Genomic DNA, 181268 nt, shown 5'->3' on the forward strand with positions numbered 1-181268 from the left:
CATATAACGCGTCATGTACTGACGACCGTGACGAATTGCCACGTAATTCCCGGCAGCACCACCGTTTTTCGCCATCACCACTTCACCATCGCCCACGGCTAACACAGGCGTACCAATAGGCAGCGCGAAATCGACACCTTTATGCGGTGCAATACGGCCGGTTACCGGATTAAGGCGACGCGGATTGAAGTTGGAAGAGACACGATACTGCTTAACAGTAGGGAAACGCATAAAGCCACGCGCTAAACCAGACGCGTTGCGATCGTAGAACTTGCCGTCTTCCGCACGGAACGCGTAGTAGTCTTTACCGCCGGTGCGTAAACGCACGCCAAGCAATTGGCTTTGGGCACTTTTGCCATCGAGCATTTCACGAGACATCAGCACGCTAAAGTCATCACCGGCGCGTAGTTTGCGGAAATCCATCTGCCACTGCATCGCTTTGATGACGTTGCTGGTTTCTGCGCTGGTTAAGCCCGCACGCTGGGCACTGGCAGCAAAACTGCCGCGCACTTCACCTTTCAGTACGTTATTTTGCCACTCACCCTTTTGCAGCTCCTGCTGCATCTTAAAGCTGCCGTTGTCGGCGCGCTGATAAGTACGGGTTTCACGACGATCGATTTCCCAGCTGAAGGTTTGCAGTTGTCCATCAGCATCCAGCGTCCAGCTCAGTTGCTGACCAACGCGCATGTTGCGCAGATCTTTATCGCTACTGACTAATGCGTTGATATCTCCCATCTCAATACCGTACTGATTTAACGCGCTGCTCAGCGTATCACCTGAAGAGACGGTGTACTCATGTACGTTGGGATTGTCCGGAACGTCATTATCAATGTCGTCAGCAGGAATATCGTCGGACGGTTCTTCCGTTGTCTGGTCAATCGGCTCGCTGGCTTCGGGCAACAGCGTGCGCAGTTCGTCTTTATCCAACGTAATGGTTTTCACGATGGGGGCAACATCACGCGGATGGTAAACGTAAGGCCGCCATACTGCAACGGCCAATGTGACAACGGTTAATGAACCCAGCATAACGCGGTGGGGGCGCGGCAAATTGTTAAATGCGAGGGCGACAGAGCGGGCTATCTGCTGCACTTTTACCTATTCCTCATGCTCCATTCAGGCAGCTCGCATACTGGCTCGACAGCTGTGAAAGAAATTTCACGTAGCTGTCTTTGGATAAGCTGATGTCCATACCCAACGGATCTAACGTGCCTTTACGTACGGAAGTTCCACGGGACACGGCATCGATGACGGCCGGTCTGAATTGTGGTTCAGCGAAAACGCAAACGGCTTTCTGCTCAACCAACTGTGTTCGTATTTGATGTAAACGCTGGGCGCCCGGCTGGATTTCAGGATTGACGGTAAAATGACCTAAAGGTGACAAACCGTAATGTTTTTCAAAGTAGCTGTAAGCATCGTGAAAAACGAAATAACCCTTGTTCCGCACAGGCGCGAGTTGCGCGCCGATGTGTTTGTCTGCATCGGCTAATTCTGCCTTAAATTCCTGCAGATTAGCGTCAAGTTTGGCTTTGCTTTGCGGCATAAGTTCCAATAATTTTCCATGGATTGCAACCGCAGATTGTAAGGCCATGTCAGGGGACATCCACAGGTGCATATTAAACTGTCCATGGTGGTGGTGCGCATGAGACCCGTCCTGGTCTTCGGAATTTTCTGAGTCGTGATCGTGAGCGTGACCATGCTCATGTTCCTCATCTTCATCATCGCCGCTAATCAATAGCGGTTTTATGCCCGGCAATGCGGCAATTTCGAGGTTTTTACTGGCGGGTAATTCGGCCGCTGACTTAGTAAGAAAGGCTTCCATCTCTGGGCCTGTCCACACTACTAAGTCTGCGTTTTTAATACGTTTTACATCAGAGGGACGCAAGGCATAATCATGCTCTGAGGCGCCATCAGGCAGCAATACTTCAACCGGCGTAATACCCTCTGCGATAGCCGCTGCGATAAATCCGATAGGTTTGATTGAAGCGACAACTGCGGAGTGCGCGGGTAATGCGCTTGCCGCGCCAATTGCCGCAGCAGTAAGGGTGAAAATCAGGCGCTTTTTATTGTGTAACATAATACGTCATTCCATCGTGAACCGTTGATGGAATGTGATATTATAACATTCGAAATTCTATGCAACCCGTAAATAACATGTCGCCACTTGTTACCCTTGAAAAAATTTCTGTGAAGTTCTCCCAGCGTCCGGTGCTTGCAGGTATTAGCCTCGCACTTGAGCCGGGGAAAATTCTCACCCTGCTCGGCCCGAACGGCGCCGGTAAATCCACGCTGGTTCGCGCGGTGTTGGGGCTACTGAAACCCACCAGCGGCAGCGTCAAGCGCGCCGCTAATTTGCGTATCGGCTACGTGCCGCAAAAACTGCACATCGACCCAACGTTGCCGATCACCGTGGAACGCTTTATGCGCCTGTCGCGCGGCACCAAACGCGATGCCATTTTGCCGGCGCTCAAGCGCGTGCAGGCCGGGCATCTGCTGCATGCAACGCTGCAAAAACTTTCCGGCGGTGAGACACAACGTGTTTTGCTGGCGCGTGCATTACTCAATGAACCGCAGCTTTTGGTATTGGATGAGCCGACACAAGGCGTTGATGTCAACGGCCAGGTCGCGCTGTACGATTTGATCGATCAGCTGCGCCGCGAACTGAACTGCGGTGTGCTGATGGTTTCACACGACCTGCATCTGGTGATGGCGAAAACCGACGAAGTGCTGTGTCTCAACCATCACATCTGCTGTTCCGGCACGCCGGAAGCGGTGTCACAACATCCGGAGTTTATTGCGATGTTTGGCCCACGCGGCGCGCAGCAGCTGGCGATTTATCGTCATCATCATAATCACCGTCACGATTTACAGGGACGCATTGTTCTGCGCAAAGGAAATGGCCCGTCATGATTGAACTGTTATTACCTGGCTGGCTGGGCGGCGTGTTGCTGGCGCTGGCGGCCGGTCCACTTGGCTCGTTTGTGGTTTGGCGCCGCATGTCTTACTTCGGCGATACACTCGCGCATGCGTCCTTACTGGGCGTGGCGTTTGGTTTGCTGCTCAACGTGAATCCTTACTATGCGGTGATTTTGGTGACCGTGTGTCTGGCGTTGGGATTGGTGTGGCTGGAGCGACGCCCGCATCTGGCTATTGATACGCTGCTCGGCATTATGGCGCACAGTGCGCTGTCGCTGGGTTTAGTGGTCGTCAGTCTGATGCAAGGCGTGCGTGTCGATCTGATGGCTTACCTGTTTGGCGATCTGCTGGCGGTGACGCCCGATGATTTGTGGATGATGGGCGGCGGCGTGGCGATTGTACTGGCGGTGATGGCGTGGCAGTGGAATTCGCTGCTGTCGATGACCATCAGCCCGGAATTGGCACAGGTGGATGGCGTTAACATTCAGCGCACGCGTTTGATGTTGATGCTGGTCACCGCATTAACCATCGGCGTAGCGATGAAGTTTGTCGGTGCTTTGATTATTACGTCGTTACTGATTATTCCGGCGGCGACGGCACGTCGCTTCTCGCGCTCGCCAGAACAGATGGCCGGTTTTGCGGTAATTGCCGGTATTATCGCAGTGACCGGCGGACTGACCTTCTCCGCCAGCTACGATACGCCAGCCGGTCCTTCAGTGGTGTTATGCGCGGCAGTATTGTTCATCATTAGCATGGCAAAAAAACCGGCGGCATAACGCCGGTTTACTCTTCGCGACTGATACCAAAGTGTTTGTAAGCATGCTGCGTGGCCATCCGGCCACGCGGCGTGCGTTGAATGAATCCTTGCTGGATCAGGAAGGGTTCAATCACATCCTCAATAGTTTCCCGCTCTTCGCCAATCGCCGCTGCCAGGTTATCTAAGCCAACCGGACCACCCGAGAACTTATCGATAATCGCCAGCAGCAGTTTGCGGTCCATATAATCAAAACCCTGACTGTCGACGTTAAGCATATCTAGCGCGCTGGCTGATACTTCGCCGCTCAGATTGCCGTTGGCGCGCACTTCCGCAAAGTCACGCACGCGGCGCAGCAGGCGGTTAGCGATACGCGGCGTTCCGCGTGCACGACGCGCTATCTCCAGCGCGCCCTCTTCGCTCAGCGCCAGGCCAAGACAGGCCGCGCTTCGACCCACGATATGCTGCAGATCGGGTACATTATAGAACTCAAGGCGCTGCACGATGCCGAAACGGTCGCGCAGCGGCGAAGTTAAAGAACCGGCACGCGTCGTGGCACCAATCAGGGTAAACGGCGGCAGATCGAGCTTAATCGAACGCGCTGCCGGACCTTCACCAATCATGATATCCAGCTGATAATCTTCCATCGCCGGATACAGCACTTCTTCCACCACCGGCGACAGCCGATGGATCTCATCAATAAACAGCACGTCATGCGGTTCGAGGTTAGTGAGCATCGCCGCCAGATCGCCGGCTTTTTCCAGCACCGGGCCGGACGTGGTGCGCAGATTGACGCCCATTTCGTTAGCGACGATGTTAGCCAGCGTAGTTTTACCCAGTCCCGGCGGGCCGAAAATCAGCAGATGATCGAGTGCATCGCCACGCAGTTTCGCAGCCTGGATGAAAATCTCCATTTGCTCGCGCACCTGCGGCTGGCCAACATATTCCGTGAGCAGCTTGGGACGAATGGCACGGTCGAGCGTTTCTTCTTCATTAAAGGAACTGCCCGAGACCAGACGATCGGCTTCAATCATGCTTTACCTCAAATAGCTGCGCGCAGGGCTTCACGAATCAGGGTTTCGCAATCCGCATCCGGTTTACCGACTTTGCTGATCATACGGCTGGCTTCCTGCGGTTTATAGCCCAGAGCCACCAGCGCTGAAACCGCTTCGGCTTCAGCATCGTTATTGTCTTGTGCAGCAGATGGCGTGGTCAACGTAAAGGTTGAATCACCACCAAACAGATCGCCGTGCATGCCGATAAAGCGGTCTTTCATCTCCACAATCAAACGCTCGGCGGTTTTTTTACCCACGCCCGGCAGTTTGATCAGCGAGGCAATCTCTTGTCGCTCAACGGCGGTCACGAACTGCTGGGCCGACATGCCAGACAGAATTGCCAGCGCCAGTTTTGGCCCAACGCCATTCACCTTCACCAGCTCGCGGAACAGCGTGCGTTCCTGCTTGTTATTGAAACCGAACAGCAGTTGCGCATCTTCGCGTACCACAAACTGCGTAAAGATAATCGCTTCCTGATTGATCTCCGGCAGCTCGTAAAAGCAGGTCATTGGCATGTGCACTTCATAACCGACACCGTGCGCCTCAATCAACACCAGCGGCGGCTGTTTTTCCAGAATGTTGCCTCGTAAACGACCAATCACCTGAGCAATTCCTTAATCTGATAAGTAAGCCTGTTTATATACCATAAAAAAGGCTGGATGAATATCCAGCCTCATACCGCGTTTCGTTTCCGCTAACCGGATCGCATACGCCCGCGCGTCATCACCAGTTTCGTATCGCTGATACGCGCCGCGTTTTGGCTCATATGGCAATGCGTAATGGCGATGGCCAGCGCATCGGCGGCATCCGCCTGCGGATTGGCCGGCAGTTTTAGCAAGGTTCGTACCATATGCTGCACCTGACTTTTCTCAGCGCCGCCGGTGCCGGTAACGGTTTGCTTCACCTGGCGCGCCGCGTATTCAAACACCGGCAAATCATGATTTACCGCCGCGACAATCGCCGCACCGCGCGCCTGGCCCAGCTTCAGCGCTGAGTCCGCATTCTTGGCCATAAATACCTGCTCGATGGCGAAATAGTCGGGTGAGAACTGGGTGATAATTTCGCTGACGCCCGCGTAGATCAGTTTGAGGCGCGTCGGCAGATCGGTGACGCTGGTGCGGATACAGCCGCTGCCCAGATAGGTAAGCTGGCGGCCGGTTTGGCGAATAACACCGTAACCGGTGACGCGCGAGCCGGGATCGATCCCGAGAATTATCGCCACGGCGCGTCTCCGGTGAGTGGGGTTTTAAGCAACGCCATTACAGCGTTTCTGCGATCTCATCAGAGATTTCACCGTTATGGTAAACTTCCTGCACGTCGTCACAGTCTTCCAGCATGTCGATCAGGCGCAGCAGTTTCGGCGCGGTTTCGGCATCCATTTCGGCTTTAGTGGAAGGGATCATCGAGACTTCAGCCGAGTCGGCTTTCAGACCGCCCGCTTCCAGCGCATCACGCACCGCACCCATCTCTTCCCACGCGGTGAAGACATCAATCGCGCCGTCGTCATAGGCCACAACGTCTTCTGCACCTGCTTCCAGCGCCGCTTCCATCACCGCATCTTCGTCCTGACCTGGCGCGAAGGAGATTACGCCCTTCTTGCTGAACAGGTAAGAAACCGAACCATCGGTACCGAGGTTGCCGCCGGTTTTGGTGAAGGCATGACGCACTTCGCCCACGGTACGGTTGCGGTTGTCGCTCAGGCACTCAATCATCACTGCTGAGCCGCCCGGACCGTAACCTTCATAAATGATGGTTTCCATGTTGGAATCATCTTCACCGCCCACGCCGCGTGCGATGGCACGGTTCATGGTGTCGCGCGTCATGTTGTTAGACAGCGCTTTGTCCATCGCTGCGCGCAGACGTGGGTTGGAACCCGCATCGCCACCGCCCAGTTTCGCGGCGGTGACCAGCTCACGAATGATTTTGGTGAAGATTTTACCGCGCTTAGCGTCCTGAGCAGCTTTACGATGCTTAGTATTCGCCCATTTACTGTGTCCAGCCATCTTACATATTCTCCGATCTTTTACTGGGTGCAGGCTATCTTACTTGCGATCTTGTCCCCCGGCAGTGCTCGCAATCCTCACGTACATAAGTACGCTCCGGTTGCTGTGCGCTGGCGGTGAACAACCTCGCGGCGCCGATTACGCCTGACTGTTCGATATTGTTCGGTGCGTTCATTGAAAACTCACCAGATTAATTAAACTTAATGCATTCGCCACCGGAAAAACGCGCGGCGGCAAGCATTCAGATAAATTCTTCAATCGCCTGGCGGTTACTCCAGGACTTGGTGAGGGCTGCGGCAGCGGCGGGTTCGAGCCAGCGCGCGGCGAGATGCTCGGTGAGCAGCAGGTCGCGTTCTGCGGGTATAGCCAACCTGAACCAGTGTTCGCGATTGTGCGTGGTGCCCGGTGCGTAACGATGACGATAGTGCGGGAAGATCTCAAACTCGATTTGCTTGTGGCAATCGTCCAGCACTAGCTTTTCGTGCGCAATATCAATGGCAAGTTCTTCTAACACTTCGCGCTGAGCTGCCTGGTGCGGGGTTTCGCCCGCTTCCAGGCTGCCAGTGACCGATTGCCAGAAGCTGTCGTCATCACGTCGCTGCAGCATTAACACCCGGCCGGTATCGCGGGCAAAAATCACCACCAGCACCGAAACCGGATGTTTAAAGCCCATTATTTGTTCTCTGTTTTTTCTTTTTTCGGCGCCACCAGAATGCCGAGGTCCAGCAACGCAGCGGGATTCGCTTCGCTTGGGGCTTCGGTCATCATGCACGCGGCGGCAGTCGTTTTCGGGAACGCGATCACATCACGGATGTTATCGGTGCCGGTCAACAGCATGGTCAGACGATCCAGGCCGAACGCCAGGCCCGCGTGCGGCGGCGTACCGTATTTCAGTGCGTCGAGCAGGAAGCCAAACTTCTCACGCTGCTCTTCTTCGGTAATGCCGAGGATGCTGAATACCGTCTGCTGCATTTTACCATTATGAATACGTACGGAACCGCCACCCACTTCGTAGCCGTTAATCACCATATCGTAAGCATTGGCCACCGCTTGTACCGGATCGGTTGCCAGCTGTTCTGCGCTCAGGTCTTTCGGCGACGTGAACGGATGGTGCATCGCTGCCAGGCCGCCCTCATCATCTTCCTCAAACATTGGGAAGTCGATCACCCATAGCGGCGCCCAGGCTTTGTCATCAGTAATCTGCAGATCGCGGCCCACTTTCAGACGCAGCGCGCCCAGCGCATCCGCCACCACTTTGGCGCGGTCCGCACCGAAGAAGATCAGGTCGCCATCTTGGGCGCCAGTACGGTTGAGAATGTCTTCAACGATTTCTGCGCTAAGGAACTTGGCAACCGGGCTCTGTACGCCTTCGAAGCCTTTAGCGCGTTCGTTGATCTTCATCCACGCCAAACCTTTGGCGCCATAGATTTTGACAAATTCGCCATACTCATCAATTTGCTTACGCGTCAGCGCTGCACCGCCCGGTACGCGCAGAGCCGCCACGCGGCCTTTGGCATCATTGGCTGGGCCAGCAAACACCTGGAATTCTACGTTTTTCAGCAGATCGGCAACGTCGACCAGCTCCAATGGGTTACGCAGGTCTGGCTTATCTGAGCCGTAACGGTTCATCGCTTCCGCAAAAGTCATCTGCGGGAAGTCACCGAGATCCACGCCTTTGATATCGATCCACAATTCACGAATCAGACGTTCCATCTTTTCACGCACCTGCTCTGCGGTCATGAAAGAGGTCTCCACGTCGATCTGGGTAAATTCTGGCTGACGATCGGCACGCAGATCTTCGTCACGGAAACACTTAACGATCTGATAGTAGCGGTCAAAACCCGACATCATCAGCAGCTGTTTGAACAGCTGTGGCGACTGCGGCAGCGCGTAGAACTTGCCTTTATGCACGCGGCTTGGCACCAGATAGTCACGCGCGCCTTCAGGCGTGGCTTTGGTCAGCATCGGCGTTTCGATATCGAGGAAACCCTGGTCGTCCATAAAGCGACGCACGAAGCTGGTAATTTTAGCGCGGGTTTTCAAACGCTGCGCCATTTCCGGACGACGCAGGTCCAGGTAACGATAGGTCAGGCGCGCTTCTTCGCTGTTGACCTGGTTAGAGTCCAGCGGCAGCGGTTCAGCGCGGTTGATGATATTCAGCTCGTGGGCAAACACTTCCACTTCGCCGGTCGCCATATCGCTGTTTTTGTTCTTTTCGTCACGTGCACGCACGGTGCCGGTGATCTGGATACAGAATTCGTTACGCAGCTCAGATGCCAGCTGGAAAGCGTCCTGACGATCGGCATCAAAGAACACCTGCGCGATACCTTCACGGTCACGCATATCGATAAAAATCAGGCTACCCAGATCGCGACGGCGATTTACCCAGCCGCAGAGAGTGACTTGCTGACCCACGTGAGACAGATTGAGCTGTCCGCAATATTCTGTACGCATAACGTATCCTTTTAACTTCGCCGCTGCTGCCAGACAGCATCAGGCCGCGTAACCTTCTGAGATGCTGTCGCAAAAAAGGCGGCTATTATAATGGAAAAACCCAGGCAGGATAAGTGGAGCCCGATCAAAGCGGACAAAACATTATGCTTTATCGCGCTGTTTTTCCTGCCGACATCAAAACAGGTTACATTAAGCCGCCCTTTCCCGCCCTAAAGGATTCAGGAGTTCGCGTTGACACTTCGTATTGGATTACCGCAATGGCAGCACGCGCAATGGAAACAATTCGGTATTGAGACCTTAGCCGACTACGCGCAGCTGTTTGGTTGTGTGGAAGGTAATACCACGTTGTATGCGCTGCCAAAGCCGGAAGTGGTGCTGCGCTGGCGCGATATGACGCACGACGATTTCCGTTTCTGCTTTAAGTTTCCAGATAGCATCAGCCACAAAGCGGCGCTGCGCGACTGCGATGAGTTGCTGAATGAGTTTTTTCGTCTGCTCGATCCGCTGAGCACGCGTATTGGTCAATATTGGCTGCAGCTGCCGGCGGCGTTTTCACCGGCTCAGCTCGGCGATTTGTGGTCTTTTCTCGATAGTTTGCCGCGCAATTTCCGCTATGGCGTCGAGGTGCGGCATCAGGCATTTTTCGCCAAAGGTGATGCTGAACGCGCGCTGAATCGCGGTTTGCTGGAGCGTCAAATTAATCGGGTGATGCTGGATAGTCGTCCGGTGCATGCCTCCACCTCACAGTCGGCCGCAGCGGTGCACGCCCGATCGCAAAAGCCGCGTGTGCCGCTGCATGTGGTGCGTACCGGTGCGCAACCGATGGTGCGTTTCATTGGCAGTGATAGCGTGGCGGAGAGCGTGCCGCTGTTTCAGCCGTGGCACAGCAAGCTGCAAGCGTGGCAGCGGGATAGCGATCCGCTGCTGTTTATCCATACGCCGGATATGGGCGAGGTGTTTCCGCTGCTTCAGGCGTTGTGGCCACAGTTGCAGCAGCTGGAACCAACCTTACGCGATCTGCCCGACTGGCCGCAGCAATCGAGCCTGTTCTAGACGCAACGCAAAGGGTGCAGCCTGCCCGCGTTTCTGCCAAAATAGCGCCCTTTCCGTTTTCTCTCCGGACCTTTTCATTATGTCTGATCGCGATACGCTATTTTCCGCGCCCATCGATAAGCTGGGCGACTGGACCTTTGACGAGCGCGTAGCTGAAGTTTTTCCCGATATGATTCAGCGCTCGGTGCCGGGTTATTCCAACATCATTTCGATGATTGGCATGCTGGCAGAACGCTTCGTTCAGCCGAATAGCCAGGTTTACGATCTCGGCTGTTCACTGGGTGCCGCCACGCTGTCGGTACGCCGCAATATTCATGTGCCCGGTTGCCAGATTATTGCCGTGGATAATTCACCGGCGATGGTGGAGCGCTGCCGTCGCCATATCGACGCCTTCCGCGCGGATACGCCGGTGCAGGTGATCGAAGCAGATATTCAGGATATCCACATTGAGAACGCCTCGTTGGTGGTGCTGAACTTTACCCTGCAATTCCTTGAGCCACCGGCACGTCTCGAGCTGCTAAAGAAGATTGTTAACGGATTGAATCCGGGCGGCGCGCTGGTGTTGTCGGAGAAGTTCAGTTTTGAAGATGCCGATGTCGGCGAGTTGCTGTTTAACATGCATCACGATTTCAAACGCGCTAACGGTTACAGCGAGCTGGAGATCAGCCAGAAACGCAGCATGCTGGAGAATGTGATGCTGACCGATAGCGTTGAAGCGCACAAAGCGCGCCTGAAAACCGCCGGGTTCCAACATGCGGAGTTGTGGTTCCAGTGCTTTAACTTTGGTTCGTTGGTGGCGTTGAAATGATTGAGTTTGGCCGTTTTTATCAGCAGATTGCCACCGGCCCGCTCGCCAGTTGGCTGGAAGTGTTACCGGCGCAAGTCGCCGCATGGCAGCGTGAAAATTTGCACGGTAAATTCCGCGACTGGGAGAAGTCAGTTGATTATTTGCCACTGCTGACGCCGCAGAAGCTGGATTTATTGCACAGCGTGAGCGCGGATGTTGAGGATCTGACCGATCGTCAGCGTCTGGGCATTGAGAATCTGTTACGCAATTTGATGCCGTGGCGCAAAGGTCCTTATTCGCTGTACGGTACCGAGATCGATACCGAATGGCGTTCCGACTGGAAATGGGATCGCGTGTTGCCGCACATTTCGCCGTTGCAGCACCGTACGGTGTTGGATGTTGGCTGCGGTAGCGGCTATCACATGTGGCGCATGATTGGCGCGGGCGCCAAACTGGTGGTCGGCATCGATCCAATGCAGCTGTTTTTGTGTCAGTTCGAAGCGGTGCGTAAGCTGTTGGGTGACGATCGTCGTGCGCATTTGCTGCCGCTGGGCATTGAGCAACTGCCGGCGTTACAAGCGTTTGATACCGTGTTTTCCATGGGCGTGCTTTATCACCGCCGTTCGCCGCTCGACCACTTGATGCAGCTGAAAAATCAGTTAGTCAGTGACGGCGAGCTGGTGCTGGAGACGCTGGTGATTGAAGGTGATGAAAACGCGGTGTTGGTGCCGGGTGAGCGTTATGCGCAGATGCGTAACGTCTACTTTATCCCTTCTGCGGCGGCGCTGAAGAGCTGGCTGGAGAAGTGCGGATTTGTCGATGTGCGCATCGCGGATTACGCGGTGACGTCCGTGGAAGAGCAGCGTCGCACCAGCTGGATGACCAGCGAGTCGCTGGCCGAGTTTCTTGATCCGCATGACAGCAGCAAAACCGTGGAAGGTTATCCCGCCCCGCTGCGCGCCGTGCTAGTCGCGCGCAAGCCGTAATGTTTAACGCCGCGATAGCGCCAGCTTCGCGGCGAAGCCAATAAACACGCAGCCCGTCAGGCGATCCATCACTTTCAGCACCGCTGGGCGACGCAAATGCGCCGCAAAGTATTGGCTGCTGCCAATTAGCACCGCATTCCACAACAAACCAATCACCATGTGCGTGAGCGCCATCAGCGTACACCACAGTGGCACCGACGCGCCCGCCGGAATAAACTGCGCCAGAAAGGTCACGTAGAATACGCCGACTTTAGGATTTAACAGGTTACCAAAGAGTCCGCGCGTGAAGCAGGCAACATAGCTTTGCTCTTTACTCTGCGCTTGCTGCCCTCCTTCCGCTTGGGTGCGTGGGTTGATGAGTAATTTGACGCCGAGATACAGCAAATAGGCTGCACCGATCCATTTCAGTAGGTTATACGCCATTTCTGAAGCCAGCAGCAGCGCACCCAATCCCAAACCCACAGCAACGCCCCACACCAGGCAACCCAGCGTAACGCCAAATGCCGTAACCCAGGCACGTTTCCAGCCTTGCGCGGCGGCGGAACGCAGCACTAATGCAGTATCAAAACCGGGCGTGAGTGTGAGGATGGTGATGGCGAAAAGGAAAGATAAAATTAGTGTCATGCGATGTTCTCAATTGCTCCGGTGCGTTTCAGGCTGAAAACAAGGGCCGCTGCGTAAAGGCGTCGTGGACACATCCCTGTGGACTCTGCCGCCGCATCCATGCGGCGGAAGCTTTACTTCGCGGCCCTTGTTTCCAGCCTTTATGTGGGTTTTGTGGGTTTTGTTCGTTTTGCTTTAATCTTGTGCGGCGGTTTCGTTGGGTGCGTTCCAGTATTGGTATTTATAAGCGGAGCTGAGATGGCGTTCAATGGTGCCTTTGGCGAACACTTCGGTTTCATGCAGATAACTGAGCGTGCAGTTGCCCACTTCATCCCACAGCTGACACTCATCCACCGAGCGCAGCGTGCTGACTGGCGTGGTTGCGGTGCTGTTCAAACGCAGTTCTCGCCACTGGTTATCATAGCTATAAGTATCTTTGCTGCGCGCGCTGGTGGATGATGTTACCAATCCTTGTGGATTCCAGCGCCAGCTGCTTTCGCCGTTGGTCATATTATCGCTGCCGCGCGCCACGCTTTTTTCCACTCTGAACTGTTTGTCATAGCGATAAGTGGTATCGGTAAAGCCATCTTTGCCCATGCTGGTGAATTTATCGGATGAGCTGACAATGTTGCCATGCTGGCCGATTTGCCAGCTGATGGTGCCCTGGCGGTTGTCGACCACTTCCTCTTGCCCTGCTTTGATCACTTTAACCATGTAGGCATATTCCGCCACCCAGCCGCGTTGAACGCGGGCGATATGCTGTTCCATCGTCAATAGAATATTGCCTTCATTTTTGTCGTAGGAGATATCGGCCACCATCAAATCGCCGCACTGATCAAACTGGCCGAGTACGCGCTTTTGCGAGTTCACATCTTTGCCAAATTCGCCCGCCACCACCTGACGCACCGCGCCTTTGGCATCGCCGCCCAGCATGATCCAGTTGTTGCTGCTGGTGATGTTTTTGCTCATCGGCGGACACGCGGTGCTGACCGCCAGCGCGACGCCGCAGTACGGGAGTAGCAGCATTAAAACGGTATAAGGGATGGATTTCATGAAGGTTATCCGTACGAAGCCATAGAGTAATCAAAGCATCATTTACGCGATCACGCTATCTCCGCGGAAACTGCAGATAAAAAGAACCCCAGTTAGAAGAACTGGGGTTGGTACTTGCAAACATCACGTCATTTGAGCTGGCGTGCTGCGCGGCAAAATCGGGGGGAATTCAGGCTACCCTGACGGCGCTCAACTGCGTCATGCTTTTCATGGCTTCAACCACATCACCATCAACGCAATAGCGACTGAATTCATCGGTTTCCGCTTCGGAGCACATGGAAACACCGGCTTTACGGTAGCGCATCGGCGAAGCGACTAAACGGCTGGCGGAGCTGTGGACTTCCTGCAATCCACTGTCGATGAACTTCTGGATGTTGCTCAAACGTACGCCCGCACCGGCCATAATAATCGGACCTGTGCTGTGTTCATTTAGTTCCCTTAATAATGCAATTCCTGCTTCGGCACTCTGTTGCTGACCAGACGTCAGGATCCGCGCGATGCCTAAATCAGCCAGCACCTCAAGTGAGCGTTTCGGGCTGTGGCATAAATCAAAGGCGCGATGGAAGGTGACGTCCATGCCGTCACACAGCTTCATAATCTGCTGCATACGAGCAATATCGACATGCGCATCTTCATCCAGCATGCCAATCACTAAGCCGGGAAAACCGAGTTCACGCATTAGCGCAACGTCCGATTTCATCGACTCAAACTCAAAGTGGGTGTAGCAAAAATCGCCGCCGCGCGGACGGACGATAGGATGTACCGGGATCGAAATTTCACGTCGTGCCGCTTCCAGCACGCCGGCTGAAGGCGTCAACCCACCTTCGCGCGGTGCACTGCACAGCTCCACGCGATCGGCACCGGACAGCTGCGCAGTCATTGCGCAGTCGATGCCGTAGCAACAAATTTCCAGTTTCGTCATACCATGCTCCTTCTCATGACTTCTGGCTCGGGATGAATGCTTCAGTTAGTCTACTTAATTGGACAGTTTACGTGGAACTCGCACTATGGCATTCGATTTTAATCAATGGATAGACCGTCGTCACAGCGATAGTTTGAAATGGCACAAATATGGTGATCGCGATGTGCTGCCGCTCTGGGTCGCAGACAGCGATTTTCGTTCGCCGCCGAGTGTGATTGAGGCCATTAAACAGCGCGCTGAGCACGGTGTATTTGGCTATGGCGCAACGCCAACCGGATTGATTGATATCACCCTTTCGCGTTTAGCGCAGCGCTACAACTGGCAGATTGAGCCGGACTGGATTGTGTTATTACCCGGCGTGGTGTGCGGTTTGAATCTTTCGGTCCGCGCATTCACGGAGTCTGGCGAATCCACCGTTTCCCCGACGCCGATCTATCCGCCGTTTCGCGGTGCAGCAAAGCTGGCCGACCGCGCACAGGTAAATTTACCGCTGCGTTTACAAGACGATCGCTGGGTGATGAATCTGGATAATAGCGCGATGCAGGGCAATGAACGCCTGCTGATGCTGTGTAATCCGCAGAATCCGGGCGGTACGGTTTATCGTCGTGACGAGCTGGAAGCGCAGCTGGCGTTTGCGCAGCAGCATGATTTGATCGTCTGCTCCGATGAAATCCACTGCGATTTATTGCTGTCACCCGGCGCACAGCACATTCCCTTTGCTACGTTAAGTGAAGATGCCGCACAGCGCAGCATCACGCTGCTGTCGCCATCGAAAACCTTCAATATTGCCGGATTGGGCGCGTCGCTGGCGATCATTCCCAATCCGGAGTTGCGTGCGCGGTTCAAACGCGTGCGTGAAGGTATCGTGCCTGGCGTGGATATTCTGGCGCTGGTGGCAGCCGAAGCGGCGTGGCGCGATGGCGATGCATGGCTGGCAGCGCAGCTGGATTATCTGCGCGCCAATCGCGACTGGCTGGTGGCGCAGGTGAATGCACTGCCAGAATTGCAGATGGCCGCGCCGGAGGCGACCTATTTGGGATGGATCGACGCCAGCAAACTGGATGTCGCCAATCCGATGGCGTATTTCGAGCAGCACGGCCTCGGTTTTTCGCCGGGCCACGATTTTGGCGATGATAATTTCGTGCGCTTCAACTTTGGCTGTACGCGCGCCACGCTGGAACAGGCGGTCACGCGTTTGCAAAAAGCGGTCGCGGCGCGGCGTTAAGCCTGCTCACTGGCGACAATCTCTTCCAGTCGCCATGGATGAAACTTAATGGTGGTTTGCCCGTCCGTCACCGCCAGCGTCGGATTGGGCAACCGCTCGTTCTCGCCTTTGGGCGCGCTGGTTTTAAACGAGATGCCCGGCTGTGTCAGCGCATCATCAGAAAGCAGCGCCATCGCCCGCATGCCCAGCGTTTCCGGTTCTCCACGCAGTACAATCTCTACATGTTCCCACCCTTCGTGGCGATACAGCTTTTCGCCTGGCCACGGCAGTTCAATCACATCAATTTGCCAGCCCGCCAGGTTCAGTGGCTGATGCAGTTTGAACAGGCAAATCGGGCGACCATTGATCATTGCCTCGGAAAACTGTGTGCCCATCTGCAATAAGCCAGATTTCCAGCGTTCTGCTGTTGCAAACTGGTGGCAGCGCACCGCGACGTGATCGGCTTCATGTTCAGCCAGGTTAATGCCTAAACGCTCAGAAAAATTCATCAGCGATTGTTCAAAACGCGCCATGTCTTGTTTTAAATCATCCAATTCCACAGGAAAGTGGGTCTGCATCATGCCTTACCTCTAATTCAGTTCAGGTTTACTAATCAATATGAAATTTGCTAACCGTTGATTCCGCTTGACAAAATTGTCGGATTCATCCGATTTAGTCGCCAAAAAGGCTAAAAACCGCATAAATAGACCATTCATTTCAGATTTATCACCTAATCAGGTCCAGCAGTTACTTTATGAAAGTAGGTTAAGTATATGTTTTTAATCATAATAGTTAATACAATGAGATAAATCTTATTTAAATTGCAAACAATTGCAGCTTGAAACCCTTTCTTATAAATTTGGGTTTCACAACTACAAGGAACGGCCTTATGTCTATGCTCATTGTTGTCGCAGTCCTGATTGCATTAATGGGATTTGCAATTTCCCGCCATTGGAAGGTGCGTGAAGACAAAAGCGTTAAAAATCCTCGTCGTCACCCGCGGCGCCGTTAATCGGCGCTGGGGGCCCGATGTTGCCTGTCATCAGATACCGAATAGCTGACTCACTTTAACATTTCACGTATACTTCCCCTCTTATTTTTCCGTCCCGCCGCGCAGTTGCGGGATGACGACATCGGCTCGCCGCCTACAGGCGGGCCTTTTCAGCATATGAAGGTAACGCGGTGAATATTCAGGCTCTTCTTTCCGACAAAGTCAGTCAGGCAATGATTGCGGCGGGTGCGCCTGCCGATTGCGAACCCCAGGTTCGCCAGTCTGCGAAGGTACAGTTCGGTGATTACCAGGCAAACGGTATGATGGCCGTAGCGAAAAAGCTCGGTCAGGCACCGCGACAACTGGCTGAGCAGGTGATTCAGCATCTGGATCTTAACGGCATCGCCAGCAAAGTCGAAATCGCCGGTCCCGGTTTTATCAATATCTTCCTCGATCGTGCATGGCTGGCGGCGCAAACCGCGCAGGCGCTGCAGCTGCCGCGTCTTGGCGTGAGTGCGGTTGCGCCACAAACTGTCGTGGTGGATTACTCCGCGCCTAACGTAGCGAAGCAGATGCACGTCGGTCACGTCCGCTCCACCATCATTGGTGATGCCGCAGTGCGTACGCTGGAGTTCCTTGGCCATAACGTGATCCGCGCCAACCACGTCGGCGACTGGGGCACGCAGTTCGGTATGCTGATTGCCTATCTGGAAAAGCAGCAGAACGAACATCACGAAGAGATCGCACTGGCTGACCTGGAAGCTTTCTACCGCGAAGCCAAAGTGACCTACGATGCCGACGAAGCCTTCGCCGAGCGCGCGCGTAATTACGTGGTGAAGCTGCAGGGTGGCGACGAATATTGCCGCAGCATGTGGAAGAAGCTGGTTGATATCACTATGAGCCAGAATCAGCAGGTGTATGACCGCCTTAACGTGACGCTGACGCGCAAAGATGTGATGGGTGAAAGCCTGTACAACGACATGCTGCCGGGCATCGTCGCCGATCTGCGCGAAAAAGGCCTGGCGGTGACCAGCGAAGGCGCCACGGTGGTTTTCCTTGATGAGTTCAAAAACAAGGAAGGCGAACCGATGGGCGTGATCATTCAGAAGAAAGATGGCGGCTATCTCTACACCACCACCGACATCGCCTGCGCCAAATACCGTTTCGAAACCCTGCATGCCGATCGCGTGCTCTATTACATCGATTCCCGTCAGCACCAGCATCTGCAGCAGGCGTGGACCATCGTGCGTAAAGCCGGTTACGTGCCGGAATCGGTACCGCTTGAGCATCACGCCTTCGGCATGATGCTGGGTAAAGATGGTCGTCCATTTAAAACCCGCAGCGGCGGCACTATTCGCCTCGCCGATTTGCTGGATGAAGCGGTTGAACGCGCGCATGCGTTGGTCAGCGAAAAGAATCCAGAGATGTCAGCGCAAGAGTTGAAGGATCTGTCGGAAGTGGTCGGCATCGGCGCAGTGAAATACGCTGACCTATCAAAAAGCCGCACCACCGATTACATCTTCGACTGGGACAACATGCTGGCCTTCGAAGGCAACACGGCGCCTTACATGCAATACGCCTACACGCGCGTGCTGTCGGTGTTCCGTAAAGCCGGCATTGATGCCGATAGCCTGAGCGGTGACATCGTGCTGACTGAAGAGCGTGAAGCGCAGTTGGCTACGCGTCTGCTGCAGTTCGAAGAAGTGATAACGCAGGTCGCGCGCGACGGTACGCCACATGTGATGTGTGCTTATCTGTACGATCTGGCCGGTCAGTTCTCCGGCTTCTACGAACATTGCCCAATTCTCTCCGCCGAGGACGAGAACATCCGTCAAAGCCGCCTGCAGCTGGCCGCGTTAACCGCGAAAACGCTGAAGCAAGGTCTGGATACGCTGGGCATTAAAACCGTCGAACGCATGTAATACCTCTGGCGGAGAGCGCCACAAACGGCTCTCCGCTTGCTTTCCCCCTTTTTTCCCCTCTGACAAAATTCTGCTCTTCAGCCCGCTCTGAATAGCGCTGCTGCCGTGCCCAATACCCGCCATTCTTCAGCCTCAATACGCTTTCTCATTTTTCCGACACAGCTCACCAAATAAACAAAACTCATACCTTCATAACCATTTTATGGCAGACAAACTCGTACGCCATCCCTAATTTGGTTATGGAAGCAAGAACACAAAAACATGCAACAAGCTGTTTTAACAGCTAAAAACTATAAAACTTATCCCCTGCAATCGGGTTAAAGTGATGCCCCCGGCCAATGTCAGGGCAGAATAAAATCTCAACCCGATAACGTTATTAATAAAAAAATCAGAGCGTATCCTATGAGCAATCACGACATTATCGATGTAAAAGGCTGGATCGACGCCCGCCCGATCACCGGATACCAGTGGCTGACCCTCAGCCTGTGTTTCATCATCATCATGTTTGATGGCTACGATGCGGCAGCGATGGGTTTCATTGCGCCCGCGTTGATTGAAGACTGGGGCATCAGCCATGCAGAAATGGGGCCGATTCTCGGTGCCGCGATGTTTGGCGTGGCGATTGGCGCGCTAATTGCCGGTCCGTGGTCCGACAAATTTGGCCGCAAACGCGTGCTGCTGCTGTCAATTGCCGTCTTCGCCTGCTTCAGCCTGATGAGCGCCTTCGCGCGCACGCCGCTGGAAATGGGTGTGTTACGTTTTCTCACCGGTCTCGGTCTCGGTGCGGTGATGCCCAACTGCGTCACGCTGGTATCGGAATATATGCCGGAACGCCGTCGCAGCCTGATGATCACCGTGATGTACAGCGGATTTAATATCGGTTCCGGATTGGGCGGATTCATTGCCGCCGGCATGCTGCCACACTTTGGCTGGCAAGCGGTGCTGGGTTTAGGGGGCTTGCTGCCGCTGCTGATGTTGCCGCTGCTGCTGTGGCTGCTGCCGGAATCGGCGATGTATATGGTGGTGCGCAAAGTCAGTCGCGACAAGATTGCCGCCGTGCTCAAACGTCTGGGCGGCGAATTCTCTGCTGGCACCGCCTTTGTGCTCAATGCGCCAATCATCCCGAAAAAGGCGCAGGTGCTGCAGCTGTTCAGCCGCGGCTATGCAGGCGGCACGGTGGTGTTATGGCTCACCTACTTCATGGGGCTATTCGTCATCTACCTGCTTAACGGCTGGCTGCCAACCATCCTGCGTTCTGGCGGCGTAACGCTGGAGCGCGCGGCGATTGTGGCGGGCTTATTCCAGCTGGGCGGCACCTTTGGCGGCCTGATGGTTGGTGGGCTGATGGACCGTTTCAAAGCGAAATATGTTATCGCCCTGTTCTATCTGCTGGGCAGCTTCTGCCTGGTGTCGCAGGGCATCTGGAGCTTTGGCCCGAATGTGCTGGCGCTGCTGGTGTTCTTCGCTGGCGTCTGCATCAACGGTGCGCAAACCGGATTGCAGGCCTTCTCCCCGGCCTTTTATCCCACCGAAATGCGCGCCACCGGCGTGTGCTGGATGCACGGCATTGGTCGCAGCGGCGCCATTATCAGCTCGTCGCTGGGCGGCGTGCTGCTCGGCGTGTTCCCTGGGCAAACAGCCATTTTTATCGTTTTGTCGCTCCCGGCAGTTTTGGCGGCACTTTCCATCACCCGACATCACCCTGCACAGGTGGCCCGTCAGGTTAAAGGCATCGACCTTAACGACCTGCCGTCCCTGTCGCGTACCCTCAATAATCGATGAAGTAGAGGTCAAAAAATTATGGCTAAAATCATAGGCGGTTTAGCGGTTTCCCATACGCCCACCATTGGCTTTGCGGTTGATCACAACAAGCAGCAGGAAGGCGCGTGGGCCCCGATTTTCGATGGCTTTGCCCCGATGCAGCGCTGGCTGGAGGAGAAAAAACCGGATGTGCTGCTGTATGTGTTTAACGATCACGTCACCTCCTTCTTTTTTGATCACTACTCGGCGTTTGTGCTGGGCATTGATGACGAATATGCCGTTGCGGATGAAGGCGGCGGCCCGCGCGATCTGCCGCCGGTAAAAGGCCATGCGGCGCTGTCACAGCATATTGGTGCCAGCCTGATGGCGGATGAGTTTGATATGTCATTCTTCCAGGACAAAGCGCTGGATCACGGCCTGTTTTCGCCGCTGTCGGCGCTGGCACCCTGGCAAGGCGGCTGGCCGATGCAGGTGGTTCCGCTGGCGGTCGGCGTGTTGCAGTTCCCGATCCCGACGGCGCGTCGCTGCTATAAACTCGGCCAGGCGCTGAAGCGCGCGGTAGAAAGTTTCCCGGAGGATCTGAACGTTGCGGTGGTCGCGACCGGCGGCGTTTCACATCAGGTACACGGCGAGCGCTGCGGCTTCAACAATCCCGAATGGGATGAGCAGTTTATCGATCTATTGATTAACGATCCCGAACGTCTGACCGAAATAACGCTGGCTGAATACGCCACGCTCGGCGGCCTGGAAGGTGCGGAAGTGATTATGTGGCTGATCATGCGCGGTGCGCTGTCGGCCAACGTCGAGAAACTGCATCAGGATTACTATCTGCCTTCGATGACCGGGATCGCCACGCTGATCCTCGAAAATCAGTCACGTGAAGCGCCGGTCGATGTGCACCAGCGTCAGCGCGATAAGATCAACCTGCAGCTCAGCGGCGTGGAAAAACTGCCCGGCACCTATCCGTTCACCCAGGCGCGCAGCCTGAAAGCGCTGCGCATCAACCGCTTCCTGCACCGCATGATTCAGCCAGAGTGGCGCAAGCGATTCCGCGAAGCTCCGCAGGCGCTGTATCAGGAAGCCGGGCTGAGCGCTGAAGAGCAAACGCTGATTACCCAGCTCGACTGGCGCGGCATGATCCATTACGGCGTCAGCTTCTTCCTGCTGGAAAAACTGGGTGCGGTGGTAGGCGTCTCTAACCTGCATATCTACTCAGCGATGCGCGGTGAAACGCTGGAACAGTTCCAGCAGACGCGCAATCAGCAGGTGCTCTATTCGGTGGCGGGGAAAGCAGACTGATGTTTACGCAACCGGTCATCGACTGCCATCACCACGTTTTTGATCCAGTAAACTTTCCCTGGGCGCCCGAGAGCGCCTATAACCCGGACGGACACGAGCTGGCGACGCCGGATTACTATCGCGCCGTGATGCAGGCCTACAACATTCGCCACTCGCTGATTGTTGGCCCGACGTCGGGCTATAACACCGATAACCGCTGCCTGCTGGATACCATCAAGCGCGGTGAGGGCCGTTTCAAGGGCATTGCCGTCACGCCGCGTGACGTGGAGAGCGACACGCTCGCCAGCCTGAAAGATCAAGGCATCGTCGGCATTGCGCTTAACGTGGCGATGCTGGGCACCGAGCCGTTTCTCCAGCTTGATGCCCTGATGGGCAGGCTGGCGGAGTTGGATCTCTTTGCCCAGATTCAGGTGCAAAACGATCAGCTACTGGCGCTGATGCCGCTGCTGTCACGCACCCGCACGCGTTTGCTGATCGATCACTCCGGTCGGCCTGACGTCAGCGCGGGCGTAGCACAACCAGCCTTTCAGGCGCTGCTATCGCTGGCCGGCCAGCAGCGCACCAGCGTCAAGCTCTCCGGGCTGGCGAAATTCTCCCGGCAGCCCTATCCCTTCAGCGATGGACATCCCTATTTGCTGGCCTTGCTGGACGCTTTCGGCGCGGAAAACTGCATGTGGGGATCGGACTGGCCTTTCCTGCGCGCCACTGAACGCATGGATATGGGCACGCAGCTGCTGCTGATCGAACAGCTGATCCCTGATGAAAAGAGCCGCCGTCAGGTGCTTTGGCACACGCCACAGCGGCTGTTTGGTTTTACTGAATTACAGGAGTCACGATGAGAACCATCTATGTACTGAACGGCCCGAACCTCAATCTGCTGGGCACCCGCGAGCCAGAAACCTACGGCTCCGATACGCTGCAAAGCGTGGAAGCGCTGTGCCGCGCAACGGCGGAAGAGCTGGGCGTGGCGATTGAGTTTCGCCAGACCAACCACGAAGGGGAAATGATTGAGTGGATTCAGCAGGCGCGTCTCGAAGCGCAGGCGCTGGTGATCAACCCGGCGGCGTGGACGCACACCTCGGTGGCGATCCGCGATGCGGTCACCGGCGTGGCGTTGCCGCTGTGGGAAGTGCACATCACCAACGTGCACAAGCGTGAGCCGTTCCGTCATCACTCCTATTTTTCCGACGTCGCACAAGGCGTGATCTGCGGCTACGGCATTCGCGGTTACCGCTATGCGTTGATGGAAGCGGCGCGCGCAGGTTGATTATTGGTCCTGTCCGCACACTTCACGCAGGCAGCGGATCAACGCATCCGCTGCCGGTGAGTGCAGACAGCCCGCACGCACCGTCAGCCCGATAGCGCGATCGGTATCCGGCAAAGGCACCGGCAACGCCACCAGCGCGCCGGACGCCAGTTCCACTTCCAGCTGGTGCGCGGAGACCGCCGCCAGCATATCCGACTGCATCAGCAAGCCGCGCACCAACGCCAGATCGCCGGTCTCCACCACCGGATCGGGTGCCGGAATGCCCATCGCCTGAAAACTGTTATTCAGCAGATAACGTGCCGGCGTGGCCGAACGCGGCAGCACCCAACGCGCCGCGCGCAGATCATCGGTAGAGAGCTCACGTCCCACCAGCGGATGATCGTGACGCGCCAGCAGCACCATGCGTTCGGAGAACAGCGTCTCGCGCGTGACGTCCAGCGCATCTTCATCGCGGCGCAGCGCGCCAAAAATAAAATCGATATCGCCCGCGCGCATTTCCGAGGCCAGCACGCCAAAGGCGCTTTCACTGGTGACCACGCGCACGCCCGGATAGCGCGCCGTCAGCATCACGATCGCCTGCGGCAGGATACGCGTGCGTCCCAGCGGCAATGCGCCCACGCGCACCGTTCCCTCAAGTATTCCGCTGCGGGCAGCAATATCGGCCGGAATATGGCGCAATTCATTCAGCGCACGCCGCACGTTGGCTTCGATTTCACGCCCGGCCAGCGAAGGCATCATGCCGTGCGGCGTGCGCTCCAGCAGCGCGATGCCCGCGCCGTTTTCCAGCACGCGCAGCGCGGCGCTCACCGCCGGCTGGCTCAGTCCGAGACGTGCCGCTACCGTCTGCATATGCCGCGTCTGGCACAGCGTGATAAAAATTTGCAGTCGACGCACGTTAAACAGCCACAGCGGTTCCGCATCGCTACGCTGCGCACCGCGTCCCTGCAATTTAGCCAGCCGCTGCGGCACCTGATGCAGTTCCTCAATCGCCCGCAGCGCACGCGGCAGCACACATTTACCGAAGTCAGTCAGCATCATGCCGCCGGCGTGACGTTCAAATAGCGTGACGCCTAAGGTGAGTTCCAGGTCGCGAATAGCGCGGGTAATGGCCGACTGGGTGCGAAATAATTCATCCGCTGCCCGTGAGACACTGCCTTGTGCTACCACCTGACTAAATGCCCTGATTTGCATCAAATTTGTCAGCTCCTGCGTGCCCTTTTCCGCCATCTTTCCCTGCCTGTTTTCACCACCGTTAGATGTCGCAATATAAATAAAACGCATACCCGCTGCAATGAAATGAATTATCGCCGCCAGGTGGGCAGTGACAGCATGGAAAAAAACAGCGGAGGAGTATGCCATGACTAACAACACCCCAAAAAAAACCGCGCTGGTGGTCAGCGCTCACTCAGCAGATTTCGTCTGGCGCGCCGGCGGTGCCATCGCGCTGCACCATGCGCAGGGCTATGACGTTCACGTTGTCTGCCTCTCATTTGGTGAGCGCGGCGAATCGGCCAAGCTGTGGCGCAAGGGGGAGATGAGCGAGGCGAAAGTCAAAGCCGCCCGCCGCAGCGAGGCGCAGGCCGCCGCAGAGATCCTCGGTGCCAGCATCGAATTTTTTGATCTCGGTGATTATCCGCTGCGTGCCGATAAAGAAACCCTGTTCCGCCTCGCGGACGTTTATCGCCGGGTGCAGCCGCACTTTGTTCTGACCCATTCCTTGCAGGATCCCTACAACTACGATCACCCGCTGGCCACGCATCTGGCGCAGGAGGCGCGCATTATCGCCCAGGCCGAAGGCTACCGTCCGGGCGAAAAAATCGTCGGTGCGCCGCCGGTGTACTGCTTCGAACCGCACCAGCCTGAACAGTGCAACTGGAAACCGGATGTGCTGCTGGATATCACCTCAGTGTGGGACAAAAAATATCAGGCGATTCAGTGCATGGCCGGGCAGGAACATCTGTGGGAATACTACACGCGCGTAGCGCAGCAGCGCGGTGTGCAGGCCAAGCGTAACGTCGGCATTACCACCAGCCGCGACATCATTTATGGCGAAGGTTATCAGAGCATCTTCCCGCGCGTAACGGAGGATCTGGCATGAGAATCATCGCGAAAAAAGGCGTCGCGGTGCGCCACATCCCGCGTGCGGCAGCCACGGATATCGACGCGCTGGCGCACTTTGGCGTCGCCACCGTGCATGAAGCGCAGGGGCGTAAAGGCTTGCTCGATCCCGCCCTTCGCCCGATTCAGCAGGATTGTGCCATCGCGGGCAGCGCGGTCACCGTGCTGGTCGCACCCGGCGATAACTGGATGTTTCACGTCGCGGTGGAGCTCTGTCAGCCGGGCGATGTGCTGGTGGTTGCGCCAACCTCGCCGTGCAGCGACGGCTTCTTCGGCGATCTGCTGGCGACCTCGCTGCAGGCGCGCGGCGTGCGCGGGCTGGTGGCGGATGTCGGTGTGCGCGATAGCCGCACGTTGCGTGAGATGGGCTTTGCCGTCTGGTCGCGTGCGGTATATGCGCAGGGCACGGTGAAAGAGACGCTCGGCTCGGTGAATGTGCCGCTGGTGTGTGCCGGGCAGCTGATCTGGCCGGGTGACGTTATCGTCGCCGATGACGACGGCGTGGTGGTGGTGGCACGCGATGAAGCTGCCAGCGTGGCGGCCAAAGCGCGTCAGCGTGAAGAGCTGGAAGAGAGCAAACGCCTGCGTTTAGCGGCCGGTGAGCTGGGCCTGGATATCTATCAGATGCGCCCGCGCCTGGCGGAAAAAGGACTGCGCTATCTCGACACGCTCGATCAACTGGAGGAGTAAACCATGCGCCAGCGTCGCATTCCCTGCTTACTGATGCGCGGCGGCACCTCCAAAGCCGCCTGCTTTCTGGCACAGGATCTGCCAGCCGAACCGGCGGCCCGCGATCGGGTACTGCTGGCGGTGATGGGTTCGCCCGATATCCGTCAAATTGACGGCCTCGGCGGGGCCGATCCGCTCACCAGCAAAGTGGCGATCGTCAGCGCTTCACACCGTGACGATGCCGATGTCGATTACCTGTTTGCCCAGGTCAACGTCGATCAAGCCCGCGTCGATTACGGGCAAAACTGCGGCAATATCCTCGCCGCCGTCGGGCCTTTCGCCGTCGAACGCGGGCTGGTCAAGGCAGGCAGCGAACGCACCCGTGTGCGCATTTTCATGCAGAACACCGGGCAGATTGCCGAGGCGGCGTTCGCCACGCCCGACGGTGAAGTCGACTATGACGGCGACTTACGCATTGATGGCGTACCGGGCAGCGCAGGCGAAATCGCCCTCACCTTCAAAGACATTGCCGGTTCGAGCTGTGGCGCGCTACTGCCAACCGGTCAGCCGCGCGATCGTTTTGATGGCATCGATGTCACCTGCATCGACAACGGCATGCCGGTGATCCTGGTGCGTGCAGAGGATGTCAATCGCAGTGGCTATGAAAGCCGCGACGCGTTAGATAACGACAGCGAGCTCAAGCAGCGGCTGGAGTCGATCCGCCTGCAGGCCGGGCCGCGGATGAATTTAGGGGATGTCAGCCAGCGTACGGTGCCCAAAGTCACGCTGCTGGCCGAAGCACGTCACGGTGGCGCCATCAGCTCACGCACCTTTATTCCACAACGCTGCCACGCCTCGATTGGCGTGCTTGGCGCGGTCAGCGTTGCCAGCGCCTGCCTGATCCCCGGCAGCGTCGCAGACGGACTGGCACGCACCAGCCAGCAACCTCAACAGCGGCTGAGCGTGGAACATCCCAGCGGTGAATTTAGCGTGCTGCTGCAGCGCGAAGGCGATAACCCGCTGGCGGGCTGCGGTCTGTTGCGCACCGCGCGTGCCATTTTCGCCGGTGAAGTCATGATTCCGGCGGCGGTCTGGCCTTCAACAAGGAGTAATTGATGAACATCACCTTTATCGGTTTTGGCGAAGCGGGCGGCATTCTTGCCCATGATTTAAAAGCGCAGGGCAATGCGGTGACGGTGTGGGATCGCAAAGCCCTCGCGGCAGAAACCCTGCCCGCGCTGCAGCAAAAAGCGCAGCAGAGCGGCGTGCGGCTGGCCGCTTCGCTGGCGGATGCATTACAGGACGCCGCGCTGGTGTTCTCCACCGTTACCGCGTCGCAGGCCCTCAACGTGGCGCAGCAGGCGGCAGCGCTGTTACAGGCCGGGCAGCACTTTCTCGATCTCAACTCGGTGGCACCGCACACCAAACGCGCCGCGGCTGAAGTGATTCACGCTGCGGGTGCCAGCTATATCGACGTGGCGGTGATGGCGCCGGTGCCGCCAAAGCGGCTGGCCACGCCGCTGCTGATTGGCGGCGCTCAGGCTGCACAGGTGCAGCCGCTGCTGCAACAGCTGGGTTTCCACAGCCGCCTGCTGGGTGGCGACGTGGGTGAAGCTTCAGCGATTAAGATGTGCCGCAGCGTGATGATCAAAGGCCTCGAGGCGCTGACCACCGAATGCCTGAGCGCGGCGCGTCAGTATGGCGTAGAGCAAGCGGTGCTCGACTCGCTGCACGCCAGTTTCCCGTCGCTGGGCTGGGACGATCAGCTGCCGCACTACCTGATTAGCCGCGTGGCGGAGCACGGCCAGCGACGCGCCGAAGAGATGCAGGAAGTGGTGAAAACGCTGCAGGACGTCAAGGTACCGGCCGCCATGAGCGCAGCGATTGTTGCCACGCAGCAAGGGCTGATTGATGCGTTAAACGCCCGCTCTCTGCGCTATCAACAACTGACGCCGTTCGTCTGGCAACAGACGCTGGATAAGATCTATCCACCTCAATGAGTTATATGCATAGAGGTATGCGTTTTGTTTATCGGCAATTGTTTACATTTTTGCTACAGCGTAGCGTAAGCGAGACGAGAAGCAGGTTTTAAAACAATAACTATCGGAAGCAAAACATGAAGATTAGAGCATCTGTCGCCCTTTCCCTGCTGCTGGCAGCGGGTATTAACCAGGCCAGCGCCGCCGCACTGGACGCCAGCCACACCAACCAGGTGATGACCAGTGTCAAAAACAGCATCAGCGCGCAGCACAGCACCGGCTGTGTAGCGGTGGTTGATGCCAGCGGTACGCTGCTGGCCTTCCAGCGCCTTGACGGCGCATCGCCGGGCTGCGTCGATGCCGCCATTGGTAAAGCGCGCACCTCGGCGCTGTATCACGCCCCTTCCCTGAAATTTATGCAGCGTCTGCAGAGCGGCGAAACCACGGTTCTCGCCATCCCGCATGCGGTGGCGCTCGGCGGCGGTTTCCCGCTCACGCTGCAGAATGAAGTGGTCGGCGCGGTTGGCGTCAGCACCCCCAAACAGGATCTGGATAATCAGGCTTCAGAGGCTGCCGCTCAGGCATTGAAATAACTTTCGGGGATTTCCATGATGACTCTTTCACGCCGCCGGTTGCTGACCGGCACGGCGGGCCTGTTGGTGGCTGGCGTCCTGACGCAGGCGCTCCCCGGCAGCCTGGCTTTCGCCTCGCCACCGCTGGCCGCCGCAGTGGCTCCGTCCGCCAGTTTTACTGCGATTTCCGTCCGATTAACCGGACTGGACCAGCCGGATGCCTTGCTGGCGCAGCGCCTCTACAGCTGGCTGCACGCACATTTCCCGCAGCTGGACAGCCAGCTTGATACGCTCAGCGCGCTACTGCAGCAGCAACCTGCCGCCAACGGCAGCAGCCTGCTGGCGCTGCTGAGTACCCAACCCAAAGCCCTCGACGATCTTTATCAGGCGCTGGTTTCCGGCTGGTATCTCGGCGTTGTCGGCCCGCTGCCGCGCCCGCAATGTATCGCTTTTGAGAATATCGTCAGCTACCAACTGGTGCGTGATTCCCTGTTACCACCGAGCTACGCGCCGGGGCAACCTAACTTCTGGACGCAGCCGCCTGCAAGGAGAGCACATGTCTGATTCATTAAGCGCCGATGTGGTGGTGATTGGCGCCGGCATTGCCGGTTCACTGGCGGCGCTGAAGATGGCCAAAGCAGGCGCTTCGGTTCTGATGCTGGAGTCCGGCCCGGAGATTAAGCGCGATCAGGCGGTGGAGTATTTCCGCAACTCGCCGTTTAAGGGTGACTTCACCGAACCTTATCCGCCGCAGCCATGGGCACCGCAACCAAAATTCATTCCCAGCGATAACAATTACCTGATTCAGAAAGGCCCGGATCCCTACCGCGCCCAATATCTGCGCGGCACCGGCGGCACCACATGGCACTGGGCTGGACAGGCGTTCCGCCTGTTGCCGAACGATATGCGCATTCAGTCGCTGTACGGCATTGGCCGCGACTGGCCGATCAGCTATGACGAGCTGGAACCCTATTACTGCGACGCCGAATACCAGATGGGCGTGTCCGGTGACAGCGATCTGGCTTCGCCGCGTTCGCGCCCTTATCCGTTACCGGGCATTCCGCTACCGTATGGCTTCGATCGTCTGAAGCAGCGACTCGGTCCGCTGGGTTATGAGGTGGGCATTGGTCCGCAGGCGCGTAACAGTGTCGCCTATGACGGTCGCCCGGCCTGCTGCGGCAACAACAACTGCATGCCGGTTTGCCCGATCGATGCGCAATACCACGGCGGCATCGCCGCGCGTAAGGCGCTGGATGCCGGTGTCAAAATCGTCACTAATGCGGTGGTGTTCCGCATTGAGGCTGACGACAAAGGCACCATTCAGGCGGTGCACTATCTCGATCAGAACAAAGCGCGCCATCGCGTCACTGGCAAACAGTTTGTCCTGACCGCCAACGGCATCGAAAGCCCGAAAATCCTGCTGCTCTCCACCAGCGATCGCTACCCGAACGGCATCGCCAACAGTTCCGGCATGGTGGGCCGCAATCTGATGGATCATCCAGGATCGTCGGTAGAGTTCTACGCCGATGAGCCGGTGTGGTTTGGCCGTGGGCCGATGCGTCCTGGCAGCATCAACAATATGCGCGACGGCGATTTCCGTGGTGAGCGCTCGGCGCTGCGTATCGACCTCGCCAACACCTCGCCGGTGCGTTATCTCACCGAACGTCTGGTGCGTCAGGGCTATTACGGCAAGGCGCTTAACGACAAGCTGGCCTTCCAGGCCGAGCGTTTTGTTCAGCTCAAGTGTCTGCTGGAGATGCTGCCGGAGCCGCAGAACCGCGTCACGCTGAGCAAAACCGAGAAGGATGCCTGGGGCATTCCCCGCCTCGAGGTTTACTACCGCTTCCCGGAATATGTGCATCGCGGCTATGACCAGTCGATGATCGACTTCCAGCGCATGGTGAAAGAGATGGGCGGCACCGAGGCGGTCTACAGCAAACGCGGCGTCTACGACAACAACCAACATATCACCGGTACCATGATCATGGGCAGCAATCCGCAGGATTCGGTGGTGGATGGTCACTGTCGCACCCACGATCACCCGAACCTGTTTATCGCCGGTACCGGTATTATGCCGTCGGCCTCGACGGTCAACTCAACGCTGACCGGAACCGCGCTGGCGCTGCGTATGGCCGATAGCGTTCTGGCAAGCTTGTAAGGAGCACCCGATGAAACCTGTATTGATTCAGGCCGCTATCGCGGTGGTCCTGATGCAGTGCGCCGTGGCGCAGGCGGCAGACAATGCCGCTCAAATTAAGCGCGGCGAATATCTGGCGCGCGCCGGTGACTGTACCGCCTGTCATACCGCCACCAACGGCCCGCTGTTTGGCGGCGGCTTTGCGGTCAGTACGCCTTTCGGCCAGATCTGGGGCAGCAATATCTCCTCTGATAAGCAGTACGGTATCGGCAGCTGGAGTGACGATCAGTTCGTTGCTGCGGTGCGCGACGGCATTGGCAAAAATGGCGAGCAGCTCTATCCGGCGATGCCGTATGACTCCTTTACCAAAATGAAGCGCGACGATGTGCTGGCAATCAAAGCCTATCTCATGTCGATGCCGCCGGTGCATCAGGCTTCACCGCAAACCGACCTGCCGTTCCCATTCAACCAACGCTGGGGCATGCGCTTCTGGAAGTGGTTTAACTTCGATAAAGGCGAATTGCAGAACGATACGCAGCAGAGCGCGCAGTGGAATAACGGCCGCTATCTGGTTGAAGCGCTGGCGCACTGCGGCACCTGCCATACGCCGCGTAATCTGACCATGGGCATGGACAACGATAAAGCATTGGCCGGCGGCGATCTCGGCGGCTGGATGGCGTACAACATCACACCCGATAAGCAGGCAGGCATCGGTGACTGGAGCCAGCAGCAGCTGGTGACCTACCTGAAAACCGGCTTTGTCGCCAACAAAGCCAGCGCCTCCGGGCCGATGGCCGAAGCGATTGAGCACAGCCTGCAATATCTGCCCGAGAGTGATCTGCAGGACATCGCCACCTATCTGCGCAGCGTTAAGCCGCAGCCGGACGCGCAGCAAACCCGCGCGCGCGACAGCTGGGGACAACCTTCAACCGCGCTGATTGCACTGCGCGGCGCCGATGATGCGACCCGCAATGCTCAGCCCGGCGCGGTGGTGTTTGCCGGTAACTGTGCCAGCTGTCACGGCGCGGAAGGTGCGGGATCGGGCAGCGGTTTCCATGCCTATCCATCGCTGTTCCACCACACCAGCACCGGCGCGGCAGATGCGCTGAACGTGGTATCGGTGGTCCTCAACGGTGTGCATCGCCATATGCGCGAGGGAGAAGTTTTTATGCCGCCTTTTGCGCCTGAGCTGAGTGACCAGCAGGTGGCGGATGTCAGTAACTTTGTTACCCAGCAGTTTGGTAATCCGGCGGCGGCCAAAGTAAATGCGAAGCAGGTGAAAGGGTTAAGAGAGGATGCAAAACTGGCTTCACCCCCAATTTACGGTCAGGTAGATAAGCCTTAATCCATGCACTCGGCGGCGCAGGGCGCGTCGCCGAGGTAACACGCGTTACTGATAATTCACCGTCACTTCACTGCTCACCACGCGTAAGCCGGGCGGCAAGGCGCCCTTCCCTTTAAAGCCAAATGCAAGATGCAGCGTCTCTTCCGCCGCCACGTTGGCTAAGCCGCGCGTACTGCCGCTGGCGCCTTCAATCTCGACACAACGATCGCCCGCACATAAGCGCACCACCAAACCCGAGGGCGCAGGACGGCTGAGCTGATAACGCCAGTACACCAGCGAAATATTGCCCGGCGCGCTGGAAGGCGCACGCAGCGCAGGCGTCATCAGCCAGTTACCGCGCACGCCAAGGCTTGGGCCGCTGGCGTTGGCTGTCCAGGCACCGCTGGACGCATCAACAGCCAGCGGCAGCGCCATCAACGGCATCATCATTACTGCCCAGCACCAGCGACGCATTACTTGCCTCCAATGGTGGCGGTCATGCGGATTTGACGGTTATCGGTCAGCTCCATATTCGACAGCACAATCAGCTGCGGCAGATTGCGCCGCAGGAAGCGTGCCAGCAACGCACGCAGCGGATGATTGACCAGCAGCACCGGCGGCGCGCCTGCCATCTCTTGCTGCTGCAGTGCGCCTTGCGCCTGCACCAGTAAGCGATCTGCCAGACCTGGCTCGAGTCCACCGCCGCCTTGCAGCGCCTGCAGCAGCAGGCGTTCCAGCGTGGCATCGAGGCCGATCACCTGCACTTCGCCGTTGCCCGGGAACCACTGTTGGGTAATCGCCCGTCCCAGCGCCACACGCACAACGCTGGTGAGCTCTTGCGGATCGTTCTGCACCGGCGCATGTTCCGCCAGCGTTTCAATAATGGTGCGCATATCGCGAATCGAGACGCGCTCGGTCAGCAGGTTTTGCAGCACTTTGTGCAGCGTCGTCAGCGTGATGACACCCGGCACCAGATCTTCGGTCAGCTTCGGCATCTCTTGCGTGACGCGATCCAACAGCTGCTGCGCTTCCTGACGGCCAAACAGCTCGCTGGCGTATTGGCCAATCAGGTGATTGAGGTGCGTCGCCACCACGGTGCTGGCTTCCACCACGGTAAAGCCCTGAATCTGCGCCTGCTCTTTCAGGGCGCTGTCGATCCAGATCGCCGCCAGACCAAAGGCCGGATCGACGGTTGGCTCGCCCGGCAGCGAACCAGCAGCCGTGCCAGGGTTGATCGCCATCCAGCGGCCCGGATAAGCGTCGCCGCTGCCAATTTCTACGCCTTTCATCAGGATGCGGTAACGCGCGGGTGGCAGCTCCATGTTGTCACGGATATGCACCACCGGCGGCAGGAAGCCCACCTCTTGTGCCACCTTCTTACGAATACTGCGGATACGCCCCAAAAGTTCGCCGTTTTGCAGGTGATCGACCATCGGAATCAGGCGATAACCCACTTCCATACCGAGCGAATCTTCCAGCTGCACATCGGTCCACGACGCTTCCACCGTGGCCGGCGTTTCCTGGGTTTTCACCAGACTGGAAGCTTCCGCCGGTTTCTTCGGCTGCATTTCGCGACCACGTAACCACCAGGCAAGTCCTAATAGCGCAGCGGTAAACAGCAGGAACACCAGGTTTGGCATGCCCGGCACCAGGCCGAGCAAACCAATCACGCCGCCGCTCAGCATCAGCACGCGCGGGTTCTTGAATAGCTGCGTTACCATCTGCTCGCCGACGTCCTGATCGGTGCCCACGCGCGTTACGATGACACCTGCGGCGGTGGAGATCACCAGCGCTGGAATCTGTGCTACCAGGCCGTCACCGATGGTCAACAGCGTGTAGGTTTCACCGGCGTGACCGAGATCCATGCCGTGCTGCACCACGCCGACCAACAGGCCGCCGATGATGTTGATCACCATGATCAGGATGCCGGCGATGGCGTCACCACGAACGAACTTACTCGCACCGTCCATTGAGCCGTAGAAATCGGCTTCCTGCGTCACTTCCGTACGGCGTTGCTTGGCTTCCTGTTCGCCAATCAAGCCGGCGTTGAGGTCAGCATCAATCGCCATCTGCTTACCGGGCATCCCATCCAGCACAAAACGCGCGCCGACTTCGGCAATACGTCCCGCACCCTTGGTGATAACCATGAAGTTGATGATAACGAGGATGATGAACACCACGATACCGATGGCGAAGTTACCGCCAACGAGGAAGTGACCGAAGGCTTCCACCACGCGTCCGGCCGCATCGGCGCCAGTGTGGCCCTCCAGCAGAATGATACGGGTTGACGCAACGTTCAGCGCCAGACGCAGCAGCGTCGAGAACAGCAGAATGGTCGGGAAGGCGGCGAACTCCAGCGTGCGCTGGGTGAACATTGCCACCAGCAGCACCATGATCGACAGCGCAATGTTAAAGGTGAATAGCAGGTCAAGAATGAATGCGGGTAACGGCAGCACCATCATCGACAAGATCAACATGATCAGTACCGGGCCCGCCAGCACTTGCCATTGCGTGTCTTTAAAGTTGCCCGGTAAACGCAGCTTCTCGGCTAAATTAGCCATCGTTAGTGTTCTCTCCTGCAAAGTCCATGTCTGCCGGAACCGGCAGGTTTTTTGGTTTGTTTGGAATCAGGCCGCCTTCGCGCTTCCAGCGTCGCAGCTGCCAAACCCAGGCCAGCACTTCCGCTACCGCGCCATACAGCGCGCCGGGGATGAACTGACCAATTTCAGTGTGTCGATACAACGCACGCGCCAGCGGCGGTGCTTCGAGAATCGGGATGCGGTGCTCTTTGGCGAGCTCACGAATCTTCAGGGCGATATCGCCCGCGCCTTTGGCCACCACTTTGGGCGCGCTCATCTTGCCTTCCTGATACTTCAGCGCCACCGAGTAGTGCGTCGGGTTAGTGACGATAACGTCGGCTTTCGGTACATCAGCCATCATGCGACGGCGTGCCGCCGCGCGCATCGCCTGGCGAATACGCCCTTTAACGTGCGGGTCGCCTTCGTTCTGTTTATGTTCGTCGCGGATCTCCTGGCGCGTCATCTTCAGCTTTTTGAAGTAGCTGTAGAGCTGCCAGAACACATCAAAGCCCACCATCGGGAACAGGCCCAGCATGATCAGCCCACAGCAGGCGGCGATCATCGACAAACCATGATGTAGCGCGTTGATCGGCGATTCGCTCATCAAACGCAGCATCGCTTCCCAATGGCTCCAGATGTACCAGCCAGCCACCAGCCCAACCAGCACCGCTTTCATGATCGATTTCACCAGCTCTGCAGCGGTTTGGCCGGAGAACATGCGGCCAATACCGGTAAGCGGGTTGAGCTTTTTGAGATCGAACTTAATGGATTTTCCGCTGAAGTTAAGGCCGCCCAGCGCCATCGGCCCGGCAATCGCCACCACCACTAAGCCGCCCATCAGCGGTAGCAGCGCGATCACCGCCTGCTTAATCAGGCTGCCGATATGACCAATGATCACTTTGTCATCGTTTACCATGCCGTGATCAAAACGAAATCCGGTGGCGACCATGCTGGCCAGACGCTCCGCCATGCTGTTGCCGCCGACCCACAGAATCAGCAATCCAATCAACAGCATCATCACTGAAGTCAGCTCGCGCGAACGCGGAATCTGCCCCTCCTCACGCGCTTTTTCAAGTCGGTGGGGCGTGGGCGATTCTGTTTTGTCCTCGTTACTCTCTTCAGCCACGACTTACCTCAGCTGGCAGGAATTCTGAGCATAGAATGCCAAAACCCTGACAGGCTAAAGCGCGGATTAAAGGGGGGAAATGTGAGCTTATTTAGCCATAAGTGAAATTGCGGGCTGATTGGTCGCCATAAATGGCGCCGCTACATTGCTCGAATGTGCATTAATCCTGACCGGTTGGCGATAAAAGTGCACCACGTCACCCACCAACAATAACGCCGGCGATTGGGCTTGTTGCGCCTCAACAGTGTGTGCCAGCTCAGCCAGCGTAGTGATCATCACCCGCTGATCGGCACGCGTGCCATTCTCAATGATTGCCACCGGCGTCTGCGCGTTGCGGCCCTGCGCCTGCAGCTGTGCGCTGATGCTGGCGCTCCACTTCAGCCCCATATAAAACACCAGCGTCTGGTTATTGGCGGCGAGGCTGGCATCATCCAGCTGCGGTTCACCGCTTTTGCCGTGACCGGTAATTAACCGCAGCGACTGTGCGCAATCACGGTGCGTTAGCGGAATGCCGCTGGCTGCCGCGCATCCGGCGGCGGCGGTAATACCCGGCACGATCTGGCAGGCTATTCCCGCCTGTTGCAGATAGAGCATCTCTTCACCGCCGCGCCCGAAAATAAAGGGATCGCCGCCTTTGAGCCGCACCACTTGCCGCCCGCTGCGGGCTAAATCCACCAGCAGCTGATTAGTTTGCACCTGCTTTAACCCGTGGCTGCCGGGCTTCTTGCCGACATCAATCGCCAGCGTCTCCGGCGGCACTTCCGCCATGATCGCCTCGCTCACCAACCGGTCATACACCACAACGTCGGCGCTGTTGATCAGCCTCCATGCTTTTAAGGTGAGCAGTTCTACGTCTCCCGGCCCAGCCCCAACCAGCCAGACGCCACCTTGCGCGTGTTCGCCGTCACGCGGATTAAACAGCTTGTCGAGGGATTCACTGGCTTGCGTCATGATGTTTTCCGTTACTGCGCCACGCGCAGAGATGAGAGCAGTTGTTTGAGCTCCGGGATACAGGAGCCACAGTTGGTGCCGCATTTCAACACCGCGCCGAGCGCTGCCGGGGAATCACAGCCCTCAGCGATGGCCCGGCGAATCGCCACTTCACCGACGCCAAAGCAGCTGCAAAGGGTACGTCCGTGGCTGCCGCCCTGCGCCGGTCGCCCGCCCAACAGCGCATGTCGCTGCTGCGGCAAATCGGGCGGCTGGCTGAAGGCCCGCGCGATAAATGGGTGATCGATGTCTGGTAGCCAGGGCGCGGCATAAAAGGCGCATGCCAACTTGCCCTCGCGCCAGCCAAGCCAGTGCAATTGCTGTCCCGCCTGCGCCTGCTGCCATTGCAATGCGGACATGCCCGGCAGTTGCATCAGCCATTCGCCAGCATGAGCGCTGCCCGCCAGCACATAGCGCTGCACGCCGGGCTGTGGGGCTCGCGACCAGTAGAGTAGTGCAGGCGGCGTGATGATGTCCGGCAGCCACAGCCAGCCTTGCCACGCTGGACGCAGTAGTTGCAAGCGCACCGCCGTTTGTTTTAACGCTGGCTGAGCGGAATCGGGACAACAGCTGGCCGCGACTAATCCATCGACGTTGGCCTGCCCGCTGAACTGTCTTGTCCAGTGCATCGGCACAAAGATTTGCCCACGCTGCAGGCCGCTGTCGAGGGTGACGCGTCCGCTGCACCAGCCCAGCGCCGACTGCACGCGCGTCACATCGCCGTGGCTCAAGCCGTACGCCGCCGCATCCAGCGGATTTAGCGCGACAAAGGGTTCATCGTAATGCTGCATCAGTCGCGGCACGTTGCCGGTGCGCGTCATGGTGTGCCACTGATCGCGGATGCGGCCGGTATTCATCAGCAGCGGATAATCAGTGGTCATGAGGGTTTTAACCGGTATCGCGGGCGGCAGCAGACGCGCTTTTCCATCGGCATGGTAAAAGCGGCGATCGGCAAACAGCCGCGCGGTGCCGTTGGGTGACGCGGCAGTGATCGGCCACTGCACCGGGGCTAACTGGTCATATTGCTCACGCGTGATGGTTGCCAGCGCGCTGATATCAAAGGCGCGCGTGCCGCGATTCTCAAAACCAGACAGCGCGGCATGCTCGGCGAAAATCTCGCCTGGATGCTGCCAGGCAAAGGCCGCGCCAAAACCGAGTCGCTGCGCCACCTGCGCCAGCAGCCACCAATCCGCTTTGGCCTCACCGGCTGGCGCAATAAAACTGCGCTGGCGTGAGATACGCCGCTCCGAATTGGTCACGGTGCCGTTTTTCTCGCCCCATGCCTGCGCCGGCAGTAGCACATCAGCAAATTGTGCCGTGTCGCTGTGGGCGCTGACTTCCGACACCACCACCAGCTCGCATTTCGCCAGCGCGTGCGCCACGCGGTTACCTTCCGGCATCGAAACGGCAGGATTGGTACCCATGATCCACACTGCCTTGACGTCGCCGCGTTCGATGGCATTGAACAGATAAACTGCCGTCAGTCCCGGCTGCTGCGCAACACGATCGCTCCGCCAAAAGCGCGCAACACGATCAACCTCTGCTGCGCTAAAGCCCATGTGCGCCGCCAGCTGATTGGCTAAGCCGCCCACTTCACGGCCGCCCATGGCGTTGGGCTGTCCGGTCAGCGAAAACGGTCCGCAGCCCGCACGGCCGATTTTGCCGCTGAGCAGATGCGCATTGAGGATGGCGTTGTTGTTATCGCTGCCGGTTTGTGACTGATTGATGCCCATGCACCACAGCGTCAGCACGCGCGGCTGCGCTGCGAACAGCTGCCAAAATGCCACAATGTCATGCTCACTCAGCTGGCAGGCAGCGGCGACCGTCGCCACATCCCAGGCCTCACAGGCGGCTAAGGTCGCTTCCACATTGGCCAGATGCGGCAACATACTGGCATCGATACCCGCATGGTGCGCCAGCCAGTTCAGCAGCCCGGCAAACAGCGCGCTATCAGATCCCGGTTGCAGCGCCAGATGAACATCAGCAAGGTCACAGCTGGCAGTACGACGCGGATCGATCACCACCAGCTGCATCTCAGGGCGTTCGGCTTTGGCCTGCACCAGCCGCTGCCACGCCACTGGATGCGCCCATGCCGCGTTGGAGCCGACTAACACCACAACATCGGCTTGTTCAAGATCGTCATAGCAGCACGGCACCGCATCGGCACCGAAAGCGCGTTTGTAACCCACCACCGCCGAAGCCATACACAGCCGTGAATTGGTATCGATGTTGGCAGAGCCAATAAAGCCCTTCATCAGCTTATTGGCGGTGTAATAATCCTCCGTTAGCAGTTGACCGGAGCCGTAAAAGGCCACCGCCTGCGGGCCATGTTGATCGATGATGCGCCGGAAACCCGCCGCCACATGGTCCAGTGCGGCATCGATACTGACGCGCTGACCATCAATCTGCGGCCAGAGCAAACGACCGTCATGCATCAGGGTCTCGCCCAGCGCTGAACCTTTGACGCACAGCCGACCGAAATTAGCCGGATGCTGGCGGTCGCCGCTCACCGGCGCATCGAGGGCTTTCACCTCCACGCCACAGCCCACGCCGCAGTACGGACAGGTGGTTTTCATGAGGCCGCCGCCAGCGCAATAATCGGCTGATGCCCGAGCCACACTTTGCCGCCCTCCACGCGCACCGGCCAGCAGCGCAGCTGATGCTCGGCGTTATCGAGACTTTGTCCGTCGCGCAGCCGCACGCGCTGCTTGTAGAGCGGTGATATCACCACCGGCTCGCCCGCTACGTCGCCGAGAATGCCACGCGACAGCACGCTGGCTTGCGTGCCGGGCTCAATATCTTCCAGCGCATAAATCGCCTCGCCCAAGCGGAACAAGGCCACACGCTGACCGCCTAACCGCGCACCCATGCCCGCAGACGGCGGGATAGCGTCGACAAGGCAAATGGCACTCCAGGGTTCTGCCGGCAACGTGGTAACGGGAATGCTGTCCGCCGTCGCGGGCTGACGCTGACCGCGCACCTGCACATAGTTGAGCGTCTCGTCAGGCTGCTCGCTGTTGACGGTGGCGGTAAACAAGGCGCGACGCGAAGGATCCTGCAGCGTGCTGTGCCATTCGCACTGATAGCGCTCCACCACGCGCTGCATCTCCTGCTCCAGTTGCACGGCTATACCGAGTGAATCTTCGATCACCACCTGACGCAGGTAGTCGAGTCCGCCTTCCATGTTATCCATCCACACGCTGGTGCGCTGCAGACGATCGGCGGTGCGCACATAGAACATCAAGATGCGGTCAACGTAGCGCAGCAGCGTTTCATCATCGAGATCGCTGGCGAACAAATCGGCATGACGCGGTTTCATCCCGCCGTTGCCGCAGACATACAGGTTCCAGCCTTTTTCCGTGGCGATTACGCCAATGTCCTTGCTCTGCGCTTCAGCGCATTCACGCGTGCAGCCGGAAACCGCCATTTTAATTTTGTGCGGGGCGCGCAGCCCTTTGTAGCGATTCTCTAATGCGATGGCGAAGGCGGTAGAATCCTGCACGCCGTAACGGCACCAGGTTGACCCCACGCAGGATTTTACCGTGCGCAGCGATTTGCCATAAGCGTGACCGGTTTCAAAACCCGCCGCGATTAAGTGTTCCCAGATATCCGGTAACTGATCGAGCCGCGCACCGAACAGATCGATGCGCTGACCGCCGGTGATTTTGGTGTAGAGATCGTAACGAGCGGCTACTTCACCAATCGCAATTAGCCCTTGCGGCGTAATTTCACCGGCTGGCACACGCGGTACCACCGAATAGGTGCCATCTTTCTGGATGTTGGCGAAGTAGCGATCGTTGGTATCCTGCAGCGGCAGATGTTCGGGCTTCAGTAAGTAGTCATTCCAGCATGATGCCAGCAATGATCCCACCAGCGGCTTGCACACTTCACAGCCCTGTCCGCGCCCGTTGAGCTGTAATAGCTGCTCGAAGGTGCTGATGTTGCCGACGCTGATCAGGTGATAAAGCTCCTGACGCGAGTAGGCAAAGTGTTCGCAGATATCCTTCTTCACTTCCACGCCCTGACTGGCGAGCTGGAACTCCATCACCTGTTTGACTAATGCGCTACACCCACCGCAGCCGGTTGCCGCTTTGGTGCAGCTTTTGATCGCCGCCATGTCACCGCAGCCGCCCTGCACTGCCCCGCAAATGTCCGCCTTGCTGACGTTATGGCACGAGCAGATTTGCGCGCTGTCTGGCAACGCCGCGACACCCAGCGCTTTAGCCGGCGCACCCGCTAACTGGGGCAAAATCAGGCTTTCCGGCTCTTCTGGTAACGGTAACTGATTCAGCATCATCTGCAGCAGGCTGGCGTAATCTGCGCTGTCGCCCACCAGCACGCCGCCAAGCAGCGTTTTGCGATCTTTGCACACCACCAGTTTTTTGTAGATGCCCTTTGGATTATCGATCCACTGATAACTTTGGCTGTCAGCGGTGCGCCCGTGCGCATCGCCAAATGACGCCACTTCCACGCCGAGCAGTTTCAGTTTCGTGCTCATGTCGGCACCGCTGAACGCCAGTTCTTCCTGCGCCAGCTGCGCCGCCAGTACGCGCGCCATTTGATATCCCGGCGCAACCAAACCGAAAATTTGCCCTTGCCACAGCGCGCATTCACCAATCGCATAGACATCTGCGGCGCTGGTGGCGCAAGCGTCGTTGATCAGAATGCCGCCGCGTTCACCCAGTTGCAGACCGGCGGCGCGCGCCAGTGCATCACGCGGACGAATACCCGCTGAAAATACCAGCAGGTCCGTTGCCAGCAGGCTGCCATCGGCAAAACGCAGCTGCAGGCTGCCATCCGGCAGACTCTCAATCGCTTCAGTTTGCTTGCTGGTATGAACTTGAACGCCCAGCGCGCTGATTTTGCCGCGCAGCATCTGCGCGCCGCCGTCATCCAATTGCACCGCCATCAGACGCGGCGCGAACTCCACCACATGGGTTTCCAGACCGAGCTGTTTCAATGCGTTGGCGGCTTCCAGTCCGAGCAGCCCGCCTCCAATCACCACCCCGCGCGTCGCATTACGGGCACAGTCAGCAATCGCATCCAGATCGGCCAGTGTGCGGTATACAAAACAACGCGCGTGATCGTGGCCGGGAACCGGCGGTACAAACGGCACCGAGCCGGTCGCCAGCACCAGTTTATCCCAGGTCAATTCCGCGCCGCTGGCATCACGCAGGCTGCGTTTTGCACTGTCAATTGCCACCACTTCACAACCGCTGCGCAGTTCGATGCCGTGTTGCTGAAAGAAGTTATCGCAGACCAGTGACAAATCGTCCGCGCTTTTACCGTTGAAGTATTCGGTAAGATGCACGCGATCGTAGGCCATCTGCGGCTCATCGCCGTATACCACGATGTGATAGTGCTGATGCAGTTCACGACTCACCAGCTGTTCGAGAAAATGGTGGCTGACCATGCCATGTCCAACCACGGCGAGAAGAGGTTTGCTCATCATCTGGCTTCCTGCAGCGCTTGGCTGCGTTGTGTTGTCGTCAAGACCGAACAGTGCGTTAATGCCCACCTGCGCGGCCTGTTGAAGTTGTGGTAGCAGCGTGCCTGCCGCCTGGCTGTCGCCAAACAGCAGCACGCCGCGCAGTGCGCCATTGCGCAAAAACAGTCGGCGATAGTGCTGGTGCAGCGGGTCAAAGCTGCTGATGGCGTCGCCTTCGCTGATATCGCCCGCACTGAACATCTCAATGCCGCTGACTTTCAGCCGCGTACCGTTTTCCTGATAGTGAAAGTCGGCCACGGGTTCACCCGCCAGTTGTGCTGCCAGCACGGCGGCCTGCGTCAGACAAGGCGCAATCAAGCCAAAGGTTTCGCCGCTGATTTCGCAGCACTCACCCAGCGCATACACATGCGGAAGCGCGGTTTGCAGTTGACGGTTAACCAGAATGCCGCGCTGGCAAGGCACGCCCGCCGCCTGCGCCAGCGCGATCTCCGGCAGCACGCCGATGGCGATCACCACCTGTTCCGCTGCGATAACCGCCCCATCGCCGAGCGTGACGCTTTCGGCGTCAATGGCCTGCAAAGTGACGCCGAGCCGACAGCGAATACCGCGCTGTGCCAGATGCTGCTGCAACAGCGCACCCGCTTTGGCATCCAGCTGGCGATCAAGCAGCCACGGACGATGATGCAGCAGCGTGACGTCACGTCCACGCTGACGCAGCGCCGCTGCGGCTTCCACGCCAATCAATCCGCCGCCCAGCACCACCACCGGACCTTGCTGCGCGAGCATGGCCTCCACGTCTCGCACCGTGCGGAAACCCTGCACCTGTGGGCGATGGATGCCGGGCAGATCCGGCATGCGCGGCCTCGAACCGCAGGCGAACACCAGCTTGTCCCAGTGCAGGGTGCGCTGGTCGGTTAGTACTGTGCGCGTAGGGATATCCACCTGCAGCGCCTCTTCCCCCATCAGCAACTGCACCTGATGTGCCGCATACCATGCGGGTTCGTGGATCACCGTGTCAGCGAAGGCTTTTTCGCCCGCCAGCACCGGCGACAGCAGCACCCGGTTGTAATTGCCGTGCGGCTCACGGCCAATCACCGTGATGGCGTAGCGACCCGGCGCACGTTGCAGCAAGGTTTCCACCATGCGCATCGCCGCCATGCCGTTTCCGATCACTACCAGTCGCTGCACCATGGTTGTCCCCTTACGCCACAGCCGTTTGCTTTTCATACAGGAAATGCAGAATCCGCTGACGCAGCTGGTGATAGCGCGGCTCGTCGGCTAACGCTACCCGTGAACGTGGACGCGGCAGGTCGATGTTGAGAATGTCACCGACCTGCGCGGCGGGGCCGTTGGTCATCATCAACACGCGATCTGACAGCAACACCGCCTCATCGACATCGTGCGTAATCAGCACAATGGTGGTATTGAGCTCCTGCTGGATGCGCATCACGCTGTCTTGCAGATGAGCGCGCGTTAGCGCATCCAGCGCACCGAACGGTTCATCCAGCAGCAGCACACGCGGCTGCATGGCCAGCGCACGCGCAATCCCGACACGCTGCTTCATGCCGCCGGAGATCTCCGACGGACGCTTATGCAGCGCGTGACTCATCTGCACGCGATTGAGGTTGTGTTCGATCCACTCGCTCATCTCTCTTTTGCTCATTTTTCCTTTGAACACTTGCTGCACCGCCAGCTCCACGTTTTGGTAGGCGGTCAGCCACGGCAGCAACGAATGGTTCTGGAACACCACCGCACGCTCCGGACCGGGACCGCTGATTTCGCGGTTGTCACACAGCAACACGCCGCTACTCGGCTGCGTCAGCCCGGCTATCAAATTGAGAAGCGTGGACTTTCCGCAGCCGGAGTGACCAATCAGGCTGAGGGTTTCACCTTCGCGGATATCAAAACTGACGTTATCGAGGGCGAGGAACTCGCCGCCTGCGGTATTGAAGCGCTGGCTGACCTGCTGTACGCGAATAATTGGATTCATCATCGGCTCCTTATTTTTCCCAGCTAAAGCGGCGTGCCAGTAACATCAGCGCCTGTTCGAGCAGTAACCCGACCACGCCAATCACCACGATGGCAATCAGGATGTTTTCCACATTGAGGTTGTTCCACTCGTTCCAAATCCAGAAACCGATACCGAGCCCACCGGTTAGCATTTCCGCAGCGACAATCACCAGCCATGCGATGCCCATCGATAAACGCATACCGGTTAACACTGCAGGCAGCACCGCCGGGAACAGAATGCGGCGCATCACTGTCCACTCATTGAGCCGCAGCACGCGCGCCACATTGAGGTAATCCTGCGGAATTCGCTGTACGCCTTCGGCGGTGTTGATCACCATCGGCCAGATGGAGCAGATGAAAATGGTCCAGCTTGATGCCGGTTCAGCGCGCTGGAACAGCAGCAGGCCAATCGGCAACCAGGCAAGTGGACTGACCGGACGCAGCAACGCGATGATCGGGTTGAGCATGTGCGCGATAAAGGTAAAACGGCCAATCAGGAATCCGGCGGGAACGCCCACCAGCGCCGCCAGACCAAAGCCGATTGCCACCCGCTGCAGCGAGGCGACCACGTTCCAGCCGATGCCCTGATCGTTGGGCCCGTTGTTGTAAAACGGATCGGCAAACAGCGTGACGGCGGCTTGCCAGGTGGCATATGGCGTGGGGAAGCCTTTACTGGACATTGAAGCCAGTTGCCAGACAAACAGCAGCAGAATCAGGCCGCAACTGGCGGGGATTAGCCGCTGCAGCAGGGGACGGAGCCAGCGTTGACCCCGACGCGGTGCGGGCGTTACCTTGAGTGCAATCACCTGCGCCGGTGGCGCGGCGATCGGCGCGGTATTGAGCGAGCGTGCTTCAGATTTCATCATGACCTCACTTAACGGCGTTTAAGGGCAAAACTGTCGGCATAAGCGGCGGGATTGCTGCCGTCCCATACTTTGCCGTCGAACAGTGTGCTGCTGCGCATCTCGCCGGCTGGGACGCTAATGCCGCCCACCGCGCTGGCGGCCTGTTTGTAGATATCAATACGGTTGATCTGACGCGCCACTGCTGCATAATCAGGCGCGGTTTGCACCATGCCCCAGCGCTTCATCTGCGTCAGGAACCACATGCCGTCGGAAATCCACGGGAAGCTCACTTCACCGTCGCGGAAGAAGCGCATACCGTGCGCGTCCTGCCAGCGCTGACCGAGGCCATTTTCGTACTGACCGAGCATGCGCCCTTCCAGCGTTTCCACTTTGGTGTTGATCCACGCGCGTCCGGCCAGCACCTGCGCGGTCTCTTTGCGGTTAGCGTCGGAGGCATCGATCCAGCGCGCGGCTTCCAGCACTGCGGCGGTCAGCGCACGGGCGGTATTGGGGTTCTCTTGCACCCAGGCGGCGCGCGTGGCGAGAATTTTTTCCGGATGATCCGGCCAAATTTGCTGTGTGGTGGTGGCGGTAAAACCGATGTTGTCGCTGATAGCACGCTGGTTCCACGGCTCGCCAACGCAGAAGCCACTCATGTTGCCCATCTTCATGTTCATCACCATTTGCGGTGGCGGGACCACCACGGTGCGCACATCCTCAAACGGGTCGATACCGGCGTTGGCCAGCCAGTAATAGAGCCACATGGCGTGTGTACTGGTTGGGAAGGTATGCGCGAAGGTAAAGCTGCCTTTGGCTTGGCTGGCGATTAATTTTTGCAGGCTGGCCGCATCAGTAACTTTCTGATCTTTAAGCTGATTCGCCAGGGTGATGGCCTGCCCGTTGTTGTTGAGCGTCATCAGGTTAGCCATCTCATGCTGAGGCCCGGCAATGCCCAACTGCAGACCATAAATCATGCCGTACAACGCGTGCGCGGCATCCAATTCGCCAGCGGTGAGCTTGTCGCGCACCGCCGCCCAGCTGGCTTCTTTACTCGGTTGCAGCGTCAGACCGTATTTTTTATCGAAGCCTTTTACTGACGCCATCACCACCGGCGCGCAGTCGGTGAGCGGAATAAAGCCGACGCGAATGTTGCTCTTTTCGGGCGCATCGGAACCGGCAGCCCATACCGCATTGCGTAATCCCGGCAGTAGATAGCTGCCACCGACCGCCGCGCTACCCAGGAGAAATTGACGTCGTGACAATGTGAACCGCGTTTTGCTCATCATGCGCATCCTGAAAAAAAGAATAAAAAAAGGCGTCCTCCCGCATGTCGCAAAAACATGGGGCCGGACGCCTTTATCCAAAGCACTCGCTTCACCGCCGTTGGCGAAACAAATGCGCAATGTCTGTAAGGTATTGCAAAACCTGTGCCAAAAATATCAGGCCGTTTTATCAAGGCTGGCGCTATAAATGCGCTGATGATGCGTCGTTTTTGCACTGCGCTGACGCACTCTACGCACAGGGTTTGTGCAGCTACCTCCTTCGAGTTATGCCTTGAGCGTGGCGGCAACCGCCAGCACCGCCAGGGCTATTTCCAGCACCCGTTTGTTCTGGTTCATGGCGCTCTTACGCAGCGCCTGCCACGCATCCTGCTCGCTGAAACCGTGCTGCTGCATCAACCAGCTTTTCGCCTGATCGATAATTTTGCGTTCATCCAGTGACGCGCGCATCGAGGCGAGTTCATCGGCCTGCGTCTGCAGACGCTGCGACTGCTCACGGATCAACGCCAGCACCGAACGCCCGAGCTGGGGCGCGAGGCCATTGCTGTCCAGCGTGGTTTCAACGCCTGACAGCCAGCTGGCACCCGCGATATAAAGCGAGAAACTGGCCTCTTCTCCGATGGCTATCGGCGGAGATTCACTGTGCTGGGCAGCCGCAATCGCACACTGACAGCGATTCATCAGCGTGGCGCACAGCGTATCTTCAATCTGTTTCATCTGATCGAGACGCGAACTGAGCAGACTAAACCACTGCAACACGCCATTTTCACCGCACTGTGCGCCGGTGCAGGCGATGCGTCTTAGCCGCTCAATTTGGCTGCCGGCATCGGCTATCGCCTGCCAGCGTTGTAGATTTTCCGCATCAGAAAATTGGCTGAAAGTCGCAAAGCTTTGCTCCTGCGCAGCGATCAACACCTGAATGCGCTGCCGTTGCGTCTCGGTAAATTCACCGGCAGCGAATCCCGCCGAACCGGTGGCGCGCTCCTGTCCGGCCAGCTCTTTGCCTTGCATAAAGCTAAATAGCGCGATTAACGCACGCGAGATGTCCGGCTCACTGGCGGTATCCGCCGCTTCAAATACCAGATTGAGTAAGGTGCAGATGATGTGATTAAACGCATCCATCGCCTGCGCCTGCGTCACGGTGCGGCTGTGTACTTGCTGACGCAGCGCCGGCAGACTGTCCAGCGCCTGAAGCGCAGTCGCGATCAGCATGCAAAATCGGCTATAGCCGGGCTGCGCCTCTGCTTCCGGCAGCACCGCCATTGCACGCTGTTCGCGCAGTTCTACCTCCGCAGCGCGCTGTGCTAGCTCTTCACCAAACAGTCGACCAGCCGAGCACAGCCAGATATTGCTGGCTCCACGTTCACGCTGCAGCACATGGATCAATTCACTGATGGCGGTAATCTGTTCGCCGGTCCGCAGCAACCGTTGCAGGCTCGCAATCTCGCTGGCGCGGCTAGCACGTAGATAGTTCAAAGCCCGATTCATTGCTTTCTCCAGCGGTTTAGCGGTGTAAACAGAGGGTCAAGCAAAAGCCATGCCGTGCTGCGTTTAAACGTGGCAGAATTGGGCCCGGAAATTCCGAAATTGAGAAAATTGTTTCGCAAGGCAATCTTTTTTGCTTCATACAAATAGATTAATCTTATTTACCATTTTCGTTTGGTACTAACAGCGACCAAATGCCGTTGCGCTGCCTCGCATCGTTAACTGCAGCGAATAAATTAACTCAGCTTATCTATCACCGTGACTATGTGTTTTATATCATCGGCCTGCGCTGCTTTTTCGCCCGCTAGCACGGGATTTCTCATGGTGCAATGGTTTGAATTCTCAAAAGTCTTAGGTAGACTTAGTTCAGCACTATCTTTCTGTAATCTGTCTGTTTTTTTGATGGCTTTCTCGCTGCTTAATCTGCCTGCCTTAACGGCCCGTGCCGCAGATTACTCTGCAGCTAATCTGATGGAATTTGAGGATCATGGTGAATAAGAGTCTCGTGCTTGTGTTGCTGGCGGTATTAAGTCTGGCTGCTTGCAAAGCGCCACCGCCACCCGTTACAGATGACACGCTGGTAACCAGTGAAGTGAATGGCGTCCAACTGGTCCATCGTCATGCGGTGGCAGCACCTGGCGAATTCACGCCGGTCAATGAGAGTTATCGCGCGCTGTATGCTGCCTCGGTAATGACCACGCCTGATTATGGTGGCAAAGTAGTGCGCTATCTTGATAACGCCAAACCGTTTGAAGTGCTCGGCCGTGTTGAACACAGCTGGCTGGCAGTGGCTGATGAGCCTAACGGCCAGTTAATTGGCTATATTCCGCCGAAAGCGGGCGTGGAGAGCAGCCGTTACGACGCGACCATTCGAAGCGATCGTCCGCGCCCCCGCCGCAACAGCAAACAGGTTTGTGTGGCCGTTGGCGGCGCCAGCAAGGCTTGTCGCACTAACGATACCGCGACCTGGATTTTAGACTGATAATGCAATCCGGCGCACAATGCCCGCAGAAGCGTTTGCTCTGCGGGCTGTGATTTTCGCCCTTGCCTGGATAACCAAGATTTAATGACTCAGGATTCCCTTGCTCGCGATGGCATTGTCGCGGGCAATGATAACCTTTTGCTTAATGCCGCAGCACCCATCCTGAATGCCGTGGTACGTATACGGCAGGCCGCGACACATGACGATCCTGCCGGATTGCGCCAGTTACTGATCGAAGAGATCCGCCAATTCGAACAACGCTGTAAACAAGCGGGCTTACCTTTTGAGATGATTATCGGCGCGCGCTACTGCCTGTGCAGCGTACTGGATGAAGCCGCAGCGCAAACGCCGTGGGGCACGCGCGGCGTGTGGTCCGGCAACGGCATGCTGGTCACCTTTCACAATGAAAGCTGGGGCGGAGAGAAAGTTTTCCAGCTGTTGTCGCGCGTATCGCAAAGCCCGCAGCAGCATCTGTGGCTGCTGGAACTGATCCACTATTGCCTGCTGCTTGGTTATGAAGGCCGTTATCGCGGCAGTGACAGCGGCCGCGCGCAGTGTGAAGCCATCCGCAAACGCCTGGCACAACTCATTACGGAACATCGCCCGGCAAGCGCCAATCCGGCGGTGCCGCTGGTGGAAGTGCATCCGCTGGTCAGCACCCTGACGCGTCCGATGGTGCCGCTTTGGGCCTGCGTTACCCTGGCCACTCTGGTGGCGAGCCTGATTTACAGCGGGCTGAACTGGCGACTCGGCAACGCCGCCGAACCGCTGCTGCGCACCATCTATCAAACCCCGCTGCCACAAATCACGCCAGGACGTCGCCCTACTTCCCCTCAAGCGCTGCTCGATCTGCATCAACGTCTGAATGATGTGATTGCCGCCGGACAGCTGGAAGTGAGCGACGGCGCGTTCGGCAGCAAAGTGATCATCCCCGCTGACAAACTGTTCTCCAGCGACGGCACGGTGGTGAATCAGGTGGGACGCGCGCTGCTGGCGCATGTCGCCAGTGCAATGAAAACCGTTAAAGGCACGGTTTTGGTGTCGGTGTATACCGATAACAGCCCGGTCGATGGCCGTTTCGCCTCCAGCTACGAATTCTCCTCTGCGCGCGCACGCGCCATCATGCAGCTGCTTAATCCGCAGCTCGCGGAAGGTCACAGCGTGAAAGCGGAAGGTCGCGGCGACAGCAATCCGCTGCTGCCGAACGACAGTAATGAAAACCGCGCCCGCAATCGTCGGGTGGAAATCACCCTGTTTGTGACACCGGAAACCCTCGGCAATCATCAGGGAGGCCAATGATGCGCGCATCACTGCAACATCTGTTAACCCATCGCCTGCTGTGGAGCCTGATTGGCGTCACGGCATTGAGCTGCGTGCTGTGGATGCTCGGACCGCTGTGGAGCTGGGGCGATACGCGCCCGCTCGAGCCGGTATTGCCGCGCCAGTTAGCGGTGGGTCTGCTCTATCTGCTCTGGCTGCTGTTCCAGTTTATTCCTGCACTGTGGCGCGGCTGGTTTAATAGCAAGTTGCTCAACCGTCTGCAGCAGATGAGCCAGGAAGAGTTATCCGATCGTCAGGCCACCGAAACCCTGCTGGCGCAGCGCTTCAGTGAAGCAGCGCTGCGTTTAAAGCGCACCCAGTTTGGTCGTCGTCATCAGCAGAGCTGGCTGGCACGTTTTCAAAGTCACTACCTTTATCAGCTGCCGTGGTACGTGATGATTGGCGCGCCGGGCGCCGGTAAAACTACCGCACTACTCAACGCTGGCCTGCAATTCCCGCTCACTGACAGCCTCGGCAAAGCGGCAATTCGCGGCGTGGGCGGCACGCGCCACTGCGATTGGTGGTTCACCGACAGCGCGGTGCTGATCGATACCGCCGGACGTTACGCGTTGCAGGAGAGCCAACGCGCGCGCGATGGCGCGGAGTGGCACAGTTTTATCAATCTGCTAAAGCGCTATCGCACCCGTCAGCCGATCAACGGCGTGATCATGACCATCAGCGTCTCCGATCTGCTGACCGATTCAGCCGAAGCGCGCCATGCGCAGGCCAGCGCGCTACGTGAACGCATGGCGGAGCTGCATCAGCACACCGGCATTCACTTCCCGGTGTATGTGATGGTGACCAAAACCGACCTGCTGAAAGGGTTTATGAGTTTTTACGGCACGCTCAGCAAGCCGCAGCGCGATGCGATTTGGGGCTTCACTTTCCCGTGGGAACCGGGCAAACCGCATAAAGACGACTGGCACCGCAGCTTCAGCCAGCAATATCAGCACTTAGAGCAGCGTTTACAGCAGCAGTTGGCCGACGTCATGGCTGGCGAGCGCGATCTCACCCAGCGCGCCGACAGCTTCCTGTTCCCGCAAGAGTTCAGTTCGTTGCGTCCGCTGCTGAATGAGTATCTCGATGTGGTGTTTTCCAGCCATCAGGAGCCGATCGCCTGGTCGGCGCGCGGCCTGTTCTTCACCAGCGGCACGCAGGAAGGTTTACCGTTTGACCGCATCATGGGCGAGCTGAACCGCAAGCTGCAGCTGCCGCATACCGGCGAAAGCAGCCTCGCGGCGTGGAATAGCGTCGATCGCAGCAGTCCGATCCCCGGCAACAAAGGACAAAGTTTCTTTATCCGCGATTTGCTGAGCGATTTAGTGTTCCGCGAAAGCGGCCTGGCGGGCAGCAATCGCCATTGGGAATACCGCAACCGCCTGTTCCACTGGATCGGTTATGGCGTGCTGACCGGCGCGCTGCTGCTGCTCTCCTGTTTGTGGCTCACCAGCTATATTCAGAATCAGCGTTATCTGGACCAGGTTGCCGAACGCCTCGCGCCGATCACCACCCAGAGTCAGCAGGTGATCCATCAGCCCGCCGATAATATTTTTGATCTGCTACCCTTCTTAAATAACCTGGTGAAACTGCCGCTCTCCGAGCGTTTTTCCCTCGACAATCCACCGCTTACCATGCGCGTTGGGCTGTATCGCGGCAACCAGGTCAGCGATGCGGCGTGGGCGCTTTATCAAAATGCGCTTAAGTCTTTACTGCTGCCGCGCGTGGCGCAGCAGATCACCAATTTGCTGCGTGACGATCCGGGCACCGATAACGAGTACAGTCGCAATGCGCTGCGGGCCTATCAGATGCTCTATCAGCCGCGCAATTATGACGGCGAGTTTCTGCGTGGCTGGCTGATGCAAAACCTGCAGCGCACGCTGCCGGATGATGTCAGCGCGCGCGATTTGCAGCAGCTCGACTGGCATCTGAGCCAGCTGCTGGATCAGCAAATTCAGTCTTCGCCGTATGCGCGTGACAATGCGTTGATGATGCGCAAGCTTGCGGAGAATCTGAAAAATGCCGGTGACAGCAGCAACACGCTGGCGATTGCACCGCACGTTGTTTCGCAGCGATTGACCAGACACAGTGAGTAATGGTGAGGTAATCATGCCGACACACACTGCGCCGGGCTGGTACGGCAAGTTACCGGCCACCGGCGATTTTTTGCGCCAGCGTCTGAGCGAAAATACCGTGACGCCGTGGAGCCACTGGTTTCAGCAAGGATTACTGCACTGGCATCAGCAAGCCGATGCCAGCACCGCACAGTTTTTACGTGCGCCGGTGTGGAATTTTGTGTTACCGCTTTCGCCGCTGCGTCAGCAGGTGCAGATGGGCTGCCTGCTGCCGTCTTGCGATCGCGTGGGCCGCAGCTGGCCGCTACTGGCGCTGCGCAGCTTCCCGCTGAGCCACTGGCACAGCGCGCAGCTGGCGATGTCCGGTGACTGGTTCCAGGAACTGGGCGCGCTGCTGCTGCACGCGGTGCGCGATCGACTCAATCCCGATGCGCTGGAGCAGCAGATGCAGCGCCTGTCACCGCTGCTGGTGCCGGATACGCAGCGCAGCGACATCATGGATGTGATTGGTTTTGATGATTTACCCTGCACGCTGAGCTGGCGTGAAGTGGCTGACAGATTCGATCCGCAGCAGCACATGAGCTACTGGTGGAGTAATCGCAGTGACGGTTTTAGCCATGCCACCCATAAACACAGTGGCCCGCTGACTGCGCAACTTTTTTCATTATTGTTTAACCCGGCGTCTGGTGCACAGCCGGGCCGCAACGGCCTCTATCCACCGATGTTTGAATAGGCCGTGGCGTTTGCCTTGTTAACGGGATGACTCATGCAATTTACCATTGTGCAGTGCAATACGGATGTGCCCGCCAAGACGGTAGCCTTTAAACCGCCCGGCGGCACCATCGGCCGCAGTCAGGATAACGATCTGGTGCTGCCTGACGAATCGCGCGCCATATCGCGTCTGCAGGCGCTGGTGCATCTTTCGCCGGAGGGCGAGTGCCGCCTGACCAATCAGGGCAGCGTCACGTCGGTGGTATTGAACGGCGTCGCGTTGCAACGCGGCTCGCAAGTGGCGTTGCAGGATGGCGACACGCTGCAAATCGGTGAGTATGGGCTCGAAGTACGCGATCCTAACAACCTGAAAGCCCGTCAGGACGATCCGCTGGCGTTCTTTGCCGACAGCAGCGACGACCCGCTCGGTATGATGCAGGAGTCCGAGGTAATTCCCGAGCCGGTTGCGCGTCAGGAGCGCCGCAACGATCCGCGTCTGGCGATTGATCCGCAAAGCGATGCGCCGACGCTGACAGCCATGTTGCCGGGCGTCTCTCAGGACAAACTGATTGCCGCGCTGCTGGAAGGGATGGGGCTGAACAACGGCCATCAAACCACCATCACCGAAGAGCAGATGCGCGTAACCGGTCGCATGCTGAGCCTGTTTTCGCAAGGCACCGTCGCCCTGCTCTCCTCGCGCTCGATCCTCAAGCGCGGCGTGAAAGCCGACATGACGATGATTCTCAATGAGGCGAATAACCCGTTCAAAATTCTGCCGTCCGGTAAAACCGTATTGATGCAGATGTATCAAAGCCAGATGCCGGGCTTTATGCCGCCGGAACCGGCGGTGCGCGATGCGCTGGTGGATTTGCAGGCGCATCAGCTCGGCATGATTGCCGGTATCCGCGCCATTATTGCCGCCATGCTGCAATCGTTTAACCCGCAGCGCTTAGAAGAAGAAGCACGCAAAGATGGCGTGCTGCCCAAAATGGCGTTCAGTACCGGACGCAAAGCGGCGCTGTGGGATTACTTCTCACGCCACTATCAACGTACCGCTGGGGAAATTGAGGATGACTTCCATACGCTGTTCGGCGAAGCCTTCCTGCATGCCTATGATATGGAAGTGAATCAATACAAAGATTCTCAAACGCGGACCGAAGACGCATGAAGATGATGTTTGCCAGCCGCTGCCAGCAAGGCATGCGCGACGAAAATCAGGATCGTACCGGCGCCGAGCTGGACGATCATAAAGCCTGTTTTCTGGTGTGTGACGGCGTCGCCGGTTTGCCTGGCGGTGATATCGCCGCGCAGCTGGTGCGCGATACGCTGCTAACGCAGCTGCAGCAGAATGCGACGTTCACCCCTGAAAGCACGCGCGCCGCCATCGAACACTGCCAGCAGGTGCTGATTGAGGCACAGGGAAACAATCCGAATTTTTCACGTATGAGCACCACGCTCGCCGCGCTGTTTATCGACCGCGAAAAACAGCGCGCATGGTGGGCGCACGCTGGCGACAGCCGGGTTTATCACTTCCGTCATGGGGTGCTAAATCAGGTGACGCGTGACCACAGTCTGGCCCAGCAGTTACGCGAGGCGGGCTATGAAAATACCGGCATTAACAGTAATTTACTCTATAATGCGCTCGGTGTTGAGCCTGCCCGTCCGGCCACTTTTAGCGAGGTGATTACGCTGGCCGATGGCGATGCGTTTCTGGTTTGCAGCGATGGATTCTGGCTCAATCTCACCACCCACGAAATGGAACTGGCCCTGCGCATGGTGAATGCCTGCGAAGAGTGGCTGACTTTGATGGAACAAGCCGTTAACCGCAGTGTTAAAAGCGACAATCTCAGCGCTCTGGCCGTCTGGATTGGCGAACCGCAGGAAGCGACGCTGCTTTATTCCCAGGCTGATGCGGCACGTTTTCTGCCGTCACGTTATTGATCCAAGGATGCTTATGAAAGTGTGGTTGACGGGCTTCGCAACCCTGTTGCTGGCCGTAAATGCGCAGGCAGAAGATTATCGCGTGGTGTATTCCCCGAGCCTGTCATTAGAAGTCTACATTGATGACGTGGCGAGCAAAGCGCCCAACGACTGGTGCAAAGAGACGCTGCCGCTGCGCATCGTCTCGGGCAAAAGTACCGACTCCAGCATCCTGACCAGCTTCCTGCCGCGCGTCGGTACACTGCTGGCGAATCAGTGCGGCCTGCTGGATGAACTGCCATGGCAGATGACCAATAAAGAGGGCAGCGTGCTGGCTAACGGCAGCGCAGCCAAATTACAGAACTGGCGCCCGATCGTGCTGAACGATGCCACCGCCAGCGCCACCACCAGCAACGCCGCGCCGCTCGATTTGTCACGCCCGGCGGATAGCACGCCGCTGCAGCACTTTGCCTTGCCGGGCGGCTGCCATTTCCGTACCTGGTGGGATGACAAAGGCGAATCGCTGTTTATCCCGGATAACCCGAATCAGCACTGCTCCACCGAAGGCTGGCTGGAAGGCCCGAGCGAAATGACGCTGATGAGCGCTGGCAAAACCCATAATCTGGCGCTGAACTTCTATCAGGGCTACCCGATTGCAGATTTGAAAATGAGCGGTCCGCCGCTGGAAGTGGTCTCGGTGAATAACCAGCGCATGATTGTTACGCGTCCGGATGCCGATGATAGCTGGTTAGTGCTGCCGTTTGATGCACAACAGCATGTGTGGCGTTTTAGCGGCACACTACTGGTGAAGATGGACAAAACCGCCGATCAGGGCAGCGATGTGCTGAAAAAGCGGGTTGAGACGTTACGCGGCGTTTGGTCGCCGCAATTTATGCCACAGCAAAAAGTGACTGTGTTACTGATTGACACCCTGCATGCGGATCTCGCCGATCCGGCGATTGGTGCCTGGCGTAACATTAATTAATTAGCGGTCGTTGCCTGCCGTCATCGTGATGACGGGGCGCTACAGGACGTGTTCAGAGAGTTCACTATGTCGGCAAACGAAAACCATACACCTAACGCCCTCCCTGCGGGCTACCGGTTTAATGAATTTGAAATCAAGGAAGTGATTGGCGGCGGCGGCTTCGGCATTGTTTATCGTGCCTGGGATCATCAGCTGGAACGCACCATCGCGATCAAAGAGTACATGCCCGTCTCGTTGGCGGTGCGTGCGGCGGATATGTCGCTGGAACTGCGCGGAGAGCGTTTCCATAAGCTGTTTACCGCCGGTCGTAATAGCTTTATTCAGGAGGCGCGCCTGCTGGCACGCTTCAATCATCCCGGCTTGCTGCACGTGCTGCGCTTCTGGGAAGAGAACGGCACCGCCTACATGGGCACGCTCTATTACAGCGGCATGACGCTGAAAGAGTGGCAGATCACCAGCCCGGACAGCATTGACGAGAGCTGGATCCGTCGTCTGCTACCGCCGCTGTTTGGCGCCATTGATACTATCCACGCCGCCGGTTATCTGCATCGCGATATCTCGCTGGATAACATCCAGATTCAGGAAAACCAGCTGCCGGTGCTGCTTGATTTTGGCTCGGCGCGCAAAGAGATCGGCAATCTCTCGGATGAAACCGAGATCATGCTGAAGCCCGGCTTTGCGCCGATTGAGCAGTACAGCGAAGAAGGCGAAATAGAGCAAGGTCCGTGGACCGATATCTATGCGCTGGGCGCGGTGCTGCACAACCTGATCACCGGCCATGCACCGCCGGTGAGCGTGGTGCGCTGCATTGAGGATAACTATCAGCCGCTGGTGGAGCGCAAGCCGCAAGGCTATTCGCTGCCGCTGCTGCACGCTATTGACTGCGCGTTAGCCATGAAGCCAGCAGATCGTCCGCAAAGCATTGATGCCTTTGCCAGCTTGATCGATCTGCCGGTCAGCGATGTCGAAGCGCTCTCCACCACTATTCCGCTCGTGGCTGAGCCGGTTGTGCCGGTGGAGCCGAGTGTTGCAACGCCGGAACCGCAAGTGTTGGCCGTCAATCATGCCGCTGCCACCGTTGAACCTTTGACGCCGCGCAACGTGCGTCGTTTGTCGCCAGGTTTAGTGGTGGCCGCTGCGATTGCGGTGCTGGCGGTTGTGGTGGTGGTTTGGAAAGCGAATCATCACAGAGAAGCACCGCCGGTTGCCGCCAGCACCGCTCCCGCTGCGCCTGCTGCCGCAGCAGGCAACAGTGTAGCGAGCAGCGCACCGACGGTAGCGACGGTTTATCTGCGTTTGCAGGCGGGTGAGAATGTGATGCTGAATGGCGAAGCCCGCGATGTGAAGCCCTCCTCCAGCGGATTCGCTTCACTGAATCTGGCGGCGGGGAACTATCGCATTGAGGTGCGTAACGGCAACCAGGTGCATAGCCAATCGCTGACCATCGATAAGCCGGGAACCTGGCTGATTAATCCGGCGCAGTAATCCGTATCAGCGCGCTGCCGAATGACTCTGCAGCGCTCTGACATCTGCTGCCAGACGCGTCAACGCCGCTTCCTGCATGCCACGCTTGCCCAGCTCCTGCTCCAGCGCGTAGAGATACTGGGCGTTGGTGCCGAGCGGACCGCTGGCCTGGGCAATCAACGGCGCAATGGTGCTGCGGCAGGAATCGGTTTCATACAGCGGATGACGCGGATCCATGATAAACACCAGCGCGGTAACGTTGCGTCCATCCTCCAGCTCCAGTTCACACCAGGTTGGCAGATAGCAGCCAGTAATCATTTCACGCTTCCACAGCAGCTCCAGCTCGTCATGCAAACGCGATTCCGGTAAGCGGAACGCCAGTCCGCTGGTGGAACCGCCCTCTTTCAGCGCCAGCATGCGGCCAGGCGCGGTTACGGTGCCGCGACCGGCAATCAGACGCAGGCAAAACGCACGGTGCCAGCCCTCTAAACGACCCGGCGCCACTTCGGCCGCTTCAAAAATGGGATTCCACATCAGCGAGCCGTAGCCAAAAATCCACACCGGGCTTTGGTCAGGACGACAGGCCAGCGTCGCGGACAGCGATGCCGCACGCTTTTCACAGCTCCAGAACAGCGCTTCATCAATATCGCCAAACGATGTTTTACAATCTGCTTTTAACAAAAATTCCCGCGTTAACACTGTGGTCTCCTCTACTACGCTGACATCTTGCCGGTGTGGTTCCTCAAAACTGATGTCTACAGGCGACGCTCATTGCATCGTCTTAAGAGAAGACATTAATTCATTTTTAACAAAACATTCAAGATTGACCCCGATCACAAAAGGGAAATTCTGTGTAAATAGCATCGGCTGCCTGGTGAGGAACTTGAATGGCGAAGGGAAAAGTGCGAGGCGGGCCGCACCGGCCCGCAAGACAAACTAGTTTTTAGGGTGCCACTTGTCATCGTCACCTTTTGAGTACTCATGCTTGACTGCTGCCCAGGCGACTTTGTGTGCCACCTCTTCGCGCGACTCATCGCCACGCCGGTCGTCGGGATCTTTGTATTGGTCCCAGGCGCTGTTAAAGGCCTTTTGATAGATGGTTTGTGCGTGAGCCGGCAGGACATGACGCACGCTGTCTGGCAGCTCTTTGTTTGATGAATAAGGCATATTTCCTCCTGTTTCATACCCAGGGTTTAAGTCTGGATCATCTGGGTCAAAACGCAAACTGGTACTTTCACTGAAAGATGGCGTAAAACAGGTTTAAACCTCTATAAACTTCACCCTATACGACGATTAACCAGACCAATCTCATCTTTAATTGGGTGAGTGAATCATGCAACATAATGAATACAGGCGTTAATCCAGCGATAACACACTCTTTTGCCGTGTTATGCATAATAAACGCTTTTGGTAAAATCGCGTAAAGTCACAGCAGCACAGCTGATGAAAAGTTACACTGCGTTACGTCAGAAAACTCATTATATTTATCAGGCAATGATTGCCTGCTTTGTACTTTTTCCGGAGAGGATGGTAAATGCCTGGACATGAGAAAACCCGCCATACCGAGTACTCACTGATTTTCCCCGTTGCTGCGCTGGCGGTGCTGAGCTTCTTCGGCAACCAGACAGCGCTTCTGCCGGTTATCGGCATCAACCTGTTGGCATTAGTTGCCATTCTGTTTAGCGCCTTCAGCGTGGTGCGTCACGCCGACGTGCTGGCACACCGTTTAGGCGAACCTTATGGCTCGCTGATTCTCAGTCTTTCCGTCGTCATACTTGAAGTGAGTCTGATCTCCGCGCTGATGGCCACCGGCGATGCCGCGCCCGCGCTAATGCGCGACACGCTCTACTCGATCATCATGATTGTGACCGCCGGTTTAGTCGGCTTTGCCCTGCTGCTGGGCGGGCGCAAGTTTGCCACGCAGTACGTTAATCTGGCGGGCGTAAAACAGTACATGATCGCCATTTTCCCGCTGGCGATTCTGGTACTGGTGTTCCCCAATGCGTTACCTGGCGGTAACTTTACGACTACGCAGGCGCTGATCATCGCGGCGATTTCTGCGGCCATGTACGGCGTATTCCTGCTGATTCAAACCAAAACCCACCAAAGCCTGTTCGTTTATGAGCATGAAGATGATGGCGACGATCCGCACCACGGTAAGCCTTCTGCGCACAGCTCGTTGTGGCACACCGCATGGCTGATCGTGCATCTGATTGCGGTGATTACCGTGACCAAGATGAACGCCAATCCGCTGGAAAGTCTGCTGACAGAACTGAACGCCCCGGCGCAGTTCACCGGCTTCCTGGTGGCGCTGTTGATCCTGTCGCCGGAAGGTTTAGGTGCAATCAAAGCGGTACTGATGAATCAGGTGCAGCGTGCTATGAATCTGTTCTTCGGTTCGGTGCTGGCGACCATTTCGTTGACGGTGCCTGCAGTGACCATCATCGCTACCCTGACCGACCAGCAATTGGTGTTCGGCCTTGAGCCACCGCAGATGGTGATCATGAGCGCCGTGCTGATCCTGTGTCACATCTCGTTCTCAACGGGCCGCACCAACGTGTTGAACGGTGCCGCGCATCTGGCACTGTTTGCCGGGTATTTGTTGACGATTATGCTGTAAGACTAGCGGTCGGCATAAATGCCAACCATACGGAAATCGTGCATGTTGTAGGATCGCCATAAATGGCGACAAGCCAATAAAAAAGGCGCCATCGGCGCCTTTTTCACATTTCAAAACAATCAGTTGCTGGTATCCAGCTCTGGGAAGCTCTTCACCAGATCGTCGATTGCTTTCATCTGCACCAGGAAGGGTTCCAGCTTATCAAGCGGCAGCGCGGATGGACCGTCGCATTTGGCGCTGTTTGGCTCTGGGTGCGCTTCGATGAACAGGCCCGCAATGCCAACCGCCATGCCGGCACGCGCCAGCTCGGCGACCTGCGCACGACGACCGCCAGACGCAGCGCCGAACGGATCGCGCGTTTGCAGCGCGTGGGTAACGTCGAAGATCACTGGGCTATTTTGGGTGACGTTCTTCATCACGTTGAAGCCGAGCATATCGACAACCAGGTTGTCATAGCCGAAGTTGCTGCCGCGATCGCACAGGATAACCTGATCGTTGCCGCCTTCGACGAATTTGTCGTAGATGTTACCCATCTGGCCTGGGCTAACAAACTGGGGCTTCTTGACGTTGATTACCGCGCCGGTTTTCGCCATCGCTTCCACCAAATCGGTCTGACGCGCGAGGAAGGCCGGCAGCTGAATCACATCAACCACGTCAGCCACCGGCTGCGCCTGCGATGCTTCATGCACATCGGTGATGATTTTCACGCCGAAAGCCTGCTTCAGTTCCTGAAAAATCTTCATGCCCTCTTCCAGGCCAGGACCACGATAGGATTTGATTGAAGAGCGGTTCGCTTTATCAAAAGAGGCTTTGAATACGTAAGGGATCCCGAGTTTGTCGGTGACCTCAACGTAGTGTTCGCAGATGCGCATGGCGAGATCGCGCGATTCCAGCACGTTCATGCCGCCGAAGAGAACGAATGGCAGATCGTTTGCGACCTTGATATCGCCGATATTCACTACTTTCTGTGTCATGCCCTTTCCTTTCCTTTTATCGGGTAACGCTTAGTGCAGCGTTACCTGTTTCTGTTCAATTGCGTGAATCTGCACTTTAATCATCTCGCTGACCGGATCTTCAGGACACTGTTCAACGAAATAGGTCAAATCATTCAGCGCGATGTGTTCACACTCTAATTGCGCGTAAATCAAACCACGGTCGCGAATCTCGTAAGGATCGTCAGGATCGATCTGCAGCAGCACTTTGCTGACGTTCAGCGCCAGCTCCATCTGCTTCTCTTCCATCAGCGCGGATTTCAAGGTGTCGAGCATCTTGCGCATCACGTTGATGGTCTTGGCTTCGTCGAGATCGTCGTTATACAGCTTGGCGGTTGGGCTGATGTTGCCTTTCAGCCACACTTCCAGCGTATGCGTATCCAGCGTTTCGCCGTTGAACGGGTTGATCAGCCACATTTCGCCATCTAACCAGTCGGCACGCAGAATCAGCTGTGTCGGGAAAATCACCGGCATCAGCGGCAATTCCAGCTCATCGGCGATGTGCAGCAGGATCACGCCCAGCGACACCGCCGTGCCCTGACGGCTCTTCAAGACTTTGTCGATCCACAGCGCGTCGGAGAGATTGTAGACGCCGCTGGCGCCGCCAAATCCCCACTGACGATAGAACAGCTCCAGCAGCTTACCCAACTGCAAATCGGCGTCCTGTTCGCTGCTGACGTACTCACGGGCTTCATCTACCAGCGCCGCCAACTGTTGTTGCACAGAAGGCGCGGAAAAATCATTGCGTATGGCGCATGTGGCGCCAATCACCGCTTCACTCAGCGGTGTTTTACTGTAATCGAGTTGCTCTGGCGAGGTCATACAATCCCCAATAACGGCATTTTGGTCATCGCCAGCTTAATCACAAACAGCAACGCTACGATTGCAATCAGGAAGGCGATCCAACGTGTCCCCATTTTACGTGGGCGACGGCTCAATGCCACGGAACCTAAGGCGATGTAGATAATAACCGCTAACAGCTTCTCCGTCAGCCAGCTTCCTTGCGGTGTGAACGGATAAAAATGCGTAATCATCACCAGCAGCGCACCGCTTAACAGCAAAAAGGTGTCGTTAACGTGCGGCGCAATGCGCACCCAGCGGCGTTGCAGCATCGCTGAGCCGGTGGTTTGCCAGTAGAAGCGCAGCAAAAACAGACAAATCGTCAGCGCGACGGTCAGCAAGTGAAAGTGTTTAATCAGGGGATACCAGCTCGCCATCGTTATTCCTTATTAAAAAAATTGTCCTAGTGTGACGCGCGGATTACCGCCGTAATCGTCAACGGTGCTCACCGCCTGATAACCGTGCTGCGTCATGATGGCGCGCACGGCAGCACCTTGCTGCCAGCCATGTTCCAGCAGCAGCCAGCCGCCAGCGTGCAGCCAGTGCGGTGCGGTGTGAATGATAAAACGTAAATCGGCCAAACCCTGATCGTCCGCCACTAACGCGCTGCGCGGTTCAAAGCGCACGTCGCCCTGCTGCAGATGTTCATCGGCGGCATCAATATAGGGCGGATTGCTGACAATCAGATCAAAACGTTGGGCGGGAAGATCGTTAAACCAGTTGCTGAGGATGAAGCGGGCGTTATCAATGTGCAGACGCTGCGCATTGTCCTGCGCCAGTTCCACCGCCGCCGCGATGCGATCGCAGCCGATAACCTGGCAGCCTGGCCGTTCGCTGGCCAGCGCCAGCGCAATCGCGCCGGTGCCGGTGCCTAAATCCAGCAGTGAAGTCGCGGCGGCAGGCAGATGCGCCAGCGCTTGCTCCACCAGCACTTCGGTGTCCGGACGCGGGATCAGCGTGGCATCACTGACGCGTAACGGCAGCGACCAGAATTCACGCTCGCCGACCAGATGCGCAATCGGCTCGCCGTTGACGCGGCGCGCCAGCAGCGCATTCAGTTGTTCCAAATGCTGCGCGTCCAGTTCCGCATCGTCAAAGGCAATCAGCCAACTGCGCGCTTTGCCCGTCACAAAACCCAGCAATATTTCCGCATCGCGCTTCGGGCTGTCGCCGCCACAGAGCGCTACCACAGCCTGCTGTAGCCAGCGACGGATGATCATTAATCCTGTCCAGCCAGCGCGGCCAGCTGATCGGCTTGATACTCCTGCACAATCGGCTCTATCAGCGCATCCAGCTTGCCTTCCATCACCTCATCAAGACGGTAAACCGTGAGGTTGATGCGGTGATCGGTGACGCGGCCCTGCGGGAAGTTGTAGGTGCGGTTACGATCCGAACGGTCGCCGCTGCCGAGCAGGTTACGACGCGTCGAAGCTTCAGCGGCATTACGCTTTGCCGTTTCCGCCGCGTGAATACGCGCACCCAACACCGCCAACGCTTTGGCTTTGTTTTTGTGCTGTGAACGTTCGTCCTGACACTCCACCACAATGCCAGTTGGCAAGTGGGTGATACGAATCGCGGAATCGGTGGTGTTAACGTGCTGACCACCGGCACCGGAAGAACGGAAGGTGTCGATTTTCAAATCGCCGGCGTTGATTTCCGGCATTTCCGCTTCGGGCAGTTCCGGCATGACCGCAACGGTACAAGCCGAGGTGTGAATACGGCCCTGCGATTCGGTTTCTGGCACGCGCTGTACGCGATGGCCGCCCGATTCAAACTTAAAGCGGCCATACGCGCCATCGCCGATGATGCGGGCGATCACTTCTTTATAGCCGCCGTGCTCACCTTCGTTGGCGCTGATGATCTCAACCTGCCAGCGACGCGCTTCGGCGTAACGGCTGTACATACGGAACAGATCGCCGGCAAAAATCGCCGCTTCATCACCGCCGGTTCCGGCGCGCACTTCGACAAAGCACGAACGTTCATCGTCGGGATCTTTCGGCAGCAGCAGCACTTGCAGCTGTTGTTCCAGCGCTTCACGCTTCTCACGTGACAGCTTTAATTCTTCCTGCGCCATCTCGCGCATTTCCGGGTCTTCCAGCATCATTTCGGCAGTTTCAACGTCTTCCTGCACCTGCTGCCATTCGCGGAAACAACGGGTGACGTCGCTAAGCTGGGCATATTCACGTGATAACGCACGGAAACGATCCTGATCGGCAATCACGCCGGCATCGCCCAGCAACGCTTCCACTTCCTCGTGGCGTTCCTGGAGCGCTTCCAGCTTGGCAACAATAGAGCTCTTCATGTAATAGCGGGTATCCCAGTGATAGGTCGTGACTGACCAGATTACTCTAAACCGAGGCTGTCACGTAAGATCTGCAGGCGTTCGCTGTCGCCATCGCGCGCGGCCTGCTGCAGTGATTTGGTTGGTGCATGAATTAAACGGTTGGTCAGCTTGTGTGCCAGTTCCTGTAGCACTTTTTCGGCGTCAGCGCCCTGCTGCAGCGCGGCCAGCGCGCGTTCCTGTAACTCGGCGCGCACCTGATCGGCCTGCGAACGGTATTCACGGATGGTCTCAACCGCGCTTTGCGCGCGCAGCCAGGCCATAAATTCGCCGCTCTCCTGCACCACAATGCTTTCAGCCTGCACGGCGGCGGCTTTGCGCTGCGCCATGTTCTGCTCGATGATCGCTTGCAGATCATCAACGCTGTAGAGATAGGCGTTCGCCAGCTTGCCCACTTCCGGCTCGACATCGCGCGGTACGGCGATATCCACCAGCAGCATCGGCTGATTGCGACGCGCTTTCAGCGCGCGCTCCACCATCCCTTTACCGATAATCGGCAGCGGGCTGGCGGTGGAAGAGATAATGATGTCGGCATCGGCCAGACGGGTTTCGATATCGCCGAGGCCAATCACTTCTGCCCCCACTTCATCGGCCAGCAGCTGTGCGCGTTCGCGGGTGCGGTTGGCGATCATCAGCTTCTTGACGGAGTGTTCACGCAGATGACGCGCCACTAACTCGATGGTTTCACCAGCGCCGACCAGCAGCACGTTAACGGTGCTGAGAGATTCAAAAATTTGACGCGCCAGTGAACAGGCAGCGAAGGCGACCGATACGGCGCTGGCGCCAATCTCGGTTTCGGTGCGCACACGCTTGGCCACCGAGAAGGTTTTCTGGAACATGCGCTCCAGTTCACTGCTCAGCGCGTGGTCGCGTGACGAATCAACAAAAGCTTTTTTAACCTGACCTAAAATCTGTGGTTCACCCAACACCAGTGAATCCAGCCCGCTGGCCACGCGCATCAGATGGCTGACCGCCGCGTTATCCTGATGCCAGTAGAGGCTGTTGCGCACATCCTCTTCACGCAGATCGTGATAGTTACACAGCCAACGCACCAGCTTCTCCTGCAGGTCGGCTTGCTGCTCTACACTGAGGTAGAGTTCCGTACGGTTGCAGGTCGAAAGGACCACACCGCTCTGCACCATCGGCTGGGACAGCAGGCTATTCAGCGCCAGTTCCAGCGTGTCTGGTGTAAACGCAACGCGTTCGCGTAGCGCAACAGGTGCAGTTTTGTGGTTGATTCCGAGTGCAAGCAGCGTCATGTGATTCGGGTTGGGATATCCCAAGTGTTGTCAGGGTTTTGTGCAGCGCATTCTACAAGATGCCACAGGTCAAGAAAAGCCATACAAAGCCTATGACAGTAATAAGATTAAACTGATCGTGCGCAATTATTGCCATAACAGCATTGACGGCTTACATGCGGATGGTTAGCGTTACCTGTTACGAAGTAAAAACGTGTCTGAGGAGATGACCACGTGATGCATTTGCCCCCGCGCAAGTTACTGCGCCTTTTACCCCTTGCCAGCGTGTTACTGGCTGCATGTACCATTAACAAACCACAAGGTCCGGGCCCAAGCACCACGTCACCGCAATGGCAACAGCATCAGCAAGCCGTGGCGAAAATCAGCCAGTATCAGACGCGCGGTGCGTTCGCTTACCTGTCGGATAAGCAAAAAGTGTATGCACGCTTTAACTGGCAGCAAACCGCTGCGGATCGCTATCGCCTGCTGCTGACCAATCCGCTTGGCAGCACCGAATTGCAGTTGGATGCGCAAGGTTCCGTGGTGCAGATCGTGGATAACAAAGGCAAGCGCTACGTGAGTAACGATGCCGAGAAGATGATTTCACAGCTTACCGGCATGGATATCCCGCTCGCCAATCTGCGTCAGTGGATGATGGGCTTGCCGGGCGATGCCAGCGATTATCAGCTGAATAACAATTACCAGCTGCAAAGCCTGAACTACAGCCGCAACGGTCAGCAGTGGAAAGTGAACATCTCTGATTACGACAGCAAAGTGAATCCGCCGCTGCCGGCCAATCTGGAGCTGTCTGAAGGCGGTCAGCGCATTAAATTACGCATGGATAGCTGGACCACTCAATGATCACCACGTGGCCCGCGCCAGCAAAACTGAATCTGTTCCTGTATATCACTGGCCGTCGTGCTGACGGCTACCACAATCTGCAAACGCTGTTTCAGTTCCTCGATTACGGTGACACGCTGGAAATCACACCGGACAGCAGCGGCAAGATAACGCTGCTGACGCCGCTGACTGGCGTGCCGGATGACGAGAACCTGATTGTGCGTGCTGCGCAGGCGTTAAAAACCGTTGCCGCTGCGCGTGGCACCTTGCCCGCGCAGGCCGGTGCCAGCATCGCGCTGGAGAAGCTTTTGCCGATGGGCGGCGGGCTTGGCGGCGGCTCTTCAGATGCGGCAACGGTGTTAGTGGCGCTGAATCATCTGTGGCAAACCGGATTAAGTGTTGCTGAGCTGGCGACGATTGGCATCAAACTGGGCGCGGATGTGCCAGTGTTTATTGGAGGTCACGCGGCCTTTGCAGAAGGCGTGGGCGAACTATTGCAGCCGGCTGAACCGGCAGAAAAATGGTATCTGGTGGCGCATCCAAGCGTGAGCATCGCGACGCCTGATCTGTTCCGCGATCCCGAACTGACGCGCGATTCACCAATCCGCACATTAGATGAACTGTTACAGCGTCCTTTTCACAATGATTGTGAGGCTGTGGCAAGAAAACGTTTTCGTAAGGTTGATGAGCTGCTTTCCTGGCTGCTAGAATACGCGCCGTCGCGCCTGACTGGGACCGGAGCTTGTGTGTTTGCTGAATTTGACACCGAATCCGACGCACGTCAGGTGCTGGAGCTTGCCCCGAAATGGATTTGCGGATTTGTGGCGCGCGGGCTTAACCTCTCGCCGTTGCAGCGCACACTTTCTGGGCTAAAAGCGTCTACGTGACAGTGTCACCCGTTCCAGACACTGCATGTTGCGCATTAACACACCCGTATGAACATGCTCTTTGGTATTCGCCGGTTACTCTAGAGCCGTTCATTCTCTGGACGCCAAGCCTGAGGTTCTTCTCGTGCCTGATATGAAGCTATTTGCTGGTAACGCCACCCCGGAACTAGCACAACGTATTGCCAACCGCCTTTACACTAGCCTCGGAGACGCCGCTGTTGGCCGTTTCAGTGATGGTGAAGTAAGTGTACAGATTAACGAAAATGTACGCGGTGGTGATATTTTCATCATCCAGTCCACCTGTGCCCCCACCAACGATAATCTGATGGAGCTGGTTGTGATGGTCGACGCCTTGCGTCGGGCTTCTGCTGGTCGTATTACTGCTGTCATTCCTTACTTTGGCTATGCGCGTCAGGACCGCCGTGTGCGTTCTGCTCGTGTACCGATCACTGCCAAAGTGGTTGCCGATTTCCTTTCTAGCGTGGGCGTTGACCGTGTTCTCACCGTTGACCTGCATGCTGAACAGATTCAGGGCTTCTTTGATGTCCCGGTGGATAACGTCTTCGGCAGCCCAATCCTGCTGGAAGATATGCTGCAAATTGGCCTGGAAAATCCCATTGTAGTTTCCCCAGACATCGGTGGCGTAGTGCGTGCGCGCGCCATCGCCAAACTGCTCAACGATACCGATATGGCTATCATCGACAAACGCCGCCCGCGCGCGAACGTTTCGCAGGTGATGCATATTATTGGTGACGTTGCGGGTCGTGACTGTGTACTGGTCGACGATATGATCGACACCGGCGGTACGCTGTGCAAAGCGGCTGAAGCGTTGAAAGAGCGCGGCGCGAAACGTGTTTTCGCTTACGCTACTCACCCAATCTTCTCCGGCAATGCGGTGGAAAACCTGCGTAAGTCGGTGATTGACCAGGTGATTGTCTGCGATACCATTCCGCTGTCTGAAGAGATGAAATCTCTGCCAAACGTGCGTACTCTGACGCTGTCTGGCATGTTGGCCGAAGCGATTCGTCGTATCAGCAACGAAGAATCAATCTCCGCGATGTTTGAGCATTAATTCATCGCGTGAAACCGGGCCTCGTGCCCGGTTTTTCTTTGCACCCTGCCCTCAATCTGACTCACCGATTAAGCCACTTTCCCCATTGATATTTGCGCGATAAATTTCGTTAAATCTCGCTATTCTCGCTGCCATCCACTCTTTTCTGGTGACTCGCATTGCCGCCCTTTAGCGGTCCAATGTTTAATGCTATTTTCTTCCCACTTTTTCCCCGAGCTCCGACCACTATGACTCTCGACCTCTACACGCTGTTTGTTTGCGAGCTCTTTGTGCTGGGGTTTTTAAGTATCATTTTGATTTTTGCCTGGATCGGTGCGCAGTATGATCGCGTATTGGGCTGCACCACGCTGGCGCTGGTTTTAACCCTGGCGGCGGTGTTCCTTAGCAGCTTACGCAGTGCGGGATTCCATTTTTTACCGGTCGCGGTCGGCAACGTCATGCTGTTGCTGGCTTATGGCAATCTGCTCAATGCCTTCCGCATCTTCTGCGGAAAAGCGATTGGCCTCAGCTGGTTAGGCGGCGGTTTGTTGTGGGCGATTTTGTGCCTGTTCCCCGCGTTTTATCACAGCCAGCCGAAGCGCGTGCTGGTGGTTTGCCTGCTGTGCATCATCTATACCGGCGCGCTAATCCGCTTGCTGTGGCGCGTGCGCGCGTCGTTGACCGTCACCTTCTGGCCGGCGCAAATCCTGCTGTGGATCCATTTGCTGTTTCACGTGGCGCGTATCTTTCTGGACGATGCGGTGGCGACGCCGGTGCGCGGTGCGATTGGCGGTTCCAGCTTCTCGGTGTATGTGATTCTTGAATCGATCCTGTTTGTTATTGGCCTGAGTTTCACCATTCTGGCGATGGTCAACGAACGCACGCAAATCGCCCATAAACTGGCATCAATGCACGATCCGCTCACCAGCGTGTGGAACCGCCGCGCGCTATTCGAGCAGGCAGATAAAATGTTATTGCGCAGCGCGCGACAGTCACAACACTTTGTCTATAGCGCGGTGCTGTTCGATCTGGACCATTTTAAAAGCATCAATGACCGTTTCGGCCATCAGCAAGGCGATCAGGTTTTAATCGATTTTTGTCAGGTGGTGCAGGCGTTGATGCCGGAGAGTGGACATTTTGCCCGTTTGGGTGGCGAGGAGTTTGCTGCGATCATTCCCGGCGATGCCGAGCAGGCGCAGCGGGTATGTGAACGTATCCGTTTGGCGACACAGCTGTCGCAACCTAACGACGTGCGTTATACCGTCAGCATCGGCTTTGCCACCTCGCTGCAGCCTGGCGAACCCTTCCCGCCGTTGCTGGCGCTGGCCGATGAAGCGTTGTACCGCGCAAAAGCCAGCGGCCGTAACCGCATCGAACGTTATCTCGCGCAGTTACAGCCGCCGCAGCAAACCGTACTCACTTAATGTGATGAGTGATTGCGACGGCAACGCTTATCGCCGTAATGACGTAACCAGTAATAACGATCTTCCACGCGCTCACGTCCGCTGACACGCGCGCCCACCAGCCACAGTAAAGCGCCAACGAAGATGCTGAACATCGCACCGTGCGCGAGGAATTGCGGCAGGTTGAGTGAAGGAAGCTGGTTGATAATGGAATAGCCGACGCCTAATACCATCGTCAGTAAACCCAAACACATCAAACCGTTACCTACAAAGCGGCAATTTTGACGTTTCATGATCCACCTCCATCCTTTTAAAAGCAAAACAGCACGTATGGTTAACTAGCCATAAGCTTAGGCAATACCTGCCGCTTAAGTTGCGTACAGGATCACATATCCTTCACAACCTTTGACAAATCTTTACCGCCAGCGCCTTGATTTCGATAGAAAATGATTAGTCACGTAGAGACATTATCTGTGGCGCGTGGCCTTTGTCATCCGTGCCGCCAGGCAGTAAACTATCGCCCTTTCCGCAGCAAGACAGGATAAACATCGTGAGCAGCATTAAACTGATTGTGGGGCTGGCCAATCCAGGCGCTGAATACGCCGCAACCCGCCATAACGCTGGCGCCTGGTATGTCGATTTACTGGCGAGCCGCAACAATCAGTCGTTAAAAGACGAGCCAAAGTTTTATGGCTACACCGCGCGCCTGTCGCTGGCGGGAGAAGATGTGCGCCTGCTGGTGCCCACCACTTTTATGAATCTCAGCGGCAAAGCGGTGGCGGCGATGGCGACCTTTTATCGCATTGCGCCAGAAGAGATTTTGGTAGCGCACGATGAGCTGGATTTACCGCCGGGCGTGGCGAAATTCAAGCAAGGTGGCGGCCACGGCGGCCATAACGGCCTGAAAGACATCATCAGCAAGCTGGGCAACAACAATAATTTTCACCGTTTACGCGTGGGTATTGGTCATCCTGGCGACCGCAATAAAGTGACCGGTTTCGTGCTGGGTAAGCCGCCAGCCAGCGAACAAAAGCTGATTGATGATGCCGTAGACGAAGCGGTGCGCTGCACCGAACTGTGGCTGAAAGAAGACAAGATTAAGGCGATGAACCGCCTGCACGCGTTCAAGGCGGGCTAAGGCCAATTCCCGCGCCGCAGAAGGCAATTCTGTGTATAATGCGCGAAATTTTTTGAATCTGTCGGCGCTATTGAACAGCGCTGCGCACTCAGTGAGAAAGGTAATCAGACCATGGGATTTAAATGCGGTATTGTGGGCCTGCCGAACGTCGGTAAATCCACCCTGTTCAACGCGCTGACTAAAGCGGGTATCGAAGCAGCCAACTTTCCGTTCTGCACCATCGAGCCAAACACCGGTGTGGTACCAATGCCCGATCTGCGCCTCGATCAGCTGAGCGAGATTGTTAAGCCACAGCGCGTCGTGCCCACCACCATGGAATTCGTCGATATCGCCGGTCTGGTGAAAGGCGCGTCCAAAGGTGAAGGCCTGGGCAACCAGTTCCTGACCAACATCCGTGAAACCGAAGCCATCGGTCACGTGGTGCGCTGCTTTGAAAACGACAACATCATCCACGTTGCGGGTAAAGTTAACCCGGCGGAAGATATTGACGTGATCAACACCGAGCTGGCGCTGTCGGATCTCGATACCTGCGAACGTGCGATTCAGCGTTGCCAGAAGAAAGCCAAAGGCGGCGACAAAGATGCGAAAGCCGAGCTGGCTGCGCTGGAGAAGTGCCTGCCACATCTGTCAGAAGCGGGCATGCTGCGCGCACTGAATCTGGATGCTGACGAGAAAGCGGCCATCCGCTACCTCAGCTTCCTGACGCTGAAGCCAACCATGTACATCGCTAACGTCAACGAAGACGGTTTCGAAAACAATCCGTACCTCGATCAGGTGCGTGCGATTGCCGAAGCCGAAGGTTCGGTGGTGGTGCCAGTGTGTGCTGCCGTTGAATCTGATATCGCTGAGCTGGAAGATGACGAACGCGACGAGTTCATGGCTGAACTGGGTCTGGAAGAGCCGGGCCTGAACCGCGTGATCCGCGCCGGTTATGCGCTGCTCAACCTGCAAACCTACTTCACCGCAGGCGTGAAAGAAGTGCGTGCATGGACCATTCCTGTTGGAGCCACCGCGCCACAGGCGGCGGGTAAAATCCACACTGACTTCGAGAAAGGCTTTATCCGCGCTCAGACCATCGCGTTTGAAGATTTCGTTGCCTTCAAAGGCGAACAAGGTGCGAAAGAAGCCGGTAAAATGCGCTCAGAAGGTAAAGAGTACATTGTAAAAGATGGCGATGTGATGAACTTCTTGTTCAACGTCTAATCTCTTAATCGCAATAAAAAGCCCAGTTAATTAACTGGGCTTTTTTTATAACCAAAATCTCACGTCTTTCAGGCCGCTTTGTCCGTCATCGCCACTCGCGCATCCAGCTCTTCAGGCGTTTTCAGGAATGGCGTCAATACACCGCTCAGAACATAAAGCCCGGCATAAATTCCCAGCACCCCGCCCGCACCCAGCGATGAGTAGAACAGCGCGGTGATGGCAGGTGCGATAAATGCGCCCAAACCTGCGCCCAGATTCAGCACCGACATGGCCGCGCCTTTGCTGTCCGGGGCCAGCAGTGGGAACAGCGCCGAAAGCGGCACATAACCGGCCATGGTAATACCGCACAGGCACAGCACCAATGCCATCACATAGAAGTTGTGGCCCAGCAGCTGCGGCACGGCCCAGACCAAAATCAGCACCGCGGCATAACCAAAGCCACCAACCCACATGATGGTGGTTCGCCAGCCAAACTTATCGCCGAAAAAGCCAAAGAACAGGTTGGCGAAAATCGCCACCAGGAACACCGCCGACCACATATGCAGCCATTCGGTTTTGCTGTAGCCGAAACTGATCAGATAGAGCGGCAGGAAGGTCGCCAGGCCATATTGGGCGATGCCGTTTACCGATTTCACCACCAATCCCATCGCAATCACCGGACGCTGCAGAATGGTGATGCCTTTAATTAACTCCGCCGCGCTGAAAGGATGAATTTCAGATGCCGGTACCACGTCGCGGTTCACCCAAATGCCTAACACGGAGCCGACGACCACAAATACCATGCCGACCCACAGCACATGAATTTCGCCCATCACCGGCAATGCCAGCGAGGAGAAGAACGGACCGATGACGCTCAAACCCAGCGAGAAGGTAAACCAGAACCAACCCACTGCGGTAGAACGGCGCTCCACCGGCGTGCTGTAGTTAATCCAGATGAGAAATGAGTAGGCAAACAGTGGATAACCAATGCCGCGAATGGCATAAAACGGCAGCATCCAGGCCATGTGCATGGTCTTGAGGCCAACGCCGATAAACCCGATACTGCCGATAACAAAGGTGATCAACCCATACAGCATCACTTTGCGCGGGCCGAGGGTTTGCACCAGTACGCCGGTCACCCAGGCCGCCAGCGTCACGGTGACACCGTATGCGGTGATCAGATAAGAGGCTTGCGCGACAGACAGCCCTTTATCCACCAGCCAGATGGCAATCCACGCTTGTTCTACGCCATCGCCGATCATGAATATCGCGAGGCCGATATAGCCCCAAAGCAAGTTTTTAGGCAAACCTATTTTGTCGAACATAGTTTCCCCCGTGTCAGACACTGACTGGTGGTAGTTTATAGAGGTAAGTTTTGATTTTGTTTTTATTCAGCGATGATTTTCATCAGCATGCCCTGCACTTTCAGCGCATCCTGGCTTTTAATCAGCTGATCGATTTCATCAATGCTCAGGCGATCAATAAAGCTGGAGAGCGCTTTATACATGCGAATGTTTTGCGCGCATTCGGCAACCGGATCTTCACGGCTTGGAAAGGTATCGAAATAGATCAGGCCGCTGAAGTTAACGCGTTTTGCGTAATAGATGTATTCCAGCGTCTGCATCAGATGCACAGAACCCAGCATCAATCCATCATCAAAATGGCCATAACCATCATTCAGGTGGAAGCCCACCAGACGGTTTTTGCGTGCCGACTGGAACAGTGAGAAAGCGGGATTCTCTTTCTTCATGATCATGTGACAGAAATCGAGGGTAATACCAAGATTGTCGGAGCCTACATCATCAATCAGCATCAGCGTTGAAGAGACATCACCAATAAAGGAGAAGGTGCGCGGTTCATACGGCTTATATTCAAAACTGAATTGCATATCCGCGTGTGCCTGAGTCACGGTCTGCAGTGCGCTGACCAGCCACTCATAGGCGCGGAAGTAATCCTGCTGGAATGGATAATCGTAACCATCATAGCCAAACCACAGCGTGACGGTATTGCCGCCGAGGTATGTGCACATCTCTGCGGCTTCGAGGGTAATTTCGATGGCTTTTTTACGCAGTGCGGCATCAGGATTGGTGAATTCACCCTCGATGAACTCTTTGTTATAACGCAGTGCGATGCCGCCCACCTGCAAATTGTTATCGGCGATGGTCTGTTTAATCAGCGCTTTATCCTGACCAATAAAGTGCTCCGGATAATTCAGCTCGATATGCGTCAAGCCCGCAACGCTACCCATACGCGTAATAAGATCGCAAGTATCCATGTTGTTCTTCGCCGCAAACAGATCGGCTCTGGAGCGAAATGAATTTATACGTGATGAGAATTTCATTTTTTAAATTACCTTTAATGGGATTTCCATGTTCTTATAAATGAGAATATTCATCAGGTAAATGCGATCAGCTAAATACTACCGCTAATAAAATAAACGGTAGATTTATAATAGTAAAAATTTTACTGCGAGTAAAATCATTGTAATACAATAGCTTAAATGGCTATTTACTGTTAATGAAATAACAATCGCAATAAGGATAGTTTTGTTTTACTGACAGTAAAATGCATCAGTAAAACGTTTTACAACGTGTGATCCAGTTAACACTTTTCCCCTAACTGCCATGCTAGCTTAGCGACAACATTTTTAATGAGCGCGCAAAATGCATAATCGACTTAAAGGCAATGAGATATTCCTGCTGGCTCGCACCCTTGCGCCTGAGCTGGGAAAAAAGGAACGTTCAATTGCACGTTTTATTGACGACAATCCACAGTCATTATCTAAAATGTGCATCACTGATATTGCGAATTATCTGAATGTTAGCGTATCGAGCATTACTAAAGTATCGAAGAAACTCGGCTTTACCGGTTTTCACGATCTGAAAATCAATATTTCCCGGCAAGTCAGCACGCAGGAAGATATCATCGATATTCCGGTAATCCCCGATTCAGAAAAATATGTCGAGCAGGTGATTGAAAGCACCTTTTTAAATTCGGTGCTGGCACTGCAGGATTCCCTGAGCGTGATTAACAGTGCCGTGATAAAAGCAGTGGCGTATCTGTTTATTAATAAACCAGAAAGCGCACGCATAGTTATTGCCGGGTGCGGTGGCTCAGGTTCTATCTGTGATGACTTCAATCATAAGCTGCTGAAGATCGGCATCTTCTCGTCGGTGTTTAGTGACAGCCACAAGCAGCTGATGACCGCCTCATTGATGCAACCCGGCGATATCCTGCTGGCGATTTCTCACTCCGGTCAAACCACGGACATTATTCAGATGGTAAAAGCGGCGAATGAGAACGGCGCAGAAACCATCTGCCTGACCAATTATCCCAACAGCCCACTGAGTTTAATTGCCCGGCACTCGATTATCTCGTCGGTTAAAAACAATCCAATTACCGGAGAGAACGCCACCACGCGCATTGTGCATCTGAATATTCTGGATGCCATCTTTACCCTTATCGCCAGCAAGACCAGCGAAAAAAGTCAGACCAGTTTACACAACACCAGAAATGCGGTTGCGTCCAAGCGCACCGCCAATTAAGGGCCGAAATGATGAAACATAATATTGTTGTTATTGGCAGTCTTAACTACGACATTCTTGTCCAGCAGGATCGCCTGCCGGAAATTGGGGAGACGTTTACCGGCAACGAATTAATGTTGATGCCGGGCGGTAAAGGAGCAAACCAGGCGGTTCAGTGCGCCAAGCTGGGACTGAACGTCAATATGGTGGGCTGTGTGGGCAATGATATTTATGGCAGCGAACTCATAAAATCACTGAATGAAAACGGCGTATCGGTAGATAACATTAGCCAGCGCGGAAAAACCTCCGGCATTGGCATCGTGCAGATTCTGGAATCCGGTGATTACTGCAGCACCATTATTAAAGGCGCAAACTACCTGATTACCGAACCCGATATTCACGATGGATTATTTAGCGATCGGCCTCTGTTAATCCTGCAGTCGGAAATTCCCGATCGTGTGGTTGAACGTGCCATCAGCGTGGCTCGCCGTCACGATTGCCAGATTTTGCTGAACAACGCGCCAGCACGCGAAATCTCTCCGCAGGCGCTGAGTCAGGTCGATTTACTGGTGGTGAATGAGACCGAAGCCAGCTTTATGAGCAATACCGCTGTCACGTCGGTTAAGGAAGCGATGACCTGTGCGGCAGCGCTACAGCAGAAGGTGAATGGCCGGGTGATTATTACGCTGGGCGAGAAAGGCGCGGTGTTATCCGGTGATGCCGGTGCCAGACATTATCCCGCCGTGTTCTGTCCGGATGTGGTGGATACCACCGGCGCAGGGGATTCCTTTATTGGCGGCATCGCCTATTGCCTGGTGAACAACATCGATTTGGAAGAAGCGATTCCTTTCGCGGCTGAAATCAGTTCCTGCTCAATCCAGAAATATGGTGGTCAGAGTTCTTTCCCGATGCTGCCTGATGTGGCGCACGCGCTGACGCAAAATCGCCAGCGCCTGTTTGGTTGAAAAAATACGGACCTGAAGCTCTGAACGGCACCTTTACAACATCAGACCATCAACTTCGCAGCGTTCGTAAACGCCGATTAAGTACTGGCGCGCACCACAAAGTGCCAGTCCATCATAATGCGTTGAGCCGGCGAATCAGGTTGATCGATCTTATTCAGCAGCAAGGTAAAAGCCTTGCGTCCCATAGCGCGCGACGGCTGCGCCAGCGTGCTCAGCGGCGGCGTGACCATTTCGGCGAGGTCGGATCCATCAAACCCCGTCACCGCTATATCCTGCGGCACGCGCAGCCCGGCGGCATGAATGGCTGACAGCGCGCCCGCCGCTAAGGTATCCGACACGGCGAACACGGCATCTGGACGCTCGGGCGCTGCCAGCAAGGCTTCCATCGCCTGTTTGCCGGCATTAAAACTCAGCTCGGTGGCGTACGTGATGGCCTGCCAGCTGCGCGCTTCATGGATAAGTTGCTGCTGATAACCCGCTTGCCGCAGCTGCGCATATTTATAGCTGAGATCGTGGTTGATTAAGGCAATACGCTGTCGTCCCCTGCCCGCCAGAAACGCCACGACGTGCTTTGATGCCTGCACATCATCAATGCCCACGCAGGAGACATCACCGGCATCGGCGTATTCCGCGCATTGCACCCACGGCGTTTCGCCAATCAGCTGCGCCAGTTCTGGCAACTTACTGAACGCATCCATAGTGATAATGCCATCCACCATTTTCCCGGCCAGCAATTGCAAACTGGAGCGGGAGCGCTCGATGTCTGAGCCAGAATTGCACAACAGAATGCGATAACTGTTTTTCTCCGCCTGCTCCTCAATGCCTTTCACCAACTCGGCGCAAAAGGGATTGGAGATATCCGACACCATCACGAGAATCATTGAGCTACGCGCAGTACGCAACTGACGCGCTAATAAATTTGGCTGGTAATTACTTGCTTTAATAGCGTGCAGGACTTTCTCACGATTCAGCGCTTTTACCGTATCGCTGTTATTCAGTACCCGTGAAACTGTTGCCACAGAAACGCCCGCTAAGCGGGCGATTTTTTGGATGGACATGCTTGCAACTCTTGCTCAGTCAGATACTACGGAGGCTAGCATAATTTCGCGCCCGCCTTAATCATGCGAATCTGCCGCACTCAGCCCCAACTGCGCGCGGATGCTGGCCGCCTGCTGCGGTTGTGCGGCAAAGTCATCGAATGCCCGTTCGGCCACCGGAATGATGTGGCGACGAATGAAGTCGGCGCCCTCGCGCGCGCCGGTTTCCGCCTCTTTCAGGCAACACTCCCACTCCAGCACCGCCCAACCGGCATAATCGTATTGCGCCAGCTTGCTGAAAATGGCCGGGAAATCGATCTGTCCGTCACCGGGTGAGCGGAAGCGACCAGCACGATCTATCCAGCGCTGATAACCGCCATACACACCGCTGCGTCCATTCAGCAGATATTCGGCATCTTTAACGTGAAAGGCCTTAATGCGCTGATGGTAGATATCGATGAACTGCAGATAATCGATATGCTGCAAGTGCAAGTGGCTGGGATCGAACAAGATGTTGCAGCGCGGGTGATTGTTCACTAACGCCAGGAAGCGTTCAAACGTCACGCCATCGTGAAGATCTTCACCAGGATGGATCTCGTAGCAGACATCAATGCCGTAGCGGTCAAACTCGTCCAGCACCGGCAGCCAGCGCCGCGCCAGCTCTGAGAAAGCTTCACTCAATAGCTGAGGATTGTGTGGCGGCCACGGATAGAGATATGGCCAGGCCAGCGAACCGGAGAACGTCGCGTGGGCCTGCAATCCCAGGTTGGCTGACGCGGCCGCTGCCAGCTTCACCGTCTGAATCGCCCACGCGGTGCGCTTTTCTTTGTCGCCGTGCAAGGCGGCGGGTGCAAAGCCGTCGAAGGCGCGATCGTGCGCCGGATGGACGGCAATCAGCTGGCCCTCCAGGTGCGTCGATAATTCACTGATCTGCAAGCCGTAGTTCGCCAGCAAACCCGTCACTTCATCGCAATAGGTTTGACTGGTTGCGGCGCGCGGCAGATCAAAAATTAGCGGGTGATTACAAGGCATCTGTAGCGCCTTATAACCGAGCGCAGAGGCCCATTGCGCCAACCCTGCCAGCGAATTAAACGGTGGCTGCTGCCCAATAAACTGCGCGAGAAAAATTCCCGGTCCTTTTAACGTTTTCACTTACACCTCCCGTCAATCAAACCGCTTCATCCCGGTATTTAAAGGTGAAGAGGAAAAGAACGGCGATCACCGCTGCGGCAATTGCGGGGATCCACCAGAATGTTGCCCAGTTTTGTGCCGTGCCCTGTCCGGCAATCAGGCGGTTATACAGCGCGCCCGAGATCTGCGAACCCAGCAGCATGCCAATACCGTAGGTGAACATCACCACCATGCTCTGCGCCTGCCCTTTCACTTTCTCGCCGGCGATGCGGTCGGTGTAGATAAAGCCCACCACAAAGAAGAAGTCATAACAGACACCGTGCAGCAGAATGCCCATGTAGATCAGTGCGCGGCTTTCATCGTTCATGCCCATGGCAAACAGCGCGTAGCGCACAAACCACGCCACCATGCCGACCAGCAACATGTATTTGACGCCAAGGCGGCGGAACAGCAGCGGGATCACCAGCATGAAGACGATTTCCGACATCTGACCAAATGACATCGCGGTACTGACGTTACTCACGCCCGCATCCGCCAGCCAGGACGCCGTGTAGGCGTAATAGGTGCCGAGCGGGATGGAGATCAAGGTGGCGCAGAGAGCAAACACGAAGAAGTGACGGATTTTCAGCAGCGCAAAAGCATCCGCGCAGAACAGATCGCGTACTTTTAGCGGCATGCCTTTCGCCGGTGCAGGCGTATGCGGCAGCGTCAGACTGTAAATTGCCAACGCCACCGAGCAGATTGCGGCCAGGGTGAAAATCGCGGTACTGGAGGCGATGCCGGTAACACCAATAAAGATGCCCGCCACAATCCAGCCAATGGTGCCGAACACCCGCACCACCGGAAAACTTTTGTCACTGCTGGCCAGGCTGTGAAAGGCAATGTTGTTAGAGAGCGCCAGCGTCGGCATAAAACACAACGTATAGCCAAACAGCAAGCCAATCAGCAGCGCGCCGTTTTCGGCCACCAGCGCGCCCGGGACAAACCATAAAATCACCGCGCCCGCCAGGTTCATCACCGCCATGACTTTCTGTGAAGGGAAGAAGCGGTCAACCAACATGCCCAGCACAAAAGGCGACAGAATTGAGGCGATCGGCCCTGCTGAGAAAGCATCACCAATCAGCAATGACATGTTGTGCTGCGTCATCACCAGCCCGAGCGTAACGGACCAGCTTCCCCAAATGAAAAACTGCATGAACATCATCAATGACAAGCGGGGAATCAGCAGACGCTGCTGCCTCGCCGCGATCTCAGAACCTGTAGTTGTCGAAACCATGCTGACCTCACGCCAAAAAGAAATCGATTACATTCCACAGAGAGAAACAAAGTAATCGATTACTTTGAGCAGTTCCTGGTGACCGATCACAATTCTTTTACAAGTGACCCGAGCATCACCGAGCGGCTTAGGCTGACAGTGATTGCACGCGCAGCCTTGCTGATTTGCACTATCCTGTGCGGGAGAGATTTTAATGACGATTCAGAGGAATGGGATGAGCGCCGATAACGAACATGAAAACAGTGCAGAAACGCTACTGCAAAGCGGGCAAGCCTGGAATGGCCAGCATATTGAACACTATCCAGCCGGTAAGCCCGAGATCACGGTGATGAAGATGACCCTTCCTGCACATTCCGAGCTGCCGTGGCATACGCATCCGATGCCGAATACCGCGTATATTTTATCGGGATCGCTGACTATCGAAGACAAAGCCAGCGGCGAGACTAAAACGTTTAACGCTGGCGAAGCCTTTAATGAATCCATCGACATTGCCCATCGTGGTTTCACCACGAATCAGCGTGCCGAGCTGATTATTTTCTACGCCGGGGTTGAGGGCATGGAACTCTCTATTCCGCTGCCGGGTGAAGAAGCCGAATATTAATTATTCAGCAGCGCCTGTTTAAACGAATAGATATGCACCCGCGCCGCCTCTTCCGCTAGCTCGGCATTTCCCTGCTCCAGCGCCGCAATGATCGCTTCGTGTTCGGCGATGACTTCGTTCATGTGCGCAGCGCTGGAAAGCGTGGTGGCCCAGAAGCGCTGCGCCTGCGCGTGGATAATGCTGAGAATATCGGCCAGCCGACCGTTGGCGGCGATGTCCGCCAGTACCTGATGAAATTCGCGGTCCAGCAGCATCATCTGTTCGCGATCGCGTGAGGCGCTGGCATTGGCAATGCGCTGATTCATCTCCCGCAGATAGATGATCTGCGCCGCATTGACCCGCTGCGAAGCCAGCCGCAAGCAAAGCGCCTCATTCACCAGACGCACCTCAATTAACTCCAGCGCATCATCAATTGACAGCGGCGACACCATCACGCCCTTGCGCGGGATAATCTGCAACAGCCCTTCCGTCTCCAGTCGATGCACCGCCTGATTCACCGGCGTTCTGCCCATCTCAAGATCATCCATCACCTGCGCGATATTGAGATAGTCGCCCGGTTTGTAGCGCAGCGTGATCAGCCGGTGCTTGAACGCCAGATAGGCGCGCTCGTTAAGCGAAATGCTTTTCGGGGTCGTCGGCGAGCTCACATTTTCAGCCATCACATTACTCATCACGCAAATCCTTATTAGGTAACTGAGACATATTACACAAAAACCTGGCATGAAAATGGCTAGATTGAAATCACAGTGAAATTTCACACGCATTTCTCACCTGGAGATCGATCCCATGCAATTACGGTTTACAACAGATTACGCCGATGCGGCAGTGCTGGATGTTGAGATTAATCAACTTGTTATCGCGGGCTGGGTAGGACGCGATCAGGAAGCGGTGCTGCACCATATCAGGGAGCTGGAAGCGCTGGGCGTGCCCGCTCCTGGTGCAGTGCCGCTGTTTTATCGCGTCGCAACCAATCAATTAACTCAGGAAACGCAGCTGGAGGTGGTCGGCGATCAGACGTCCGGTGAAGCTGAACCCTTTGTGTTTTTCCATCGCGGCGAATATTGGGTTTCGCTGATTTCTGATCATACCGATCGTCATCTGGAAACGTTCAGCGTAGCGCTATCGAAACAGGCGTGCATCAAACCGGTGGCCGGTCACGCGTGGCGCATGGCGGACGTCAAAGCGCACTGGGATCAGCTGGAGCTGCGCGCCTGGATCAACGTCAACGGTGATTGGGTGACTTATCAGCAAGGCGCCCTCTCCTCGCTGCTGACGCCACTTGATCTGCTAAGCCGCTATTTTGCCGCGGGCCAGGTTGAGGAAGGTTTCGCCATGTCGTGCGGCACGCTCAGCGCCATCGGCGGGATTCGCCCTGCCAGTGAATTCCGTATGGCGCTGCACGATCCGGTGCTGAACCGCACGCTGGAACACACCTACATCACTGGCTCGCTGCCGGTTATCGCCTGAGGTTCTCTATGACAACGTTATGGCAAGCGAGCCAGCAGCTGCTCGCCGGGCAAATCAGCCCTGAAACCCCGACCCAGCATGCACTGAGTGCAATTGCAGCGGAAAGCGGAGAAGGCAAACGCGTCTTCACTAAGGTGTATACCGCTGCTGCGCGCCAGCAGGCCGAACAAGCCGGCGCGCGCTGGCAGCAGCAACAGCCACGCAGCGCGATTGATGGTCTGCCCATCAGCATTAAAGATCTGTTTGATGTCGCCGGAGAAGTCACTACCGCCGGCTCCCGCTTGCTCAGTAGCGCCAGCCCAGCCGCGGCGAACGCCAGCATGGTGGATCGGCTGCAGCAGGCTGGTGCCGCCATCGTTGGCAAAACCAATATGAGCGAGTTCGCCTTCACCGGCCTCGGCGTCAATCCGCATTACGGCACACCCGCCAATCCGTGGCAGCGCGCGCAGCAGCGCATTCCGGGCGGTTCCTCTTCCGGTGCGGCAGTCGCGGTGAGCGACGGCATGTGTCTGGCGGCGGTTGGCACCGATACCGGCGGTTCGGTGCGCATTCCGGCGGCGCTGTGCGGCTTAACCGGTTTTAAACCGAGCGCCAGCCGCATCGATCAACGCGGAACGCTGCCGCTGGCGGCATCGCTCGACAGCATCGGTGTGATCGCTCACGACGTGCGCAGCTGCTGGTTGCTCGATAGCGTGATCGCCGATCGGCCCCTCACAATCGATGAGCGGAATCTGTCAGAAGCGCATTTCGTCATCCCGCAGACGCGCGTGCTGGCTGGCCTTGACGAACACGTCAGCGCCGCCTGGCGGCATACGCTTGATGTGCTGTGCGCGCAGGGCGTGAAAATCACCGAGCTGCCGCTGCCAGAGCTGGCAGAACTGGACTCCATTAACGCGCGTGGCGGCATTACCGCGTGGGAAGCCTGGCAATGGCATCAGCATTACGCCCAATCCCAGCCAGAAGCCTATGATCCGCAGGTGCTGACGCGCATTAATCGCGGCAGCTTACTGAACGAAGAGGATGCCGCCGAACTTTACCAACTGCGCGCCGACTGGAAACAGCGCGTCGAGCAGGCGGTTGCGCCTTTCGACGGCATCCTGATGCCGACGGTGCCGTTGATCGCGCCGACGCTGACTGAGCTCGACGATCCCGCGCGTTATATGCAGGTCAATCTGCTGATGCTGCGCAATACCAGCGTGATCAACATGCTGGATGGCTGTTCGATTTCTCTGCCTTGTCATCAGCCCGGCGCTGCGCCGGTTGGCCTGATGCTCTCTTCCACCCATGGCAACGATGCTGCATTACTCAGCTGGGCTGCCGCGATTGAAACCACCCTGAAACGGAGTAGCTGATCATGACTCAACCCCACGGCATGCTGTTTGTCGCCACCCATATCGATGCTGCAGATGAAGCGGATTTCAACCAATGGTACGACCACGAACACGTTGAAGAGCGCGTGGCCATCAGCGGCTTTCTTAGCGGCACGCGTTATCAGGCGGTGGATGCCGAACGCAAATACCTCGGCCTGTATGAAACCGCATCGCTGGAAGCCTTTACCAGCGCCGATTATCACGCCGCCTTCACGCGCCAGACCGAATGGTCGGTGAAGAACCTCAGCAAAATGGTCAATCCGATGCGCCGCGTCTGCGCCATCTCGCATCAGCATGGACAAGGCACCGGTAGCCATCTGGCGGTGCTGACCTTAAAAGCGGGTACAGATGTTGCATCGCTGGGCAGCTGGCAAAGCAGCGTGCAGCAAACGCCCGGCTATATCGCCTCACGTTTGCTGACGCCTGACACCACGCTGAGCTCGCCGCTGCCACGGGAAACCAGCGCAACGCGACCAATGCATCCGATGCTGCTGCTGACCTGCCGCGACGCCCAAGTGTGTAAAACCCTCGCCGCCGATGCCGCGCAGGCACTCAACGCGGACGTACAGCTCTACTCCCTCAGCTGGCAGTTAACCCAACAGGAGATGGCTCATGGCTAATACCGATTCAACGTTGCCGCACGCGTCAGGCGCGCGCTCCAGCCACAGCAAAACCGGTCGCCTCGCGGCGGCTAGCTCCATCGGTACCGCGCTGGAGTGGTATGACTTCACGGTCTACAACATCATGGCGGCGCTGGTGTTTAACCACGTCTTTTTCCCCAGCTTTGATCCGCTGGTCGGTACCATTCTGGCGTTCTCCACCTATGCAGTCGGCTACATTTCCCGTCCGGTGGGCGGCTTTATCTTTGGTCATCTTGGCGATGTCGCCGGGCGTAAAGCAGTATTGATCACCACCCTGGTGATTATGGGCGTCACCACCGCGCTGATGGGCCTGCTGCCTGGCTATGCGGTGTGGGGCATCTGGAGTCCGGTGCTGTTGGTGGCCTTGCGCTTTATTCAGGGTATTGCATTAGGCGGCGAATGGGCCGGTGCAGTGTTGCTGTCGATGGAGCATGGCGATGCCAACAAGCGTGGCCGTAACGCCTCGTTTGCGCAGGTAGGTCCCTCGTGCGGTACCTTGATTGGCACCGGATTTATCACGCTGGTAACGGTTGCGTTGAGCGGCGAGCAGTTTCAGGAGTGGGGATGGCGCATTCCGTTCCTGCTGAGTCTGCTGCTGGTGATGTTTGGCTTATGGCTGCGTCGCGGCGTAGAAGAGACGCCAACCTTTGTCGCGATGCAGCAGGCGGAGAAAACCACGCATACACCGCTGAAAGAGGTGTTTGTTCGCTATCCGCGTGAGCTACTGATCGCTGGCAGTTCACGTATCGGCTCCGACGTGTTGTATGCGTTGGTGGTGGTGTTCACCCTCACCTACGTCACCACCGTGCTGCAACTGCCGCGTCCGCTGGCGTTAATGGCCACTATGCTCGGCGCAATTGGCAATGCGATTACGGTGCCGATGTTTGGTGCGCTCTCCGACAAGCTCGGCCGTCGTCCGGTCTACATTGCCGGTGCGCTGCTGGCAATCGTTTGGTCGTTTGTGTTCTTTGTGCTGCTGGATAGCTCACAGCCGGTGCTGATTGTGCTGGCGGTCATTGGCGGCTTGCTGATTCATGCGGTGATGTACGGACCGCAGGCGGCGTTTGTCACCGAACAGTTCCCCAGCCACGTGCGCTACGCCGGATCGTCACTGGCTTACACGCTGGCAGGAATCATTGGCGGTGGCTTTGCGCCCCTGATCATCACGACCTTGTATAAAGAGATGGGCAGCACGCTGTGGGTATCGCTGTATGTCAGCCTGGCGTTGCTGATCACGCTGTTTGCGTTGTGGAAGGCGAAAGAGACCGCGCATCGCCCGCTTTAATCAGAGAGGTGTTTGGCGAGGGATTGCCAGACTTCAGCAGAGGAGAACAACAAGGCGCGGCACGCGCGACCCTATTAGTGCAGTTTTTTCGCCAGGATACGAATGGCTTTCTCGCAGGCGACTTTGGTTTTGCTGTCGGTGGAGCGCAAACTTAGGCGATACAACGCGCCTATGAGTTCCTGAACGGTAAGCGCTTCATCAGGACGCAGGATACGTGTCACTACCCTGCCCACCAATGCGCGAATCTCTTCCGTAATATCTGAATCTTCGTCTTTCACTTGCCCTCCGTCTTTACGCTTCGCTTATTTAGGAAGTATCCGACTCCTAATTAGACAAATTTTAGTCCAGCAGCTTCATAACTAACTTGATGGTTTCTGGTTCATCTTTTACATCGGTGATCTTGCCCACAACGCGCATGCCAAAGGCGATGCAGAGGATCAATCCCGCGGCGGTGTCCACATCCAGATTGGGCGTGACCGAGCCATCTTCCTGGCCCATTTTGAGCAGCGAGGCGAGGAAGTTTTTATTACGAATGACCGCTTCACTCACCAGTTGCGAAAGATCGTCATCCAGCACCTGCAGCTCTACCGCGCTGCCCACCACTAAACAGCCGGTGCGACCTTCCACCGCCCGCGCGGAATCAAGGTAAAACTGCAGCAGCTCGCCGAGCTTCTCGCGGCCGCTGGTGAACTGTGCCAGACGCTGGCGCAGATCGGCATTACGCACCGAAAGATAGCGTTCAAACACCAGCAGAAACAAGCTGCGTTTATCTTTAAAAGCCTTGTAGATGCTGCCCGCTGTCAACCCCATCGCTTCGCCCAGATCGTTAAGTGAAGCCGCATGAAACCCCTTCTGACGAAAAACAATCATGGCTTTGTCCAGAGCCTGTTCGATATCGAACTCTCTTGGGCGGCCACGTTCTCTGCTTTTCATGTCGGTGGGTTGCGTTTTACTCATACGGATGGCATCAGGGAATGCGGGTTTCCAAAAGTTGACGGAAATGTCTTATCGGCGGTTACTATATCGCAACCCGGCATTGTCTGTATAGCCGGGCGAACATAATGCCTTATAGAGCAAAGAGTTAGTGAATAACTTTTTGCTATTATCGGTTTTTTTTCTCCACGCTGGCTCCCACAATCGCAAATTTATGAGTCAGCTCACAGCTCAGGCAAGCAAAGCGCAAATCCTGTGCCAGGATTAATTCACCCGCTGGCATCAGGCCAGCGAAGGGCAGCACACAGTCACCACGAAATAGGGAGATCAACATGAACGAAGATCGTATTAGCGGCAACTGGAAGCAGTTCAAAGGGAAAGTGAAGGAAAAATGGGGCGACCTGACCGATGATGACATGACCGTGGTTGAAGGAAAACGCGATCAGCTGGTCGGCAAAATCCAGGAACGCTACGGTTATGAAAAAGACCGTGCGGAGAAAGAAGTTAAAGAGTGGGAAGATTCGAATAAGTACCGCTGGTAACGCCGCGCCGTTATGCCGGACAACTTTGTCCGGCATACAGCGATCAGTGCTGCGTTGAGTCATCCGCCGAAACGTTTTTCGCTCTAAAGCTCATCACGTTCTCTTCCGATTGTTCAACCTTGTCGGCTGTGCTGCTGTTCGTCACCAGCTCTAAAGCCAGTCTGGCGATCCGTACCTCTTCCGCCGTCACACCCGCATGTATCATCTTCTCTAATTGCGCGAGCAGCGTGGTACGCGAAACCGGCGCATCCTGGTTAAATAATTCCATCACCGCATCACCAATCGCGATGTCGCATAACTGTTTGTCATTACTGTTTTTCATGGGCTCTCTGTAATCGTCTCAACCAACCCTGGCCGGGGGATCCTGACGTGGCTGAGCATACCCACTGAGAAAAAAACGTCAAATACAAAAAAGTGTCGATGCAATCGAAAATGCATAGACATACAACGCTTGCGGCAGCTGAACGTCACGCCGCAAACGTTAGTCTGGCTTAGCCGCCAACCCGCTCCTGCAGAGCAGCAGGATAACGTTCAACAATCACTCTGTAAGTTCCGCATCGCCGTGCAGCTCGCGCGCCATGATCGGCATGGCGGGCAGATAGATATCCGTGGAAAACGAAGTGATCACCATTAACCCACTCAGAATGAGGATAAACGGCAAACCACTCGACTTGACGGTAAAGGATTACGTACGCATTGAGGCGTGATCCATGTTGAATTCCAGCGAGATCGAATTCATCCATGTTAGCGGATGTGATTGTGAAGATAATGGCGTGAAATGACGTTGCGCCAGGGAGGAAATTCATTAATCAAAGTTGCCGCATATCGTGATCTGCTATGCCTGGAAATAATCCAGATGCCATGAGACACTCTGGCTTATTCCGTCAAAATATCTATTTCACGCCATGAAAACCTTTCTGATTATTGTGCCCGACGGCGGCATGCTGTTTGAAGCGGCGGGTATCGCCGATATCCTGATGCGCGCCAATCAGCATCTGCCGGTTGGCGTCGATCAGCAACGCTATCGCGTTAGCCTCGCCACCACCCAATCGCATCAGGTGATCCACGGCCAATCCGGCCTCAATCTATTAGCCGATCTCAAGCTGGCCGATCTCGATCCGCGCACTGCGTGGGACACCATCATGATCACCGGGCGCGGCGACAGCGTGGAAGAAGGCAATATGGTGGTCGATTTCATCAAGCTGGCGGCTCCGCAGGCGCGCCGCGTGGTGTCGGTATGTGGCGGCGCGATGCTGCTGGCGGAATCCGGCTTGCTGGCAGGTCGCCGCGCCACCACGCACTGGCGCTTGCTCGATACCTTGCAATCGCGCTATCCCGAGATTCAGGTGGAAGGCGGTCCGCTGTTTATTCAGGACGGACCGATCTGGACCTCCGGCGGCGTCAGCTCGGGCTTTGACCTGACATTAGCGCTGGTGGAAGAGGATTTCGGCTTTAGCGTGGCGCGTGATATCGCGCAGGATATGGTGATGTATCTGCGCCGTCCGGGCGGACAGATGCAGTTCAGCCGCTTTCATCTGCAAACGCCGAGCGGCATTGGCCCGATCGGTGAACTGCAGCGCTGGGTCCGCGCCAACCTCGCCGAAGATCTCTCAGTCGAGAAACTGGCGGAGCGCGTCGCCATGAGCCCGCGCAACTTTACCCGCGTGTTCACCCGTGAAACCGGCGCACCGCCCGCGCGCTATGTGGCCGAAGCGCGCCTCGCCGCCGCGCGTGAACTGCTGGAGCAAAGCAACGACACACTGGAGCGCATCGCACAACATACCGGCTTTGGTAGCAGCATCAATTTACGCCGCAGCTTTGAGCGTCAACTGCATCTCACGCCGGGTGAATATCGCCAGCGCTTCCACTGTCGGAAATTGGCGTAAAGTGATCCTTTTTTGGCGTTTACGCCACAGTGCCATCGGCTTAGAGTGACTCCAGCATCTTCGGAAAAGGAATCAATCATGACTAAGATCGGCATTAAAGGCTTTGGCCGTATCGGACGTAACGTTTTTCGTGCAGCGCTGGGCAGCGATGATATTGAAATCGTCGCCATCAACGACCTCACCGACAGTAAAACTCTCGCGCATCTGTTGAAACACGACTCCCTGCTCGGCAGGCTACCGGCGGAAGTGGAAGCCGGTGAAGGCGAATTGCGCATTGATGGCAAAGCGGTGCGCGTGTTCAGCGAGCGCGATCCGGCGAATATTCGCTGGCGCGATGTCGGCGTGGATATCGTGATTGAAGCCACCGGCTTCTTCACCGAACGCGACAAAGCCGCAGTGCATATCACCAGCGGCGGTGCTAAGCGCGTGATTATCTCCGCGCCGGGCAAGAACGATGACCTGACAATTGTGCTGGGCGTGAACGATCAACGTTACGATCCGCAGCAACACTTTGTGGTGAGTAACGGCAGCTGCACCACCAACGGCTTAGCGCCAGCGGCGGCGGTGCTGCACCAGGCGTTTGGTATCGAGCACGGTTTAATGAACACCACGCTTGCTTATACCAACAGCCAGGTGCTGCACGATCAGCCGGAGAAAGATCTGCGCGGCGCGCGGGCGGCGGCGTTGTCGATTGTGCCTTACTCAAGCGGTGCGGCGAAGGCGCTCGGTCGGGTGATTCCGGAGCTGGAGGGTCGATTAACCGGCTATTCCCTGCGCGTGCCGGTGGTGTCGATTGTGGATTTGACCGTGACGCTGAAACGCGACGTGACAGAAGAAGAGGTGAATGACGCGTTTAAAGCCGCGGCGGCAGAAGGTCCGCTGAAGGGGATTCTGGGATACAGCGACGAGCCGCTGGTATCGAGCGATTATCAGGGCGATGCCCGTTCATCGATTATTGATGGGCTTTCGACGCTGGTGATTGGTGGCAATCTGGTGAAGATCCTTGCCTGGTACGATAACGAATGGGGCTTTTCCAATCGTCTGGTGGATTTAGCGCGGTTGATGGCAAAACGCGGGTTGTAAGGTATAACGGTCGCCGTTAATGGCGACCGTTATCCTGGCTACTTCAACCCCATCGCATCCTTCAGGGTAAAGAACAGATCGGTCTGATCGGTCAAGCCCACCACGTTAGCCGCATGCGGGCCGTACGCCGCAATGCGCACCTGCGTACCGGTGTGTTCCTGCGAATCCTCTTCTGAATTGCCGTAGCTGATGGTCATCACTGCGCCATCTTTGGTATTCACCGCCTGCGTCAGACCCGGCGCTTTGGTGCCGTTTTCCACGATCTGGCTGCTGTGCGCGTGGTCGGCGGTCACCACCACCAGCGTGTCGCCATGTTCGCGCGCAAAGGCCAGCGCCTGCTGCACCGCTTCATCCAGATCGACGGTTTCACCAATTTGACCGCATGGATTGGCCGCATGATCCTGCTTATCAATTGACGCGCCTTCCACCTGCAGGAAGAAGCCTTTCTCATTAGTGCTTAGCAGATCGATGGCTTTTTTGGTCATCTGCGCCAGCGTCGGTACCGAAGCCGGACGCTCTTTATTCACTTCACAGGTCACCACCGGCTTATCAATGTTGCCGTGATAGCTGGCTTTCGGTCCCTGCCAGCGCACCGGCATATTGCCGTCGGCAAACAGGCCAAGCACCGGTTTACTCTGGTCGGCCTGCTGAATGGCGTTCATGCCATCGAGATTATCAACCCACTGATAACCCAGCGCCTGTGCCTGTTCGCGCAGGGTTTTACCCTGATACTCGCCAGCTTTGGCGGTTTCGCCGAAGGATTTTGCGCCGCCGCCCAGCGTGACGTCCGCACGGGTTTTTAGCATCTGCTCGGTAATCGATCCTTTACCGCCCTGCTCCAGCGCGTTAGTCGGGCACAATTCGCTGGTTTTCTCCGGGCCGTAGCATTTGCGCGAAGTGACGTGGGCGATCAACGCTGCTGGCGTGGCATCCTGCAGTTCAGCAGTGGAAACGTTGCCGGTGGCTTTACCGGCGGCTTTCGCCAGCTCAAGAATCGTTACCTGATCTTTGCCGTTCACGTCGACGCCAATCGCACCGTTATAGGATTTGGTGCCGGTGGCCCACGCGGTGGCCGACGCGGCGGAATCCGTCACGTAATTCGGCTTGTGGGTTTTCTTATCCAGTGAATAGTGCGTGTATTGACCGGTGAGCGGCAATGCATCAAGACCTGGAAAGAAACCGCCTGCGCCCCGCGCCTGATTACGCGCGGCGGTGATTTCCGAATCTCCCATGCCGTCACCAATCAGCAGAATCACGTTTTTCGCGGTGCTATTGCTTAATGACGCTCTTAGCGCTTCGGTCTGGTCGCCAGTGAGACGACGCGCGCCGCCGTGCTCGGTGACATCGCCGGTAGCAGCGCGGGAATAGTGTGCATCGTCTGCCACTGCTGATGTCGCGATCAGAGAAGCCAGCAGCGTAACCGTAAAGAGAGGTATCTGTTTCATTTATAAGCATCCTTTTCCATAGATATAACCAAATGTTTCCGCGGACAAGTCTGCGACAGTGCGGTGACATTTTTGTGACAGAGAGGGAATGATTTGATGACAGAATCGCCATGATGAGCAGGCTAACGGCAATACGCTCAGAGCTTAAGCGAATAGAACAAAAGGAGAAAATAGCGCTTGACCCTTTTCAGCGATCTCCCTATAGTAGCGCCCCGTTGACCCAGCGCGGTTGACAAAAAAATGTGGTGAGGTGTCCGAGTGGCTGAAGGAGCACGCCTGGAAAGTGTGTATACGGCAACGTATCGGGGGTTCGAATCCCCCTCTCACCGCCACATTCTAAAGAAGAGCCTGAACGAAAGTTCAGGCTTTTTTTTTGCCTGTTTTCTGCAAGGGGGATTCAAACCCCCGCAGAGTTTGATAGCTGCGAATACCGGTTGGCTGCGGATTTTGCTAGTCCTGCTCTTTTGACGATGTAGCTATCGTTTGGTAACTGGCGATAAGCTGCTTCAGGTGCATTTCCGCTTGTGATAGCTGATTCTGTGTAGCGTCATCGTCCGATTGCTGCAACACGCGCAGTTCCTCTTCCAGTGGCACCGTTTCGTTGAACGCCTGCGTCATATTGTAGACCGCTGTTTTCAGTTCGCTCACCGTCAGATATTTGCCGCGCTTCTCGTCAAGTCCATTCAGGCGCTGCGACAACGTGTTGAGCTGCTCCATGCCCTGTTGCCATCCCTGCATTTTATCTGCTGGCATTGCTGCCGCGTTAAGCTGCTTGTTCCAGCGTGCGCTCATCGTTTTAACCGCATCCAAATCAGGCCACACCAGGCTGGCCTGCATTACCAGCGTATTACCGAGCTGCAGATTCCAGTCCGGCGATACGTTTTGTAGCCGGTTCAATTGCTGCTGCGTTTGCTCCAGCCATGCCGCTTCGTTTAGCCATTCGGGGGGATTCGCCTGCAGTTCAGCCATCATTTCCGGTGAGAGAGGCGCAGGAAGTGGTGATATTGAAGCCAGTAATGCTTGCTGTAACGGAGATTCCTGCTCAGTTTTTTGCACAACCAAATAGCCTATAGCGGCGATAAGTGACACGCTCAGCAGCGTCGCGCCCACGCCACTGATAAATGCCCGACGCCGCAGCCGCCGCAAATCGGGTGCAGGCGCACCCGCAGAAGGAACATACACCCAGCCGCTGACTTCTGCACTTGCTAACGCCAGCGCGGGCTTCTCAATCGGAACGACTTCAGGCAGCTTGGCCACAGCATCAGATGTTGAAACATCGCAGTGTTCCAGCATCACCACCGCACTGCGAATGCGGTCTAGCAGCGGATCAATCTGACTAAGCTGACGCAGTTCAAGGCGTTGCAGATGATCGCCAACCTCGCTGAGCAAGCGCGCCGCCTGGCTCAGCGCCGTTAAGTCTGCTTCGGTTATCGTTTGAGTACGCAGGAATTGCTGTAACCGACGGCTCAGTCCCGCCAGCAGTTCGATGCGCGCGTGCGCTGGCTGCGGCCATAACGTCGGCCAATCGCGGGTAATCAATGCCACCAGCACCGCCAGGCCTTCCGTCATACCTGCCGTTCCTGCCGTGTTCGCACGCGACAGCGTGTACCAGACCGCGCTTTGCAGCTCGACGCCGTTTTTTTCGAACAGCGTTAAACAGAGCACGGAGACATGCGGCCAATCCACATCCGGACGCGCCGGATGCGTGAGTTTCTGCATTTCCTGACGCAGCGCAGCATATTCCGCGAACGCGCGTGGATCGCCGCCGGTTTTGACGAAGCGAGGTTGAGATGAAGTCATTGCTGTGTTCCGAAAAGCCCTAATCAGGCAAAAAAATTAAACAGATGCCCTGGCATCCAGATATTGCTGCTGTTTCATATGGCGGATCATCACGCGCCCTTCCGGCATAAATTCGGTGCCGAAGCGCACCAGTCCTACATCCTTTAACTCGGCATCAATCGCGTAGCGCAATTCGCCGGGCTGCGTCTGCTCCAACATCACAATGTCAACCCGCTTCAGACGCGGCTCATATTTCAGTAGCACGCCGGAAAGTGTGTGCATCAACTGGTGCGCGGTGCCGGGCATGCCCTGCAGGATGCGCGTCATATCCGGCAGGCCGTAATCCGGCAGGTGCGCCAGCGAACCGGCGCGGCTGTTGAGAATGCGCTGCATGTTATCCAGCACCGACAAAATCACCTGGTTCTCTTCGCCAACACGTTCCAGCTCCAGATCACCTTCAAAATTGCCGTACAGAATGTCGTAAAGTGAAGGTGTCATGATTACTCCTTCTTCACGGCCAGCAACGTCAATGTACCGTCGCCCAGTTCAATAATGCTCGCCTTGTCGGGATCGAGGTCGTCACGCGTTAGCACCAGCCGCCATTTCTCATTCTGCTGGTCCGGTGACAAAAACATGCCCGCTACTGCGACAAACTTTGCATTCTCTTCCATCGGCACATCAATACTCACTGACTCGCCGGGACGCACGCTCACCGATTTCTCCGCCACTAAATCGGTCTTCAGCGCCTGGCTGTCGGCGGCCAGCAGCGATGGATAGTCCGAGCTGTCGAACGCTTTACGATCCTTCAACTGCCAGACGCGCACCACGGTGGTCAACGCTGCGCCCTGAGCATTGCGGTTAACACCTTCGCGCGCGACAAAGTCGAGGTGCAGCGTTTTAATCTGTTTGTAGAAAATGGCTCTGGTCATCGAAACAGTGCCGTCCGACACTTTCTGCGTCAGTCCGCATCCGCTGACGGCCAGCGCGAATATTATAGGGAGCAGGGTTTTACCAGCGGTAATCGCCTTCTTCATCGGTCTCAATCCTTGATGTGTTGACCCGGACGCGCTCATAGCGGCCGAGCTGAATAGTAATAACGTCATCTCTTTTAGAATGTGATGCGCTCAATTGGGGCAGCACGGCAGTGCGTCCCAGCAGCACCGCATCAGCTTCACGGCAGCTTAGCTGCGCATCGGGTAGCAGGCTGCGCTCCACGCATAGCTCCAGTCGCGCATCGAGCTTCGCTCCGAGATAAACGTGCAGCATCGCCATAAAATCGCCGTGCAGTTGTCCGCCCGGCAGCCAGCCGCTGACTTCGTCGCGATTGCGCGTGAACAGCCGAATCAACACCTGGCCGTTGACGTCGGTGGCGTGCGTCCCCATCACCGGGCGATTCTTCATGCTCACCGGCTTACGTACACTCATCGCCAGGACGTTTCGCTGCTCAATGCGGCGCGGCTCCCAAGGCTTTATCTCCGCTCGCGTATCCGGCGCCAGCAGGGTGACCAGCGAACTCACACCCTCACCGGTGCGCCCCGGCAGCAACATCACTGGCAGAAGCGCCAGGAAACGCGATACCGGCGTGGCGACGTTTTCTGCACAGCCTTTAATGCCGAGTCCGGCCAGTCCCAGCAAATACTGCGAGGTATTATCGCGACCGCCTTCTGCGAAGGTTGCCGGATAGGAATACTTGCGCCAGATACGATAGAACTGGGTGGTCAGGCGATGATTAAAGATATCGAGAAAATCCTGCATCGCCTCATGGCCATCGCGGCGCTGAGCGATGTCATCGATATAGCGCGTTGGCAGCGGCGATTCGGTGCCGTACAGCCCCATAAAGTTGACGCGCACAGTCGGCGGCAAACCGGGACGGGCAGGATTTTCATAGCCGCGGATTTCGCCCGCCGGAAAGCCCATGCCCGGATGCGGACGGAAGCGCACCGGCTCATGGCGCACCTGCCAGCCGCTGCCGGGCACTGGCGCGTCGGGATCGCTTTGCTCAAGCAGCTGGCAGAAGCGGTAAAAGTTCATGTAAGGCAGCCGATCACCCAGCTGCGCAATTAGCCGGGCAGGCGCTGGCTGTGATTCTCTTTCCACCGAATGCATTTTCCTTCTGGCCGGATGATGAGGGAGAGCTGAATGAACTGATTCATGTCGGCGTAAAGTGACAGGAAGCGGTTGAGCATCTCGCCGAACAGGTTGATGTCACCGTCACCGGTGAAGCCATTGCTGTCCAACGTGATTTCCACTTCGAGACCACGCAGCAGATAACCGTTTTCAAAGCGCTGCAGACGGTGATGCTGCACGTCAAGAATGGCGTCGAGCTTGCGATTACACAGCTCGTCATCCTGCCAGTTGTAGAGCGCAAGCGTGCCGCGTAGCACTTCTGCACTGCTCATCATATTGATGAAGCCAGAGCCGAGATGGCTCAGCACGCGCCAGTGAAAGCGATCTTCTGCCGGTGGATAAGCGGGCAGCGTTGGACGACACAGGTTGCGCACCGTTACCGGCGTCTGTAATACCTGTTCGCAGCGATCCAGCAGCGTGCTCTGCAGCGCCCGGCGCGGTAACTGACCGTTAGTGCCGGTGATGCGCAGCGACAGCGTATCTTTGGCCAGCTCCTGCCCCGCTTCCCATTGCTGGCCGCCGAGAATGAGCCAGGTATCGTGTAGCCCGCTAACTCCTTTGCGCACACGGGTATGGAAGTAGCGCTCAGGCGCCTGACGACGCATCATGCCGCCCTTGTGGCGGAAACTGGAGAACGGCACGTAATCCGCGCTGCCGCCAATGCCCGAACCGTTAACCGCATCCACCGCGTAGATTTCGGTATGGCCGTCCTGCAGTCGCTTCGGACGAAGCAGGTATTCGCTCTCCAGTCCGCTGACCGTTAACGGATCGGCCTCCAGCGTGAACAGGTTGATCACCGGCACGCAGTGCAGCCGCAGTGATTCATCCGTCACCGGCAGATCGTTCTGCCACTGCGCGCTGAACACCACCTCAATATCGAAATACGCAAGGCCCAGTGGCAGCGTGATGTTCTCCAGCCCGTTGAGATGAACAAAGCGGAATTTCTCCGGGAAGGTGAAATATTCCAGCAGCAGCTGATAGCCACTGAATGCGCTGTCGCCCTTAGGCCACAGCCGGTCATCGTCGCCAAATCCGCCGGGGCTGAACCAGCCGTCGAGCCGCGCACGCTCTTCCTGACCCGCAAGGCGGATATACAACGCCGCCTGGCGACGCGTCAGCATCTGGTGCAGCGCGTTACTGACCGGTACGTCTTCACCCAGCCAGAAGCGCAGGCGGCTCAGGTCGGTCTGATTCCAGTCAGCCTGACCGCTGCTGTTGATGCGGATGCGCAGCAGCGAACGCCCATCCGGCTCGGTTGCCATTGTCACGCCAGCGACTTCCAGCGGATTCAGCGTCAGCGCCTGCGTGGTGCGGTAGCGGCACACGGTGTTTTTCGGGCCAACCGGACGCGAATAGACCTCCAGTCCGGCTGGCGCCACCTCCGCCATTTTCATTTTTGGCAGGTCTGGTGTCAGCGCCACCACCGACAGCGACGGAATGGTGCGCAAGTAGTGCGGCCACAGCATGCTGACCAGACCTTCAGTCAGTTCCGGCAGGTCGTCATCAATTTTCTGACGCAGGCGACCGACGGAAAAGGCAAAGCCCTCCAGCAGACGTTCAACAAACGGGTCTGGCGCGCCAGCCCGGTCAAGGTTAAGCATCGCAGCGCGATCGGGATGCGTAGCCGCGAATTCTTTTGCGGCATCACGCAGGTAGCGCATTTCGGTATCGTAATAGCGCAGGGTTAGGTCTTTCATAGTTAGGCCATGAGTTATTGCGTTAAGTATTTAAGGTCTGGGTTTTAACGGGTGTGATGACGGTGGCCCACAACTGCTCAGTATCTGTTCCTGCTCCACTGATCATTAGCTGAGGCCCTTCGTTTAGTGCAGAACTGTCGCACGCGATGGTGGGCCAACATGCAGCAGCGCCTGGATTACGATCAGAAAAAAAGGATCTCAAAAAGATCCTCTACGTCAGCCCGAGTATTTAGCTTAGAACGCATTATTCCTGATGCGGAAGGAACGGATGATACGATCCCATATTTCCAAAAGTTCAGAATCACTAAAAGTCGGTGGGGGAAGTGCATGGTTACTCAACGTCAGGTCAAGATTGGGATGCCTGAAGTCCGCCGTTTTCTCATTAGCTATAGCGGTAAACAATAACTGTGCTGACGCGATATCGGGTAATTGTTCTGATGGAGCAGTAGCCAGCCATTCGCTGGCATCGAAACCGGCTATCTGCGTTTTACCCTTCCGCAGCGTTTGGGCATTAATTTGATTTAGATAAGACTGAATTTCACCGCTTCGATCCATCATGGTAGAACTTTCTTTTAAGGCGTTATGGCTCCAGACAACAAAAGAAAAGACCGAATTATACGGATAGACAAAGGTAATATTTTCCTTCGGCGTCCCGCTCCCGTCGCGGATAAATCCTTCTGAAATACAGGTTCCCGGCTGCGTCGGAATTTCATTGTCTTTTCGCCCGCTCAGACGGGACATTAAGTCCTGTAACTCCGCCAGCTTCCGAGGCTTGGTGTTGAGTTGATTTTCTCTCATCCCCCCATTCAAGTACTCGACCCGGTCCTGCTTATATTTTGGGTCTGAGACATCTCTTATCTCCGAGGAAATGATGAACTCCACCCCGTCAACGTACAGGTGCCCTTCCAAAACTCGACCAAACCCCGCTGCACTCTCATTCTTATTACGGTCAAAGATCACCGCATTCTCACTGACCCGATACACCTGCTTGAGAAAAGGCTGATCTATCGGATCAACCGTATGGCTGTTTTTCAGCGTCTCCTCCCGCAGCTGTATACGCTGCTCAAATGCTGGACGATAGAGCCGCTTGCTGCTGATGCTGACCTCATTAATCTGGGCGCGGTCCGTCAGGGTATTTTCAAAAGAGGCAGGAACCTCAAACACGAAGCGCCCCATACACTGGGTTTTCGTGTTGGTAAACAGGGTATCGACCATACGTTTTTCCTTGTCCGTTAACGCCGGAGGCGTATGCACAAACGTCACATAGTTGTGAATGTAGAATCCTGTCGCCAGCAACACCATTGCCAGCGGGACAAGCAGTTGAAGAGGGAATTTTTTCATGGGGTCGGTACCTGCTGCACAATTTTAACCACTGAGCGGACCGTGAACATCAGGGCGTCTGACAGGTCGTGGTAAACCGAACGGGAGCGATCCACGGGGTCAACCGCATAAGCTCCTTCATGATCAACATCGGTCGCCAGCACCCCATGAATACGAGGGGATGAGATACGGATTGCCGAGACTGGCACTGTGCCATCGCCGGGTGTTCCGGCAGAAATCAGCTCGTGGGTTCTTAACGGGGACAACTCAAGAGGCTCTCCGGCATCTTTCCTAAACCTCTGCGCCTCCTTCACGCGCAGAGGGATTTTCTCTTTCCACGTCAGAAACGCATCAGACGGATTATTCTCATTAGCACCGTAAAACAGCCAGGTCTGCGGGTGATATTTGTCATTCAGTTTTTCAATGAATTTTTTTACATCTACTTTTATCCGATCCTGATAATCCCACCACTCTTTTTGCGTATCTCCCAACAATAAATCCTGCTCACACAGCCGCCACCAGGCGGTTTTATTCAGGTAGATTTCCTCATACGGGTCATCCACCGGCAGGGACTGGCGGGGACCGTTCCCCTCTATTTTCAGCCAACCCGGACCATAAGCACTGCCCGGCAGCAGCTGCAGCGGGCCGGGGGACTGTGCCAGCACCGGCATCAGCTTTTCTGCGCTGTCGCCGATAATCATCCCGGTCACGCCGCGCTCACCGGTTTTCATGCGACGGTACGCCGCCGGCGAGCCGAGGTCCGGCATCACGCCGTGCACCATCCCCAGAATATTTTCCTGTCCATTCATGTTTTCTGAGTAGTGCCGGGCAACCAGCCCGCCCATCGAGTGGGTGATCAGAATGACTTTGTTCACCGCGAGACGGCCGTGATAATCACCCAGCACTTTGCTGATATACGCGCCCAGCAGCGTTGCTGAGTCCACATTGGACTGTAGCCAGTTGTAACCAAAAACGTGCAGTGGGTATAAAAATCGGTGGCTGTGGGCCGTTTCTACTTCTGTCAGCACCTGTTCTGCCGGTTCGTCACCGATTCTGACACCGGTAAAACGCTGTCGTGCAGTCTGCAGCTGCGCCTCCCTGAAGTAATTATCCATCAGGATGTCGTCGTCGTTGAGCAGGTATTGCAGCCGGTCGAGCGCCTCCCCGTAGCTCTTATAAAACGCGCTTCCCCATCCGCGATCCCGCCGTGAGGGGAATTTGTTTCCGTCAACGCCATCGTTAAGAATGGCCCCTCTGTCGTCAACTGTCGTGGTCTTCGGATCGAGCAAAAATTTCCTTTTATCCGGGCTGGCTAGCGTCCATTTTTTAAGCGACGAGGCACTAAACTGCCAGACTTCGCTCTGTTGGTTTTTAAGGTTTGATCCCATTACACCTGGAATAAATATTATTGGGATCACTTTTTCGGGCGGCACGAGGCATATCGCCAGGTGATTATTTTCTTTCGGTTGAGAAATTAATTCGTAATGAAATTGACCGTTATCATCCCAAATGGGGCGATGAAAAGATTTGTTTTCGTTGTCATCCATGCGCTAACTTCCAGTTATTATTAGTTGTAAAGGATACAGGCTCCATAATATTCCGGACCTGACTTAACTCAAATCATCACTACCGCTCCATCGACGGCTCCCGGTGCACCCGCTCTTTATGGTGATGCTACTGCTTCGCCCGCTGCTGGGCCATTGCCTGCTCGTGACGCAGCACTACCGGCTCAAAAGACTTAGTTGGCGAGGCTGCGTTTATGATCTAAAGGTGCATAAAAGTTATGCCAGAATCACAGGCGGCTCAGACCGGTCTGGCTCCAGTCGGCCTGTACACTACTGTTAATGCGGATGCGCAACAGTGAACGCCCGTCCGGCTCGGTTGCCATTGTCACGCCGGCGACTTCAAGCGGATTCAGCGCCTGCGTGGTGCGGTAGCGGCATACGGTATTTTTCGGGCCAACGGGGCGCGAATAGACTTCCAGTCCGGCTGGCGCCACCACCGACAGCGACGGGATGGTGCGCAAGTAGTGCAGCCACAGCATGCTGACCAGCCCTTCAGTCAGTTCCGGCAGGTCGTCATCAATTTTCTGACGCAGCCGACCAACGGAAAAGGCAAAGCCCTTCAGCAGACGTTCAACAAACGGGTCCGGCGCGCCAGCCCGGTCAAGGTAAGCATCGCAGCGCGATCAGGATGCGTAGCCGCAAATTCCTTTGCGGCATCACGCAGGTAGCGCATTTCGGTATCGTAATAGCGCAGGGTGAGATCTTTCATTACGTTGCTCTGATTTTATTTTTATTGCGTTAATGTGGAAGCGGTGATGGTCTTACTGAAGGTTTGCAACACAGATATGTCAGGAAAAAAATAACGCTCAAATTCAATACTAGGCTTGCCCAAATCGATATAGAGAGTTCGATATCCCATGAAAAGCGATTTGCAATACTGTTGACCAGAACACCAAGGAATACAGGAATAATAAAAATATTGCTAAGTAGCAGGCTACTAAACCACCAGCCACTCCGACCAATATCATGCATTCTTCTTACGCCCAAAGACATAACAGGGATGATCAGGATGCATATAAATAACAGTTGAAGAGAAAAACCCATTGAAAGAAACAACAAGACATCAACTATGCCACTGTCGGTCAGAGTCAGCATTCCAGTTATTGCTGAATATAAATTCAAAGCTAATAAATTTATCAGAATGAAAACCCAAAACTCTTTCCGACTTGCGCATCCATTATAATTAAATATGTTTCGCCACCCACCGATGTAACATCTGATGATGTATCTAATCATCTCACCCTCTTATTAGATTGATGAATATCCCTATCCTATTACTACTTTGCAGTAAGTAGATATAGCGGAATAAAAACAACATCCCCAATTAACGTGACAGGTGTCAATGCAAGTTTTAAGGCTACCGAGCCACTGTCGAACTTATCGTAACGATATGATGAATAAAATCGCACCTGATAGCTTTCATCGAGTGATGTTGTCTGAGGGAAAGATGAACCTAACCTCATTCTATTGATAATGATGCCCTCAACGGTCACTGAACGCTGTAAATAACCGTCCACTGATGAAAACCGCTTATCCTCAAGCGCTTTCTTTTGTGATTGAGTTAATGCAGTTACAGGTTTTCGAGTTCTAACGCTCATTGTTTGTTGGAATTCTGCATTAGTGTTCTTACTGTAATGGCCTTTAAGATTCATATCGATAAATTTATCATCATTGTTCATTCTTAATGGCACTTTCTTCATCAATTCGTTCAATGCCAATAATTCATGACCGTTAACAGTCACAAAATAGATATTATCGTCCCCAACGAATCCTACGCCTTCATCTGGAAGTCTGATAATGTCTTTTCCAGTGCCATTATCTCCTTCAGTCAGATGTACATTTTTATACTCAAACATCCCGCTAATTCGATCAGAGAAATTCATTTCTCGCACAGTTGTTGAGCGGGTGTCACTTAAGCTCCATAAGTAATAAGTACAGCCTGTTAATGAAAAAACCATCATTACAATAATCGCGCGTAAAATCAGCATAATAAATCCCTTTTGTTTTAACCCAGTAACACCACAGCGCGTGCCGCATCGATATGAACCAGCCCAGCTAACAGTTGTTCCATTTCCGGCTGCACTCGCGCTTTATCCGCTTCACTGCGCCCAGCGCGGGCGCGCATTAATTTCAGCCTCCTCGATTTCACTTCAAACAGCAGTGACGGTTCCCACTGGCCAAGCGTCATGTCATCTGCGCTGTTATCCAGCCCACTAAGCAGGTGCAACGCCATTTCCTGACGACCAAACTGCTCGGCGACGCGCGCCATCAGCAGACGCAGCAACCACTGCTGTCGCGGTAAAGCAGTTCCCGGCCTTTGCTGCAGCCAGTTCAGCGCAGTCTCGATACCTTCGCGATCGGCCAGCTCTACGGCTTCGCTTTCCAGTTGCAGAATGTCATCTTCATTGCTGGCACCGGGAGAAGCTGACGACCCTTCGCCCCAACCGGGTTCGGTGTTCATCACCTGCTGCTGTATCCAGCCGAGCGTCACCTCATCGGCAAACGGCGTACCGTCGCTGAACGCCAGCGTTTCCAGCCCGGTCAGGCGCGACAACAGTCCTTTGAGATCGTCCTGCACGATGGCGGCAAGCGTGGTGTTGCCGGCGCGCGTCAGCGCCTGATGGATGTACCACTGCAGGTCAAGCCAGAAATGGTTACCACCACGCGAAAACAGGCTGTCGGCCTGCTCGGTCAGTTCCTGCCAGCTCTGCTGCAGCCAAAGACGTTTAAGCTGAGCGCGCTGGTCTGCCTTAGGCGGTTCGATACGGCTTTTGCCGTCGCCGGAAAGCGGCGGCAGTTGCAGCAGCGTATCGTGGCGCAGGGATTTCATCAGACGGTGCGCAGCAAGCCAGCCGCCGGGTTGATCACGCAGGTATTTCGACAGCGTGCGCGCCTGATCCAGCAGCTCGCGTCCGGAGGCTATCGCCCCCATCTGTGGCGCAGCCGGACCGCTGGTTTGATGCTTATCACCCTCACCCGCCGCCTGTGGCACCACCGCATCCGGGCCACCCGCTTTAAGCAGGCGATTTTCCAGCGCCGCATACAGACTGCCCAGCCCGGCACCGCCGTGCTCCAGGCTCGCGTCCTCAATCAACAACAGTGCGCCAGCGATACGCAACGCATCCTGTTTGGTGACTTCTGGATAAAGTGAAAGTGTGTCGAGCATGCGCGAACCGGCGGGCCAGCGCAGTGCCGCTTCACGGCTGCGCGCGCGTTGTGGATGCAGGCTGCTACCAAACTGCGTCAGTAGCCCGGCCATTAATGACAAGCCATCAGCCAGCCCGGCTTCGCCATCAAGCTGCAGGCGTGCCCAGCTGTACCAGGCCGCCACGCGGATGTCTTTCGTAACAGAGGTGAGTAGGTTTTCCGCCAGCTCGCAGATAAGCGCGGTGTCCGCCCCGGAAAGGCGGTTCACCTCCTCCTGCATCTGCTGAAAACCGTCGTGATAGGTCGGGTCCTCACCGGCGGGATTGTCCGCCGATACCGGCTGCAGCCAGTTATTCCACAGTGCGATTTGCTGTTTTGCCTGGGCGCGAAGCGTCTCAGCGTCTTTACCACAGGCGCTGATAAGAGATTTAAGCGGCATTATTCGTCCTCCGTGACGTTAAGGTCTCCCGGCGCGATAGTTGTGGCGCTCTGGAGAAAAATATCGGATGGCAGCGTGAAGTTGCGCAGCCGCAATAGCGCCAGCGGGCCATCACCGGCTTCGGTGCGCAGAATGTAATTCAGCGTGCGGCCATCGGGCGCGGCCCAGCTCAGTTGCCAGCTGCTGCTGATGCCTGGATTAGCGGTGACCTGCGCTTTGTCCAGCAAACGAATCAAGCCCCAGCCACCCGGCATGTCGCCATAGAGGCGGGTGCCCGCCTCGGTGCTGACCCAGCTCAGCGTTGCGCCCGGCGCTTCGGTATCCGCCGGCCAGGTGAAACGTTTCCAGGCCGGCATCTGGTTCACGTACTCCAGCTTCTGGCTGTCGATGGTCAGCGTCGTCTGCGATACGCCTGCCGCCGTGCCGGGACGCAGCTCAAAGTGCAGTCCCGCTTCACCGGTGGTGAACACCACGTCGGAAATCTGGCTAAGTTGGTTAATCGCTTTGAGGAATGCCGGGTTGAAGGTCAGCCCCTGCGCATTGATGCTGTCCGGCACCCAGCGTGTGCCTTCGCGGTGCAGCACGCCGCTAAGTCGCGTTTGCAGGAAGCGGGTGATGCGGCCGGTATCGCTGTTGAGATACTTCGCCAGCAGCGGCAGAGAAACTTCGCTGCTGACGTTTTTGAACGGATAGCGGCCACCAAAGGCGCTGTTCCACTCGCTCACTACCGCCTGTTGCCACTGGGCATTGAGGCTTTCAGCCGCCGGGCTTAATACCTGCTGCCAGGCCTGCTCCATCGGGCGCACAAACACCGTCTGCCCGAAGCCGCTCCACTCCTGTCCCAGACCAGCAGCAATCAGGCTGCCGTAGTCGCGGGTTTCAGTCAGATCAACGGTTTTGCCCTGGAACACCGTCTGCGCCAGCGTCTGCGTCATCGCCTGCGGATCGGCGGCGTTGGTGACCTGCTGCAGACGCAGGCGCACCTGCGTGACGCGGGTCAGGAAAGTGCGCAGATTCATTGACGACGAGCTGCCCTGCGCGTCGGTCAGCGACAGCAGCGGACCGAAGGTGGCATCCAGCGGACCGCTTGGCCCGGCATTCTGATCAATTGCCGGCAGCTTCTCTTTGCTAAACAGGTTCTGCGCCGACTTCACCAGCGAGTCGGCGAGCGCCCCGCCGGTCTGGCCGGTGCGTCCCTGCACGTTCAGCGTGTTCATCAACGCCACCAGCGGCGACTGACGCACGTCGGCCATCAGCGTCAGCTGGTCAATGGCATCCGACAGCGTCGGCGCGGGCTGCAGGCGCAGACTATTAAGAAAGTTCAGCCAGGCTGCGCTGTAGTCGGCAAAGTAGCGACTGGTAAGCTGTGCTTCCAGTGCATCAGGCGAGGAGGATTTCCCGGTCGTCGGCGGATTGTCGCCCAGCACCCAGTCCATCTCCTCGCGGCGGGCATTGGCCACTTTATCAATCGCGGGTTTCACGCCGTCGTCCCATGCCTGACGGGTGAACATACCCGGTACCACTTCATCAGTGCTGAACAGCAGCGCCGCATCGGTATCGCCAGTCATGTCAGTAAGGCGCATATCGGCATAGTTGCGCGACACCTGCGCCAGCACCTGCTGATACAGACGCGATTCGCTGTTGCTGACGCCAAGCTGACGCACCAGTAGCGCGCGCACCTGGCCGGTCAGTTCCGGGTCCGCCTTTAGTTTCCATTCAGGATGCGTAACCAGACCTGCGCCGTAAAACGCCAGTAAGCCGGGCGCTCTGCCCTGCCAGTAACCTGTAGCCACATCTGCGCGCTGCGCCCAGTCCTGCATCAGCGCCTGGCTGAACCATGCTGAATCCATACGCTCCGGGCGCACCAGCATCAGCCACAGCTTGAGCTGGGCGTAAGCCGGTTTGGCGAGCGTGTCGCGCAGCGGGCTGTCGGGCGGAAGGTCAGCGACCGTCTGCAGCTCCTTACGCAGATGCGTGGCTGCCGCATCGCGCAGCAACGGCAACGCCGCCTGCGCGTAACGCGGCCAGAGTGCTGCCAGCAGCGCGTCGTTTTGATTCAGCCCAAGACGGCTGTACCACGGCGCACCGTGCTCCGCACGATGTTGCAGGCGCTGCATGGTTTTCTGCAGATCAGAAAGCGCCATCAGACGCTGCTGCGGAGGTTGTCCGGTATCGGCTGCCTGCATCGCCTGCATGTGGGCGTTGCTGATAACGCTGCTGTTGGTGGTGAACGACACCAGCAGGCCCGCGCCCCAGGCAATCACCGCCAGGCACGCCACGGATGCCAGCAGGCGCGACCAGGAAAAGCCGCGACGCTGCGGACGCAGGTGCGCGGGCAACGAAGTGAATGTAGACGGCAGCGCATCCCAGCGATTATCGCGGCCCCAGTGATTGGGTACTGCGCGCTCTGCACCTTCAGACGGTGGACTAAATACCAGCCCCGCCAGCGGAAGCGGTCGATACGGATTCTGCAGTGGTGCAATCATCGCGTTGAGTGTTTCAGGTTCACGCGTCAGTTGGTCTGCCAGGCTCAACAGGAAACGATGCTGCGGCGAACCTGCCGCCTGCTGAATGCCCTGGGTGGTGAGCTGCGCTGCCAACTCCACCAGTAACTTGTCTATTTTGCCTGTAGTGAGTGTCTGAACGCCCACCGCCTGAGTCATGCGGCCCTGCTGCTTTTCGGCGCGCGGATGCAGTGACCAGACATAAAGCGGCAACCGCCAGCCCAGCTTCTCATAGCGTGCCGATAACGCGTGCGCGGTGGCATCCATCGCGGCGGCAGAAGGTAATGCTGTGGCAGGTACGCCCGAAGTGTCGGCAAGATGATCAACGGCGGAGGTAACCCAGATCATCGCATCAGCCGGACGACGACGCAGACGTTTTAGGGCGGTCAGCCAACTTTCATCGGGTGAGGATTCAGGATCGCCGCCCCACAGTAATAATGTGCCGCGATCTTCCTGCCAGAGCTGAGCCGTAAGACCTGGAGTCAGTTGCTCCACTTCAGCGGCAGTACCGGTTATCAGCAGGATGCGTGTTTTACGTCCCCAGGGCCGACCGTAGAGGTTACGCATGGCGTTACGGATGGTATCAACGGTGACATTGTGGGGCGGAGTCTGCCTGACGCGGCCTTCATCAGCGGGTAGCACATTTTTACGTTTTGCCTGTAACCGTGACCACTGTAATTTCATTGCGAGGCCGATTGTTTTGCCATGAAAAACGATCAGAAGCAGGAGCAGCGCTACAGCAATTCCTAACAGCTTTGGTCCAATGCTGTAAAGCCCGATCGTCCCGCCCTTTGTCCAGATGACCAGCGCTATTGCCGCAGCAATCAACACAGTAAGGCTAAGGCGTCCCCAGTTGCCACGCCACACTGAACTATCCTTCGCCATTCATCATATTTCCTATAGTTACGGTATTTATAAAACGTTTCTCACTATCCCTTGAAAGCATCAGGCAGTTCTCTTTCGTCAGCGCAGCAATATCGCCGGCGACAGCTGCCAGAATCCAAGGTGAAAAAGGGCCACTAAGTCCAGTGTACTTCTCCAGCCAGTGGCATTGCTCTGGCCTCCAGGAGCCTTCATATTTGTTGGCGCAGGCCAAGAGAGTAGAAAAGTCATCGCCCCACTTCATGCTGTCACCCACAATTGCAGCCGTAGTGATCGCCTGTGACTGAATGGAAAAAAAGGTATCGAGTTCTGCCTTCAATGTTATGCCCGTATCAAGCGACATAGGCCGAAGTAAGCGCGCATGATGGCTAAGCCTGTATTTTGTAGCCACATCATCAGAGGTCAGTAGGAGGGCTGCCAGCGCGTCACTGTATTTATCCCTGCCCTGAGTCTGATGAACCAGAATCAGATCCACATCCAGGGTCGGCGATTTAAGCCGCTCTTCGAGAGAGAGAAAAGACTTTGATTTCAAAATATTCACCACAGGAACCGGGCGAACAGAAGACATATTTTTCTGCCAGGCTTCAGAGAAGTTTTTCCGCAGCAATAGATCTTCACTATGTGAATCAGTTAACAGTGTGACATTAAGGGGTAAATCAGTTGGAAGTTTTTCTAACGCATCGCGAACGCTGCAAATTAATAAAGAAAGCCCATTTGTATTTTCCTGAAAATTGATGCGAATGGCTTGCTTAATAAATTGCTCGACATCCGGAAATGCCTGAAGCAGAGTTCCCGATGTCAGGTAGCGGGGGAGAATGGCACCGTGGTGCAACACTGCGATATGACGGTTCGCCCACGTAGACCATTGTTGCTGGGCATAATTGGCTTCATCTAATTCAAATTGATACTTATCAAGAACATTATTATAACGCCAACCGCGTAGGCAAATGAGGACAAACCAGACAAATAAAGGACCTGCAGTAACTAACCACAGATTATACTTTTGGATTTCCCCTAACATCTGGTTAGCATGAAGCACAAATAACAGCACTCCAGTGACTAGAGCAGCAACACCAACAATAAGCCACATGATAAGTGAAGGTTCTTTGGGTGAACCTGCAACATTAGATTTCTGACGTTCCCAGCCCATCACTTATCCTATTGCGCAATCCGGCGCACTGGAAATAACCTGGCAACCACATTCACAATGGCAGCCGTCCACAACAATCGCTTTACCATCAGATAACCACTCCGTAGAGCCTTCAATAATCTGATTAGTACCGTGATCCTTTACCGGACAACTTATGTCATCTCCTATGAGAGCTACTTTTTTACCATTGACGATCATGGTTGATGATGCCGATATAACCTGACCTCCATGTGTTGTTTTATCGCCGAGCAAAACAACCCCCTTAGACATATATCTCCTTATCATAAAATTTACAGTTTATTACTTAGCGAGCTTTTGTTTCACAAAATCATATTTTGTTTTTTCTGAATTAGGAAAGTGATGGTCTACGATTTTTTCACCATATGGATAGATGAGAGTAAAACCCTCTCCTTTTTTTGCAGGAGGAATAGCCGTCACAAGCATATCAGGATGGAAAGCAGGCTTAAAAACAATGCTATTTGCATCATAAACACGGTAAGTCAACATTGGTTGACCTTTTATAGTTAGTGTTAATGTATCTTCAGCAGAGTTCTTCCTAATTAGAGGGAAGTAGTTTTTTTCAATTTCTACGGCACCATAGACATTGTCATAATTTCCATCCCCACGAGGAGGTGCATTTTTATCAAAAACAAAAACAATATCTGCTGGTATATTATTCTTAACACTTCCGCCAAAATGTTTCATGTTATGATATTTAAAATCAAATTTTATATTGCTCAACTTCCATTCACACCTACCTCCACCATCTATGGCAATACTACTACTTACCCTGTAGCTTCCCGTTTCTTTATAAAAAGGAACAGTCAAAAGGTGATAACCTGCCCGGGTCGTTATCCCCCCCGAAGAAGTGAATATTTTATCTCTGCATTTTTCAGAGCGGTAAATGATATCCATTGGTAAAATATCTACATCTACTGGTTTAACTACCGATATTTTAACCGTCTCACCATTTGTTGGTGGGGATAGTTCCTCGCCTCGCGTACAGCCGCTCAAGATTAAGAGCGGCATCAAGCATAGTATGTTTAATATTTTCATTACTCATATTCCTTACTTTCGTACGGAAACGTTCCAGGGCAGCTCTTCCATCAGGCATTTGCTCTGTTACTCTCAGGTGTCCCACGACTAAGCCGTGCAACGTACAAAACAGCCGGCTAATTTATTTTTAGAATAATGTAATGAAACGAGTGGCGGGTGATTTTCCACATTTATTAATTTAATTCATTAAATTTAGTTTCTTAAAATTAATCGGATCAGGTCCATTGGCATTGGTCGTTTGAGTTCCATCAGGATAAGTCGTAATCGAGTCCTCACCAAATTTCTCTGGTCCTAAAACATTAATAATCTTTTTAGAATGAACATTGGGTTTGAAAACAATAAGTTCAGAATTGCTAACTCTGTAAGTTAACATATCTTCATTTATTAACCTGAGGATTTTAGCATGGTCTATCATGCGGTCATTTCTGATGAGTGGATAATAATCATCTTTTATTTCAACGTTGCCAGACACGTTCATGTAGTGCCCATCTCCCCGAGGGGGAGGATTGTTATCAAAAACAAAAACGATGTCATTGGAAATATTACTTTTAATATCAACCCCAAATTTCTTCACATCACTAAATTTAAACTGAAATCGTATATTACTGAGTTTCCATTCACACCTACCACCACCATTAATGGAGACATTGCCACTCACTAAATCATCAACGAACTCTTGTTTAAAAGGGACTGTAAGTAGGCGATAACCAGCACGGGTAGTTATTGAACCCGCAGAGGTGAAAACTTTATCTCTGCATTTTTCAGAGCGGTAAATAACATCCATCGGTAAAATATCCACGTCGGCAGGTTTAACTACCGATACTTTTACAGTCTTACCTCCAAATGGAGGAGATAAATCTTCGCTAAACACACAACCGCTTAGTAATAATAATGATGGTAAGAGTAATACATTTGTCATATTCATTCGTTTAATTCCTTTTTTGTCTTGCCGAAACGATCCAGAATAGCATCTGACTCTGGCATCCGCTCTGTTACTCTGATGGTTTCTGCTACTAAACCCTGTAATGCAGAGAACATCCGATTTCTTTCCTTTTCATCATCAGGAATACCAGAATCTAACATCTGTTTCTCAAATGCGATCCTGCTTTCTTTTCGTTTCAGAGTGATATCATGAGACACCAACTCCACCAGTTGATTGTTAATATATGGCAGATAGGCAGAAGACATAGAGTGATTTCTAGGGTCGGTAAGTATAGAATCCAGATCCGGATTGGTATTTTTAGGGAAAAACTTCTTCATGCTTTCAATATTTAATGATCGAATAAATTGCAAGTTGTGATTTCTTGCCGAAATACTTTTATCTTCAGCCAGGGAAGGAATTAAAAAGTATTTTGTTTTTTTAGGTAATCTATACTTTATTCTGCGACATCTGGGAGCACTCATAGAGCCTTCGCATTGCAGGCTTTCCACCACCTGTGTGGTGTAATAGAACAGCACAATATCACCATGATGCCAAAAACTGTCGCCGACGGTTACACCGGAGATTTTCTGCGAAAGCAACTCAGCTACAGACCATGTAAAACCCAGCATGGTACCAACAGGGCCATAAATCTCATAAAACCAGTTATACAGGTTTACATCCATCGGGACGCTGGTGATACTATCTGAGTCATTAACGTGTCGGTAGTGAGTTATTTCAGAAAGATGCAAGATGGCATCAGCTGTAAAAACTCTAGGCATTCCATAGGTGTATAATAAAGGTTTAGTCGATTTCAACTCTGCAGCATAAGTTAACGCCAGCGCCCCGCCTAAGCTATGTCCACATAAGAATAATTTCTTCTTTTCATTTATAAATGTTTTTATGTCGTCAAAACTTGAAGGTGACTTATCCTTGGCACACTCAAACGCATCCAAAAAACCCTTATGAATTTTACCCGTTGGAGCGAGATAAGATGGGCACGCCTGTGGACTAAAGGTGATGTCAGTTATCCAGTCTCGTATCTCCTGTGTGCCGCGCCAAGCAACAACGACATGTTCATCATTTGAGACATAAAATAACTGGGTATCATGTTGAATAAAATTTCCGGCAGTGGTGACGAAGCGTGGGTTGATATAGCGCTGACTGAAGGGGACATCTTTAACTACGGCATAGTAGTCGTTTTTATCACTTAATTTTGGGGCTGCGGATAAATCGTTATATGCCTGTTCGAAATACTGAATAATCTTTTCTTCTGCTGAATAAGAAAAATCGGCCATTATCCCTAGATTATAAGCATTAACTATCGAATAATCTGTTTGATGATGCAGTACAAGTGACCATGCCCGGAATGGACACACTTCAAAAACGTAACGACAGTTTAGCTTTTTTATCGTTTGACCGGAAAAGCGCAAATCCGGAAAGTGATATTTCGGTGGATTCGCTTTATCTTTCCATTCCGGCATCATATCAGGAAGGCTATCGCATAGATGACCTATTTTTAGATAACGATATTCGTATCCTTCCACAACCGCTTTGGGTTTTACGGTTGAATCATCCTCAGCACGTCCAAAGGGACGCAATGCCCTTTTTTCCATCTCATCTGCAAGCGACTTTGCGTCAATATGCAAAATCAGCTCAATCGGATGTAAACCCTCGATTCGAATGATTCCACTGGCGTCGCTTTTACCGGTATATGAAGCACACTGATTACGTGTAGCGGCATTTTCGGCCACATACGGCATATTAGGGATGGGTTCTTCACACTCATCCAGAAGCTGAATCTCAACCCAGTATTTTTTTTGTTTACCTGTCCAGGCATCAGGATATTTGCATTCCAGAGAAGTAGTCGCTTTGCTCATTATTTTTCTTCCTTGATATCGGTCATTTCTTCATCCGGGAATTCAATTTTCAATGCTGATGGCATAGCTGTGAATATCCGCATTGTTTTTCCATGTTCATCAGAAACGCCTTCATACACCTCACCTTCTCCGGTGGTGACCTTGTAAAATGTAAAGGGTTGGATTTCACCACTTTCTGAATCTTTTAATGTAAAACCTTCACCGTATCCTTTAGGGAAGGTATGTGGTGGAGAGTCTAGCGTGGCTGGTCCCATTTTCTGCGCATTGGCGCATTTCAGAAGAATATTTCCAGCTGCACCCAGCTCAATATTGCCACCTCTGAGTTTTATATAGGCTCCGCCACAAGTGAAAGTCAGTTCCTGACTAGCGCTTACAGTGACTTTCCCTTCGGCGCTGCTTATCGTGATGTCTTGTTGTGCTGCTGCGTTAAGCTCGCCTTCCTGAGCCTGGATATCCAATTTCCCTGCGCCAGCAATCAACTGCATTCCCTCTCCCTGCGCAAACACGCTGACAGTTTTAGTAGCCGCTAGCGTGATTGACTCTCCAGCACTGATGTCCGTATTTTTCCCCGACATCAGACCAACGCTTGCTCCACCTGAAGCCATACGTACTGATTTGGGGCTGACAATTCCAATGCCTTCAGGAGCATGAGCCAAAATCCCTGCTTGCTTCAAATCTTCCAGCGCATTATTAAGTTCTTCATGAGAATCTGAGTCACCTTGGGTTGCTTCAGCTTTTTGAGCAATTTCGTTTAAGCTTTTTGCTAGCGATAGCGCGTTTTTAAGTTGCCGTATTGCCTCTTCCATATCCATCATGCGCCCTTGTGCACTTTGTTGTGCATCAGCCGAGATGAATACACCTTTGCCACCGCGAACGGCAACCCAGTCATCTGTTCGCAATTCCGCGCCTTCTCCCCGGAGCAGCCTGTCATCGTCGACGTTGTGGCCTAAATTAAGCTGCGTCTTGCCACCGTACTCCGTGCTGAGCTTGACGTGCTCTTCGCCGCGCTTGTCCTCCATCCGAAGCTTATTCAGCCCAGCGGTTCGAATGACGTTGCGGGTGCTGTTTTTCTCTGTGACGTGATCGACGTGTCGCGAGTCATGCAGCGCATGAGCAATGTAGGGCTGGTCAGGATCCCCTTCACGGAAGGCAATCGCCACCTCCGTTCCCTGAATCAGCGGGAAGTGGAAACCATACATATCACCGCCATAAGGTTTGGCGAGGCGCACCGGCATGCTTTCCTGACCGCGATCTTTGCTCTCTTCATCTGCATCAAACACCACGCGGTACAAACCGGAGGCATCCTGCCAGGCGTAGATATCATTGTCTTTTGCGCTGGTGACACGCGCTGTCATGGTGCCGCTGACTTTTGGCCGTGGTAACAACCTTGGACGCCAGCACAGCGTTTCGCTGTAAGGCACACCGTTGAGGTTAATCTGTAACGCCGACTTACGGCTAGCACTGAGGTGGATGCGGGTGACGACGACCGGACTCTGAAGCTGTTCCGGCAGCGTTGGCAAAACACCATCAATAATGGTCAGCACCTTGCCTGGAGCCAGCGATGCGTCATTGCTGATGCCAGTAATCAGCGTCTGGCCGCACAAAAAACGTTCGTGATCGAGGCGCGCGTAATAGTTCGCAGTCTCCGGCGCGGGCACATATTTATCGCCGCTGTCAGGATGACGCGGACGGTAATGATAAACCTGCCCGTAGTTGATCTCATCACCATCGCCGCGCGACATATCCGCCTGAACCGAACGTAAAATACGTTGCGCCTCGCGATGGTTGTAATCTTTCGCGACCACCCCTGCTTCGACCACTTTGTGGGTGATATTCAGTCCCCAGATCGATTCCTGTCCGTTATCTTCCAGGCCGGAAGGGCTGTTAAGTGGCAACGGCTTACCCTGAATAAGCGCAGACTGAGCATCACCAAACCGAACAACTTCAGTCTGGGTATCTGGCTGGAGCGTGAACATGTAAAAGATGCCGACTTCCGACAGCAAGCGGCGAATAAACTGAAGGTCACTTTCCTGGTACTGATTTATCTGCTCACGTCTGGGATATTCATGCTTCAGGTTGAATTCATATTCCCAGCCCTGAAAACCGTGTTCATCCAGTATCTGGCTCACCACCTCTGGAACTGATTTATTCACAAAGAAACGGTGCGAGCGATATTGCTTATCCAGCAGTGCAAGGCGTGGCTCAATAACCACCAGATAAGTCACCTGATCGGCAGAACCCGTCAGACGGTGAAAATCAGTGATGTAACCATGCACCATTTTTTGCCCCGACAGCCCCATCAACTCGCCGGTGCCCATGGTCAGCGTTGCTGGTTTACGCAACATCTGTGCGGCCGTGATGTCTTTATTCGGGCTGGTGAACAGCACATCGTAGTGATAGTTCTCACTCAATGCTTCTGCGCCGTTAAAGTTCTCGACGTCAACACTGGACGAGCATGAGGGGATAGAAAGCTTGTAACGGTTCAACGTCCCGTTTATTAACGAGGATGCACCTTGCAGTAAATCAGTTATGTTCATGTCATTCACTCCTTGATGACAGCCGGCCACAACGTCTCTATCACTGGTGGGGACGTTGACGACTTTCTCTGGGCTTTATTAACGTTCTCTGACAGCGGCTGGATAAATTGTTTTGATGCTATTACGAGACCGCATTTCCACGAATAGTTACCATTAATTTAGAAATTGTTACCGAGGTAATGCGTAATTTCATTCTCCTGCAGTGGGATGTTTTTAACCTGACGCCCATCAATTTGTATGGCATTTGAAAACACCCTTGTATTTTGACGCTTTTTAATTGGCTTCAAACTAAATCTAACCACATACTCTCCATCGCCAAACTCGTCAATTACTGATTCGGAAAGACAGATAAATCGCCCATCCTTTAAATTGGTATTGTTGGGCATTAAAGATTGCCTATCATCTTCATGCCCCCTTCTGAATAAACTCATGGATTTTAGCGTGTAGTCGCTGGCTCGTCGCACGTCAAAGCATGCTGCATTTTCTCTTCGAGTAATATTCGCCATTTCTGAAAACGTCACCTTATCGCCAAGGCAGCTAGTGAGAAAGAAGGAATTCATTATCAGAGTGAAGGAAAACCCTGTTTTATAAAACAGATGACATTTCATCATGATTATCTTAGCATCATATTTAGTATTTACCTTACCATTAAAACACTTATCTTAGTGGTTATTTTAGGCGCCAGCTACACACCGATTAAATTATTGATAGCTTCGCGCCATTTCAATATTATGTAACTGAAAGCTACCCACATTTCCATTAACCACTTTAACAGCAACGATAAAGCTTCTAATCGAATCAAAACCCCCGCCGTTTTTAAGAATAAATTTAACTATATATTCTTTTCCTTCAGCAGGCGAAAACTCATCCGGAGAAAAACATAGCATGCCATTTGAGATTTCAACGTCCCTGACAATCCTGTTTTTTTGCTCTGTTCGCGGAGTATATCTCAGATTAACTGACAGATAAGTTGGGATATATCCTTCTGCATTTTTTATGGGAAAGCAAACATCATTTCCTTTATGTACTGCTTTCGTTGTTTCATCGCACCATCCTCTGTCCCCCGAGCCCGGACATCCGCTAAGAAATACAGAACTTATGATCAAAGTAGAAATGACTATATTTCTATTATAAAAACCACGATCAATCATTTGAACTCACTGAGCGATAAAATTCTTAATCCTTAGATAACTCAAAACAGATCATTCAGAAATAAAAGAGGGAAGATAATCGGAGTTATATAACTTTAAATTTAAAACCCTCCCATCTATAACCATTATGGATGCGACTTTTCTAAAGGCAGGGAGTTTCGTTGAGGTTGAAAGCAAAGTGTAATGAATGGTATATGCAGTATTTTCTACCACAGGCCACTGTGATGATGAAAGACAACGCTTAGTATTCACTGCTAACAACTCACTTCCCGCGTACGTTTTCCTTAATCCTGAACCATCCTTGTTTTTTATAGAAATGACGCTCAAATAATACGAATCATTTTGGGGAGTGCTAATACAAAGCATATCCTTAACCAGAATAATATTTGTATCACGCTTAAACCCAACCTGTTCTTCTCCCAAAGTACATCCGATCAGAAACAAGCATGTGAGTAAGCTAATAAAATAGTTTTGTAAATGCTTCACCATGGAAACCCTCTAAGAGCTACTTTATATGCTGCACTGGCTTCAGTCTCACTCATAGCCTTGATTAATTTAACGTAATTATACGTTCTAAATTGATTCCAGCGGTCAAATCCCCATTCGGAGAGAATGTAGTTATCAGCAATAATCTGAGCTTGCTGTTCCATCGGGTATTCACTCAATAACCGACCATCAAGGTCATAGGTGTAATCAGCCATAAAACTGACCACTCCCCGGCAGATGACACACATGCCTCTTTCACGTTGCCAGACATGACTGAGTTCATGAATAAATACATGCATGTCAGCGATATCACTCTGTAATAGGTCAGAGAAATCAGCCCTGTATAGCGCGGTTCTGTAATATATTTCACCATTTGGTGTCATGGCGACGCGCTCATGCTGTAGGCCAAAAGGCAAATAACTGTCATGATGGATCCAGACCTTGCCGTAAGAGATCTTCTCGCCAAACACCTTTTTGGCAAGTTGTATTTCACCTGCGGTCATCAAGCGCAGGCTCCCCTCTTTAATAGCCGCTTTTCTAGCTTTATCTGTCATGCTTACTCACCCAAAATCATTACACCGCCCTCATGGCGTCAACGTTCTCCCGCCACAGCGACGGCAGCGGGAAGTCCGGGAATATCAGGCCTGAGGTTCCTGCGGAATTTCATCAACGCTGTCAGATACGCTGTGCATGCCGTCGCGGGTGTTTTTCTGCACCGCTACCGCACCAAACAGCGCCATGAAGAACGACACACCGTAAAAACCTTTCTCGCTCGGCATCAGCGTGGCGTTCCATAAACCGGCAACCAGCAGCACCACCGCAATGGTGAACGCCAGCAGGCAAACCATGTGATACAGATGGGTGGTCGGGATGCCCTCCAGACGGTCGCGTACGGTTTTTTGCAGCGAAACGGCCGCGAACAGTCCGAGGATCAGCACCGCGAAGTAGTAGCCTTTTTCATTCAGCTCCATCTCCGCGCGCCACAGGCCTGTCAGATAAACCAATGTGCCACCGAGCATAGCAATCCATGAAATCGCGATAAACGCGGGTGAAACGGGGATATTTTGGGTTTTCATACACACTCCTTGTCATTAAAAAGAACGTCACGTGTTCAGAATATAAAACTCACTTCGCCTTCTTCATTGGTGTCCAGCGTCAGGCTGTTACCTAATGTGCCGCTGGCGCGGTGCTGCAGAATCATCTGGCTCAGCACCGGCAGGATTTGCTGATTCAGCAGGCTGTCGACGTTGCGCGCGCCGGTGTCCGGCAGCAGGCAGGCGTCGGTAAGCATGTCGTACAGGCCTTCGCCGATGGTGGTGCGGATGCCGTAATGGCGTTGCAGCCGTTTGCTGACCTGCTTCAGCTTCATCTCCACGATGATTCGCATCGCCTCGCGCGCCAGCGGGCGGTAAATCACCGTCTGGAAGCGCGCCAGCAGCGCGGGCTGGAAGTGGTCGCGCAGGATCGGGCGCAGGCACTCCTGCAGGTCGGATTCGGCTGCTTCGGGCATTTCTTCCAGCAGCTGCATCAACTGATCGCTGCCGAGGTTCGAGGTCATCAGAATCACGGTGTTGCGGAAGTCGATTTCGCGCCCCTCGCCGTCGCGCATGAAGCCACGGTTAAACACCTGATAAAACAGATTAATCACGTCGCGGTGCGCCTTTTCCACCTCGTCGAGCAGCACTACGCTGTACGGACGTTTGCGCACCGCTTCGGTAAGAATGCCGCCCTGGCCGTAGCCGACGTAACCCGGCGGCGAGCCTTTGAGCTGGGAAACGGTGTGTGCTTCCTGATATTCGCTAAGGTTGATGGTGATTAACGATTTCTCGCCGCCGTACAGCAAGTCGGCCAGCGCCAGCGCGGTTTCGGTTTTGCCGGTGCCGCTGGTGCCAACCAGCAGGAACACGCCCTGCGGGCCGTTTTCTGAGGTGAGTCCGGTTTTCGAGGCGCGCAGGCGCTGCGCGATGGCGCTGAGCGCCGCGTCCTGCCCGACCACGCGGGTGGCGAGCAGGGTTTCCAGCGCCAGCAGTTCAGCCTGCTCGTCCTTCATCAGCGACGACAGCGGCACGCCGGTCCAGTCGGCAATCACGCCCGCCACGATGCGCGCGTCAACGTCGGCGGTCAGCAGCGGCTCTTCGGGTTGTAATGCGCCGAGTTCGCTCTGGAGCTGCGCGATGTTGTGTTTCTGACTGGCGTCTTTGCGTCCTTCGAGCAACTGCTGCATGCGTTCCTGCACGTCAGCGTAGCGCTGCTCCAGCGCCTCAAGCTCTTCATCGGTGGATGCAATCTGCGTGGCAATTTCAGTCAGGCGTTCCTGCGAGACCGCGCCGCCGAGCGCTTCGTCGTCGAGGATGGCGCGCTGCTCAATGTTCAGCGCATCGAGCTTCGCGCGCAGGCGAGTGATGGCTTCCGGTACCGTATCCTGGCTCATACGCACGCGCGCGGCGGCGGTGTCGAGCAGGTCAACCGCCTTGTCAGGCAGCTGGCGGCCTGTAAGGTAGCGGCGCGACAGCGTGACGGCGGCGCGCACCGCCGCGTCGGTGATGTGCACGCCGTGGTGCTCAGCGTAGCGCGACTTAAGGCTACGCAGCATCAGGCAGGCGGTGTCGTCGTCCGGCTCGTCCACTTTCACCATCTGGAAGCGGCGCTCCAGCGCGGCGTCCTTCTCAAAATACTGTTTGTACTCGCTCCACGTGGTTGCCGCGATGGTGCGCAGTTCGCCGCGCGCCAGCACCGGTTTCAGCAGGTTGGCCGCGTCCGCGCCGCCCGCTGCGTTGCCCGCGCCGATAATGGTGTGCGCCTCGTCGATGAACAGCAGCACCGGGTTCGGCGCGTTTTGTACCTCGGTGATGATGTTCTTCAGGCGCTGCTCGAACTCGCCTTTTACGCCCGCGCCCGCCTGCAGCATGCCGAGGTCAAGCGTGTGCACGCTCACCGGCTTCATGCTGTCCGGCACGTTGCCCTCGGCAATGCGCAGCGCCAGCCCTTCGACCAGCGCGGTTTTACCGACGCCCGGCTCGCCAACCAAAATCGGGTTGTTCTTGCGGCGGCGCGACAGGATATCCACCATCTGACGGATTTCATTGTCACGGCCAAATACCGGATCGATTTTGCCGCTGCGTGCGTCAGCGGTAACGTCGCGGGTGAAGCGGGCAAGCGCTTCGGTTGATGGTGTTTTGCTTTCGCCTGCGGTGGCGGATTGTTCGAGGGTGCTGACCGGCATCTCCGGCTGCTCCGCTTCGGCACGCTCGTCGGACTGCGCTTCCAGCATCGGCTGTAAACGCTCCAGCTGGCTCATGCGCAGGCTCAGCAGCGGCCACAGACCTTCGCACTGTGCAAGTTTTGGTTGCTCGGACAGCGCCATCAGCAGATGCATGCTGCGAATTTGCGGGGAATTATCAGATGCGGAGGCCATTAGCCACGCCTGCTTCAGCAGCGCTTCCAGCGAAGAAGAAAGCTGCGGACGCCCTCGCACCGCGCGTGGCTGGCGGTCGAGAAACGCCAGCAAATCCTGCCAGATAGCATCCATATCCCACTCGTAGCGGCGCGCAATCACCGTGATGTCGCCCTCGCCCTGCTCCAGCAACTTGAGCAACCAGTGCTCCGGCTGGATTTCAGCGTGAGCGCGGGTCTGGCACAGCGACGCGGCGGCTTCCAGCGCCTGCGCGCAGAACGGGTTGAGGCGACGCAGTAAAGCGGTTGACTGACTGTCCATAGCAAAATCTCCTGATTGGGGGCACGCTACCGCCCGTCGCCGTAAACCAAAGCGCATAAGGCAGCAGGAAAGATGGGAAATGACTTGTGATTTCACCCGCTTCGGATGGAATCACCAGGCATCTGGCCTGGTCGCATAGCGTCAGTTATTTTTGAAGGTCAACACCGCGCAATGAATTGCGCCGCTACAGAATGTGCGCCCTGCAATCCCTGTTGCCAGCATCCACCGGGCTGCAAAAAAACAGCCCGGCGGAGCAATTACGCTAAATAGTTCGTGTCGCAGGAAGGCGGCAAGCGAGTGCAGCCCCGGGAGCTTACAAAAGTAAGTGACCGGGGTGCGCGAGCGCAGCCAACGCACCTGCGGCGCGAAATATGACGCGTAATCAGGCGGTGGCGCGTTCGTTCCACGAATCGGAATGAATAATGTTGCCGTCTTTGTAGGTCCAGGTGATTTTTTCGTAGCGCAGCTCAATCTGCTCCAGATGGTTGTGTTTCTCTTTCGACGGGTCCTTAACGTCGTGCATCACCGGATTGACCTTCACCACCTTCACGTTTTCCAGCTTGGTGTTGAAGTACTCCACTTCCTGGCCGGCGTCGCTGATGCGATACCACTTGAACTCGGCAGACTTCAGCGTCTGGCCGGTGGTAACCGCTTTGTAGAGGTACGGGCTGGACGAGTCGATTTCCTTGGTGAACAGGAACGGCGTGTGAATGCGCGTGCCGGTCAGCTTGCCGGTGTTGTTGTCGGTCGGGATGTACAGGTTGTGTTGCTGTGCCACCACTTCGATGCTGCCTTCACGGTCCTGCACGTCCACCGAGCCCTTGATGTCCGCACCGCCGTCGTCCTTCAGCCACAGATAAACCGGAATTGCCATGTTGTTACTCCTTTTCTTCATGATTGCCGTCACCATCCTGTGATGACGGAGGGATTGCGTCCGCTGCCTGGCAGGCGTCGGCCTGCGGCACCAGACTGATTTCAACGCGCCGGTTGGCCGCGCGACCTTCGGCGGTGTCGTTGCTCGCCATCGGACGGCTCTGGCCGAAGCCCTGCACCGCAAAGCAGCTCTCATCCACGTCGCCGGTGTCGCGCATCCAGTCGCGCACGGATTCCGCCCGCTTCAGCGACAGACGCTGGTTCAGCGCCGGATTGCCGGTATCGTCTGTATAACCCGCCACCACAATCAGCCAGCCCGGCTTCGCCTTGATGCCGACCAGCGCGTTTACCATCACTTTGGTCGAGCCTGTTTTCAGATCGGATTTGCCGGAATCGAACAGCGACAGGCTGTCGAGGCGCACGGTCTTCGGCCCTTCAACAATCTGCTGGATAACCGGCGGCGGTGGCGGAGGAGGCGCCCAGCTGTTGATGGCGGCGTCGACCGGCGCGAACAGGCGCATGCCCTGATACAGTCCCAGGCCAAGGCGAAGCGGTTCACCGCCGCGCTGCCAGCCATCAAGCAGTGTGCGGTCGGCGATTAACTGCGCGCGCGCGTGAACCTTCGGCTCTGCCGGCTCACCAGACAGGTGTGCCCACAGCGTCAGATGGTCACCAATAGTGCGGACCAGCCGCTGGTTGTTGAGGAACGATGCCAGCAGCGCCAGCGCCAGAAACACCGCCACAATCATGCCCGCCGCGCGCGCCAGCCTCAGGCGTCGGCTGACACCCTGCCTGCGCGGCAAGCCAGCCAGCAGCGCATCCGGCAATGGCAGCGCGACATCGGTGCCTGCGGGTGCATAAGGCAGCGTGGTCAGCCCAGTAAGATGCTGCGCCCACAGGTTGTCCGCCAGCGCCGTTACCGGCGTCAGGCAAATCCCGGCGCGGCATGGCTTCATCTGCGTCAGTGGCGTGAGGTGCTTTTCCTGCCACATCAGCAGGCTGTCCAGCCACTGCATTTGCACCAGGCGTGACGGCTGCTCCCGGAACCATTCAGCCAGCGGCATCGTGTCGTTGCCGGCGATGCACGCCTGCAGCGCACTCTGGTCCGGTGTGATGCTGAACCATTCAGCTTCGTGGTTCGGGTGTGATACCCAGCATGCAGTACACAACGGTGGCGCGCACTTCAGGACGCGGCGGCACTGCAGCAGCGCACGCTGCCAGCCGTGAAATTGGGAAGTGAAGTCTTCAGCAGACGTGTGCTGCTCCGGCACCACTGCCAGCAGCAGCGAGACCTGTGGCAGCAGTGCCGGACGCTGAGTGGTGATGTAGTCAGCCATCGCAGCGAGTTGCTCTGGTGCATCCACCGGCAGATACCAGCCCTGCGCGGTTTCACGCGGCTGGTTGCCGGAGAACAGCGATGCACTGTCGCCACACACCAGCACTACCGCACCGCGAAAATCTTCAGGCGGCAGACGATCATCGGCCACATCGATTTCCACATCTCGCTGGCGTGACTGCCGCCAGAGCATCAGCCCGGCGACCAGCAGCGCCAGCAGGCACAGTGCTGCTGCCGTGATGCCAGACAGCGGCCAGAAGCCGAGGATCAGCCACAATGTAAGCACCAGGGCCAGCACGATCAGCGCATAATTACCGATGCCGCGTCTCACTTGCCCATCCCCGATATGCCGGACACCATCTGCGCCAGCCAGCCGTCGAGAACGAACCACAGGCCGCCAAGCAGCACGGCGGCGGCCACCCAGCTCATCCAGTAAAAACGGCGTCCGGTGCGCATGCCTGCCGGACGCACCACCAGCGGCGCATCCTGCGCAAGGGCAAACGGTGGCACGCGTGCGGCCAGTTCGCGCACCACGTCCTCGCGACGCTCGTCATCCTGCGCGCGGTAATGGCCAACAAAACCCAGTTGCAGCGTGCGGTACAGGCAAGTCAGCACGGTCTCGTCCGCTGCGGGTTCGCGCAGCAGTTCGCGAATGCGCTCCCACAGTGCTTCGCCGCCGTTAAGCGAGTTAAAGAAACGCACCTGCAGCGGGTCTCGGCTCCAGCGCAGCCAGCCGTCGTCCTGCTGGCCACGGTTCAGTACCGCTTCGTCCAGCAGCACGCAAAAGGCGTAAAGCATGTGGTCGCGATTGGCTTCGCTAAAACCCGCCTCCGTCAGCGCCTGGCGGGCGTCGTTTACCCAGCCGGTAGCGCGGCGGTAGAGCGCATCGCCGTTGTCAATCTGCTGACCGCAGCGTAGCTGGCTGACCATCAGCCAGCCGGCGAAGAAAAGGCGTTCGGTCAGCGCGTTATTGCTGTTCATGAGCGCAGTACCGCATAGAGTTCAAGTTTCAGTTCGCCCAGTGATTCCGGGGTGTAGAAGGTGCAGCCGCCAGAGTCGAGCATCGCGCGCGCCGCCGCCGTTGACAGGTCGAGCGCGAAATACTGGTTCTCCAGACGTAGCGGGATAGCGGCAGGCACGTGCGGTAACGGGCGGATGGACATGCCGCTGAGCGCGATGTTGACCACCTCCGACACGTCGTCGTGGCTGCCTGCCTTACACAGCAGCGGGAAGCGGCTCTGCAGCTCGTGGTTCGGCAGCGTGGAGCGCACTGACAGATAGAAATCTGCCCCTTCGCGCAGCCGCGCGTCGTGGAATCGCCCCTTCCACAGCACGCCTTCGCGGCTGAGGTCGATGGAGATGACGCGCGATGGCAGGCTGGCTTCCAGCAAAGAATCCAGCAGCGCAAACAGCGGCGGAAACACCTGCTCCGGCGCGTCGTGGCGATAGGCCGGAATATCTCCGGCATCGTGTTCGAGTGAGAAGGTCAACAGACCGCCAGCAAGACGTGCCAGCTCGCGGTACAGCAGTTCAGGATGGCGGGTTGGCGACTGGAACAACTCCAGCAACACCGGCTCGGCGCTGTTCAGCGCGTTGAGCAGCCAGAACAGCGAGACGTCGGCGACAGCAAAATCGGCCATGCGCTCGTTGCTTTCGCGTCGCAGCGCCATTAGCCGCTGACGGCGAGCGCTCAGGCGATGCAGCAGATCGCCGAGCGCAGTCAGCACCGCCGGACTGGCCGACAGCGACAGCATCGGCGGAATGAATGACGCGTCGCGCGTCCACTGCCCCTGCGCATTACGCACCAGACGTGCCACCGGACAGGTGAGATACGCGCCGTTTTCCTGATTAGAGAGACGCAGACGCAGGGCAAAACGCTGCACGGCAATGCCGGTGCGCTCCTGTCCCGCCAGCTCCTGCACCTCTTCACGACCGGCCACCCAGCGGCGCGGACGTTCGCTGTCGCTGCCGTCGTCGAGATTACCGCCATTGGCGCTCAGCAACGGCAAAGCCAACACCACTTCAACCTGTTCCTGACCGGCAGCAACAGAGAGGTCGCAGGCCGGCGGCAGGTTGTCGGAAAGCGCGGTGTCCGTCAGCGTCCCGTCGGGAAAACGCACCGTCAGACGGGTGGCGTTAAGACGAGACAGCGCCAGCGCGCCGTCGTCAAACTCCGCGTGTACAACGCCCCACGGATGCGCCAGCCCCATGCGCGCCACAGTGTCAGCAACGTGCGCGTCCCACAACGACTGCTGCTGAAACTGCTGCGGCGTCAGAAACGCCCCGTCTTCCCATAACGGTCGGTAGATTTTCATCGCGCCTCCTGCGCCTTAAGCCTTGGCCTTCGGCATCTGGCTGACCAGCGACAGGTTCACGTCCATGCCTTCCACCTGGAAGTGCGGGATGGCGAACAGCTTGACGCGGAAGAAGCCTGGGTTGTCTTCGATGTCTTCCACCAGCACTTTCGCATCGCGCAGTGGATGTGAAGACTGCAGCTCGTCGCCCGGATCGGTCATCTCGGTCACCAGCGTGCGCACCCAGGTATTCAGCTCCAGCTCCAGCAGGCGGCGGTCTTTGGTGGTGCCGATGTTTTCGCGCTGAATAAGCTTCAGGTAGTGCGCGATGCGTGACAGCAGGAAGATGTAAGGCAGGCGCGCGTTGATGCGGCTGTTGGCGGTAGCATCGGCGGTGTCGTAGATTGCCGGTTTCTGCGTCGAGTTGGCCGAGAAGAAGCAGGCGTAATCGCGGTTCTTGTAGTACGAAAGCGGGATAAAGCCGAGGTTGGCGAACTCGAATTCGCGGGTTTCCGGGATCATCACTTCGGACGGGATTTTCACCTGGTTGCCGGTGCCCAAATCGTACAGATGGATCGGCAGATCCTGCACCGCACCACCGGCCTGCGGGCCGCGAATTTGCACGCACCAGCCGTTGCTGATGAAGCTCTGCACCATGTTGGCGGCGAAGGCGAACGAGGCATTGGTCCAAAGGTATTTGTCGTGGTCCGGGCCTTTCACTTCTTCGATGTAGTTGAAGCTGCGCACTGGCACGGTGTCCGGGCCGTACGGCAGACGACCAAGCACGCGCGGCATGGTCAGGCCGATGTAGCGCGAGTCGTCGGTGTCGCGGAACGACTTCCACTTGATGTATTCGGCGCGGTCAAAGTAGTTGCCGATGTCTTTGATCGCTGCCACTTCTTCCATCGACTCTTTGAGGAAAAACTGCGGGCCGACCGAACCGATAAACGGCATGTGCGCAGAGGCCGCCACTTTCGACAGGTTGCGCAGCAGCGCCACGTCCTGCGCCGAGGCATCAAACTCATAGGCAGAAATCACCGCGCCAATCGGCTCGCCGCCCGGCGTGTCGTATTCGGCGACGTAGGTTTGCAGATAGAGGCCGCTCTGGATGATTTCTGGCGCATCTTCGAAATCCTGACGCAGATCGTCTTTCGATACGTCGAGCACTTCAATTTTCACGTTCTGGCGGAAGTCAGTTTTATCCACCAGCGACTTCAGGCCGCGCCACGCCGATTCCACTTTCTGGAATTCGTCGTGATGCATCACCGCGTCGAGCTGGCGGCTGATCTGGCGGTCCAGCTCGGCGATGTGGTGATCCAGCAGGTTTTTATCCAGCTTCTCCACTTTCGCGCCGCTGATTTTCAGACGCGTCAGGAACACCTGCATCGCGGCCGTCACGCGCTCGTCGGCGGTGGCATCAGACATCGCCTGATTATCCTGCCAGACGTTGAGATCACTCAGCTCTGACACCGGGTTGAGGTTGATTTTTTCAAACAGCGACGCGTAGACGCCGCCCGCAGCTGGGCGATCCAGCACGGTGGTTGCACCATTGGCATAGGTTTCATTCTGAACTGACATCAGCATTCTCTCTCTATAGTCCGTTACGGGGATGATCAGGCTTGATCGGTGGCTAACGCAGACAGCTCGCTGCGCAGTTCATCGCTTAGTGCCGAATCTTTCAGGATGGCTTCCAGCTCTTTGCGGAAAGTGACGTTATCCAGCAGGTTGGATTTAAGGTCGCGCAGCAGATTGCGCATCGCCAGCATGGCGCGCAGCTGAGGGATTTGGCGGGCAACCTGCTCCGGCTCGAAGTCTTTCATGTCGCGGAAGTTAAGCTGAACGTTCTCTTCGCTGCCGTCACCGGCCAGGGTGTTCGGCACGGCAAATGACACCGCTGGCGCGATATCGGCCAGCACGCTGTTGAAGTTGTTTTTGTTGACGTTGATTTTTTCGCGTTCAGACAGCGGGCGGTCTTCCGCGCCGTTACTGAAATCGCCGGTCACCAGCAGCTTGAGAGGGAGCTCGGTTTTCTTCGCCGCTCCACCGGTGTGCAGGTCAAGCTTGAGGTTGATACGGGCTTTAGGGATTTCATTCTGGTAAGAGTTGCTCATGTTTACTCCTTGTAAAAATGGCGCGGAAAGCACGCGTAGGCACACTTTCCCTGTGTGTTACCGCGCGAATATATAGCTGGAATTTTAGGAAGGCAATAAAGCGAGATGATCTTTGCGGTCTGATTTATATAGGAAATTTCTTATGATTTGAGTTAAGCCACTGATGAACCCTGATAAAGTGACTAGGATTGTTCTTAAAATTATTTTTGACCGGGAGTGCCATTTATCACCAAAAATACTTTTACAGGTATCAATAATACAGTGGCGCTAATTGTTACCGCAGGGGGATGGTGTCGAGCCGAGGGGGGACACAATAAAAAAACCCGGCGCGCGCCGGGTTTTACTTAAGCTACATTCTCAATCAAACGGTTAACTGTAAGCGTGCAGCGTGCGTTGGCACAGCGCTGAACGGACGCAATCCTCTTTGCCGAAACGCACCACGCCGATCATCTCATCCTCTTCGAAGCGCGCTAACGCATCGGCAAGGCCAGACCTGGCGTGGGATGGCAGGTCGCACTGGGTAATATCGCCGTTGACGATAACCGTCACGTTTTCCCCCAGGCGAGTCAGGAACATCTTCATCTGTGCGGCGGTGACGTTTTGTGCCTCATCAAGGATCACCACCGCATTTTCAAAGGTACGTCCACGCATGTAGGCGAAGGGCGCGATCTCTACCTTGGCAATTTCGGGCCGCAGGCAGTATTGCATAAAGGAAGCGCCGAGACGTTTAACCAGAACGTCATAGACCGGTCGGAAATAAGGCGCGAATTTCTCGGAAATATCTCCGGGGAGGAAACCGAGATCTTCATCCGCCTGCAGCACCGGGCGCGTTACGATAATCCTTTCGATATCCTTATTGATCAGGGCCTCAGCCGCTTTGGCTGCGCTAATCCAGGTTTTTCCGCAGCCGGCTTCACCGGTGGCGAAAATAAGCTGTTTCGTTTCTATGGCATGGAGATAGTGTGCCTGAGCTTCATTTCTGGCTTCAATCGGCCCGCGGTCACGTGCATCACGTGCCATACCAATCGAATCCAACCCACCCATTTGCACCAGCGAAGTGACCGATTCTTCTTCACGCTGACGGTGACTGCGAGAGTCGCTACGAATAACGCGTCTTGCTTCACGACGTGCTTTGATCACTGCTTTCTGTCTTCCCATAGTGGCACCTTACAGTTGGTTTCATTTATCGCGGCGGATCACCCGCGGCGATGACTTGAACGCTTTAGAGGTTTAGTTGGCTTCCTTGTAAGCCGTGTCGAGCCAGTGAGAATGGTGTGCATCAGCGCCGAGACGCAGGCGCGCACCGGTAAAGAAAATGAGATTGAACAAGAACGATGTTTGAAAAGTAGCGAGGTTACGTTGGAGGGAAGAAATCCCCCGCAGTGGACTGCGTGTGGTGAAACTATTTAACTGTCCCAAAGAGAGACGAATCATGCGCGAACTCCAGTGGCTTAGCCACACAACTGACAACGCTTATGAATAAAGTGCATCATATTTGCGGTGGTTTGCAACATTATTTTTACGTAGCAGTAAAGAAAAAAAGATAAGCGAAGCCTAAGGTCTTTTACCTTAAATTAAATTTCTCATATTTATCATATAGATGATTTATTAACGGGTAACATAACTTTTTAAGAACATTCGGAAGTGATTACTTCCAGCGGAAAGTTTAAGGAATACTTAACAAATGCGCCTGCGAAGAGGTGACCATCGCAGGCGCTGCACATTTATTAATCAGGCCTGCAATAAAGGTTGCCCGAGATAATGGTTTTTATCCGCCACGCCCGGCAGCGCGAAAAAGTATCCGCCGCCAATCGGGCGAATATATTCTTCCAGCGCTTCGCCATTGAGACGCTGCTGTACGGTAATAAAGCCCTTGGTTAAATCATGCTGGTAGCAAACAAACAATAAACCCATATCCAGCTGACCTGAGCCGGTAATACCGCTGGAATAGCTGTAACCGCGCCGCAGCATCAAGCTGCTGTCGGTTTCCGGCGTGCGTGGATTGGCGAGACGAATATGCGCATCCAGCGCGATAAAATCGCCATCGGGATCTTTGCTGTAATCCGGTACGTCATGCTCGTTTTTCATACCCAGCGGCGCGCCTGATAACTTCTCACGACCGAAGATGGTTTGCTGCTCGCCGAGTGGCGTACGGTCCCACATCTCTACGTGAAAACGGATGATACGCACCGCCTGATAGCTGCCGCCGTGCGTCCACGCCGGTTCCTGCTGTTCGTGCGTGACCCACAAGAGTTGATCCATCAATGCCGGATTATGCGTATCGGGATTGGCGGTACCATCTTTGAAGCCCAGCAGGTTGATCGGCGTTTCTTTGCCGTTGCTGCGCGCCGCGTGGTCGGCAATAAAACCGTTGCGACGCCAGCGCACCGCCAGCAGATCGGGCGTGCGTTTAATGATGTCGCGCAGCGCGTGGATCACCGTATCTTGGGTGTTAGCGCAAATCTGGAGCAGCAGGTCGCCATGGCACTGTTCCGCATCCAGCGAATCGTTGGGAAAACGCGTCATGGTTTGCAGCTGCGCAGGCTTGTGTTTGCTTAAGCCGAAGCGCTCATCAAACAGCGAGGTGCCGACCGATAACGTCATGGTGAGATTGTCGGGCGCGATATCGGCACCGAGAATCCCCGAATCCATCGGCGGCAGCTGCGGATTGGTGACCGCCGGCGCCGGTCCACCTTGCGTGAGAAAAGCGAAGCGATCGGTTAGCAAGCGGAACAGACGTTCAAGCTCGGCTTTGTCGCTCGCCAGCACATCAAACGCCACCAGCATCATGGATGCCTGCTGCGGCGTGACGATACCGGCCTGATGGGCGCCGTAAAAAGGTTGCGCCTGTTGGCGCAAGTTGGGTGCAACCGTGCCGGGAGAGAAGCTATCGGCGGCTGCGGTATGAAACGGACAACCGCCGCCGAGGGCGGCTGCGCCACCCAACATGCCTAATCCCTGCAATAATCGACGACGCGACGGCTGCGCCGCGTCATTTTTATCACTCATGATCAGTCGAGACCCAAGGTTCCACGCAACAGTGAGAGATCTTCCGCCAGCGTGGTAATCGGGCCTTTCAGCGCGTTACGGTCAGCGGTAGTCAGTTTTTCGTACGATTCAAAGCCATCTTTGGTGCGATATTTGCTGAGAATGCCGTCGACTTTCCTGAAGTTAGCATCCACTTTCGCCAGCAGCTGCGGGTTGTTTTTCTGCAGCAGCGGACGCAGCAGATCAACGATTTTCTGCGCGCCATCAATGTTGGCCTGGAAGTCGGAGAGATCGGTACGGCTGTAACGATCCTCTTCACCAGAGATCTTGCTGGAGGCCACTTCTTCAATCAGACCGGCTGCGCCGCCAACCACCTTCGCCGGTGGGAACGCCAGTTCGCTGATGCGGGTTTGCAGATCGAGCACATCCTGATTTAGCTTGCTGGCGAACTCTTCGGCACCTTTGGTGGTGTTATCGGCGAACAGGATTTTTTCCAGGCGGTGGAAACCGGTGAATTTCGGATCTTCATTTTTCTTCTCGAAGTCATCTTCACGCGCATCAATGCTGCCATCCAGATCTGAGAACAGCTCAGCAATAGGTTCAATACGTTCGTAATGCACGCGCGTAGGTGCGAATAGCGCTTTGGCTTTCTCGATGTCGCCGGCTTTCACCGCATCGGTAAACGCTTTGGTGCCCGCTACCAGCTCTTTCACTTCATTCATCACGTAGACTTTGTAGTCGGCGATCGGGCCAACCAGCTCCAGCACATCCGGTTTACCGTTTGCCGCTTTCTTCGCATCGCCGCTCACCACCAGCTTTCCTTTCGGGTTGCTGAGCAGGCCGCAGGTCATGTCATATTCGCCCGCTTCCAGATTGGCGGTGAGTTTCTGGCTGAAGCCAGGCGCGATGTTTTCACGCTCTTCCACCACCATCACCCCTTTCAGGATCTCCCACTCCAGCGCTTTCTGGCTGTTGTTTTTGATGATGAACTGGGTTTTACCGGCCTGCACGTTGAGCGACATCGGCTCACATTGTTTGTCCGTCACGGTGACCGTGACTTGCGGGACGGCAGCAGTAGCCGCACCGGAAAGCGCCAGCATAGCAACCAACAGCGCCTTGCGGCGGAAGCGAATCGTCATAGTGATATCCCTGTTACATGGAAGAACAGGCGCGCAATCGCGCCTGATTAAATTTCAGCGTGTGGTACGTGCCGCGTTGACTGCAGGCCGGGCCGGGAAGAAAAACAGCAGCAGCGCCGGGATGAGATAGGCAAGCCACACCGCCACTTCGCTGACGCTTGGCGTTTCCTGGTAACCTAAAATCCCTTCCAAAAGCGTGCCGAACACCGAGTGCGTTGAGAGTGTGTTGCTCATATCAAACGCCACATCCTGGAAGTGATTCCACAAACCGGCCTCATGGAAGGCGCGAATGGCGCCGGCGGACAACCCCGCTGCGACAAACAGAATGAACAAACTGGTCCAGCGGAAAAAGTGCGCCATGTTCAGGCGGATGCTGCCGTAATAGAGCAAAAAGCCCAGCGCCACGGCGGTTGCGAGGCCGAGCACCGCGCCGAGCGGCGGCGCATAACCCACATCTTGCGTGAACGCGGCCAGCAGGAAGAACACCGACTCCAGCCCTTCACGCGCCACCGCCAGAAACACCATCAGCACCAGCGGGAAGCCGCTGCTGCCCTGCTTCTGCAACGCCTGATCGACCGATTTTTCCAGCGTGGCTTTGATATTGCGCGAAACTTTGCGCATCCAGAACACCATCGACGTCAGGATCACCACGGCAATCACCGCGACAATGCCTTCGAACAGCTCCTGCTGTTTCTGAGGAAACTCACCGGTAGTTTCATTAATAAAGATGCCCAACGCTAAGCAGAGCGCGGCAGCGATAAATACGCCGGCCCACATGGCGGGAAACCATTGGGTACGCTGAGTGCGTTTGAGATAGCTGGCAATAAGGCTGACGATGAGCGCTGCTTCCAGACCTTCGCGCAGCATAATGAGAAAGGGAACGAACATCACCAACCTCTTGAATTTTAAGAAGGGTAAACCTTAGGTAAAAAAACGTAAAGTGCGAACGATAGTGATTATCATTACTGAAGAGAGAAATACAAGTCACTGCAGGAAATTAATTTTGTTTTGCGGATGGGGGAGCGGGTTTTAGAGGGTGCGCACTCCTGCGCACCCGGGGGGTTCATCAAACACGTCGCCATCAAGGGCGATAGAGGTTACTTGCTGTGGTATTGGGCTTCGGCGGCGGCAAAGCGCTGCTGTGCCGCTTCTGATGGGCCGCGACCCAGCAAGCTAAATACCACAATCGCGATACTGGCGAACGCGAAGCCTGGGATGATTTCATACAGCTCGGCGTAGCCATAATCTTTCCACAGCAATACGGTTAGCGCGCCAATCACCATACCGGCCAACGCGCCGTTGCGCGTCATGCGTTTCCAGCACACGCCGAACAGCACCACCGGACCAAAGGCGGCACCGAAGCCAGCCCACGCATAGCTCACCAGACCCAACACGCGGTTTTCCGGGTTGGCAGCCAACGCGATAGCAATCAAGGCAATCACCAGCACCATTAAGCGCCCTACCCACACCAGCTCTTTCTGGCTGGCGTTTTTACGCAGGAAGCCTTTATAGAGATCCTCGGTCAGGGCGCTGGAGCACACCAGCAGCTGGCAGCTTAAGGTCGACATCACCGCGGCGAGAATCGCTGAGAGCAAGATACCGGCAATCCACGGATTGAACAGAATCCGCGCCAGTTCGATAAAGATACGCTCGCCGTTCTGGCTTACACCCGCCGCCTGATCGGGATGGTTCTCGAAGTAGGCGATACCAAAGAAGCCTACCGCCACCGCGCCACCGAGGCACAGGATCATCCAAATCATACCGATACGACGCGCGCTGCGGATGGTGTGATGCGAATCGGCCGCCATAAAGCGCGCCAGGATATGCGGCTGCCCAAAGTAGCCAAGTCCCCAACCGAGCAGCGAAATCACCGCGACAAAGTTCAGCCCTTTCAGCATATCGAGGTTTTCAAGGCTCTTCGCCCTGATCACCGCCAGTGAATCATCCAACCCGCCGACGGCGACAATCACGATAACTGGCGTCAGAATCAGCGCAAAAATCATCAGGCTGGCCTGCACGGTATCGGTCCAGCTCACCGCGAGGAAACCGCCCACCAGCGTGTAGAGGATGGTGGCGGCCGCACCGGCCCACAGCGCGGTCTGGTAATCCATACCAAAGGTACTTTCAAACAGACGCGCGCCGGCAACCACGCCAGACGCACAATAGATAGTGAAGAAGATCAGAATCACCACCGCCGAGATAACGCGCAGCAGTTTGCTGTTATCTTCGAAACGGCTGGAGAAGAAGTCTGGCAGGGTTAACGCATTATCGTGATGCTCGGTCTGCACACGCAGACGGCCCGCCACAATGCGCCAGTTCAGCCAGGCACCGATGATCAGGCCGATGGCGATCCAACTTTCGGAGATCCCGGACAGGAAAATGGCGCCCGGCAGGCCCATCAATAACCAGCCGCTCATATCGGAAGCACCCGCAGAGAGCGCGGTCACGACGCTCCCTAAACTGCGCCCGCCGAGAATATAGTCGTCGAAGCTTTTGGTTGATCGCCAGGCGATGAAACCTATCAGCACCATCCCAAGGATATACACTACAAAGGTCACCAACATCGGTGTACTTACACTCATGAGTCTCTCCACTTATTATTTGATCCATCAAGAGAAATCTTTTTGATCAGCGCTGTCGGAACGGGACAGCAGCCTGGTTTCACCGCATCCAGAGAAAGCGATTTCTCTTAAGGCGCGGTATCCTGCCGCAAAGGGTCGGCGCGCACAATGCATTTAACACAGCTGTTACACCGGTTTCACCTTCCTTCGCTTTTTTAATGCCAGCAGGTTGCGCCTGCTCACAGTTTGAGTTGCACCTCATCGGGTTCAGGAACCGTCTCGTTGCTGGCGGTTGCAACATTGGCGAGTTTCTTGCAGCAATTTTCATGCCGCATTTATCGATTTAACACTTTCGGCGGTTCAAAGCGTGCAACCGAGGTCACATTTAACCTGGTTGCACAAAGTTGCAACATAGGTGATATTGCTGCCACGCAAGCGTTGAATCACTACTTTTCGAGGACGAAGACATCATGGGAACGACTACCATGGGGGTGAAGCTGGATGAAGCCACCCGCGATCGCATTAAACTGGCGGCGCAGAAGCTTGACCGCACATCACACTGGCTGATCAAGCAGGCCATTTTTAACTATCTGGAGCAGCTGGAAGCCGGTGAATCCGTGCCGGAAATCCCGCAGTTGCTGATTGATGCCGCCGGTGATGAAAGCGTGCCCGACGAGGCGCTGCAGCCTTTCCTCGACTTCGCCGAACATATTTTACCGCAGTCAGTCAGCCGCTCAGCGATCACCGCCGCATGGCGTCGTCCGGAAACGGATGCGGTGCCAATGCTGCTGGAACAAGCGCGTCTCCCTGCCCCGCTGGCCGAGAAAACCCATCAGCTGGCTTACAGCCTTGCCGATAAATTGCGGCACCAGAAAGGTGCAACCGGCCGCGCCGGCATGGTGCAAAGCTTGCTGCAGGAGTTCTCGCTCTCCTCGCAGGAAGGCGTGGCGCTGATGTGTCTGGCGGAAGCGCTGCTGCGTATTCCGGATAAGCCGACGCGTGATGCGTTAATCCGCGACAAAATCAGCAATGGCAACTGGCAATCGCATCTTGGCCGCAGCCCGTCGATGTTTGTTAACGCCGCCACCTGGGGCTTGCTGTTTACCGGCCGTCTGGTCTCTACCCATAACGAGGCTAATCTATCGCGCTCGCTTAATCGCATCATCGGTAAAAGCGGCGAACCGCTGATCCGTAAAGGTGTGGACATGGCGATGCGCCTGATGGGCGAGCAGTTTGTTACGGGTGAAACCATCGCCGAAGCGCTGGCCAATGCGCGCAAACTGGAAGAGAAAGGGTTCCGTTACTCATACGATATGCTGGGCGAAGCGGCGCTGACCGCCAGCGATGCCAAAGCCTATTTGGTTTCCTATCAGCAGGCGATTCACGCCATCGGCAAGGCGTCGAACGGTCGCGGTATTTATGAAGGTCCGGGCATCTCCATCAAACTGTCAGCGCTGCATCCGCGCTACAGCCGCGCGCAGTATGAGCGCGTGATGGACGAACTCTACCCGATCCTCAAATCCCTGACGCTGCTGGCGCGCTCGTATGACATCGGTATTAACATCGATGCGGAAGAAGCCGATCGCCTTGAGCTGTCGCTCGATCTGCTAGAAAAACTTTGCTTTGAACCGGAGCTGGAAGGCTGGAACGGCATCGGCTTTGTGATTCAGGCGTATCAGAAGCGCTGTCCGTTCGTGATTGATTCGCTGATTGATTTGGCGCAGCGCAGCCGTCGCCGTCTGATGATTCGACTGGTGAAAGGCGCGTATTGGGACAGCGAAATCAAACGCGCGCAGATTGAAGGTCTGGAAGGCTATCCGGTCTATACCCGCAAGGTGTACACCGACATCTCTTATCTGGCGTGCGCGCGCAAACTGCTCGCGGTGCCGAACCTGATCTATCCGCAGTTTGCTACCCACAACGCGCACACGCTGGCGGCGATCTACCAGCTGGCGGGCAATAACTATTATCCAGGCCAGTACGAATTCCAGTGCCTGCACGGCATGGGTGAACCGCTGTATGAGCAGGTTGTCGGTAAAGTGGCCGATGGCAAACTGAACCGACCGTGTCGCATTTATGCGCCGGTCGGTTCCCACGAAACGCTGCTGGCGTATCTGGTGCGTCGTCTGCTGGAGAACGGTGCCAATACCTCCTTCGTTAACCGCATCGCTGATAACACCTTGCCACTGGATGAGCTGGTCGCCGATCCGGTTGCCGCCGTGGAGAAAATGGGCATTGCGGAAGGCGCGATTGGTTTACCGCATCCGAAAATCCCGCTGCCGCGCGATCTGTATGGCGCCAAACGCGCTAACTCCGCCGGTCTGGATATGGCCAACGAACATCGTCTGGCGTCGCTCTCCAGTGCCCTGCTCAACAGCGCCAGCCAGCCGTGGATCGCCCAACCGCTGGTAGAAGGTGAATTGGGCGAAGGCGTCAGCCGCCCGGTGCTTAACCCTTCTGCACCAACAGATGTGGTGGGCAGCGTGCGTGAAGCTACCGAAGCCGAAGTCTCGGCTGCACTAGATGCGGCAGTCAATGCCGGTCCAATCTGGTTCGCGACGCCACCGCAGGAGCGTGCCGCGATTCTGGAGCGTGCCGCCGAAGCGATGGAAGGCCAGATGCAGCAGCTGATTGGCCTGCTGGTGCGTGAAGCCGGTAAAACCTACAACAACGCCATCGCCGAAGTGCGTGAAGCGGTTGATTTCCTCTATTACTACGCTGGCATGGTGCGCGACGATTTCGATAACGAAACCCATCGTCCGCTTGGTCCGGTGGTGTGCATTAGCCCGTGGAACTTCCCGCTGGCGATCTTTACCGGACAAGTTGCCGCAGCGCTGGCGGCGGGTAACAGCGTGCTGGCCAAACCGGCGGAGCAAACGCCGCTGATTGCCGCGCAGGCGGTGCACATCCTGCTGGATGCCGGCGTACCGGCTGGCGTGTTGCAACTGCTGCCGGGCCAGGGCGAAACCGTGGGTGCGCAACTGACCGGCGACGAGCGCATACGCGGCGTGATGTTCACCGGTTCAACCGCGGTGGCGACATTGCTGCAGCGTAATCTGGCTGGTCGTCTCGATCCTCAGGGTCGTCCGACGCCGCTGATTGCCGAAACCGGCGGCATGAACGCGATGATCGTGGATTCCTCAGCGCTCACCGAACAGGTGGTGGTGGATATCGTGGCTTCGGCCTTTGATAGTGCCGGTCAACGCTGCTCGGCGCTGCGTCTGCTGTGCGTGCAGGACGATGTGGCCGAGCACACGCTGAAAATGCTGCGTGGTGCAATGGCCGAGTGCCGCATGGGCAACCCGGAACGTCTCTCGACCGACATTGGTCCGGTGATCGATGCCGAAGCGAAAGCCAATATCGAACGTCACATTCAGGCGCTGCGCAACAAGGGCTTCACCGTCTATCAGGCGGCGCAGGAGAATCCACAGGACAGCAAAGAGTGGAACAGCGGCACCTTTATCAAGCCGACGCTGATCGAGCTGGATCAGGTGAGCGATCTGGATAAAGAGGTGTTTGGTCCGGTGCTGCACGTGGTGCGTTTCTCGCGCAATAACTTGCCGCAGCTGGTGGAGCAGATTAACGCGTCGGGTTACGGCCTGACGCTCGGCGTGCATACGCGCATCGATGAAACCATCGCGCAGGTTACGGCGAGCGCTAAAGTCGGCAACCTGTATGTAAACCGCAATATGGTGGGTGCGGTCGTCGGCGTGCAGCCGTTCGGCGGCGAAGGCTTGTCGGGCACCGGTCCAAAAGCCGGCGGTCCGCTCTATCTCTATCGCCTGCTGGCCAACCGTCCAGATGGCGCGCTGCGTATCACCTTTGATCGTCAGGATGCCGAGCGCCCGGTGGATAGCACAGTGCGTGCCGAGCTGATGCGTGCGCATCAGGCATTGCAGCAGTGGGCGCAGGATAAGCCTGAGCTGCTGGCGCTGTGTCAGCGTTACGACGAGCTGGCGCAGGTCGGTACGGTGCGTCTGCTGCCGGGCCCAACCGGCGAGCGCAATACCTTCACCCTGCTGCCGCGCGAACATGTGCTGTGCATCGCCGATAACGCAGAAGACGCGCTGACGCAACTGGCGGCGGTAACCAGCGTCGGCAGTCAGGCCATCTGGCAGGATGATGAGCTGCATCGTGCGCTGCGTACGTCTTTGCCTGCTGCAGTGCAAGCGCACGTCAAGCTGGTGAAGGATGCGCTGGCGGCGGAGTTTGATGCGGTGATTTATCACGGTGATGCCGATCAGCTGCGCAGCCTGTGTGAGCAGGTCGCGGCACGCGATGGCGCGATTGTCTCGGTGCAGGGCTTCGCCCGCGGCGAAACCAATCTGCTGCTGGAGCGTTTGCTCATTGAGCGTTCACTCAGCGTCAATACCGCCGCTGCGGGCGGTAATGCGAGTTTGATGACCATCGGTTAAGACGCGCAATAAAGTGCGCCGCTACAGTCAGTGCATGATTTGGTAGCGGCGCGATTCATCGCGTGAATTTTCAGGCCGCAGACTTATTCCGCTTCAACCCGATCAGCGTTGGAAACACAAACAGCGACTGCCCCAATCCACGATTCGTCACCTGCCACACCGCCACCGAACACAGCGAACAGATGCCAACAATCGCCAGCGGATAGAAACAGGCCCACAGAATGGAGAACCATGCTTGCTCAAACAGGTGATGGCGCTGGGCGAACAGAATCGCAGACATACCGAAGAACTCAATGAAGATGCGGTGAATCACGTAAATTTGCAGCGTGTTGCGCCCAACCCAATTCAAATAACTCATCTTGAAACGCGCGTTCAGCCAGCGACACGCCGCCACGCTTCCCAGCACCGCAAGGATGCACAGGAACAGGCTCTTATCCAGACCAAAGATGATATGCAGACCCGAGACCGCCGCCAATATCGCCCACGGCACAATGTTGTCACGACGCCATTCACTGAGACGCAGCATCATCGGGCTCCAGAATGCCCCCAGCAGGAAGAACAGGAAATACTGCGCCACGCTTTGTGGCCCCCAATACGGAATGATCTTCTCCACCGCCAGATAGTTGAGCGCAATCGCCACCACCAGCAACGCCACTTTCTGCTGTTTAAAGATCTTGGCGCACAGGAAATAGAGCGCCAGGCCGTAGAGATACCACGAAGTGCTCATGGCGAGGAATGTCAGCTTTAAGAACTCCAGCAGCGAACCGGCATACGCCGCGTTGAGGTTCTGTGAAATGCGCTGCCCGGTGATCTCGGTTGAGATGCCAACAATCGACCACCACTGAATAAAGCCCCACAAAATATAGAGATAAAACAGGTTGGTGATGCGACTGGTAAACACCTGTTTCCACGGCCGATTTAAAATACCGTTAGTGGCTAATAAGCCCGAAACAAAGAAAAACGCCGGCATACGCAGCGGCGATAATACGGTATTAAACTGCACCCATATTTCTGCCGGGATCCAACCTGCCGTCAATAATTTCACCGTGCCTTCGAATCCAGGTAATACGGTGTGATACAACACCACCAGTAATATGCAGGCTCCCTTGAGGGTATTTATCCATGCGATATCTTCTTTCCTGGCGTTATTCATATGATGACTCCCGCTGCTGTTGCTGTGTAGGTCTTAAAGAAGAAGGATGAGGAAATAAGCGTTGTAGCATTTATGATTATTAAACGATTATTCAACAGGCGGGGCGGGCATGATGTAGCGAAAGTCCTAAATGTTTTTTTGTGGTCCTGATATAACAATACTTTACAGATCCAGACAAAAATAGAACCCTGAGCAGGCTAAGGAAATTTGTCTTAATTTGAGTCACTAAAAGAGGATTAAGTAAAATAAGTGTGATCGTTGTCGCGCAGGGAAATTAAGAACAATCCCCCCTTTCTTATGCCAGATTAAATTCAAATTCTAAATGTGGATTTATTTAATGTGGCAAATGGATAAGCAGGAATATTAGCGTTGTGCTAGGCGATTTATTACCGCACATTCCGTAGCGGCGCGATTTATCGCGCAATGAATTGCGCCGCTACGGAATGTGCGGCGCTTGACCAAAAGAATTATTGCAGCGGCGCGCTTTTGCTTTCGAGCGCAGGTTTGCGCAGCAGGCGCGGATAGAGAAACAGCATGCGGCCCGGACCACGATTGAGCAGCGTCCACACCAGCAGCGAAATACTGGTACACAACGCAACGCCGGTAATCGGCATCAGCAGCGCCCATGCCCAGCTAAAGACGGTATGGTCAAACCAGCCATAATGCACCGCCAGCACAATCGCACTCAGCCCCAACAGCTCAATAAAGATACGGTGCAGCACGTAGATTTGCAGCGTGTTACGGCCAATCCAGTTGAGCCACGCCATATTGAAATGTTCATTGAGCAAGCGGCACAGCACAATGCCAAACACGATGGTCAGCAAGCTATAGAACGGATTCTTATAGATGCCGCCGATATGGTGCAGCAGGCCAATCAGCGCAATGCCGCCCAGCATCAACCAGTGCTGACGCTTCAGTTCACTCAACTCGATTAACGCCTGGCTGAAAAACACACCGAGCAGGAAATAGAGATAGTTCTGCGCCACGCTGGCGGGTCCCCAGCCGGGAATCAGGCTAAACTGCGCGGCGTAAGTCGCGACGATCGCCAGCGCCATCAAGGCCATCTTCTGTTTGTGGAACAGCTTGGTGAACAGGAAGAATCCGGCCAGCGCGTAGAGATACCACAGGCTCGTCATCGAGGTCATCAGCAGCTTAACGAACTCAAACGGCGTGTCCGCATAGGCGGCGTTTTTAGTACTGGAGAGCCGTTCCCCGAGATGGGTGGAGATGTAGTGAATGCTCAGCCACTGAATGACGCCCCACAGCAGGTAGAGATAGACGATGTTGCTGAACTTCTTGGTGAACACCTCTTTCCAGCTCTTTTTGGTGATTGAACTGGCAGCCAGCAAACCGGATACAAAAAAGAAGGCCGGCATGCGCAGCGGCGACAGATAGGTGTTAAACGCCACCCACCAGTGCGCTGGCAGCAGCCCAACAGTGAGATGATGCAGCGAAGGCGCGAACGTGGTGATGATGGAGTGGTGTAATACCACCATCAAAATGCAGCCCCCTTTGAGCGTGTTGATCCACAGGACCTCTTTCCTGGCAGTTGTCATTGCTATGTCCTAATTGCGCCATGAATTTGTAAAGAATTATTTATATTTACAAAGATGTCTCAATCGGGACTTTCCTAATAAGAAATCACCCTGAGTCGCGTAGGATGCTGGTGAAATTTAAACGTTAAAATTCAGATGTTTATTAAATTCAGATTAATTGACTTTAGGAAAATACTGAGAAGAAAAATACCGGGAGATATAAGAAAAGCGTCGCCCTTATAAGGCGACGCTGGGGATTATTGGTTAAGAAACTTGTCGAGAAATTGCCGGGTACGCGCCTGCTGCGGATTGCTGAACAGCGCTTTTGCTGCGCCCTGCTCCACGATGCGTCCCTGATCCATAAAGATGGCGCGATCCGCAACGTCGCGCGCAAAGCTCATCTCATGGGTGACGATCACCATGGTGCGTTTCTCCTGCGCCAGCGCGCGAATGGTGTTGAGCACCTCGCCCACCAGCTCAGGATCAAGCGCCGAGGTCGGCTCATCAAACAGAATCACTTCCGGACGCATCGCCAGCGCGCGAGCAATCGCCACACGCTGCTGCTGTCCACCGGAGAGACGACGTGGAAAACTCTCTTCCTTGCCGTGCAATCCCACTTTTTCCAGCAGACTGCGCGCACGCGCGATGGCTTCCGCCTTCGGCTCGCCCTTCACGATCACCGGCCCTTCAATGATGTTCTCCAGCACCGAGCGGTGCGGGAACAGATTGAAGTTCTGGAACACAAAGCCAACCTGCTGACGCAACTGGCGCACCAGCTGCTTCTGCTTGTTGAGTCCGAGCGCCGCATCAATGGCAATATCGCCAACTTTGATACGTCCGCTTTCCGGCACTTCCAGCAGATTGATACTGCGCAGCAGCGTGGTTTTACCGGAGCCGCTTGGCCCGATAATGGCCACCACTTCGCCTGGTGCCACGTCGAGATCGATGCCGTGCAGCACCGTCTGGCCGTGAAACTGCTTCACCAGCTGACGGACTTCAATTGCACTCATTTGCCCTCCCGATCCTGTCGATTCACATGCGCTTCCAGGCGATTTTGCAACGCCGACAGCACGGTCGCCATCACCCAGTAAATTAGCGAGGCCGCCAGATACATGGTGAACACTTCCAGCGTACGTGAGGTGATCAGCTGCGCCTGACGGAACAGCTCCGGCACCTGAATGGTGGCGGCCAGCGAGGTATCTTTCACCAGGCTGATAAAGCTGTTGCCCAGCGGCGGCAGCGCGGTGCGCGCGGCCTGCGGCAGGATCACGCGACGCAGCGTTTGCCACGGCGTCATGCCGATGCTGGCAGCGGCTTCCCACTGCCCGCGCTCAATCGCGGCAATCGCACCACGCAGCGATTCAGAGGCGTAAGCGGCGGTATTCAGCGACAGACCAATCATCGCCGAGGGAATCGGATCCAGCTCGATACCAAACTGCGGCAGACCGTAATAGATCATAAACAGTTGGGCGATGAGCGGCGTGCCACGGAAAATCGACACGTAGATGCGTGCCAGCCAGTTGATCGGCCAGAAGTGTGACAGGCGCATCAGCGCCAGCACGAAGCCGAGTATCAGGCCGAAGAACATCCCGCCGATACTCAGCTGCAGCGTGAACAGCGCGCCTTTCAGTAAAAATGGTGCTGAATCCAGCACCAGTTGTAAGCTTTCCTGCATTATTTAGTGACGTCCGCGCCGAACCATTTTTCAGACAGTTTGCTCAGCGAGCCATCTTTCTGCATGTCCGCAATGGCGGAGTCGATCGCTTTCAGCAGATCGTCGTTGCCTTTACGCAGCGCCACGCCCGATTCCAGACGGGAGAAGGCCGGGCCCGCTACCGCCATGGTGTCGCCGGTTTTCTTCACCAGATCCAGCGCCGCTAAACGGTCAACCAGAATGGCGTCTAAACGGCCTGAACGCAGATCCTGATACTTGGTTGGGTCATCATCATAGGTACGCACATCGGCTTTCGGCACATTATCCTTCAGCCACTGTTCGTAGTTAGAGCCGAGACCGACGCCGACTTTCTTGCCGGCCAGATCGTCTGGCTTGGTGACAGTTGCTGCGTTTTTCTTCAGCGTCAGCGCCTGCACGCCAGAAATGGTGTACGGCGTAGAGAAGTCATACTTTTTCTTGCGCTCAGGGGAAATGGTGACCTGATTGATCACCACGTCAATGCGTTTGGAATCCAGCGACGCCAGCATGCCGTCCCATTTGGTCGGACGCAGATCGGCTTTCACGCCAAGGTGTTGAGCCAGCGCCTGCGCGAACTCCACTTCGAAGCCGGTCAACTGGCCTTTTTCGTCCTGGAAGCTGAACGGCGGATAAGTGCCTTCCAGACCGACGCGCAGCTCGCCTTTACTCTTTACTTTTGCCAGCAAATCTTCTGCGGCGAAGGATTTAACGTTAACGCCCGCGACCAGCGCGACCGCCATCATGCCCATCACCATTTGGCGACGAATTGGAGAGAAAGTCATGTTTACCCCATTTATTGTGATGTGTTGTTGTGTGCTTAGTAGAGTCGCCATTTATGGCGATCTCTTCTGAATAACCGCCGGATTATAAACCGTTTTTACGTTCTGTCTCAGACCGAAGGGTGATAAGCAAATAACGCCGGCGATCCACCGGTATGCACGAACAGCAGCGGACCTTCACGACGGAAGCGATTTTGCGCAACGCCATCAATTAATCCCGCCATCGCTTTGCCGGTGTAGACCGGATCGAGCATGATGCCTTCCAGCCGCGCCAGCAGTTTCACCGCCGCCATGCCCTCATCGTTTGGCTCGCCGTAACGCGGCGCGAAGTAATCATCCCACAAGGTGATCGGCGCTTTGGCATGCACTTCCAGCTGCTCAGCCAGCGCGCTGCGAATGCGCTCCACCACCGGCAACTGCGCCTCAACTTTGCGCGACACGGTAACGCCGACCAATTCGGTTTCGGGCAACAGCTGTTCCAGACCCACCGCCAGGCCCGCGTGCGTGCCGGCGCTGCCGGAAGCGACCACCACCGCGGCAAAATCCACCACGCCTTCGCTTTGATGCGCAATCTCCTGCGCACACTCAACGTAGCCGAGCGCACCGAGCGCGTTGGAACCGCCGACCGGTACAATATACGGGCGGAATCCCTGCGCTTCGAGGTGTTCGGCCTGAGCGGCCAGCTGTTCAGTGGGATTGTGCAGCGCATCAACCATGACGATTTCCACATCCATCAAATCGAGCATCAGGCGATTGCCGTTGCTGAGGTAGTTTTCTGACGTGGTGCCAATCGGGTTTTCCAGCAGCGCCACGCACTTCAGTCCGAGCTTCGCCGCTACCGCTGCGGTTTGACGCACATGGTTAGATTGAATGGCGCCCGCCGTCAGCAGCACATCCGCGCCTTCGCGCAGCGCATCCGCAGCCAGGAATTCAAGTTTACGCAGTTTGTTACCGCCGAGGGCAACCGGCGTGAAGTCATCGCGCTTAATAAAGATATCGCGACCAAGATAATCAGAAAGCCGGGGCAAATGCTCAAGCGGCGTAGGCGCACCGAGTAATTCAAGACGGGGGAACTGGTGCAGAATATGTAAGGACAATGCAGCCTCCATTCGGGCAATGTGCAGTTATCCATACAGTGTTGCAGAAGATGAGAAAAGTCGCACCCGGAATTCACCGCGTGCTGCCCTTGTTGCTGTCATGCTCGACAACAACAAGGGTGGGATCTCCCTCAGCCCTGCTGCCAGCCTAAAAACTGGTCATATTTGCGCAGTGCGATGCGGTAATTGTTATTGCCCGCATCAGGCAGATCGTTCTCCAGACATTCATGCCAGCTATTGCCCCGTAAACGATCGGCCGGGAAATTTTTCGCCTTCAGCATGTCATCAAGCCGACGCAAACGTACCACATACTCACGTATGGTACTGTGGCTCATCTCGGTCTGCTCAAACAGGTATTGCTTAAACGCCATAATGTCGAAGTAATTCGGATGGGTATTACAAAATATATCGCTGCAGAAACGACACAAGGCGGTCAATTCTGGCTGGAGTTTCATCCACACCTGATCGTCAATCATTTGGTCCATGCGTGCGATGGCCTCTTTATTGATGATCTGGCCGCGAAAGACTAACGCCATACGATCTAAAACTTTGCCACAGTGTGAACAATTGCTTTGGCTGTGCTTATAGTCTTTAAGATAGCGACTTAACGGTCTGGCTTTAACTTTGGCTCCCATTGCTGAGTCCCCGGTTTTATTGTTTTTTTCGATCGCCAGGAACTGAGACTGTTAGCGCGCCCCCGATAATCGGGCACGCAGGCGTTTGATCGCCTGACTGTGCAGTTGACTGACGCGGGATTCCCCCACTTCCAGCACCGCGCCAATCTCCTTCAGGTTCAGTTCTTCCTGGTAGTACAGTGTGAGCACGAGTTTTTCACGTTCAGGCAAGGCCTCAATCGCTTCAATCACGCGGTCACGTAGGTTTCCTTCCAACAACTGATGAAGCGGGTTGGCTTCCTCATGCCCCTCCGTCACCAGCTCCGCACTGTCGCCGTGTTCTTCCCGATACTCGTCGTAGGAGAAGAGTTGGCTGTTGTTGGTATCGAGCAGAATCTGCCGATACTCCTCCAGCGAAACATTCAGTCGCTCAGCCACTTCCTGCTCAGTAGCCGAGCGCCCCAACGCTTGTTCTACCTGATGCATGGCACCTGCCACTTCGCGCGCATTTCTGCGTACGCTGCGTGGTGCCCAGTCGCGACTGCGCAGCTCATCCAGCATTGCTCCCCGGATACGCTGCACGGCGTAGGTAGTAAAGGCGGTGCCCTGTAGCGCATCGTAGCGCTCCACGGCATTTAATAAGCCAATGCCACCGGCCTGCAGCAGATCGTCAAGCTCAACGCTGGCTGGCAAACGAACCTGCAGGCGCAGCGCTTCATGCCGCACCAGAGGAACGTAGCGCTGCCAGAGCGAATGTTTATCCATCACGCCATCGGCGGTATAGAGATCGTTCACGTTGACTACCCTGCGTTAGTAAAGTTATCGGCATGATTATCCAATTCTGTAGGGGTTTTGATTGGCAGAATAGGCGGGCAAAAGCGAGGTTATTTCAAATTTGTTATGGATGGCGGTGGATCGCACCGCCATCCGCGCGGGCGTTAGCGCAAATTACGCAGTCTTTCCCGCGTGCCAGGCGGCACCGCGTCCCATAATGCGCAAACTTTGCCCTCAAGTGCCTGATAAAAAGGGGTAATCAACGCTTCAGTTTCCAGCGCAGGATTAAACAGCACCTGACCGGTTTCCGCGTTGATGCTTATCATTTTGTTGATAAACAGCCGCTGCAGGTCGCTACGCAGGAATAAGCCGTTATCGGCGCTGTTATCCGCCAGAAAGCCCTCTTCGTTCTCTTGCGTATCGATGTAGCACGCTTCCACCCACGGCCAGCTGTGACGTTCGGTCAGCTGCGTGCCGGTGATAATGCAGGCGCCGTAGCGCGCTTTTACCGCCGAGGTGAACTCCGCCTGGCTGGAGCGCTGCAGCACTTTGGCTTTCACACGGCGTCCGACTTCGGTGCCGGGCATCACGCCGCTCGGCACTTTGTATTGCGGCGTGCTCAACACCACCAGAAACTGGATTTTGCGCGACAGCGGGAAGCACGGATGCGCCTGCGCATCGAACAGCTGCCAATACTCATCCTCTTCGGTCTGCCGCATCAGCACCAGCTTAAAGCCCCGGCTGTTGAGCAGATTCTGCGCCGCTGCCGAATTGGGATCGAGCATGGCAAACACCTGGGTTTCGCCGACCACTTTCCAGCGCCCTTCTTTGCGCGCTTCGTCGTTGCGCCGGAAGTAGAGAAACGCCTGCTGGTTTTTCAGGTAATGCTCAAAGCGACGCAGATAGTTTTTGCGCTCGTTGTCGTCCGAGACAAACAGCAGATCCTCGATCGGGCTGTTGATCTCCTCCTGCGCGAACAGCGCGCGGATCACCAAATTGCGAAAGCTGGTCGACGGGCTCAGCAACCCGCGTGCGGTAAGCTCTTTCTCGTCGGGATGCTGCTGCGTGTAGCGCAGGGCAATCTCTTCGAAGGTCAGTAGCTCACCCGGTAACAAGTCATAATTGAAGCGCATAGACACCCCAGAAACGGAAAAATGTGGTTCAAAAATTGGAATGATTCTGAGGGGAGTTATCGGCAATCTGGGCGAGGACTGTAACAAGGTGGTTACTTTTCTGAGGAAGTAGTGCAGCAGCTAAAATCGTCCATTCCCCTGCGTATGAATTTGTTTTAGGTCAGCAGGATTTATCGCCCGAAAAAGCCCCGGTGAAAACCGGGGCTAGACATCATGCTGCTTTCAACCGTTGCAGACGCTTTTCACGGCGAATCTTACGCTCTTCAAACACCGCCACCATCGCCATTAAGGCAATACAGCCGATCGCGGCGGCATCCAGCGCCGCAAAGGTCCCGGCCCAACCGGTTAAGCCAAAGATGGGCGTGCCATCGGCGATCATTCCCAAGCCTAACTTGGCGAAGCTGTCACCAATCAGGTAAGCAAAGGTGCCTTTGATGCCATCGGCGGCGCCAATGGCTTTTTTCGGCACAAAGCCGACGGCGGCAACGCCAATTAACAGCTGCGGACCAAACACCAGGAAGCCCAGAGCAAACAGCGACGCCAGATAAACATACTGATTGCTGGCATGTTGATAGATACCAAGCGTGGCGATAATCAACGCCAGCGCCACGCATGCCACCAGCGCACGACGACCATTCGCCAGATCCGACAACCAGCCCCACAGCAGCGTGCCGACTAACGCACCGACTTCAAACAGCGTGAAGCCCTGAATCGCCACCTCTTTCGACAGTTTTAATTCCTGGAAGGCATACACCGTCGACCACTGATCGATACCAATGCGCACCACGTACAGGAAGATGTTGGCGAAGCACAGCAGCCAAATCACTTTGTTTTTCAGCACGTACTCGACAAAGATCTGCCATTTGGTCATCGCCTGATCTTCGGTCTCTTTGTCCTCTTCACTGATCTCTTCGCCAAACAGTTCCTCGGCTTTGCCCAGACCGTAAGATTCAGGTGAATCGCTGCCGTAGCGCAGACCGATAAAGCCGACCACCAGCGCAATCAGTGACGGGAACACAAACATGCCGACTACATGCCCATCGAACAGGTAATTGGCACCAAACAGCGCCACACCCGCCGCACCTGCGCCGCCCAGGTTGTGCGAAATATTCCACATCCCCAGATAGCTGCCGCGTTTCCGGCGCGGCGTCCATTTGGTGATGGTGGAATAACTACAGGAGCCGCCGGTACTTTGGAAGAAGCCGCTCAGCGCATAAAACGCAATCATCAGGAACAAACTCACCGAGCCCGCGCCCATGCTGGCGCTGAAGCCCAGCATGCAGATGGCCGAGAGGATCAGCATAAACGGCAGGAACTGCTTGGTATTTTTCCCATCGGCGTAATAGGAGACCAGCGTTTTACCGACGCCGTAGGTGATGGAGAAGCCGAGGCCAATCATCCCCAACTGCGTCATGCTGAGTCCGTAGGTGGTGATCATGTCGTTCTGCGCAATGTTGAAATTTTTGCGGATCAGATACATGGTCAGGTAGCCGATAAAGACCACCAGATAGGACTGCATAAAGGGTTTGAACCACATCTTGCGCCGCTCTTCGAGCGACAGATTCAGGGTCGGCTTGCGCACCTGATTTAAGAAAGCCAGCATGGAGTGCTCCTGATTAATGACCTGCGTGATGGCAGGCATTGTAAAAATCAGCAGCGGTTTCGGCCTGAGACAACTGCCCGGCGCAACCGGGAAAATTTCTTAGTTTTGTCGATGTAAGGGTAAAAAGCGGGGATGCATCACACTTCCTCGCGCTGGCGCGGCGTTTGAGCATGCAGGAATGGCAACAGCAGCAAGGCCGATATGCCCGCCGCGCAGGCGATGACCGCAAAGAAACCGTTCCAGTGCCAGACATCGATCACCCGCGCCAGCGGCCAGCCGGAGAGCGATGCGCCCAGATAGGCAAACAGGCCAACAAAGCCGGTCGCCGCGCCCGCCGCGTCTTTGTGCGAACACTCCGCCGCCGCCATGCCAATCAACATCTGCGGGCCGAAGACAAAGAAGCCGATGGTAAAGAAACACGCAGCCTGCATCACGTAGCTGGCAAACGGCATCAGCCACAGCGATCCCACTGACAGTAAAATGCCGGCGGCAAAGATCAGGTTCATCGGGCCACGATTGCCGTTGAACAATTTATCCGATCCCCATCCCGCCACTAACGCGCCACCGAAGCCACCGAGTTCAAACATGGTCACCGCCGAGTTGGCCGTCACCAGATTCACGCCCAGCGTCTCGGACATATAGAGATTGCCCCAGTCGTTAATCGCGGCACGCACCACGTAAACCAGCACGTAACACAGCGACAGCAGCCAGATGTAAGGGTTGAGCAGCACATATTTGGCAAGGATCTGTTTGTGACTCAGTCCTGCGCCCTCTTGCTGCTGGGCGATCTCCAGCGCATCGTGGCGCCAGTCACCGACCGGCGGTAAACCCACGGTTTGCGGGCGATCGCGCAGGCGCCAGCAGAGAAAAATACCGGCGACAATCGCCAGTCCGCCTGCAATCATCATGCCGGCGCGCCAGCCATAGTGCAGCGCGGCGGCCCCGACGATCATCGGGATCAGCGCACCGCCAACGTTCTGTGCTGTATTCCACAGCGCCCACCAGCCGCCGCGTTCGGTGCGGGAAAACCAGCTGGTCAGCAGACGCGCACAGACCGGCGATCCCCATCCCTGGAAAAAGGCATTTAACACCCACAACACGGCGAAAGCCCACAGCGATGTGGAGAAGCCAAACAGAATATTCACCACGCCTGTCGCTATCAGCCCGATGCCCATGAAGTAGCGCGCGTTAGAGCGGTCGCTGACGATGCCGGAGAAAAACTTCGACAGGCCGTAAGTGATGTAAAACAGCGTCGCCAGCAGGCCGATATCCGTGCGCGTCATCACGCCCGCCGCCAGAATTTCCGGCGATGCGGCGTTGAAGCTTTTACGGGTGAAATAGAACAGCGCATAGCCGAGCCAGATGGTGATCATGATATGGCGACGCCAGTAGCGATAGCGCGCATCAATGGTCGCTTTATCGCTGATCGGCTGCGCGCTGGCGGGCGCTTTGAGAAATCTGAACATCATATTGGTTATCCCTTGCGCAGCGGTAACGTGACGCTAACGCGCGTGCCGTGGGTGCAGGAGATCCCCAGCGAGCCGCCGAGTGCCGTCACGCGTTCGCGCATGCCGGCAAGGCCAAAACCGTGCTGCGGAGAAGCCAGCGGTAAGCCGCAGCCGTCGTCTTCGATTACCAGCTGCAACCGCTCGTCCTGCAATGTGCCTTGCAGCGTCACCGCACGGGCATTGGCGTGTTTCACCACGTTATTGAGTCCTTCCTGACAAACGCGAAACAGCGTGACGCGCTGCGCTTCACTCAGTCGCGCTTCATCAATCTGCCAGTCGAGATGGCTGATGATGCCGTGCCCTTCCAGCTCCATTTCCCGCATCAGCGAACGGATTGCCTGCTCGAGCGAAAGATCGTCCAACTGGCGCGGACGCAAGCGTCCCAGCAAACGGCGCACTGAATCGTAAATGCCCAGTGATAGCTGCTCAATCAACATACCGCTCTGCTTCACGCCACTTTCCGGGCTGATGCGCTGCATGATCCCGGCCTGGGTGCGAATCGCGGTGATGGTCTGGCCGATATCATCGTGCAGTTCGCGCGCCACTTCGCGCCTGACGCTCTCTTCGGTCTCCAGCAGGCGCTCCGTCAGGCGACGATTGCGTACCAACTCGGTTTGCAGCGACTGATTGAGTTCACGTAAACGCTGAATACCCGCGCCGAGCAGCAGCCCGGTCAGGCTTTGTGCCAGCAGGGAGAGCAGCAGATCGATCGCGTGATCGTGCCAGGTCTGGCTGGCGATCAGCGCGATGGCGTTCATCAGTGTGGCAATCAGCGCGCCCTGCCAGCCGTAATGCCACGCCAGCGCAATAATCGGCAATGCCAGACAAAACGGCGTGAAGCGCGACAGCTCTGCAGGCAGCCCAAGCTGCAACCACAAACTGACCATAAACAGCAGCACATAACCAAACAGATGGCGCACGCGCCAGTTGACCGGCTGACCGACCAGCGACGGGCCGAGCGGCTGCCAGCGCGTGCTGGTGAGGTAATGCCAGATCACCAAACAGGTTGGTGCCACGGTCAGTGCGCCGGTGAGCGTGAGCAGCACCGCATTCAGCGCGGTGGGTTCTGCGATCCACGGCAATGCCTGCAGCAGCGCCGCGCACACCATCGCAGCGCCCTGCCACAGCAAGGTGTGCCAGTCGCGCTGATGACGATAACGGGAGATCAGCGCCACCGGCAGCAGCGTCAGCACGCTACCCAGCATCAGCAGCGGCAGATGCGCCAGCGCCACTTCGCGCGACAGCCAATAAAGCAGCAACCCTTCGGCACCGAGCAGCACCGGCCAGTAGGCGCGCGGGCATTGCAACATCAGGCCAAGGCGCAGGCCAAAGGGAAACAGCAACACCGCCAGCTCAGGACGATCCGCCAGATGCAGGCTGATGCTCCACAGGCAAAACCACGCGGCAGAGAAGATACAAAAACTGGCGATGACGGCAATCAGCCGTGAAAAGAGTGGCTGCATTACCAGCCATCAAACATGCGGCGCGCCAGTTCAACGTCGTTACTGACGTTGAGCTTTTCCAGCAAATTGGCGCGATGAACGTGAACGGTTTTCGGCGACAGGCCCAGTTCGGCCGCGATCTCTTTCACCGCTAAACCTTGCGCCAGTTTTTCCGCCACCTGGCGTTCGCGTTTGGTGAGCGGATCCTGACGTCCGGAGGCGAGCTTTAGAGCGATATCGGGCGTCAGATAGCAGCCGCCTTTGGCCACGGTATGCACCGCCGCGATCAGTTCATCGGGGCTGCAACGTTTAGAGAGGAATCCACGCGCGCCCGCATTCAGCGCCTGCTCCACCAGCGCCGGACTGTCGTGCACCGATAGCATGATGGTCGCCATGCCTTTCGGCAATTGGCTCAATAACTCGAGCCCGGAAATATCCGGCATCGAGATATCGCAGATGCACACCTGCACGCCGCGACCGGGCAGCATATTGAGCGCTTCCCGCCCGGAACCGCATTCGGCCACAACCTGGAAATCCGGTTCCAGCCCCAGCAATTGGGCAAAACCCGAACGGACGATCACATGGTCGTCGATGAGCGCAATGGTGGTCATGAAGTTTCCTGGCGGCGAAAAAACGCGCTTACCTTAGCGATAAGCGGGGGAAGCTTCAAGGGGGTTGGGTGGCGGGGTTGGGTTTGGGTCACGCAATTCGTTGCCCCCTTCTTTGCATACTTCATCGTTGCGCCCAAAAGCAGAGAACAGCTTGGTCGACGGGCTCAGCAACCCGCGTGCTGTGAGCTCTTTCTCGTTGGGATGCTGCTGGGAATTGTCGCGGCATTTGGCTTTGTGCAAACGGACGCACGGTAGGCAGCATCACCATAAATGACGACCGATTATTTCTCTGGCGCGAAATGTAATACCGGATGCGTGAGCATCTTGTTTATCTCTTGCGACGGCGGTGTCGGTAATTTGGCATTTCTGACGGCATCCGAGGCAGCCGTGCATAAGCTGGGATCGCCGGTTAAAACATGCAAGCCCGTCAGTTGTCCTTTCTCGTCTAAATCAAGCCGCACATCACAGGTTTTGCCTGCGTAGGTATCGGCATCAAATAACTGCGTCGTGATGGCATAGTTGATTCCGACGATATAGCTGTGGAGATCGGTCACCACTGGCGGCGGCGGAACGTTAACATGAGTACGTGGATGTTTAGGTGCGGCACAACCGGACAACAGCAGAACTACGAAAATAACAATGCGCATACATCACGTCCTGTGACGGTTATTTAAAACAAGTATACCTGCATATTATTTATATGCAGGTATCAAGTAAAGAAGGATGAACTTTAACTCAGGTTCTTGAATTTATCATGACAAGCGAGATAGTGTCGCTTCAAAAAGGATATTTTGGCGTAACATTTAATTTCACCCCAATTTTTACAGATTCTACCGTTAATTTTTTTATATGTTTTCAGTAATGCGGCATCATGGGTTAAGAGTTCAACCGTACCATTGTCAGGATTAATGGTGAGAATTTTAGCATCAAATAAGCGGTGCAGGTCACTGCGCAGCAGCAAGCCATTGTCCAGACCATTGTGACGGAAATGTTTGTCGTTATTTTTATCATCTACGATGTGCGCAGCTTCAAGCCAGGAGGCTGCTTGTTTATTATGGGGTAACCCAGTGACCACACAGCCTGGATAATAGTTGAGTAATGTGTTCCGAAGCTTTTGCTGATCCATTCTTACCAAAACTTCACGCTCAATCCGTCTGCCAATATCCTCGCTATCCCCATCTTCAGGCATTTCAACCTGTTGGGTATAGATAAGTTTCACTGCATAAGTGAAATCTCGGGCGGCACTAAACTGCGGTTCGCCCTGCGCATTTATAAGCTGCCAGCCTTGATCTTGTTCGATCAACTTATGGCCTGTTTTCTTTAAGAGTTTCTTTAATTCACCATCATTGGGTTTTAATAATGCTTCCACTCTGGCTTCGCCAGCAACTCGCCATTTATTTTGGTGTGAATTTGTACGGCGAAAAACCCAAATACTCTTTTTGTTGGTGAGAAGATTTACAAAGTTTGTTCTATAGTTACCTTTACCATCACCAACAAATAACAGTTCATCAATGTCACCGTTCAGCGAAGCTTCCGCGAAAATGGCACGAGGTAATTTGTGTCTGCCGTTGGGCCTGAGAAATCCGCTATTCTGCAAGCCCGTTTGGTCCTTAATATCCTGACGATACTTATCATCAATCTCCTTAAAAGTGAGTAATTCACCAACATGTGGGATCAGAAGTTTGGTCATTGTATTTTCTCCAAAAAAAACCCCGCCGAAGCGGGGTTTGATAAGCAAGGAGCTTAGAGCGATTAGCCCTGCAGCAGAGACAGAACCTGCTGTGGAACCTGGTTAGCTTTCGCCAACACTGAGTTACCCGCCTGCTGGATTATCTGTGCTTTAGACATGTTTGAAACTTCAGTGGCGTAGTCAGCATCCTGAATACGAGACTGTGCTTCAGACAGGTTCGTGGTGGTGTTATTCAGGTTAGTTACCGCTGAATCCAGACGGTTCTGAATCGCACCCAGGCTTGAACGGAACTTATCGATGCTGCTGATAGCTGAGTCCAGAGCGGCTAGTGGATCTGAAGTTACAGTACCAGCGCTAGTTGCGTCGGTAGTGATTTTGCCCGCAGCAGTTACATTAACAGCAGCGCCTACAGTTTTAGCAAACGGGTTCGAAGAAGAGTTATCTACATCTCCGTTAGCTTTGATGTTCGCGTTAACTGTTACAGCGCCAGTGTCTTTGTCAACTTTGTACTGAGTTGTGAATTCTTTCACGTCAGTGAAGTTGCCTGAAGCATCGGTATAAACGTTGTTAGACTTACCTGCAGTTGCACCATTGAAGCTCACTGAACCGGTCAGGACACCTGATGCGTAGTTAACTACTGCAGATTTAGGCGTTCCTGCCGCTGTAGCAGTGGTATCAGCAGCAGCAACTTGTGCTTGTACTTCCGATTTTGAAATGCTTGCGGTGTAAGTTACATCGCCACCAGCGTTGTCAAAGCTATAATCTGTACCGCCAATACTCACAGTTGCGTTATAAGCAGTGCCAGCAGCCGCTGCTTCGGTTGCTCCTGCAACTGAAGATGCTTTAAAGAGTGAGTTAAGTGATGCCTGAGAAGTCTGACCATCAGCATTGCTTGTAGTAAGGTTACCAGAACCATCCAAGTACGCCTTCTGCCCGCCAATAGTGATATTACCATTATTGTCAGCTTCAAAGTTGACGCTATCAGTAGTGCCAGATTTAGCTGTGTAAGTACCTGAAACTGTTCCAGTATCTGGCTTCAGTGAGTCACCAAAGGTAGCAGCGCCAGCACCAGCTGTACCGCCAGCTACGGAAGCATTGTAAGAGAAGTTACCTTTAGCTGCATCGTAAGTGTAAGTAGTTGCAGTTCCAGCACCATCAGTTACGACAACAGTATCACCCGTTGCAAGTTTAGAGAGGGCTTGATCTGCGGTCACAGCACTATTAGTTGTTTTCAGGTTATACAATCCAGAACCAGCAGTGGTTTCGGTTGCACCAGCAGCAGTCAGGTTAGAAACGGTAGCCGCTTTGTTAGCAACAGTACCTGTACCGTTTACGTTAAAGCCATTCAGACCCAGAGTTGAAGAGTCGATTTTCTTCAGATCGATGGTGATGGTCTGGCCATCGTTCGCGCCAACCTGGATTTTCATTGAACCGTCTTTCGCCAGCACGTTCACGCCGTTGAACTGGGTCTGACCGGATACGCGGTCAATTTCGTCCAGACGTGATTTGATTTCGTCCTGAATTGAGTCCAGGTCAGACTGGCTGTTGGTGCCGTTCTGAGACTGTACGGTCAGTTCACGAACACGCTGTAAGTTGTTGTTTATTTCTGACAGTGCGCCTTCAGTGGTCTGCGCAGCAGAGATACCGTCGTTAGCGTTACGCGCTGCCTGAGTTAGACCGTTGATGTTAGAGGTGAAGCGGTTAGCAATGGCCTGGCCCGCTGCGTCATCTTTAGCGCTATTAATACGAAGACCAGAAGACAGACGCTCGATAGAAGTAGACAGAGCAGACTGGTTCTTGTTGATGTTGTTCTGAGTGATCAGCGAGAGGCTGTTGGTATTAATGACTTGGGCCATGATAATTTTCCTGTTAATCAAGTCTTTCGGTTAAGGTGTGGGCTTCAACCCGCCGGCTTCAGCGCCGTCAATGTTGTTATCGTCTGCCCTTAAACAACCTTTAGATTTTTTTTAGGACCAGGTGAAAATTTTTCCCTTCAACCTGTCACGTTTATCTTTATCGCCCTGCCCGCAGTGTTCTTTAGGCCAACCAGATCATTTTTCTAGCGTCCGAAATACCCTTCTCTATATACGCTATTCGCTTTATTACCCGCCGGTAAATAATTCTAAACTTTGCCCATAAAGAGCCGATAACCCGCGGTATTGATTCTCCGTGTCGACATAGAAAGGAAACAACATGACCACCATTTCTACCCTCGGTATCGGTTCAGGCCTCGATTTAAGTACCATCCTGGATAACTTGAGTACGGCTGAGAAAGCCTCTCTTACACCTATCTCTAATCAGCAGAGCGCCTATACCGCGAAGCTGAGCGCTTACGGCACTTTGTCCAGCGCGTTAACCACCTTCCAAACCGCCAACACGGCATTAAACAGCGCGGATTTGTTCACCGCAACCAGCGCAGCCAGCAGCACCACTGCGTTCAGCGCCACCACGTCTGGCAGCACCATCGCCGGGAAATACAGCATTAGTGTGACGCAGCTGGCGCAGGCACAGACGCTAACTTCGGGCGTACAAACCAGCAACACCACTGCGCTGGGCAGCTCCGATGCCAGCCGCACGCTGTCGATCAAACTGGCCGACGGCACCAGTAAAGACATTACGCTGACCAGTGCACAAACCTCATTAACCGGCATGCGTGACGCGATTAACGGTGCCAATGCCGGTGTCAGCGCCAGTATTATCAAAACCGGTGATGGCGCTTATCGTCTGTCGCTGACCGCGTCGAAAACCGGTGAGGCCAATGCGGTTTCTTCCGTTACCGTAACTGGCGATGACACACTGCAAGGCATTGTCGGCTTTGATTCAACCAAAACCGATGCCGATAACCCGCTGGACGTCAGCGTTGCCGCACAAGATGCCGAGTTAACGGTAAATAATGTCGCCATCACCAGCAGCACCAACACCATTAGCGATGCGCTGGAAGGAATTACGCTGAATCTGAATGATGTCACCAGCGGTAATCAGACGTTGACCATCACGCAAGATACCTCTAAAGCCTCCACCGCAATTTCCAACTTTGTGGATGCCTACAACAATCTGCTGGATCAGTTCACCAGCCTGACTAAATACACCGCTGTGGATGTCGGCTCAGATACACAAGATTCCAGCAACGGTGCGCTAGTTGGCGATAGCACGCTGCGCGGTATTCAAACCCAGATTAAAAGTTTGCTGACCAACACGGCTAGCTCTTCAACCTACAAAACGCTGGCGCAAATCGGTATCACCACCGACCCGACCACCGGTGAGTTGTCGCTGGATTCCGACAAGCTGAAAACCGAGCTGACCAAAGATCCGGCGGGCGTGAAAGAGATGATTGTGGGTGACGGTAAAACCACCGGTATCACCACCAAACTGGCGACTAACCTGACCAGTTGGCTGTCATCTACCGGCAGCATTCAGTCCGCGAAAGATGGCGTCAGCAAGACGCTGAATAACCTGACTGAGCAGTACAACAACATGAACACGCGTATCAACGCCCTTATTGCGCGTTATAAGACGCAGTTCACGCAACTCGACGTCACCATGAGCTCGCTGAACAGCACCAGCGATTACCTGACACAGCAGTTCGATAGCATGACTTCGAGCAGCAGTTCTAAATAGTAAGGAGTGACCATGTACAGCGCTACAGGCACACAAGCCTACGCAAAAATCGGGGTGGAGAGCTCAGTAATGAGCGCCAATCAACATCAGCTGGTTACGCTGCTGTTTGACGGTGCGATCAGCGCACTGGTCCGCGCCCGCCTGTTTATGCAGGACAACAATATCCAGGGAAAAGGTAACTCGATTTCCAAGGCCATTAACATCATCGAGGGCGGACTCAAGCAGGGCCTCGATGAGCAATCAGGCGATGACCTGACCGACAACCTGTTAGGACTCTACTCCTACATGGTTCGCCGTCTGGTTCAGGCTAATCTGCGTAATGATGTCGAAGCCCTCGAAGAAGTTGAAGGTCTTCTGCGCAATATCGCTGATGCCTGGAAAGAAGTCGTACAACCTCAACACCTTCAGGACGCCGTTTAATGAATATTGCACCGCCACTGATTACCGTTTACCAACAGTTACTCGACCTCAGCCACGGAATGCTGCGTTTGGCAGCAGACGGCGAATGGGATGATTTGATCACCAAGGAAGTGGACTATGTCAGTGCGGTGCAAAGACTGGCGCAAACAACCGCAGCCGCCGCACCGTCGCGCCAGCTGCAAGAGCAGCTGCGTCCGGTGTTACGCCATATTCTCGATAATGAGAGCGAAGTGAAACGGCTGCTGCAGTTGCGCATGGACGAATTGACGCAACTGGTGGGCCAGTCATCGATGCAGAAATCGGTGATGAGCGCGTATGGTAAGCAAGGTAGCGTGTATTTGCCGCAGGGTTAAATTTACGACTCTGCGCGCTGATGCCATCACCCCGGCCCTCTCCCACAGGGAGAGGGAGATGCTGCAATATGCCAGATGGGCTCGATCGGTTCCCTCTCCCACTGGGAGAGGGTTAGGGTGAGGGAAAACTACTTCTGCGTCGCCGCCGAAACCGGGCGCATAATCTCTGGCTCGATATTCTGAATCACCGCCTCATTCGGACGCTTCGCCACTTCTTCCAGCGCCTGCTGGCACTCAACGGTTGGGCGATCCACTTTACGCAGTCTCAATCCATCGTAACGCAGCTCACCGTTCTCCAGCACCAGCGGCATCACGCGCACCTGACGCGTCACGTTAACCCAGTCATCGCCCAGACGCGTTAATTTGCCCGGTTTGGCAATCACGCGCTGCCACTGACGGCAATCCAGCGTGTCGCCCTCGGCACCAATAATCAGGCTGCCCATCGCTTGCTTGCTGATCAGCTTGCTTTGCGGCCCTGCAGTTTGCCAGTTGCCCTGCAGCTCCAGCGGTGCCGGGGTTTTCACCGCCTGGCCATAATTGCTGATCTGCGCACAGCCACTCAGCGCCAGCGCGGCCACTATCATCCACTTTTTCATTCTCGGTCCCTACACTCGCATCAATGGCGGCTACGTTATAATTTTTCCCGCAGGTTGCGCAAGGTATCTGCTGCGCGCCGCATGATTTTCCTCAAGCTGCTCACTTCTGCGCCGATAACTCTTCTGGAGTTAAAAGTGCCTGTAAAAACAATAATGACCGATTACACACTCACCTTCGTTACGGAGAATCCCGTTATGCGATTGACCCTTCGCGCGCGTCTGACATCGATTGTTGGCCTGCTGTGCATTTTACTGATTGTTGCCGCCATCTGGGGAATCATCGGCCTGCGCGCCGCCGACCAACGGGCGCAAAACGCCTACCAGAATGAGCTGTTACCGCTGCAATATTCATCCCGCCTGTACCGCATGGTGCAGGAACAATCCGCGACCCTGTTCGATGCCCTGCGCTACTGGACCGACAGCAGTGAAGTGGAGAAACGTCTGGCGCGCATCGCGCAGTACGGCGAGCAGATAGCCAAAGACCGCCAAACCTGGCAGCAGCTGTCGTTTGATGCGCAAACCAAACCGCTTAGCCAGCAATTCATCAGCCATCTCGATGGCTGGCAAACCGCGCTGAAAGATGCCGGTGAACTGCTAAAGGGCGGCAACCCGTCCGGTGCGCTGGTGGTGATTGAAACCCGCCTGCGCAGCGGCAGCCAGCTGCTGCAACAGGACATCGATCAGCTTGATGCGTTAATGCGCCAGCATGCGGAACTCACCTATCAGCAGAGCAACAGCGATTACCAGCTGGCGCGTAACAGCCTGATTATCATTTTGCTGGTCGGGCTGAGCGTGGCGCTGGTGTTCGGCTGGCTGCTGATCCGCTCGATCAACCGCTCGATTGCTCAGGCGCGCGAGCTGGCCGAATCGATTGCGGCTGGTGAACTGAACCACGATATTGGCAGCGTTTCACGCGATGAGATGGGCGAACTGATGCAGTCGCTGCTGCGCATGGATGTGCGTCTGGCGGAGATCGTGCGCGACGTGGGCGAAAGCGCCACTGCGCTGAGTGATGCGGCGCGTCAGATGGCCGACGGCAATGACGATCTCTCTGAACGCACCCATTCGCAGGCCAGCTCGCTGGAACAAACCGCCGCCAGCATGGAGCAGATGACCGCCACGGTGAAACACAACGCCGATAACGCTGCGCAGGCCAACGAACTGGCCACCGACGTGCGTCATCAGGCCGAACGTGGCAGCAGCGTGCTGCGTGATGCGGTCAGCGCGATGGAGGAGATCGAATCTTCCAGCAAGCGCATCGCGGATATCAACCGGGTGATCGATGAGATCGCCTTCCAGACCAACCTGCTGGCGCTCAACGCAGCGGTTGAAGCAGCACGCGCCGGTGAACAGGGACGCGGCTTTGCCGTGGTGGCGTCCGAAGTGCGTCAGCTGGCGCAGCGGTCCGCCGGGGCCGCCCACGAGATCAAAGCGTTAATCGATGCCAGCGTGGGTAAAGTGGAAGCCGGCAGTGCGCTGGTGCAGCGTTCCGGCGCAATGCTCAATGACATCAATCAGGGCGTGGCGCGCGTGGTGGATATTGTCGGTGAAATTGCCGTGGCCAGCCGCCAGCAATCCAGCGGCATTGAGCAGGTCAACACCGCAGTGATTCAGATGGATGGCGCGACGCAGCAGAACGCCTCGCTGGTGCAGGAAGCCAGCGCCGCCAGCCAGACCGTTAGCGAACATGCCGGATTGCTGGTGGAGAAGATGGCCTTCTTCCGCTTGCAACAGCGCTAAGGAGCGAGATGATGCGTAAACTTCTCGCTATGTTGCTGGCCACGCCGCTGCTGAGCCACGCCGCGACCACGCTGAATATTGCCACCATCGCCAACGGCGATATGACCATCATGCAGCAGCTCGCCACGCGCTACGAACAGGAGCATCCTGACGTCAAACTGCAATGGCATGTGATGGACGATGGCGCGCTGCGTCAGGCGGTGCTGTCGGCGATGAACAGCGGCCAGGCGCAGTTCGATGTCATCACCGTTGGCACCTATGAAGCGCCGCTGTGGGGTGAAAAAGGCTGGCTGGCACCGCTCAATAAGCTGCCCGCCGATTACGACAGCGAGGATCTCATCGCGCCAGTGCGCAAAGCGATGTCGTTCCAGCAAACGCTCTACGCCCTGCCGTTCTACGGTGAAAGCAGCATGACCTACTACCGCAAAGATCTGTTTGCGCAGAAAGGGTTAACCATGCCCGATAATCCCGACTGGACCGATATCAAAAACTTCGCCGCCAAACTCACTGACCCGCAAAAAGGCATTTACGGTCTGTGCCTGCGTGGCCAGCCAGGCTGGGGCGATAACGTGGCGTTCATGACCACCATGGCGAATGCCTATGGCGCGCAGTGGTTCGATGAAAACTGGCAGCCGACGCTCAACTCGCCGGAGTGGCGCGAGGCGCTGGGTGATTATTTGCAGGTGGTGAAGCAGGATGGACCCGCGGATACGGTGAAAAACAGTTTCGGCCAGATTCTGCGCCTGACTGCGCAAGGCAAATGCGCCATGTGGATCGACAGTACGGTGGCAGCCGGTTTGCTGGTGAATCCGCAGATCTCATTAGTCGCCGATAAGCTGGCCTTTGCGCCTGCACCGGGCGGCATAACGCGTAACGGCTCCAATTGGTTGTGGTCGTGGGCGCTGGCGGTACCGGCGAATACGCCGAATCGCGAGGCGGCGATTGCCTTTATTAGCTGGGCGACGTCAAAACAGTATATCCAGCAAGTGGCCGATACCGTCGGCTGGGGGGCGGTACCGCCGGGCAGCCGCAATTCGACGTATCAGCAGGCGAGCTATCAGCGCCTGGCGCCGTATGCCGCGCAGGTGCGTGCGGCGATTGATTCGGCCACCGTCGAGCAGCCGACGCTCAATCCGGTGCCTTATCAGGGCGTGCAGTACGTGAGTATTCCCGGGTTTGATCAGATGGGTAACGCCGTCGGGCAGAATCTGGCGGATATGCTGAGCGGTAAACTGACGCTGGATGAAACGCTGGCAAAGAACCAACAAGATGTGACGCGGATTTATAAGCAGATGCATTGATAGGCGGTGATCACAAGTTGCACATACCGTAGCGGCGCGCTTTATCGCGCAGTAAATTGCGCCGCTACGATGCCCATGTTCTGTAAGATCGGAAACTGACAAGGCCACATGCGCGCGTTACACTAGCGCGCAAGTTGATACGCAGGAACACCGAATGAAAACCCCAGAAGAGTATTACGCTCAGGCGCGCACGATGTTTTTCGCCGCTCACCCCGATTTCCAGTCTGCACTGGATGAACTCACCGAAAGCGATGCCCGCCAGGCGAACCTGTCATTAGCGCAGTTACGCGACTGGCATGCAGAACGTATTTATGCCGCTTTTTTGCGTCAGAAGAAGCTGGATGGCATGCTGTTTTCCATTCAGCTGGCGGAACCCGATAAAGCCGTTGCCGCGGATGCCATTGAAAAGTATCTGAAATCTCACGCAGAAGCCTTAGGCATGACGTGGGAAGAGTTCTGCATCAAAAACGAGTTGTAATCGGCCACGTACTGAAACGGCATCAAAGATACATCGCCAACCACACAAAATGTTCAGGAAAAAGTTGTACAAGTTGAGGAAACTTGTATAACTTACTCATCACGACGTCAGTCGTAGATTGTCCTTGAACGAATGGTGCTGTTGCACCGCCTCTGGAAGTGTTGCTGGATTTCCACTTCCAGAGGTAATATTTTTTCTTACCCTTCCCGCTCAATCCCTTTTACTTCGATATAACTTGCCACCGCCAGCAGACGATTGACGTGGGTCAGCAGCAGATCAACATCGGACTGTAAAAATTCCTGCGATGCGCGCGAAGCGGTAACAATCGCCTCCTGCACCGTATCGGAAATAGTCAACGAGTTATTCTCTTTCGCCTGAATCAGCAGCGCGGCAATCAATAACGACTGCGCCTCTACCTGCGCCACCAGCTCTTTTGCTTCCACATCCATTTTTGCCATTTTCAATAAGATATCGATAACCAGTTGGCGCATATTTACCCCTGTTTTTATTTACAGTACTATATCGCACCCGATCCAATGAATGGAACGACCCTGATGTTTGTGGAGTTGATTTACGATAAGCGTAACGTGGCCGGATTACCGGGTGCACGCGAGATGATTTTGCAGGAGTTGGAAAAGCGTGTACAGCGCGTCTTTCCCGATATTGAGGTGCGCGTCAAACCGATGGAGCGTAACGCAATAGATACTGATATGAGTAAGAACGATAAAGCGACAGTTGCGCGGATTGTTGAAGAGATGTTTGATGAGGCGGAAATGTGGCTGGTGGCCGATTAGGCCACCAGTACGCTAGGCGCTTAGCTTTCCTGCTCAGCATGGTTGATGGCGATTTCGAGATCCTGAATCGCCGCATCAATGTCATCCAGCAGCTTACCCTGTTTGTTCAGCAAGGTGTCGAAGCGTCCCGCGTATTCGGTGTCTTTATACTCACCCGCATCAAACGCCAGCCAGTGGGCAGATAGCGTCTCAGTGTTGGTCTGCGCGTAGTGGCGCATCTCTTTAAGCTGGGAGGTGACATCACGCAAGTATTCAGTTTTGGTTTTTACAGTTTCTGTATCACTCATGCTATCTTCCTTTTCGCTTAATAAGACGATTTAAATAACGCTTGAATGATTAAAGGTAGTGCAAAATATCGAAGCTGCCTTAGGAATAATCGGAAGTGACTAAAACCTGTTGGTAAACAGGGGACATCCCGGTCCCCGATGCTGAGTCGTCAGGCATTACAGATACTTCCTCGCCAGATCAATCAGCTCATCCTTCGCGGCATCGCCCAACTTAATTACGCCCTGCTCGACAAAGCTAAACGCTCTGACGAAATCCTTCACCCCTTCTGAGAACGCCTGAGTTCCGTCGTGGCTCTGCGCCGTTGCGGCGGCTGGTGGCGCATCGGCTGCAGCGGGAGCAGCGATGTCCGGTTCGCTGGGCGGCGCAACCTCGGCTGGCGCAGGCGTTACCGCCTCAGGCGCGGCAGTCGCCACCACCTGCGCGGGTGCAGCGGTTATCGCCTCGGGTGCCGTAGCCGATGCCGGCGCAACTTCAGGTGCTGCTTCTGCGACGACAGCGGGCGTCGCTTCAGGTGCTGCGGTCGCCATCGGTGCAGCAACGGGCGTGGCGACTTCGTTGGCGAAATCCTCCGCTGGTGACGATGCGATGGTGCTGGTTGGATTGATGACAGTTTGATCGCTCATAATGCTCTCCTTCATACTGAATAAAGATCGCAGTCGGGCAAGACGGGCTGCAATCCACGGGGTAATTCGCATGATGCCCTCCTTAACGCTTGGGTTGAGGTGGCGACTTATCTCCTTCTGCCGGTTTCCCTTTGTCAGCCGGATTGCTGACCGGGTGCTTCACGGTGCCTTCGAGCTTGTTCTGCAGCGCCACCAGCTGGCTGGTAAGCTCCGCCACACGTGCTTCACGTCGTTCCGATATGGTTCGATATTGCTGTCGAATCTCTTCAACACGCTGATTAGCGCTGTTACTGACGAACAGGAATAGCACCGTCATCGCCACGCACATCAACGACAACATCAGCAAAAAGCCGCCGAAGAACAGTTGGCGCCGATGGTTTTTCACTACGTACTCACTGTTTATCTGCATCATCACGACTCTCCTCCAGAGTGGTAATCAGTTGGTTAACCTGGCTGCGAAACTTCTCGCTGTGCTCGGCTTCCGTGGTGGCCAGCAAAATGCTCAGGGCGTTTTTTATCAGCCGCAGATCGGTTTCCAGCGAAGAGATACGCCGCAGGTTTTTGTCATGTCGGATGCGCAATTCATCGTTTTCCTGGCGCATCAAGGCGTGACCTTCTTTGAGCAGCATCACCTGTTCTTTGTAACTGGTGATAATCTCCCCACCGGCACGATTGCTGGTGACGATAGCGGCGATACCCGCCATTAACGGTTTCCAGAACACAGCTGCTGCGCCGCCGCCGAGAAGCAACGCACCTACGCTGGTGACTAAACTACTTTCCATGCTTCACCTCTCACCCCTGGCAAGGGATGTGCCCCATAAGCACGCTGACCACCCTTGCCAGCTTCGCGGTCAACGCCTGAATTTAAGTTTACTTTAACTTATGAATTTAAGTATACTTAAGTCGTTCCTTCAGGAGATGTCAAGATGATGAAAAAAGAATCTTCCGGTGAGCGCATCCGGGCACGACGTAAAGCACTACAGTTGACGCAGCAGGCGCTGGCCAAAAGCATTGGGGTGTCGCATGTGGCTGTATCGCAGTGGGAAAAAGAGGAAACCGTACCGCGTGGCGAGAATTTGCTGCGGCTCGCGCAGTGGCTGCAATGCACGGCGGCATGGATTATCGACGGGGATGGCGAAGTGTTTGCCACCCACGCCAAAGCCGCACCGGTTGCGGCGGTGCCATTGATTAGCCTGGCGCAAGCGTCAGCGTGGTTGAGCGAGGAACGGTTGTTGCTCAAACAGCAGGCTGCGCATTTTCTCTATAGCGAGAGTCAGTTGGGCGATGGCGCGCTGGCGGTCACGATAGACGATCAGGCGATGCAGCCCGATTACCGGCCCGGTGACAAAGTGATCTTTGATCCTGACGTTCAGCCGCAGCCGGGCGATGTGGTGCTGGCGCTGGTGGATGGCGTGGCACGAGTGCGGATTTATCGCCTGCAAACGCAACAGCAGGATGAGCAGATCTTCACATTGCGCGCGTTGAATGATGATTTTCCGCAGCTGCATTCGGCGGAATCGGCGCTAGAAATTATCGGCACGCTGATGGAGTTGCGACGTTACCGAAGCGGCTAGCCGCTTCGCTTAAGCTGTTATAATAAAAAAAGTTTAGCCTGATCGCGGGAAGCTATGGACAGACCCCGCGGTAAGGCTGCTAATCTAGCCGCAAAATAATAAATTATCCGGACAATCTCGATGCTCACCACAATTATTTACCGCAGCCATCTGCACGATCACGTGCCAATCAAAACGCTCGAAGATATGGTTGCTAAAGCCAATAGCAAAAACAAAAACTTCGACGTTACTGGCATCCTGCTGTTCGACGGCCTGCACTTCTTCCAGCTGCTGGAAGGACCGCGCGAGTCCGTTCAGGGCATATACAAGCGTATTTGTCAGGACGCACGCCACCATAATCTGGTGGAGTTAATGCACGACTTCGCGCCTGAACGCCGTTTTGGCAAAGTCGGCATGGAGCTGTTCGATCTGCGCGAGCATGACAAAGACACAGTGCTGCAAGCCGTGCTGGATAAAGGCACCTCGCGTTATCAGCTCACCTACAACGATCGCGCGCTGCAGTTTTTGCGTACCTTCGTGGTGGCGCGCGACAAAGAGAACTACTTCGAGATCCCGCCAGCTAATACCTGGGAATTTGTTCCGGATATTGAATGGCAGAACGATCTGGAGGGTATCGATCAGAGCCTGCAGGATTGCCGCTTTGCTTTTCAACCCATCATCGATCCCTTCGCGCGCCGCGTCACTTCGTTTGAAGCGCTGATCCGCACGCCTAACGGTGGCTCACCCGATGAGTATTTCTCCGCGTTTGGCGGCGAAGCGATTTATCACGCGGATATCAAATCGAAACGTCTGGCCTTTCGCGTGGCGAGTAAACTGGGGATTGGCGAGCATCGTCTGTCGATCAACCTGCTGCCGATGTCACTGGTGACGGTGCCAAACGCGGTGGAATTCCTGCTTACCGAGATCAACGCCAGCGGGCTGGTGCCGCAACAGGTGATTGTCGAAGTGACCGAAAATGAGATCATTTCGCGCTCGGATGAATTTGCTGCCGAAGTGAGAAAGTTAAAAGCGGCGGGTATCAGCCTGGCGCTGGACGATTTTGGTGCCGGTTTTGCTGGCTTGTCGCTGTTATCGAAATTCCAGCCGGACAAAATCAAAATCGATCGCGAGCTGATCCGCGATGTGCACAAAAGCGGCCCGAAGCAGGCGATCATGCACGCCATCATTAAGTGCTGCGCATCGCTGGAGATTGCGGTGATTGCCGAAGGTGTCGAGCAAGCTGAAGAGTGGATGTGGCTGGAAGCCGCAGGCATTAGCCAGTTCCAGGGTTTCCTGTTTGCTTATCCGCTGCTGAATGGATTCCCGGCTGTGGCGTGGCCTGAGATTAAATAGTGTTGGTCGCCATGCATGGCGACCCCACCAATCAGTAATACGTTACCTCAATATTGCCATACTGCTTATCAATAACGTTTCCTGCCGCGTCAACGCTAATAATGTCGCAATAATAGGGAACGTCGTGTTTGTATTTGCAGACATTGCTGACGGTTTTAATTTGGTCATTTCGCTTCACCGTGGTGACCACGTCAGAGATCTTTTTCTTATCTTCTGCTCGCACCGCGGTAGCACGCGACACTTCCGTTCCGGCCTGGGTAATACTCAATACCGCCATTTCACCGGCGCTGTTATAAGCGAGGTGAAACGCGGCATCGGAGGCGGGCGATGAGATCTGCTCGACCAAACCCTGTTTGTTATAGGCAATATCCACGGTCATGGTCGGCGTGACTTTCTTCACCATGGCGCAGTTCTTATCCAGCGTCACCACCACGTCCTGACCGTTTTCACTGCCTTTTAATTGGTCGCCATCGCGCGTGACATCAATCACTTCGCCCTGTTTGCGCACCGATTTCACGTGCGTCGGACAGCCGTTGCGGTCGAAATCGACATTCACTTCGAAGATCTGCTGGCCGTCGGCGGTAAACAGCGTTTGATGGGTCGTTTTGACTTTGCCGGGCAGCGCTTCGAATTGATACAGATAGGCAAAGTTTTTCATTTGCGGGTAGTAAGTCGCGTCATCCTTGTCACATCCCGTGAGCAGGACAATAGCGATTAAAAACTGCAGGCTTTTCTTCACGTGAGAATCCTCTTCTCAAAATAAGGCAGCGCGTTTGGCGGTGTACTCACTGTGATGCAGCAACCTTCCCGCCTGATATAACACTATTACCGCGCTGGACTATACCCGAAAGAAATACCCGAAAGAAACTAAACCTGCATACTCATAATATCGGTATACGCCGACACCAGTTTGTTACGCACCTGCACGCCCATCTGCATGGAAATAGAGGATTTTTGCAGATCGACCATCACATCATTTAAATGGATGCCCGGTTTACCCATTTCGAAATCCTGCGCCTGAGCGCGAGCCGTTGTCTGGGTTTCGCTGATCTTGTCGAGTGCGGCTTTCATGGTGGCACTGAAATCGACCTGATTCGTGGACTCCGCTTGCTTACCGCTGGCCTGCAGAGACGTCATCTGCAGCTGCTGCAGCACACCCTCAATCGCCTGAATTGACATTGCCTGACCCCTATTAAAGAAGTGATTAAATTTTCACGATGAGAAAGTTAACACACTGTCAATAGGACAAAGGCGCTAAATGACCGCAAAAAACCCGGCTTATCCACCCATCGATGTCGCGGCTTTCAACAAATAATGCCTGCCATTAAGTGGAATTTAATTTTTCTCCTCTCCCGATTTAGGGGAGAAGTCTTCAGGGAGTACGTTTTGTCACCACAACACCACACCCGATCAATAATGTCAGGCAGGAATCGGTCATGAATGCGAGTGCAGCCGCTACACAGGATACAGCTAAGAAAGGCTTCAATGACCTTCTCGCCCGCCTGCGCGCCAATCCGCGTATTCCCTTAATTATTGCTGCTGCTGCGGTTATCGCGGTGGTGTTTGCGTTGGTGCTGTGGGCAAAAGCGCCAGACTATCGCGTGCTCTATAACAACCTCTCCGATGAGGATGGTGGCGCGATCGTCACGCAGCTGACGCAAATGAATATCCCTTACCAGTTCGCCGATAACGGTGGAGCACTGATGGTGCCCGCCGATAAAGTGCATGAGCTGCGTCTGCGTCTGGCACAACAAGGCTTACCGAAAGGCGGCAACGTTGGCTTCGAACTGATGGACAAAGAGAAGTTCGGGATCAGCCAGTTCAGCGAGCAGATCAACTATCAGCGTGCGCTGGAAGGTGAACTGTCGCGCACCATCGAAACGCTCGGTCCGGTGAAGAGCGTACGCGTGCATCTGGCAATGCCGAAACCGACCTTGTTCGTGCGTGAGCAGAAAGCCCCTTCCGCCTCGGTGACGCTGAACCTGCAGCCAGGCCGCGCCTTAGATGAAGGCCAGATTCAGGCCATTCAGCATATGGTTTCCAGCAGCGTGGCCGGTTTACCGCCGGGCAACGTGACCGTTGTCGATCAGGCCGGTCGTCTGTTAACCCGCTCTGACAGCGAAGGTCGCGACCTGAATGACGCGCAACTGAAATATGCGTCTGAAGTGGAAGCGCGCTTCCAGCAGCGTATCGAAGCGATCCTCAATCCGATTGTCGGTCAGGGCAATGTGCATGCGCAGGTGACGGCGCAGATCAACTTCGACCGCAGCGAGCAGACCGACGAGAAATACCAGCCGAACGCCAATCCTAACAACAGCGCGGTGCGTTCACGCCAGACCAGCAACTCCGAACAGAATGGCAGCCCGTATCCAGGCGGCGTGCCGGGTGCATTGTCGAATCAGCCTGCGCCAGCCAATACCGCGCCGGTGACCAATCCGCCAACGAATAACAACAATAATGCCAACGGCCAAAACGCCAACGCGCAAACCGCCAATGCGCAGAATAACGGCAGCACCACCAGCACCGCACAGCCTTCTGGCCCGAGCAGCTCAACGCGCAACGACACGGTGAATTACGAGCTGGACCGCACCATTCGTCATACCAAGCTGAACGTCGGCGATGTGCAGCGCCTGTCGGTTGCCGTGGTGGTGAACTACCGCGACGACGGTAAAGGCAAAGCGGTGGCGCTTAACGAGCAGCAGATCAAGCAGATTGAAGATTTAACCCGTGAAGCGATGGGCTATTCACAAACCCGTGGCGACAGCGTCAACGTGGTGAACTCTCAGTTCAACATGACCGAACCAAGCGGTGGCGACCTGCCATTCTGGCAGCAGCAATCGTTCTTCGATCAGTTGATGACTGCCGGTCGCTGGCTGCTGGTGGCGTTGGTTGGCTTCATCCTCTATCGCAAGCTGGTACGTCCACAGCTGGTGCGTAAGAAAGAGCAGGAGAAGGCAGCGGCTGAAGCGCTGGCGGCACGCTCTGCGGCCATGGAAGAAGAAGAAGCCTTTAACGTTCAGCTCAGCAAAGACGAGCTGGATCAGGAGCGTAAATCTACTAACCGCATGAGCGCCGAGGTGATGAGCCAGCGTATCCGCGACATGTCTGAAAACGATCCGCGCGTCGTCGCGCTGGTTATCCGCGAATGGATGAGTAAAGAACTATGAGTCTGACCGGTACAGAAAAAAGCGCCATTCTGATGATGACCATCGGCGAAGAGCGCGCGGCGGAGGTGTTCAAACACCTTAACCAGCGTGAGGTTCAGCACCTGAGTGGTGCCATGGCCAACATGCGCCAGGTTTCACACAAACAGCTGACCGAAGTGCTGCGCGAGTTCGAAGCCGATGCCGAACAGTTTGCGGCGCTGAGCCTCAACTCCAACGATTATCTGCGTTCGGTGCTGATCAAAGCGTTGGGCGAGGAGCGAGCTTCAAGTCTGCTGGAAGATATTCTCGAGAAAAACGAGACCACCAGCGGTATGGAAACGCTCAACTTCATGGAGCCACAGGCGGCCGCCGACCTTATTCGCGACGAGCATCCGCAGATTATCGCCACCATCCTTGTCCACCTCAAACGTGGTCAGGCGGCGGATATTCTGGCGCTGTTCGACGAGCGTCTGCGTCACGATGTGATGCTGCGTATCGCCACCTTCGGCGGTGTCCAGCCGGCGGCGCTGGCGGAGTTGACCGAAGTACTGAATGGCCTGCTCGACGGCACCAACCTCAAGCGCGCGAAGATGGGCGGCGTGAGAACCGCAGCAGAAATTATCAACCTGATGAAAACCCAGCAGGAAGAAGCGGTTATCGAAGCAGTACGCGACTTCGATGGCGAGCTGGCACAGAAGATCATCGACGAGATGTTCCTGTTCGAAAACCTGGTGGAAGTGGACGACCGCAGCATCCAGCGTCTGTTGCAGGAAGTGGAATCCGAGCAGTTGCTGGTGGCATTGAAGGGTGCCGAACAGCCGCTGCGCGAGAAGTTCCTCAAGAACATGTCCGCCCGTGCGGCCGATATCCTGCGCGACGATTTGGCCAACCGTGGTCCGGTACGTATGTCGGCGGTGGAGAACGAGCAGAAGGCCATTCTTCTGGTGGTGCGCCGCTTAGCAGAATCCGGCGAGATGGTGATTGGTGGTGGCGAGGAAACCTATGTCTGATGCCTTTTCCGCCCGCGCGTGGCAGCGCTGGCAGCCTGATGATTTAGGCAGCCCGTTCGGTGCCGAACCGGAACCTCAGTTAGATGAACCGGAGATCGATGTCGAACTGAGCGCCGAAGCGGAACAGCAGCAACAGCTGGAACGCATGCAGCAGCAGATGCGCAAAGATGCGCAGACGCAAGGCTACAGCGAAGGCTATCAGAAAGGTTTCGCCGAAGCGCAACAGAACGGTTATGACGCCGGTTTCCAGCAAGGCTTAGCCGATGCGCAGCAGCAGCAAGCGCCGCTGCAGGCACGCATGCAGCAGCTGGTGACCGAGTTCCATCACACGCTCGAAGCGCTCGACAGCGTGATCGCTTCACGTCTGATGCAGCTGGCGCTGGAAGCCGCGCGCACGGTGATTGGCCAGGCCACGCAGGTGGACGGCACCGCCCTGCTGCGTCAAATCCAGCAGCTGATTCAGCAGGAACCGATGTTCAGCGGCAAACCGCAGCTGCGCGTCCATCCGGACGATCTGCAACGCATCGAACAGACGCTCGGTCCAACGCTCGATCTGCACGGCTGGCGCTTGCTGGCCGACAGCACGCTGCATCCTGGCGGCTGTAAGCTTAGCGCCGAAGATGGCGACCTTGATGCGAGCGTGGCAACGCGCTGGCAGGAGCTGTGCCGCCTGGCCGCTCCGGGGACACTGTAATGACCTCCTCACGCCTTTCACGCTGGCTCGGCGCGCTCGACGCCTTCGAAGAACGCATTTCGCAGGTACAAACCGTGCGTCGTTACGGTCGCCTGACGCGCGCCACCGGCTTAGTGCTGGAAGCCACCGGCCTGCAGCTGCCGCTCGGTGCTACCTGCATTATTGAACGTACCGATGGCAGCAAGATCACTGAAGTTGAAAGTGAAGTGGTCGGCTTCAACGGCCAGAAACTGCTGATGATGCCGCTGGAAGAAGTCGACGGTATTTTACCGGGCGCACGCGTTTATGCGCGCGTCAGTGGCGACAGCGGGCACAGCGGCAAACAGATGTTGCTGGGCCCGGAACTGCTGGGTCGCGTGCTGGACGGCAGCGGCAAACCCCTCGACGGTTTACCCGCGCCGGAAACCGGCTATCGCGCCCCGCTGATCACCGCGCCATTCAACCCGCTGCAACGTACGCCGATTGAAGATGTGCTGGATACCGGCGTGCGCGCCATCAATGCCCTGCTCACCGTGGGTCGCGGTCAACGTATGGGCCTGTTCGCCGGTTCCGGCGTCGGTAAAAGCGTGCTGCTCGGCATGATGGCGCGCTACACCAAAGCCGACGTGATCGTGGTGGGGTTGATTGGTGAACGTGGACGTGAAGTTAAAGAGTTCATTGAAAATATTCTCGGTGCCGAAGGCCGTGCGCGTTCGGTGGTGATCGCCGCGCCGGCGGACGTCTCGCCACTGCTGCGTATGCAGGGTGCCGCTTATGCCACGCGTATCGCTGAGGATTTCCGCGATCGCGGCCAGCATGTGCTGCTGATAATGGATTCCCTCACCCGCTACGCCATGGCGCAACGTGAAATCGCACTGGCCATCGGTGAGCCGCCGGCGACCAAAGGTTATCCGCCTTCGGTGTTCGCCAAACTGCCCGCGCTGGTGGAACGCGCCGGTAACGGTACGCACGGCGGCGGTTCAATCACCGCCTTTTATACCGTGCTGACCGAAGGCGACGATCAGCAAGACCCGATTGCCGACTCGGCGCGTGCCATTCTCGACGGCCACATCGTGCTGTCGCGCCGTCTGGCGGAAGCCGGTCACTATCCGGCTATTGATATTGAAGCGTCAATCAGCCGCGCCATGACCTCATTAATTGATGAGACACACTACGCGCGCGTGCGTCAGTTCAAACAGTTGCTCTCCAGCTTCCAGCGTAACCGCGATCTGGTGAGTGTGGGGGCGTATGCCGCAGGCAGCGATCCGATGCTGGACCGCGCCATCAAGCTCTATCCCGAGATGGAAGCCTTCCTGCATCAGGGCATTTTCGAACGCAGCGATTACGACGATGCCTGTTTGCATCTGCAGGCGATGTTCGGTTAACGCCAAACGAGGTTAAGTGATGAAAACGGCCAGTGCGATCAACAAGCTACGCGATATGGCGGAGCAGGAACTGGAGAGTGCGGTGATTCACCTTGGCGATATGCGCCGGGGTGTGCAGCAGGCCGACGAACAACTCAGCATGCTGCTGGATTATCAGGATGAGTATCGCAACAAGCTCAATCAGGATATGTCCGGCGGCATCGCCAGCACGCGCTGGACCAATTATCACCAGTTTATTCAGACGCTGGAAAAAGCCATCGAACAGCATCGCCAACAGCTTTCCCAGTGGAATCAGCGCCTCGACAGCGCGCTGAGCAACTGGCGTGAAAAGCATAAGCGGCTCAATGCTTATCAAACGCTGATTACGCGCGCTGAGGAAAACGCATTACGACAAGAAAACCGTCTCGATCAGAAACGGATGGATGAATTTGCCCAACGGGCCGCATTGAGGAAAGGCGAATGATTACGCTGCCAACAGTTGCTACGCAAACCTCGGTTTTGGGAGACGCTGACACTTCAGTTTCATCAGATGTTTTACAGGGCGCGGAGTCGCTGCCGCAGGGATTTATTACTGAACTCGGCAACCGCTTGCTGACGCTGGTAAAGCAACAAGCTGTTAACACGCAATCGACTGATCTGACAGCAGAAGTTGATGAAAAAGACGTCAGCAAGGCCTCTTTGAGCGCGTTATTGCAGGCGTTGGAGAAACCTGATGCGTTAAACGCACTTTTACAGCCGGAAAACACTAAAGCCACGCTGAAATCAGCCGATGATAAAGACAAGAGTGAGGCAAGTTCGTTAACTGCCAGCGACTTACAGAATGTGCAGGCGTTATTCGCCATGTTGCCGGTGGCGGTAGAGAACCGCACCAGCCCAACCAGCGTAAGTAGCAACGCAGGCGAAGGGAAAACCGACACTCGCGCTTCGCTTAATACCGCACTGTTAAGGGGGGCGCTGGACGGGGCAGTAAAAGAAGAGCACGCGCAGCCGGATGGCGCACAGAAGAAATCCAGCGATGCTGTAACGCTCTTAACGCAAACGGCCAGCAGCACGCAGAGCAGCAGCGTCAGCACCACCGCCAGTAACAGCAGCGGGTTGACGCTGGATGAGAGTTTTAAGCAGGTGCTGAATGCGCTGAGTAAGCCGGAAGCGCGCGCCGCCGCGCAGAGCAGTGATGACCCGGTGACGCCATTCACCAGCGCACCGCTCAGCGCCACCAGCTCGTTGGTAAGCAGCACCGCTTCGACCAGCACCACGCCGTCGACGCCCATGCTGAATGCGCAGCTCGGCAGCAGCGAGTGGCAGCAGGCGCTGAGTCAGCAGATTGTGATGTTTAGCCGCAACGGGCAGCAGAACGCCGAGTTGCGTCTACATCCCCAGGATCTGGGCGCTATCCAGATCAGCCTGACCCTTGATAAGGATCAAGCACAGTTAAATATGGTTTCCAGCCACAGCCAAGTGAGGGCCGCGCTGGAAGCGGCTCTTCCTCAGCTGCGTAGCGCGCTGGCGGAGAGCGGAATAAACCTGGGACAGAGTAACGTCAGCAGCGACGCCTTCGCACAGGGCCAGAGTTATCAGGGCCAGCAGGAAGGACGTCGTGACGGACAGCACGGCAGCTTTAGCCTCTCCCAGGACAGTGACAACGAGATAACGCCTATTGCCGTCCCGGCAGCCCTTCAAGCGCGCGCGGCCGGTAACGGCGCTGTCGATATCTTTGCCTGATAGCCGCTAAACGCTGAAGGTAAGCGTAAAACCCGCGTCTTTTCTTCCCATTGTTTGACTTAAGACGCGGGATAATCTGTCCAGGTCAGCCGAGAGGCTTACCCATAATTCACAGGAAGTAACTGCAAGATGTCTGATAACGCGAAAGCTAAAGGCCGCAAACGTTCACTACTACTACCGGTGTTACTGATTGTAACGCTGGCCGCTTGCAGCGTGGCAGGCTATGCAGTCTGGCGAATGATGAATAAACACGAAGGCAGCCAACCGGACGCGGCGAAAGTCGAGCCACCGGCTGCTCCCGTATTTTTTGCAATGGATACGTTTACAGTAAACCTGGTCAATCCTGACAACGATCCCGACCGTGTGCTGTACGTGGGTTTCACCCTGCGTCTGCCCGATGAGGATACCCGTCGTCGGTTGAACGATTACCTGCCGGAAGTGCGCAGCCGTCTGCTGTTACTGCTTTCGCGTCAAAGCGCGACGGCTCTGGCAACAGAGCAAGGCAAACAGGCCCTGGTTGAGCAGATCAAACAGGTGCTGGCGCCGCCGCTGGTAAAAGGTCAACCGGCTCAGGTTGTCAATGACGTGCTGTTTACCGCCTTCATTTTGAGGTGATTTAATGGGCGATAGCATTCTCTCCCAGGCTGAGATTGACGCGCTGCTTAATGGCGACAGTGACAGTGCGGAAGTAGAGAACAGTTCCAAAGGGACCGATGGCGATATCCGTCCCTATGATCCCAATACTCAGCGCCGCGTCGTACGTGAGCGTCTGCAGGCGCTGGAGATCATCAACGAGCGCTTTGCCCGTCATTTCCGTATGGCGCTGTTTAACCTGCTGCGCCGTAGCCCCGATATTAGTGTGGGTGCGATCAAGATTCAGCCGTACCACGAGTTCGCCCGCAACCTGCCGGTGCCAACCAACCTGAACCTGATTCACCTGAAGCCGCTGCGCGGCACGGCGCTGGTGGTGTTTTCACCGAGCCTGGTTTTTATTGCTGTCGATAACCTGTTTGGCGGCGACGGTCGTTTCCCGACCAAAGTTGAAGGACGTGAATTTACCCATACCGAACAGCGCGTGATTCGCCGCATGTTGAAATTGGCGCTGGATGGCTACAGCGACGCATGGAAAGCGATTTATCCGCTGGAAGTGGAGTATGTACGTTCCGAGATGCAGGTGAAGTTCACCAACATCACCACTTCACCGAATGACATCGTGGTGAACACGCCGTTCCAGGTGGAGATTGGAAACCTGGTCGGTGAATTCAATATCTGTATTCCGTTTTCGATGATTGAGCCGCTGCGCGAGCTGCTGGTCAATCCCCCACTGGAAAACTCACGCCGGGAAGATAATCACTGGCGCGACAATCTGGTGAAACAGGTGCAGCACTCGGAGCTGGAGCTGATTGCCCATTTCGCCGAAACATCGCTGCGCCTGTCACGTATTTTGCAGCTGAAACCCGGTGACGTCCTGCCCATTGAGAAGCCGGACCGCATCATCGCTCACGTCGATAGCGTGCCGGTGCTGACCAGCCAATACGGCACCATCAATGGCCAGTACGCGCTGCGTGTAGAACATTTGATTAACCCGATTTTGAATTCGCTGAACGAGGAACAGCCCGATGAGTGACAGCATGAAACCGTCCGACGACGACATCTCCGCGGACGATCTGTGGGCTGCAGCTATGAACGAACAAACCACCACCAGCGCGCCAGATCCAACTGAAAATGTGTTCAAATCGCTGGAAAATCCTGGCATCAGCGGCTCGCTGCAGGATATCGATCTGATCATGGATATCCCGGTCAAGCTGACCGTGGAACTGGGTCGCACCAAGATGACCATCAAAGAACTGCTGCGCTTGACGCAGGGTTCGGTGGTGGCGCTGGATGGCCTGGCCGGAGAACCGCTGGATATTCTGATCAACGGTTATCTGATCGCGCAGGGTGAAGTGGTGGTGGTGAATGACAAATATGGCGTGCGCATCACCGACATTATTACCCCGTCTGAACGTATGCGTCGTCTGAGCCGTTAAGCATGTTAAAACACACGCAAGCCGAACAACCGGTACCCAGCCAGCCGGTGGTCTCAACCGGTTCGGTGATTGGCCAGGTCAGCAGTGTGCTGGCAGTGATTGTTCTGCTGATTCTCGGCTGCGGCTGGCTGGCCAAACGCCTTGGCTTTGCACCGAAAACGGTGACCGGCCAGGCGCTGAAAGTCAGCGCGACGGTGCAGGTTGGCCAGCGTGAGCGTGTGGTCATTGTCGATACCGCCGATGCGCGTCTGGTGTTGGGCGTGACCGCCCAGCAGATCACCCATCTGCATTCGTTACCGCCGCTGCCGCCGGAAGAACGGGCAAATCACAGCGCTGCGCCACAGGATTTTCGTCAGCTGTTCCAGAACCTGGTTAAACGTCCCGGAAAACCACAATGATGCGTCGATTACTTCCTCTCTTGCCGCTGCTGTTGCTGGCACCGGTTGCGCATGCGCAGCTGCCAGGCTTAATCAGCCAGCCGCTGGCGAATGGTGGCCAGAGCTGGTCGCTGCCGGTACAGACGCTGGTGTTCATCACCTCGCTGACCTTTATTCCGGCGGTGCTGCTGATGATGACCAGCTTCACGCGCATCATTATTGTGTTTGGTTTGCTGCGTAACGCCCTCGGCACGCCGTCGGCGCCGCCAAACCAGGTGCTGCTCGGCCTCGCGCTGTTTCTGACCTTCTTTATCATGGCGCCGACCTTCGACAAGATTTACTCCGACGCCTATGTGCCGTTCAGCCAGGACAAAATCAGCATGGCGGACGCGATTGATAAAGGTGCCCAGCCGCTGCGTGAATTTATGCTGCGTCAAACGCGCGAAGCCGATTTAGCGCTGTTTGCCCGTCTGGCTAACACCGCACCGATTCAGGGTCCGGAAGCGGTTCCGATGCGTATTCTGCTGCCGGCGTATGTCACCAGCGAACTGAAAACCGCCTTCCAGATTGGTTTCACCGTGTTCATTCCGTTTCTGATCATCGATCTGGTGGTTGCCAGCGTACTGATGGCGCTGGGGATGATGATGGTGCCGCCGGCGACCATTTCCCTGCCGTTCAAGCTGATGCTGTTCGTGCTGGTGGATGGCTGGCAGCTGCTGGTGGGTTCACTGGCGCAAAGTTTCTACTCTTGAGTGGCGTTCGCCCTCACCTTTCTTTCTCGAGGAGTGCAGCATGACACCTGAATCAGTGATGGTTATGGGCCAGGAAGCGATGCGCGTCGCCCTGCTGATGGCCGCGCCGATGTTGCTGGTGGCGTTGATCAGCGGGTTGATCATCAGCGTGCTGCAAGCCGCGACCCAGATTAACGAACAAACGCTCTCCTTTATCCCCAAGATTCTGGCCGTTGCCGCTACGGCGGTAATCGCTGGTCCGTGGATGCTTAATCTGATGCTGGATTACATTCGCACGCTGTTTAGCAATCTGCCGTACATTATTGGCTAATGATTAACCTCGACAGCAGCCAGCTGATTCATTGGGTCGCACAATTCTTCTGGCCGATGGTGCGTTTGCTGGCGCTGTTCGCCAGCGCGCCGGTGCTGAGCGAAAAATCGATTCCCAAACGCGTCAAGATTGGCCTCGCGGTATTGACCACCTGGATCATCCTGCCGGTGCTACCGCCGGTGGAGGCGACCCTGTTTACACCTGCGGGATTTTGGTTGCTATTGCAACAGCTGCTGATTGGCGTGAGCATCGGCCTGACCATGCAGTTCGCCTTTGCGGCGGTGCGCATGGCGGGGGAAGTGATTGGTTTGCAGATGGGATTGTCCTTCGCCACCTTCTTCGATCCGGGCAGCCGCCTGAACATGCCGGTGCTGGCTCGTTTTCTCGATATGCTGGCCATGCTGCTGTTTCTTACCTTCAACGGACATCTGTGGCTGATTTCACTGCTGGTGGACAGTTTTCATACGTTGCCAATCAGCGATCAGCCGCTTAACGCCAATGCTTTTATGGCGTTGGTGAAATCCGCGGGATTAATTTTCCTTAATGGCATGATGTTAGCGCTGCCCTTAATAGTTCTGCTCCTCACGCTAAACATGGCACTAGGTTTGTTAAACCGTGTTTCACCACAACTCTCTATTTTCGCGGTTGGCTTCCCGATTACCTTAACGGTGGGCATCCTCAGCGTAGGGTTGATGATGCCGCTGCTTGCTCCCTTCTGCGAACATCTGTTTAGCGAAGTCTTTGATTTACTCGCCCAGTTTGTGTCAGAACTTTCCCGCGCCCGTTGATTAACTATTCTGTAGACGCCCTTAAGTAATAGTTAAGCATTCAAAATCTGTTAGTGCATTTTCTGAACCATATTTCTCAGAAATCAACTGAGGAAATTCTGATAAGTGCGCATTTTTGGTGAAAATTATTCTTATTAAACCGCGCTTCGCGTATTTTAGTCAGACGATTCCTAAGGGGTTAAACCTGCTGAATCGGTTGATTAAATGCTCAAAGGGCTGTTTTTAAACAAAAAAAATTTCACAGCGATTTTTCTTGTCTAAATCCCTTTTTTCCGGCATTGTCAACGCTCGCTGAAGCGTCATACTTTCGCCACACAAATGTTTTTAAGATTTGTCCTATCAGATTTGTCTGTGATCTGCGCGATAGTGACAGGGCTCTCAAAACAGAGCGAATAAAACACTTAATGCAAATCCTTAGCCATTCCCACTATGGCTGAGATGAGAGTGACGTGGATGTACTATAAAAAAAACTTCGCAGCACGGTTCAGGGAAGAGTCATGATGGCGCATGGACAACTATCGCCAATCTGCTGAGCAGAATAAAAAAGTGTCTTTGGAAATTTCTCTCGTACCGCAAACGCGTATTCATCGTTGATTTAAACGGATAACAAATTGGTGAGGGTCGCTATAATGCCAACGATTATTATGGATTCATGTAATTACACACGCCTGGGTTTGTCTGACTATATGTCTGCGAAAGGAGTTAAAAAGAAAAATATTACTCCTGTCTCGGATATCGACCAATTGCAACAAAGATGCGAGCAAATTAAGCCGGGCGTTGTGTTTATCAACGAAGAGTGCTTTATTCACGAATCTGATTCCAGCGATCGTATTCGTGCTATTATCATGCAGCATCCTGATACCTTATTCTTTATTTTCATGGCGATCTCGAATATCCATTTTGAGGAATACCTCTACGTTCGTAAGAACCTGATTATTACATCAAAATCGATAAAAACCTCGACGTTGGATTCGTTATTAGGCACCTATTTGCAAAAGAAACTCAACGCTTCGCCGCGTATTTCTGCCGGGCTCGACGTGCATCCACTGACATTAAGTCAGACTGAATCAAATATGCTGAAAATGTGGATGTCAGGTCATGACACCATTCAGATATCTGAGAACATGCAAATTAAAGCCAAAACCGTATCGTCACATAAAGGTAATATTAAACGTAAAATTAAAACCCATAATAAGCAGGTTATTTATCATGTCGTCCGTTTGACTGATAATGTCACCTCAGGGATTTATGTTAACGTGCGATAATTACCTACAGTGAATAAAAGGGCTGATCATCTGATTGGCCCTTTTCACGTTTTGAGAGTTTGATCCCACTTTCCTGCCTAATCCTTTCCCCCTGCCTGCCGATGCTTATTCTCATAACACCTACCTACATGAGAGCAAGGATATGAAAACAGCATCGATTGATGAGCAATATAAGCTCAGCATCTGGCAGAACCTGCGCCTGATGCCTTTGTTCAGTATGATCTTTGGTGGCATTCTGCTGCTTTTTGCCCTGTGCATTGGACTCGCCAGCTACTTTTTGATTCAGAGTAATAATTCCCTAAACGATGCCACCGAAGAAATTCAAATTCGTATGGGCATCTCTAACAGTTCTAACCATCTGCGTACTGCGCGACTCAACGTGCTGCAATCCGGTGCCGCCGCACGTATTGGTGAAATGGATGGTTATCGTGCCGATTTAGCGCGCACCGAGACGCGTATTAAACAAGCGCGCGAAGGTTTTAAACTCTATATGGATCGCAAGGCGAAAACGCCGGCGGATATTGCCCTCGATGAACCGCTGACCGCCAGCTTCAATGCCTATATTGATAAAGGTCTCAAGCCGATGATTGAATCGGCTAAACAGGGCAGCTTCGAAGGCATTGTGGCGCAGGAAACTGACGTCACGCGCAAACTGGATGATGCCTACAACGCCGTGCTGCTGAAGGCGATTAAAATCCGTACTGACCGCGCTGAAGCGATTAATGCCGAAGCCGCGCATCAATCACGCATTGGCTTTATTGCTATGGCGGTGGCGTTTGCTGCCGCCTTGCTGCTGGTGCTGCTGACCTTCGTGTTCCTGCGTCGCGTGGTGATCACCCCGCTACGTCAGTCCGTTGATCGCATCGAGCGTATCGCGCAAGGCGATCTCACCGCGCCGGAACAAGCCTATGGCCGCAGCGAGATTGGTAGCTTGCTGCATAACCTGCAGCTGATGCAGGCCTCGCTGGTGCGCACCGTCGGTACGGTGCGAGAAGGCGCGGTAGCGATTTATCAGGGTTCCAGCGAGATTTCCGCCGGTAACACCGATCTCTCATCACGTACTGAAGAGCAGGCCTCCGCGCTGGAGCAAACCGCCGCCAGCATGGAGCAGCTCACCGCCACGGTGAAACAGAACGCCGAGAACGCCCATCACGCCAGCCAGCTGGCCGCCGATGCCTCAGGCAAAGCGCGCAGCGGTGGCGATCTGGTGAGCGGCGTGGTGCAAACCATGAACAATATTTCTGGCAGCTCGAAAAAGATTGCCGAGATCACCAACGTCATCAACAGTATCGCCTTCCAGACCAATATTCTGGCGCTGAATGCCGCGGTGGAAGCGGCGCGTGCCGGTGAGCAAGGCCGTGGTTTTGCCGTGGTGGCCAGCGAAGTGCGTAACCTGGCGCAACGCAGTGCGCAGGCGGCGAAAGAGATTGAAACGCTGATTGCTGAATCGGTGGGTTTGATCACCAACGGTTCACGCCAGGTCGGCGAAGCCGGTAATACCATGGGCGAGATTGTTGAAGCGGTGCGGCGCGTGACGGACATTATGGCTGAGATTGCCGCCGCGTCGGATGAGCAGAGCCGTGGCATCCAGCAGGTGAGCCTGGCGGTGACCGAGATGGATAACGTGACGCAGCAGAACGCCTCGCTGGTTGAGGAAGCCTCTTCGGCAGCGGCTTCGCTGGAAGATCAGGCCGGCAGATTGACGCAGGCGGTGGCGGTGTTCCGTTTGAATGAAGCGCCGGTGGCGCACGTGGCTAAAGCGGCGCAGTCTGCGTTGCGTACGCCAAATCTGGCGCCACATCCTGCATTGGCGACGTCAGGGAATGATAACTGGGAGACATTTTGATTTGAGGTAGTGCGCGAAGTCCCTCACCCCGGCCCTCTCCCACACGTGGGTGTACAGTCCGGGGACATGGTAGACAGGTGTTCGGGGACATGGTGAACACTTTTTAACATCCTTTACCCATGGTGATCGACTTTTTCTTCAGGTCGATCACCCCCACTTTTGTGCTGTACCACCATACCTCGTAGCACCCGTCTTCCTGCATCTCCTTCAGGCCAACGTGCTCTCCCCTGAACGCCTTGCCTGCCTTCAGACTCAGGCCTTTTATACTCAGCTTCCCGCTGATATCCACCTTCCTGACCATCACGCCCTCGTCGTATTCCGCTGACGTTACGCTGGCGCTGTACTGCCGAGCCGATGGCTGATAGCGCGACGCCGGCACCGC

Annotated in this window: 171 protein-coding genes, 1 tRNA gene and 3 pseudogenes (1 of these 175 cut by a window edge); 71 read left to right on the forward strand and 104 right to left on the reverse strand. The window is 55.5% G+C overall.

The annotated features are described in order from the left end of the window. A protein-coding gene (gene mepM / locus DEU53_RS05750; RefSeq protein WP_110866308.1) for a murein DD-endopeptidase MepM crosses the window boundary here: on the reverse strand, window positions 1-1089 show its 5' portion. It extends 240 nt beyond the left edge of the window; the window shows 1089 of its 1329 coding nt (coding positions 1-1089); the start codon lies at window positions 1087-1089; the stop codon falls past the left edge of the window. Between the two features lie 13 nt (window positions 1090-1102). Next, on the reverse strand, window positions 1103-2074 hold the full coding sequence (znuA, locus tag DEU53_RS05755) for a zinc ABC transporter substrate-binding protein ZnuA (RefSeq protein WP_110866309.1): 972 nt from the start codon (window positions 2072-2074) through the stop codon (window positions 1103-1105). Window positions 2075-2151: 77 nt separating this feature from the next. On the opposite strand from znuA, the gene znuC reads away from it, so the two are divergent. Both znuC and znuB read left to right on the forward strand, forming a co-directional pair. After that, a complete protein-coding gene (gene znuC / locus DEU53_RS05760; protein WP_110866454.1) occupies window positions 2152-2907 on the forward strand; it encodes a zinc ABC transporter ATP-binding protein ZnuC in 756 nt (251 codons plus the stop codon). Then, entirely contained in the window at window positions 2904-3689 is a 786-nt protein-coding gene (gene znuB, locus DEU53_RS05765) for a zinc ABC transporter permease subunit ZnuB (RefSeq protein WP_101764158.1), read from the forward strand. Before znuC ends, znuB begins: the two co-directional genes overlap by 4 nt. A gap of 7 nt (window positions 3690-3696) precedes the next feature. Here znuB and ruvB read toward each other — a convergent pair whose 3' ends face one another. The 6 genes from ruvB to aspS all read right to left on the reverse strand — a co-directional run bounded on the left by ruvB (window position 3697) and on the right by aspS (window position 9179). Then, window positions 3697-4701: a Holliday junction branch migration DNA helicase RuvB gene (gene ruvB / locus DEU53_RS05770; RefSeq protein ID WP_007889560.1), complete on the reverse strand. Its 1005-nt coding sequence runs from the start codon at window positions 4699-4701 to the stop codon at window positions 3697-3699. A gap of 8 nt (window positions 4702-4709) precedes the next feature. Beyond that, the gene (gene ruvA / locus DEU53_RS05775) at window positions 4710-5324 is read right to left on the reverse strand and encodes a Holliday junction branch migration protein RuvA (RefSeq protein ID WP_007889559.1); all 615 of its coding nucleotides are present in this window, start codon (window positions 5322-5324) and stop codon (window positions 4710-4712) included. 92 nt (window positions 5325-5416) lie between these two features. Beyond that, window positions 5417-5944 carry a crossover junction endodeoxyribonuclease RuvC gene (ruvC, locus tag DEU53_RS05780; RefSeq protein ID WP_008110486.1) on the reverse strand — a complete coding sequence of 176 codons (528 nt, stop codon included), beginning with the start codon at window positions 5942-5944 and terminating at the stop codon, window positions 5417-5419. A gap of 37 nt (window positions 5945-5981) precedes the next feature. Continuing rightward, window positions 5982-6725, reverse strand: a complete 744-nt coding sequence (locus DEU53_RS05785; RefSeq protein WP_007889557.1) for a YebC/PmpR family DNA-binding transcriptional regulator — start codon at window positions 6723-6725, stop codon at window positions 5982-5984. 241 nt (window positions 6726-6966) lie between these two features. Then, window positions 6967-7398 carry a dihydroneopterin triphosphate diphosphatase gene (gene nudB, locus DEU53_RS05790; protein WP_110866310.1) on the reverse strand — a complete coding sequence of 144 codons (432 nt, stop codon included), beginning with the start codon at window positions 7396-7398 and terminating at the stop codon, window positions 6967-6969. Further along, the gene (aspS, locus tag DEU53_RS05795; RefSeq protein WP_110866311.1) at window positions 7398-9179 is read right to left on the reverse strand and encodes an aspartate--tRNA ligase; all 1782 of its coding nucleotides are present in this window, start codon (window positions 9177-9179) and stop codon (window positions 7398-7400) included. Before aspS ends, nudB begins: the two co-directional genes overlap by 1 nt. A 231-nt stretch (window positions 9180-9410) precedes the next feature. Here aspS and DEU53_RS05800 point away from each other — a divergent pair, with 231 nt between their 5' ends. The 3 genes from DEU53_RS05800 to cmoB all read left to right on the forward strand — a co-directional run bounded on the left by DEU53_RS05800 (window position 9411) and on the right by cmoB (window position 12005). Next, the gene (locus tag DEU53_RS05800; protein ID WP_110866312.1) at window positions 9411-10232 is read left to right on the forward strand and encodes a DUF72 domain-containing protein; all 822 of its coding nucleotides are present in this window, start codon (window positions 9411-9413) and stop codon (window positions 10230-10232) included. A 79-nt stretch (window positions 10233-10311) separates the two neighbouring features. After that, entirely contained in the window at window positions 10312-11040 is a 729-nt protein-coding gene (cmoA, locus tag DEU53_RS05805; protein WP_110866313.1) for a carboxy-S-adenosyl-L-methionine synthase CmoA, read from the forward strand. Then, the gene (gene cmoB, locus DEU53_RS05810; RefSeq protein WP_110866314.1) at window positions 11037-12005 is read left to right on the forward strand and encodes a tRNA 5-methoxyuridine(34)/uridine 5-oxyacetic acid(34) synthase CmoB; all 969 of its coding nucleotides are present in this window, start codon (window positions 11037-11039) and stop codon (window positions 12003-12005) included. Before cmoA ends, cmoB begins: the two co-directional genes overlap by 4 nt. Window positions 12006-12008: 3 nt before the next feature. Here cmoB and DEU53_RS05815 read toward each other — a convergent pair whose 3' ends face one another. From DEU53_RS05815 to cutC, 3 genes are all read right to left on the reverse strand, one after another. After that, entirely contained in the window at window positions 12009-12629 is a 621-nt protein-coding gene (locus DEU53_RS05815; RefSeq protein ID WP_110866315.1) for a LysE family translocator, read from the reverse strand. 174 nt (window positions 12630-12803) lie between these two features. Then, window positions 12804-13661 (reverse strand): hypothetical protein, encoded by an 858-nt coding sequence (locus tag DEU53_RS05820; protein WP_110866316.1) that lies wholly within the window; start codon window positions 13659-13661, stop codon window positions 12804-12806. Window positions 13662-13830: 169 nt separating this feature from the next. Continuing rightward, window positions 13831-14583 (reverse strand): copper homeostasis protein CutC, encoded by a 753-nt coding sequence (gene cutC / locus DEU53_RS05825; protein WP_101764150.1) that lies wholly within the window; start codon window positions 14581-14583, stop codon window positions 13831-13833. A gap of 85 nt (window positions 14584-14668) precedes the next feature. Between cutC and DEU53_RS05830 the strand changes: the two genes are divergently transcribed. Beyond that, window positions 14669-15808 carry a MalY/PatB family protein gene (locus DEU53_RS05830; protein WP_110866317.1) on the forward strand — a complete coding sequence of 380 codons (1140 nt, stop codon included), beginning with the start codon at window positions 14669-14671 and terminating at the stop codon, window positions 15806-15808. Here the strand turns inward: DEU53_RS05830 and DEU53_RS05835 are convergent. Next, on the reverse strand, window positions 15805-16365 hold the full coding sequence (locus DEU53_RS05835) for a VOC family protein (RefSeq protein ID WP_110866318.1): 561 nt from the start codon (window positions 16363-16365) through the stop codon (window positions 15805-15807). The two genes, DEU53_RS05830 and DEU53_RS05835, sit on opposite strands and share 4 nt — an antisense overlap. 311 nt (window positions 16366-16676) lie before the next feature. Between DEU53_RS05835 and DEU53_RS23265 the strand changes: the two genes are divergently transcribed. From DEU53_RS23265 to aroQ, 6 genes are all read left to right on the forward strand, one after another. Continuing rightward, a complete protein-coding gene (locus tag DEU53_RS23265; RefSeq protein WP_007889544.1) occupies window positions 16677-16799 on the forward strand; it encodes a hypothetical protein in 123 nt (40 codons plus the stop codon). 170 nt (window positions 16800-16969) lie between these two features. Continuing rightward, complete coding sequence (gene argS, locus DEU53_RS05840; protein ID WP_101764148.1) at window positions 16970-18700, forward strand: arginine--tRNA ligase; 1731 nt, start codon at window positions 16970-16972, stop codon at window positions 18698-18700. A 402-nt stretch (window positions 18701-19102) separates the two neighbouring features. Then, window positions 19103-20482, forward strand: coding sequence for an aromatic acid/H+ symport family MFS transporter (locus DEU53_RS05845; protein ID WP_110866319.1), 1380 nt, complete (start codon window positions 19103-19105; stop codon window positions 20480-20482). A gap of 18 nt (window positions 20483-20500) precedes the next feature. Next, window positions 20501-21760, forward strand: a complete 1260-nt coding sequence (locus DEU53_RS05850) for a gallate dioxygenase (RefSeq protein ID WP_110866320.1) — start codon at window positions 20501-20503, stop codon at window positions 21758-21760. After that, window positions 21760-22599, forward strand: coding sequence for an amidohydrolase (locus tag DEU53_RS05855; protein ID WP_110866321.1), 840 nt, complete (start codon window positions 21760-21762; stop codon window positions 22597-22599). The genes DEU53_RS05850 and DEU53_RS05855 overlap by 1 nt, the downstream gene beginning before the upstream one ends. Next, entirely contained in the window at window positions 22596-23027 is a 432-nt protein-coding gene (gene aroQ, locus DEU53_RS05860; RefSeq protein ID WP_110866322.1) for a type II 3-dehydroquinate dehydratase, read from the forward strand. Before DEU53_RS05855 ends, aroQ begins: the two co-directional genes overlap by 4 nt. Here aroQ and DEU53_RS05865 read toward each other — a convergent pair whose 3' ends face one another. Continuing rightward, the gene (locus DEU53_RS05865; RefSeq protein ID WP_110866323.1) at window positions 23028-24254 is read right to left on the reverse strand and encodes a LysR family transcriptional regulator; all 1227 of its coding nucleotides are present in this window, start codon (window positions 24252-24254) and stop codon (window positions 23028-23030) included. It abuts the gene before it with no gap. Between the two features lie 130 nt (window positions 24255-24384). On the opposite strand from DEU53_RS05865, the gene galB reads away from it, so the two are divergent. The 8 genes from galB to DEU53_RS05905 all read left to right on the forward strand — a co-directional run bounded on the left by galB (window position 24385) and on the right by DEU53_RS05905 (window position 31847). Then, complete coding sequence (galB, locus tag DEU53_RS05870; RefSeq protein ID WP_110866324.1) at window positions 24385-25125, forward strand: 4-oxalmesaconate hydratase; 741 nt, start codon at window positions 24385-24387, stop codon at window positions 25123-25125. Next, window positions 25122-25835 carry a 4-carboxy-4-hydroxy-2-oxoadipate aldolase/oxaloacetate decarboxylase gene (locus DEU53_RS05875; protein ID WP_110866325.1) on the forward strand — a complete coding sequence of 238 codons (714 nt, stop codon included), beginning with the start codon at window positions 25122-25124 and terminating at the stop codon, window positions 25833-25835. The genes galB and DEU53_RS05875 overlap by 4 nt, the downstream gene beginning before the upstream one ends. A gap of 3 nt (window positions 25836-25838) precedes the next feature. Beyond that, the gene (locus DEU53_RS05880; RefSeq protein ID WP_110866326.1) at window positions 25839-26930 is read left to right on the forward strand and encodes a 4-oxalomesaconate tautomerase; all 1092 of its coding nucleotides are present in this window, start codon (window positions 25839-25841) and stop codon (window positions 26928-26930) included. Continuing rightward, on the forward strand, window positions 26930-27814 hold the full coding sequence (locus tag DEU53_RS05885; RefSeq protein WP_110866327.1) for an NAD(P)-dependent oxidoreductase: 885 nt from the start codon (window positions 26930-26932) through the stop codon (window positions 27812-27814). The genes DEU53_RS05880 and DEU53_RS05885 overlap by 1 nt, the downstream gene beginning before the upstream one ends. A 116-nt stretch (window positions 27815-27930) precedes the next feature. Then, on the forward strand, window positions 27931-28386 hold the full coding sequence (locus DEU53_RS05890) for a heme-binding protein (RefSeq protein WP_110866328.1): 456 nt from the start codon (window positions 27931-27933) through the stop codon (window positions 28384-28386). Between the two features lie 15 nt (window positions 28387-28401). Next, window positions 28402-28929, forward strand: a complete 528-nt coding sequence (locus DEU53_RS05895) for a sugar dehydrogenase complex small subunit (protein ID WP_110866329.1) — start codon at window positions 28402-28404, stop codon at window positions 28927-28929. Further along, window positions 28922-30523: a GMC family oxidoreductase gene (locus DEU53_RS05900; RefSeq protein ID WP_110866330.1), complete on the forward strand. Its 1602-nt coding sequence runs from the start codon at window positions 28922-28924 to the stop codon at window positions 30521-30523. The genes DEU53_RS05895 and DEU53_RS05900 overlap by 8 nt, the downstream gene beginning before the upstream one ends. 10 nt (window positions 30524-30533) lie before the next feature. Beyond that, window positions 30534-31847, forward strand: a complete 1314-nt coding sequence (locus DEU53_RS05905) for a cytochrome c (RefSeq protein WP_110866331.1) — start codon at window positions 30534-30536, stop codon at window positions 31845-31847. Between the two features lie 45 nt (window positions 31848-31892). On the opposite strand, the gene DEU53_RS05910 is transcribed toward DEU53_RS05905, so the two are convergent. The 10 genes from DEU53_RS05910 to DEU53_RS05955 all read right to left on the reverse strand — a co-directional run bounded on the left by DEU53_RS05910 (window position 31893) and on the right by DEU53_RS05955 (window position 47593). Further along, window positions 31893-32300, reverse strand: coding sequence for a flagellar protein FlhE (locus DEU53_RS05910; RefSeq protein WP_110866332.1), 408 nt, complete (start codon window positions 32298-32300; stop codon window positions 31893-31895). Beyond that, entirely contained in the window at window positions 32300-34387 is a 2088-nt protein-coding gene (gene flhA / locus DEU53_RS05915; protein ID WP_101764133.1) for a flagellar biosynthesis protein FlhA, read from the reverse strand. Before flhA ends, DEU53_RS05910 begins: the two co-directional genes overlap by 1 nt. Beyond that, window positions 34380-35531 (reverse strand): flagellar biosynthesis protein FlhB, encoded by a 1152-nt coding sequence (gene flhB / locus DEU53_RS05920; RefSeq protein ID WP_110866333.1) that lies wholly within the window; start codon window positions 35529-35531, stop codon window positions 34380-34382. The genes flhA and flhB overlap by 8 nt, the downstream gene beginning before the upstream one ends. Window positions 35532-35618: 87 nt before the next feature. After that, a complete protein-coding gene (cobA, locus tag DEU53_RS05925; protein WP_110866334.1) occupies window positions 35619-36482 on the reverse strand; it encodes a uroporphyrinogen-III C-methyltransferase in 864 nt (287 codons plus the stop codon). Between the two features lie 11 nt (window positions 36483-36493). Then, entirely contained in the window at window positions 36494-39097 is a 2604-nt protein-coding gene (locus DEU53_RS05930; protein ID WP_110866335.1) for a nitrate reductase, read from the reverse strand. After that, a complete protein-coding gene (gene nirB, locus DEU53_RS05935; RefSeq protein ID WP_110866336.1) occupies window positions 39094-43161 on the reverse strand; it encodes a nitrite reductase large subunit NirB in 4068 nt (1355 codons plus the stop codon). Before nirB ends, DEU53_RS05930 begins: the two co-directional genes overlap by 4 nt. Window positions 43162-43171: 10 nt before the next feature. After that, entirely contained in the window at window positions 43172-43960 is a 789-nt protein-coding gene (locus DEU53_RS05940) for an ABC transporter ATP-binding protein (RefSeq protein ID WP_110866337.1), read from the reverse strand. Between the two features lie 10 nt (window positions 43961-43970). Beyond that, a complete protein-coding gene (gene ntrB / locus DEU53_RS05945) occupies window positions 43971-44843 on the reverse strand; it encodes a nitrate ABC transporter permease (RefSeq protein WP_101764127.1) in 873 nt (290 codons plus the stop codon). A gap of 11 nt (window positions 44844-44854) precedes the next feature. Then, on the reverse strand, window positions 44855-46108 hold the full coding sequence (locus DEU53_RS05950) for a CmpA/NrtA family ABC transporter substrate-binding protein (RefSeq protein ID WP_110866338.1): 1254 nt from the start codon (window positions 46106-46108) through the stop codon (window positions 44855-44857). A 264-nt stretch (window positions 46109-46372) separates the two neighbouring features. After that, window positions 46373-47593, reverse strand: a complete 1221-nt coding sequence (locus DEU53_RS05955; protein ID WP_101764125.1) for a nitrate regulatory protein — start codon at window positions 47591-47593, stop codon at window positions 46373-46375. A 484-nt stretch (window positions 47594-48077) separates the two neighbouring features. On the opposite strand from DEU53_RS05955, the gene DEU53_RS05960 reads away from it, so the two are divergent. The 8 genes from DEU53_RS05960 (at window position 48078) to DEU53_RS05995 (ending at window position 57065) form a co-directional block, all read left to right on the forward strand. Further along, entirely contained in the window at window positions 48078-48572 is a 495-nt protein-coding gene (locus tag DEU53_RS05960; RefSeq protein ID WP_192234148.1) for an SH3 domain-containing protein, read from the forward strand. 84 nt (window positions 48573-48656) lie between these two features. Then, window positions 48657-49871: a type IVB secretion system protein IcmH/DotU gene (gene icmH, locus DEU53_RS05965; RefSeq protein ID WP_101764124.1), complete on the forward strand. Its 1215-nt coding sequence runs from the start codon at window positions 48657-48659 to the stop codon at window positions 49869-49871. Further along, window positions 49871-51985: a type VI secretion system membrane subunit TssM gene (gene tssM, locus DEU53_RS05970; protein WP_101764123.1), complete on the forward strand. Its 2115-nt coding sequence runs from the start codon at window positions 49871-49873 to the stop codon at window positions 51983-51985. Before icmH ends, tssM begins: the two co-directional genes overlap by 1 nt. 13 nt (window positions 51986-51998) lie before the next feature. After that, on the forward strand, window positions 51999-52697 hold the full coding sequence (tagF, locus tag DEU53_RS05975) for a type VI secretion system-associated protein TagF (protein WP_110866339.1): 699 nt from the start codon (window positions 51999-52001) through the stop codon (window positions 52695-52697). A gap of 33 nt (window positions 52698-52730) precedes the next feature. Then, window positions 52731-53843: a type VI secretion system-associated FHA domain protein TagH gene (gene tagH, locus DEU53_RS05980; protein WP_110866340.1), complete on the forward strand. Its 1113-nt coding sequence runs from the start codon at window positions 52731-52733 to the stop codon at window positions 53841-53843. Beyond that, entirely contained in the window at window positions 53840-54616 is a 777-nt protein-coding gene (locus tag DEU53_RS05985; RefSeq protein WP_110866341.1) for a PP2C family serine/threonine-protein phosphatase, read from the forward strand. The genes tagH and DEU53_RS05985 overlap by 4 nt, the downstream gene beginning before the upstream one ends. A gap of 13 nt (window positions 54617-54629) precedes the next feature. Further along, complete coding sequence (locus DEU53_RS05990; protein ID WP_110866342.1) at window positions 54630-55580, forward strand: hypothetical protein; 951 nt, start codon at window positions 54630-54632, stop codon at window positions 55578-55580. 66 nt (window positions 55581-55646) lie between these two features. After that, window positions 55647-57065 (forward strand): serine/threonine-protein kinase, encoded by a 1419-nt coding sequence (locus DEU53_RS05995; RefSeq protein WP_110866343.1) that lies wholly within the window; start codon window positions 55647-55649, stop codon window positions 57063-57065. Window positions 57066-57071: 6 nt separating this feature from the next. Here the strand turns inward: DEU53_RS05995 and DEU53_RS06000 are convergent, their stop codons facing one another. Both DEU53_RS06000 and chaB read right to left on the reverse strand, forming a co-directional pair. Next, window positions 57072-57743, reverse strand: a complete 672-nt coding sequence (locus tag DEU53_RS06000) for a gamma-glutamylcyclotransferase (RefSeq protein ID WP_168197458.1) — start codon at window positions 57741-57743, stop codon at window positions 57072-57074. Between the two features lie 237 nt (window positions 57744-57980). Beyond that, entirely contained in the window at window positions 57981-58211 is a 231-nt protein-coding gene (gene chaB, locus DEU53_RS06005) for a putative cation transport regulator ChaB (RefSeq protein ID WP_101764116.1), read from the reverse strand. A 367-nt stretch (window positions 58212-58578) separates the two neighbouring features. Here chaB and chaA point away from each other — a divergent pair, with 367 nt between their 5' ends. Continuing rightward, window positions 58579-59664 carry a sodium-potassium/proton antiporter ChaA gene (gene chaA, locus DEU53_RS06010; protein WP_110866345.1) on the forward strand — a complete coding sequence of 362 codons (1086 nt, stop codon included), beginning with the start codon at window positions 58579-58581 and terminating at the stop codon, window positions 59662-59664. 119 nt (window positions 59665-59783) lie between these two features. On the opposite strand, the gene kdsA is transcribed toward chaA, so the two are convergent. Genes kdsA through hemA form a run of 6 tightly spaced genes read right to left on the reverse strand, consistent with a single transcriptional unit; the run spans window position 59784 to window position 65096 of the window. Beyond that, window positions 59784-60638, reverse strand: coding sequence for a 3-deoxy-8-phosphooctulonate synthase (kdsA, locus tag DEU53_RS06015; RefSeq protein ID WP_101764114.1), 855 nt, complete (start codon window positions 60636-60638; stop codon window positions 59784-59786). Window positions 60639-60668: 30 nt separating this feature from the next. Next, window positions 60669-61478, reverse strand: a complete 810-nt coding sequence (gene sirB1 / locus DEU53_RS06020; RefSeq protein WP_110866346.1) for an invasion regulator SirB1 — start codon at window positions 61476-61478, stop codon at window positions 60669-60671. After that, window positions 61475-61873 carry a SirB2 family protein gene (locus DEU53_RS06025; protein ID WP_101764112.1) on the reverse strand — a complete coding sequence of 133 codons (399 nt, stop codon included), beginning with the start codon at window positions 61871-61873 and terminating at the stop codon, window positions 61475-61477. Before DEU53_RS06025 ends, sirB1 begins: the two co-directional genes overlap by 4 nt. 12 nt (window positions 61874-61885) lie before the next feature. Continuing rightward, window positions 61886-62716 carry a peptide chain release factor N(5)-glutamine methyltransferase gene (prmC, locus tag DEU53_RS06030; protein ID WP_110866347.1) on the reverse strand — a complete coding sequence of 277 codons (831 nt, stop codon included), beginning with the start codon at window positions 62714-62716 and terminating at the stop codon, window positions 61886-61888. Further along, window positions 62716-63798: a peptide chain release factor 1 gene (prfA, locus tag DEU53_RS06035; protein WP_101764110.1), complete on the reverse strand. Its 1083-nt coding sequence runs from the start codon at window positions 63796-63798 to the stop codon at window positions 62716-62718. Before prfA ends, prmC begins: the two co-directional genes overlap by 1 nt. A 41-nt stretch (window positions 63799-63839) precedes the next feature. Beyond that, window positions 63840-65096: a glutamyl-tRNA reductase gene (gene hemA, locus DEU53_RS06040; protein WP_110866348.1), complete on the reverse strand. Its 1257-nt coding sequence runs from the start codon at window positions 65094-65096 to the stop codon at window positions 63840-63842. Window positions 65097-65312: 216 nt separating this feature from the next. On the opposite strand from hemA, the gene lolB reads away from it, so the two are divergent. From lolB to DEU53_RS06060, 4 genes are all read left to right on the forward strand, one after another. Further along, on the forward strand, window positions 65313-65936 hold the full coding sequence (gene lolB, locus DEU53_RS06045) for a lipoprotein insertase outer membrane protein LolB (RefSeq protein ID WP_101764109.1): 624 nt from the start codon (window positions 65313-65315) through the stop codon (window positions 65934-65936). Then, window positions 65933-66802 carry a 4-(cytidine 5'-diphospho)-2-C-methyl-D-erythritol kinase gene (gene ispE / locus DEU53_RS06050; protein ID WP_110866349.1) on the forward strand — a complete coding sequence of 290 codons (870 nt, stop codon included), beginning with the start codon at window positions 65933-65935 and terminating at the stop codon, window positions 66800-66802. The genes lolB and ispE overlap by 4 nt, the downstream gene beginning before the upstream one ends. A 124-nt stretch (window positions 66803-66926) precedes the next feature. After that, window positions 66927-67874 carry a ribose-phosphate diphosphokinase gene (gene prs, locus DEU53_RS06055; RefSeq protein WP_006118899.1) on the forward strand — a complete coding sequence of 316 codons (948 nt, stop codon included), beginning with the start codon at window positions 66927-66929 and terminating at the stop codon, window positions 67872-67874. Window positions 67875-68101: 227 nt separating this feature from the next. Next, window positions 68102-69277 carry a diguanylate cyclase gene (locus DEU53_RS06060; protein WP_110866350.1) on the forward strand — a complete coding sequence of 392 codons (1176 nt, stop codon included), beginning with the start codon at window positions 68102-68104 and terminating at the stop codon, window positions 69275-69277. Here DEU53_RS06060 and ychH read toward each other — a convergent pair. Further along, window positions 69274-69549, reverse strand: coding sequence for a stress-induced protein YchH (ychH, locus tag DEU53_RS06065; protein ID WP_061723496.1), 276 nt, complete (start codon window positions 69547-69549; stop codon window positions 69274-69276). The two genes, DEU53_RS06060 and ychH, sit on opposite strands and share 4 nt — an antisense overlap. A 257-nt stretch (window positions 69550-69806) precedes the next feature. Here ychH and pth point away from each other — a divergent pair, with 257 nt between their 5' ends. Beyond that, on the forward strand, window positions 69807-70394 hold the full coding sequence (pth, locus tag DEU53_RS06070) for an aminoacyl-tRNA hydrolase (RefSeq protein ID WP_008107639.1): 588 nt from the start codon (window positions 69807-69809) through the stop codon (window positions 70392-70394). Window positions 70395-70505: 111 nt separating this feature from the next. Beyond that, complete coding sequence (gene ychF / locus DEU53_RS06075; protein WP_008107633.1) at window positions 70506-71597, forward strand: redox-regulated ATPase YchF; 1092 nt, start codon at window positions 70506-70508, stop codon at window positions 71595-71597. 68 nt (window positions 71598-71665) lie between these two features. Here the strand turns inward: ychF and DEU53_RS06080 are convergent, their stop codons facing one another. Both DEU53_RS06080 and DEU53_RS06085 read right to left on the reverse strand, forming a co-directional pair. After that, window positions 71666-72901 (reverse strand): MFS transporter, encoded by a 1236-nt coding sequence (locus DEU53_RS06080; protein WP_110866351.1) that lies wholly within the window; start codon window positions 72899-72901, stop codon window positions 71666-71668. A gap of 62 nt (window positions 72902-72963) precedes the next feature. Next, the gene (locus tag DEU53_RS06085; RefSeq protein ID WP_110866352.1) at window positions 72964-73917 is read right to left on the reverse strand and encodes a sugar phosphate isomerase/epimerase; all 954 of its coding nucleotides are present in this window, start codon (window positions 73915-73917) and stop codon (window positions 72964-72966) included. A 322-nt stretch (window positions 73918-74239) separates the two neighbouring features. Here DEU53_RS06085 and DEU53_RS06090 point away from each other — a divergent pair, with 322 nt between their 5' ends. Next, window positions 74240-75121, forward strand: coding sequence for an SIS domain-containing protein (locus tag DEU53_RS06090; protein WP_110866353.1), 882 nt, complete (start codon window positions 74240-74242; stop codon window positions 75119-75121). An 11-nt stretch (window positions 75122-75132) separates the two neighbouring features. Further along, window positions 75133-76065 (forward strand): ribokinase, encoded by a 933-nt coding sequence (locus tag DEU53_RS06095; protein ID WP_110866354.1) that lies wholly within the window; start codon window positions 75133-75135, stop codon window positions 76063-76065. A 77-nt stretch (window positions 76066-76142) separates the two neighbouring features. Here the strand turns inward: DEU53_RS06095 and DEU53_RS06100 are convergent, their stop codons facing one another. Genes DEU53_RS06100 through DEU53_RS06110 form a run of 3 tightly spaced genes read right to left on the reverse strand, consistent with a single transcriptional unit; the run spans window position 76143 to window position 79509 of the window. Continuing rightward, on the reverse strand, window positions 76143-77123 hold the full coding sequence (locus DEU53_RS06100) for a LacI family DNA-binding transcriptional regulator (RefSeq protein ID WP_110866355.1): 981 nt from the start codon (window positions 77121-77123) through the stop codon (window positions 76143-76145). 57 nt (window positions 77124-77180) lie between these two features. Beyond that, a complete protein-coding gene (locus tag DEU53_RS06105) occupies window positions 77181-78254 on the reverse strand; it encodes a sugar phosphate isomerase/epimerase (RefSeq protein ID WP_110866356.1) in 1074 nt (357 codons plus the stop codon). 16 nt (window positions 78255-78270) lie between these two features. After that, window positions 78271-79509, reverse strand: coding sequence for an MFS transporter (locus DEU53_RS06110; RefSeq protein ID WP_110866357.1), 1239 nt, complete (start codon window positions 79507-79509; stop codon window positions 78271-78273). 214 nt (window positions 79510-79723) lie between these two features. On the opposite strand from DEU53_RS06110, the gene DEU53_RS06115 reads away from it, so the two are divergent. Continuing rightward, on the forward strand, window positions 79724-80110 hold the full coding sequence (locus DEU53_RS06115) for a cupin domain-containing protein (protein ID WP_199559675.1): 387 nt from the start codon (window positions 79724-79726) through the stop codon (window positions 80108-80110). On the opposite strand, the gene DEU53_RS06120 is transcribed toward DEU53_RS06115, so the two are convergent. Beyond that, window positions 80107-80781, reverse strand: coding sequence for a GntR family transcriptional regulator (locus DEU53_RS06120; RefSeq protein ID WP_110866359.1), 675 nt, complete (start codon window positions 80779-80781; stop codon window positions 80107-80109). The genes DEU53_RS06115 and DEU53_RS06120 overlap by 4 nt on opposite strands. 115 nt (window positions 80782-80896) lie before the next feature. Here DEU53_RS06120 and DEU53_RS06125 point away from each other — a divergent pair, with 115 nt between their 5' ends. The 4 genes from DEU53_RS06125 to DEU53_RS06140 are packed head-to-tail and all read left to right on the forward strand — an operon-like array spanning window position 80897 to window position 84873. Continuing rightward, complete coding sequence (locus tag DEU53_RS06125) at window positions 80897-81577, forward strand: DUF2848 domain-containing protein (RefSeq protein WP_110866360.1); 681 nt, start codon at window positions 80897-80899, stop codon at window positions 81575-81577. 8 nt (window positions 81578-81585) lie between these two features. After that, window positions 81586-82929 carry an amidase gene (locus tag DEU53_RS06130; RefSeq protein ID WP_110866361.1) on the forward strand — a complete coding sequence of 448 codons (1344 nt, stop codon included), beginning with the start codon at window positions 81586-81588 and terminating at the stop codon, window positions 82927-82929. A 2-nt stretch (window positions 82930-82931) separates the two neighbouring features. Next, on the forward strand, window positions 82932-83567 hold the full coding sequence (locus DEU53_RS06135) for a DUF4286 family protein (RefSeq protein WP_110866362.1): 636 nt from the start codon (window positions 82932-82934) through the stop codon (window positions 83565-83567). Continuing rightward, a complete protein-coding gene (locus DEU53_RS06140; RefSeq protein ID WP_110866363.1) occupies window positions 83560-84873 on the forward strand; it encodes an MFS transporter in 1314 nt (437 codons plus the stop codon). Before DEU53_RS06135 ends, DEU53_RS06140 begins: the two co-directional genes overlap by 8 nt. Window positions 84874-84947: 74 nt before the next feature. Here the strand turns inward: DEU53_RS06140 and DEU53_RS06145 are convergent, their stop codons facing one another. Both DEU53_RS06145 and DEU53_RS06150 read right to left on the reverse strand, forming a co-directional pair. After that, window positions 84948-85151, reverse strand: a complete 204-nt coding sequence (locus tag DEU53_RS06145; protein ID WP_101764092.1) for a hypothetical protein — start codon at window positions 85149-85151, stop codon at window positions 84948-84950. A gap of 61 nt (window positions 85152-85212) precedes the next feature. After that, window positions 85213-85830, reverse strand: coding sequence for a TetR/AcrR family transcriptional regulator (locus DEU53_RS06150; RefSeq protein ID WP_110866364.1), 618 nt, complete (start codon window positions 85828-85830; stop codon window positions 85213-85215). Between the two features lie 308 nt (window positions 85831-86138). Between DEU53_RS06150 and DEU53_RS06155 the strand changes: the two genes are divergently transcribed. Beyond that, window positions 86139-86348, forward strand: coding sequence for a CsbD family protein (locus DEU53_RS06155; RefSeq protein ID WP_007892931.1), 210 nt, complete (start codon window positions 86139-86141; stop codon window positions 86346-86348). A 43-nt stretch (window positions 86349-86391) separates the two neighbouring features. Here the strand turns inward: DEU53_RS06155 and DEU53_RS06160 are convergent, their stop codons facing one another. Both DEU53_RS06160 and DEU53_RS06165 read right to left on the reverse strand, forming a co-directional pair. Beyond that, the gene (locus DEU53_RS06160) at window positions 86392-86670 is read right to left on the reverse strand and encodes a hypothetical protein (protein WP_101764090.1); all 279 of its coding nucleotides are present in this window, start codon (window positions 86668-86670) and stop codon (window positions 86392-86394) included. Window positions 86671-86892: 222 nt separating this feature from the next. Then, window positions 86893-87009: pseudogene (locus DEU53_RS06165) on the reverse strand (Bcr/CflA family drug resistance efflux transporter); the annotation flags it as partial. Window positions 87010-87253: 244 nt separating this feature from the next. Here DEU53_RS06165 and DEU53_RS06170 point away from each other — a divergent pair. Both DEU53_RS06170 and gap read left to right on the forward strand, forming a co-directional pair. After that, on the forward strand, window positions 87254-88234 hold the full coding sequence (locus tag DEU53_RS06170; RefSeq protein ID WP_110866365.1) for a GlxA family transcriptional regulator: 981 nt from the start codon (window positions 87254-87256) through the stop codon (window positions 88232-88234). Between the two features lie 78 nt (window positions 88235-88312). Further along, entirely contained in the window at window positions 88313-89317 is a 1005-nt protein-coding gene (gap, locus tag DEU53_RS06175) for a type I glyceraldehyde-3-phosphate dehydrogenase (RefSeq protein WP_110866366.1), read from the forward strand. 38 nt (window positions 89318-89355) lie between these two features. Here the strand turns inward: gap and phoA are convergent, their stop codons facing one another. After that, entirely contained in the window at window positions 89356-90762 is a 1407-nt protein-coding gene (phoA, locus tag DEU53_RS06180) for an alkaline phosphatase (RefSeq protein ID WP_110866367.1), read from the reverse strand. Window positions 90763-91006: 244 nt separating this feature from the next. Here phoA and DEU53_RS06185 point away from each other — a divergent pair. Beyond that, a tRNA-Ser gene (locus tag DEU53_RS06185) sits at window positions 91007-91094 on the forward strand. Between the two features lie 118 nt (window positions 91095-91212). Here the strand turns inward: DEU53_RS06185 and DEU53_RS06190 are convergent. The 36 genes and pseudogenes from DEU53_RS06190 to putP form a co-directional block, all read right to left on the reverse strand. Beyond that, a complete protein-coding gene (locus DEU53_RS06190; RefSeq protein WP_110866368.1) occupies window positions 91213-92562 on the reverse strand; it encodes a VasL domain-containing protein in 1350 nt (449 codons plus the stop codon). Between the two features lie 36 nt (window positions 92563-92598). After that, window positions 92599-93039: a type VI secretion system baseplate subunit TssE gene (gene tssE / locus DEU53_RS06195; RefSeq protein ID WP_199559676.1), complete on the reverse strand. Its 441-nt coding sequence runs from the start codon at window positions 93037-93039 to the stop codon at window positions 92599-92601. A gap of 2 nt (window positions 93040-93041) precedes the next feature. Then, a complete protein-coding gene (gene tssJ / locus DEU53_RS06200; protein WP_110866370.1) occupies window positions 93042-93575 on the reverse strand; it encodes a type VI secretion system lipoprotein TssJ in 534 nt (177 codons plus the stop codon). Then, window positions 93550-94647 (reverse strand): type VI secretion system baseplate subunit TssG, encoded by a 1098-nt coding sequence (gene tssG / locus DEU53_RS06205; RefSeq protein WP_110866371.1) that lies wholly within the window; start codon window positions 94645-94647, stop codon window positions 93550-93552. Before tssG ends, tssJ begins: the two co-directional genes overlap by 26 nt. Further along, window positions 94602-96365, reverse strand: coding sequence for a type VI secretion system baseplate subunit TssF (gene tssF / locus DEU53_RS06210; RefSeq protein WP_110866372.1), 1764 nt, complete (start codon window positions 96363-96365; stop codon window positions 94602-94604). The genes tssG and tssF overlap by 46 nt, the downstream gene beginning before the upstream one ends. Before the next feature lie 234 nt (window positions 96366-96599). Further along, window positions 96600-97706, reverse strand: coding sequence for a T6SS immunity protein Tli4 family protein (locus DEU53_RS06215; protein ID WP_110866373.1), 1107 nt, complete (start codon window positions 97704-97706; stop codon window positions 96600-96602). Next, window positions 97703-99232: a triacylglycerol lipase gene (locus DEU53_RS06220; protein WP_110866374.1), complete on the reverse strand. Its 1530-nt coding sequence runs from the start codon at window positions 99230-99232 to the stop codon at window positions 97703-97705. Before DEU53_RS06220 ends, DEU53_RS06215 begins: the two co-directional genes overlap by 4 nt. Window positions 99233-99480: 248 nt before the next feature. Further along, window positions 99481-99959: pseudogene (locus DEU53_RS06225) on the reverse strand (type VI secretion system baseplate subunit TssF); the annotation flags it as partial. A 29-nt stretch (window positions 99960-99988) separates the two neighbouring features. After that, on the reverse strand, window positions 99989-100486 hold the full coding sequence (locus DEU53_RS23290; protein ID WP_110866375.1) for a DUF805 domain-containing protein: 498 nt from the start codon (window positions 100484-100486) through the stop codon (window positions 99989-99991). Between the two features lie 41 nt (window positions 100487-100527). Then, window positions 100528-101238, reverse strand: a complete 711-nt coding sequence (locus DEU53_RS06235) for a hypothetical protein (RefSeq protein WP_146222844.1) — start codon at window positions 101236-101238, stop codon at window positions 100528-100530. Between the two features lie 17 nt (window positions 101239-101255). Then, the gene (tssA, locus tag DEU53_RS06240) at window positions 101256-102839 is read right to left on the reverse strand and encodes a type VI secretion system protein TssA (RefSeq protein WP_110866377.1); all 1584 of its coding nucleotides are present in this window, start codon (window positions 102837-102839) and stop codon (window positions 101256-101258) included. After that, entirely contained in the window at window positions 102836-106225 is a 3390-nt protein-coding gene (locus tag DEU53_RS06245; RefSeq protein WP_110866378.1) for an ImcF-related family protein, read from the reverse strand. The genes tssA and DEU53_RS06245 overlap by 4 nt, the downstream gene beginning before the upstream one ends. Then, complete coding sequence (locus DEU53_RS06250; RefSeq protein ID WP_110866379.1) at window positions 106212-107372, reverse strand: hypothetical protein; 1161 nt, start codon at window positions 107370-107372, stop codon at window positions 106212-106214. Before DEU53_RS06250 ends, DEU53_RS06245 begins: the two co-directional genes overlap by 14 nt. A 3-nt stretch (window positions 107373-107375) precedes the next feature. Next, the gene (locus tag DEU53_RS06255; protein WP_110866380.1) at window positions 107376-107642 is read right to left on the reverse strand and encodes a PAAR domain-containing protein; all 267 of its coding nucleotides are present in this window, start codon (window positions 107640-107642) and stop codon (window positions 107376-107378) included. Between the two features lie 30 nt (window positions 107643-107672). After that, a complete protein-coding gene (locus tag DEU53_RS06260; protein WP_110866381.1) occupies window positions 107673-108428 on the reverse strand; it encodes a hypothetical protein in 756 nt (251 codons plus the stop codon). A gap of 178 nt (window positions 108429-108606) precedes the next feature. Continuing rightward, entirely contained in the window at window positions 108607-109353 is a 747-nt protein-coding gene (locus DEU53_RS06265) for a hypothetical protein (protein ID WP_110866382.1), read from the reverse strand. Further along, the gene (locus DEU53_RS06270; RefSeq protein WP_110866383.1) at window positions 109350-111227 is read right to left on the reverse strand and encodes a lipase family protein; all 1878 of its coding nucleotides are present in this window, start codon (window positions 111225-111227) and stop codon (window positions 109350-109352) included. The genes DEU53_RS06265 and DEU53_RS06270 overlap by 4 nt, the downstream gene beginning before the upstream one ends. Continuing rightward, on the reverse strand, window positions 111227-113764 hold the full coding sequence (locus DEU53_RS06275) for a type VI secretion system Vgr family protein (RefSeq protein WP_110866384.1): 2538 nt from the start codon (window positions 113762-113764) through the stop codon (window positions 111227-111229). Before DEU53_RS06275 ends, DEU53_RS06270 begins: the two co-directional genes overlap by 1 nt. Window positions 113765-113922: 158 nt before the next feature. Further along, window positions 113923-114375, reverse strand: coding sequence for a putative T6SS immunity periplasmic lipoprotein (locus DEU53_RS06280; protein WP_110866385.1), 453 nt, complete (start codon window positions 114373-114375; stop codon window positions 113923-113925). A gap of 90 nt (window positions 114376-114465) precedes the next feature. Continuing rightward, complete coding sequence (locus DEU53_RS22925; protein WP_146222846.1) at window positions 114466-114915, reverse strand: putative T6SS immunity periplasmic lipoprotein; 450 nt, start codon at window positions 114913-114915, stop codon at window positions 114466-114468. A 51-nt stretch (window positions 114916-114966) separates the two neighbouring features. Continuing rightward, window positions 114967-115404 carry a putative T6SS immunity periplasmic lipoprotein gene (locus DEU53_RS23295; protein WP_370445551.1) on the reverse strand — a complete coding sequence of 146 codons (438 nt, stop codon included), beginning with the start codon at window positions 115402-115404 and terminating at the stop codon, window positions 114967-114969. After that, window positions 115398-115955, reverse strand: coding sequence for a type IV secretion protein Rhs (locus DEU53_RS06285; RefSeq protein WP_110866386.1), 558 nt, complete (start codon window positions 115953-115955; stop codon window positions 115398-115400). The genes DEU53_RS23295 and DEU53_RS06285 overlap by 7 nt, the downstream gene beginning before the upstream one ends. Window positions 115956-116039: 84 nt before the next feature. After that, window positions 116040-116477 carry an inner membrane protein YiaA gene (yiaA, locus tag DEU53_RS06290; RefSeq protein ID WP_110866387.1) on the reverse strand — a complete coding sequence of 146 codons (438 nt, stop codon included), beginning with the start codon at window positions 116475-116477 and terminating at the stop codon, window positions 116040-116042. Between the two features lie 35 nt (window positions 116478-116512). Beyond that, window positions 116513-119116, reverse strand: a complete 2604-nt coding sequence (gene tssH, locus DEU53_RS06295; protein WP_110866388.1) for a type VI secretion system ATPase TssH — start codon at window positions 119114-119116, stop codon at window positions 116513-116515. 382 nt (window positions 119117-119498) lie between these two features. Next, on the reverse strand, window positions 119499-119990 hold the full coding sequence (gene hcp, locus DEU53_RS06305) for a type VI secretion system effector Hcp (protein ID WP_064741351.1): 492 nt from the start codon (window positions 119988-119990) through the stop codon (window positions 119499-119501). 4 nt (window positions 119991-119994) lie between these two features. Then, window positions 119995-121518 (reverse strand): OmpA family protein, encoded by a 1524-nt coding sequence (locus tag DEU53_RS06310; RefSeq protein ID WP_370445553.1) that lies wholly within the window; start codon window positions 121516-121518, stop codon window positions 119995-119997. Window positions 121519-121652: 134 nt separating this feature from the next. Further along, complete coding sequence (gene tssL / locus DEU53_RS06315; protein ID WP_110866390.1) at window positions 121653-122306, reverse strand: type VI secretion system protein TssL, short form; 654 nt, start codon at window positions 122304-122306, stop codon at window positions 121653-121655. Then, window positions 122303-123640, reverse strand: a complete 1338-nt coding sequence (gene tssK / locus DEU53_RS06320; RefSeq protein WP_110866391.1) for a type VI secretion system baseplate subunit TssK — start codon at window positions 123638-123640, stop codon at window positions 122303-122305. The genes tssL and tssK overlap by 4 nt, the downstream gene beginning before the upstream one ends. Before the next feature lie 15 nt (window positions 123641-123655). After that, entirely contained in the window at window positions 123656-125203 is a 1548-nt protein-coding gene (gene tssC, locus DEU53_RS06325) for a type VI secretion system contractile sheath large subunit (protein WP_110866392.1), read from the reverse strand. A gap of 29 nt (window positions 125204-125232) precedes the next feature. Beyond that, the gene (gene tssB / locus DEU53_RS06330) at window positions 125233-125730 is read right to left on the reverse strand and encodes a type VI secretion system contractile sheath small subunit (protein WP_110866393.1); all 498 of its coding nucleotides are present in this window, start codon (window positions 125728-125730) and stop codon (window positions 125233-125235) included. A 369-nt stretch (window positions 125731-126099) separates the two neighbouring features. Next, a complete protein-coding gene (phoH, locus tag DEU53_RS06335; protein ID WP_101764056.1) occupies window positions 126100-126888 on the reverse strand; it encodes a phosphate starvation-inducible protein PhoH in 789 nt (262 codons plus the stop codon). A gap of 72 nt (window positions 126889-126960) precedes the next feature. Next, window positions 126961-127164, reverse strand: coding sequence for a hypothetical protein (locus tag DEU53_RS06340; RefSeq protein WP_110866394.1), 204 nt, complete (start codon window positions 127162-127164; stop codon window positions 126961-126963). Between the two features lie 297 nt (window positions 127165-127461). Then, window positions 127462-128739, reverse strand: a complete 1278-nt coding sequence (gene efeB / locus DEU53_RS06345; RefSeq protein ID WP_110866395.1) for an iron uptake transporter deferrochelatase/peroxidase subunit — start codon at window positions 128737-128739, stop codon at window positions 127462-127464. A 2-nt stretch (window positions 128740-128741) separates the two neighbouring features. Next, on the reverse strand, window positions 128742-129857 hold the full coding sequence (efeO, locus tag DEU53_RS06350) for an iron uptake system protein EfeO (RefSeq protein ID WP_110866396.1): 1116 nt from the start codon (window positions 129855-129857) through the stop codon (window positions 128742-128744). A gap of 54 nt (window positions 129858-129911) precedes the next feature. Further along, window positions 129912-130745: an iron uptake transporter permease EfeU gene (gene efeU / locus DEU53_RS06355; RefSeq protein ID WP_110866397.1), complete on the reverse strand. Its 834-nt coding sequence runs from the start codon at window positions 130743-130745 to the stop codon at window positions 129912-129914. A gap of 209 nt (window positions 130746-130954) precedes the next feature. Beyond that, the gene (putP, locus tag DEU53_RS06360) at window positions 130955-132439 is read right to left on the reverse strand and encodes a sodium/proline symporter PutP (protein WP_110866398.1); all 1485 of its coding nucleotides are present in this window, start codon (window positions 132437-132439) and stop codon (window positions 130955-130957) included. 449 nt (window positions 132440-132888) lie between these two features. Between putP and putA the strand changes: the two genes are divergently transcribed. Beyond that, window positions 132889-136833, forward strand: coding sequence for a trifunctional transcriptional regulator/proline dehydrogenase/L-glutamate gamma-semialdehyde dehydrogenase (gene putA, locus DEU53_RS06365; RefSeq protein WP_110866399.1), 3945 nt, complete (start codon window positions 132889-132891; stop codon window positions 136831-136833). Between the two features lie 70 nt (window positions 136834-136903). Here putA and DEU53_RS06370 read toward each other — a convergent pair whose 3' ends face one another. The 16 genes from DEU53_RS06370 to DEU53_RS06445 all read right to left on the reverse strand — a co-directional run bounded on the left by DEU53_RS06370 (window position 136904) and on the right by DEU53_RS06445 (window position 154321). Then, on the reverse strand, window positions 136904-137986 hold the full coding sequence (locus DEU53_RS06370) for an acyltransferase family protein (protein WP_101764049.1): 1083 nt from the start codon (window positions 137984-137986) through the stop codon (window positions 136904-136906). A 467-nt stretch (window positions 137987-138453) separates the two neighbouring features. Continuing rightward, complete coding sequence (locus tag DEU53_RS06375) at window positions 138454-139542, reverse strand: acyltransferase family protein (RefSeq protein ID WP_110866400.1); 1089 nt, start codon at window positions 139540-139542, stop codon at window positions 138454-138456. 236 nt (window positions 139543-139778) lie between these two features. After that, the gene (gene tcyN / locus DEU53_RS06380; protein WP_064739083.1) at window positions 139779-140531 is read right to left on the reverse strand and encodes an L-cystine ABC transporter ATP-binding protein TcyN; all 753 of its coding nucleotides are present in this window, start codon (window positions 140529-140531) and stop codon (window positions 139779-139781) included. Further along, window positions 140528-141196: a cystine ABC transporter permease gene (tcyL, locus tag DEU53_RS06385; protein ID WP_064739084.1), complete on the reverse strand. Its 669-nt coding sequence runs from the start codon at window positions 141194-141196 to the stop codon at window positions 140528-140530. Before tcyL ends, tcyN begins: the two co-directional genes overlap by 4 nt. After that, entirely contained in the window at window positions 141196-141996 is an 801-nt protein-coding gene (gene tcyJ, locus DEU53_RS06390; RefSeq protein ID WP_101764047.1) for a cystine ABC transporter substrate-binding protein, read from the reverse strand. Before tcyJ ends, tcyL begins: the two co-directional genes overlap by 1 nt. Before the next feature lie 107 nt (window positions 141997-142103). Continuing rightward, window positions 142104-143090, reverse strand: a complete 987-nt coding sequence (locus DEU53_RS06395) for a D-cysteine desulfhydrase (RefSeq protein WP_110866401.1) — start codon at window positions 143088-143090, stop codon at window positions 142104-142106. Between the two features lie 131 nt (window positions 143091-143221). Continuing rightward, window positions 143222-143725: a flagella biosynthesis regulatory protein FliZ gene (gene fliZ / locus DEU53_RS06400; protein WP_007891377.1), complete on the reverse strand. Its 504-nt coding sequence runs from the start codon at window positions 143723-143725 to the stop codon at window positions 143222-143224. A gap of 51 nt (window positions 143726-143776) precedes the next feature. Next, complete coding sequence (locus DEU53_RS06405; RefSeq protein ID WP_007891379.1) at window positions 143777-144499, reverse strand: RNA polymerase sigma factor FliA; 723 nt, start codon at window positions 144497-144499, stop codon at window positions 143777-143779. A 143-nt stretch (window positions 144500-144642) separates the two neighbouring features. After that, window positions 144643-145611, reverse strand: a complete 969-nt coding sequence (locus tag DEU53_RS06410) for an HNH endonuclease signature motif containing protein (protein WP_101764045.1) — start codon at window positions 145609-145611, stop codon at window positions 144643-144645. Window positions 145612-145822: 211 nt separating this feature from the next. After that, the gene (uhpT, locus tag DEU53_RS06415) at window positions 145823-147214 is read right to left on the reverse strand and encodes a hexose-6-phosphate:phosphate antiporter (protein WP_110866402.1); all 1392 of its coding nucleotides are present in this window, start codon (window positions 147212-147214) and stop codon (window positions 145823-145825) included. 137 nt (window positions 147215-147351) lie between these two features. Next, on the reverse strand, window positions 147352-148680 hold the full coding sequence (locus DEU53_RS06420; protein ID WP_110866456.1) for an MFS transporter: 1329 nt from the start codon (window positions 148678-148680) through the stop codon (window positions 147352-147354). An 8-nt stretch (window positions 148681-148688) separates the two neighbouring features. Then, window positions 148689-150185 carry a signal transduction histidine-protein kinase/phosphatase UhpB gene (gene uhpB, locus DEU53_RS06425; RefSeq protein WP_110866403.1) on the reverse strand — a complete coding sequence of 499 codons (1497 nt, stop codon included), beginning with the start codon at window positions 150183-150185 and terminating at the stop codon, window positions 148689-148691. Further along, on the reverse strand, window positions 150185-150775 hold the full coding sequence (gene uhpA / locus DEU53_RS06430) for a transcriptional regulator UhpA (RefSeq protein ID WP_110866404.1): 591 nt from the start codon (window positions 150773-150775) through the stop codon (window positions 150185-150187). Before uhpA ends, uhpB begins: the two co-directional genes overlap by 1 nt. A gap of 281 nt (window positions 150776-151056) precedes the next feature. After that, window positions 151057-151422, reverse strand: coding sequence for a cell envelope integrity TolA C-terminal domain-containing protein (locus DEU53_RS06435; protein ID WP_110866405.1), 366 nt, complete (start codon window positions 151420-151422; stop codon window positions 151057-151059). Between the two features lie 83 nt (window positions 151423-151505). After that, a complete protein-coding gene (locus DEU53_RS06440) occupies window positions 151506-152465 on the reverse strand; it encodes an HNH endonuclease (RefSeq protein ID WP_110866406.1) in 960 nt (319 codons plus the stop codon). Window positions 152466-152527: 62 nt separating this feature from the next. Further along, a complete protein-coding gene (locus DEU53_RS06445) occupies window positions 152528-154321 on the reverse strand; it encodes a FliC/FljB family flagellin (RefSeq protein ID WP_110866407.1) in 1794 nt (597 codons plus the stop codon). A gap of 337 nt (window positions 154322-154658) precedes the next feature. On the opposite strand from DEU53_RS06445, the gene fliD reads away from it, so the two are divergent. The 3 genes from fliD to fliT are packed head-to-tail and all read left to right on the forward strand — an operon-like array spanning window position 154659 to window position 156856. After that, complete coding sequence (gene fliD / locus DEU53_RS06450) at window positions 154659-156083, forward strand: flagellar filament capping protein FliD (protein ID WP_110866408.1); 1425 nt, start codon at window positions 154659-154661, stop codon at window positions 156081-156083. Window positions 156084-156095: 12 nt separating this feature from the next. Next, the gene (gene fliS / locus DEU53_RS06455; protein ID WP_110866409.1) at window positions 156096-156503 is read left to right on the forward strand and encodes a flagellar export chaperone FliS; all 408 of its coding nucleotides are present in this window, start codon (window positions 156096-156098) and stop codon (window positions 156501-156503) included. Next, the gene (gene fliT, locus DEU53_RS06460) at window positions 156503-156856 is read left to right on the forward strand and encodes a flagella biosynthesis regulatory protein FliT (protein WP_110866410.1); all 354 of its coding nucleotides are present in this window, start codon (window positions 156503-156505) and stop codon (window positions 156854-156856) included. The genes fliS and fliT overlap by 1 nt, the downstream gene beginning before the upstream one ends. Before the next feature lie 128 nt (window positions 156857-156984). Here the strand turns inward: fliT and yedD are convergent, their stop codons facing one another. Continuing rightward, the gene (yedD, locus tag DEU53_RS06465; protein WP_110866411.1) at window positions 156985-157452 is read right to left on the reverse strand and encodes a lipoprotein YedD; all 468 of its coding nucleotides are present in this window, start codon (window positions 157450-157452) and stop codon (window positions 156985-156987) included. A 195-nt stretch (window positions 157453-157647) separates the two neighbouring features. On the opposite strand from yedD, the gene DEU53_RS06470 reads away from it, so the two are divergent. The 3 genes from DEU53_RS06470 (at window position 157648) to DEU53_RS06480 (ending at window position 160971) form a co-directional block, all read left to right on the forward strand. Further along, window positions 157648-159192, forward strand: coding sequence for a methyl-accepting chemotaxis protein (locus DEU53_RS06470; RefSeq protein WP_110866412.1), 1545 nt, complete (start codon window positions 157648-157650; stop codon window positions 159190-159192). A gap of 8 nt (window positions 159193-159200) precedes the next feature. Beyond that, window positions 159201-160493, forward strand: coding sequence for a sugar ABC transporter substrate-binding protein (locus DEU53_RS06475; RefSeq protein WP_233501663.1), 1293 nt, complete (start codon window positions 159201-159203; stop codon window positions 160491-160493). Between the two features lie 154 nt (window positions 160494-160647). Beyond that, window positions 160648-160971: a DUF6388 family protein gene (locus DEU53_RS06480; protein ID WP_101764036.1), complete on the forward strand. Its 324-nt coding sequence runs from the start codon at window positions 160648-160650 to the stop codon at window positions 160969-160971. Window positions 160972-161168: 197 nt separating this feature from the next. Here DEU53_RS06480 and iraP read toward each other — a convergent pair whose 3' ends face one another. Further along, entirely contained in the window at window positions 161169-161462 is a 294-nt protein-coding gene (gene iraP, locus DEU53_RS06485) for an anti-adapter protein IraP (RefSeq protein WP_061717593.1), read from the reverse strand. Between the two features lie 63 nt (window positions 161463-161525). On the opposite strand from iraP, the gene DEU53_RS06490 reads away from it, so the two are divergent. Continuing rightward, window positions 161526-161765, forward strand: a complete 240-nt coding sequence (locus tag DEU53_RS06490) for a DinI-like family protein (protein WP_101764035.1) — start codon at window positions 161526-161528, stop codon at window positions 161763-161765. A gap of 20 nt (window positions 161766-161785) precedes the next feature. On the opposite strand, the gene DEU53_RS06495 is transcribed toward DEU53_RS06490, so the two are convergent. From DEU53_RS06495 to DEU53_RS06510, 4 genes are all read right to left on the reverse strand, one after another. Further along, window positions 161786-162052: a hypothetical protein gene (locus DEU53_RS06495; protein WP_110866413.1), complete on the reverse strand. Its 267-nt coding sequence runs from the start codon at window positions 162050-162052 to the stop codon at window positions 161786-161788. Window positions 162053-162208: 156 nt separating this feature from the next. Beyond that, the gene (locus DEU53_RS06500) at window positions 162209-162676 is read right to left on the reverse strand and encodes a hypothetical protein (RefSeq protein WP_146222847.1); all 468 of its coding nucleotides are present in this window, start codon (window positions 162674-162676) and stop codon (window positions 162209-162211) included. A gap of 82 nt (window positions 162677-162758) precedes the next feature. After that, window positions 162759-163088 carry a hypothetical protein gene (locus tag DEU53_RS06505; protein ID WP_199559678.1) on the reverse strand — a complete coding sequence of 110 codons (330 nt, stop codon included), beginning with the start codon at window positions 163086-163088 and terminating at the stop codon, window positions 162759-162761. Beyond that, window positions 163069-163458 carry a hypothetical protein gene (locus tag DEU53_RS06510; RefSeq protein ID WP_110866415.1) on the reverse strand — a complete coding sequence of 130 codons (390 nt, stop codon included), beginning with the start codon at window positions 163456-163458 and terminating at the stop codon, window positions 163069-163071. The genes DEU53_RS06505 and DEU53_RS06510 overlap by 20 nt, the downstream gene beginning before the upstream one ends. A gap of 144 nt (window positions 163459-163602) precedes the next feature. On the opposite strand from DEU53_RS06510, the gene DEU53_RS06515 reads away from it, so the two are divergent. Both DEU53_RS06515 and DEU53_RS06520 read left to right on the forward strand, forming a co-directional pair. Continuing rightward, entirely contained in the window at window positions 163603-164250 is a 648-nt protein-coding gene (locus tag DEU53_RS06515) for a S24 family peptidase (RefSeq protein ID WP_110866416.1), read from the forward strand. Window positions 164251-164370: 120 nt separating this feature from the next. Continuing rightward, window positions 164371-165582 carry a diguanylate phosphodiesterase gene (locus DEU53_RS06520; protein ID WP_110866417.1) on the forward strand — a complete coding sequence of 404 codons (1212 nt, stop codon included), beginning with the start codon at window positions 164371-164373 and terminating at the stop codon, window positions 165580-165582. A 31-nt stretch (window positions 165583-165613) separates the two neighbouring features. Here the strand turns inward: DEU53_RS06520 and DEU53_RS06525 are convergent, their stop codons facing one another. Beyond that, window positions 165614-166321 carry a YnfC family lipoprotein gene (locus DEU53_RS06525; protein ID WP_110866418.1) on the reverse strand — a complete coding sequence of 236 codons (708 nt, stop codon included), beginning with the start codon at window positions 166319-166321 and terminating at the stop codon, window positions 165614-165616. Window positions 166322-166449: 128 nt separating this feature from the next. Next, entirely contained in the window at window positions 166450-166761 is a 312-nt protein-coding gene (gene fliE / locus DEU53_RS06530; protein ID WP_110866419.1) for a flagellar hook-basal body complex protein FliE, read from the reverse strand. A 257-nt stretch (window positions 166762-167018) separates the two neighbouring features. Here fliE and fliF point away from each other — a divergent pair, with 257 nt between their 5' ends. From fliF to DEU53_RS06605, 15 genes are all read left to right on the forward strand, one after another. Continuing rightward, window positions 167019-168749: a flagellar basal-body MS-ring/collar protein FliF gene (gene fliF / locus DEU53_RS06535; RefSeq protein WP_101763956.1), complete on the forward strand. Its 1731-nt coding sequence runs from the start codon at window positions 167019-167021 to the stop codon at window positions 168747-168749. Then, a complete protein-coding gene (fliG, locus tag DEU53_RS06540; protein ID WP_101763955.1) occupies window positions 168746-169738 on the forward strand; it encodes a flagellar motor switch protein FliG in 993 nt (330 codons plus the stop codon). Before fliF ends, fliG begins: the two co-directional genes overlap by 4 nt. Beyond that, entirely contained in the window at window positions 169731-170432 is a 702-nt protein-coding gene (gene fliH / locus DEU53_RS06545) for a flagellar assembly protein FliH (RefSeq protein ID WP_101763954.1), read from the forward strand. The genes fliG and fliH overlap by 8 nt, the downstream gene beginning before the upstream one ends. Further along, the gene (gene fliI, locus DEU53_RS06550; protein WP_008105395.1) at window positions 170432-171796 is read left to right on the forward strand and encodes a flagellar protein export ATPase FliI; all 1365 of its coding nucleotides are present in this window, start codon (window positions 170432-170434) and stop codon (window positions 171794-171796) included. The genes fliH and fliI overlap by 1 nt, the downstream gene beginning before the upstream one ends. Before the next feature lie 19 nt (window positions 171797-171815). Beyond that, window positions 171816-172259 carry a flagellar export protein FliJ gene (gene fliJ, locus DEU53_RS06555; protein ID WP_064739112.1) on the forward strand — a complete coding sequence of 148 codons (444 nt, stop codon included), beginning with the start codon at window positions 171816-171818 and terminating at the stop codon, window positions 172257-172259. Beyond that, window positions 172256-173518: a flagellar hook-length control protein FliK gene (locus tag DEU53_RS06560; RefSeq protein ID WP_110866420.1), complete on the forward strand. Its 1263-nt coding sequence runs from the start codon at window positions 172256-172258 to the stop codon at window positions 173516-173518. Before fliJ ends, DEU53_RS06560 begins: the two co-directional genes overlap by 4 nt. Before the next feature lie 129 nt (window positions 173519-173647). Further along, entirely contained in the window at window positions 173648-174133 is a 486-nt protein-coding gene (gene fliL / locus DEU53_RS06565) for a flagellar basal body-associated protein FliL (RefSeq protein WP_101763951.1), read from the forward strand. Between the two features lie 4 nt (window positions 174134-174137). Then, window positions 174138-175145, forward strand: a complete 1008-nt coding sequence (gene fliM, locus DEU53_RS06570; protein ID WP_064739115.1) for a flagellar motor switch protein FliM — start codon at window positions 174138-174140, stop codon at window positions 175143-175145. Next, window positions 175138-175548, forward strand: a complete 411-nt coding sequence (fliN, locus tag DEU53_RS06575) for a flagellar motor switch protein FliN (protein WP_110866421.1) — start codon at window positions 175138-175140, stop codon at window positions 175546-175548. Before fliM ends, fliN begins: the two co-directional genes overlap by 8 nt. Window positions 175549-175550: 2 nt before the next feature. Beyond that, window positions 175551-175946, forward strand: a complete 396-nt coding sequence (gene fliO, locus DEU53_RS06580) for a flagellar biosynthetic protein FliO (RefSeq protein WP_101763950.1) — start codon at window positions 175551-175553, stop codon at window positions 175944-175946. Next, window positions 175946-176677: a flagellar type III secretion system pore protein FliP gene (gene fliP, locus DEU53_RS06585; RefSeq protein WP_097097688.1), complete on the forward strand. Its 732-nt coding sequence runs from the start codon at window positions 175946-175948 to the stop codon at window positions 176675-176677. Before fliO ends, fliP begins: the two co-directional genes overlap by 1 nt. Before the next feature lie 40 nt (window positions 176678-176717). Continuing rightward, on the forward strand, window positions 176718-176987 hold the full coding sequence (fliQ, locus tag DEU53_RS06590; RefSeq protein ID WP_008105408.1) for a flagellar biosynthesis protein FliQ: 270 nt from the start codon (window positions 176718-176720) through the stop codon (window positions 176985-176987). Then, window positions 176987-177775 (forward strand): flagellar biosynthetic protein FliR, encoded by a 789-nt coding sequence (gene fliR / locus DEU53_RS06595; RefSeq protein ID WP_101763949.1) that lies wholly within the window; start codon window positions 176987-176989, stop codon window positions 177773-177775. Before fliQ ends, fliR begins: the two co-directional genes overlap by 1 nt. Before the next feature lie 629 nt (window positions 177776-178404). Further along, on the forward strand, window positions 178405-179040 hold the full coding sequence (rcsA, locus tag DEU53_RS06600) for a transcriptional regulator RcsA (protein WP_008105413.1): 636 nt from the start codon (window positions 178405-178407) through the stop codon (window positions 179038-179040). A gap of 142 nt (window positions 179041-179182) precedes the next feature. After that, entirely contained in the window at window positions 179183-180886 is a 1704-nt protein-coding gene (locus tag DEU53_RS06605) for a methyl-accepting chemotaxis protein (RefSeq protein WP_110866422.1), read from the forward strand. Window positions 180887-180989: 103 nt separating this feature from the next. Here DEU53_RS06605 and DEU53_RS06610 read toward each other — a convergent pair. Then, a pseudogene (locus tag DEU53_RS06610) lies at window positions 180990-181268 on the reverse strand (IS481 family transposase); the annotation flags it as partial.

The sequence above is a fragment of the Pantoea sp. AG1095 genome (assembly GCF_003208415.1).
Lineage (GTDB): Bacteria > Pseudomonadota > Gammaproteobacteria > Enterobacterales > Enterobacteriaceae > Pantoea > Pantoea leporis.

Excerpts from the sequence above, each read along its gene's own strand:
- znuA (WP_110866309.1), bottom strand. The coding sequence starts at position 2,074 with ATGTTACACAATAAAAAGCGCCTGATTTTCACCCTTACTGCTGCGGCA.
- znuC (WP_110866454.1), top strand. The coding sequence starts at position 2,152 with ATGTCGCCACTTGTTACCCTTGAAAAAATTTCTGTGAAGTTCTCCCAG.
- znuB (WP_101764158.1), top strand. The coding sequence starts at position 2,904 with ATGATTGAACTGTTATTACCTGGCTGGCTGGGCGGCGTGTTGCTGGCG.
- ruvB (WP_007889560.1), bottom strand. The coding sequence starts at position 4,701 with ATGATTGAAGCCGATCGTCTGGTCTCGGGCAGTTCCTTTAATGAAGAA.
- DEU53_RS05785 (WP_007889557.1), bottom strand. The coding sequence starts at position 6,725 with ATGGCTGGACACAGTAAATGGGCGAATACTAAGCATCGTAAAGCTGCT.
- nudB (WP_110866310.1), bottom strand. The coding sequence starts at position 7,398 with ATGGGCTTTAAACATCCGGTTTCGGTGCTGGTGGTGATTTTTGCCCGC.
- aspS (WP_110866311.1), bottom strand. The coding sequence starts at position 9,179 with ATGCGTACAGAATATTGCGGACAGCTCAATCTGTCTCACGTGGGTCAG.
- cmoA (WP_110866313.1), top strand. The coding sequence starts at position 10,312 with ATGTCTGATCGCGATACGCTATTTTCCGCGCCCATCGATAAGCTGGGC.
- cmoB (WP_110866314.1), top strand. The coding sequence starts at position 11,037 with ATGATTGAGTTTGGCCGTTTTTATCAGCAGATTGCCACCGGCCCGCTC.
- DEU53_RS05815 (WP_110866315.1), bottom strand. The coding sequence starts at position 12,629 with ATGACACTAATTTTATCTTTCCTTTTCGCCATCACCATCCTCACACTC.
- DEU53_RS05820 (WP_110866316.1), bottom strand. The coding sequence starts at position 13,661 with ATGAAATCCATCCCTTATACCGTTTTAATGCTGCTACTCCCGTACTGC.
- cutC (WP_101764150.1), bottom strand. The coding sequence starts at position 14,583 with ATGACGAAACTGGAAATTTGTTGCTACGGCATCGACTGCGCAATGACT.
- DEU53_RS05830 (WP_110866317.1), top strand. The coding sequence starts at position 14,669 with ATGGCATTCGATTTTAATCAATGGATAGACCGTCGTCACAGCGATAGT.
- DEU53_RS05835 (WP_110866318.1), bottom strand. The coding sequence starts at position 16,365 with ATGCAGACCCACTTTCCTGTGGAATTGGATGATTTAAAACAAGACATG.
- DEU53_RS23265 (WP_007889544.1), top strand. The coding sequence starts at position 16,677 with ATGTCTATGCTCATTGTTGTCGCAGTCCTGATTGCATTAATGGGATTT.
- DEU53_RS05845 (WP_110866319.1), top strand. The coding sequence starts at position 19,103 with ATGAGCAATCACGACATTATCGATGTAAAAGGCTGGATCGACGCCCGC.
- DEU53_RS05850 (WP_110866320.1), top strand. The coding sequence starts at position 20,501 with ATGGCTAAAATCATAGGCGGTTTAGCGGTTTCCCATACGCCCACCATT.
- DEU53_RS05855 (WP_110866321.1), top strand. The coding sequence starts at position 21,760 with ATGTTTACGCAACCGGTCATCGACTGCCATCACCACGTTTTTGATCCA.
- aroQ (WP_110866322.1), top strand. The coding sequence starts at position 22,596 with ATGAGAACCATCTATGTACTGAACGGCCCGAACCTCAATCTGCTGGGC.
- DEU53_RS05865 (WP_110866323.1), bottom strand. The coding sequence starts at position 24,254 with ATGGCGGAAAAGGGCACGCAGGAGCTGACAAATTTGATGCAAATCAGG.
- galB (WP_110866324.1), top strand. The coding sequence starts at position 24,385 with ATGACTAACAACACCCCAAAAAAAACCGCGCTGGTGGTCAGCGCTCAC.
- DEU53_RS05875 (WP_110866325.1), top strand. The coding sequence starts at position 25,122 with ATGAGAATCATCGCGAAAAAAGGCGTCGCGGTGCGCCACATCCCGCGT.
- DEU53_RS05880 (WP_110866326.1), top strand. The coding sequence starts at position 25,839 with ATGCGCCAGCGTCGCATTCCCTGCTTACTGATGCGCGGCGGCACCTCC.
- DEU53_RS05885 (WP_110866327.1), top strand. The coding sequence starts at position 26,930 with ATGAACATCACCTTTATCGGTTTTGGCGAAGCGGGCGGCATTCTTGCC.
- DEU53_RS05890 (WP_110866328.1), top strand. The coding sequence starts at position 27,931 with ATGAAGATTAGAGCATCTGTCGCCCTTTCCCTGCTGCTGGCAGCGGGT.
- DEU53_RS05895 (WP_110866329.1), top strand. The coding sequence starts at position 28,402 with ATGATGACTCTTTCACGCCGCCGGTTGCTGACCGGCACGGCGGGCCTG.
- DEU53_RS05900 (WP_110866330.1), top strand. The coding sequence starts at position 28,922 with ATGTCTGATTCATTAAGCGCCGATGTGGTGGTGATTGGCGCCGGCATT.
- DEU53_RS05905 (WP_110866331.1), top strand. The coding sequence starts at position 30,534 with ATGAAACCTGTATTGATTCAGGCCGCTATCGCGGTGGTCCTGATGCAG.
- DEU53_RS05910 (WP_110866332.1), bottom strand. The coding sequence starts at position 32,300 with ATGCGTCGCTGGTGCTGGGCAGTAATGATGATGCCGTTGATGGCGCTG.
- flhA (WP_101764133.1), bottom strand. The coding sequence starts at position 34,387 with ATGGCTAATTTAGCCGAGAAGCTGCGTTTACCGGGCAACTTTAAAGAC.
- cobA (WP_110866334.1), bottom strand. The coding sequence starts at position 36,482 with ATGACGCAAGCCAGTGAATCCCTCGACAAGCTGTTTAATCCGCGTGAC.
- DEU53_RS05930 (WP_110866335.1), bottom strand. The coding sequence starts at position 39,097 with ATGAAAACCACCTGTCCGTACTGCGGCGTGGGCTGTGGCGTGGAGGTG.
- nirB (WP_110866336.1), bottom strand. The coding sequence starts at position 43,161 with ATGGTGCAGCGACTGGTAGTGATCGGAAACGGCATGGCGGCGATGCGC.
- DEU53_RS05940 (WP_110866337.1), bottom strand. The coding sequence starts at position 43,960 with ATGAATCCAATTATTCGCGTACAGCAGGTCAGCCAGCGCTTCAATACC.
- ntrB (WP_101764127.1), bottom strand. The coding sequence starts at position 44,843 with ATGAAATCTGAAGCACGCTCGCTCAATACCGCGCCGATCGCCGCGCCA.
- DEU53_RS05950 (WP_110866338.1), bottom strand. The coding sequence starts at position 46,108 with ATGAGCAAAACGCGGTTCACATTGTCACGACGTCAATTTCTCCTGGGT.
- DEU53_RS05955 (WP_101764125.1), bottom strand. The coding sequence starts at position 47,593 with ATGAATCGGGCTTTGAACTATCTACGTGCTAGCCGCGCCAGCGAGATT.
- DEU53_RS05960 (WP_192234148.1), top strand. The coding sequence starts at position 48,078 with ATGGTGAATAAGAGTCTCGTGCTTGTGTTGCTGGCGGTATTAAGTCTG.
- icmH (WP_101764124.1), top strand. The coding sequence starts at position 48,657 with ATGACTCAGGATTCCCTTGCTCGCGATGGCATTGTCGCGGGCAATGAT.
- tssM (WP_101764123.1), top strand. The coding sequence starts at position 49,871 with ATGCGCGCATCACTGCAACATCTGTTAACCCATCGCCTGCTGTGGAGC.
- tagF (WP_110866339.1), top strand. The coding sequence starts at position 51,999 with ATGCCGACACACACTGCGCCGGGCTGGTACGGCAAGTTACCGGCCACC.
- tagH (WP_110866340.1), top strand. The coding sequence starts at position 52,731 with ATGCAATTTACCATTGTGCAGTGCAATACGGATGTGCCCGCCAAGACG.
- DEU53_RS05985 (WP_110866341.1), top strand. The coding sequence starts at position 53,840 with ATGAAGATGATGTTTGCCAGCCGCTGCCAGCAAGGCATGCGCGACGAA.
- DEU53_RS05990 (WP_110866342.1), top strand. The coding sequence starts at position 54,630 with ATGAAAGTGTGGTTGACGGGCTTCGCAACCCTGTTGCTGGCCGTAAAT.
- DEU53_RS05995 (WP_110866343.1), top strand. The coding sequence starts at position 55,647 with ATGTCGGCAAACGAAAACCATACACCTAACGCCCTCCCTGCGGGCTAC.
- chaB (WP_101764116.1), bottom strand. The coding sequence starts at position 58,211 with ATGCCTTATTCATCAAACAAAGAGCTGCCAGACAGCGTGCGTCATGTC.
- chaA (WP_110866345.1), top strand. The coding sequence starts at position 58,579 with ATGCCTGGACATGAGAAAACCCGCCATACCGAGTACTCACTGATTTTC.
- kdsA (WP_101764114.1), bottom strand. The coding sequence starts at position 60,638 with ATGACACAGAAAGTAGTGAATATCGGCGATATCAAGGTCGCAAACGAT.
- sirB1 (WP_110866346.1), bottom strand. The coding sequence starts at position 61,478 with ATGACCTCGCCAGAGCAACTCGATTACAGTAAAACACCGCTGAGTGAA.
- DEU53_RS06025 (WP_101764112.1), bottom strand. The coding sequence starts at position 61,873 with ATGGCGAGCTGGTATCCCCTGATTAAACACTTTCACTTGCTGACCGTC.
- prmC (WP_110866347.1), bottom strand. The coding sequence starts at position 62,716 with ATGATCATCCGTCGCTGGCTACAGCAGGCTGTGGTAGCGCTCTGTGGC.
- prfA (WP_101764110.1), bottom strand. The coding sequence starts at position 63,798 with ATGAAGAGCTCTATTGTTGCCAAGCTGGAAGCGCTCCAGGAACGCCAC.
- hemA (WP_110866348.1), bottom strand. The coding sequence starts at position 65,096 with ATGACGCTGCTTGCACTCGGAATCAACCACAAAACTGCACCTGTTGCG.
- lolB (WP_101764109.1), top strand. The coding sequence starts at position 65,313 with ATGCATTTGCCCCCGCGCAAGTTACTGCGCCTTTTACCCCTTGCCAGC.
- ispE (WP_110866349.1), top strand. The coding sequence starts at position 65,933 with ATGATCACCACGTGGCCCGCGCCAGCAAAACTGAATCTGTTCCTGTAT.
- DEU53_RS06060 (WP_110866350.1), top strand. The coding sequence starts at position 68,102 with ATGACTCTCGACCTCTACACGCTGTTTGTTTGCGAGCTCTTTGTGCTG.
- ychH (WP_061723496.1), bottom strand. The coding sequence starts at position 69,549 with ATGAAACGTCAAAATTGCCGCTTTGTAGGTAACGGTTTGATGTGTTTG.
- ychF (WP_008107633.1), top strand. The coding sequence starts at position 70,506 with ATGGGATTTAAATGCGGTATTGTGGGCCTGCCGAACGTCGGTAAATCC.
- DEU53_RS06080 (WP_110866351.1), bottom strand. The coding sequence starts at position 72,901 with ATGTTCGACAAAATAGGTTTGCCTAAAAACTTGCTTTGGGGCTATATC.
- DEU53_RS06085 (WP_110866352.1), bottom strand. The coding sequence starts at position 73,917 with ATGAAATTCTCATCACGTATAAATTCATTTCGCTCCAGAGCCGATCTG.
- DEU53_RS06090 (WP_110866353.1), top strand. The coding sequence starts at position 74,240 with ATGCATAATCGACTTAAAGGCAATGAGATATTCCTGCTGGCTCGCACC.
- DEU53_RS06095 (WP_110866354.1), top strand. The coding sequence starts at position 75,133 with ATGAAACATAATATTGTTGTTATTGGCAGTCTTAACTACGACATTCTT.
- DEU53_RS06100 (WP_110866355.1), bottom strand. The coding sequence starts at position 77,123 with ATGTCCATCCAAAAAATCGCCCGCTTAGCGGGCGTTTCTGTGGCAACA.
- DEU53_RS06110 (WP_110866357.1), bottom strand. The coding sequence starts at position 79,509 with ATGGTTTCGACAACTACAGGTTCTGAGATCGCGGCGAGGCAGCAGCGT.
- DEU53_RS06115 (WP_199559675.1), top strand. The coding sequence starts at position 79,724 with ATGAGCGCCGATAACGAACATGAAAACAGTGCAGAAACGCTACTGCAA.
- DEU53_RS06120 (WP_110866359.1), bottom strand. The coding sequence starts at position 80,781 with ATGAGTAATGTGATGGCTGAAAATGTGAGCTCGCCGACGACCCCGAAA.
- DEU53_RS06125 (WP_110866360.1), top strand. The coding sequence starts at position 80,897 with ATGCAATTACGGTTTACAACAGATTACGCCGATGCGGCAGTGCTGGAT.
- DEU53_RS06130 (WP_110866361.1), top strand. The coding sequence starts at position 81,586 with ATGACAACGTTATGGCAAGCGAGCCAGCAGCTGCTCGCCGGGCAAATC.
- DEU53_RS06135 (WP_110866362.1), top strand. The coding sequence starts at position 82,932 with ATGACTCAACCCCACGGCATGCTGTTTGTCGCCACCCATATCGATGCT.
- DEU53_RS06140 (WP_110866363.1), top strand. The coding sequence starts at position 83,560 with ATGGCTAATACCGATTCAACGTTGCCGCACGCGTCAGGCGCGCGCTCC.
- DEU53_RS06150 (WP_110866364.1), bottom strand. The coding sequence starts at position 85,830 with ATGAGTAAAACGCAACCCACCGACATGAAAAGCAGAGAACGTGGCCGC.
- DEU53_RS06155 (WP_007892931.1), top strand. The coding sequence starts at position 86,139 with ATGAACGAAGATCGTATTAGCGGCAACTGGAAGCAGTTCAAAGGGAAA.
- DEU53_RS06160 (WP_101764090.1), bottom strand. The coding sequence starts at position 86,670 with ATGAAAAACAGTAATGACAAACAGTTATGCGACATCGCGATTGGTGAT.
- DEU53_RS06170 (WP_110866365.1), top strand. The coding sequence starts at position 87,254 with ATGAAAACCTTTCTGATTATTGTGCCCGACGGCGGCATGCTGTTTGAA.
- gap (WP_110866366.1), top strand. The coding sequence starts at position 88,313 with ATGACTAAGATCGGCATTAAAGGCTTTGGCCGTATCGGACGTAACGTT.
- phoA (WP_110866367.1), bottom strand. The coding sequence starts at position 90,762 with ATGAAACAGATACCTCTCTTTACGGTTACGCTGCTGGCTTCTCTGATC.
- DEU53_RS06190 (WP_110866368.1), bottom strand. The coding sequence starts at position 92,562 with ATGACTTCATCTCAACCTCGCTTCGTCAAAACCGGCGGCGATCCACGC.
- tssE (WP_199559676.1), bottom strand. The coding sequence starts at position 93,039 with ATGACACCTTCACTTTACGACATTCTGTACGGCAATTTTGAAGGTGAT.
- tssJ (WP_110866370.1), bottom strand. The coding sequence starts at position 93,575 with ATGAAGAAGGCGATTACCGCTGGTAAAACCCTGCTCCCTATAATATTC.
- tssG (WP_110866371.1), bottom strand. The coding sequence starts at position 94,647 with ATGCATTCGGTGGAAAGAGAATCACAGCCAGCGCCTGCCCGGCTAATT.
- tssF (WP_110866372.1), bottom strand. The coding sequence starts at position 96,365 with ATGAAAGACCTAACCCTGCGCTATTACGATACCGAAATGCGCTACCTG.
- DEU53_RS06215 (WP_110866373.1), bottom strand. The coding sequence starts at position 97,706 with ATGAAAAAATTCCCTCTTCAACTGCTTGTCCCGCTGGCAATGGTGTTG.
- DEU53_RS06220 (WP_110866374.1), bottom strand. The coding sequence starts at position 99,232 with ATGGATGACAACGAAAACAAATCTTTTCATCGCCCCATTTGGGATGAT.
- DEU53_RS23290 (WP_110866375.1), bottom strand. The coding sequence starts at position 100,486 with ATGATTAGATACATCATCAGATGTTACATCGGTGGGTGGCGAAACATA.
- DEU53_RS06235 (WP_146222844.1), bottom strand. The coding sequence starts at position 101,238 with ATGCTGATTTTACGCGCGATTATTGTAATGATGGTTTTTTCATTAACA.
- DEU53_RS06245 (WP_110866378.1), bottom strand. The coding sequence starts at position 106,225 with ATGGCGAAGGATAGTTCAGTGTGGCGTGGCAACTGGGGACGCCTTAGC.
- DEU53_RS06250 (WP_110866379.1), bottom strand. The coding sequence starts at position 107,372 with ATGGGCTGGGAACGTCAGAAATCTAATGTTGCAGGTTCACCCAAAGAA.
- DEU53_RS06255 (WP_110866380.1), bottom strand. The coding sequence starts at position 107,642 with ATGTCTAAGGGGGTTGTTTTGCTCGGCGATAAAACAACACATGGAGGT.
- DEU53_RS06260 (WP_110866381.1), bottom strand. The coding sequence starts at position 108,428 with ATGAAAATATTAAACATACTATGCTTGATGCCGCTCTTAATCTTGAGC.
- DEU53_RS06265 (WP_110866382.1), bottom strand. The coding sequence starts at position 109,353 with ATGAATATGACAAATGTATTACTCTTACCATCATTATTATTACTAAGC.
- DEU53_RS06270 (WP_110866383.1), bottom strand. The coding sequence starts at position 111,227 with ATGAGCAAAGCGACTACTTCTCTGGAATGCAAATATCCTGATGCCTGG.
- DEU53_RS06275 (WP_110866384.1), bottom strand. The coding sequence starts at position 113,764 with ATGAACATAACTGATTTACTGCAAGGTGCATCCTCGTTAATAAACGGG.
- DEU53_RS06280 (WP_110866385.1), bottom strand. The coding sequence starts at position 114,375 with ATGATGAAATGTCATCTGTTTTATAAAACAGGGTTTTCCTTCACTCTG.
- DEU53_RS22925 (WP_146222846.1), bottom strand. The coding sequence starts at position 114,915 with ATGATTGATCGTGGTTTTTATAATAGAAATATAGTCATTTCTACTTTG.
- DEU53_RS23295 (WP_370445551.1), bottom strand. The coding sequence starts at position 115,404 with ATGGTGAAGCATTTACAAAACTATTTTATTAGCTTACTCACATGCTTG.
- DEU53_RS06285 (WP_110866386.1), bottom strand. The coding sequence starts at position 115,955 with ATGACAGATAAAGCTAGAAAAGCGGCTATTAAAGAGGGGAGCCTGCGC.
- yiaA (WP_110866387.1), bottom strand. The coding sequence starts at position 116,477 with ATGAAAACCCAAAATATCCCCGTTTCACCCGCGTTTATCGCGATTTCA.
- tssH (WP_110866388.1), bottom strand. The coding sequence starts at position 119,116 with ATGGACAGTCAGTCAACCGCTTTACTGCGTCGCCTCAACCCGTTCTGC.
- hcp (WP_064741351.1), bottom strand. The coding sequence starts at position 119,990 with ATGGCAATTCCGGTTTATCTGTGGCTGAAGGACGACGGCGGTGCGGAC.
- DEU53_RS06310 (WP_370445553.1), bottom strand. The coding sequence starts at position 121,518 with ATGCTCTGGCGGCAGTCACGCCAGCGAGATGTGGAAATCGATGTGGCC.
- tssL (WP_110866390.1), bottom strand. The coding sequence starts at position 122,306 with ATGAACAGCAATAACGCGCTGACCGAACGCCTTTTCTTCGCCGGCTGG.
- tssK (WP_110866391.1), bottom strand. The coding sequence starts at position 123,640 with ATGAAAATCTACCGACCGTTATGGGAAGACGGGGCGTTTCTGACGCCG.
- tssC (WP_110866392.1), bottom strand. The coding sequence starts at position 125,203 with ATGCTGATGTCAGTTCAGAATGAAACCTATGCCAATGGTGCAACCACC.
- tssB (WP_110866393.1), bottom strand. The coding sequence starts at position 125,730 with ATGAGCAACTCTTACCAGAATGAAATCCCTAAAGCCCGTATCAACCTC.
- phoH (WP_101764056.1), bottom strand. The coding sequence starts at position 126,888 with ATGGGAAGACAGAAAGCAGTGATCAAAGCACGTCGTGAAGCAAGACGC.
- DEU53_RS06340 (WP_110866394.1), bottom strand. The coding sequence starts at position 127,164 with ATGATTCGTCTCTCTTTGGGACAGTTAAATAGTTTCACCACACGCAGT.
- efeB (WP_110866395.1), bottom strand. The coding sequence starts at position 128,739 with ATGAGTGATAAAAATGACGCGGCGCAGCCGTCGCGTCGTCGATTATTG.
- efeO (WP_110866396.1), bottom strand. The coding sequence starts at position 129,857 with ATGACGATTCGCTTCCGCCGCAAGGCGCTGTTGGTTGCTATGCTGGCG.
- efeU (WP_110866397.1), bottom strand. The coding sequence starts at position 130,745 with ATGTTCGTTCCCTTTCTCATTATGCTGCGCGAAGGTCTGGAAGCAGCG.
- putP (WP_110866398.1), bottom strand. The coding sequence starts at position 132,439 with ATGAGTGTAAGTACACCGATGTTGGTGACCTTTGTAGTGTATATCCTT.
- putA (WP_110866399.1), top strand. The coding sequence starts at position 132,889 with ATGGGAACGACTACCATGGGGGTGAAGCTGGATGAAGCCACCCGCGAT.
- DEU53_RS06370 (WP_101764049.1), bottom strand. The coding sequence starts at position 137,986 with ATGAATAACGCCAGGAAAGAAGATATCGCATGGATAAATACCCTCAAG.
- DEU53_RS06375 (WP_110866400.1), bottom strand. The coding sequence starts at position 139,542 with ATGACAACTGCCAGGAAAGAGGTCCTGTGGATCAACACGCTCAAAGGG.
- tcyN (WP_064739083.1), bottom strand. The coding sequence starts at position 140,531 with ATGAGTGCAATTGAAGTCCGTCAGCTGGTGAAGCAGTTTCACGGCCAG.
- tcyL (WP_064739084.1), bottom strand. The coding sequence starts at position 141,196 with ATGCAGGAAAGCTTACAACTGGTGCTGGATTCAGCACCATTTTTACTG.
- tcyJ (WP_101764047.1), bottom strand. The coding sequence starts at position 141,996 with ATGACTTTCTCTCCAATTCGTCGCCAAATGGTGATGGGCATGATGGCG.
- fliZ (WP_007891377.1), bottom strand. The coding sequence starts at position 143,725 with ATGGGAGCCAAAGTTAAAGCCAGACCGTTAAGTCGCTATCTTAAAGAC.
- DEU53_RS06410 (WP_101764045.1), bottom strand. The coding sequence starts at position 145,611 with ATGCGCTTCAATTATGACTTGTTACCGGGTGAGCTACTGACCTTCGAA.
- uhpT (WP_110866402.1), bottom strand. The coding sequence starts at position 147,214 with ATGCTGGCTTTCTTAAATCAGGTGCGCAAGCCGACCCTGAATCTGTCG.
- DEU53_RS06420 (WP_110866456.1), bottom strand. The coding sequence starts at position 148,680 with ATGTTCAGATTTCTCAAAGCGCCCGCCAGCGCGCAGCCGATCAGCGAT.
- uhpB (WP_110866403.1), bottom strand. The coding sequence starts at position 150,185 with ATGCAGCCACTCTTTTCACGGCTGATTGCCGTCATCGCCAGTTTTTGT.
- uhpA (WP_110866404.1), bottom strand. The coding sequence starts at position 150,775 with ATGACCACCATTGCGCTCATCGACGACCATGTGATCGTCCGTTCGGGT.
- DEU53_RS06435 (WP_110866405.1), bottom strand. The coding sequence starts at position 151,422 with ATGCGCATTGTTATTTTCGTAGTTCTGCTGTTGTCCGGTTGTGCCGCA.
- DEU53_RS06440 (WP_110866406.1), bottom strand. The coding sequence starts at position 152,465 with ATGACCAAACTTCTGATCCCACATGTTGGTGAATTACTCACTTTTAAG.
- DEU53_RS06445 (WP_110866407.1), bottom strand. The coding sequence starts at position 154,321 with ATGGCCCAAGTCATTAATACCAACAGCCTCTCGCTGATCACTCAGAAC.
- fliD (WP_110866408.1), top strand. The coding sequence starts at position 154,659 with ATGACCACCATTTCTACCCTCGGTATCGGTTCAGGCCTCGATTTAAGT.
- fliS (WP_110866409.1), top strand. The coding sequence starts at position 156,096 with ATGTACAGCGCTACAGGCACACAAGCCTACGCAAAAATCGGGGTGGAG.
- fliT (WP_110866410.1), top strand. The coding sequence starts at position 156,503 with ATGAATATTGCACCGCCACTGATTACCGTTTACCAACAGTTACTCGAC.
- yedD (WP_110866411.1), bottom strand. The coding sequence starts at position 157,452 with ATGAAAAAGTGGATGATAGTGGCCGCGCTGGCGCTGAGTGGCTGTGCG.
- DEU53_RS06470 (WP_110866412.1), top strand. The coding sequence starts at position 157,648 with ATGCGATTGACCCTTCGCGCGCGTCTGACATCGATTGTTGGCCTGCTG.
- DEU53_RS06475 (WP_233501663.1), top strand. The coding sequence starts at position 159,201 with ATGATGCGTAAACTTCTCGCTATGTTGCTGGCCACGCCGCTGCTGAGC.
- DEU53_RS06480 (WP_101764036.1), top strand. The coding sequence starts at position 160,648 with ATGAAAACCCCAGAAGAGTATTACGCTCAGGCGCGCACGATGTTTTTC.
- iraP (WP_061717593.1), bottom strand. The coding sequence starts at position 161,462 with ATGCGCCAACTGGTTATCGATATCTTATTGAAAATGGCAAAAATGGAT.
- DEU53_RS06490 (WP_101764035.1), top strand. The coding sequence starts at position 161,526 with ATGTTTGTGGAGTTGATTTACGATAAGCGTAACGTGGCCGGATTACCG.
- DEU53_RS06495 (WP_110866413.1), bottom strand. The coding sequence starts at position 162,052 with ATGAGTGATACAGAAACTGTAAAAACCAAAACTGAATACTTGCGTGAT.
- DEU53_RS06500 (WP_146222847.1), bottom strand. The coding sequence starts at position 162,676 with ATGAGCGATCAAACTGTCATCAATCCAACCAGCACCATCGCATCGTCA.
- DEU53_RS06505 (WP_199559678.1), bottom strand. The coding sequence starts at position 163,088 with ATGATGCAGATAAACAGTGAGTACGTAGTGAAAAACCATCGGCGCCAA.
- DEU53_RS06510 (WP_110866415.1), bottom strand. The coding sequence starts at position 163,458 with ATGGAAAGTAGTTTAGTCACCAGCGTAGGTGCGTTGCTTCTCGGCGGC.
- DEU53_RS06515 (WP_110866416.1), top strand. The coding sequence starts at position 163,603 with ATGATGAAAAAAGAATCTTCCGGTGAGCGCATCCGGGCACGACGTAAA.
- DEU53_RS06520 (WP_110866417.1), top strand. The coding sequence starts at position 164,371 with ATGCTCACCACAATTATTTACCGCAGCCATCTGCACGATCACGTGCCA.
- fliE (WP_110866419.1), bottom strand. The coding sequence starts at position 166,761 with ATGTCAATTCAGGCGATTGAGGGTGTGCTGCAGCAGCTGCAGATGACG.
- fliF (WP_101763956.1), top strand. The coding sequence starts at position 167,019 with ATGAATGCGAGTGCAGCCGCTACACAGGATACAGCTAAGAAAGGCTTC.
- fliG (WP_101763955.1), top strand. The coding sequence starts at position 168,746 with ATGAGTCTGACCGGTACAGAAAAAAGCGCCATTCTGATGATGACCATC.
- fliH (WP_101763954.1), top strand. The coding sequence starts at position 169,731 with ATGTCTGATGCCTTTTCCGCCCGCGCGTGGCAGCGCTGGCAGCCTGAT.
- fliI (WP_008105395.1), top strand. The coding sequence starts at position 170,432 with ATGACCTCCTCACGCCTTTCACGCTGGCTCGGCGCGCTCGACGCCTTC.
- fliJ (WP_064739112.1), top strand. The coding sequence starts at position 171,816 with ATGAAAACGGCCAGTGCGATCAACAAGCTACGCGATATGGCGGAGCAG.
- DEU53_RS06560 (WP_110866420.1), top strand. The coding sequence starts at position 172,256 with ATGATTACGCTGCCAACAGTTGCTACGCAAACCTCGGTTTTGGGAGAC.
- fliL (WP_101763951.1), top strand. The coding sequence starts at position 173,648 with ATGTCTGATAACGCGAAAGCTAAAGGCCGCAAACGTTCACTACTACTA.
- fliM (WP_064739115.1), top strand. The coding sequence starts at position 174,138 with ATGGGCGATAGCATTCTCTCCCAGGCTGAGATTGACGCGCTGCTTAAT.
- fliN (WP_110866421.1), top strand. The coding sequence starts at position 175,138 with ATGAGTGACAGCATGAAACCGTCCGACGACGACATCTCCGCGGACGAT.
- fliO (WP_101763950.1), top strand. The coding sequence starts at position 175,551 with ATGTTAAAACACACGCAAGCCGAACAACCGGTACCCAGCCAGCCGGTG.
- fliP (WP_097097688.1), top strand. The coding sequence starts at position 175,946 with ATGCGTCGATTACTTCCTCTCTTGCCGCTGCTGTTGCTGGCACCGGTT.
- fliQ (WP_008105408.1), top strand. The coding sequence starts at position 176,718 with ATGACACCTGAATCAGTGATGGTTATGGGCCAGGAAGCGATGCGCGTC.
- fliR (WP_101763949.1), top strand. The coding sequence starts at position 176,987 with ATGATTAACCTCGACAGCAGCCAGCTGATTCATTGGGTCGCACAATTC.
- rcsA (WP_008105413.1), top strand. The coding sequence starts at position 178,405 with ATGCCAACGATTATTATGGATTCATGTAATTACACACGCCTGGGTTTG.
- DEU53_RS06605 (WP_110866422.1), top strand. The coding sequence starts at position 179,183 with ATGAAAACAGCATCGATTGATGAGCAATATAAGCTCAGCATCTGGCAG.